General features: G+C 56.0%; 204 protein-coding genes, 2 tRNA genes, 1 rRNA gene, 1 pseudogene and 1 riboswitch (1 of these 209 cut by a window edge). Of the genes and pseudogenes, 107 read left to right on the forward strand and 101 right to left on the reverse strand.

Annotated features, from left to right (window positions below):
* Together IB226_RS19695 and IB226_RS19700 are read right to left on the reverse strand one after the other, a co-directional pair.
* Nucleotides 1-108, reverse strand: a 16S ribosomal RNA gene (locus IB226_RS19695); the annotation flags it as partial.
* Between the two features lie 403 nt (nucleotides 109-511).
* The gene (locus IB226_RS19700; protein WP_167391204.1) at nucleotides 512-724 is read right to left on the reverse strand and encodes a hypothetical protein; all 213 of its coding nucleotides are present in this window, start codon (nucleotides 722-724) and stop codon (nucleotides 512-514) included.
* On the opposite strand from IB226_RS19700, the gene mdtD reads away from it, so the two are divergent.
* On the forward strand, nucleotides 663-2,066 hold the full coding sequence (mdtD, locus tag IB226_RS19705) for a multidrug transporter subunit MdtD (RefSeq protein WP_192236786.1): 1,404 nt from the start codon (nucleotides 663-665) through the stop codon (nucleotides 2,064-2,066). The genes IB226_RS19700 and mdtD overlap by 62 nt on opposite strands.
* Here the strand turns inward: mdtD and rbsR are convergent.
* From rbsR to IB226_RS19740, 7 genes are all read right to left on the reverse strand, one after another.
* Complete coding sequence (gene rbsR, locus IB226_RS19710) at nucleotides 2,063-3,055, reverse strand: ribose operon transcriptional repressor RbsR (protein WP_192236787.1); 993 nt, start codon at nucleotides 3,053-3,055, stop codon at nucleotides 2,063-2,065. The two genes, mdtD and rbsR, sit on opposite strands and share 4 nt — an antisense overlap.
* 4 nt (nucleotides 3,056-3,059) lie before the next feature.
* Entirely contained in the window at nucleotides 3,060-3,989 is a 930-nt protein-coding gene (gene rbsK, locus IB226_RS19715; protein WP_192236788.1) for a ribokinase, read from the reverse strand.
* 64 nt (nucleotides 3,990-4,053) lie between these two features.
* Complete coding sequence (gene rbsB / locus IB226_RS19720) at nucleotides 4,054-4,929, reverse strand: ribose ABC transporter substrate-binding protein RbsB (RefSeq protein ID WP_101763924.1); 876 nt, start codon at nucleotides 4,927-4,929, stop codon at nucleotides 4,054-4,056.
* A 26-nt stretch (nucleotides 4,930-4,955) separates the two neighbouring features.
* Nucleotides 4,956-5,927 carry a ribose ABC transporter permease gene (gene rbsC / locus IB226_RS19725; RefSeq protein WP_008106756.1) on the reverse strand — a complete coding sequence of 324 codons (972 nt, stop codon included), beginning with the start codon at nucleotides 5,925-5,927 and terminating at the stop codon, nucleotides 4,956-4,958.
* Entirely contained in the window at nucleotides 5,924-7,432 is a 1,509-nt protein-coding gene (rbsA, locus tag IB226_RS19730) for a ribose ABC transporter ATP-binding protein RbsA (protein WP_192236789.1), read from the reverse strand. Before rbsA ends, rbsC begins: the two co-directional genes overlap by 4 nt.
* Before the next feature lie 7 nt (nucleotides 7,433-7,439).
* Nucleotides 7,440-7,859, reverse strand: a complete 420-nt coding sequence (gene rbsD, locus IB226_RS19735) for a D-ribose pyranase (RefSeq protein WP_137386811.1) — start codon at nucleotides 7,857-7,859, stop codon at nucleotides 7,440-7,442.
* A gap of 172 nt (nucleotides 7,860-8,031) precedes the next feature.
* A complete protein-coding gene (locus IB226_RS19740) occupies nucleotides 8,032-8,427 on the reverse strand; it encodes a YgiW/YdeI family stress tolerance OB fold protein (protein WP_176973313.1) in 396 nt (131 codons plus the stop codon).
* Nucleotides 8,428-8,607: 180 nt separating this feature from the next.
* Between IB226_RS19740 and qseB the strand changes: the two genes are divergently transcribed.
* Both qseB and qseC read left to right on the forward strand, forming a co-directional pair.
* Complete coding sequence (gene qseB, locus IB226_RS19745; RefSeq protein WP_192236790.1) at nucleotides 8,608-9,270, forward strand: quorum sensing response regulator transcription factor QseB; 663 nt, start codon at nucleotides 8,608-8,610, stop codon at nucleotides 9,268-9,270.
* Nucleotides 9,267-10,598, forward strand: coding sequence for a quorum sensing histidine kinase QseC (qseC, locus tag IB226_RS19750; RefSeq protein ID WP_192236791.1), 1,332 nt, complete (start codon nucleotides 9,267-9,269; stop codon nucleotides 10,596-10,598). Before qseB ends, qseC begins: the two co-directional genes overlap by 4 nt.
* Before the next feature lie 11 nt (nucleotides 10,599-10,609).
* On the opposite strand, the gene kup is transcribed toward qseC, so the two are convergent.
* Nucleotides 10,610-12,478 (reverse strand): low affinity potassium transporter Kup, encoded by a 1,869-nt coding sequence (gene kup / locus IB226_RS19755; protein ID WP_101763918.1) that lies wholly within the window; start codon nucleotides 12,476-12,478, stop codon nucleotides 10,610-10,612.
* Nucleotides 12,479-12,775: 297 nt separating this feature from the next.
* Between kup and ravA the strand changes: the two genes are divergently transcribed.
* From ravA to IB226_RS19875, 24 genes are all read left to right on the forward strand, one after another.
* Nucleotides 12,776-14,272, forward strand: coding sequence for an ATPase RavA (ravA, locus tag IB226_RS19760; protein ID WP_137386815.1), 1,497 nt, complete (start codon nucleotides 12,776-12,778; stop codon nucleotides 14,270-14,272).
* A complete protein-coding gene (gene viaA / locus IB226_RS19765) occupies nucleotides 14,269-15,729 on the forward strand; it encodes an ATPase RavA stimulator ViaA (RefSeq protein WP_192236792.1) in 1,461 nt (486 codons plus the stop codon). Before ravA ends, viaA begins: the two co-directional genes overlap by 4 nt.
* A 67-nt stretch (nucleotides 15,730-15,796) precedes the next feature.
* Complete coding sequence (gene ovoA / locus IB226_RS19770; RefSeq protein WP_192236793.1) at nucleotides 15,797-17,923, forward strand: 5-histidylcysteine sulfoxide synthase; 2,127 nt, start codon at nucleotides 15,797-15,799, stop codon at nucleotides 17,921-17,923.
* Nucleotides 17,924-18,029: 106 nt separating this feature from the next.
* Nucleotides 18,030-18,491 (forward strand): transcriptional regulator AsnC, encoded by a 462-nt coding sequence (gene asnC / locus IB226_RS19775; RefSeq protein ID WP_008106733.1) that lies wholly within the window; start codon nucleotides 18,030-18,032, stop codon nucleotides 18,489-18,491.
* 154 nt (nucleotides 18,492-18,645) lie between these two features.
* Nucleotides 18,646-19,086, forward strand: coding sequence for an FMN-binding protein MioC (gene mioC, locus IB226_RS19780; protein WP_064738315.1), 441 nt, complete (start codon nucleotides 18,646-18,648; stop codon nucleotides 19,084-19,086).
* Between the two features lie 442 nt (nucleotides 19,087-19,528).
* A complete protein-coding gene (gene mnmG / locus IB226_RS19785; RefSeq protein WP_192236794.1) occupies nucleotides 19,529-21,418 on the forward strand; it encodes a tRNA uridine-5-carboxymethylaminomethyl(34) synthesis enzyme MnmG in 1,890 nt (629 codons plus the stop codon).
* Nucleotides 21,419-21,465: 47 nt separating this feature from the next.
* Complete coding sequence (gene rsmG, locus IB226_RS19790) at nucleotides 21,466-22,083, forward strand: 16S rRNA (guanine(527)-N(7))-methyltransferase RsmG (protein ID WP_192236795.1); 618 nt, start codon at nucleotides 21,466-21,468, stop codon at nucleotides 22,081-22,083.
* A 713-nt stretch (nucleotides 22,084-22,796) separates the two neighbouring features.
* Nucleotides 22,797-23,177 (forward strand): F0F1 ATP synthase subunit I, encoded by a 381-nt coding sequence (gene atpI, locus IB226_RS19795; protein ID WP_064738312.1) that lies wholly within the window; start codon nucleotides 22,797-22,799, stop codon nucleotides 23,175-23,177.
* Nucleotides 23,178-23,185: 8 nt separating this feature from the next.
* On the forward strand, nucleotides 23,186-24,004 hold the full coding sequence (gene atpB, locus IB226_RS19800; RefSeq protein ID WP_007893608.1) for a F0F1 ATP synthase subunit A: 819 nt from the start codon (nucleotides 23,186-23,188) through the stop codon (nucleotides 24,002-24,004).
* A 49-nt stretch (nucleotides 24,005-24,053) separates the two neighbouring features.
* Nucleotides 24,054-24,293, forward strand: coding sequence for a F0F1 ATP synthase subunit C (gene atpE, locus IB226_RS19805; protein WP_003849523.1), 240 nt, complete (start codon nucleotides 24,054-24,056; stop codon nucleotides 24,291-24,293).
* A gap of 107 nt (nucleotides 24,294-24,400) precedes the next feature.
* Nucleotides 24,401-24,871, forward strand: coding sequence for a F0F1 ATP synthase subunit B (atpF, locus tag IB226_RS19810; RefSeq protein ID WP_007893603.1), 471 nt, complete (start codon nucleotides 24,401-24,403; stop codon nucleotides 24,869-24,871).
* A 14-nt stretch (nucleotides 24,872-24,885) separates the two neighbouring features.
* Nucleotides 24,886-25,419 (forward strand): F0F1 ATP synthase subunit delta, encoded by a 534-nt coding sequence (gene atpH / locus IB226_RS19815; RefSeq protein WP_008106723.1) that lies wholly within the window; start codon nucleotides 24,886-24,888, stop codon nucleotides 25,417-25,419.
* 14 nt (nucleotides 25,420-25,433) lie between these two features.
* Entirely contained in the window at nucleotides 25,434-26,975 is a 1,542-nt protein-coding gene (gene atpA, locus IB226_RS19820) for a F0F1 ATP synthase subunit alpha (protein WP_008106721.1), read from the forward strand.
* A gap of 52 nt (nucleotides 26,976-27,027) precedes the next feature.
* Complete coding sequence (gene atpG / locus IB226_RS19825) at nucleotides 27,028-27,894, forward strand: F0F1 ATP synthase subunit gamma (RefSeq protein WP_101763910.1); 867 nt, start codon at nucleotides 27,028-27,030, stop codon at nucleotides 27,892-27,894.
* Nucleotides 27,895-27,957: 63 nt separating this feature from the next.
* Nucleotides 27,958-29,355 (forward strand): F0F1 ATP synthase subunit beta, encoded by a 1,398-nt coding sequence (gene atpD, locus IB226_RS19830; RefSeq protein WP_008106718.1) that lies wholly within the window; start codon nucleotides 27,958-27,960, stop codon nucleotides 29,353-29,355.
* Between the two features lie 24 nt (nucleotides 29,356-29,379).
* Nucleotides 29,380-29,799 carry a F0F1 ATP synthase subunit epsilon gene (locus tag IB226_RS19835; protein ID WP_008106717.1) on the forward strand — a complete coding sequence of 140 codons (420 nt, stop codon included), beginning with the start codon at nucleotides 29,380-29,382 and terminating at the stop codon, nucleotides 29,797-29,799.
* A gap of 163 nt (nucleotides 29,800-29,962) precedes the next feature.
* Complete coding sequence (gene glmU, locus IB226_RS19840) at nucleotides 29,963-31,330, forward strand: bifunctional UDP-N-acetylglucosamine diphosphorylase/glucosamine-1-phosphate N-acetyltransferase GlmU (protein WP_192236796.1); 1,368 nt, start codon at nucleotides 29,963-29,965, stop codon at nucleotides 31,328-31,330.
* 133 nt (nucleotides 31,331-31,463) lie between these two features.
* On the forward strand, nucleotides 31,464-33,293 hold the full coding sequence (glmS, locus tag IB226_RS19845) for a glutamine--fructose-6-phosphate transaminase (isomerizing) (protein WP_192236797.1): 1,830 nt from the start codon (nucleotides 31,464-31,466) through the stop codon (nucleotides 33,291-33,293).
* Between the two features lie 176 nt (nucleotides 33,294-33,469).
* Nucleotides 33,470-34,513 (forward strand): phosphate ABC transporter substrate-binding protein PstS, encoded by a 1,044-nt coding sequence (pstS, locus tag IB226_RS19850; protein WP_049852409.1) that lies wholly within the window; start codon nucleotides 33,470-33,472, stop codon nucleotides 34,511-34,513.
* Nucleotides 34,514-34,602: 89 nt separating this feature from the next.
* Nucleotides 34,603-35,565, forward strand: a complete 963-nt coding sequence (pstC, locus tag IB226_RS19855; RefSeq protein WP_101763907.1) for a phosphate ABC transporter permease PstC — start codon at nucleotides 34,603-34,605, stop codon at nucleotides 35,563-35,565.
* The gene (gene pstA, locus IB226_RS19860; protein ID WP_101763906.1) at nucleotides 35,562-36,449 is read left to right on the forward strand and encodes a phosphate ABC transporter permease PstA; all 888 of its coding nucleotides are present in this window, start codon (nucleotides 35,562-35,564) and stop codon (nucleotides 36,447-36,449) included. Before pstC ends, pstA begins: the two co-directional genes overlap by 4 nt.
* 43 nt (nucleotides 36,450-36,492) lie before the next feature.
* Nucleotides 36,493-37,266: a phosphate ABC transporter ATP-binding protein PstB gene (gene pstB, locus IB226_RS19865; protein ID WP_101763905.1), complete on the forward strand. Its 774-nt coding sequence runs from the start codon at nucleotides 36,493-36,495 to the stop codon at nucleotides 37,264-37,266.
* 14 nt (nucleotides 37,267-37,280) lie between these two features.
* On the forward strand, nucleotides 37,281-38,015 hold the full coding sequence (gene phoU / locus IB226_RS19870; RefSeq protein WP_007893583.1) for a phosphate signaling complex protein PhoU: 735 nt from the start codon (nucleotides 37,281-37,283) through the stop codon (nucleotides 38,013-38,015).
* 119 nt (nucleotides 38,016-38,134) lie between these two features.
* On the forward strand, nucleotides 38,135-39,373 hold the full coding sequence (locus IB226_RS19875; protein WP_101763904.1) for an MFS transporter: 1,239 nt from the start codon (nucleotides 38,135-38,137) through the stop codon (nucleotides 39,371-39,373).
* 173 nt (nucleotides 39,374-39,546) lie between these two features.
* Here the strand turns inward: IB226_RS19875 and yieH are convergent, their stop codons facing one another.
* Nucleotides 39,547-40,209, reverse strand: coding sequence for a 6-phosphogluconate phosphatase (gene yieH / locus IB226_RS19880; RefSeq protein WP_192236798.1), 663 nt, complete (start codon nucleotides 40,207-40,209; stop codon nucleotides 39,547-39,549).
* A 151-nt stretch (nucleotides 40,210-40,360) separates the two neighbouring features.
* Between yieH and IB226_RS19885 the strand changes: the two genes are divergently transcribed.
* Complete coding sequence (locus IB226_RS19885) at nucleotides 40,361-41,674, forward strand: NCS2 family permease (RefSeq protein WP_101763902.1); 1,314 nt, start codon at nucleotides 40,361-40,363, stop codon at nucleotides 41,672-41,674.
* Between the two features lie 28 nt (nucleotides 41,675-41,702).
* Here IB226_RS19885 and IB226_RS19890 read toward each other — a convergent pair whose 3' ends face one another.
* Nucleotides 41,703-42,449 (reverse strand): 4'-phosphopantetheinyl transferase superfamily protein, encoded by a 747-nt coding sequence (locus IB226_RS19890; RefSeq protein WP_110868240.1) that lies wholly within the window; start codon nucleotides 42,447-42,449, stop codon nucleotides 41,703-41,705.
* A gap of 294 nt (nucleotides 42,450-42,743) precedes the next feature.
* On the opposite strand from IB226_RS19890, the gene IB226_RS19895 reads away from it, so the two are divergent.
* Nucleotides 42,744-43,253: a flavin reductase family protein gene (locus IB226_RS19895; protein WP_101763900.1), complete on the forward strand. Its 510-nt coding sequence runs from the start codon at nucleotides 42,744-42,746 to the stop codon at nucleotides 43,251-43,253.
* 46 nt (nucleotides 43,254-43,299) lie between these two features.
* Here IB226_RS19895 and IB226_RS19900 read toward each other — a convergent pair whose 3' ends face one another.
* The 6 genes from IB226_RS19900 to rpmH all read right to left on the reverse strand — a co-directional run bounded on the left by IB226_RS19900 (nucleotide 43,300) and on the right by rpmH (nucleotide 47,928).
* Nucleotides 43,300-43,890 (reverse strand): malonic semialdehyde reductase, encoded by a 591-nt coding sequence (locus IB226_RS19900; RefSeq protein WP_137386827.1) that lies wholly within the window; start codon nucleotides 43,888-43,890, stop codon nucleotides 43,300-43,302.
* A 192-nt stretch (nucleotides 43,891-44,082) separates the two neighbouring features.
* The gene (gene mnmE / locus IB226_RS19905) at nucleotides 44,083-45,447 is read right to left on the reverse strand and encodes a tRNA uridine-5-carboxymethylaminomethyl(34) synthesis GTPase MnmE (RefSeq protein WP_192236799.1); all 1,365 of its coding nucleotides are present in this window, start codon (nucleotides 45,445-45,447) and stop codon (nucleotides 44,083-44,085) included.
* A 96-nt stretch (nucleotides 45,448-45,543) separates the two neighbouring features.
* Nucleotides 45,544-47,190 (reverse strand): membrane protein insertase YidC, encoded by a 1,647-nt coding sequence (gene yidC, locus IB226_RS19910; protein ID WP_192236800.1) that lies wholly within the window; start codon nucleotides 47,188-47,190, stop codon nucleotides 45,544-45,546.
* Nucleotides 47,191-47,192: 2 nt separating this feature from the next.
* Nucleotides 47,193-47,450, reverse strand: a complete 258-nt coding sequence (yidD, locus tag IB226_RS19915) for a membrane protein insertion efficiency factor YidD (protein ID WP_007893564.1) — start codon at nucleotides 47,448-47,450, stop codon at nucleotides 47,193-47,195.
* Nucleotides 47,414-47,773 carry a ribonuclease P protein component gene (gene rnpA / locus IB226_RS19920; RefSeq protein WP_036648555.1) on the reverse strand — a complete coding sequence of 120 codons (360 nt, stop codon included), beginning with the start codon at nucleotides 47,771-47,773 and terminating at the stop codon, nucleotides 47,414-47,416. Before rnpA ends, yidD begins: the two co-directional genes overlap by 37 nt.
* A gap of 14 nt (nucleotides 47,774-47,787) precedes the next feature.
* Nucleotides 47,788-47,928, reverse strand: a complete 141-nt coding sequence (gene rpmH / locus IB226_RS19925) for a 50S ribosomal protein L34 (protein ID WP_003849659.1) — start codon at nucleotides 47,926-47,928, stop codon at nucleotides 47,788-47,790.
* A 602-nt stretch (nucleotides 47,929-48,530) separates the two neighbouring features.
* Between rpmH and dnaA the strand changes: the two genes are divergently transcribed.
* The 11 genes from dnaA to IB226_RS19980 all read left to right on the forward strand — a co-directional run bounded on the left by dnaA (nucleotide 48,531) and on the right by IB226_RS19980 (nucleotide 62,283).
* The gene (dnaA, locus tag IB226_RS19930) at nucleotides 48,531-49,931 is read left to right on the forward strand and encodes a chromosomal replication initiator protein DnaA (protein WP_101763897.1); all 1,401 of its coding nucleotides are present in this window, start codon (nucleotides 48,531-48,533) and stop codon (nucleotides 49,929-49,931) included.
* Between the two features lie 5 nt (nucleotides 49,932-49,936).
* Nucleotides 49,937-51,037 carry a DNA polymerase III subunit beta gene (dnaN, locus tag IB226_RS19935; RefSeq protein WP_008105300.1) on the forward strand — a complete coding sequence of 367 codons (1,101 nt, stop codon included), beginning with the start codon at nucleotides 49,937-49,939 and terminating at the stop codon, nucleotides 51,035-51,037.
* Nucleotides 51,038-51,204: 167 nt separating this feature from the next.
* Nucleotides 51,205-52,290, forward strand: a complete 1,086-nt coding sequence (recF, locus tag IB226_RS19940) for a DNA replication/repair protein RecF (protein ID WP_192236801.1) — start codon at nucleotides 51,205-51,207, stop codon at nucleotides 52,288-52,290.
* Nucleotides 52,291-52,307: 17 nt separating this feature from the next.
* Nucleotides 52,308-54,713, forward strand: coding sequence for a DNA topoisomerase (ATP-hydrolyzing) subunit B (gene gyrB, locus IB226_RS19945; RefSeq protein WP_101763895.1), 2,406 nt, complete (start codon nucleotides 52,308-52,310; stop codon nucleotides 54,711-54,713).
* Between the two features lie 170 nt (nucleotides 54,714-54,883).
* Nucleotides 54,884-55,693: a sugar-phosphatase gene (gene yidA, locus IB226_RS19950; RefSeq protein WP_101763894.1), complete on the forward strand. Its 810-nt coding sequence runs from the start codon at nucleotides 54,884-54,886 to the stop codon at nucleotides 55,691-55,693.
* A gap of 260 nt (nucleotides 55,694-55,953) precedes the next feature.
* Nucleotides 55,954-56,652 (forward strand): FadR/GntR family transcriptional regulator, encoded by a 699-nt coding sequence (locus tag IB226_RS19955; protein WP_101763893.1) that lies wholly within the window; start codon nucleotides 55,954-55,956, stop codon nucleotides 56,650-56,652.
* The gene (locus IB226_RS19960; RefSeq protein ID WP_192236802.1) at nucleotides 56,649-57,527 is read left to right on the forward strand and encodes a 2-dehydro-3-deoxygalactonokinase; all 879 of its coding nucleotides are present in this window, start codon (nucleotides 56,649-56,651) and stop codon (nucleotides 57,525-57,527) included. Before IB226_RS19955 ends, IB226_RS19960 begins: the two co-directional genes overlap by 4 nt.
* Entirely contained in the window at nucleotides 57,511-58,128 is a 618-nt protein-coding gene (locus IB226_RS19965) for a 2-dehydro-3-deoxy-6-phosphogalactonate aldolase (RefSeq protein ID WP_061719996.1), read from the forward strand. Before IB226_RS19960 ends, IB226_RS19965 begins: the two co-directional genes overlap by 17 nt.
* Entirely contained in the window at nucleotides 58,125-59,273 is a 1,149-nt protein-coding gene (gene dgoD / locus IB226_RS19970) for a galactonate dehydratase (protein WP_007893527.1), read from the forward strand. The genes IB226_RS19965 and dgoD overlap by 4 nt, the downstream gene beginning before the upstream one ends.
* A gap of 306 nt (nucleotides 59,274-59,579) precedes the next feature.
* Nucleotides 59,580-60,875: an MFS transporter gene (locus IB226_RS19975; RefSeq protein ID WP_101763891.1), complete on the forward strand. Its 1,296-nt coding sequence runs from the start codon at nucleotides 59,580-59,582 to the stop codon at nucleotides 60,873-60,875.
* A 145-nt stretch (nucleotides 60,876-61,020) separates the two neighbouring features.
* Nucleotides 61,021-62,283 carry a DUF3748 domain-containing protein gene (locus IB226_RS19980; RefSeq protein WP_192236803.1) on the forward strand — a complete coding sequence of 421 codons (1,263 nt, stop codon included), beginning with the start codon at nucleotides 61,021-61,023 and terminating at the stop codon, nucleotides 62,281-62,283.
* Here the strand turns inward: IB226_RS19980 and IB226_RS19985 are convergent.
* On the reverse strand, nucleotides 62,261-62,620 hold the full coding sequence (locus IB226_RS19985) for a YceK/YidQ family lipoprotein (protein WP_304622225.1): 360 nt from the start codon (nucleotides 62,618-62,620) through the stop codon (nucleotides 62,261-62,263). The genes IB226_RS19980 and IB226_RS19985 overlap by 23 nt on opposite strands.
* Nucleotides 62,621-62,906: 286 nt before the next feature.
* On the opposite strand from IB226_RS19985, the gene ibpA reads away from it, so the two are divergent.
* A complete protein-coding gene (gene ibpA, locus IB226_RS19990; protein WP_192236804.1) occupies nucleotides 62,907-63,320 on the forward strand; it encodes a small heat shock chaperone IbpA in 414 nt (137 codons plus the stop codon).
* Nucleotides 63,321-63,367: 47 nt separating this feature from the next.
* Here ibpA and IB226_RS19995 read toward each other — a convergent pair whose 3' ends face one another.
* Genes IB226_RS19995 through IB226_RS20020 form a run of 6 tightly spaced genes read right to left on the reverse strand, consistent with a single transcriptional unit; the run spans nucleotide 63,368 to nucleotide 69,085 of the window.
* Nucleotides 63,368-64,273 (reverse strand): EamA family transporter, encoded by a 906-nt coding sequence (locus tag IB226_RS19995; RefSeq protein WP_192236805.1) that lies wholly within the window; start codon nucleotides 64,271-64,273, stop codon nucleotides 63,368-63,370.
* Nucleotides 64,274-64,294: 21 nt separating this feature from the next.
* Complete coding sequence (locus IB226_RS20000; RefSeq protein ID WP_192236806.1) at nucleotides 64,295-64,795, reverse strand: YbaK/EbsC family protein; 501 nt, start codon at nucleotides 64,793-64,795, stop codon at nucleotides 64,295-64,297.
* 27 nt (nucleotides 64,796-64,822) lie between these two features.
* Nucleotides 64,823-65,623 (reverse strand): hypothetical protein, encoded by an 801-nt coding sequence (locus IB226_RS20005; RefSeq protein ID WP_192236807.1) that lies wholly within the window; start codon nucleotides 65,621-65,623, stop codon nucleotides 64,823-64,825.
* Nucleotides 65,624-65,628: 5 nt separating this feature from the next.
* A complete protein-coding gene (locus IB226_RS20010) occupies nucleotides 65,629-66,336 on the reverse strand; it encodes a class II glutamine amidotransferase (protein ID WP_110868247.1) in 708 nt (235 codons plus the stop codon).
* The gene (locus tag IB226_RS20015) at nucleotides 66,324-67,601 is read right to left on the reverse strand and encodes an acetyl-CoA carboxylase biotin carboxylase subunit family protein (protein ID WP_192236808.1); all 1,278 of its coding nucleotides are present in this window, start codon (nucleotides 67,599-67,601) and stop codon (nucleotides 66,324-66,326) included. The genes IB226_RS20010 and IB226_RS20015 overlap by 13 nt, the downstream gene beginning before the upstream one ends.
* A gap of 17 nt (nucleotides 67,602-67,618) precedes the next feature.
* Nucleotides 67,619-69,085 (reverse strand): hypothetical protein, encoded by a 1,467-nt coding sequence (locus IB226_RS20020; protein WP_192236809.1) that lies wholly within the window; start codon nucleotides 69,083-69,085, stop codon nucleotides 67,619-67,621.
* A gap of 196 nt (nucleotides 69,086-69,281) precedes the next feature.
* Between IB226_RS20020 and IB226_RS20025 the strand changes: the two genes are divergently transcribed.
* Nucleotides 69,282-70,715, forward strand: a complete 1,434-nt coding sequence (locus IB226_RS20025) for a PLP-dependent aminotransferase family protein (RefSeq protein WP_101763882.1) — start codon at nucleotides 69,282-69,284, stop codon at nucleotides 70,713-70,715.
* A 72-nt stretch (nucleotides 70,716-70,787) separates the two neighbouring features.
* On the opposite strand, the gene IB226_RS20030 is transcribed toward IB226_RS20025, so the two are convergent.
* From IB226_RS20030 to IB226_RS20070, 9 genes are all read right to left on the reverse strand, one after another.
* Nucleotides 70,788-72,035 (reverse strand): valine--pyruvate transaminase, encoded by a 1,248-nt coding sequence (locus tag IB226_RS20030; RefSeq protein WP_192236810.1) that lies wholly within the window; start codon nucleotides 72,033-72,035, stop codon nucleotides 70,788-70,790.
* An 81-nt stretch (nucleotides 72,036-72,116) separates the two neighbouring features.
* The gene (ghrB, locus tag IB226_RS20035; RefSeq protein WP_192236811.1) at nucleotides 72,117-73,091 is read right to left on the reverse strand and encodes a glyoxylate/hydroxypyruvate reductase GhrB; all 975 of its coding nucleotides are present in this window, start codon (nucleotides 73,089-73,091) and stop codon (nucleotides 72,117-72,119) included.
* A gap of 50 nt (nucleotides 73,092-73,141) precedes the next feature.
* Entirely contained in the window at nucleotides 73,142-74,425 is a 1,284-nt protein-coding gene (locus IB226_RS20040; RefSeq protein WP_101763879.1) for an MFS transporter, read from the reverse strand.
* Between the two features lie 179 nt (nucleotides 74,426-74,604).
* Nucleotides 74,605-75,549 (reverse strand): sugar kinase, encoded by a 945-nt coding sequence (locus tag IB226_RS20045; protein WP_008105274.1) that lies wholly within the window; start codon nucleotides 75,547-75,549, stop codon nucleotides 74,605-74,607.
* A gap of 10 nt (nucleotides 75,550-75,559) precedes the next feature.
* The gene (locus IB226_RS20050; RefSeq protein ID WP_192236812.1) at nucleotides 75,560-76,306 is read right to left on the reverse strand and encodes a sugar phosphate isomerase/epimerase; all 747 of its coding nucleotides are present in this window, start codon (nucleotides 76,304-76,306) and stop codon (nucleotides 75,560-75,562) included.
* A gap of 125 nt (nucleotides 76,307-76,431) precedes the next feature.
* Complete coding sequence (locus IB226_RS20055; protein ID WP_192236813.1) at nucleotides 76,432-77,457, reverse strand: LacI family DNA-binding transcriptional regulator; 1,026 nt, start codon at nucleotides 77,455-77,457, stop codon at nucleotides 76,432-76,434.
* 58 nt (nucleotides 77,458-77,515) lie between these two features.
* On the reverse strand, nucleotides 77,516-78,520 hold the full coding sequence (locus IB226_RS20060; protein WP_137384838.1) for a LacI family DNA-binding transcriptional regulator: 1,005 nt from the start codon (nucleotides 78,518-78,520) through the stop codon (nucleotides 77,516-77,518).
* Between the two features lie 159 nt (nucleotides 78,521-78,679).
* A complete protein-coding gene (locus tag IB226_RS20065; protein ID WP_101763875.1) occupies nucleotides 78,680-79,342 on the reverse strand; it encodes an OmpA family lipoprotein in 663 nt (220 codons plus the stop codon).
* 109 nt (nucleotides 79,343-79,451) lie between these two features.
* Nucleotides 79,452-80,012: a DNA-3-methyladenine glycosylase I gene (locus IB226_RS20070; protein WP_192236814.1), complete on the reverse strand. Its 561-nt coding sequence runs from the start codon at nucleotides 80,010-80,012 to the stop codon at nucleotides 79,452-79,454.
* A 140-nt stretch (nucleotides 80,013-80,152) separates the two neighbouring features.
* Between IB226_RS20070 and IB226_RS20075 the strand changes: the two genes are divergently transcribed.
* The 5 genes from IB226_RS20075 (at nucleotide 80,153) to IB226_RS20095 (ending at nucleotide 84,126) form a co-directional block, all read left to right on the forward strand.
* Nucleotides 80,153-80,848: an autotransporter gene (locus tag IB226_RS20075; protein ID WP_137384840.1), complete on the forward strand. Its 696-nt coding sequence runs from the start codon at nucleotides 80,153-80,155 to the stop codon at nucleotides 80,846-80,848.
* 73 nt (nucleotides 80,849-80,921) lie between these two features.
* Nucleotides 80,922-81,599, forward strand: a complete 678-nt coding sequence (locus IB226_RS20080; RefSeq protein WP_192236815.1) for a hypothetical protein — start codon at nucleotides 80,922-80,924, stop codon at nucleotides 81,597-81,599.
* Between the two features lie 111 nt (nucleotides 81,600-81,710).
* Entirely contained in the window at nucleotides 81,711-82,247 is a 537-nt protein-coding gene (dnaT, locus tag IB226_RS20085) for a primosomal protein DnaT (RefSeq protein ID WP_101763871.1), read from the forward strand.
* Nucleotides 82,247-82,987 (forward strand): DNA replication protein DnaC, encoded by a 741-nt coding sequence (gene dnaC / locus IB226_RS20090; protein WP_110868257.1) that lies wholly within the window; start codon nucleotides 82,247-82,249, stop codon nucleotides 82,985-82,987. The genes dnaT and dnaC overlap by 1 nt, the downstream gene beginning before the upstream one ends.
* An 8-nt stretch (nucleotides 82,988-82,995) precedes the next feature.
* Complete coding sequence (locus tag IB226_RS20095) at nucleotides 82,996-84,126, forward strand: ROK family protein (RefSeq protein WP_101763869.1); 1,131 nt, start codon at nucleotides 82,996-82,998, stop codon at nucleotides 84,124-84,126.
* A 45-nt stretch (nucleotides 84,127-84,171) separates the two neighbouring features.
* Here IB226_RS20095 and IB226_RS20100 read toward each other — a convergent pair whose 3' ends face one another.
* The gene (locus IB226_RS20100; RefSeq protein WP_101763868.1) at nucleotides 84,172-85,635 is read right to left on the reverse strand and encodes a sugar porter family MFS transporter; all 1,464 of its coding nucleotides are present in this window, start codon (nucleotides 85,633-85,635) and stop codon (nucleotides 84,172-84,174) included.
* A 401-nt stretch (nucleotides 85,636-86,036) separates the two neighbouring features.
* Here IB226_RS20100 and IB226_RS20105 point away from each other — a divergent pair, with 401 nt between their 5' ends.
* A complete protein-coding gene (locus tag IB226_RS20105; RefSeq protein WP_110868259.1) occupies nucleotides 86,037-87,029 on the forward strand; it encodes a LacI family DNA-binding transcriptional regulator in 993 nt (330 codons plus the stop codon).
* Nucleotide 87,030: 1 nt separating this feature from the next.
* Here IB226_RS20105 and IB226_RS20110 read toward each other — a convergent pair whose 3' ends face one another.
* Nucleotides 87,031-87,471 (reverse strand): acetyltransferase, encoded by a 441-nt coding sequence (locus IB226_RS20110; protein WP_192236816.1) that lies wholly within the window; start codon nucleotides 87,469-87,471, stop codon nucleotides 87,031-87,033.
* Between the two features lie 132 nt (nucleotides 87,472-87,603).
* On the opposite strand from IB226_RS20110, the gene IB226_RS20115 reads away from it, so the two are divergent.
* Entirely contained in the window at nucleotides 87,604-88,068 is a 465-nt protein-coding gene (locus IB226_RS20115; RefSeq protein ID WP_110868261.1) for an Rrf2 family transcriptional regulator, read from the forward strand.
* Between the two features lie 30 nt (nucleotides 88,069-88,098).
* Here the strand turns inward: IB226_RS20115 and IB226_RS20120 are convergent, their stop codons facing one another.
* Nucleotides 88,099-88,476, reverse strand: a complete 378-nt coding sequence (locus IB226_RS20120) for a DUF1360 domain-containing protein (RefSeq protein WP_192236817.1) — start codon at nucleotides 88,474-88,476, stop codon at nucleotides 88,099-88,101.
* 314 nt (nucleotides 88,477-88,790) lie between these two features.
* Here IB226_RS20120 and IB226_RS20125 point away from each other — a divergent pair, with 314 nt between their 5' ends.
* Nucleotides 88,791-89,189: a helix-turn-helix domain-containing protein gene (locus tag IB226_RS20125; RefSeq protein WP_101763864.1), complete on the forward strand. Its 399-nt coding sequence runs from the start codon at nucleotides 88,791-88,793 to the stop codon at nucleotides 89,187-89,189.
* Here IB226_RS20125 and IB226_RS20130 read toward each other — a convergent pair.
* On the reverse strand, nucleotides 89,146-89,994 hold the full coding sequence (locus tag IB226_RS20130; protein WP_101763863.1) for an AraC family transcriptional regulator: 849 nt from the start codon (nucleotides 89,992-89,994) through the stop codon (nucleotides 89,146-89,148). The genes IB226_RS20125 and IB226_RS20130 overlap by 44 nt on opposite strands.
* Nucleotides 89,995-90,105: 111 nt before the next feature.
* Nucleotides 90,106-91,140: a virulence RhuM family protein gene (locus tag IB226_RS20135; RefSeq protein WP_192236818.1), complete on the reverse strand. Its 1,035-nt coding sequence runs from the start codon at nucleotides 91,138-91,140 to the stop codon at nucleotides 90,106-90,108.
* Between the two features lie 195 nt (nucleotides 91,141-91,335).
* On the opposite strand from IB226_RS20135, the gene IB226_RS20140 reads away from it, so the two are divergent.
* On the forward strand, nucleotides 91,336-91,995 hold the full coding sequence (locus tag IB226_RS20140) for a DUF1345 domain-containing protein (RefSeq protein WP_101763861.1): 660 nt from the start codon (nucleotides 91,336-91,338) through the stop codon (nucleotides 91,993-91,995).
* Between the two features lie 524 nt (nucleotides 91,996-92,519).
* Here IB226_RS20140 and IB226_RS20145 read toward each other — a convergent pair.
* The 7 genes from IB226_RS20145 to IB226_RS20175 all read right to left on the reverse strand — a co-directional run bounded on the left by IB226_RS20145 (nucleotide 92,520) and on the right by IB226_RS20175 (nucleotide 97,539).
* Nucleotides 92,520-93,377: a hypothetical protein gene (locus tag IB226_RS20145; RefSeq protein ID WP_192236819.1), complete on the reverse strand. Its 858-nt coding sequence runs from the start codon at nucleotides 93,375-93,377 to the stop codon at nucleotides 92,520-92,522.
* Between the two features lie 253 nt (nucleotides 93,378-93,630).
* Entirely contained in the window at nucleotides 93,631-95,964 is a 2,334-nt protein-coding gene (locus tag IB226_RS20150) for a phage/plasmid primase, P4 family (protein ID WP_192236820.1), read from the reverse strand.
* Nucleotides 95,965-95,975: 11 nt separating this feature from the next.
* Entirely contained in the window at nucleotides 95,976-96,299 is a 324-nt protein-coding gene (locus IB226_RS20155; RefSeq protein WP_192236821.1) for a DUF5375 domain-containing protein, read from the reverse strand.
* Nucleotides 96,296-96,520: a hypothetical protein gene (locus IB226_RS20160; protein ID WP_192236822.1), complete on the reverse strand. Its 225-nt coding sequence runs from the start codon at nucleotides 96,518-96,520 to the stop codon at nucleotides 96,296-96,298. Before IB226_RS20160 ends, IB226_RS20155 begins: the two co-directional genes overlap by 4 nt.
* Nucleotides 96,517-97,056 (reverse strand): host cell division inhibitor Icd-like protein, encoded by a 540-nt coding sequence (locus IB226_RS20165; RefSeq protein WP_192236823.1) that lies wholly within the window; start codon nucleotides 97,054-97,056, stop codon nucleotides 96,517-96,519. The genes IB226_RS20160 and IB226_RS20165 overlap by 4 nt, the downstream gene beginning before the upstream one ends.
* Before the next feature lie 7 nt (nucleotides 97,057-97,063).
* On the reverse strand, nucleotides 97,064-97,276 hold the full coding sequence (locus tag IB226_RS20170; protein ID WP_192236824.1) for a hypothetical protein: 213 nt from the start codon (nucleotides 97,274-97,276) through the stop codon (nucleotides 97,064-97,066).
* Entirely contained in the window at nucleotides 97,273-97,539 is a 267-nt protein-coding gene (locus tag IB226_RS20175) for an AlpA family transcriptional regulator (protein ID WP_192236825.1), read from the reverse strand. Before IB226_RS20175 ends, IB226_RS20170 begins: the two co-directional genes overlap by 4 nt.
* Nucleotides 97,540-98,072: 533 nt before the next feature.
* On the opposite strand from IB226_RS20175, the gene IB226_RS20180 reads away from it, so the two are divergent.
* Genes IB226_RS20180 through IB226_RS20195 form a run of 4 tightly spaced genes read left to right on the forward strand, consistent with a single transcriptional unit; the run spans nucleotide 98,073 to nucleotide 100,440 of the window.
* Nucleotides 98,073-98,795, forward strand: a complete 723-nt coding sequence (locus IB226_RS20180) for a septation initiation protein (RefSeq protein ID WP_192236826.1) — start codon at nucleotides 98,073-98,075, stop codon at nucleotides 98,793-98,795.
* Complete coding sequence (locus IB226_RS20185) at nucleotides 98,792-99,343, forward strand: phage polarity suppression protein (RefSeq protein ID WP_192236827.1); 552 nt, start codon at nucleotides 98,792-98,794, stop codon at nucleotides 99,341-99,343. Before IB226_RS20180 ends, IB226_RS20185 begins: the two co-directional genes overlap by 4 nt.
* Nucleotides 99,343-99,618 (forward strand): ogr/Delta-like zinc finger family protein, encoded by a 276-nt coding sequence (locus tag IB226_RS20190; RefSeq protein WP_192236904.1) that lies wholly within the window; start codon nucleotides 99,343-99,345, stop codon nucleotides 99,616-99,618. Before IB226_RS20185 ends, IB226_RS20190 begins: the two co-directional genes overlap by 1 nt.
* 12 nt (nucleotides 99,619-99,630) lie before the next feature.
* A complete protein-coding gene (locus tag IB226_RS20195; protein WP_192236828.1) occupies nucleotides 99,631-100,440 on the forward strand; it encodes a hypothetical protein in 810 nt (269 codons plus the stop codon).
* A 354-nt stretch (nucleotides 100,441-100,794) separates the two neighbouring features.
* On the opposite strand, the gene IB226_RS20200 is transcribed toward IB226_RS20195, so the two are convergent.
* From IB226_RS20200 to xylF, 8 genes are all read right to left on the reverse strand, one after another.
* A complete protein-coding gene (locus IB226_RS20200) occupies nucleotides 100,795-102,282 on the reverse strand; it encodes a reverse transcriptase domain-containing protein (protein WP_192236829.1) in 1,488 nt (495 codons plus the stop codon).
* Entirely contained in the window at nucleotides 102,283-103,107 is an 825-nt protein-coding gene (locus IB226_RS20205; RefSeq protein ID WP_192236830.1) for a hypothetical protein, read from the reverse strand.
* 16 nt (nucleotides 103,108-103,123) lie between these two features.
* Nucleotides 103,124-104,296 (reverse strand): integrase arm-type DNA-binding domain-containing protein, encoded by a 1,173-nt coding sequence (locus IB226_RS20210; protein ID WP_192236831.1) that lies wholly within the window; start codon nucleotides 104,294-104,296, stop codon nucleotides 103,124-103,126.
* A 162-nt stretch (nucleotides 104,297-104,458) separates the two neighbouring features.
* Nucleotides 104,459-104,553 (reverse strand) — tRNA-Sec (locus IB226_RS20215).
* Nucleotides 104,554-104,614: 61 nt separating this feature from the next.
* Nucleotides 104,615-105,793, reverse strand: coding sequence for a D-xylose utilization transcriptional activator XylR (gene xylR, locus IB226_RS20220; protein ID WP_061719296.1), 1,179 nt, complete (start codon nucleotides 105,791-105,793; stop codon nucleotides 104,615-104,617).
* A gap of 93 nt (nucleotides 105,794-105,886) precedes the next feature.
* Nucleotides 105,887-107,068 carry a xylose ABC transporter permease XylH gene (xylH, locus tag IB226_RS20225; protein ID WP_192236832.1) on the reverse strand — a complete coding sequence of 394 codons (1,182 nt, stop codon included), beginning with the start codon at nucleotides 107,066-107,068 and terminating at the stop codon, nucleotides 105,887-105,889.
* Nucleotides 107,061-108,581 carry a xylose ABC transporter ATP-binding protein gene (locus IB226_RS20230; protein WP_192236833.1) on the reverse strand — a complete coding sequence of 507 codons (1,521 nt, stop codon included), beginning with the start codon at nucleotides 108,579-108,581 and terminating at the stop codon, nucleotides 107,061-107,063. The genes xylH and IB226_RS20230 overlap by 8 nt, the downstream gene beginning before the upstream one ends.
* Before the next feature lie 28 nt (nucleotides 108,582-108,609).
* Nucleotides 108,610-109,602, reverse strand: a complete 993-nt coding sequence (xylF, locus tag IB226_RS20235) for a D-xylose ABC transporter substrate-binding protein (protein ID WP_101763858.1) — start codon at nucleotides 109,600-109,602, stop codon at nucleotides 108,610-108,612.
* Between the two features lie 345 nt (nucleotides 109,603-109,947).
* Here xylF and xylA point away from each other — a divergent pair, with 345 nt between their 5' ends.
* The 3 genes from xylA to IB226_RS20250 all read left to right on the forward strand — a co-directional run bounded on the left by xylA (nucleotide 109,948) and on the right by IB226_RS20250 (nucleotide 113,879).
* Nucleotides 109,948-111,270, forward strand: coding sequence for a xylose isomerase (xylA, locus tag IB226_RS20240; RefSeq protein WP_192236834.1), 1,323 nt, complete (start codon nucleotides 109,948-109,950; stop codon nucleotides 111,268-111,270).
* A gap of 17 nt (nucleotides 111,271-111,287) precedes the next feature.
* Entirely contained in the window at nucleotides 111,288-112,730 is a 1,443-nt protein-coding gene (gene xylB, locus IB226_RS20245) for a xylulokinase (RefSeq protein WP_192236835.1), read from the forward strand.
* A gap of 216 nt (nucleotides 112,731-112,946) precedes the next feature.
* Nucleotides 112,947-113,879 carry a GlxA family transcriptional regulator gene (locus IB226_RS20250; RefSeq protein ID WP_192236836.1) on the forward strand — a complete coding sequence of 311 codons (933 nt, stop codon included), beginning with the start codon at nucleotides 112,947-112,949 and terminating at the stop codon, nucleotides 113,877-113,879.
* On the opposite strand, the gene IB226_RS20255 is transcribed toward IB226_RS20250, so the two are convergent.
* From IB226_RS20255 to IB226_RS20300, 10 genes are all read right to left on the reverse strand, one after another.
* Complete coding sequence (locus IB226_RS20255; RefSeq protein ID WP_192236837.1) at nucleotides 113,864-114,859, reverse strand: acyltransferase; 996 nt, start codon at nucleotides 114,857-114,859, stop codon at nucleotides 113,864-113,866. The two genes, IB226_RS20250 and IB226_RS20255, sit on opposite strands and share 16 nt — an antisense overlap.
* A gap of 199 nt (nucleotides 114,860-115,058) precedes the next feature.
* Nucleotides 115,059-116,174, reverse strand: coding sequence for a mandelate racemase/muconate lactonizing enzyme family protein (locus IB226_RS20260; RefSeq protein ID WP_101763852.1), 1,116 nt, complete (start codon nucleotides 116,172-116,174; stop codon nucleotides 115,059-115,061).
* A 32-nt stretch (nucleotides 116,175-116,206) separates the two neighbouring features.
* Nucleotides 116,207-116,968, reverse strand: a complete 762-nt coding sequence (locus IB226_RS20265; protein ID WP_101763851.1) for a GntR family transcriptional regulator — start codon at nucleotides 116,966-116,968, stop codon at nucleotides 116,207-116,209.
* Nucleotides 116,969-116,982: 14 nt separating this feature from the next.
* Nucleotides 116,983-118,359, reverse strand: coding sequence for a dihydroorotase family protein (locus IB226_RS20270; protein WP_192236905.1), 1,377 nt, complete (start codon nucleotides 118,357-118,359; stop codon nucleotides 116,983-116,985).
* Nucleotides 118,359-119,282, reverse strand: coding sequence for an ABC transporter substrate-binding protein (locus IB226_RS20275; RefSeq protein ID WP_192236838.1), 924 nt, complete (start codon nucleotides 119,280-119,282; stop codon nucleotides 118,359-118,361). Before IB226_RS20275 ends, IB226_RS20270 begins: the two co-directional genes overlap by 1 nt.
* Nucleotides 119,282-120,325 carry an alpha-hydroxy acid oxidase gene (locus tag IB226_RS20280; RefSeq protein WP_192236839.1) on the reverse strand — a complete coding sequence of 348 codons (1,044 nt, stop codon included), beginning with the start codon at nucleotides 120,323-120,325 and terminating at the stop codon, nucleotides 119,282-119,284. The genes IB226_RS20275 and IB226_RS20280 overlap by 1 nt, the downstream gene beginning before the upstream one ends.
* Nucleotides 120,309-121,838, reverse strand: a complete 1,530-nt coding sequence (locus tag IB226_RS20285) for an amino acid ABC transporter permease/ATP-binding protein (protein ID WP_192236840.1) — start codon at nucleotides 121,836-121,838, stop codon at nucleotides 120,309-120,311. The genes IB226_RS20280 and IB226_RS20285 overlap by 17 nt, the downstream gene beginning before the upstream one ends.
* A 55-nt stretch (nucleotides 121,839-121,893) precedes the next feature.
* Nucleotides 121,894-122,790 carry a transporter substrate-binding domain-containing protein gene (locus IB226_RS20290; protein ID WP_101763846.1) on the reverse strand — a complete coding sequence of 299 codons (897 nt, stop codon included), beginning with the start codon at nucleotides 122,788-122,790 and terminating at the stop codon, nucleotides 121,894-121,896.
* 116 nt (nucleotides 122,791-122,906) lie between these two features.
* Complete coding sequence (locus tag IB226_RS20295; protein ID WP_192236841.1) at nucleotides 122,907-123,878, reverse strand: D-2-hydroxyacid dehydrogenase; 972 nt, start codon at nucleotides 123,876-123,878, stop codon at nucleotides 122,907-122,909.
* Nucleotides 123,878-124,270: a RidA family protein gene (locus IB226_RS20300; protein WP_192236842.1), complete on the reverse strand. Its 393-nt coding sequence runs from the start codon at nucleotides 124,268-124,270 to the stop codon at nucleotides 123,878-123,880. The genes IB226_RS20295 and IB226_RS20300 overlap by 1 nt, the downstream gene beginning before the upstream one ends.
* 347 nt (nucleotides 124,271-124,617) lie before the next feature.
* Here IB226_RS20300 and glyQ point away from each other — a divergent pair, with 347 nt between their 5' ends.
* A complete protein-coding gene (gene glyQ / locus IB226_RS20305) occupies nucleotides 124,618-125,529 on the forward strand; it encodes a glycine--tRNA ligase subunit alpha (protein WP_008105242.1) in 912 nt (303 codons plus the stop codon).
* A 9-nt stretch (nucleotides 125,530-125,538) separates the two neighbouring features.
* Nucleotides 125,539-127,608, forward strand: coding sequence for a glycine--tRNA ligase subunit beta (gene glyS, locus IB226_RS20310; RefSeq protein ID WP_110867868.1), 2,070 nt, complete (start codon nucleotides 125,539-125,541; stop codon nucleotides 127,606-127,608).
* Nucleotides 127,609-127,672: 64 nt separating this feature from the next.
* On the opposite strand, the gene IB226_RS20315 is transcribed toward glyS, so the two are convergent.
* The 9 genes from IB226_RS20315 to fdnG form a co-directional block, all read right to left on the reverse strand.
* On the reverse strand, nucleotides 127,673-127,960 hold the full coding sequence (locus IB226_RS20315) for a type II toxin-antitoxin system RelE/ParE family toxin (RefSeq protein ID WP_246862543.1): 288 nt from the start codon (nucleotides 127,958-127,960) through the stop codon (nucleotides 127,673-127,675).
* Complete coding sequence (locus IB226_RS20320) at nucleotides 127,944-128,231, reverse strand: type II toxin-antitoxin system ParD family antitoxin (protein ID WP_137386832.1); 288 nt, start codon at nucleotides 128,229-128,231, stop codon at nucleotides 127,944-127,946. Before IB226_RS20320 ends, IB226_RS20315 begins: the two co-directional genes overlap by 17 nt.
* Nucleotides 128,232-128,342: 111 nt before the next feature.
* Entirely contained in the window at nucleotides 128,343-130,196 is a 1,854-nt protein-coding gene (gene selB / locus IB226_RS20325; RefSeq protein ID WP_192236843.1) for a selenocysteine-specific translation elongation factor, read from the reverse strand.
* Nucleotides 130,193-131,572: an L-seryl-tRNA(Sec) selenium transferase gene (selA, locus tag IB226_RS20330; protein ID WP_192236844.1), complete on the reverse strand. Its 1,380-nt coding sequence runs from the start codon at nucleotides 131,570-131,572 to the stop codon at nucleotides 130,193-130,195. The genes selB and selA overlap by 4 nt, the downstream gene beginning before the upstream one ends.
* Nucleotides 131,573-131,580: 8 nt before the next feature.
* Nucleotides 131,581-132,192: a glutathione S-transferase gene (locus IB226_RS20335; protein ID WP_192236845.1), complete on the reverse strand. Its 612-nt coding sequence runs from the start codon at nucleotides 132,190-132,192 to the stop codon at nucleotides 131,581-131,583.
* Between the two features lie 117 nt (nucleotides 132,193-132,309).
* Nucleotides 132,310-133,236, reverse strand: coding sequence for a formate dehydrogenase accessory protein FdhE (fdhE, locus tag IB226_RS20340; RefSeq protein ID WP_192236846.1), 927 nt, complete (start codon nucleotides 133,234-133,236; stop codon nucleotides 132,310-132,312).
* Nucleotides 133,236-133,883, reverse strand: a complete 648-nt coding sequence (gene fdoI, locus IB226_RS20345; RefSeq protein ID WP_192236847.1) for a formate dehydrogenase cytochrome b556 subunit — start codon at nucleotides 133,881-133,883, stop codon at nucleotides 133,236-133,238. Before fdoI ends, fdhE begins: the two co-directional genes overlap by 1 nt.
* Nucleotides 133,883-134,782: a formate dehydrogenase subunit beta gene (gene fdxH / locus IB226_RS20350; RefSeq protein WP_101763836.1), complete on the reverse strand. Its 900-nt coding sequence runs from the start codon at nucleotides 134,780-134,782 to the stop codon at nucleotides 133,883-133,885. Before fdxH ends, fdoI begins: the two co-directional genes overlap by 1 nt.
* Before the next feature lie 11 nt (nucleotides 134,783-134,793).
* On the reverse strand, nucleotides 134,794-137,841 hold the full coding sequence (gene fdnG, locus IB226_RS20355; RefSeq protein ID WP_146001307.1) for a formate dehydrogenase-N subunit alpha: 3,048 nt from the start codon (nucleotides 137,839-137,841) through the stop codon (nucleotides 134,794-134,796).
* Between the two features lie 171 nt (nucleotides 137,842-138,012).
* On the opposite strand from fdnG, the gene fdhD reads away from it, so the two are divergent.
* Nucleotides 138,013-138,804 (forward strand): formate dehydrogenase accessory sulfurtransferase FdhD, encoded by a 792-nt coding sequence (fdhD, locus tag IB226_RS20360; RefSeq protein ID WP_233501805.1) that lies wholly within the window; start codon nucleotides 138,013-138,015, stop codon nucleotides 138,802-138,804.
* On the opposite strand, the gene IB226_RS20365 is transcribed toward fdhD, so the two are convergent.
* Nucleotides 138,801-139,577: a DeoR/GlpR family DNA-binding transcription regulator gene (locus tag IB226_RS20365; RefSeq protein ID WP_101763832.1), complete on the reverse strand. Its 777-nt coding sequence runs from the start codon at nucleotides 139,575-139,577 to the stop codon at nucleotides 138,801-138,803. The two genes, fdhD and IB226_RS20365, sit on opposite strands and share 4 nt — an antisense overlap.
* A 174-nt stretch (nucleotides 139,578-139,751) precedes the next feature.
* Here IB226_RS20365 and IB226_RS20370 point away from each other — a divergent pair, with 174 nt between their 5' ends.
* Nucleotides 139,752-141,092 carry an aspartate aminotransferase family protein gene (locus IB226_RS20370; protein WP_192236848.1) on the forward strand — a complete coding sequence of 447 codons (1,341 nt, stop codon included), beginning with the start codon at nucleotides 139,752-139,754 and terminating at the stop codon, nucleotides 141,090-141,092.
* A gap of 77 nt (nucleotides 141,093-141,169) precedes the next feature.
* On the opposite strand, the gene alsE is transcribed toward IB226_RS20370, so the two are convergent.
* The 4 genes from alsE to IB226_RS20390 are packed head-to-tail and all read right to left on the reverse strand — an operon-like array spanning nucleotide 141,170 to nucleotide 143,929.
* Nucleotides 141,170-141,850: a D-allulose 6-phosphate 3-epimerase gene (gene alsE, locus IB226_RS20375; protein WP_192236849.1), complete on the reverse strand. Its 681-nt coding sequence runs from the start codon at nucleotides 141,848-141,850 to the stop codon at nucleotides 141,170-141,172.
* Between the two features lie 50 nt (nucleotides 141,851-141,900).
* Nucleotides 141,901-143,160, reverse strand: coding sequence for a PTS ascorbate transporter subunit IIC (locus IB226_RS20380; RefSeq protein WP_192236850.1), 1,260 nt, complete (start codon nucleotides 143,158-143,160; stop codon nucleotides 141,901-141,903).
* Between the two features lie 43 nt (nucleotides 143,161-143,203).
* Nucleotides 143,204-143,470 (reverse strand): PTS sugar transporter subunit IIB, encoded by a 267-nt coding sequence (locus IB226_RS20385; protein WP_101763934.1) that lies wholly within the window; start codon nucleotides 143,468-143,470, stop codon nucleotides 143,204-143,206.
* A 15-nt stretch (nucleotides 143,471-143,485) separates the two neighbouring features.
* Nucleotides 143,486-143,929, reverse strand: a complete 444-nt coding sequence (locus IB226_RS20390; protein WP_101763828.1) for a PTS sugar transporter subunit IIA — start codon at nucleotides 143,927-143,929, stop codon at nucleotides 143,486-143,488.
* A gap of 295 nt (nucleotides 143,930-144,224) precedes the next feature.
* On the opposite strand from IB226_RS20390, the gene IB226_RS20395 reads away from it, so the two are divergent.
* From IB226_RS20395 to IB226_RS20405, 3 genes are all read left to right on the forward strand, one after another.
* Nucleotides 144,225-145,250 carry a LacI family DNA-binding transcriptional regulator gene (locus IB226_RS20395; RefSeq protein WP_192236851.1) on the forward strand — a complete coding sequence of 342 codons (1,026 nt, stop codon included), beginning with the start codon at nucleotides 144,225-144,227 and terminating at the stop codon, nucleotides 145,248-145,250.
* A gap of 160 nt (nucleotides 145,251-145,410) precedes the next feature.
* Nucleotides 145,411-146,028 (forward strand): superoxide dismutase [Mn], encoded by a 618-nt coding sequence (sodA, locus tag IB226_RS20400; protein WP_101763826.1) that lies wholly within the window; start codon nucleotides 145,411-145,413, stop codon nucleotides 146,026-146,028.
* A gap of 188 nt (nucleotides 146,029-146,216) precedes the next feature.
* A complete protein-coding gene (locus IB226_RS20405; RefSeq protein WP_101763825.1) occupies nucleotides 146,217-147,179 on the forward strand; it encodes a VirK/YbjX family protein in 963 nt (320 codons plus the stop codon).
* 7 nt (nucleotides 147,180-147,186) lie between these two features.
* Here IB226_RS20405 and IB226_RS20410 read toward each other — a convergent pair whose 3' ends face one another.
* The 12 genes from IB226_RS20410 to IB226_RS20465 all read right to left on the reverse strand — a co-directional run bounded on the left by IB226_RS20410 (nucleotide 147,187) and on the right by IB226_RS20465 (nucleotide 160,761).
* Complete coding sequence (locus tag IB226_RS20410) at nucleotides 147,187-147,549, reverse strand: YibL family ribosome-associated protein (protein WP_007893377.1); 363 nt, start codon at nucleotides 147,547-147,549, stop codon at nucleotides 147,187-147,189.
* A 176-nt stretch (nucleotides 147,550-147,725) separates the two neighbouring features.
* Nucleotides 147,726-148,271 carry a mannitol operon repressor MtlR gene (mtlR, locus tag IB226_RS20415; RefSeq protein ID WP_192236852.1) on the reverse strand — a complete coding sequence of 182 codons (546 nt, stop codon included), beginning with the start codon at nucleotides 148,269-148,271 and terminating at the stop codon, nucleotides 147,726-147,728.
* 60 nt (nucleotides 148,272-148,331) lie between these two features.
* The gene (gene mtlD, locus IB226_RS20420) at nucleotides 148,332-149,480 is read right to left on the reverse strand and encodes a mannitol-1-phosphate 5-dehydrogenase (protein ID WP_101763824.1); all 1,149 of its coding nucleotides are present in this window, start codon (nucleotides 149,478-149,480) and stop codon (nucleotides 148,332-148,334) included.
* A gap of 94 nt (nucleotides 149,481-149,574) precedes the next feature.
* The gene (locus IB226_RS20425; RefSeq protein WP_101763823.1) at nucleotides 149,575-151,509 is read right to left on the reverse strand and encodes a PTS mannitol transporter subunit IICBA; all 1,935 of its coding nucleotides are present in this window, start codon (nucleotides 151,507-151,509) and stop codon (nucleotides 149,575-149,577) included.
* A 457-nt stretch (nucleotides 151,510-151,966) separates the two neighbouring features.
* Complete coding sequence (locus IB226_RS20430) at nucleotides 151,967-152,680, reverse strand: DUF3053 domain-containing protein (protein ID WP_110867877.1); 714 nt, start codon at nucleotides 152,678-152,680, stop codon at nucleotides 151,967-151,969.
* 323 nt (nucleotides 152,681-153,003) lie between these two features.
* Complete coding sequence (locus IB226_RS20435; RefSeq protein WP_192236853.1) at nucleotides 153,004-154,602, reverse strand: gamma-glutamyltransferase family protein; 1,599 nt, start codon at nucleotides 154,600-154,602, stop codon at nucleotides 153,004-153,006.
* Nucleotides 154,603-154,611: 9 nt separating this feature from the next.
* Nucleotides 154,612-155,493: an ABC transporter permease gene (locus IB226_RS20440; RefSeq protein WP_101763820.1), complete on the reverse strand. Its 882-nt coding sequence runs from the start codon at nucleotides 155,491-155,493 to the stop codon at nucleotides 154,612-154,614.
* A 2-nt stretch (nucleotides 155,494-155,495) separates the two neighbouring features.
* Entirely contained in the window at nucleotides 155,496-156,437 is a 942-nt protein-coding gene (locus IB226_RS20445) for an ABC transporter permease (RefSeq protein WP_137384873.1), read from the reverse strand.
* Nucleotides 156,438-156,454: 17 nt separating this feature from the next.
* The gene (locus IB226_RS20450) at nucleotides 156,455-157,972 is read right to left on the reverse strand and encodes an ABC transporter substrate-binding protein (protein ID WP_192236854.1); all 1,518 of its coding nucleotides are present in this window, start codon (nucleotides 157,970-157,972) and stop codon (nucleotides 156,455-156,457) included.
* A gap of 16 nt (nucleotides 157,973-157,988) precedes the next feature.
* Nucleotides 157,989-159,050 carry an ABC transporter ATP-binding protein gene (locus IB226_RS20455; protein ID WP_192236855.1) on the reverse strand — a complete coding sequence of 354 codons (1,062 nt, stop codon included), beginning with the start codon at nucleotides 159,048-159,050 and terminating at the stop codon, nucleotides 157,989-157,991.
* On the reverse strand, nucleotides 159,047-160,042 hold the full coding sequence (locus IB226_RS20460) for an ABC transporter ATP-binding protein (RefSeq protein WP_192236856.1): 996 nt from the start codon (nucleotides 160,040-160,042) through the stop codon (nucleotides 159,047-159,049). The genes IB226_RS20455 and IB226_RS20460 overlap by 4 nt, the downstream gene beginning before the upstream one ends.
* The gene (locus tag IB226_RS20465) at nucleotides 160,039-160,761 is read right to left on the reverse strand and encodes a FadR/GntR family transcriptional regulator (protein WP_192236857.1); all 723 of its coding nucleotides are present in this window, start codon (nucleotides 160,759-160,761) and stop codon (nucleotides 160,039-160,041) included. Before IB226_RS20465 ends, IB226_RS20460 begins: the two co-directional genes overlap by 4 nt.
* A 407-nt stretch (nucleotides 160,762-161,168) precedes the next feature.
* A riboswitch (guanidine-I (ykkC/yxkD leader) is annotated at nucleotides 161,169-161,263 on the forward strand.
* A gap of 63 nt (nucleotides 161,264-161,326) precedes the next feature.
* Here IB226_RS20465 and IB226_RS20470 point away from each other — a divergent pair.
* The 7 genes from IB226_RS20470 to IB226_RS20500 all read left to right on the forward strand — a co-directional run bounded on the left by IB226_RS20470 (nucleotide 161,327) and on the right by IB226_RS20500 (nucleotide 169,546).
* Complete coding sequence (locus IB226_RS20470) at nucleotides 161,327-162,385, forward strand: putative urea ABC transporter substrate-binding protein (RefSeq protein ID WP_192236858.1); 1,059 nt, start codon at nucleotides 161,327-161,329, stop codon at nucleotides 162,383-162,385.
* A gap of 14 nt (nucleotides 162,386-162,399) precedes the next feature.
* Complete coding sequence (locus IB226_RS20475) at nucleotides 162,400-163,212, forward strand: ABC transporter permease (protein ID WP_192236859.1); 813 nt, start codon at nucleotides 162,400-162,402, stop codon at nucleotides 163,210-163,212.
* A gap of 10 nt (nucleotides 163,213-163,222) precedes the next feature.
* On the forward strand, nucleotides 163,223-163,969 hold the full coding sequence (locus IB226_RS20480; protein WP_192236860.1) for an ABC transporter ATP-binding protein: 747 nt from the start codon (nucleotides 163,223-163,225) through the stop codon (nucleotides 163,967-163,969).
* An 11-nt stretch (nucleotides 163,970-163,980) separates the two neighbouring features.
* Complete coding sequence (locus IB226_RS20485) at nucleotides 163,981-164,688, forward strand: urea amidolyase associated protein UAAP1 (protein WP_192236861.1); 708 nt, start codon at nucleotides 163,981-163,983, stop codon at nucleotides 164,686-164,688.
* A complete protein-coding gene (locus IB226_RS20490; RefSeq protein WP_192236862.1) occupies nucleotides 164,688-165,323 on the forward strand; it encodes an urea amidolyase associated protein UAAP2 in 636 nt (211 codons plus the stop codon). Before IB226_RS20485 ends, IB226_RS20490 begins: the two co-directional genes overlap by 1 nt.
* Nucleotides 165,324-165,402: 79 nt before the next feature.
* Nucleotides 165,403-169,002, forward strand: coding sequence for an urea carboxylase (gene uca, locus IB226_RS20495; protein WP_192236863.1), 3,600 nt, complete (start codon nucleotides 165,403-165,405; stop codon nucleotides 169,000-169,002).
* A 247-nt stretch (nucleotides 169,003-169,249) separates the two neighbouring features.
* Entirely contained in the window at nucleotides 169,250-169,546 is a 297-nt protein-coding gene (locus IB226_RS20500; protein WP_008104629.1) for an HTH-type transcriptional regulator, read from the forward strand.
* Between the two features lie 43 nt (nucleotides 169,547-169,589).
* Here the strand turns inward: IB226_RS20500 and IB226_RS20505 are convergent, their stop codons facing one another.
* Nucleotides 169,590-170,183, reverse strand: coding sequence for an HD domain-containing protein (locus IB226_RS20505; protein ID WP_110867889.1), 594 nt, complete (start codon nucleotides 170,181-170,183; stop codon nucleotides 169,590-169,592).
* 62 nt (nucleotides 170,184-170,245) lie between these two features.
* On the opposite strand from IB226_RS20505, the gene IB226_RS20510 reads away from it, so the two are divergent.
* The 18 genes from IB226_RS20510 to IB226_RS20595 all read left to right on the forward strand — a co-directional run bounded on the left by IB226_RS20510 (nucleotide 170,246) and on the right by IB226_RS20595 (nucleotide 192,723).
* The gene (locus tag IB226_RS20510; protein ID WP_101763807.1) at nucleotides 170,246-170,710 is read left to right on the forward strand and encodes a MarR family winged helix-turn-helix transcriptional regulator; all 465 of its coding nucleotides are present in this window, start codon (nucleotides 170,246-170,248) and stop codon (nucleotides 170,708-170,710) included.
* A 99-nt stretch (nucleotides 170,711-170,809) separates the two neighbouring features.
* Nucleotides 170,810-171,238 (forward strand): organic hydroperoxide resistance protein, encoded by a 429-nt coding sequence (locus tag IB226_RS20515; protein ID WP_176972526.1) that lies wholly within the window; start codon nucleotides 170,810-170,812, stop codon nucleotides 171,236-171,238.
* Between the two features lie 269 nt (nucleotides 171,239-171,507).
* On the forward strand, nucleotides 171,508-173,199 hold the full coding sequence (eptB, locus tag IB226_RS20520) for a kdo(2)-lipid A phosphoethanolamine 7''-transferase (protein WP_192236864.1): 1,692 nt from the start codon (nucleotides 171,508-171,510) through the stop codon (nucleotides 173,197-173,199).
* A gap of 104 nt (nucleotides 173,200-173,303) precedes the next feature.
* Nucleotides 173,304-173,380 (forward strand) — tRNA-Pro (locus IB226_RS20525).
* Nucleotides 173,381-174,337: 957 nt separating this feature from the next.
* Nucleotides 174,338-175,948 (forward strand): dipeptide ABC transporter periplasmic-binding protein DppA, encoded by a 1,611-nt coding sequence (gene dppA / locus IB226_RS20530; protein WP_101763804.1) that lies wholly within the window; start codon nucleotides 174,338-174,340, stop codon nucleotides 175,946-175,948.
* A gap of 198 nt (nucleotides 175,949-176,146) precedes the next feature.
* Complete coding sequence (gene dppB / locus IB226_RS20535) at nucleotides 176,147-177,166, forward strand: dipeptide ABC transporter permease DppB (protein ID WP_192236865.1); 1,020 nt, start codon at nucleotides 176,147-176,149, stop codon at nucleotides 177,164-177,166.
* Between the two features lie 9 nt (nucleotides 177,167-177,175).
* Nucleotides 177,176-178,078: a dipeptide ABC transporter permease DppC gene (gene dppC / locus IB226_RS20540; RefSeq protein WP_101763802.1), complete on the forward strand. Its 903-nt coding sequence runs from the start codon at nucleotides 177,176-177,178 to the stop codon at nucleotides 178,076-178,078.
* Between the two features lie 12 nt (nucleotides 178,079-178,090).
* Entirely contained in the window at nucleotides 178,091-179,077 is a 987-nt protein-coding gene (dppD, locus tag IB226_RS20545) for a dipeptide ABC transporter ATP-binding protein (RefSeq protein WP_008104610.1), read from the forward strand.
* A complete protein-coding gene (dppF, locus tag IB226_RS20550) occupies nucleotides 179,067-180,077 on the forward strand; it encodes a dipeptide ABC transporter ATP-binding subunit DppF (RefSeq protein WP_137384884.1) in 1,011 nt (336 codons plus the stop codon). Before dppD ends, dppF begins: the two co-directional genes overlap by 11 nt.
* A 473-nt stretch (nucleotides 180,078-180,550) precedes the next feature.
* Nucleotides 180,551-181,210 (forward strand): cellulose biosynthesis protein BcsO, encoded by a 660-nt coding sequence (gene bcsO, locus IB226_RS20555; protein WP_101763800.1) that lies wholly within the window; start codon nucleotides 180,551-180,553, stop codon nucleotides 181,208-181,210.
* Nucleotides 181,201-182,001: a cellulose biosynthesis protein BcsQ gene (gene bcsQ / locus IB226_RS20560; protein WP_101763799.1), complete on the forward strand. Its 801-nt coding sequence runs from the start codon at nucleotides 181,201-181,203 to the stop codon at nucleotides 181,999-182,001. The genes bcsO and bcsQ (IB226_RS20560) overlap by 10 nt, the downstream gene beginning before the upstream one ends.
* Nucleotides 182,002-182,055: 54 nt before the next feature.
* Nucleotides 182,056-184,161, forward strand: a complete 2,106-nt coding sequence (gene bcsA, locus IB226_RS20565) for a UDP-forming cellulose synthase catalytic subunit (RefSeq protein ID WP_101763798.1) — start codon at nucleotides 182,056-182,058, stop codon at nucleotides 184,159-184,161.
* Complete coding sequence (gene bcsB, locus IB226_RS20570; protein ID WP_192236866.1) at nucleotides 184,158-186,689, forward strand: cellulose biosynthesis cyclic di-GMP-binding regulatory protein BcsB; 2,532 nt, start codon at nucleotides 184,158-184,160, stop codon at nucleotides 186,687-186,689. Before bcsA (IB226_RS20565) ends, bcsB (IB226_RS20570) begins: the two co-directional genes overlap by 4 nt.
* Nucleotides 186,690-186,700: 11 nt before the next feature.
* Nucleotides 186,701-190,504, forward strand: coding sequence for a cellulose biosynthesis protein BcsC (locus IB226_RS20575; RefSeq protein ID WP_192236867.1), 3,804 nt, complete (start codon nucleotides 186,701-186,703; stop codon nucleotides 190,502-190,504).
* Nucleotides 190,504-190,950: a cellulose biosynthesis protein BcsD gene (gene bcsD / locus IB226_RS20580; RefSeq protein WP_192236868.1), complete on the forward strand. Its 447-nt coding sequence runs from the start codon at nucleotides 190,504-190,506 to the stop codon at nucleotides 190,948-190,950. The genes IB226_RS20575 and bcsD overlap by 1 nt, the downstream gene beginning before the upstream one ends.
* Before the next feature lie 9 nt (nucleotides 190,951-190,959).
* Nucleotides 190,960-191,964 (forward strand): glycosyl hydrolase family 8, encoded by a 1,005-nt coding sequence (locus IB226_RS20585; protein ID WP_101763795.1) that lies wholly within the window; start codon nucleotides 190,960-190,962, stop codon nucleotides 191,962-191,964.
* 176 nt (nucleotides 191,965-192,140) lie between these two features.
* Nucleotides 192,141-192,434, forward strand: a complete 294-nt coding sequence (locus IB226_RS20590) for a BrnT family toxin (RefSeq protein WP_110867898.1) — start codon at nucleotides 192,141-192,143, stop codon at nucleotides 192,432-192,434.
* Nucleotides 192,421-192,723 carry a BrnA antitoxin family protein gene (locus IB226_RS20595; protein WP_192236869.1) on the forward strand — a complete coding sequence of 101 codons (303 nt, stop codon included), beginning with the start codon at nucleotides 192,421-192,423 and terminating at the stop codon, nucleotides 192,721-192,723. Before IB226_RS20590 ends, IB226_RS20595 begins: the two co-directional genes overlap by 14 nt.
* 26 nt (nucleotides 192,724-192,749) lie before the next feature.
* On the opposite strand, the gene bcsC is transcribed toward IB226_RS20595, so the two are convergent.
* The 5 genes and pseudogenes from bcsC to bcsR form a co-directional block, all read right to left on the reverse strand.
* Complete coding sequence (bcsC, locus tag IB226_RS20600) at nucleotides 192,750-196,139, reverse strand: cellulose synthase complex outer membrane protein BcsC (protein ID WP_192236870.1); 3,390 nt, start codon at nucleotides 196,137-196,139, stop codon at nucleotides 192,750-192,752.
* Nucleotides 196,132-198,417: a cellulose biosynthesis cyclic di-GMP-binding regulatory protein BcsB gene (gene bcsB, locus IB226_RS20605; RefSeq protein WP_255526518.1), complete on the reverse strand. Its 2,286-nt coding sequence runs from the start codon at nucleotides 198,415-198,417 to the stop codon at nucleotides 196,132-196,134. The genes bcsC and bcsB (IB226_RS20605) overlap by 8 nt, the downstream gene beginning before the upstream one ends.
* 15 nt (nucleotides 198,418-198,432) lie before the next feature.
* Nucleotides 198,433-201,012 (reverse strand): annotated as a pseudogene (gene bcsA, locus IB226_RS20610) (UDP-forming cellulose synthase catalytic subunit).
* A gap of 20 nt (nucleotides 201,013-201,032) precedes the next feature.
* The gene (gene bcsQ, locus IB226_RS20615) at nucleotides 201,033-201,764 is read right to left on the reverse strand and encodes a cellulose biosynthesis protein BcsQ (protein WP_110867903.1); all 732 of its coding nucleotides are present in this window, start codon (nucleotides 201,762-201,764) and stop codon (nucleotides 201,033-201,035) included.
* Nucleotides 201,764-201,958 (reverse strand): cellulose biosynthesis protein BcsR, encoded by a 195-nt coding sequence (gene bcsR, locus IB226_RS20620; RefSeq protein WP_101763788.1) that lies wholly within the window; start codon nucleotides 201,956-201,958, stop codon nucleotides 201,764-201,766. Before bcsR ends, bcsQ (IB226_RS20615) begins: the two co-directional genes overlap by 1 nt.
* Before the next feature lie 194 nt (nucleotides 201,959-202,152).
* On the opposite strand from bcsR, the gene bcsE reads away from it, so the two are divergent.
* The 6 genes from bcsE to IB226_RS20650 all read left to right on the forward strand — a co-directional run bounded on the left by bcsE (nucleotide 202,153) and on the right by IB226_RS20650 (nucleotide 211,328).
* On the forward strand, nucleotides 202,153-203,703 hold the full coding sequence (bcsE, locus tag IB226_RS20625) for a cellulose biosynthesis protein BcsE (RefSeq protein WP_192236872.1): 1,551 nt from the start codon (nucleotides 202,153-202,155) through the stop codon (nucleotides 203,701-203,703).
* On the forward strand, nucleotides 203,700-203,888 hold the full coding sequence (locus IB226_RS20630; protein WP_101763786.1) for a cellulose biosynthesis protein BcsF: 189 nt from the start codon (nucleotides 203,700-203,702) through the stop codon (nucleotides 203,886-203,888). Before bcsE ends, IB226_RS20630 begins: the two co-directional genes overlap by 4 nt.
* Nucleotides 203,881-205,512 carry a cellulose biosynthesis protein BcsG gene (gene bcsG, locus IB226_RS20635; protein ID WP_192236873.1) on the forward strand — a complete coding sequence of 544 codons (1,632 nt, stop codon included), beginning with the start codon at nucleotides 203,881-203,883 and terminating at the stop codon, nucleotides 205,510-205,512. The genes IB226_RS20630 and bcsG overlap by 8 nt, the downstream gene beginning before the upstream one ends.
* A gap of 540 nt (nucleotides 205,513-206,052) precedes the next feature.
* Nucleotides 206,053-208,065, forward strand: coding sequence for a biofilm formation regulator HmsP (gene hmsP / locus IB226_RS20640; RefSeq protein WP_206098225.1), 2,013 nt, complete (start codon nucleotides 206,053-206,055; stop codon nucleotides 208,063-208,065).
* A 228-nt stretch (nucleotides 208,066-208,293) separates the two neighbouring features.
* Nucleotides 208,294-209,574, forward strand: coding sequence for a dicarboxylate/amino acid:cation symporter (locus tag IB226_RS20645; RefSeq protein WP_101763784.1), 1,281 nt, complete (start codon nucleotides 208,294-208,296; stop codon nucleotides 209,572-209,574).
* A gap of 245 nt (nucleotides 209,575-209,819) precedes the next feature.
* Entirely contained in the window at nucleotides 209,820-211,328 is a 1,509-nt protein-coding gene (locus IB226_RS20650; protein ID WP_192236874.1) for a pitrilysin family protein, read from the forward strand.
* 3 nt (nucleotides 211,329-211,331) lie between these two features.
* Here the strand turns inward: IB226_RS20650 and IB226_RS20655 are convergent, their stop codons facing one another.
* On the reverse strand, nucleotides 211,332-212,204 hold the full coding sequence (locus IB226_RS20655; RefSeq protein WP_137384896.1) for an alpha/beta hydrolase: 873 nt from the start codon (nucleotides 212,202-212,204) through the stop codon (nucleotides 211,332-211,334).
* Between the two features lie 398 nt (nucleotides 212,205-212,602).
* Entirely contained in the window at nucleotides 212,603-213,532 is a 930-nt protein-coding gene (locus tag IB226_RS20660; protein ID WP_192236875.1) for a sugar kinase, read from the reverse strand.
* A 282-nt stretch (nucleotides 213,533-213,814) separates the two neighbouring features.
* Between IB226_RS20660 and pdeH the strand changes: the two genes are divergently transcribed.
* Together pdeH and IB226_RS20670 are read left to right on the forward strand one after the other, a co-directional pair.
* Nucleotides 213,815-214,588: a cyclic-guanylate-specific phosphodiesterase gene (gene pdeH, locus IB226_RS20665; protein WP_192236876.1), complete on the forward strand. Its 774-nt coding sequence runs from the start codon at nucleotides 213,815-213,817 to the stop codon at nucleotides 214,586-214,588.
* A 61-nt stretch (nucleotides 214,589-214,649) separates the two neighbouring features.
* Nucleotides 214,650-216,710, forward strand: coding sequence for an AsmA family protein (locus tag IB226_RS20670; RefSeq protein WP_192236877.1), 2,061 nt, complete (start codon nucleotides 214,650-214,652; stop codon nucleotides 216,708-216,710).
* On the opposite strand, the gene ppiC is transcribed toward IB226_RS20670, so the two are convergent.
* The gene (gene ppiC / locus IB226_RS20675; RefSeq protein ID WP_008105734.1) at nucleotides 216,711-216,992 is read right to left on the reverse strand and encodes a peptidylprolyl isomerase PpiC; all 282 of its coding nucleotides are present in this window, start codon (nucleotides 216,990-216,992) and stop codon (nucleotides 216,711-216,713) included.
* 72 nt (nucleotides 216,993-217,064) lie between these two features.
* On the opposite strand from ppiC, the gene rep reads away from it, so the two are divergent.
* Nucleotides 217,065-219,086 carry a DNA helicase Rep gene (gene rep / locus IB226_RS20680; protein ID WP_137384900.1) on the forward strand — a complete coding sequence of 674 codons (2,022 nt, stop codon included), beginning with the start codon at nucleotides 217,065-217,067 and terminating at the stop codon, nucleotides 219,084-219,086.
* A gap of 157 nt (nucleotides 219,087-219,243) precedes the next feature.
* Here rep and gppA read toward each other — a convergent pair whose 3' ends face one another.
* Nucleotides 219,244-220,728 (reverse strand): guanosine-5'-triphosphate,3'-diphosphate diphosphatase, encoded by a 1,485-nt coding sequence (gene gppA / locus IB226_RS20685; protein ID WP_192236878.1) that lies wholly within the window; start codon nucleotides 220,726-220,728, stop codon nucleotides 219,244-219,246.
* A gap of 7 nt (nucleotides 220,729-220,735) precedes the next feature.
* A complete protein-coding gene (rhlB, locus tag IB226_RS20690; protein ID WP_110867909.1) occupies nucleotides 220,736-222,031 on the reverse strand; it encodes an ATP-dependent RNA helicase RhlB in 1,296 nt (431 codons plus the stop codon).
* Nucleotides 222,032-222,148: 117 nt separating this feature from the next.
* On the opposite strand from rhlB, the gene trxA reads away from it, so the two are divergent.
* From trxA to rfbA, 8 genes are all read left to right on the forward strand, one after another.
* Nucleotides 222,149-222,481, forward strand: a complete 333-nt coding sequence (gene trxA / locus IB226_RS20695; protein ID WP_008105741.1) for a thioredoxin TrxA — start codon at nucleotides 222,149-222,151, stop codon at nucleotides 222,479-222,481.
* A gap of 345 nt (nucleotides 222,482-222,826) precedes the next feature.
* Nucleotides 222,827-224,086: a transcription termination factor Rho gene (rho, locus tag IB226_RS20700; protein ID WP_008105744.1), complete on the forward strand. Its 1,260-nt coding sequence runs from the start codon at nucleotides 222,827-222,829 to the stop codon at nucleotides 224,084-224,086.
* 278 nt (nucleotides 224,087-224,364) lie between these two features.
* Nucleotides 224,365-225,438: a UDP-N-acetylglucosamine--undecaprenyl-phosphate N-acetylglucosaminephosphotransferase gene (gene wecA, locus IB226_RS20705; protein ID WP_110867910.1), complete on the forward strand. Its 1,074-nt coding sequence runs from the start codon at nucleotides 224,365-224,367 to the stop codon at nucleotides 225,436-225,438.
* 34 nt (nucleotides 225,439-225,472) lie between these two features.
* Nucleotides 225,473-226,522, forward strand: coding sequence for an ECA polysaccharide chain length modulation protein (gene wzzE / locus IB226_RS20710; RefSeq protein ID WP_101763774.1), 1,050 nt, complete (start codon nucleotides 225,473-225,475; stop codon nucleotides 226,520-226,522).
* A 10-nt stretch (nucleotides 226,523-226,532) separates the two neighbouring features.
* On the forward strand, nucleotides 226,533-227,657 hold the full coding sequence (wecB, locus tag IB226_RS20715; protein WP_101763773.1) for a non-hydrolyzing UDP-N-acetylglucosamine 2-epimerase: 1,125 nt from the start codon (nucleotides 226,533-226,535) through the stop codon (nucleotides 227,655-227,657).
* 2 nt (nucleotides 227,658-227,659) lie between these two features.
* Nucleotides 227,660-228,919: a UDP-N-acetyl-D-mannosamine dehydrogenase gene (gene wecC / locus IB226_RS20720; RefSeq protein ID WP_192236879.1), complete on the forward strand. Its 1,260-nt coding sequence runs from the start codon at nucleotides 227,660-227,662 to the stop codon at nucleotides 228,917-228,919.
* Entirely contained in the window at nucleotides 228,916-229,992 is a 1,077-nt protein-coding gene (rfbB, locus tag IB226_RS20725) for a dTDP-glucose 4,6-dehydratase (protein WP_192236880.1), read from the forward strand. The genes wecC and rfbB overlap by 4 nt, the downstream gene beginning before the upstream one ends.
* Nucleotides 229,993-230,014: 22 nt before the next feature.
* Nucleotides 230,015-230,686 carry the 5' portion of a glucose-1-phosphate thymidylyltransferase RfbA gene (gene rfbA / locus IB226_RS20730; protein ID WP_101763770.1) on the forward strand. It continues 210 nt past the right edge of the window, so 672 of the gene's 882 nt are visible here — the first part of the coding sequence; it begins with the start codon at nucleotides 230,015-230,017; its stop codon lies off the right edge, out of view.

Below are 230,686 nucleotides of genomic sequence, written 5' to 3' on the forward strand. Positions count from 1 at the left end.
GTCCGCCACTCGTCACCCGAGAGCAAGCTCTCTGTGCTACCGTTCGACTTGCATGTGTTAGGCCTGCCGCCAGCGTTCAATCTGAGCCATGATCAAACTCTTCAATTTAAGTTTGATTTGCTGAAACCAGTTCAGCGGTGCTCATCTGTAAAACGTCATAATGAATTTCATTATGTGTTCACTCGTGAGGCTTTGATATTTTTTTGCGTCCGGAGACGCGGATATCAATCCTGCGAGTGCCCACACAGATTGTCTGATAAATTGTTAAAGAGCGTTGCGAACAGCGACTGAACCGCCTGTCGCGAGGTGGCGTATACTACGCTACTCTCCTTCGGAGTCAAACACTTTTTTCAGCGTCTTCATCCGGCGGGATGAATTTCTTCACTCCCTGCTGAGCCGTCTGCGTTGCCGCTTTGCCGTCTCAGTGGTGGCGCATTATAGGGAGTTATTCGGAGCTGACAAGGGTTAATTGCAAAAAAATGACTGAGCGCCTCTTTTTTAAACGAACGCGTTAAAAACGGACATTTCCCGGCGAAGAATCAGTCAAAATCGCCGCTTCATCGGCATAAATCAGCGCCATCACCTTAAACACCAATGCTATTCTCTTTAACCAAACGTAATTTCTTTGTCGCAGGCTGACAATTATTCGAGAAGGACTTTCAATGATTCGCTCCGCGCGCAGCATGGCCGGCTTGCCCTGGATCGCCGCCATGGCGTTTTTCATGCAAGCACTTGATGCCACCATCCTGAATACTGCGCTCCCTGCTATCGCCACCAGCCTTGAACGTTCCCCTCTTGCCATGCAATCCGCCATCATCAGTTACACGCTAACGGTAGCGATGCTGATTCCGGTGAGTGGCTGGTTAGCCGATCGCTACGGCACACGCAAAATCTTCATTCTTGCGGTATCGCTATTTACGCTGGGTTCGCTGGCCTGCGCCTTATCCGGCTCGCTGAGCATGTTGGTGGTCTCGCGCGTGGTGCAGGGGATTGGCGGGGCGATGATGATGCCCGTCGCGCGCCTGGCGCTGTTACGCGCTTATCCACGCAGTGAACTGCTGCCCGTGCTGAACTTCGTTACCATGCCGGGTTTAGTGGGTCCGATTCTGGGCCCAATGCTGGGCGGATTGTTAGTGACCTACGCCAGCTGGCACTGGATATTCCTCCTCAACATTCCCATCGGTATCGCCGGCATCTTCTACGCACGCAAATATATGCCGGACTTCACTACCCCAAAACGCCGCTTCGACTTTTCAGGCTTCCTGCTGTTTGGTTTGGGTCTGGTGCTGATCTCGGTTGGTATCGAGTTGTTTGGTGAGCGCGTGGTATTGCCGTGGCAAGCGTTGTTGGTGCTGTTTAGCGGCATTGCGTTACTTCTTCTCTATATAGTGCACGCGCGTCGCCATCCGGCACCGCTGATTAATCTGCCAATGTTTAAAACCCGCACCTTCTCGGTCGGCATCATTGGCAACATAGCTTCGCGCCTGGGTACCGGCTGCATTCCGTTCCTGATGCCGCTGATGTTGCAGGTGGGCTTTGGTTATCCCGCACTGATTGCCGGTTGCATGATGGGTCCAACGGCGATTGGCGCGCTGCTGGCGAAATCCACGGTGACGCAAGTGCTACGCCGCTTTGGTTATCGCCATACGCTGGTAGGTATCACCATTATTATTGGCATATTGATCGCCACCTTCTCACTGCAATCGCCGGGTGGCAGCGTGGTGGTGTTGCTGGCGGCACTGTTGATTCTGGGGATGGCGATGTCAACGCAGTTCACCGCGATGAACACCATCACGCTGGCAGATTTAAATGATGAGAACGCCAGCGGCGGGAACAGTGTGCTAGCGGTAACGCAGCAGCTGTCGATCAGCTTTGGCGTGGCGGTGAGTGCCGCAGTGCTGCGTTTCTATCAGGATGTCGAGGCCACAACCGTCGCGCAATTCCACGCCACCTTCCTGACGATGGGCGTCGTCACGGTGTTGTCTGCCTTTACCTTTATGATGTTACGTCCGAGCGATGGGCGTAATCTGATCGCCAACCGCGAGAAAAAGAAGAAAGCGACTTAGACCGAACCGCGCTCCACCAGCTCCGGCGTCAGCACCAGCGTTTGCTGACTGGCGTCGGGATCGCCCATACGATGAATCAAGGTATCAATCGCCAGTTCACCTAACTCATCTTTCGGCTGATGAATGGTACTAAGCGGCGGAGTCAGGTAACGCGCCAGCTCAATGTTGTCATAGCCCATCACCGCAATATCCTGCGGCACGCGCAATCCGGCCTGGAACAAGGCGTGATAGACGCCAACCGCCATCGCATCGTTGCTGGTAAATATCGCTTCTGGCAGCGTATTCAGCGTCAGCAGTTGATTCATGGCGTTGAAGCCGCCCTGAAACTCGAAATCACCATCAACCACAAAACCCGGCAGAACCGATAATCCGCTGTTGGCCATCGCTTTATGGAAACCTTCAAGACGCAAACGCGCGGGGGTTTTATCCTGCGGACCGGCAATACAGGCAATGCGCGTGTAGCCACGATCAATCAGATGCTGGGTTGCCAGTTCGCCGCCGAGCAGCGCGTTGTCCTGAATAATGTCGCCGCGCCCTTCAAATGGCGCCCAGTCCATCATCACCATCGGTACCGAGGGATAACGATTGAGGATCTCCGCCGACGGCAGATGGGTTTCGGTGCACATCATCAGTAAACCATCGACGCGCTTTTGCATCAGCGTTTCGAGGCTGCGATTCATACGCTCTTCATCGCCTTCGGTATTACACAGAATCAGGCTGTAGCCGCGTTCGTAGCAGCTGTTTTCTACGCCGCGCACCACTTCGGAATAGAACGGGTTACTGCTGGCGGTCAGCAGCATACCGATGGTGCGGGTTTGTTTGATCTTCAGGCTGCGTGCCAGCGCGGACGGCGCATAGTTCAGCTCACGAATTGCCTGTTCCACCTTTTCACGCACCTGCTCGCTGACAAAGCGATTGTTATTGATGACGTGTGAAACGGTGGAGGTAGAGACGCCCGCCAGGCGGGCGACATCTTTCATGGTAGCCAAGCGCTTAGCCCTGTTGTTGCAGGAAGGCGTCAATCTCAGTGCGCCACGGCACTGAGGGCTGCGCGCCCGGACGCGTCACTGCAATCGCAGCGGCGGCATGGGCGAAACGTACAGCATCATGCATCGCCACACCTTCCAGACGTGCGGTAATAAATGCCCCGTTGAAGGTATCGCCCGCTGCGATAGTATCGATGGCCTGCACGCTGAAGCCCGGAATGCGCACGCCGTTGCCTTGCTCACTCAGCCACACACCGCGACGGCCTAGCGTGATCAACACGGTAGCAATACCTTTCGCATGCAATGCCGCAGCAGCACGCGCGGCATCTTCATCGCTCTTTACCGCAATGCCGGTGAGAATTTCAGCTTCGGTTTCATTTGGCGTGATGATGTCGATAAGCGCGAGCAGCTCATCAGAGAGCGCCGTGGCCGGTGCGGGATTCAGGATCACTTGCGTCTGCTGCGCGCGAGCAATCTTCGCGGCGGCCAGAACGCTTTCCAGCGGAGATTCCAGCTGCATCAGCAACGCATCAGCATCGGCAATCACCTGCTGATGCTGCGCAACGCGAGCCGGCGTCAGCGCGGCATTGGCACCGGAATAGATGCCGATATTATTTTCGCCTTCGCCATTCACGAAGATCATCGCTACACCGGTCGATTCATCTGCGACAGTTTCAACCGGCGCGGTATCAATGCGGTCTTGCTGCAACTGCTGACGAATACGCTCGCCAATATCATCAGCGCCTACACAGGCAATAAAAGCAATGTCTGCACCGGCACGGCCCGCAGCCACTGCCTGATTGGCCCCTTTGCCGCCAAAAGCAATTTGATACTGTTTCCCGATCACCGTTTCGCCCGGACGTGGAAAATGGGCGAGGTTAAGGATGTGATCGGCATTGATGCTGCCGAGAACGGCCAGTTTTGCGCTTGTGGTCATTGGGATTCATCCAGAAAGATGCGCCACCAGGACGGTGGCGCGTTGCCCTGCTTTTCTTTACTTATTATTTGGTCACCAGCTTCAGGTCAACCGGATTAACCGCCTGCACCTTCTCGCCTTTCAATACTTTATCGGCAGTCTGCACGCCAATCACACCAATCTTGTCTGGCATCTGCGCCACAGTCGCGGTCAGTTTACCCGATTCTACGGCTTTCACACCGTCAGCGGTGCCGTCAAAACCCACCACCAGCACGTCGGTTTTACCCGCGGTTTGCAGCGCACGCAGCGCGCCCAGCGCCATTTCATCGTTCTGAGCGAAGACGGCCTGCACATCCGGATGTCCCTGCAGCAGGTTCTGCATCACGTTCAGACCTTTAGTACGGTCGAAGTCAGCAGGCTGGCTCGCCAGGATGTTGAATTTGTGAGCATCGGCTGCCTGTTTGAAGCCTTCGCCACGCTCGCGCGCCGCAGACGTACCGGCAATGCCTTGCAGCTCAATAATTTTCGCGCCATCGCCCAGTTTTTTGGCGATGAAGTCACCGGCCATTTTGCCGCCGAAGCGGTTGTCAGAAGCCACGTGGCTCACCACGTTGCCTTGTGCTGCTACGCGGTCCAGCGTGATCACCGGAATATTTGCCTGGTTCGCCATCTTCACGGCGTTACCCACCGCATCAGAATCAGTTGGGTTGATCAGCAGCAGCTTGGTGCCGCGCACCGTCAGATCCTGCACGTTCGCCAGCTCTTTCGCCGGGTTGTTCTGCGAATCCAGCACCACGAGGTTATAACCCAGTTGGTCAGCTTCTTTCTGTGCGCCATCTTTCAGTGACACAAAGAACGGATTATTCAGCGTAGATACCACCAGAGCAATGGTGTCCTTAGCCATCGCGCCAGCACTGAGGGTGGCGCCAAGAATGACGGCCAATGCAGTTAACTTTTTCATTTTTAAATCCTGTGTGAAGGTCAGAGTTATTTACTGCTTTTGTTATCCACCAGCACCGCTAGCAGAATGACGACGGCTTTAACAATCATTTGGTAGTAAGACGATACGCCCATCAGATTCAGGCCGTTATTCAGGAAACCGAGGATCAACGCACCAATCAGCGTGCCCATGATGCGACCTTTACCGCCCGCCAGGCTGGTACCGCCCAGCACCACCGCAGCAATCGCATCCAGTTCATAACCGGTGCCCGCTGTAGGTTGTGCGGAAGAGAGACGCGCCACTTCGATGGTGCCCGCCAATGCCGCCAGCAGGCCGCACAGCGAATAGACGATGATTTTGACGCGATTAACGTTGATGCCCGACAAACGCGTAGCCGCTTCGTTGCCACCCAGCGCATAAATGTAACGACCAAGGCGCGTGTGATGCAGCATGTACCACGCCAGCCCGAACACCGCGACCATCAGCCACACCGGCGTTGGAATGCCCAACGGGCGACCGATGCCGAACCAGCCGAACAGATCGGCGTTATCGTTAAAACCGGTATTGATCGGGCTGCCGTTGGTGTAAACCATGGTGACGCCGCGCAGCAGCAACATCATCACCAGCGTGGCGATGAAAGCCTGCACCTTGCCGCGCGCTACAATCACGCCGGTAATACCGCCAATCGCCGCCCCCAGCGCCAGCGAAGCCGCAACGGCCACCAGCGCATTCACCTCTAATCCGACAATCGATGCCGCCACCGCGCCGGTCAGCGCCAGCAGCGATCCCACCGACAGATCAATGCCCGAGGTCAGAATCACCAGCGTCATGCCGACCGCCATGATGGCGTTGACCGACGTCTGCTGCAGAATGTTGAACATGTTGGCCAGCGTGAAGAAGTTCGGGCTCTGGCTGGCAACCACGGCGATCAGCACGATCAATGCAATCAGTGATTTCTGCTCCAGCAGCCAGGCTTTGCTAAACCAACGACGGCTGGCGGGTAAGGTTTGGGTGCTCATACAACTAACTCCTCGCTGTGTTGCTTACCGACTGCCGCCGCCATCAGGGATTCCTGGGTAGCTTGCTCACGGGAAAATTCGCCACTCAGATGGCCTTCATGCATCACCACGATGCGATCGCTCATGCCCAGCACTTCCGGCATTTCCGACGACACCAAAATGATGCTCAGCCCTTCGGCTTTAAACTGGTTAATTAACTGATAAATTTCTTTTTTTGCCCCGACATCGACGCCGCGTGTCGGCTCATCAAGAATCAGCACATCGGGGCGCGTCATCAGGCCACGCGCAATCGCCACTTTTTGCTGATTACCGCCAGACAGCAGACCAATCGGCTGCTCCATTGACGGGGTTTTAACGTTGAACAGGCGGATAAAATCGCCCACCGCCAGCTGCTCGTCGCTGTGGCGCAGGTTGCCCGCGCCAGTGCTGAAATAGCGCAGCGCGGTCAACGACATGTTCTCTTTCACCGACATGCCGAGCACCAGACCATCGCGCTTGCGATCTTCCGAGATATACACAATGCCGCTGGCGAGGCCATCCTGCGGAGAGCGGGTCACGATCTCGCGGCCGTTCAGCGTCACTTTGCCTTTGCTGCGCGGCAGCGCGCCGTACAGCACTTTCATCAGTTCGGTACGTCCTGCGCCCATCAGACCCGACACGCCAAGGATTTCCCCTTTGCGCAGCGTAAAGCTGACGTTATCAACGCCCGGACCGCTGAGGTTTTCGACTTTTAAGCGGATCTCGCCCGGCTGTTGATCGATACGCGGATATTGATCTTCCAGCTTGCGGCCGACCATCATCTCGATCAGGCTCTCTTCGCTGAGATCGCACACCGCGCGTTCGGCAATAAACTGCCCATCGCGGAACACCGTGACGTCATCGCAAATCTCGAAGATCTCTTTCATGCGGTGCGAGATATAGACGATGCCGCAGCCTTGCGCTTTCAGTTCATTGATGACGCGGAACAGCGACAGCGTTTCGGTATCAGTCAGCGCATCGGTCGGTTCATCCATAATGATGACTTTCGACTCGAAGCTGAGCACCTTGGCGATCTCGACCATCTGCTGATCGCCAATCGACAAATCGCCCACCAGCTTGTGGCTGTCGAAACGCAGATTGAGGCGCTTTAATAGCGCATCCGCTTCGGCATACATCTTTTTCCATTCGATGCGGCCAAAGCGGTTAACACATTCGCGGCCAAGGAAGATATTCTCGGCAACAGTCAGCTGCGGAATCAGGTTCAGTTCCTGATGGATAATGCCAATGCCGGCTTCCTGCGACGCCTTTGGACCGGAGAACGCCACATCCTTACCCAGCCACTGCAGGGAACCGGCATCCATGCTGTAAATGCCGGTCAGCACTTTCATCATGGTGGATTTGCCCGCGCCGTTTTCACCCACCAGCGCCATCACGCGTCCCGAATAAACGGCCAGCGATGCGCCATTCAACGCCTTCACGCCAGGAAACGACTTTTCAATTCCTTTGAGTTGCAATAACGGTTGCATAGCGGCCTCAGAAGGTCACGCCGGCGCTCAGGATGACATTCGCATACGGAGAACACTCTCCGCTGCGAATGACCGCCTGACTACGCTGCGTATGTTGTTTGAATTGTTCATGGCTGGTGTAACGGATGGTGATGACATTCCCCTGGTGCTGTTGCAAGGCTTCGAGCACGGCGAGCAGTGCGCTGTGGAGCTGCGGATTGTGCTGCTTAATCTCCTCCGCTATCAGGGCGCTTTCGACCTGCATCTCCTGCGTGACAACGTCAACTACCTGTAGAAATTCGGGCGTACCCGGCGTTAACGCCAGATCGATGCGCTGTGGACCGGCCGGAATCGGCAAGCCTGCATCTGCAATCGTCAGCGTATCGGTGTGCCCCAGGCGAGCAATCACATGTGAGACTTCAGCGTTTAACAAGCGACCTTTTTTCATTTATTCCACTCCACAGCGAAACGTTTCGCTGATCGGGAGTGTATAAAATGCGCACGGCAACTCAATGGCGGCATCACGGAAATGTGATCGCCATCGAAACGTTTCGCTTGTGCCAGAGAGAATTTGAGTTTGGTGGGGTTTTGGAGCCGCTGCTGCGGCCCCGGAGATGGGATTACGGCAGTTTACGTACCTGTTTCACGTCCAGTTCGATGGAGTTGAAATCTTTATCCAGTTCGCCGGTCAGTTCTACCTGATCCTTCGGCGTGATGGTCAAACCGTTCCAGCGTTTATGATCGATTTCAACTTTCATGGTGCCGGTGGCATCACGGAACTGATAATCCTCATCACCGATTTGCTTCTCAAGCGTACCGCGCACGGTAATCCAGCTATCGTCTTTCATCTCTTCGGCCTGTTTCACCGTGACAACGCTGGTGTTATCGGCTTTGAACCCGCCGGACTTCACCTGCGCGGATGGCGCATTGGGATCAACAAAGCCACCTTGCTGAGCGGCAAGAACCGGCGTGGCGGCCAGGGCGACAATCGCTAACAGAGCTGCGGACTTTTTCATAATTCACCTCTTTTCCATGAATGTGTCGGTTTACGGGAGCTATTTCACCATAAGGTTCTTAACAGGATCTTAAGAGAATCCGTCTGGCTAACATTCATGAAAAATAGTCTATTTGCCGGGATTTTCGCTGTACAAGAGCAATTGTGCTTCGTATAACTCCGCTTAACAGAAGGAGAGTTAATGCGCATTTTACTGGTTGAAGATGACACGCTGATTGGCGACGGTTTGAAAGTCGGGTTGACCAAACTCGGTTTCAGCGTGGATTGGTTTGTCTCCGGCGAAGCCGGATTTCAGGCGTTGACCGCCGCGCCCTGGGACGCAGTGGTGCTGGATCTGTCGCTGCCCGAACGCGATGGTCTGGATATCCTGCGTCAGTGGCGCCAGCAAGAACACGATGTGCCGGTGCTGATCCTCACCGCGCGCGATGCGCTCGATCAGCGCGTCCAGGGATTGCAACTCGGCGCCGACGATTACCTGTGTAAGCCGTTTGCGTTAACAGAAGTGGCGGCACGCTTGCAGGCGTTGATCCGTCGCCGTCATGGGCAACTGCAGCCGGAACTGAAACACGGCAACGTGGTAATGGCGCCCGGCAGCCACAGCGTGCTGTGCGATGGCGAAGCCGTCAGCCTGAAGAGCCGCGAACTGGCGCTGCTGGAACTGTTTCTGCGTAATCCTGGCCGCGTGCTGACGCGCAGTCAGCTGGAGGAGAAGCTCTACAGCTGGGATGAAGATGTCTCCAGCAATGCGGTGGAAGTGCACATTCATCATCTGCGCAAGAAACTCGGCAGCCAGTTTATTCGTACCGTACACGGCGTCGGTTATACGCTGGGAGCGGCGGAATGAGTCTGTTTCTGCGCCTCGCCATCGGCTTTGTGCTGCTGATTATAGTGTGCGGCGGCCTGGCCGGCCTCAGCGCCTGGCATCAAACCCGCGATACGGTAAACGAGCTGTTTGATACTCAGCAGATGCTGTTCGCCAAACGGCTGATAGCGCTTGATCCCACCTCGCTGCAGGACGTGACGTTGCCGAAAACCAAAGCGATCCTGCGCCATCATCGCGGCGATCAGGATGATGATGCGCTGGCATTTGCCATTTTCAGCGCGGCAGGCCAGCCACTGTTGAACGACGGCGAAAACGGTCGCGACCTGCAATTCGATCATCAGCGCGATGGCTTTGTTGATGGACGACTGCGCGGCGATAAAGATAGCTGGCGCCTGGTGTGGCTCACCTCTGAGGATAAGCGCTATCGCGTGGTGGTCGGGCAAGAATGGGAATACCGCGAAGATATGACGCGCGATCTGGCGCTCAGCAGCCTGCTGCCGTGGCTGATTGCCATGCCCTTTATGTTGCTGCTGCTGCTGGCGCTGGTGTGGTTCGAGCTGCGCCCGTTGAAACGCCTCACGCTTTCCCTGCATCAGCGTGCGCCGGATGATGCCACGCCATTGCCGGACACGCGCTTGCCTAAAGAGGTGAAGCCGCTGGTGGTGGCGCTCAACGGTTTGTTCAGTCGTATGGCGCATCTGGTGCAGCGCGAACGTCGCTTTACCTCCGATGCCGCCCATGAACTGCGCAGCCCGCTGGCGGCACTGCGCGTGCAGAGTGAAGTGATTCAGCTGGCAGATGATGATGAGGCGATGCGCAAACGGGCGATTCAACAACTGGATAGCGGCATCGTGCGTGCCACGCGTCTGGTGGATCAGCTCTTAACGCTGTCACGCGTGGAAGCCGACGATCTGCGCAGCGAGTTTCAACCGGTGGCGCTGGCGCCGCTGCTGCAAAACCTGCTGGCGGAGCACTTCCCGCAGGCAGAACAACAAAACACCGCTTTGCAATTCACCAGCCATGCCGAACCGGTGATGAACGGTCATCCGCTGTTGCTGGGGTTGATGGTGCGTAATCTGCTGGATAACGCGCTGCGCTATTCGCCGTCGGGCAGCACTGTTGATGTGCAGCTCAATGCCCGCGCCATTACCGTTGATGATAACGGGCCAGGCGTCAGCGATGAGCAGTTGATAAGGTTGGGTGAACGCTTCTGGCGACCGCCGGGACAGGCGCAAACCGGCAGCGGATTAGGGCTTTCCATCGTGAAAAATATTGCCCAGCTGCACGACGTTCGCTTGCAGTTCAGCCAGCGCGCCAGCGGAGGATTGCGCGTCACCTTAAGTTGGTGACGCGCACAGCGTTAAATCTCGACCTGAGTTCCCAGCTCGATCACGCGGTTCGGTGGGATTTCAAACTGATCGGGCGCGCGCAGCGCATTGCGTTGCAGCGCGAGGAACAGCTTGCCGCGCAGGCGCAGATACCACGGACGATCGCCGATAATCAGCGATTCATGCGACATAAAGAAGGAGGTTTCCATCATGCGGCAGTTCAGGCCTTCAAGACCGCAGCGGTGGAAAATCTCTTCGACGTTTGGCGTTTCGCGCCAGCCGTAACTCGCCACCACGCGCCAGAAAGTCGGCGACAACTGTTCGATGGTCACACGACGGACGTTGTGCACGTAAGGCGCATCTTCCGTACGCAGCGTCAGCAGCACTACGCGCTCGTGCAACACTTTGTTGTGCTTGAGGTTATGCAGCATGGCAAACGGAATCACATTCAGCGCACGCGACATATACACCGCGGTGCCCGGCACGCGTACCGGCGGCGATTTCTCCAGCGACGCAATCATCGCTTCCAGTGAATTGCCGTGCTCATGCATACGACGCAGCAGACGGAAACGCTCGCTTTTCCAGGTAGTCATGATGATGAACATCATCAGCGCCAGCGTCAGCGGCAGCCAACCGCCGGAGAACACCTTGATCAGGTTGGCGGAGAACAGCGACACGTCGATGATCAGCATGGCAATCAGAATCAGCACCACCAGATAGCGGTTCCAGTGCCAGTTTTGAATCGCCACGGTAGAACAGAGAATGGCGGTCAGCACCATGGTGCCGGTGACCGCGATGCCATAAGCCGCCGCCAGATTGCTGGAGTGCTCGAAGCCGACAATCACAATCACCACCGAGAAGTAGAGCAGCCAGTTAATCACCGGAATATAGATCTGCCCGGACTCCTCTTCTGAGGTGTGCACAATGCGCATCGGCGGCAAATAGCCGAGACGCACTGCCTGACGCGTTAATGAGAACACGCCGGAAATCACCGCTTGCGAGGCGATCACTGTGGCTAAGGTGGCGAGAATCAACATCGGGATCAGCATCCAATCCGGCGCAAGCAGGAAGAACGGGTTTTTGATCGCTTCAGGATGTTTGAGCAGCAGCGCGCCCTGACCAAAGTAGTTGAGCACCAGTGAAGGCAGCACCACGATAAACCAGGCGAGACGAATCGGGAATTTACCGAAGTGGCCCATATCGGCATACAGCGCTTCCACGCCGGTAATCGCCAGCACCACCGCGCCCAGCGCGAAGAAAGAGACACTTTTGTATTGAATAAAGAAGTGCAGCGCCCAGTAAGGATTCATGGCGTGCAGCACGTCAGGATTATTAATGATGCTACGCGCACCCAATACGGCGAGGATGATAAACCACAGCAGCATTACCGGTGCGAACAGCTTACCGACAATGCCGGTGCCGTGCTTCTGGATGACAAACAGCAAGGTCAGCACCGCAATCGCCAACGGCACGATGTAGGTATCGAGGCTCGGCGCGGCAATTTCAAGACCTTCTATCGCCGATAGCACCGACACCGCCGGCGTGATCACAACTTCCCCGTAGAAGAAGCTGCCGCCGATCAGGCCCATGATCACCAGTATCGCGGTGGCTCTGGCGCCGGTATTTCGTCCGGCCAGCGACATCAGCGTTAAAATCCCGCCTTCACCGGCGTTATCTGCACGCATCACGTAGCTGATGTACTTCAGCGACACCACCAGAATCAGCAGCCAGAAAATCAGCGACAGGAAGCCAAAAACCGCTTCGCGCTCCACGCCAAATCCAAACTGACCAGAGAGGCATTCACGCAATGTATAGAGTGGGCTGGTACCGATATCGCCATACACCACGCCAATTGCCGCCAGCGTGACTGCCCCAAGGGACTGTTTCTTATCCGAGCTCATAAGTTGTCTTTTGTTGGAGCCGGAGGCGCTTGCCTTCCGCTCAAGCCATCAAAAAGCGCACAGTATGCACATATTCCCAAAAAAACCTACTCTTACAAAGTGTCACCATCGCGTCGGTGACGCGGTTTTTCGCCGAAAATAGCGCCAAAAAACCGTTGGAAGCGGCGAGTTTTCTCGCATCAACCTTCTGAAACAAAAAAGCTGACGGCTATCAACGCAATCGCGCATGATAATCAGTAGAGTATTGCGCTCGCCAGACTATGACGGCACCAGTATCAAAAGGATAATGATGTGATTATGGCTCAACCCCATCTTTTGGCAGAAAGAATTTCTCGCCTGAGCAACGCTCTGGAAAAAGGGCTGTATGAACGCCATCATGCGATCCGCCTCTGTTTGCTGGCTGCCTTAAGTGGCGAAAGCGTGTTTCTGCTCGGGCCGCCGGGCATCGCCAAAAGTCTGATTGCCCGCCGATTGAAATATGCCTTCCAGCACGCCCGCGCATTTGAATACCTGATGACCCGTTTTTCCACCCCCGAAGAGGTGTTTGGCCCGCTGTCGATTCAGGCATTGAAAGATGAAGGGCGTTATCAGCGTCTGACCAAAGGTTATCTGCCGGATGCCGAAATTGTCTTCCTCGACGAAATCTGGAAAGCCGGCCCGGCGATTCTTAATACCTTGCTGACCGCCATCAACGAACGCCGCTTCCGCAATGGCGACAGCGAAGAAAAAATCCCAATGCGCCTGCTGGTTACCGCTTCCAACGAATTGCCGGAAGCCGATAGTGGCCTCGAAGCGCTGTATGACCGCATGTTGATTCGCCTGTGGCTGGATAACGTGCATGAGAAGCAGAACTTCCGCAGCATGCTCACCCACCAGCAGGATGAAAACGACAATCCAGTGGCGGAATCGTTGCGCATCAGCGACGAAGAGTATGAGCAGTGGCAGAAAGGCATCAGCCAGGTCAGTTTGCCGGATCATGTGTTTGAACTGATTTATCAGCTTCGTCAGCAGTTAGAAACGCTGCCGGACGCGCCGTACATTTCCGATCGTCGCTGGAAGAAAGCCATTCACCTGTTGCAGGCTAGCGCCTTTTACAGCGGCCGCGTGGCCATCGCGCCCATCGACTTAGTGCTGCTGAAAGATTGCCTGTGGCATGACGTGGCGTCGATGAAAATGCTGGATCGCGAAATCGATACGCTAATGTCGCAACATGCGTGGCAGCAACAGGCGCTGCTACATAAGCTGCAGCAGATCAAAGGCCGCCGGCTGGCGCTGCAACAGCAGCAAAGCGTGGCGCAAGCGCTAACGCTGGAGAAACACAGCGGCATGTTCAGCCGCAAACCGCACTACGAATTACCCGCCGCCATCACCGATGATCAACTGACGCTAATGCTGCAACAACCGTTGATGCTGCACGACATGCAGGTGACGCACATTCTGATTGGCCGCGAAGCGCTGGATCAGTGGCTGCTGAAGGGCGGTGAAATCCGTGGCAAGCTGAACGGCATCGGCTTTGGTCAGACGCTGGATATGCTGGTGGATACCCATCACTGTTTGACGCTGCGCGATGTCAGCCTGCAATCCACGCGTCTGACGCTGCCGGGCGCCAGCAGCAGCAGCGAGATGCCGCAGGAGATCGCTGATGAATATGACGCGCTGGAAACCCAGCTGCGCGCGCAGCGCACGCTGTTCAGCCAGCATCAGCGCTGTCTGTTCATTAGCGATGACTGGCTGGCTCGCATCGAAACCAGCCTGCAGGATGTCGCGGAACAGCTGAAACAGGCGAGAAAATGATCTCACTGGAGACGCTGAGTGCGCTGTTGTCGATTGGCGAAACCGAGTTAATCGAAGAGCTGATTATCGCGCTGCTCGCCTCGCCGCAACTGGCGCTGTTCTTTGAGAAATTTCCCCGCCTGAAACAAGCCATGATGCGCGATCTGCCGCGCTGGCGATCGGAGATCGCCGAGCAGATCAAAGTCACGCCGGTGCCAGAAGCGCTGGCGCAGGAATTTCAGCTGTTTCAACAGATGCAGCTACTCAGCACGCAACATTTCACCCAGCAGTTACCCAACATTATGACGCAGCTGAAAAGCCTGCCGTCGCCGTTCATCGAAGAAGCCAGCAAACTGCTGCTGAATGCTGAAAGCGACCAGCTCAGCAACGCGCAACACACCTTGTTCCTGCAACGCTGGCGCCTCAGCCTGACGCTGCAAACGCTGACGCTGAATGAAACCCTTCTGGAAGAGCAGCGCGAACGCTTGATGGCCGAGCTGCAGCAGCGCATGGCGATCAGCGGTCAGCTGGCGCCGATCCTGACCGATGACGATGAAGCCGCCGCCGGACGCCTGTGGGATTTAAGCAAAGCGCCGCTGCAGCACGGCGATTATGAACTGATCGTGCAGTACGGCGATTTCCTCGCCCAGCAGCCGGAATTGATGAAGCTGGCGCAGCAGCTGGGTCGCAGCCGCGAGGCCAAATCGGTGCCGTCGCAGGATGCGCCGCTGGAAGCGTTTCACCAGCTGGTGCGCGAACCGGATAACGTACCGGAAGAAGTCAGCGGCATTCATCAAAGCGATGATGTGCTGCGTCTGTTGCCACCTGAGCTAGCGGCATTGAGCATTAGCGAATTAGAGCTGGAGTTTTATCGGCGTTTAGTCGAGAAACGCTTGCTGACTTATCGTCTACAGGGCGATGCGTGGCACGAAAAAATCACCATGAGTCCGGTCAGCCACCAGCAGCATGAAGAGCAACCGCGCGGCCCGTTTATCGTCTGCGTTGATACGTCCGGATCGATGGGCGGTTTCAATGAGCGCTGCGCCAAAGCCTTTTGCCTGGCGCTGCTGAAAGTGGCGCTGGCGGATAAGCGCCGCTGCTACATCATGCTGTTTGCTCATGAAGTGATCGGTTATGAACTCACCGCTGATAACGGCATTGAGCAGGCGATCCGTTTCCTCAGCCAGCGTTTTCGCGGCGGTACCGATCTCGCTGCCTGCCTTGCGGCGGTGGTGAAACGCATGGAAGGCAGCGCGTGGCAGGAAGCGGATGCGGTGATCGTTTCGGATTTTATTGCCCAGCGTTTGCCGGACGACATCGTCAGCACCATTAAGCAGCGTCAGCGCCAACATCAACAGCGCTTCCACGCGGTAGCAATGTCGCTGCATGGCAAACCCGGCATTCTGCGCATCTTCGATCACATCTGGCGCTTCGATACCGGTCTGAAAAGCCGTCTGCTGCGCCGCTGGCAGCGCTAATTCATCTGGCGGAAATGCTAATTTGCTATATTGATAAGTTCGAGCATTTAGCAAACTGGAGCACCTTGTGACGACCGCCCAACTTCCCGCACCGACCCGCACGCTGAAACTTTCCGGCCAACACTCCGAACAAAAACGAGCCGAGCTGCTGGCGTACTTCACCCAAACCTGGGAACTGTATGAAAGCCTGTTTGATTGCCTGGCGGACGAGCGCGCCTGGTTTAACAAAGCCATTTCGCTGCGCCATCCGCTGATCTTCTATTTTGGTCACACCGCAACCTTCTACATTAATAAGCTGATGGCGGGCCGCTACCTCGATCAACGCGTTGACGATCGTATTGAGGCGATGATGGCGATCGGCGTGGATGAGATGAGTTGGGACGATCTCAACGACAGCCATTACGACTGGCCGACCATCGCAGAAGTGCGCGACTATCGTGGCAAAGTGAAAAGCCTGGTGAGTGAGTTTATTCGCACCATGCCGCTGGAACTGCCGATCGACTGGAACAGCCCGGCGTGGGTGATTTTGATGGGCATAGAACACGAACGTATTCATCTGGAAACCTCCAGCGTGCTGATGCGCCAGTTGCCGATTGAATGGGTTAAGCCGCAGCCGCACTGGCCAGTTTGCCCGCAGGCGCGTCACGATCGTCAATCGGTACCGGAAAATTCTCTGATCGCGATGCCCGGCGGCCGTGTGCAGCAGGGCAAAACCGACGACACTTATGGCTGGGATAACGAATACGGTAGCCAGCAAACCGAACTGAAGCCGTTTAAGGCCAGTAAAATGCTGGTCAGCAATGCCGAGTTTTATCGTTTTATTGCGGCGGACGGTTATAACGATCGCCGCTGGTGGGATGACGAAGGTTGGGGCTGGCGTGAATTTTCCGGTGCGCAGATGCCGACATTCTGGGTCGGTGACGAAAAGCTGCCCGATCAGCTAAAACTGCGCGTGCTGGCCGAAGAAGTGGCGATGCCGTGGGATTGGCCGGCGGAAGTGAATCAACTGGAAGCCGCCGCGTTCTGTCGCTGGCTGGCGGAAGAGACCGGTAAATCTGTTCAGCTTCCCTGCGAAGCCGAATGGGCGCAGCTGCGTGAGCAAGTTGGCGGCGATCAGCCGGACTGGACTGAAGCGCCGGGCAACATCAATCTGGCATACTGGGCTTCCTCCAGCCCGGTCGATCGCTTCGCACAAGGTGAGTTTTACGACATCGTCGGCAACGTCTGGCAGTGGACCACGACGCCAACCAACGGTTTCGAAGGCTTTAAGGTGCATCCGCTCTACGACGATTTCTCCACACCCACCTTTGATGGCAAACATGCGCTGATCAAAGGTGGCAGCTGGATTTCCACCGGCAACGAAGCGCTGAAATCTGCGCGCTACGCTTTCCGTCGTCACTTTTTCCAGCACGCCGGTTTCCGCTATGTCGTTTCTTCCCATGAAGAGAGCATGACGCTCAATCCTTATGAAACCGACAGCATGGTGTCGCAGTATCTCGATTTCCAGTACGGGCCGAGCTACTACAACGTACCCAACTACGCAGCTGCGCTGGTGGAAAAGCTGCTGCCGCACTGTACTGCGCTTGGTCAGGCGCTGGATATCGGCTGTGCCACCGGGCGGGCCAGCTTTGAATTGGCGCGACACTTCGAGGCAGTAACGGGCATGGATTACTCGGCGCGCTTTATTGATGTTGCGCTGCAGCTGACCTCCGGTGAGGATTTCCGCTATGTGGTGCCCGAAGAGGGCGATCTGGTGGAGTATCGTCAGGTGCGGCTGAAAGAGTTTGGTCTGGAAGCTGAGCAAGCGCAGCGTATTCAGTTTGTGCAGGGCGATGCCTGTAACCTGAAGCCGCAGCCGGACCGTTACGATCTGGTGCTGGCCTCTAACCTGATCGATCGTCTGCGTCAGCCAAAACGTTTCCTGCAGGATGTCACGCCGATGATCCGCGCCGGTGGTTTGCTGGTGCTGTCATCGCCGTATACCTGGCTGGAAGATTTCACGCCGAAAGAGAACTGGCTGGGCGGTGTTCGCGAAAATGGTGAAGCGCTGACAACCTATCAGGCGCTGCAGCGTCTGTTACGTGATGCCTTTGACGAAGTGGCACCGCCGCAGGATGTACCCTTTGTGATCCGCGAAACGGCGCGCAAATTCCAGCACACGCAGGCGCAAGTGACCTTCTGGCGTAAGCGCTAAAAAGCAGGCAGACAACGGCATGGCTTTTGTCTGCACCTTGCCTGCACCGCTAATTTGCTGCACATTCTCCTCTATTCATAGAAGAAGAACTCAACGAGGATGGACAATGGCGGAACACCTTCAGCTGGATAACCTGGATCGCGGCATTCTGAATGCGCTGCTACAGAATGCGCGTACCGCCTATGCCGAGCTCGCCAAGCAGTTCAACGTCAGCCCCGGCACCATTCATGTGCGGGTGGAGAAGATGCGTCAGGCGGGTATTATTTTGGGCACGCGCGTGGAGATCGATCCGCGTCAGCTCGGCTTCGATGTGTGCTGCTTTATCGGCATTATCCTTAAAAGCGCGCGCGATTATCCGGCGGCTCTGAGCAAACTCGACGCGCTGGATGAAGTGGTGGAAGCCTGGTATACCACCGGCCACTACAGCATCTTTATCAAAGTGATGTGCCGATCAATCGATGCCTTGCAACAGGTGTTGATCAACAAGATCCAGACCATCGACGAAATTCAGTCCACCGAAACCCTGATCTCCCTGCAAAACCCGATCATGCGCACCATTAAGCCGTAACCCCTCTCTAATCTGTGCACAAACTTATCCCCGGCAGATCGCGCGTATGGCGCGACTTGCCGCCTGATGCTTTCTACTATTAACCCTGTTTTCCACAGGTGGATCACGGCTTGATCACAGCGTACAATGCTCGCCTTTAGTGCGGGAGAGCATCATGGCCGATATTACGTTAATCAGTGGAAGTACCCTTGGCAGCGCCGAATATGTTGCTGAACATCTGGAAGAAAAACTGCAGGAAGCGGGCTTCTCAACCGAGGTGCTGCATGGCCCAGAGCTGGATGAGCTGCAACCGGAAGGGATTTGGCTGATCGTTACCTCCACGCACGGTGCCGGTGAACTGCCTGATAATTTGCTTCCTTTATATGAAGCACTGCAGGAAACAAAACCGGACCTCTCTGGCTTACGTTATGGCGCAGTCGGCATTGGTAATCATGAATACGATCTTTTCTGCGGCGCGATCAAACTGCTGGAAGAGCAATTGAACCAGTTGGGCGCCAAACGCATTGGCGATCGACTGGAGATCGACGTGCTGGAGCATGAGATCCCGGAAGACGCGGCCGAAGTGTGGGTCGCCACATGGAAAACGCAGATTTAAAACGATCTTTAGTGGCTGGGGATCGGGAAAATAGAATGATCCCCAGTTGATTGCGCTGTTTTTTTACCTTAAACCCGCGATCAACTGTGGATAACATGGCCTGTTTCATGCGTATAACCAGTAGTTATCCAAAGAACAACGCCTGTTTCTTTTTTAGGCTGTGCATAAGTAGCCATTTTGATCCCAGCTTATACGGATCAGGATCACCGATCATTCACAGCTAATGATCCTCGCTAATTTGCTGTTTGGCATGAACTTTTTGGGGTTATCAACAGCCGGATGCGATCCTAATAGTAGATCTAACAGAAAGATCATATAAAAGACTTAAGATCCTTTCTTTTAAACCTCGGGATCCCGCGACTTTCGCCGCCGACATTATTTCAGTAGAATCCACCGCCCAGGGCAACGATCCCTGTCCGAAACACTAACGAGGACCCACTTCATGTTTTATCCAGATCCTTTTGACGTCATCGTAATCGGTGGTGGTCATGCGGGCACAGAGGCCGCGATGGCCGCAGCCCGAATGGGTCAGCAAACCCTGTTACTCACCCATAACATTGATACGCTTGGACAAATGTCCTGTAACCCGGCGATCGGTGGCATCGGGAAAGGACATCTGGTGAAGGAAGTGGATGCCTTAGGCGGTTTGATGGCCACGGCAATTGACCAGGCAGGTATCCAGTTTAGGATACTAAACGCGAGTAAAGGCCCCGCCGTTCGCGCCACTCGTGCTCAGGCTGACCGTGTACTGTATCGCCAGGCGGTACGCACCGCATTAGAGAACCAGCCAAACCTGATGATCTTCCAGCAGGCGGTTGACGATCTGATTGTGGAAAACGATCGTGTCGTCGGTGCTGTGACGCAAATGGGCCTGAAGTTCCGCGCCAAAACCGTGGTGCTGACCGTCGGGACCTTCCTCGATGGCAAAATCCACATCGGGCTGGATAACTACAGCGGTGGCCGTGCAGGCGATCCGCCATCAATCCCATTGGCAAAACGCCTGCGTGCACTGCCGCTGCGCGTAAACCGTCTGAAAACCGGTACGCCGCCACGTATCGACGCACGCTCGATTGATTTTTCGGTGCTGACACCGCAGCACGGTGATAATCCGATGCCGGTGTTCTCGTTCATGGGCAAGGTTTCACAGCATCCACAACAAGTACCATGCTGGATCACCTACACCAACGAACAGACACATGACGTGATCCGCAATAACCTCGATCGCAGCCCGATGTATGCCGGGATCATCGAAGGTATTGGTCCACGTTATTGCCCATCGATCGAAGACAAAGTGATGCGCTTTGCCGATCGTAATGCGCACCAGATCTTCCTGGAGCCGGAAGGCCTGACCAGCAACGAGATCTACCCGAATGGTATCTCCACCAGCCTGCCGTTTGACGTACAGATGCAGATTGTACGTTCGATGAAAGGACTGGAAAACGCGAAGATCATCCGTCCGGGTTACGCCATCGAGTATGATTTCTTCGATCCACGCGATCTCAAACCGACGCTGGAAAGCAAATTTATCCACGGTCTGTTCTTTGCCGGCCAGATCAACGGCACCACTGGCTACGAAGAAGCGGCAGCGCAAGGTTTGCTGGCCGGCCTCAACGCAGCACGCGCTTCCGCCGACAAAGAGGGCTGGGCGCCACGTCGCGATCAGGCTTACCTTGGTGTGCTGGTTGATGATTTGTGCACGTTGGGCACGAAAGAGCCGTACCGCATGTTTACATCACGCGCGGAATACCGCCTGATGCTGCGCGAAGACAACGCCGATCTACGTTTGACCGAAGCCGGTCGCGAGCTCGGTCTGGTTGATGATGCCCGCTGGGCGCGCTACAACCAGAAACTGGAGGCGATTGAGCAGGAGCGTCAACGCCTGCGCGATCTGTGGGTGCATCCAAAATCGGATAACGTGGCGGAAGTGAACGCGGTGATCAGTGCGCCTCTCACCAAAGAAGCCAGCGGTGAAGATCTGCTGCGTCGTCCAGAGATGACCTATCCGCTGCTGACGTCACTCGCCAGCTACGGTCCGGCACTGTCAGATGAGCAAGCTGCTGAGCAGGTGGAGATTCAGGTGAAATATGAAGGGTACATTGCGCGTCAGCAGGAAGAGATCGATCGCCAGCTGCGCAATGAAAACACCTTGTTGCCTGTCGAGCTCGACTATCGTCAGGTAAATGGCTTGTCGAATGAAGTGATCGCCAAACTCAACGATCACAAACCGACTTCCATCGGCCAGGCTTCTCGTATTTCAGGCATCACGCCTGCGGCCATCTCAATTCTGCTGATTTACCTGAAAAAACAGGGCCTGCTGCGTAAAAGCGCCTGATCGACTTTGGGGCGAGGCAACTCGCCCCCGTTAATGGAATTCTCGTTGTGATCAACAAACTCTCCTCGCTGCTAAAAGCGGCAAACATTTCCCTTACCGATCAACAAAAACAGCAGTTGGTTGGCTATGTTGAGTTGTTACATAAGTGGAATAAGGCCTATAACCTGACATCAGTGCGCGACCCGCAGCAGATGCTGGTACGCCATATTCTCGACAGCGTGGTGGTTGAGCCACATTTGCAGGGCGAACGCTTTATTGATGTCGGCACCGGTCCGGGCTTACCAGGCATTCCGCTGGCCATTGTGCGCCCGCAATCGCATTTCACCTTGCTGGATAGCCTCGGCAAACGCGTGCGATTCCTGCGTCAGGTACAACATGAGTTAGGACTTACTAACGTCACGCCGGTGCAGAGCCGCGTTGAAGAGTACCCGTCTGAGCCGCCATTCGACGGTGTTATCAGTCGTGCATTTGCTTCACTCGAGGATATGCTGACCTGGTGTCATCATCTGCCGGGTCCTGAAGGTCGCTTTTATGCCCTGAAAGGTGTGCGTCCGGATGATGAGATTGCTGCATTACCCGCTGGCTTTAAGGTGGAAAAAATTCAACCTCTGCAGGTACCCGAGCTGGATGGTGAACGTCATCTGGTGGTGATTACCCGCCAATAGCCTTTTAAACGGTATGGATTTAAGCTGCTTCATGCCGTTTGTCTTAGTTATTGCCCTGAACGAAAAAGCAGCGATTGAACACTTTTAGGTAAAAGCTTTTATTTCGCAGGGCAGGGCGCGCGAGTTAACATCCCCGGCGGAAATTATCCGAAAATCTCTGTTACATTTAACGAATAATTCACATTTCATTATCACGGAGATCACTTTTTTGGGTGTATTTACCCAACCAAATAATCACTGGTGAAAATATAACTTTGCAATAAATTGGCGTACGTAATATCAGTTTTGCGTTTTTATTGCAGCGCATGATGTCAATAGAGTGTTTTTCTCGAAAATCGAAGCGCAACAGTTAAATAATAAAATTAAGACTCTGATTTATAAGTGCTTAATACAATTTAGAAATCGTATAAATCTTGTCTGAAACAAATTCAGTCAGGCATTCCTTGTTTATTATGTGATCTAAAGCACGCTTTAAAAGCAAGTCGGTCGGGCATTTTCAGACTTAAAGTCAGACATTGCCTGAAGACGATGTTTTGAAAAATAGCCCTTCAGAAAGAAATTTAAATAATTGTTCACCTTTTCGCTACTTACCGATTGAAATCGCAGGTGGCGCCCGTATAATTTGCACGGCTTTTGCTGCTTGACTCAAATGAGTAAAGGCAGTCTTATACGACACGCGACATACCCCGTTCGGGGCAGGAGAGTTCAGCGTCATGTCAGTGTCTCTTTACAGTGTGAAATTAGCCCGGGCCGTGCTGATCATTCAGCTGGTGACCTTTGTCATCATCGGTGCGCTCTTTACCCTGAAAGAGGTTACCTGGGGCGCCTCCGCCATCGCGGGTGGCGTGGCAGCCTGGCTGCCGAACGTGTTGTTTATGTTTTTGGCCTGGCGCCTGCAGGATCAAACGCCTGCGAAAGGACGTGTTGCCTGGAGCTTTGCCCTCGGTGAAGTGTTGAAGGTGTTCACAACCGTCATTTTCCTCGCGGTGGCGTTGGGTGTGTTTGGAGCGGTCTTCTGGCCACTCGCAATCACGTGGTTATCGGTGCTGGTGGTGCAGATCGTCGCTCCGGCTGTAATTAACAACAAAGGGTAAGAGGCATCATGGCTGCTGGAGAAATCTCTACTCCGCAAGAATACATAGGTCACCACCTGAATAACCTTCAGTTGGACCTGCGTACTTTCGAGTTGGTGAATCCGCACGACGCTCCCGCGACGTTCTGGGTATTAAATATCGATTCCATGTTTTTCTCTGTGGTGCTGGGACTGATTTTCCTGGTGTTGTTCCGCAAAGTGGCGAAAAGCGCTACCAGCGGTGTTCCAGGGAAATTACAAGCGGCTATCGAACTGGTTGTCGGCTTCGTTGATAACAACGTGCGCGACATGTACCACGGTAAAAGCAAACTTATCGCCCCGCTGGCTCTGACGATCTTCGTCTGGGTCTTCCTGATGAACTTCATGGATCTGCTGCCTATCGATTTGCTGCCGTTTATCGGCGAGCACTATTTAGGCCTGCCGGCGCTGCGCGTCGTGCCGTCTGCAGACGTGAACATCACGCTGTCTATGGCGCTGGGCGTATTTATTTTGATTCTGTTCTACAGCATCAAAATGAAAGGCATTGGCGGCTTCACCAAAGAGTTGACGCTGCAGCCTTTTAATCACCCGATCTTCATCCCCATTAACCTGATTCTTGAAGGTGTTAGCCTGCTGTCCAAGCCTGTTTCACTGGGTCTGCGACTGTTCGGCAACATGTATGCGGGTGAGTTGATCTTTATCCTGATTGCCGGCTTGCTGCCGTGGTGGTCGCAGTGGTTGTTGAATGTGCCTTGGGCCATTTTCCACATCCTGATCATTTCGCTGCAGGCTTTCATTTTCATGGTCCTCACGATCGTCTATCTGTCGATGGCATCTGAAGAACATTGATTTTTATCTCAACACTTAAGCTTTTAACTGAAACAAACTGGAGACTGTCATGGAAAACCTGAATATGGATCTGCTGTACATGGCTGCCGCTGTGATGATGGGCCTGGCGGCAATCGGTGCTGCGATCGGTATCGGCATCCTCGGAGGTAAATTCCTGGAAGGCGCCGCGCGTCAACCGGATCTGATCCCTCTGCTGCGTACGCAGTTCTTTGTTGTAATGGGTCTGGTGGATGCAATCCCGATGATCGCTGTAGGTCTGGGTCTCTACGTGATGTTTGCTGTCGCTTAAACCTGGTAGCCTTGTTCACTCATGGCACTTGGTGTGATGAGGGACGGATTCTGCCGTTTATCTCTGATAGCGGCAGAGCAAGTTAACTTAATAAGAGGCATTGTGCTGTGAACATTAATGCAACAATCCTCGGCCAGGCCATCGCGTTCATTCTGTTTGTCGCGTTCTGCATGAAGTACGTATGGCCGCCGATTATGGCTGCCATCGAAAAGCGCCAGAAAGAAATTGCTGAAGGCCTTGCTTCTGCTGAGCGCGCGAAGAAAGATTTAGATCTCGCGCAGGCCAATGCGACCGACCAGCTGAAAAAAGCGAAAGAAGACGCTCAGGTCATTATCGAGCAGGCGAACAAACGCCGTGCCCAGATTCTGGACGAAGCGAAAACCGAAGCTGAGACTGAACGTAACCGCATCGTGGCGCAGGCGCAGGCAGAAATTGATGCCGAGCGTTCGCGTGCCCGTGAAGAGCTGCGTAAGCAAGTCGCGTTGCTGGCATTAGCTGGCGCCGAGAAAATCATCGAACGTTCCGTGGATGAAGCTGCTAACAGCGACATCGTTGATAAACTGGTCGCTGAACTGTAAGGAGGGAGGGGCTGATGTCTGATCTGATTACTGTAGCTCGCCCCTACGCCAAAGCAGCTTTTGACTTTGCTGTTGAGCATCAAAGCATCGATCGCTGGCAATCCATGCTGGCGTTTGCCGCAGAAGTGGCTCGCAACGAACAGATCGCAGATCTTCTTTCCGGTGCGCTCGCACCGGAAGCTTTGTCTGCTTCTTTCATTGCAGTTTGTGGCGATCAACTTGATGAAAACGCCCAGAACCTGATTAAGGTAATGGCCGAAAACGGACGTTTGACAGCGCTTCCAGCCGTACTGGCTCAGTACATTCAACTGCGTGACGCTTATGAAGCGACAGCCGAAGTTGATGTGATTTCTGCCAGCACGCTGAGTGACAGTCAGCTGACTAAAATCAGCGCCGCGATGGAAAAACGTCTGTCACGTAAAGTTAAGCTGAATTGCAAAATTGATAAGTCTGTAATGGCAGGTGTGGTTATCCGTGCGGGTGACCTGGTCATTGATGGCAGCGTACGCGGCCGTCTTGATCGTCTGGCAGACGTCTTGCAGTCTTAAGGGGACTGGAGCATATGCAACTGAATTCCACCGAAATCAGCGAACTGATCAAGCAGCGCATTGCTCAGTTCAATGTCGTGAGTGAAGCTCACAACGAAGGTACTATTGTTTCTGTAAGTGACGGTATCATCCGCGTACACGGCCTGGCCGATGTCATGCAGGGTGAGATGATTGCCCTGCCGGGCAACCGTTACGCTATCGCACTGAACCTCGAGCGTGACTCGGTTGGTGCAGTAGTGATGGGCCCGTATGCTGACCTCGCGGAAGGCATGAAAGTAAAATGTACGGGTCGTATTTTAGAAGTTCCAGTTGGCCGTGGCCTGCTGGGCCGTGTGGTGAACACCCTGGGTGCACCGATCGACGGTAAAGGCGCAATCGAAAACGACGGCTTCTCGCCTGTTGAAGTGATTGCACCGGGCGTTATCGACCGTCAGTCAGTAGACCAGCCTGTTCAGACCGGTTACAAATCTGTCGATGCGATGATTCCAATCGGCCGTGGCCAGCGTGAGCTGATCATCGGTGACCGTCAGACCGGTAAAACTGCAATGGCAATCGACGCCATCATTAACCAGCGCGATTCAGGCATCAAGTGTGTCTACGTTGCGATTGGTCAGAAAGCGTCAACCATTTCTAACGTAGTACGCAAACTGGAAGAGCACGGCGCGCTGGCTAACACCATCGTGGTTGTCGCTTCTGCTTCTGAATCTGCAGCACTGCAGTACCTGTCACCGTACGCCGGTTGTGCGATGGGTGAGTACTTCCGTGACCGCGGTGAAGATGCACTGATCGTGTACGATGACCTGTCTAAGCAGGCTGTTGCTTACCGTCAGATTTCTCTGCTGCTGCGCCGTCCACCAGGTCGTGAAGCATTCCCTGGTGACGTGTTCTATCTCCACTCTCGTCTGCTGGAGCGTGCATCACGCGTTAGCGCTGACTACGTTGAGCGCTTCACCAACGGTGAAGTGAAAGGCCAGACCGGTTCTCTGACCGCACTGCCAATCATCGAAACTCAGGCGGGTGACGTTTCTGCGTTCGTTCCGACCAACGTAATCTCGATTACTGATGGTCAGATCTTCCTGGAATCTAACCTGTTCAACTCCGGTATTCGTCCAGCCGTTAACCCGGGTATTTCGGTATCCCGTGTTGGTGGTGCTGCACAGACCAAGATCATCAAGAAACTGTCCGGTGGTATTCGTACCGCGCTGGCACAGTATCGTGAACTGGCTGCGTTCTCTCAGTTCGCTTCCGATCTGGACGATGCAACGCGCAAACAGCTGAGCCACGGTCAGAAAGTGACCGAGCTGCTGAAACAGAAACAGTATGCGCCGATGTCAGTCGCGCAACAGGGTCTGGTGCTGTTTGCTGCTGAGCGCGGCTATCTGAACGATGTTGAACTGGCGAAAGTCGGCAGCTTCGAAGCCGCTCTGCTGGCGTTCGCGGATCGCGATCACGCTGAGCTGATGGCTGAAATCAACCAAGCGGGTAACTTCAATAACGAAATCGAAGAGAAGCTGAAAGGCCTCCTCGAAACGTTTAAAGCAACCCAGTCCTGGTAATGTCTGGCGGCTTGTCTGAAAAGGCAGGCCGCAAGGCTTTGAGGAGAAGCTAATGGCCGGCGCAAAAGAAATACGTAGTAAGATCGGAAGCGTAAAAAATACGCAGAAGATCACCAAAGCGATGGAAATGGTCGCCGCCTCCAAAATGCGTAAAACGCAGGAACGCATGGCGGCCAGCCGTCCGTATGCAGATACCATGCGCAAAGTGATTGGTCACCTTGCCTTGGGTAATCTGGAATACAAGCACCCTTACCTGGATGAGCGTGACGTTAAGCGCGTCGGCTACCTGGTCGTTTCGACTGACCGCGGGCTTTGTGGTGGTTTGAACATTAACCTGTTCAAAAAATTGCTGGCAGATATGAAAAGCTGGGCGGATAAAGGCGTACAGAGCGATCTGGCTGTTATCGGTTCGAAAGGCAATTCATTCTTCGGCTCTGTAGGTGGCAACATCGTGGCACAAGTCACCGGTATGGGCGATAAGCCTGCACTGTCTGATTTGATCGGCCCGGTAAAAGTGATGTTGCAGGCCTACGATGAAGGTCGCATCGACAAGCTGTATATCGTTGCCAACAAGTTTAACAACACCATGTCTCAGACTCCGACCATTACCCAACTGCTGCCGTTACCGCCAGCGGAAGGTGAAGAAGAGATGAAGGCGAAGACCTGGGATTACCTGTACGAACCCGATCCGAAAGCGCTGCTGGATACCCTGCTGCGTCGTTACGTCGAATCGCAGGTTTATCAGGGTGTGGTGGAAAACCTGGCCAGTGAGCAGGCCGCACGTATGGTTGCAATGAAAGCTGCAACCGACAACGGCGGAAACCTGATCAAAGAGCTGCAGTTGGTTTACAACAAAGCTCGTCAGGCCAGCATCACCCAGGAACTTACCGAGATCGTCTCGGGAGCCTCCGCGGTTTAACCAGGCATATATCCTGTCGCGCGAGCGCGGCTGGGTATTTTCGTATTAGGTAGAGGATTCAAGATGGCAGCTGGAAAGATTGTCCAGATTATCGGCGCCGTAGTTGACGTCGAATTCCCTCAGGACGCGGTACCGCAGGTATACAGCGCTCTCGAGGTGAAAAATGGTGATGCTCGTCTGGTGCTGGAAGTTCAGCAGCAGCTGGGTGGTGGCGTGGTTCGTACCATCGCCATGGGTACTTCTGACGGCCTGAAGCGCGGTCTGGAAGTTACCGACCTGAAAAAACCTATCCAGGTTCCGGTTGGTAAAGCAACCCTCGGCCGTATCATGAACGTATTGGGTGAGCCAATCGACATGAAAGGCGACCTGCAGAATGACGACGGCACTGTAGTAGAGGTTTCCTCTATTCACCGTGCAGCACCTTCGTATGAAGATCAGTCTAACTCGCAGGAACTGCTGGAAACCGGCATCAAGGTTATCGACCTGATGTGTCCGTTCGCTAAGGGCGGTAAAGTCGGTCTGTTCGGTGGTGCGGGTGTAGGTAAAACCGTAAACATGATGGAGCTGATCCGTAACATCGCGGCTGAGCACTCAGGTTATTCGGTATTTGCTGGTGTGGGTGAGCGTACTCGTGAGGGTAACGACTTCTACCACGAAATGACTGACTCCAACGTTATCGATAAAGTAGCGCTGGTGTATGGCCAGATGAACGAGCCGCCGGGTAACCGTCTGCGCGTAGCACTGACCGGTTTGACCATGGCGGAAAAATTCCGTGATGAAGGCCGTGACGTTCTGCTGTTCATCGACAACATCTATCGTTACACCCTGGCCGGTACTGAAGTATCAGCACTGCTGGGTCGTATGCCATCTGCGGTAGGCTATCAGCCAACGCTGGCAGAAGAGATGGGTGTGTTGCAGGAGCGTATTACCTCCACGAAGACCGGTTCAATCACCTCTGTACAGGCCGTTTACGTTCCTGCGGATGACTTGACTGACCCGTCACCAGCAACCACCTTTGCTCACTTAGACTCAACCGTTACGCTGAGCCGTCAGATCGCCTCTCTGGGTATCTACCCAGCCGTTGACCCGCTGGATTCTACCAGCCGTCAGCTGGATCCACTGATCGTGGGTCAGGAGCACTATGACGTTGCGCGTGGCGTGCAGTCTCTGCTGCAGCGTTACCAGGAACTGAAAGACATCATCGCTATCCTGGGTATGGACGAGCTGTCTGAAGAAGACAAGCTGCTGGTGGCACGTGCGCGTAAGATTCAGCGCTTCCTGTCTCAGCCGTTCTTCGTTGCTGAAGTCTTCACCGGTTCTCCAGGTAAGTACGTCACCCTGAAAGACACCATCCGTGGCTTCAAAGGCATCATGGAAGGCGAATTCGACCACCTGCCAGAGCAGGCGTTCTACATGGTCGGCGCTATCGAAGAAGCCGTAGAAAAAGCGAAGAAACTGTAATTTAGGTTTCCCAGGAGGAATGGTATGGCTATGACTTATCATCTGGACGTGGTCAGCGCGGAGCAACAAATGTTCTCCGGTCTGGTCGAGCGTATCCAGGTGTCAGGTAGCGAAGGTGAGCTGGGGATTCGTCCTGGCCACGCCCCGCTGCTGACAGCCATCAAGCCTGGTATGATTCACATCGTGAAACAGCACGGCGAAGAGGAGTTTATTTACCTCTCTGGCGGCGTGCTGGAAGTTCAGCCTGGCAGCACCACCGTTCTGGCCGACACCGCGATTCGCGGTGAAGACCTCGACGAAGCGCGCGCGCTGGAAGCGAAACGTAAAGCGGAAGAGCACATGAACAGCAGCCACGGCGACGTGGACTATGCTCAGGCTTCTGCGGAACTGGCGAAAGCCATCGCGAAACTGCGTGTCATCGAGCTGACCAAAAAAGCGATGTAATCAGGCTTTATGCGTCACGAAATGCCAGCCCTTTGGGTTGGCATTTTTTTTGCCCCGAATTTGCCGCCTGGCGCTGAGCCCGGCTAATTTCGACCCGAGAAAAATGTAGTAATCTCGGGGTTAAACCTTACACTTTCGAAAGTTGAAGAGAATCAGGATAGTTATGTCTACGAACGCGATGAGTGTGGTGATCTTAGCCGCTGGCAAAGGCACCCGAATGTATTCCGACCTGCCCAAAGTTCTGCATACTCTTGCAGGTAAACCAATGGTTCAGCACGTTATTGATGCCGCAACCGGTTTGGGCGCCCAGCAGATCCATCTGGTTTACGGCCACGGCGGAGATTTACTGCAGTCAACGTTAGCGCATAACGCACTCAACTGGGTGCTGCAGGCTGAGCAACTGGGTACTGGTCATGCGATGCAGCAGGCCGCGCCCTTCTTTGCCGATGACGAAGATATTCTGATGCTGTACGGCGACGTGCCGCTGATCTCGCAGGCCAGCTTGCAACGTCTGCGCGACGCGAAACCCGCGGGTGGCATTGGCTTACTCACCGTAGTTCTGGATAACCCAACCGGCTACGGTCGTATCGTGCGTGAAAACGGCACGGTGATCGGCATCATTGAGCAGAAAGATGCCTCGCCAGAACAGCTAAAAATTCAGGAAATTAACACCGGCATCCTGATTGCCAACGGTGGCGACCTCAAGCGCTGGCTGGCACAACTTAACAACAATAATGCGCAGGGCGAATTCTATATCACCGACATCATCGCCATGGCGCACCACGAAGGCCGCGTGATCAATGCGGTGCATCCGGCGCGCATCAGCGAAACCGATGGCGTCAATAATCGCCTGCAGCTGGCAACGCTTGAGCGTGTCTACCAAAGCGAGCAGGCAGAAAAGCTGCTGCTGGCAGGTGTGATGCTGCGCGATCCGGCGCGTTTCGATCTGCGCGGTGCGTTGCAACACGGCCGCGATGTGGAGATCGACACCAACGTGATCATCGAAGGCAAGGTCACGCTCGGCAACCGCGTAAAAATCGGTGCCGGCTGCATCATCAAAAACAGCGTGATTGCTGACGACTGTGAAATCAGCCCTTATTCGGTGATCGAAGATGCCACGTTAGCCGCTGCTTGTACGGTTGGGCCTTTTGCGCGTCTGCGTCCGGGCAGCGAGTTGGCGGAAGCGGCGCATGTGGGCAACTTTGTAGAGATGAAGAAAGCCACGCTCGGCAAAGGCTCCAAAGCCGGTCATCTCTCTTATCTCGGCGATGCGGAAATTGGCGCGGGCGTGAATATCGGTGCGGGTACCATTACCTGTAACTATGATGGCGCCAACAAATCCAAAACCATCATTGGCGACAACGTGTTTATCGGTTCGGATACCCAGCTGGTGGCGCCAGTCAGCGTGGCGAGCGGTGCGACCATCGCCGCGGGCACCACGATAATGAAAGATGTGTTAGCTGCGGATCTGGTCTACAACCGTAAAGAACAGAATCAAAAATCGGGCTGGCAGCGTCCTGTTAAGAAATAATAAATTTTAAAGGCCGACAACGATCGGCCTGATAGCAGTGCCATAAAAAAATATCCCCACTCTCTACAAGGCTCGGGGAAATCAGGTCGTATGACAACGCAATGGCCGAAAGCCATGAAGTCAGGAAATTACTATGTGTGGAATTGTTGGTGCAGTAGCGCAGCGTGACATCGCAGAAATTCTGCTGGAAGGTTTGCGTCGTCTTGAGTATCGCGGTTATGACTCCGCGGGATTAGCCGTCGTCGATCGTCAGGGCCACATGACGCGCCTGCGTCGTCTGGGTAAAGTGCAGAACCTGGCGGAAGCCGCAGAGCAGCAGCCGCTGATTGGCGGCACCGGTATCGCACACACGCGCTGGGCGACACACGGTGAACCGTCGGAGGCCAATGCGCATCCGCACGTTTCCGAGCACATCATCATCGTGCACAACGGCATCATTGAAAACCATGAGCCGCTGCGCGCGCAGTTGCTTGAGCGCGGCTATCACTTTGCCTCAGAAACCGACACCGAAGTGGTGGCGCATCTGGTGCATTGGGAGCAGAAGCAAGGCGGCACACTGCGTGAAGTGGTGCTGCGCGTCATTCCGCAGCTGCGCGGTGCGTATGGCATGGTGATCATGGACAGCCGCGATCCTTCGCTGCTGTTGGCGGCGCGTTCCGGTAGCCCGCTGGTGATTGGCCGTGGCGTGGGCGAAAACTTTATCGCTTCCGATCAGCTGGCGCTGCTGCCGGTGACGCGTCGCTTCATCTATCTGGAAGAGGGCGATATTGCCGAGATCACCCGCCGCGAAGTCACCATTATCGATCGTGACGGTAAAACCACTAAGCGCGCTGAAATCGAATCGACCGCGCAATACGATGCCGGCGACAAAGGCATCTATCGTCACTACATGCAGAAAGAGATTTACGAGCAGCCGAACGCGATCAAAAACACCATCACCGGTCGTTTTAATCACGGCGAAGTCGATCTCAGCGAGCTGGGCCCGGATGCTGAGAAGCTGTTGAGCCAGGTCGAACATATTCAGATCATTGCCTGCGGTACGTCATACAACTCCGGCATGGTTTCGCGTTACTGGTTTGAGTCGCTGGCTAACCTGCCTTGTGATGTGGAAATTGCTTCAGAATTCCGTTATCGCAAATCTGCAGTGCGTAAAAATAGCCTGCTGATCACGCTGTCACAATCGGGTGAAACCGCCGATACGCTGGCGGCGCTGCGCCTGTCGAAAGAGCTGGGTTATCTCGGTTCGCTGGCGATCTGTAATGTGGCCGGTTCATCGCTGGTGCGTGAATCCGATTTAGCGCTGATGACCAAAGCCGGCACTGAAATTGGCGTGGCATCCACCAAAGCCTTCACCACGCAGCTGGCAGTATTGCTGATGCTGGTGGCGAAACTCGGTCGTCTGCACGGCATGAAAGCCGAAACCGAGCACGAGATTGTGCACGCGCTGCAGGCCTTGCCGAGCCGCATCGAACAGATGCTGGCGCAGGACAAAGTGATCGAAAACCTGGCGGAAGGTTTCTCTGATAAGCATCACGCGCTGTTCCTTGGCCGTGGCGATCAGTATCCGATCGCGATGGAAGGCGCGCTGAAGCTGAAAGAGATCTCCTATATCCACGCCGAAGCCTATGCGGCGGGCGAGCTGAAGCACGGCCCGCTGGCGCTGATTGATGCGGATATGCCAGTGATCGTGGTCGCGCCCAACAACGAACTGCTGGAGAAGCTGAAATCCAATATTGAAGAGGTACGCGCGCGCGGCGGTTTGCTGTATGTGTTTGCCGATCAGGATGCCGGTTTCAGCGACAGCGATGGCATGAAAATCATCTCCCTGCCGCACGTAGAAGAGGTGATTGCACCGATCTTCTACACCGTGCCGTTACAGCTGCTCTCGTACCATGTGGCGCTGATTAAAGGTACCGATGTTGACCAACCGCGTAACCTGGCGAAATCGGTTACCGTTGAATAATCAGTAACAAGAGTGGGCCCGCAACGGGCCCGCTTCATTTCTGCACGCTGTCATATAACTGTCACATTTCGTACATTTCACTGTCATCAAACTGTCCTATTTTCCCTCCAGCAGCAATCACTGACTCCTACTAAAAAGGCATTGAGCCTGATTTTTTTGAATCCCCTGGAGGGAACATGACACTGATGCGTAGCACCGTAGCCCGAATCCTCGCCGCCACCTTCGCAGTAAGCGCGGTTTCTGCTTTTGCAGCCACCGATCTGACGGGCGCAGGCGGGACATTCCCGGCGCCGGTTTATGCCAAGTGGGCAGCCGAGTACCAGCAAGCCACCGGTAGCAAAATCAACTATCAGGGTATTGGTTCTTCCGGCGGCGTGAAGCAAATCATCGCGAAAACCGTCGATTTCGGTGCGTCTGATGCGCCAATGAAAGAAGAAGATCTGCAGAAAAACGGCCTGTTCCAGTTCCCTACCGTCATTGGTGGTGTGGTGCTGGCGGTTAACATCCCAGGTGTGAAATCTGGCGAACTGACTCTTGACGGTAAAACCGTGGGCGACATCTACCTCGGCACCATCAAAAAGTGGAACGACCCGGCGATCACTAAACTGAACCCAGGCGTGAAACTGCCAGATTCCAACATCAACGTGGTTCGCCGCGCTGACGGTTCCGGTACTTCTTTCGTCTTCACCAGCTACCTGGCAAAAGTGAACGAAGAGTGGAACAGCAAAATTGGTAAAGGTAACACCGTTAACTGGCCAACCGGACTGGGCGGTAAAGGTAACGACGGCGTGGCCGCGTTTGTACAGCGTCTGCCGGGTTCAATTGGCTATGTGGAATACGCTTACGCCAAGCAGAACAACCTGACCTACACCAAACTGGTTGATGCCGACGGTAAAGCGGTCGCACCAAGTGAAGAGAGCTTTGCTAACGCCGCGAAAGGCGCAGACTGGAGCAAAACCTTTGCTCAGGATCTGACCTTCCAGAAAGGCAACGATGCATGGCCGATCACCTCAACCACCTTCATCCTGATTTACAAAGATCAGGCGAATGCGGAGAAAGGTAGCGAAGTGCTGAAGTTCTTCGACTGGGCATACAAAGGTGGCAGCAAAACCGCAACCGACCTGGATTACGCCGCGCTGCCAGAAAGCGTAGCTAACCAGATTCGTGCAGCGTGGAAAGCGAACATCAAAGATAGCTCCGGTAAAGCGCTGTACCAGTAACAGATTGACCCGGCCAGCCGAGACGGTTGGCCAACCCCAATGGGCGGCCTGCGTGCCGCCCTGACATCCCCCTGAGAACAGAGAATTCTATGGCTGCCACTAAGCCGACGTTCAAAGCCCCCGGTAAACAAGGCGACATGATTTTCGGCGCGCTGGTGAAGCTATCCGCGCTTATCGTGTTGCTGTTGATGGGCGGCATTATCGTCTCCCTGATTTTCTCCTCCTGGCCAAGCATCCAAAAATTTGGTTTCTCTTTCCTGTGGAACAAAACCTGGGATGCGCCAAACGAACAATTTGGTGCGCTGGTACCGATTTACGGCACCCTCGTCACCTCGATTATTGCCTTGATCATTGCCGTGCCGGTGAGCTTCGGCATCGCGCTGTTCCTGACCGAACTGGCGCCAGGCTGGCTGCGTCGCCCGCTGGGCACCGCCATTGAGCTGCTGGCGGCCATCCCCAGCATCGTGTACGGCATGTGGGGCCTGTTTGTTTTCGCGCCGCTGTTCGCCGAATATTTCCAGACGCCGGTTGGCAACGTGATGGCGAATATCCCGATTGTCGGCACGCTATTCTCTGGCCCGGCATTTGGTATCGGCATTCTGGCGGCGGGTGTGATTCTCGCCATCATGATCATCCCGTACATCGCCTCGGTGATGCGCGACGTATTTGAACAAACGCCGGTGATGATGAAAGAGTCGGCTTACGGTATCGGCTGCACCACGTGGGAAGTGATCTGGCGCATCGTGCTGCCGTTCACCAAAAATGGCGTGATCGGCGGCGTGATGCTTGGCCTGGGCCGCGCGTTGGGTGAAACCATGGCGGTGACCTTTATCATCGGTAACACCTACCAGCTCGACAGCGCCTCGCTGTTTATGCCGGGCAACAGCATCACCTCCGCGTTGGCCAACGAATTCGCCGAAGCGGAATCCGGTGTCCATGTTGCGGCTCTGATGGAGCTGGGTCTGATTCTGTTCGTGATTACCTTTATCGTGCTGGCGATCTCCAAACTGATGATCCTGCGTCTGGCGAAGAGTGAAGGAGCCCGTTCATGACCGCTATTGAAGTTCAGGCTCGCGCTGAGCTGGAAGCCTCGCGCCGCAAAATGCAGGCATGGCGCAGTACCAAAAACAAAATTGCCCTGACGCTGTCGCTGATGACCATGGCATTCGGTCTGTTCTGGCTGGTGTGGATTCTGTTCACCACTGTTACGCGCGGCGTTGATGGGTTGAGCTGGGAGCTGTTTACCGAATCGACACCGCCGCCCAACACCGCAGGCGGTGGTTTAGCCAATGCCTTACTCGGCAGCGGTTTACTGATTTTCTGGTCAACGATCATCGGAACGCCGCTCGGCATCATGGCTGGGATTTATCTGGCGGAATATGGCCGTAAACACTGGCTGGCGGAAGTGATTCGCTTCATCAACGACATTCTGCTGTCAGCACCGTCGATTGTGGTGGGCCTGTTCGTTTACACCATTGTGGTATCGCAGATGCAGCACTTCTCCGGTTGGGCGGGCGTAGTAGCGCTGGCGCTGCTGCAAATCCCGATTGTGATTCGTACCTCCGAAAATATGCTGCGTCTGGTACCCGACAGCATGCGTGAAGCGGCTTATGCGCTGGGTACGCCGAAGTGGAAAATGATTTCGGCGATTACGCTGAAAGCCTCGGTTTCCGGCATCATCACCGGTGTGCTGTTGGCCGTGGCGCGTATTGCCGGTGAAACCGCACCGCTGCTGTTTACTGCGCTGTCGAACCAGTTCTGGAGCACTGACATGATGCAGCCGATCGCTAACCTGCCGGTCACCATCTTTAAATTCGCCATGAGCCCGTTTGCCGAGTGGCAAAGCCTGGCGTGGGCGGGTGTGCTGATTATTACCGTGTGCGTGCTGCTGCTGAACATTGTGGCGCGTGTGGTTTTCGCCAAGGGCAAACACTAATTTCCCGGCGCGGCTTCGGCGGCGCTGCTTATGAGAGACGAGAATGAGTAACGTGACTTCATCAGCCGGTAAAATTCAGGTCCGTAATCTGAACTTCTATTACGGTAAGTTTCACGCGCTGAAAAACATCAATCTGGATATCACCAAAAACCAGGTGACCGCGTTTATCGGCCCATCAGGCTGCGGTAAATCCACTTTGCTGCGCACCTTCAACAAAATGTACTCGCTCTATCCGGAGCAGCGTGCTGAAGGTGACATCCTGCTGGATGGCGATAACATTCTGGCTTCCAATCAGGATATCGCCCTGCTGCGCGCACGCGTCGGTATGGTGTTCCAGAAGCCTACGCCATTCCCGATGTCGATTTATGACAACATCGCCTTCGGCGTGCGGCTGTTTGAGAAGCTGTCGCGTGCCGATATGGATGAGCGCGTGCAGTGGGCGCTGACCAAAGCCGCGCTGTGGAATGAAACCAAAGACAAGCTGCATCAGAGCGGTTACAGTCTTTCCGGCGGTCAGCAGCAGCGTTTGTGCATCGCCCGCGGCATCGCGATTCGCCCGGAAGTGCTGTTGCTGGATGAGCCTTGCTCCGCGCTGGATCCGATCTCAACCGGTCGTATTGAAGAGCTGATCACCGAACTGAAGCAGGATTACACTGTGGTGATCGTGACTCACAACATGCAGCAGGCTGCGCGTTGTTCTGACCACACCGCTTTTATGTATCTGGGCGAGCTGATTGAGTTCAGCGATACCGATACCTTGTTCACTAAGCCCGCAAAGAAGCAGACCGAAGATTACATCACCGGTCGTTACGGCTGATTCAGGAGACGCACATGGATAATTTAAATCTGAACAAACACATCTCCGGTCAGTTCAACGCGGAGCTGGAGCACATTCGCACGCAAGTGATGATCATGGGCGGCATGGTTGAGAAGCAGCTGATGGACGCCATCACCGCGATGCACAACCAGGATGGCGAGCTGGCGCGTCACGTCATCGACGGCGACCAGAAGGTCAACATGATGGAAGTGGAGATTGATGAAGCCTGCGTGCGCATCATCGCCAAACGCCAACCGACCGCCAGCGATTTGCGCCTGGTAATGGCGATCATCAAGACCATTTCTGAGCTGGAACGCATTGGCGACGTGGCAGAAAAAATCAGCCGCACTGCGCTGGAGAAGTTCAGCCAGCAGCATCTGCCGCTACTGGTGAGCCTTGAAGCGCTTGGTCATCACACTGTGCAGATGCTGCACGACGTGCTGGATGCGTTCGCGCGCATGGATCTCAACGAAGCCATCAAAATTTACCGCGAAGATAAGAAGGTGGATAAAGAGTACGAAGGCATCGTGCGTCAGCTGATGACCTACATGATGGAAGATCCGCGCACTATCCCAAGCGTGCTGACCGCGCTGTTCTGCGCCCGCGCCATCGAGCGTATCGGCGATCGCTGCCAGAACATTTGCGAAATTATCTTCTATTTCGTCAAAGGTCAGGATTTCCGTCATGTGGGCGGCGACAAGCTGGATGAACTGCTGTCGGGCGATGACGGCAGCAATAAACCCTCTTGATTGATGCGTCGGCGGCCCGTTGCCACTGTGGCTAACGGGCTGCCTGCTTAAATTCTGTCTGTTCTCATCGATTCCCTCTCTTTATACTTGGCGCACTTTTTTCTGCCAGGTGCTGTTACATGTCTTCCCCAACTCCTAAAAAACAAGCCATTACACCGGCGAAAGCCATGGTGGCGGCTATCAGCGGCTACGCGATGGACGGATTTGATCTGCTGATTCTTGGCTTTATGCTGCCGGCGATCAGCGTCTCGCTGGCGCTCGATCCGTCTCAGGCCGGTTCGCTGGTTACCTGGACGCTGATCGGCGCGGTGATCGGCGGCATCGTGTTTGGCCATCTCAGCGATCGTTATGGCCGCATCCGTATCCTTACCGTTACTATTCTGGTGTTCTCGGTATTCACTGGCCTGTGCGCCGTGGCGCAGGGTTATTGGGATCTGCTGGTGTACCGCACGCTGGCGGGCGTGGGATTGGGCGGCGAGTTCGGCATCGGCATGGCGCTGATTGCCGAAGCCTGGCCGAAAGAGAAGCGCAACCGCGCCTCGGCGTGGGTGGGCATTGGCTGGCAGCTCGGTGTGCTGCTGGCGGCCTTTATCACGCCGCCGCTGCTGAGCGTGATTGGCTGGCGCGGCATGTTCCTCGTCGGTTTGCTGCCGGCGCTGGTCTCGTTTGTGATTCGCCGCAGCATGGGCGAGCCGGAGAGCTTTACCCGCCACGTGGAGAAAACGCCGCAGCTCTCCTTTGGCGCACGTCTTAAATTGCTGTTTGCCGATCGCGCCACCAGTAAAGCCAGCCTGGGGATTTTCATTCTCTGCTCGGTGCAGAACTTTGGTTACTACGGATTGATGATCTGGATGCCGAGCTATCTGTCGTCCAGCTTCGGTTTCAGCCTGACCAAATCTGGCCTGTGGACGGCAGTGACGGTAGTGGGCATGACGTTCGGCATCTGGCTGTTTGGCGTGCTGGCCGATCGTTTCGCGCGCTGGAAAATCTTCCTGCTGTATCAGTTTGGCGCGGTGGTGATGGTGGTGGTGTATGCGCAGCTGCGCGATCCTACGGTGATGCTGTTTACCGGCGCGCTGATGGGGATGTTTGTGAACGGCATGATCGGCGGCTACGGCGCGCTGATTTCCGATACTTTCCCACCGCAGGCGCGCGCAACAGCGCAGAACGTGTTGTTTAATTTGGGGCGTGGCGTAGGCGGGTTTGGTCCATTGGTGATTGGCCTGCTGGCGACCAATATCTCTTTCACCGCGGCGATCACGCTGCTGGCGCTGATTTATCTGCTGGATATCGCCGCCACGCTGTTCCTGCTGCCGAAGAAGCAGAGCAACGAGGATTCGTTAGGGGCGATTGGCTGATTTGGATTGTGCTGGCTGTCCCCCCATCCCGGCCTTCCCCCATGAATGGGGGGAAGGAGATGCTGACACATGCAATTCCCAACTCACATATTGCAGCATCTTCCTCCCCCATTCATGGGGGAGGACCGAGGAGGGGGACAGCCAGCACAAACCGAGGAGGGGGAAAACGAGCTCTACCCCACCAAATCCCAGCCATGCGCGCGCCACAAATCCGGCAACTGCGCCATATCATCAAAGCGCGTCACCAGCGGATGATCGAGTTCGGGATTGTGCGCATCGGCGCAGTAGTAAAACACCGGAATCCCGGCCGCGATCCCGGCACGCGCGCCCGCTTCGGAATCATCCACCAGAATGCACTTCTCAATCGGCACCTGCATCTGCTCGGCGGCGTGATACATCAATTCCGGATCCGGCTTCCAGTGGTTAATGTCATACCCGCTGTATAGCTTGCCATCGAGATACGGCAGCATGCCGGTCAATCCCAGCGAATGCTGCATCTTCTTCACCGTGCCGTTTGAAACCACACACATCGGCACGTTGACACTTTCCACCAGCGCTTTGGCACCGGTAATTGGCTTCAAATCGAGATCAAACAATCTAGCCACTTCGGCGCGATAGGCGGTTTCCACTTCTTCGAGCGGCAGTTCAACCTGATGTTCGGCCGCCACATCGCGGATGATGTCGTAGAGCTTTACCCCTTTATACTGCTCAAACATCTGTTGCAGAGAGCGTTCAATACCGTAGCGGGCAAAGGTGTTGACGTAAGCTTGCGTACAGATCACTTCGCTGTCGACCAGCGTGCCGTCGCAATCAAAAAAAATACATTCCACCGACATCGCACATCATCCTTTTGTTAAACAATAAGCTGACACTCTAGCGCACTGAGCGCAGAAAGCGACCCTGAGCAACCGGTTGCGAATAATCAGTGTTTTGCCGCGCTAAACTCTATAGGATACGCGGCGATAAATTTTTTAGCGGAACAGTGGAATGACTAATCAGGGCCTTTTGCAGCGCATCTTCAAACTGCAGGAACACGGAACCACCGTGCGTACCGAAGTGATTGCCGGTTGCACGACTTTCCTGACGATGGTGTACATCGTTTTCGTTAACCCGCAAATTCTCGGTGTAGCGGGCATGGATACGCAGGCAGTATTTGTTACTACCTGCTTGATTGCCGCGTTCGGCAGTATTCTGATGGGGCTGGTGGCGAATCTGCCGGTAGCTCTGGCACCGGCGATGGGCCTGAACGCCTTCTTCGCCTTTGTGGTGGTCGGGGCCATGGGATACTCGTGGCAGATTGGTATGGGCGCGATTTTCTGGGGCGCGCTGGGTCTGCTGATCCTCACGCTGCTGCGCGTGCGTTACTGGATGATTGCCAACATTCCGCTCAGCCTGCGTGTTGGCATCACTGCCGGTATTGGTCTGTTTATCGCCATGATGGGGCTGAAAAACGCCGGAATTATCGTGCCAAACGCCGATACCATTGTAGCTGTGGGTAATCTGACCTCACACAGCGTGCTGCTTGGGGCGCTGGGTTTCTTCATCATCGCAATTCTGGCTTCCCGCAATATCCATGCGGCGGTGCTGGTGTCGATTGTGGTGACGACCGCGCTGGGCTTGATCATTGGCGATGTGAAATTCAGCGGCGTGTTCGCCGCTCCGCCAGCGATCACTTCTGTTGTGGGCCAGGTTGATATCAAAGGCGCGTTCAACATCGGCATGGCCGGGGTGATCTTCTCCTTTATGCTGGTGAATCTGTTCGACTCCTCCGGCACGCTGATTGGCGTGACCGATAAAGCCGGGCTGACTGACGAGAAAGGCACTTTCCCGCGCATGAAGCAGGCGCTGTACGTCGATAGCATCAGTTCGGTGACCGGTTCGCTGATTGGTACCTCATCGGTAACCGCCTACATTGAAAGTTCGTCCGGTGTGGCGATCGGCGGTCGTACCGGCTTGATGGCGGTGATCACCGGGATTCTGTTCCTGCTGGTGATGTTCCTGTCACCGCTGGCGGCGATGGTGCCCTCTTATGCGGCGGCGGGTGCGCTGATTTACGTTGGCGTATTGATGACGGCGTCGCTGTCACGCGTGCAGTGGGACGATCTCACCGAAGCGGTGCCAGCGTTTGTTACTGCGGCGATGATGCCGTTCAGCTTCTCGATCACGGAAGGTATCGCGCTGGGCTTTATCTCTTACTGCGTGATGAAGTTGGGAACCGGCCGCTGGCGTGAAATCAGCCCGTGCGTGGTGGTGGTCGCGCTACTGTTCGTGCTGAAAATCGTCTTTATCGATGCCCACTAAACAGTAAAGGCCGCTGATGCGGCCTTTTTTACGGATGTCCCATCTCATGCGGCGTGACCAAACTGGTCAGGCGCAGCGTATGCGGCCCGATATTGGGTTTACTCATCTCGACATCGCGCAGCGCTTGCCACTGCTGCGCGCCATCAATCTCCCACAGATGTAAGCGTTCGGTGCCGGGCGACAGCGCGCATGACCACACCAGCGTGGGCTCAGCATCACACACCGCCTGAATATCGGGGAACACGGTGGAACGCAGCCGACCGGCCGCAGGATGCAAACGCAGTGAATCAATACCGCTATCGGTTTCGCCGGTGAGCTTGAGAATGCTTTGGCGCAGCGTCCAGATTTGCGTCAGCGCTTCCATGAAATCCTGCTGCGCGTTAATCCATGCTTTTTCGCCGGAGGAGAGATCCTGTGTCAGCATATCCTGTGTTTGGCGACTGTGTGCGCGCACAATTTCCATATCCAGTCCGGCGCGGCCGCCTTCTTCGGCCAGCAGCACACCGATAGTGTTTCCGGCGTAGGAGATGCTGAAATCGGGCAGGTTGGCATCGGCAAAACAGGGACGTCCGCTGCTGCTGGTCGTTAGCGCGGGGAGTTCGCGGATACCGTAGACGCGTAACATCAGCTGAGCCAGCAGTTCGCGTGCGGCGAGAAAGCGTCCGCGACGCTTGTCAGCGAAGCGCTGAGCGCTGTTGATTACTTCTTGTGGCACCCGCATGTTCTCAGAAGAAAAGGGCGGATTACCTATCCAACGTACAAAATGACTAGCCATCTGTCGCTCCATGAAAATGGTCGAATAATCATCAGTGCTATTGTAAGAATTTTCTCATGGGTTTGCATCCGGCTTAAGATGGAATAGGCGATATTTCAGATAAGGACGAAGCCATGCGGCAATCCCATTTGGCAACTTTGCATAGAACGCTTTTGCAGAAACCTGCCGGATTGAGTGCCTAACTGTGTGATGTGGTGTAGGATTTGGGCAGTAAAACAGCACATCAAAGTGCGCTAACTCTTCATTCATCTGCCCATTGTGCGCATGGTTAAAACAGGCACGTCGGAGTTTTTTATGTCAGATACCGCTATTTCTCGCCAGGAATCGATCTCGCTTGATGAGTTTCGTCACGGCATGCGTCGCTTAACCGCGGGTGTTTCTCTGGTTACCACCGAATTTCAGGGCGAAAAGCTTGGGCTGATTGCCACGTCGGTCAGTTCGCTTGCGGCTGAGCCACCCAGCCTGCTGGTGTGCGTGAATCGTAGCGCGTCCAGTCATGATGCTTTTATCGCAGCCGGCCATTTTGCCGTGAACGTGCTGCGTGAGCAGCATGACGACTTATGTGCCCAGTTCAGCCAATCCTCACGCCGCGCCGAGCGTTTTCAAAACGGTACGTGGCAGACGCTGAATACCGGCGCGCCGATTCTGGCTGATGCGCTGGTGAGTTTTGATTGCCAGCTGGAGAAGGTAGTGGAGTGGAACACGCACAGCGTGCTGCTGGCGCGTATCGTGGGCATTGCTCTGCCAGGTGAAGCGGCAGAGCCGATGATCTACTTCAACAGCGGCTTCCATTCACTGGGATAACCGCTTGAAACGGGCGTCGTGGGCTAAGCCCGACGCCTTTTCTCAATCAGGCAAAGGTGCTGGCTTCATCAAAGCCGAGACGCGGCAGACGCGCGTGCAGTTTGCTGGCTTCGCCATAGCCGAGATTGATCAGTAAGTTCACCTGCCATTTGCTCTCGCTAAAGAAGGCGTCGTTCACTTTTGACGGATCGAAACCGGACATCGGGCCGGCATCCAGGCCCAGCGAACGCGCGGCCAGAATCAAATAACCTGCCTGCAAGCTGCTGTTACGGAACGCGGTCTCTTTCGCCAGATCCGGGCTGCTGGTAAACCAGCTGCGCGCATCACCATGCGGGAACAGCTTCGGCAGCGCTTCGTAGAACTCAGGATCCCACGCCACGATCACCGTTACCGGAGCGGACATGGTTTTGTCGACGTTGCCGGAGGAGAGCGCGGGTTTCAGCTTCTCTTTACCTTCCTGCGATGTCACAAACACAAAACGGCCCGGCGAGCAGTTAGCCGAGGTTGGGCCCAGCGCGGTCAGGTGATAGAGCTGCTCCAGTACCTCACGTGAAACCGGTTTGTCCTGCCAATAGCTGTGGGTGCGGGCTTCAATGAACAGCGTGTTCAGCGCCACGCTGTCGAGCGTTGTACTCATGTTTCTCTCCTGTTCAGGCAGCAACTTGCGCCCAATATTTAGCATGAATAATGAATGTACCCAGCAGGACCTGTTCGCCGGGCAATGATCGTTATACTGCAAAGGCGTGGGAGAGCCAAATAACAAAGACGCATGTCTACCGGGCGCCAGATGCGCATGAATGCGCACCCGACATGAGAACGCCGCAGGCCATTACTTACCAATACAGAAACTGGAGAAGATTCTGCCCAGCAAATCGTCTGAGGTGAATTCACCGGTGATTTCGCTCAGCGCCTGCTGCGCTAAACGTAACTCTTCTGCCAGTAATTCGCCGGCCCACGCGCCTAACAGCTGATGCTTGCCCTGCTGCAAGTGCGTTGCGGCTAACTCCAGTGCTTGCAGATGGCGGCGGCGTGCGAGAAATCCGCCTTCCATATTGCCGGCAAATCCCATGCTCTGTTTCAGGTGATCGCGCAGCGCTTCCACACCTTCCCCGGTGCGCGCCGAGAGACGAATCAGTGAGTGACCGTTCACTTCAGTGAGGCCCAGCTCTTCGCCGGTCATATCCGCTTTGTTACGCACCACGGTAATTGGCAGCGCTTCCGGCAAACGGGCAACAAAATCTGGCCAGATGGCGGCGGCTTCAGTCGCGTCTGTGGTGGTGCCATCGACCATAAACAGCACGCGGTCGGCCTGCTCGATCTCCTGCCACGCGCGTTCAATACCAATGCGCTCGACCTCGTCGCTGGCTTCACGTAAACCGGCAGTATCGATGATGTGCAGCGGCATGCCGTCAATATGGATGTGCTCGCGCAGGACGTCGCGCGTGGTGCCAGCGATATCAGTCACAATCGCCGCTTCGCGTCCGGCTAAGGCATTCAGCAGGCTCGATTTTCCGGCATTGGGACGACCGGCAATCACCACTTTCATCCCTTCACGTAGCAGGCTGCCCTGACGCGCTTCGGCACGCACGCCGTTGAGGTCGCCGATCACCACATTGAGCTGCGCTTCAATTTTGCCGTCGGAAAGGAAGTCGATCTCCTCATCCGGGAAGTCGATGGCCGCTTCCACATAGATGCGTAGGTGAGTAAGTGCTTCCACAAGTGCGTTGATGCGCAGGGAAAACGCGCCCTGCAGCGAGTTTACCGCCGAGCGGGCGGCTTGCTCTGAGCTGGCATCGATCAGATCGGCAATCGCTTCGGCTTGCGCCAAATCGAGCTTGTCGTTAAGGAAGGCGCGTTCGGAGAATTCACCCGGTTGTGCAATGCGTAAGCCGGGCAGCGCCACGATGCGCTTGAGCAGCAGGTCGAGAATCACCGGGCCGCCGTGGCCTTGCAGTTCCAGCACATCTTCACCGGTGAAGGAGTTCGGGCCAGGAAACCACAGCGCAATGCCCTGATCCAGCACGCTGCCATCGGCGTCGGTAAAGGGCAGATAGTCGGCATAGCGCGGCTTTGGCAGCTTGCCAAGCACGGCTTGCGCTACCTCAGCGGCTTTGGCGCCGGAGATACGCAGAATGCCAACGCCGCCACGGCCGGGAGGCGTCGCCTGGGCAACGATAGTGTCGCTGTGGCTCATGATTCCACCTTAAACTTTTAGGGTATTAATAAATAAAAATAGGGCGACATAAATGTCGCCCTTTGATTATACGCTGCTGCTGGTCGCAGTCAGGCGTTACGCTTTCTTCTTGTCGCGGCTATGCAGACCACGTTTTTCCAGGCCGCGATAAATCATCTGCTGCTGGAGAATGGTCACCAGGTTGCTGACGATGTAGTACAGCACCAGACCTGATGGGAACCACAGGAAGAACACGGTAAAGATCACCGGCATGTAGGTCATGATCTTCTGCTGCATCGGATCGGTCACGGTGGTCGGTGACATCTTCTGAATGAAGAACATGGTGATACCCATGATGATCGGCAGAATGTAGTACGGATCCTGCGCTGACAGGTCATGAATCCACAGAATAAACGGCGCATGACGCAGTTCAACCGAGCCTGACAGCATGTAGTACAAGGCCAGGAAGATTGGCATCTGGATAACCAGTGGCAGACAGCCGCCCAGCGGGTTCACTTTCTCCGCTTTATACAGCGCCATCATTTCCTGGCTCTGTTTCTGCTTATCATCGCCCAGACGTTCACGCATCGCCTGAATCTTTGGCTGCAGCATACGCATCTTCGCCATCGAGGTGTACTGCGCTTTGGTCAGCGGGTACATGATGCCACGCACGATGAAGGTGATAACGATAATGGAGAAGCCCCAGTTACCGATAAAGCTGTGGATGAACTTCAGCAGCTTAAACAGCGGCTGCGAGATGAACCACAACCAGCCGTAATCCACGGTCAGATCCAGGTGAGGCGCGATGGCTGCCATCTGGTCCTGAATTTCCGGGCCTACCCACAGCGTTGCGCCGAGATCTTGCTGTGCGCCTGCGCCAACGGTCACAGGAGCAGATTTGTAGCCAATTGCTGCGACGCCATTGCCGAGGTTAGTGGTGTACAGCGTGTTATTACCCTGCGTGCGCGGCACCCAGGCGGTAGCAAAGTACTGCTGCAGCATCGCCACCCAACCATTGCTGGTGGTGGTGTTCAGGTTCTCGTTATCCGCGATGGTGTCGAATTTATATTTTTCGTATTTCGCATCGCTGGTTGAGTACGCTGCGCCACGGAAGGTGTGCAGAGCAAAGTTGTTGCTGCCGGTATCGCGGTGCTTAGGCACGTCGATGGTCTGCTTCAACTGACCAAACATCGACACTTCCAGCGGCTGCTGAGTGGTGTTGTTGATGTTGTAGTCAACGTTTACCGCATACTCACCGCGCTTGAAGACGAAAGTCTTGGTGTAAACCACGCCGTTTTCACCGGTCCAGGTCAACGGTACGCGCAGTTCGCTCTGGCCATCTGCCATCACGAAGCTATCTTGCGAAGTGGTATACAGCGGACGTGCGCCATTGTTCGGGTTATCCGGGCCGTTGCGGCCAGTTAAGCCACTCTGCGCCTGATAAACGAAGGCCGGTGTAGTTTCAAGCAGCTGGAACGGTGCATCTGAACCCAGTTTGTCCGGGTAAGTCAGCAGCTGAGCCTGCTCAATATCGCCACCACGCGTATTGATGTTGAGTGACAGGACATCTGTCTTAACGGTGATCGTTTTGCCCTGTCCGCTAGCCGGCACGCCGGAAGTGGCGGCATCACCCGCTGCGCTGTTTGTGTTTTGCGTGGTCTGGGTTTGCTGTGGCTGCGGAGCGTGGTCCGTCTGCCAGGCTTGCCAGATCATAAAAGACACGAACAGAAAAGCGATGAGAAAGAGATTGCGTTGCGAATCCATCGTTAATGTTCTCTGGTATCAAAGGTTTTTGGCGGCACAGGATCGTCACCACCCGGGTTCAAAGGGTGGCATTTTAATACGCGTTTTATCGTCAACCAACTGCCTTTTACAACGCCAAAGCGGCGCAAGGCCTCAATCCCATACTGCGAACAGGTGGGATGGAACCGGCAATGAGGTCCCAGCAGTGGGCTGATGGCGCGTTGATAAACGCGTATCAGGGCAATCAGGAGCCGCGAGCCAGGCGACAGTGACGACGCCATAGTTTCTCCAACGCTTCCGTCAGCGCACGGTTATCCAGGTCAGCAATCCCTTTTTTAGCCACGATCACAAAATCCATTGCAGGGAGCTCATGTTGACGCAGACGAAAGCTTTCGCGGGTCAATCGCTTGATCCGGTTGCGTTCATGGGCGCGTTTTACATGTTTTTTTGCGACGGTGAGACCGATGCGGGGATGCCCCAGCGCGTTAAGTCGGCCGAGTATGGTGATTTGCGGCGTACCGGCTCGTTGTGGCTGCTGGAAGACGAAAGTGAAATGAGTGGGAGTTAACAAACGTAACTCCCTGGGAAATGCGAGCTTAACCACGAGGGTTAGCTTTATTACTTAGAAACGGTCAGACGAGAACGGCCTTTAGCACGACGACGTGCCAGAACCTGACGACCATTTTTTGTTGCCATACGAGCACGGAAACCGTGTGAACGGTTGCGCTTCAGTACGGACGGTTGAAAAGTGCGTTTCATGGCGATTTCTACCTAAACTTGAAAATTTTCACTGGGTGACGCGTTTTCGGGCCAGTAAATCGACCAACGCCTCAATGTGTCTTTAATAAAGAGGCGGGATTGTAATAATTGTACAGTCCAGAGTCAATTCACTTCGCTGGTCGCGGCACCTGGAAACCCAGATACAGCCCGCTGATTCCGGGCATCAAGGCTTCACGCAATAATGCCGGGTGGGGAATTATACGGGCTGTGGGTTAAAGCGCAAGGATCGCGCAGGATCTTCTTGCGATCAGTTTGCAGATTTGCTGCACGGAAACGAGAGCTTGCCAGAAAAATTAACGCTTTCAGCCACATTAACGCTGGCTTTTTCCGCAGAAAGCGTAAACTCATTATCACTTCAGTAGCCTGTGGATAAATTGGATCAAAACTGTGTAGAAAGGGAAGATCTCTGTGCAGCTTTACGTTATGATCCGCCCTTCCGCTGACGATCCTCGCTGCGATCGCCGGGGAAGACTACCGCGAATAGCGGTCGCAGGCGCTTTCCAACCGTCTGTGTCTAAAAATTACGTTTCTATTTATTAGCGCCTAAAATTCTTATCGATTTTGTACGAGTGGAGTCCGCCGTGTCACTTACGCTTTGGCAACAGTGTCTTGCCCGTTTGCAGGATGAGCTTCCTGCCACCGAATTCAGCATGTGGATTCGTCCGCTGCAAGCTGAATTAAACGACAATACGCTGACCTTGTATGCACCAAATCGGTTTGTACTCGACTGGGTTAGAGATAAATATCTCAATAGTATCAATGGGCTGCTGAATGAATTCTGCGGTGCAAATGTGCCTTTACTGCGTTTCGAAGTCGGTACGCGCCCTGCAGCACAGGTCACCACTAACCAACCGGCGATGGCCAGTTACAATGCGCCCGCGCCGATCGAAAATCGTCCGGCACCCGCGCAAATTTTGCGTCCAAGTTGGGATTCCGTTCCCGCACCGGCCGATGTGACTTACCGCTCCAATGTGAATAACCGTCATAACTTCGACAACTTCGTTGAAGGTAAATCGAACCAGCTGGCGCGCGCGGCGGCACGTCAGGTGGCGGATAATCCTGGCGGCGCTTATAACCCACTGTTCCTTTATGGCGGCACCGGCCTGGGTAAAACTCACCTGTTGCACGCGGTGGGTAACGGCATTATTGCGCGCAAGCCTAATGCCAAAGTGGTGTACATGCACTCTGAGCGTTTTGTGCAGGACATGGTTAAAGCCTTGCAGAACAACGCCATTGAAGAGTTTAAGCGTTACTACCGCTCGGTTGATGCGCTGCTGATCGATGACATTCAATTCTTTGCCAATAAAGAGCGCTCGCAGGAAGAGTTCTTCCATACCTTCAACGCGCTGCTGGAAGGCAATCAACAGATCATCCTGACCTCGGATCGCTATCCAAAAGAGATCAACGGCGTAGAAGATCGCCTGAAATCACGTTTTGGTTGGGGATTAACGGTGGCGATCGAGCCGCCTGAACTGGAAACGCGTGTCGCGATCCTGATGAAGAAAGCCGATGAAAACGATATTCGCCTGCCGGGTGAAGTCGCCTTCTTTATTGCTAAGCGTTTGCGTTCTAATGTCCGCGAGCTGGAAGGCGCGCTGAACCGCGTGATTGCCAACGCGAACTTTACCGGTCGCGCGATTACCATCGATTTCGTGCGCGAAGCGCTGCGCGATCTGCTGGCGCTGCAGGAAAAGCTGGTCACCATCGATAATATTCAGAAAACGGTGGCCGAGTATTACAAAATTAAAGTGGCGGATTTGCTGTCGAAACGCCGTTCGCGTTCGGTAGCGCGTCCGCGCCAGATGGCGATGGCGATGGCGAAAGAGCTCACCAATCACAGCTTGCCGGAAATTGGCGATGCGTTTGGTGGTCGCGACCATACCACCGTGCTTCACGCTTGCCGTAAAATCGAGCAGCTGCGTGAAGAAAGCCACGACATTAAAGAAGATTTCTCTAACCTCATTCGAACACTATCTTCCTGACGCATATGAAATTTATTGTAGAACGTGAGCAGTTACTGAAGCCACTGCAACAGGTTAGCGGTCCACTTGGCGGACGCCCGACGCTGCCAATCCTCGGAAATTTACTGCTGCAAGTAAGCGAAGGCTCGCTGCGCTTGACCGGTACCGATCTGGAAATGGAAATGGTAGCCCGTGTTGCGCTGACGCAGCCACACGAGCCGGGCGCCACCACTGTTCCTGCGCGTAAATTCCTCGATATTTGCCGCGGTTTGCCGGAAGGCGCTGAAATCAGCCTGACGCTGGAAGGCGACAGAATGCTGGTGCGTTCTGGCCGCAGCCGTTTCTCGCTGTCAACGCTGCCCGCCAGCGACTTCCCGAATCTGGATGACTGGCAGAGCGAGGTGGAATTCACCTTGCCGCAGGCGACGCTAAAACGCCTGATTGAAGCCACGCAGTTCTCAATGGCGCATCAGGATGTGCGTTATTACCTCAACGGTATGCTGTTCGAAACCGAAGGCGAAGAGTTGCGTACCGTCGCCACCGATGGTCACCGCCTTGCCGTATGCTCCATGCCGATTGGTCAGGCGCTGCCAAACCATTCGGTGATCGTGCCGCGTAAAGGGGTGATTGAGTTGATGCGTTTGCTCGACGGTGGCGAAACGCCGCTGCAGGTGCAAATCGGCAGCAGCAACATCCGCGCACACGTTGGCGACTTTATCTTTACGTCGAAGCTGGTTGATGGCCGTTTCCCGGATTATCGCCGCGTATTGCCGAAGAATCCCGACAAAGCGCTGGAAGCCGGCTGTGATATTTTAAAACAGGCGTTTGCGCGTGCGGCGATTCTCTCGAATGAGAAATTCCGCGGTGTTCGCATCTACATCACCGAAAATCAGCTCAAGATCACGGCGAATAACCCAGAGCAGGAAGAAGCGGAAGAGATGCTGGATGTCTCTTACAACGGCACCGATCTGGAGATTGGCTTCAACGTCAGCTACGTGCTGGATGTGTTGAATGCGCTCAAGTGCGAGAACGTGCGTTTGCTGCTGACCGATGGCGTATCGAGCGTGCAGATTGAGGATGTGGCCAGTCCGGCTGCAGCCTACGTCGTCATGCCAATGCGTTTATAAATATCGGCCTGGCTTACTTGCCATTCTGGTCCCGGGCAGTGCTCGCCCTTGGTCACATACTTCAGTATGCTCCCAAGTTCTGCGCGCTGGCCGTAACCAGACTGGCTGCGCCGCCGACGGCCTGGATCTCAAATGTTAGGTAAAATCCCCTTCTCGCTGGATTCGTTATGGCTTTAACCCGCCTCCTGATTAAAGATTTTCGCAACATCGAGCAGGCCGATATGGCTTTGGCGCCGGGGTTTAATTTCCTTGTCGGTGCCAATGGCAGCGGTAAAACCAGCGTGCTGGAGGCGATTTACACGCTGGGGCACGGTCGCGCATTTCGCAGTTTGCAAGCGGGCCGCGTGATTCGTCACGATCAGGACGCCTTTGTGCTGCACGGCCGCATTGAAGGCAGCGAACGTGAAATGTCGGTCGGTCTGACCAAGAATCGCGCTGGCGACAGCAAAGTGCGTATTGATGGCAGCGATGGTCACAAAGTCGCCGAGTTGGCGCAGCTGCTGCCGATGCAACTGATTACGCCGGAAGGTTTTACCCTGCTCAATGGCGGTCCAAAATATCGTCGTGCCTACATCGATTGGGGCTGCTTTCACGCCTCGCCTGGTTTTTTCCATGCCTGGAGCAATTTGCGTCGCCTGCTGAAACAGCGCAATGCGGCGCTGCGTCAGGTTTCGCGCTACAGCCAGATTCGTCCCTGGGATCAGGAACTGGTGCCGCTGGCCGAACAGATCAGCGCCTGGCGCGCCGAATACAGCGCGGCGATTTCCCGCGAGATCATCGCCACCTGCGGTCAGTTTTTACCGGAGTTTGCGTTGACGTTCTCTTTCCAGCGCGGCTGGGATAAAGAGAGCGACTACGCCGAACTGCTGGAACGCAATTTCGAGCGCGACCGCGCGCTCACGTATACCGCCAGCGGCCCGCATAAAGCCGATTTTCGCATTCGTGCTGAGGGCACGCCGGTGGAAGATTTACTCTCACGCGGCCAGTTAAAACTGCTGATGTGCGCGCTGCGCTTAGCGCAGGGTGAATACCTGACGCGCAGCAGCGGACAACGCTGTTTGTATTTGATTGATGACTTTGCCTCAGAGCTGGATGACACCCGTCGTCGGCTGTTAGCTGAACGCCTAAAAGCCACGCAGGCTCAAGTATTTGTCAGCGCCATTGGTGTCGAGCATGTAATCGACATGAGTGATGAAAAGGGCAAGATGTTCCGCGTGGAACAGGGTAAAATAGTGGTTCAACCTGAAGATTAAATGAGCGAGAAACGTTGATGTCGAATTCTTATGACTCCTCAAGTATCAAAGTCCTGAAAGGGCTTGATGCGGTACGCAAACGCCCGGGTATGTACATCGGCGATACGGATGACGGCACCGGTCTGCATCACATGGTATTCGAAGTCGTGGATAACGCAATCGACGAAGCGCTCGCCGGTCACTGTAGTGATATTACCGTTACTATTCATGCAGATAACTCTGTCTCGGTGCAAGATGATGGCCGTGGTATTCCTACCGGCATTCACCCGGAAGAGGGAGTCTCTGCTGCTGAAGTGATCATGACCGTCCTGCACGCAGGCGGTAAATTTGATGATAACTCATATAAAGTTTCCGGTGGTCTACATGGCGTTGGCGTTTCAGTCGTAAACGCCCTGTCACAGAAGCTGGAGCTGACCATTCGCCGTGAAGGCAAAGTGCATCAGCAGGTTTATCAGCACGGCGTGCCGCAGGCACCGCTGGCGGTGTCCGGTGATACCGATGCAACCGGTACTCGCGTGCGTTTCTGGCCGAGCTACGAAACCTTCACCAATGTGATTGAGTTTGAGTACGAAATCCTGGCGAAACGCCTGCGTGAACTGTCGTTCCTGAACTCTGGCGTTTCGATTCGTCTGGAAGACAAACGCGACGGCAAGAACGATCACTTCCACTACGAAGGCGGCATCAAGGCGTTCGTTGAGTATCTCAACAAGAACAAAACCCCGATTCACCCAACGGTGTTCTACTTCTCGACGGAGAAAGATGGCATTGGCGTGGAAGTGGCGCTGCAGTGGAACGATGGTTTCCAGGAAAACATCTACTGCTTCACCAACAACATTCCACAGCGCGACGGCGGTACGCACCTGGCGGGCTTCCGTGCGGCAATGACGCGTACGCTGAATGCCTACATGGATAAAGAAGGCTACAGCAAAAAAGCCAAAGTCAGTGCGACCGGTGACGATGCGCGTGAAGGCCTGATTGCAGTGGTTTCCGTGAAAGTGCCGGATCCGAAATTCTCTTCTCAGACCAAAGATAAGCTGGTCTCTTCTGAAGTGAAATCGGCGGTTGAGCAGCAGATGAACGAACTGCTGGCGGAATACCTGCTGGAAAACCCGTCTGACGCGAAAATCGTGGTTGGCAAAATCATCGATGCAGCGCGTGCGCGTGAAGCTGCCCGCCGTGCTCGTGAGATGACGCGCCGCAAAGGCGCGCTGGATTTGGCCGGTCTGCCGGGCAAACTGGCCGACTGTCAGGAGCGCGATCCGGCGCTGTCTGAAATCTACCTGGTGGAGGGTGACTCTGCAGGCGGATCAGCCAAACAGGGTCGTAACCGTAAGAATCAGGCGATTCTGCCGCTGAAGGGTAAAATCCTGAACGTGGAGAAAGCGCGTTTCGACAAGATGCTCGCTTCGCAGGAAGTAGCCACGCTGATCACCGCGCTGGGCTGTGGTATCGGTCGTGACGAATACAATCCGGACAAACTGCGTTATCACAGCATCATCATCATGACCGATGCGGACGTCGACGGCTCGCACATTCGTACGCTGCTGTTGACCTTCTTCTACCGTCAGATGCCAGAAATCGTCGAACGTGGTCACGTCTATATTGCGCAGCCGCCACTGTACAAAGTGAAGAAAGGCAAGCAAGAACAGTATATTAAAGACGACGAAGCGATGGATCAGTATCAGATTTCCATCGCCCTCGACGGCGCAACGCTGCACACCAACGCCAGCGCACCGGCGTTAGGCGGCCAGCCGCTGGAAACGCTGGTGGCGGATTTCAACGGCACGCAGCGCATGATCAAACGTATGGAGCGCCGTTTCCCTACGGCTCTGCTGCGCGGCCTGATCTACCATCCAACCTTGAGCGACCTCAGCGATGAAGCCGCTGTGAAAGGCTGGATCGACGGTTTAGTGGCGTATCTGACCGAACGTGAAGCACACGGAAGCAGCTATCTGGCCCATGTCCGCGCCAACCATGAGCAGAAGTTTGAACCGGTGCTGCGTGTGCGCACGCACGGCGTTGATACCGATTATCCGCTGGATAGCGAATTCATCGATGGACCGGAATACCGCAAAATCTGTGCGCTGGGCGAGCAGCTGCGCGGCCTGATCGAAGAAGATGCCTATATCGAACGTGGCGAACGTCGTCAGCCGGTCACCAGCTTCGAGCAGGCGATTGAGTGGCTGGTGAAAGAGTCGCGTCGCGGTCTGTCAGTCCAGCGTTATAAAGGTTTGGGTGAGATGAACCCAGAGCAGCTGTGGGAAACCACCATGGATCCCGATAGCCGCCGCATGTTGCGCGTGACCATCAAGGATGCGATTGCTGCCGATCAGCTGTTCACCACCTTGATGGGCGATGCGGTAGAACCGCGCCGCGCCTTCATCGAAGAGAATGCGCTGAAAGCCGCCAACATCGATATCTAATCGACACGGCAACACGTAAAAACCCTTCCCTGGTGGAAGGGTTTTTTGTTTTCCGCCCGGCAAAACGCGCAAAGCCCGCTGCGGTAAAAAATCTGAATGGGGCGCGAAACTGGTCAATGTGAGCTGAATCGCGCTAGCATTGATCAAAACCCTGACTCAATGAGGACGTTATGGCTATAAAACTGGTTGCAATCGATATGGACGGCACGCTGCTCAATCCGCAGCACGAGATCACGCCTGCCGTTAAATCGGCCATTGAACGCGCACATAAAAAAGGTGTGATGGTGGTGCTCACCACCGGCCGTCCGTTTGTCGGTATTCAGCGCTATCTGATGGAGCTGAATCTGGTTGATGAAGGCCAATATTGCATCAGTTATAACGGTGCGCTGGTGCATCGCGCTAATGATGGCGAGTGCGTCGCGGAAATCACCTTGGGTTTCGACGACTATCTGTATATCGAACAGCTGGCGCGCGATCTTGGCGTCCACTTCCAGGCCTTCGATAAATCTTTCCTCTATACGCCGAACAAAGACATCAGTGAGTTCACCATCCACGAAGCGAGCCTGACCGGCATTCCGGTGCGCTATCGTTCTGTGGAAGAGATGGATCGCGCCACGCGTTTCCCTAAGCTGATGATGATCGATAAGCCCGATCTGCTGGATTCTGCCATACAGCGCTTGCCGCAGCGGGCACGCGACAACTACACCATTCTCAAAAGCGCACCTTATTATCTCGAAATCCTCGATGCCCGCGTGAATAAAGGGCAAGGAGTGAAAATGCTGGCTGAGAAGCTCGGCCTGGCGCGTGAAGAGGTGATGGCGATTGGCGATCAGGAAAACGATCTGGCGATGATTGAGTATGCAGGAACCGGCGTAGCAATGGGCAATGCGATTGATTCCGTGAAGAAAATCGCGCAGTTCATTACCAAAACCAACATGGAACACGGCGTAGCGCACGCCATTGAAGAGCTGGTGCTGTAAACCCTCGTTATTCCTCGTCACGCTGTTTTTAGGTCGCCATACATGGCGACACTTCAAATCTCACCAAGCCTTCATAAGGTCGCCATTTATGGCGACCTTATCGCGTTATGACACATGACTTGTCTATTTTGTGATCCGCATTGTAGTACAACTTGTATTAATGGTACTACAATCTACAACGCAGGTCAGGGCGGCCGTTAGGCTTCGCCACGCGAAAGCAGTAATCTGATGCGTACCTGCCTTTCCCTGAATGGAACATCATGACGCAAGAACAACTAAGCAAAACAGAGCGCATCATCCTGACGCTGGGTGAAGAGATTGTGGCCGGCAAGTTTGTGCCGGGCGCGGCGTTACCCGCGGAAGCTGAGCTGTGTGAACGCTTCGGCACCTCGCGCAATATCATCCGCGAAGTGTTTCGCTCGCTGATGGCGAAACGCTTGATGGAGATGAAACGCTATCGCGGCGCGTTCGTCACGCCGCGCAATCACTGGAACTATCTGGATAGCGACGTATTGCAGTGGGCGCTGGCGCACGATCAGGACCCGCGTCTGATTGCCGCCATGAACGAAGTGCGTGTGCTGGTCGAGCCGCAGATTGCACGCTGGTCTGCCGAGCGCGCCACCTCAAGCGATCTGGCTGCGATTGAACTGGCGTACAACGACATGGTGGCCAACCATCTCAATCGTGATGCCTTTAATGAAGCGGATATCCGCTATCACGAAGCGGTGCTGAATTCGGTACACAATCCGGTGCTGCAGCAGCTCAACGTGGCGATCAGCCAGCTGCAAAAAGCGGTGTTCGCGCAAACCTACATGGCGGACGAAGGCAACATGCCGCGTACGCTCGCCGAACATAAAGCGCTGTTTGATGCCATTCGTCATCAGGATGGCGATGCTGCCGAGCAGGCGGCGAAAGCAATGATTGCCAGCTCAACGGCGCGACTCAAGGAGATTATGTGACCAGCTATATCGCGATTGATTGGGGCTCAACTAACCTGCGCGCCTGGCATTATCAAGCCGGCGTTTGCATCGATGAGCGTCGTTCGGAAGCCGGCGTCACGCGCCTGGGCGATCGCACACCAGCCGAGGTGTTTGCCAGCGTCACCGCAGGTTGGCCAGTCAATGACGTGGCGGTGGTGATGGCGGGCATGGTAGGCAGCAATGCCGGCTGGCTGTCGGTGCCCTATCTCTCCTGTCCGGTGGCGCTGGGCGACATCGCTAGCCGCCTGACGCGCGTCGAGGATAAAGCGTGGATCGTGCCGGGATTGAGCGTCGAACGTGCCGACAATTACAACGTGATGCGCGGTGAAGAGACGCAGCTGCTTGGCGCGGTGGAACTGCAACCTGCGCCGCTCTATGTGATGCCAGGCACGCACGCCAAATGGGTGCAGATGGAAGAGGATCGCGTGCTGGATTTCCGCACCGTGATGACCGGCGAACTGCATCATCTGCTGCTCAAACAGTCGCTGGTTGGCGCAGGTTTACCCGAACAGCAAGAGAACGCGGCGGCTTTCCGCGCAGGTGTGCAAGTCGGTAGCAACGATGCCTCGATTCTGTCGCGCCTGTTTGAAGTGCGTGCTTCACACGTACTCGGCGCGCGCGATCGCCGCCATATCAGCGACTTTCTTTCAGGCTTGCTGATTGGTCACGAAGTGGCGCTGATGACGCAACAGGCCGACGCCGCAAGCCAACCGATCACCATTATTGCCGGTAGTGCGCTGGCGCAACGTTATCAGCAGGCGCTGCAGTTTATCGGCATGGATTCAGTCACGCTGGAAGGCGATCGTGCTTTCCAGCACGGAATAAGGAGTATTGCGAATGTCCTGGCAAACTAAAGTCCCGCTGATCGCCATTCTGCGCGGCATCACGCCGGATGAAGCCGAAGCGCACGTTGGCGCGCTGATTGAAGCGGGTTTCGATGCGATTGAAATCCCGCTCAACTCACCGGAGTGGGCGAAAAGCATCGGCGCGATGGTGAAAACCTTCGGCGATAAAGCGCTGATTGGCGCCGGTACGGTGCTGAATCCGGCGCAGGTCGATGAGTTGGCGACGCTGAACAGCAAATTGGTTGTCACACCGAACACCGATGCTGCGGTGATCCGCCAGGCGGTCGCCAAAGGGATGATCGTTGCCGCCGGTTGCGCTACCGCGACAGAAGCGTTCACCGCCTTACAGGCCGGTGCGCAGGCGCTGAAAATTTTCCCATCGTCAGCCTTTGGTCCGGGCTACATCAAAGCGCTGAAAGCGGTGCTGCCGCCAGAGGTGCCGGTGTTTGCCGTGGGCGGTGTGACGCCGGAAAACCTGCATGAATTTATGGCCGCAGGCTGCATTGGCGCGGGCTTAGGCAGCGATCTCTATCGCGCCGGTCAACCGCTGTCACGCACTGTGGAACAAGCTCGCGCATTTATTGCTGCATATAAGGACGCTGTACGATGAAAATTACCAAACTGACCACTTATCGCCTGCCGCCGCGCTGGATGTTCCTGAAAATCGAAACTGACGAAGGCATCGTTGGCTGGGGCGAACCGGTGATTGAAGGCCGCGCGCGCAGCGTGGAAGCGGCGGTGCATGAGCTGTCGGAATACCTGATTGGTCAGGATCCAGCACGCATCAACGACTTATGGCAGGTGATGTATCGCGGCGGCTTCTATCGCGGCGGCCCGATCCTGATGAGCGCCATCGCCGGTATCGATCAGGCGTTGTGGGATATCAAAGGCAAAGCGCTCGGCGTGCCGGTTTATCAACTGCTTGGCGGATTAGTGCGTGACAGCATTAAAGCTTACAGCTGGGTGGGCGGCGATCGTCCGGCCGACGTGATTGACGGCATTAAGAAACTGCGCACCATCGGTTTTGATACCTTCAAACTCAACGGCTGCGAAGAGATGGGCATTATTGATAACGCGCGCAAAGTCGATGACGCGGTGAATACCGTAGCGCAAATTCGTGAAGCCTTCGGTAAAGAGATTGAATTTGGCCTCGATTTCCACGGCCGCGTCAGCGCGCCAATGGCAAAAGTGCTGATCAAAGAGCTGGAGCCGTATCGCCCGCTGTTTATCGAAGAGCCGGTGCTGGCGGAGCAGGCGGAATATTATCCGCGTCTGGCGGCGCAGACTCATATTCCGATCGCCGCTGGCGAACGCATGTTCTCGCGCTTCGAGTTCAAACGCGTGCTGGAAGCGGGTGGACTGGCGATTCTGCAACCGGATCTGTCACACGCGGGCGGTATCACCGAGTGCTACAAAATTGCCGCGATGGCCGAATCTTACGATGTGGCGCTGGCGCCTCACTGTCCGCTCGGCCCAATTGCGCTGGCTGCGTGCCTGCACGTTGACTTCGTGTCACGCAATGCGGTGTTCCAGGAGCAAAGCATGGGGATTCACTATAATCAGGGCGCCGAACTGCTCGATTACGTGATCAATAAAGACGATTTCAAAATGGATGACGGTCATTTCTATCCGTTAAATAAACCGGGCCTCGGCGTGGAAATTAACGAAGAGCTGGTGATCGAGCGCAGTAAAAATGCCCCCGACTGGCGTAATCCACTATGGCGATTCCCGGACGGTTCAGTCGCTGAATGGTAAATACCCGTCATAATTCAAGCTGCAGATGCGTTGGCTGCGCTCATTCTTCCAGTCACTTACTAGTGTAAGCTCCGGGGGATTCATTCGCTTGCCGCCTTTCTGCAACTCGAATTCTTTAGGGTATTAAATTTTATTAAATCTCGATAATTATATGCCGGTGAAATAAGGCATAGGGCTGCGCTCAGCCTGTTTCCCGGCACAGCTTATTTACCGCTGAAGCGGTTTTACCTTTGATATCGCTACCCTATATTTGCCGGGGCGTGCTCTGTCGTGCCCAAACGGCAAAACCGATTACGGAGAAACACCATGGATCTCTCTGCTGTTCACGCCAAACCGACGCGCCGTCGTTATATCACGCTGCTGATGATATTTATTACGGTGGTCATTTGTTATGTCGATCGCGCTAATTTAGCCGTCGCTTCCGCGCATATTCAGGAAGAGTTCGGTATTACTAAAGCGCAAATGGGTTATGTATTTTCGGCCTTTGCCTGGTTATATACGTTATGCCAGATTCCCGGCGGCTGGTTTCTCGATCGCGTGGGTTCACGCTTAACCTATTTTATTGCCATCTTTGGCTGGTCGGTTGCGACGTTATTGCAGGGTTTTGCCACCGGCTTATTATCATTAATTGGTCTGCGTGCGATTACCGGCATATTTGAAGCGCCGGCTTTCCCGACCAATAACCGGCTGGTGACCAGCTGGTTCCCGGAGCAAGAGCGCGCTTCCGCCGTCGGCTTCTACACGTCCGGTCAGTTTGTTGGTCTGGCGTTCCTCACGCCCTTGCTGATCTGGATTCAGGAACTGCTGAGCTGGCATTGGGTCTTCATTATTACCGGCGGCATCGGCATCATCTGGTCGTTCATCTGGATTAAGTTCTATCAGGCACCCAGCCAAAGCAAAGGCATCAATAAAGCCGAGCTGGATTACATCCGTGAAGGTGGCGCGATGGTGGATGGCGATGCGCCGAGCGAAAAGAAAGCCCGCACCAAACTTACCGCCGCCGACTGGAAACTGGTGTTCCACCGCAAGTTGTGCGGCGTCTATCTTGGCCAGTTCGCCGTCACATCCACGCTGTGGTTCTTCCTGACCTGGTTCCCGAACTATCTGACGCAGGAAAAACATATCGCGGCGCTCACCGCGGGCTTCATGACCACCGTACCCTTCCTCGCGGCATTCGTTGGCGTGATTCTCTCGGGTATCGTCGCCGATCGTCTGGTGCGCAGTGGTCGTTCGCTCGGCTTTGCGCGCAAAACGCCGATCATCTGCGGTCTGCTGATCTCCACCTGCATCATGGGCGCGAACTACACCAACGATCCGATATGGATTATGACGCTGATGGCGATCGCCTTCTTCGGCAACGGTTTCGCCTCAATTACCTGGTCGCTGGTCTCCTCGCTGGCACCGGTGCGCCTGATTGGTTTGACCGGCGGCATGTTCAACTTTGTTGGCGGCCTGGGTGGCATCACCGTGCCGCTGGTGGTGGGTTATCTGGCGCAGGATTACGGCTTTGCACCGGCGCTGGTGTATATCTCGGCGGTGGCGCTGATTGGCGCGCTGTCCTACATCCTGCTGGTCGGTGATGTTAAGCGCGTGGGTGAATAAATTCGCGCGATGAATCGCGCCGCTACAAATACGGGCACAATCCGTAGCGGCGCCGTTCATTGCGCAATCAACCGCGGCGAAATTGCTGCTTCTCACTGCAGAATCACGTAATTTATCCGGCAACTGTTAGATGGAAGGTTGCCTCATGTCAGAAAAACAAATCACCTTTGCCGCGCGTCATCATCAACTTACCAACATCAACGTCTGGACCGGCGACAGCCAGTGGCTGGCATTTGATGTGCGACCTTCCGGCGCCTCTTTTACCAGCCTGACTATCGAGCGCGTCAACGTGGCGAGCGGTGCCGTTGAAGTGTTGTATCAGGCTCGCGATGGTGCGCACGTTGGCGTGGTCACCGTCAGTCCGGATCTGCCGCCGCGTTACGTTTGCATTCATGGTCCGGAACATCCGGATGCGCACTGGCGCTACGATTTTCATCATCGACGCGGCGTGATCGTGCAGCATGGCATCGCTGAGAACCTCGATGCCTGCGATATCACCGCGCCTTACACGCCCGGCGCGCTGCGCGGTGGCTCGCATGTCCACGTCTTCAGCCCGGATGGTTCGCGCCTGAGCTTTACCTACAACGATCATGTGATGCATGAAAAGGATGCCGGCGAAGACCTGCGTAACGTCGGCATAGCCGTGCCGCTGCATCCGGTGTGTCCGCCTAAACAGCATCCGCGTGAATATGAGGGCAGCCATTATTGCGTGCTGGTCAGCCAGACGCAGCGCGATCCTCAGCCGGGCAGCGACCAGATTGACCGCGCCTATGAAGAGTGCTGGATCGGGAATCAAGGCTATCAGAAAGCGGATGGCAGCTGGCAGCGCTGGGCTATCGCCTTTATCGGCGATACGCGCGCCGCCAACGGCGACAAAGTGCCGGAAGTGTTTGTGGTGGATTTGCCCGCGGCGTTAGCCGATTACGCCAAAGCGGGCGCTTCGCCCTTACAGGGCACGGCGGATAAATTGCCTGCGCCGCCAGCTGGCGTGCAGCAGCGACGCATCACGCACACCCATGGCCTGGCGCTGCAACCGCGCCACTGGCTGCGCGCCTCCGCGGATGGCAGCGCCATCGCCTTTTTGCTGGCGGACGAACAGGGCGTGATTCAGCTGTGGACGGTTTCACCGAATGGCGGCCAGCCACGCCAGGTGACGCAGCTGGCGAGTAGCATTCAGTCGACCTTTAGCTGGCATCCACAAGGCGGCGCGATATGCTTTATCTGTGATAACAGTGTGATGCGCTGTGAAATGGCGACGGGAGCCTGTACGCGCTTAACGCCACGCAGCGATCATGCGCCATCCGGTGATGCAGTGGTCTGGTCGCCGGATGGCGAAAAGATCGCTTATATGCGGGAAGTGGACGGCTGGCGGCAGCTGTTTTGCGTCAGTGCGGCTGCGCGGGCATAGACGCGGCGGTCGCCAGGCTGGCTTGCGTGCCGGCCATTTTTTCGCTCTGCATCACGCGCTCGTGAATCGAATCCTTACTTTTATCGTCGTCAGAACGGAAGTAATCCCACGGCAGCAGCACGGTGTCCATCACCGCTGAGAACGGGAGATCGATCAGCGCCAGCGGCTTGATCGCCCAGCTGGTGTTATCGTCAGTGATCATCTCTGCGCTGGCGCGCGTGCCGGGATAGTAGCCCTGACTGGCGCCAGTGTGAGACATAACGCTGGAGCAACCTGAAGTAACAAAGGTACTGCAAACCAGCACAGCTGTGAGTGGAAAGCGTTTCATCATATTCATCATCATCATCCCTTCAGTCATGGCATGGCCCTGGCTGGAGTGTGTCACCTGACGTTAAGCAAAGCTCTGTGGCTGCGTCTTGGATCTCAGGCGATTGGTCCCCTGAGTGTATGTCATATCGTCAGATTTGCTGTAAAAAAATACGCATCAGCCCTTGAAAGCGACCAGGCTGCACCCACTTTTAAGGAACGGTCTTGTTGCTGTTGCCGGAAGGGACAGCAACGGATTGCACAACCTGTCCATGGTGGAAGGTTGCCTAAACTTGCTGAATATCAGGAGTCTTATTATGCGTAACTTTGATCTCACCCCACTTTATCGCTCTGCCATTGGTTTCGATCGCCTGTTTAACCTGCTTGAGTCCAACCAAAACCAGGCCAATGGTGGCTACCCTCCGTATAACGTTGAGCTGGTGGATGAGAATTTCTACCGTATAACCATTGCCGTGGCGGGCTTTGCCCAGAGCGAGTTAGATATCACCTCGCATGACAACGTGCTGGTGGTGCGCGGCGCACATCCTGAAGAGCAGCCGGAGCGTAAATACCTGTATCAGGGTATCGCCGAGCGCAACTTCGAGCGCAAATTCCAGCTGGCCGATCACATCATGGTGCGCGATGCGCGTCTGGAAAATGGTCTGCTGAGCATCGATCTGATTCGCATTGTCCCGGAAGAGGCGAAACCGCGTCGTATCGAAATTCTGTAATCAGGATGTGAGTTAAAAAAAACGCCGCTGAAAAGCGGCGTTTTTGTTTAGGTGCGTACCAATAATCGCTGACTGACCATGCCGCCAAACACATTCACCAGCAGGCCGAGGATGATCACTGAAACGCCGATCATCTGCTGAATCGACAAGGTTTCACCGAGAATCAGCGCCGCACTGAGAATCCCCACCACCGGCACCAGCAGCGACAGCGGTGCCACGCGCCAGGTTTCATAGCGGCTCAGCAAATTACCCCATATCGCGTAGCCGACAATGGTGGCGATAAAGGCGAGATAGATCAGCGCCAACACCGTTTGCAGTGAAATGTGCAGCAGGCTGGTGACAATCGCCGCTTCGCCATCGAACAGCCATGAGCAGGCAAAGAACGGCACGATCGGTACCAGCGCACTCCACACCACCAGCGACATCACCGGCACTTTGCGGTTACGCAAAATGATTTTGTTGGTGATATTGCCGAGGCCCCACGACAGCGCCGCAGCCAGCGTCAGCATCATGGTAGTGAGCGTAATGCCCGCTGTGGTTTGGCCTGCCATGCCTGCGGTTGCCAGCATAAACATGCCGAGTGTCGCCACCAAAATACCGACGATATGATTCCAGCGTAACTTCTCCGCCAGGAACAGCGCCCCCAACAGTAGCGTGAAGAAGGCCTGCGCCTGTAACACCAGCGACGCCAATCCTGCCGGCATGCCCAGCTTGATCGCGAGGAACAGAAAGGCGAACTGGCCGAAGCTGATGGTCATGCCGTAGACGATCAGCCAGCGCAGCGGAATCGCCGGACGCTTCACAAACAAGATTGCCGGAAACGCCACCAGGCTAAACCGCAATCCCGCCAGTAAAAAAGGCGGCATATCCTGCAGGCCCAGCTTAATCACCACAAAATTCACGCCCCACGCCACCACAACCAGCAGGGCTAACAACATATCTTTCACTGACATACACAGTCCTTACTGCCGCGATCAGGCGGTTGCCGTCACCGGTGTTGCGATCTCGGCACAACATTCATTACCGACAACCTTAAAGAAGTCATCCACCTGTAAAGCCACGGAGCGATCCAGTGCCCCGGCGTTAAACCACAGCGTGCCAACGTCGCGCAGGCGCACATCGACGCGCAGCGCTAGCCGGTCATCAAAACTAAACGGCGGCACCGCGCCCATTACGCACTGGGTTAACTCCTGCGCTTTCTCTGGCGCCGCAAAGCTCGACTTCTTGCCGCCAATGGCGCGTGCGGCGCTTTTGAAGTTGATCTTGCAGTCGCCCGGCACAATCGCCAGCAGATAGCGCGCATCCGCGCCATCCGGCATCGTCACTTCCAGCACCATCGCTTTGGCCGCCTGATTGAGATCGTTACCGCGAATCTCGCTAATCAGGTCGGTCTGGCCGATGGCTTCATGCTCCACCACACGATAACGCGCCTGATGGTGATCCAGCAGGGCCGCTACTTTTTCATAGGTATTCATGTTCGTCTCCTCGTCGAAAACCTGGCGTTAACTCCAGGCGATGGCGTGTTTCATTTTTTTGTCGGTCAGGCCAAAGAAGAAGCCCATGGTGATGCGCGTGTCGCCTTCCACGCGATCAATTTCGTGATAAAACGCCGGGTTAAACAGATAGATATCGCCACTGCGCGGTGAGAACTCGCACACCTCGCTGTGTTCGATGACGCCGGTTTGATAACCCAATTCGCCCGGCGTTTTGTACCATTCATCCACCGGCTGCCACTTCTTGTTGAAGATGCGCAGCGCGCCGCCGGCGTTGCACTCCTGCAAACAAACCACGCAACTCAGCTGGTGCAAGATGCGGGTCACCGCCAATCCGCTGCCGGCGGCATCGCGCACGATGTTGTCGTTATGCAGGGGATTGGCGACGCCGTCAGCGTGGAAGCGCACAATCGAACCGGCGTAATCGCCAAGTTCGGGCTCATTAGCGGTTTGCAGGCTTTCCAGGCGCAGCGCGTGCTGCACCCAGTTATAGATCTGATCGCGCAGGCAGTGCAGCGACGACGGCAGCGCGTGCTGAATATCGCGCAGCTCGGTGAAGTAGTTTTCCGGCGCAGCGGTGTGCTTCGCCAGATAAGGGCCGAGCGTGGTCAGCGCGCCGTTTGGATAGTGCGATACCCGCACCTGTTCGCGGCACTGCTGCAAATCCTCCACCACCGCTGCGCGCACGTCCGGCTTGAGGAAGTTACGTAACACCAGCAGCGGCACGCGCGCCGTCACGATGTCATCCAGCCAGGTGCTCTCCACAAACATGTTTGGATGAATAACGCGGATCTGATTGAAAATCGCCATGTTGATCACTCCCCAATTGGAAATTCATGAAGTTCATGGTTGTTCATACGACGCCATTCAGACGCCGTGCCCAGTGCTGAAATAGGTTCAGAAGAGATGAAAGTGGTGTCGTTTTTCTGTAAGCGGTGCAGCGTGAAATAGTTGGGATAGGGCGTGTCGTCGGGATGCCATTGCCACGCCCAGGCTTTATCGCGGGTGACAAAAATGGCGTTGGCCGAACTGCCGCCCGGCGCGACCTGCGCCATCTTGTCGCGCAGATAATCGCGGGTGAAATCGGCGGGCGTGGCGCGATCCACCATATATTCGAGATACTCCGCGGAATCGAAACGCGACTCCGCCATGCCCAATTGCTGATAAACGGTGGGCAAAAAACCGTTATGCATCATGTACCACTGCGTGTCGCCGCTGGTGCGCCACAGCGGATGGGAAAATTCGATACCGTGATTTTTGCTCAGCGTGGCGTGGCGCACATGTACCGCCAGAAAGCGGCCGCGCAGGCGATCAACATCAATGGTCGGCAGCGCATCGGCGAACGTGCCGGTGCCGTGCAGCGTGCGAATGTGCCCTTGCTCCAGCCATAAACAGCCCCAACCGTTGGGATGCTGTTTAATCGGACCTTCGTGCGTGGCGGTTTCGCCGCAGCTCATGGCACGCGCGGCGTCCAGCACTGCGGCGGCATCAAATTGGCCGTGCGCCACAATCATTCTGCACATAGTAAATCTCTCCGAATGGTGAGCGATGAGGCCTCAAGGATCTGATGGAACACCGCCAGAATGTCGTCGCGGCTGGTCGCTGCGAGGCGCAAGGTGGCGAGAATGCCGGCGTGGCGGGTTAAATCGGCATACAGCGAAGAGCGTGGCGAAACTGCCAGCGCGGGCAGATTGAGCGGCGGCAACAGCTGACCGCGCTGATGCTGTGCGATCCAGCGCTCAGCCGCGTCATACTGCAGGCGCTGACGTAAACGCACGCGGCCCACCGCCTGCGGCTGCGCCGGAAAATGCAGCGGCGGCATGCCGTGACCGGCTTCGATGTGGAACGCCACTTCCGCCCAGTTGATGCCGGTGACTTCCTGCACCAGATTCACCACGCCCATGCCGGAAAGGCGGAAGCCCATTTCAAGGAAATGCGGTTCGCCGTTGACCAAAATGAAGTCGATGTGAAATGCGCCCTGACGATAGCCGAAGGTTTCGCAGCAGAAGCTCATCAGGCTGCTAAAGCTGGCGGGCAGCTGCTGCGCTGCGACTGCAACATGGCCGGATTCGTAAAAACTGACGCAGCCGTCGGCATCGCTATGGTGTTCGATCACCTTTTGGCAGCAGGTCAGCGCCACCGCATGGCCGTTCGCCACCACGCCTTGCAGCGAATACTCATCGCCCGCCAGCCAGCTCTCCACGATAAAACCGCTGAAGCCGCGCCCGCCGTAATTCATGGTGTCGACCAGCTTGCCGATCACCGCATCAAGCTGGCTGGCCTGTTTCACCAGCCAGACGCCAAGACCGCCGCCGCCGTCAACCGGCTTGATCACGCAGGGATAGAGCAACGCGTCTCGCGCATCCCGAATGCTGAGCGGCGAGGCAAAAAAGCGAAACTCCGGCTGCGGAAAGCGCTGCCAGGCTTTGCGCAACGCCATACGCTGCGCGTACTTATCCGGCGGAATAAAGCTGGCACCGGCGTCGGGCCCCGCCAGCAGTTCGCGTACGCGACCGGCGCTGGAGTTGTAAGCTTCAAAGCCCGCCAGCACCACGTGAGGATGCTCCATCAACCCGGCATGCAAACAGGCTTGCAGTACATCCCACGGATTTTCCGGGCGATCGAGCCGCACAATCAGATCGAACGGCAACGGGATGCTCAGCGATTGGTAATCGACGAAATCGCCCATCTCCGCCAGCACGGTAAAGTAGCCGTCGCGTTTGGCCACCGCGCAGTAAGGATTTTGTCCGTCGCGGGTGGCACCAATCTGCAGGAAAATCTTTCTCATCGCGTTGCCTTACCGGGTTAACGCCCGGAGATCACTTCAGTGACGACGTCGTGCATGACCCCGTTATTCACCTGAATCACTGCTTTGTGCGGGTCAAAACGCAGCACGCGCGAAAGCGCATCGCCGCGCTGTTCGTCCAGCAGTGAACTCACCTGCTTGCTACGCCAACAGTGACGCATCTGCGCCACGGTCAAACCAGAGCGTTGCTCCAGCTGCTGCGCCAGCCCCAGGTCATCGCTTTCGCCGCGCAGCAAGGCGCGCACTGCCGCTTCGTCCGGCGCATCGACCAACTGCTGCAACCAGCTTTTCAGCTGATTGCCTTCGGCGATAAACGGCGAATAGATCATGCAAACCAGTTGGGTTTCATTGAGGCCAAATGCCTGTTCGGCGAACTGCGCGGCACGCTGGCGGGCGCGCTTAATCGCCTCATCGTCCTGATAACGTGCCGCCATCTCATCAATCAGCTGCGGCGGGAAATCTTTTTTCACCATCAGCCCGAGCGCAAAGCGCACATATTCGCGAATGCCTTCGGCGTAGCTGCGCTGCAACAGCGTCTCCGCACGCAGACCGCGAATATGTGCCATTAACGTCGGGTTCCCGCAGTCCGATTCGGAGAAGCTGAACATCAGTTCATCAAAGCGGAAATGCATAAATTCAGTCAGCAGCGCCCAGTGCGCGCCCGCTTCATAGGCGGTGTCCTGATAGATATTGAAGAACAGCGGATCGCGTTCCAGCTGCCAGGTAATGCGGTGCGCGGGCGTCACCTGATCGGCACCGTAGATATCGGCGAAATAGCGCTCGGCCACGCCATCCAGCGTCTGCAGGAAGCCGCTAAAGCCGCGCGATTTATCCGCCACCGGAGCCGCAAACAGCCGTGAAAGGTGGCGCGCCCACGCCAGATAAGCGGTTTGTTCCTGCGGCGAATCGCCGGTGATGATCACATCAACGCCGCCGTCGTAATGCGCCGCCAGGCCAAACGAGTTCACCATGCTGAGATTACAGGCGTTACAAAACGTGGAGCGCGCATCGGCGCGGAAGCGATGGCCATTCATCAGCACATCGTTGCGATTCTGCTGGCGCACGCTGTCTGGCATCGGTAAATGGCGATCGAAGTGGCGGATTTGCAAGCCGTCAGTCACCAGACATTCGGTAAAGTCATCATCGTGGATGTGCAACGCGCGATACACGCGATCGATATTCTCCATTACGCTGTCGTTCATTGCTGCATGGCGATTGGTGCTGATGCGCAGCTGAAAGGTGCTGCCATGTTGCAGCCAGATCAGCCCCTGAATGTAGCGCACGTACGCCACCATATAGCTGCTGTCTTTGCCGCCGCCGTAGGCCAGCAGCACGCGGTTATTCTCCGGGTGAGTGGCATCCGGGAGCGCGGCAAGTAAACGGCGTGAACAGTGTTGCGCGGAATCGATAATCGTGGGGGTGAGATATCCACTAATCTCTCGCATCAGGGTGGACAGATTATTCATTTTTCACTTCATCCTTTGGCTAAAAAGTCGCTGCTGCCGTGCTGGCGGCATCAGACGGGAAATGGGCCACGAAGGTGCTACGGAATGAATGCCTTAAAGACGATTGCGCGGGTTATCAATTAACTAATGCAGCCTAAAGTACTTTGAATGTAATCTGGTGAAAACGCACAGATCCGGACGAAATAGGGTGGAACAGATGGCGGGTGAAACGGAACAGGGCAGTCGTTACCGTCAAATCGCAGAGCAGATAAAACAAGCCATTCACAGCGGCTCGCTGCCGCCCGACAGCCGTTTACCGTCGGTGCGCACGCTGGCGACGCAATACAGCGTCAGCATGACCACCGCGCTGAAAACATTACGCACGCTTGAGGATGAGCACTACGCGGTGGCGCGTCCCAAGTCCGGTTTTTTTGTCGCCCCGCGGCCTGTTAATAAAACCTTTCCCACGCTCATCAACGAGCAAGCGCGCGAAGTGGCGCCGCTCGATGAGCAGACCGAGCTGCATCTGGCGATGCTCGGTTCAGACTGCCGCGTGCGGCTGGATCTGGCCAACGGCGACCTTTCACTCTATCCGGTGAAGAAGATTGGTTTGCTGATGCGCCAGATGGGTTACAGCAAACCGGCGCTGCTGGGGAATACCGTAAAAGGCACCGGCTACGCGCCGCTGAAAAATGAAATTGCACGCCGCGCGGTGGATTATGGCTGCAATATCAATGCGGATGACATCCTGATCACCAACGGCTGCATCGAAGCGATTTCGCTGGCGCTACGCGCCACCACGCGGCCAGGCGATATCGTCGCGGTGGAATCGCCGTGCTATTTCGTGTTGCTGCAGATGCTGCATAACCTCAATCTGCGGGTGATTGAGGTGGAAGCCGGGCCGGAAGGTTATGTCAATGTGGAAAAACTCACTTCACTGTTCCAGCGCAAAGCGGTGCAGGCGTATCTCACCATCAACAACATCAATAATCCGCTCGGCAAAAGCATTCCCAACGAGCAGAAAGCCTATATCGCGCGTCAGGCCGACGAGAACGATGTGGTGATCATTGAGGATGATATCTTCGGTGATACCGCGTTTGGCGAGCGCCGTCCGTTCCCGATGCGTGCCTTCAGCCCGAACGCTATTTTGTGCAGCGGCTTCTCGAAAACGGTTGCGCCGGGCATTCGCATTGGCTGGGTGCACAGCAGCAACTACATGCGCAAAATCGCCTCGCTGAAATACACCACCAGCATGGGCACGTCGGTGTTGTCTCAAGCAGCGATTGCCGAACTGCTGCGCAGCGGCGGCTATGATGCGCATCTGCGTAAGCTACGGCGCGAGTTGAAGAATCAAATCCAGCATATGCGTCAGGCGGTGCTGCGCTACTTCCCGCCGGGCACGCGGGTGTCTGATCCTGAAGGCGGCTATGTGTTATGGGTGGAAATGCCGATCGGTGCGCTGAATGTGCGCGCGCTGTTTCTCAAGGCGCGCAACGCGGGTATCGGTATCGCGCCGGGCCACATTTTCGCTACCGATCACCGCTACGATCACTGTTTTCGACTCAATGCCGGTTTTGGCTGGAATGCCGAAGTGGAGCAGGCGATTCAACAGCTGGCGCAGTGGTGCCAGCTATCTATAACGCAGGGATAGCGCAATAGATTGCGCCGCTACGGAATGTGCACACAATCGTAGCGGCGCGATTCATCGCGCGATTTTGAAGCTTTAATTCTTAAACGCGGCTTCCAGCTCTTCCGCCAATATCTGCACCGCGCGCTCAATCTTCTCTGCATCCGGCACATAGTTCATGCGCATGCATTGATGGGTGTGTGGCCATTCATGTTCCAGCCCGGGGAAGAAGAAGTGGCCGGGCACCATCAGCACGCCGCGCGCTTTCAGGCGCTGATACAGCGTTTCGGTGCTGATCGGCAGATCGCGGAACCACAGCCAGAGGAAAATCGCGCCTTCGGGTTTATGAATCAGGCAGCGATCTTCCGGCAAATAGCGGCGCAGAATCGCAATCGTCTCGCTGACTTTGGCCTGATAGAACGGCTTAATCACCTCTTGCGACAGCCGCAGCAAATCGCCGCGTACGATCATCTCATTAGCAATCGCTGGGCCGATGCTGCCCGGCGCCAAACTAATAATGCCGTTCATGTTGCCAATGGCGGTGATAGTGCTCTCATCGGCGACGATAATGCCGCAACGTGCGCCTGGCAGGCCAAGTTTCGACAGGCTCATGCACAGAATGGTATTGGGATTCCACAGCGGGCGCGCTTCGCTAAAGATGATGCCGGGGAACGGCACGCCGTACGCGTTATCAATCAGCAGCGGTACGCCGTGCTGCTGCGCCAGCGCATCCAGCTGCAGCAGTTCATCATCGGTGATCACGTTGCCGGTTGGGTTGGTCGGGCGCGAAACGCAGATCAGGCCGACATCGTCATTCAGCGGCAAATGGTCGAAATCAACGTGATATTTGAACTGGCCTTCCGGCAGCAGCTCAATGTTTGGCTTGGCGGAGACAAACAGATCCTCTTCCAGACCGGCATCGGCGTAGCCGAGATATTCCGGTGCCAGCGGGAACAGCACGCGCTTTTTGCTGCCGTCGGCGCGACGTCCGGCGAACAAGTTGAAGAGATAGAAAAACGCGCTCTGGCTGCCGTTGGTCAGCGCGATGTTTTGCGCGGTTAATGGCCAGCCAAGTTCCTCACGCAGCATCTTCGCCAGCGCATCCAGCAGCAGCGCTTTGCCGCGCGGACCATCGTAGTTGCACAGCGCTTCGCTCAGCTGGCCGTCCTGATGCATCTGCATCAGCAACTGGTTGAAATAGTCATTCATCGCTGGGATCTGCGCCGGATTACCGCCGCCAAGCATGATGGTGCCGGGCGTGCGCAGGCCTTCACCCATGTCTTCCATCAGACGTGAGATGCCGGAGTGTTGAGTAAATTTGTCGCCGAACTGAGAAAAGGACATAGGAAGTTAAAACGTTGTGAAATCGAATGGGGAACCACCATAGCGCCCGCCGCTGGCAGGCGCAATGGGTAAAAGGCAAGCTTAGCCTTGGATCTGCGGGTTAACGCAGTTTTTCTCGACTTTGCCGCTCAGGGCGGCGATCAGGTTATCTACCGCGTCGCGCGCCATGCCGTAACGGGTTTCATGGGTGGCGGAACCGATGTGCGGCAGCGCGACCACGTTCGGTAGCGTCAAAATTTCGGCATCGGCGGGCACCGGCTCAACTTCGAACACATCCAGACCGGCGGCGTGGATAGTGCCGTCTTTCAGCGCCGCCGTCAGTGCTTGCTCATCCACCACCGGACCGCGACCGGCGTTGATCAGAATTGCGCTTGGCTTCATCAACTTGAGCTGCGCCGCGCCAATCATATGGTGCGTCTGTTCGGTCAGCGGCAGGCTGATGCAGACAAAATCACTCTCTTTCAGCAAGGTTTCCAGATCGCAGGCACGCGCACCAAAGCGGGTTTCCGCCTCTTCATGCTGACGACGCGCGTTATAGAGAATGTTCATGCCGAAGCCAAAGTGCGCACGCTGCGCCAGCGCGAGGCCGATGCGGCCCATGCCGAGAATGCCGAGGGTTTTGTGGTGCACATCAATGCCGAAATGATCCGGTCCGATGCTCTTTTTCCACTCGCCGTTTTTGACCCACTTATCCAGCTCGGTCACGCGACGCGCGGTGCTCAGAACCAGCGCCATCATGGTATCGGCGACGGTTTCGGTCAGCACGGTTGGTGTGTGCATCAGCAGCACTTTGCGTTGATTCAGCGCATCAACGTTGAAGTTATCGTAACCCACCGACACAGTGGAGCAGGCGCGCAGCGCGGGCATTTTTGCCAGCAGCTCGCCATCCACTTTGCCGCCAGAGCCGAGCAAACCTTGCGCCTGTTCGAACTGTGCCGCGTGTTTTTCGATAGTTTCCGGGGAAATGTCGTGCACTTCAGTGACGGTGAAATGGGCATCCAGTTTGGTGCGCAGGTCATCTGGCAGGCTCTTATAAAGAATCACAGCAGGTTTCATCTTTTGCTCCCTTTAAAATGTAGGGGAGGCTTTAAGGCCTCCCGAATCGATTACGCGTGCTTCGCCCCGTGAACGGGCGGCGGCGTTTTGTTCTGGGCTGGTTTGACGATCAACGTCAGCCAAACCGAAGCCAGCAGCGCAGCACCCATGAAAATGTAGGAGGCGGCAGGCGAACCGGTCGCGCCATTAAGATAGCCTACAATCCACGATCCGACGAAGGAACCCAGTGCGCCCATGCTGTTGATTAATGCCATCGCACCACCGGCAACGTTGCGCGGCAACATCTCCGGAATGATGGCGAAGAACGGACCATAAGGCGCATACATCGCCCCACCGGCAATCACCAGCAGCGTATACGACAGCCAGAAGTTGCTGGAACCCACCAGATACGAACCGAGGAACGCCAGCGCGCCAATCAGCAGCAGCGGCCAGACAAACAGTTTACGGTTCTGGGTTTTATCTGACGCCCACGACACCACGATCATCGCAATGGTCGCCACCAGATACGGCACCGCAGACAGCCAACCGGCTTCCACCATGCCCATCTGCGAACCGTTACGCAGAATGGACGGCAGCCACAGCACGAAACCGTACACGCCGATGCTCCAGGCAAAATATTGCAGGCACAGTAGGATCACGTTGCGATTACGGAACGCTTCACCGTAGTTACGTACCGCTTTAATCCCTTCCTGCTCTTTTTGCAGCTGCGCCTGCAGCGCGGCTTTCTCGCTTTCGCTCATCCATTTGGCCTGGGCAGGTTTGTCCTGCACCAGGAACCACCAGGCCACCGCCCAGATCACTGCCGGGATGCCTTCAATGATAAACATCTCGCGCCAGCCAAAGGACTCAATCAGATAGCCGGAAACCACCGACATCCACAGCACCGTCACCGGATTACCGAGGATCAGGAAGGTATTGGCGCGCGAACGTTCGGATTTGGTAAACCAGTTGCTGATATAGATCAGCATCGCCGGCATTACCGCCGCTTCCACCACGCCGAGCACAAAGCGGATCGCCGCCAGCATCGGAATGTTGCTGACCACACCGGTCAGCGAGGCGCAGCCGCCCCATAAAATCAGGCACCAGAAAATCAGCTTCTTCACGCTGCGACGTTCGGCGTACAGCGCGCCGGGGATCTGGAAGAAGAAGTAGCCGAGGAAGAACAGGGCGCCCAGCAGCGATGACATGCCTTTGGTGATGCCGAGATCGTCATTTATCCCTGCGGCAGAGGCGAAGCTGAAGTTCGCCCGGTCCAGATACGCCAGACTGTAGGTGATAAACACGATGGGCATGATAAACCACCAGCGTTTTGGCGCGATTGTCTGCGATTTCATGGGTGACTCCTCTGGTTGAGGTGGACGCATTCAGTGGATGCGCCTCGCGATATTGTTGTAGTGGGTACAGCTATTTGGTTTCGTACGGACCCGTAGCGGCGCAATTTATTGCGCTTCTGGCAGCGAAGCCGCTGCGAAAAGCGCGCGATGCATCGCGCCGCTACGGGATTGTGCTGTTATCAGTAATCGCCCAATGCCGCGCGCGTCGGCAGGCCTTCGCTGTCGCCAGCGACCTGAATCGCCAGCGAACCGATCTTATTACCGCGCAGAATCGCCTGCGGCAGGGATTTTCCTTCCAGCAAAGCGCTGATCAGCCCAACCGCAAAGCCGTCGCCGGCACCCACGGTATCGACCACATTCTCGACGCGAATCGGTGCGACCTGGCCTTGCTGGCCGTCGGCGGTTTTGTACCAGGCGCCGTCGCCACCGGTTTTGATCACCACCGCTTTCACCCCTTTATCGAGGTAGAAATCGGCGATGGCTTCCGGCTGGCGGTAGCCGGTGAGAATCAAACCCTCTTTCTCGCCCGGCAGCACCCAATCGGCGTATTCCGCCAGATGATTGAGTTGCTTGCGCATCTCCTCTTCGCTGCGCCATAACACCGGACGCAGATTAGGATCGAAGGAGATGGTTTTGCCTCGCGCGCGCATCTCTTTTGCCGCGTGTTGCGCCAGGGCAAGCGAGCTGTCAGAGATTGCCGCCGCCACGCCGCTTAAATGCAGATGGCGCGCGCTGCCAAAGTAGTCGTCGTTGAAATCGTCGGGCGACAGATGGCTGGCGGCGGAGCCTTTGCGGAAATATTCGACTTCCGGATCGGAGCCGTCATCGACGCGGGATTTGAGCTGGAAGCCGGTGCGATAGCGCGCGTCCGTGGTGACGCAGCGGTGATCGACGCCCTCTTTTTCCAGCTGTTGCAGTGTGAAGCGACCAAAACTGTCGTCGCCGACGCGGCTCACCCAACCGACCTGCAAACCGAGGCGCGCCAGGCCAATCGCCACGTTGAGTTCGGCCCCAGCAATGCGTTTGACGAAGCCTTCTGCTGCGGCGAGATCGCCGGTTTGCTGGGCGATAAACATCGCCATCGCTTCACCAATCGTCACCACATCCAGCGTTTTTTGCGTCATCATCGGCTCCTTACGCTGCACGCAGCAGGTCAACGTAATGGCGAGTGACCGCCAGCAAATCCGCGCCTTCCAGCGGGAATTCGATGCCGCGCGGTGCGTCGGTTGGCAGCGCGTTCAGCAGCGTGCGCCAGCTATCGTCGGCCTGATCCAGCGCGATCGCGCGGAAAGTAGCGCCGTGTGGCACCGCCGCTTTAACGTGGATGTAGCTAACGTAGCGACTGAGTTGCGCGGCGGCCTGCAAACCGTCTTCGCCGGTCCACTGCCAGTTGCCCATATCGAAGGTCATATCCAGCGGCAATGCGGCATCGCAAGCCTGATGGAAGAAGCGCAGCATCGGTGCCAGTTTGCTGTCTGGCGTTTGATCGTTCTCAACCACCAGCGTCACCGTTGATGCTTTAAGTACATCGAGCAGCGCGCGCGCATCAAGTTCAACGAAATGGCCAAGAGCCACTTTCAGGCGCTGAGCGCCGATTTGTTCGGCTTCCTGCAGGAACTGCGCCAGACGGGGATTCAGCGCACCATCATCCAGCCACAACGCTTCCGGCACGGAATAACTGGCGCTCAACTGATGCTGGGAAATCGCATTGCCCAACGCATGCAGCAGGCAGAGTTCATTTTCGTTGAACAGCTCGCGACGAATTTCGACGCCATCTGCGCCGGCCTGTTTGATCAGCGGCAACAGCGCGGCCTGGCCACCCAATTCCGCTACTTTCTGCGCGCCGTATGCGGCAGTTACAACAATAATTTCTGGTTTCATCACGTTTCTCCGGGCATGACCACATCCCATTCGTTATAAAAAACCTAAATGGAACCGGTTCCAAAGGAAAGGCGCAGACCGTGAAATTATGATCATGCTCACGAAGTGAGCCATAAAAGGCCGGCTTAGCGCAGCGGCTGGCTGGAGCCGCGTACGATCAGTTCGCCGGAGAAGAGCTGTTCGCTGACCGGTTGCTCGCTGCCCTCAATGCGCGCGATAACCTGCTCCAGCGCGGCGTAACCAATCTGCCAGGTGGGTTGCTTTAAGGTGGTGATGCCGACGCCTGCCAGCGCCGCCCATTCCAGTTCGTCAAAGCCCAGCAGGCCAATCGCTTCGCCCCAGCGCAGCGCAAGGCGCTGCAGCGCGCGCGCCACTTGCAAGGTCAGCGCGCCGTTGGCGGCGATCACCGCACAGCGTTTGTCGGGATGGCGCTGGTGGAATTCCCGCAGCTGTTTTTCCAGCGCGTCGGGCTGATGCAGCGCTACCTCGGCATTCTCTGCCGCAATCTGTGGCGCGTTTTTTACCGTGTCGTAGAAGGCGCGCAGGCGCTCGCGGCGGGTGTTGACGCTGCCGAGCGGCTCGCTAAGGAAGAGCAGGGCTTGATAGCCGTTATCCAGCAAATGTTGGGTCGCAACCGTGGAGGCTTCAACGTTGTTGAGCCCCACCATATCGCAGGCGAAATCGGGGATTTTCCGGTCAATCAATACCATCGGCAGCATCGACTGTTGCAGGCGATTGAGCACTTCTTCATGCATGCCCACGGCATTAACCACAATGCCTTCCACCTGATAGCTGCTGAGCAGTTGCAGGTAATGTTGTTCGAGATCGACTTCGTTGTTGGTGTTACACATCAGCAGGGTAAAGCCCTGCGCACGACACGCCGCTTCGATGCCGCTCAGCACGTCAACCGAGTAAGGATTGGTGATGTCGGCAATGATCAGGCCAATCAAACGCGTGCGGCCGCGTTTCAGTCCGCGCGCCATCTGGCTGGGACGATAGTTGAGTTCGGCGATGGCCTGTTCGATACGGGCTTTGAGATCGGGCGAGAGCAGATTCACTTCGCCATTCAGATAGCGGGAAACGCTGGTTTTACCGGTTTTTGCCGTACGGGCAACGTCACTGATTGTGGCTCGTGGCGGCCTGGTTTTCATTGCTTACACCTGCTGAAAAGAAACAGGCGAAGACTAACACAGCTCGCGCCAGGCGCAATCATTGCGCGTCAGAAGTGAGTCGCAGCACCGGCTGCCAGAGCGTTTGCAGATCGCCTGGCGGCACATCATCGAGCAGTTGCAGCACCATTTCGGCGATGCGCTCGCCAATGTGCTGCTGCGATGATTGCAGAATGGTGTTCACCGGCTGATCGACAATCGAATCGGGCGGCAATCCATCATACACATACAGCGGAATCGCCTGCGCGCCCTTGAGGCGGGCCGCTTGCTGCAGCGCAATCGCGGCACCTTCACCCAGCGTGCTGCAATCGGTGATGATCGCCTGCGGCGCGTCGCCTTGCGCCAGCCAGGCATTGGTTTGTTGATAGCCGGAGCGGCGTGTGGCGGGTAGCGCGGCCATCAGGGATTGATCGACCGGCGCCTGATGCTGAATCAGCGCATCAATGAAACCCTGGCGGCGATCGAGGATGTAAGTCGCCGTTTCGTTACTGCCGAGATAGGCCAGACGCGGCCATCCTTGTTGCAGGCAGTGTTCTGCCGCCAGGAAGGTACCGGCGTGATTATCGTAATCGATCCACGCGTACGGCAGCGGCAGCTCGCTGCGGCCGAGCGTCAGGAAGCGGAAACCCTTCTGCTGCAAGCGTTGCAGTCGCGCATCCTGCGGCAGGGTGTGGGTTAAAATCAGCGCATCGATGGCGCCGCTGCGCAGCATGCGGATCAGCTTACGCTGTTGCCCTTGCGGTTTGTCAGGCAGCAACAGCAAATCAATATCGTGCTGGGCGAGGCGTTGATCCAGCATCAGCAGCATTTGGCTGTAATAGCTGTCATTGAGCGAGGCGTGGCTGATGGGAAAGAGCAGACCGACCGCATTGGCGCGCCCGGTTTTCAGGCGGCGGGCAGCGTCGTTGGGGCGATAGCCGCGCGCATTCGCTTCATCTTCAATGCGTTTACGCGTGACGGCCGCTACATCGTCATAGCCATTTAGCGCCCGGCTCACGGTAGTAACAGAGAGGCCAAGGGTAGCGGCGATGGCTTTGAGTGACATGATAGCGTCCCACTGATCAATTTTTGATCACGCTAGCATAAAGGAAAAGGCGGCTCTATCGGTTACGAATTTTTTAGCTTTTTCTAACAAAGATGGCGTCAAAAGAGGCGGAAAAATGTGACAAAAGCCGATCTGTTCGTGCAGATCGGCTCTTTACTTTTAGCCCAGTGGGCTGAGGGTGATCTCAACGCGACGGTTCTGTGCTTTACCGTCTTCGGTGCTGTTGCTGGCAACCGGATTATCCGGGCCTAAACCCTGGGTGCGCAGACGGTTTTGCGCCACGCCTTGCAGAATCAGACCGCTGGCCACGCTGTCGGCGCGCTGCTGTGACAGGCGCATATTCAGCGCGCGCGTGCCGGTACTGTCGGTGTAGCCCACCACATTCACGGCGGTTTTTGGATACTCTTTCAGCACCATCGCCACGCCGGTCAGGGTGTTGGCGCCCGCCGGTTTCAGGTTGCTGCTGTTGGAATCAAAGGTGACGTTATTCGGCATGTTGAGCACGATGTTGTCGCCCTGACGCGTCACGCTGACGCCGGTGCCGCGCATTTTGTCGCGCAGTTTCGCTTCCTGCACATCCATATAATAGCCCGCGCCGCCGCCCAGTGCGGCACCGGACGCCGCGCCAATCAACGCACCTTTACCGCGATCTTTCTTCGACGACGACAGCACGCCCACGCCCGCACCCAGCACCGCGCCCAAACCAGCACCGATACCCGATTTGCCCGCCTGCGATTCGCCGGTATAGGGATTGGTGGTACAACCCGACAGCGCGAGGCTGCCGCTCAGTAACAAGGTCAGCGCCAAAATACGCTTATTCATGAAAAATCCCTCACAGATATAAACGGGGAAAAGCCCCAAAACGGCACTATTATGCCGTTCAATTATGGGGAAATGCGTGAGGGTCAGTCTTAATTTGTAAACTTTTGCTTTAAAGATTATCAGGATGGCAAAAACAGCTGGTTTGATGATCGTTAATTAAGCCGCAGGCCTGTAGAAATGAGTGGCAGGTTGTGGGGCCGACGAATTTAAAACCACGCTTCTTAAGTGCTTTCGACAGCGCAATCGCGGGCTCGGAGGTCGTTGGCGCGTCTTTGTAATTCGCGTAACGGTGCAAAATCGGCGTATGGTCGACAAAAGACCAGATAAAGCGTGAAAACTCCTGTCCGGTGGCTTCCAGCGCCAGCAAGGCACGCGCATTGTTGATGATCGCTTCCAGCTTGCCGCGATGGCGAATCAGTCCCGCATTTTGCATCAACCGTGCCATGTCGCTTTCATCCATCAACGCCACGGCTGCGGGATCAAATTCATGGAACGCGCGGCGGTAGTTTTCGCGTTTTTTCAGTACCGTAATCCATGAAAGTCCTGCCTGTTGGCCTTCAAGACAGACCATTTCAAATAAGACTCGCTTATCGGTTTGCGGCACGCCCCACTCTTTATCGTGGTACGCCAGATACAGTGGATCCTCAGTTACCCAGCCACAACGTTGCATTGCATCACTCCCTTAGCCTATGAAATAGCGGTAGTTCCCTTGACGAATGGCAAAAGCGATTAATAGTTATACAAGGGGCGCCGATATAGATCTTATAAAACCTAAACGCCCATCTCTTCCCGGCTCGTCAGGAGTCCTTCATGTTGCAGAAAAGTCAGCGGACAGGCCAGCATATAATCGCGCTGGCTTTTGGCAGTGTATGGCTATTTTTTCTGGCCGGGAATACCTATGCCTTTGATCAATCGAGCCAGAATAGCGCACCCGATTACAACGCCATACTTGCTGAAAAAATTTCCAGTAATCACCTGATGTTGACAGAAAACCCCGATGCCAACCTGTTTGACGCCGCGCTTAACTCGCCGAATGACTACGCGCTGGTGATGCACAGTGAAACCGCCAGCGTCGGCGCTACGCCTTTTGTTAATCGCTACTCTGCCGGCTGGTCGATGCCGATGAGTAAAGCGGTGAGCACCGGGCCGGTGGCGCAGTTTGCGGTAGATGATTCGACTTTGAGCTGTCCGAAGTGCGCAGGAGTGGATAGCAACAACGCCGAGCACATTGCCTCCGTTGGCTGGCGCGTGGATTCTAGCTTTAGTGGGATATCGCCGTGGGCGCAGGTAAGTTACAGCCATCTGGTAAATGAAGAGTTGCCATCGCCCACCCGCGAACGAGCCGAGGATATCAACGGACGGGAAAATAATTGGGTGGATGTCAGCGTCGGCGCAAATATGCCGCTGGGGCAAAATATGGCGGCCTTTGCTTCTTTTGCGCAAACCGGCGCAGTGACCAGCGGTGAGCAGTTTATTTATAGCCTGGGCGTCAGCGCCAGCTTCTAATCGGCATAAAAAGAGAAGTGACAAAACCTGAGGTCCATATACTAAGCGCGCTAATCATTACTTTGGTCACAATATGCGCAACAATATTATTCTTATTAGCCGTGAAGTTACGGCCTTTCTCATCAGTGGATTGGTGCTCGTTTTCTGTATGGCGATGGTCTACATCGACGTCAACTGGATGAACGATGCCCTGCACGAAACCTCCTTCACCGAAATCACCCAGGAGCTGATGCTCTTGCTCATCGCCACCTTCTATTTCCTCTCGGCCTGGCAGCGGCCATCACAACGCAGCGTGCTGATCCTGGTCGGCGGTTTTTACAGCTGCATGCTGATTCGTGAGATGGACTTCCTGTTCGATTTCATCAGGCACGGCGCATGGCTGTGGTTTGCGCTGGCGACGACGGCGGCCTGTCTGGCGATGGCCTTCCGCCAGCCGCGCCAGATCCTGCCCGGCCTGGCGTCGCTGGTTCAGCATCGCAGCTGGCAGATGATGGCCGCAGGTTTACTGGCTATTTTGGTGTTTTCGCGCCTGTTTGGCATGCATCAGCTGTGGGAACATCTGATGCTCGATGGCTATAACCGCGTGGTAAAAAACATGGCGGAAGAGGGCAGCGAGATGTTTGGCTACAGCCTGTGCCTGATCGCATCGGCTCGCTATCTTTGGCAAACCCGGCCGCAGCCTGTCGCGGTTCGAGTGCCGCACGCGTCACGCCATGTGGATCGCGCTGAACCGCTGACGATGCCACGCTAATCGCTGCGACCTTTTTGACGATCACTTGTCCTAAAACAGGTACACTTACCGCATAACGCCGGGCTGAATTTGCCGCCCGGCGCACCATGCTGGTTAACGTCAGGTTTCTTCATGTCAGTCAAAATCTTATCTTCAACGTTGGTGGGGCTGGATGGCTTCTGCCATGACCCGCTCGCCGTGCTGCAGCAGGCCGATAACGGCACGCTGGCGGTGCTGCATAACAATACGCCGGCGTTTTATGCGCTCACGCCGCAGCGTCTGGCGCAGCTGCTGGCGCTGGAAGCCGCCGCGCAGCAGCCCAATGATGTCACGCTGGATGAGAGTCTGTTTCAGACCGAAAGCGCGCCCATCGCCACGCCGGTGGGCAAGTTCGCGATGTATGAAGGCTGGCAGCCCGATAGCGATTTTCAGCGTCAGGCCGCGATCTGGGGCGTGGCGTTGAGTGAACCGGTTACCGCCGCCGAGCTGGCCACGTTTGTGGCGTACTGGCAGGCGGAAGGCCGTTTGTTCCATCATGTGCAGTGGCAGCAGAAGCTAGCGCGCAGCGTGCAGATGAATCGCGCCGCCAATGGCGGACAGCCAAAGCGCGATCTCACGCAAATCAGCAATACTGATTACGATATTCCCGATGGATTCCGAGGTGAGTAATGAAAACGCCGAACGATCTTTTTAGTCGCCTGAAAAAGATGATGCCGTCCGAAGTGCAGCCGAAATTCAAAAGCGGCGCGGAGCTGCTGGCCTGGAACCAGGAACAGGGCCGCTTGCGCTCGGAAGCGATTGTGCGAGAAAACCGCGCGATGAAAATGCAGCGCATCATGGGGCGCTCGGGCATCCGCGAGCTGCACATGAACTGCTCGTTCGACAACTATCGCGTGGAAAATGATGGGCAGCGCAAAGCGCTGGCCATGGCGCGCGAATACGCCGCCGGATTTGAAAACAGCATCTCCAGTTTTGTTTTTTCCGGTCGTCCCGGCACCGGTAAAAACCACCTTGCCGCGGCGATTGGTAACGATCTGATTATTCGCGGTAAAAGCGTGCTGATTGTGACCGTGGCCGACTTGATGTCGAGCATGAAAGGCACTTTCAGCGGCGGCAGCGATTTAACTGAAGAGCGCCTGCTGCACGATCTCAGCCATGTGGATCTGCTGGTGATCGATGAGATCGGGATGCAGAGTGAATCGCGCTATGAAAAAGTGATCATCAATCAGATTGTTGATCGCCGCTCATCGTCGAAACGCCCAACGGGCATGTTATCGAACCTCGATCCCGCCGGCATGAATTCGCTGCTGGGTGAACGCGTGATGGACCGTATGCGCCTCGGCAACAGCTTGTGGGTGCGCTTTGACTGGGAAAGTTATCGCAGCCGTGTGCGCGGTGATGAGTATTGAGGAGTGCTATGAAAGCAGCCGGTAAAGGTCCAGCACTACTTCGCCTGAACAACCTGAAGCGGGTGATGATGCAACTGCGCACCACCCGCATCACCTCCCGCCAGGATCTGGCATTAGCGCTCGAGCTGAGCAAAAACACCGTTTCACTGATTGTCGATGATTTGCTGGAAGCCGGGCTGATCAATGAGCTCGGCCCGGTTAGCGTGGCGTCAGCGGGACGACCGAAAATCGAAATCTCGCTGCGCGCCGAAAAGCTGAAAAGCGCGGGCATCATGGTGGAGCGCCAGGCGATTCACTGGCGCGTGTGCGACTATTTCTCGCAGGTGATTGCCGAGCAAACCTGGCGCACCGAAACCAGCGATCCCGAGCAGTTGCTGCATGAGCTGGTGGAAGTGTGCCAGACCTTGCACGCGGCGCATCCCGAGCTGCTCGGCGTGGCGATTGGTTTCCCTGGCATCATCGATCCGCATCGCGGCTGGGTGCATTTTTCCGCGCATTTGGGCTGGCAGGATGTGGATGTGATGACCATCCTCAGCCACGAGATGCCGCTGCCGCTGCGCATCATGAATAACGTCAAAGCTGCGGCGCTGCTTTCGGTGCAGCAACTCGAACTGAATAAGTCGCAAAGCCATTTCTATCTGCGAATTTCTGAAGGATTAGGTGGCGCGCTGGTGGAACACGGCGAAGTGTTTACCGGCAGCAGCTGGACGGCGGGCGAGATCGGCCATCTTATCGTGCAACCCAACGGCGAACGCTGTAGCTGCGGCCGCTTAGGTTGTCTGGAAACGCTGGTGAGCAAACCGGCCATTCAGCAGCAGCTGGCAAAACGCAAACCGGGCCTGCGCTGGCAGAATGGCGAGAGCGAACCGGAAATCCTGAAAGAGGTGATGACGCAGGCGGGCACCCACTTGGGCAACGCGTTGAGTCAGGTGATGCAGCTGGTGAATCCGGCCAGCATCATTATTGATGGGCCGTGGAATGCGCAGCCAGCGTTTGTGCAGGCGGTGCAGCAGGCGGCGCAGGCCGGTGCGCTGGCCTTTACCTTCGCCCATACCGCGCTGCATTTCCTGCCGCTGCGTATCGATCCCGCCAACGGCTTAGCGCTGGCGGTGATTGAGCAGTACGAACGCCTGAGTTAACAAGGGCGCCATAAAGGGCGCCCTGCAGATTCGTATCCTTACCGCTTAATGCCGTGGAATATCAAATGATTCGCTCGCCTTCACGGTGGACGTCGTCTCCGGCAACTCTGCTTCGACGTTAAATTTACGCAGCACCAGCGCATGAATCTTCTCAAGCGACACGCCGGCCGTCTCTGGCAGGTAGCGGAAGGTGAAGAAGTACATACCCAGCGAGAAGATTGCGAACAGCAACAGCGGGAAGCCACCGTGGAACATATCCAGCAGCATCGGGCTGCTGTTCATGATCGGGAAGGTGCTGCTGATAACAAAGTTGGCCATCGACATCGCGCAGATGGAAATCCCCACGCAAATCGAACGAATCTCGGTTGGGAACACTTCGCCCAGCACCGTCCAGACGATCTGCCCCCACGTCATACCAAAGAAAATCATGTAAGCGAACAGGCCAATAACCGCCAGCATACCCGGCAAGTGGTAATAGAAGGCGATGAAGGAGTAGGTCAGGCACACGCAAGAGGTGATTGCGCCCAGCAGCAGCAGCTTACGACGACCGACTTTATCGATCAGCATCATCCCCGCCAGCACGCCAATAAACTGACAAATCGACAGCCAGAAGGTTTGCAGCAGCGCTGAGTCAGTGCTGCCCGCGACGTTTTTCAGCAAGGTTGGCCCAAAGTACTGAATGACGTTGATACCGCTGATCTGGTTACCCACCGCCAAACCGATGCCGACAATCAGCAATGGAATGGTGGTTTTATCCAGACGCAGACGCGATTTGTGCTGCTGCGCGGTTTTATCAGAAAACGAATGTTTGATTTCGTTGAACACGCTCTCGGCATGTTCGCGGTTAGAGATTTTGGTCAGCGTATCCAACGCTTCATCGTACTTGCCTTTCAGCACGTTCCAGCGCGGTGATTCCGGGATAAAGGCGATGAACAAAATAAACAGCGCGCACGGCACCAGCGCGGTGGCGAGGATGTAGCGCCAGCCCATGTTGATCATCACATCCGGCAAGGTGGATTTGGTGATGAAGTAGTTGGTCAGCAACACTACCGATTGTCCGCCGACGCAGCACACCGCATAGAGCGCGGTGGTACGGCCACGAAACTTCGAAGGCGACAGCTCGGCCAGATAGATAGGCGAAATCACCGAGGCCAGGCCAATCGCTAATCCGCCAATCATGCGGAAGATGACGAACACGGTGAAGTTATGCGCCAGCGCCGTGCCGATCACCGAAACGGTAAACAGCAGGGCGGTGATGGCGAGGGATTTTTTACGTCCCAGCTTGTCACTGAGGCGCGGTGCCATAAAGCAGCCGATCAAACTGCCGAGCAGGATATTGGAAACGGCCCAGCCGGTTTCAGCGGGCGTTAACTGGAAATATTCACTTAAGGGTTCGATTGCACCGGAGATAATGGAAGAGTCATATCCCATCAGCAGACCGCCGAATGCCGCGACAGTACAGCAGAGAATGACATACTTCATGTTGTAGCGTTTTTGCCTGGTATCCATTGTTATAGCCCCTTGTCTCTACGGCCTGAACGTTACTTGTCCAGAAAGAGGGTGGTGTAGGTTTCGATGTTCAACTTTTATTCACGCGAGGTCTTCGTGTTGGAATATATGTTCTAAATGATGGTATTTGGATCATTTTTTCCGAAAAGTGTGAAGGGGGTGGCGAAAATTGCCGAATAAGTCGTCAGGAGTATGCTTATAGCCCAATGAAATGATAGGTTTTTCATCAACTCACTCAGTAAGGGCATTGCACAATTTGCTTTTTATTGGAATTTTCATTCTGTTGAATATGTGGGTTTGCCGGGTTTATTTCACCCGACGGAGCGCACGGGTGCGTTTCATTTTTTAACAGGCAACGGGCATAATACGTTGATTATCAGCCCCTCTTTGCGGACGTCGTAATGAAAACGCAGCGCATCACTCTGGACGATATTGCTACCCTGGCGGGCGTCACCAAAATGACGGTAAGTCGCTATCTGCGCACGCCGGAAAAAGTCAAAACGGAAACGGCGGAGAAAATCGCCAGCGTGATTGCCGAAATTGGCTACGTCGCGGATAGCGAAAATGTCTCGGCGACCAAACAGAACCCACCGCGCATCGGCGTTTTAATTCCTTCTTTTAATAATCAAATCTTTGCCGACTTGCTGGCGGGCATTGAATCGGTGACCAGCGCGCACGGTTATCAAACGCTGGTGGTCAATTACGACTACAACGCCCAGCGTGAAGAGGAGCAGATCGCCACGGTGCTGGCCTTTAACATCAAAGGGCTGATCCTGACCGAATCTGTGCACACCGTGCGCGCAGAAAAATACCTAAACGCCGCCAATATTCCGGTGGCGGAAGTGATGGGGCTGACCGAGGCGCGTGGACGCATCAATGTTGGCTTCGACAACTATCGCGCCGGCTACGACATGACGGCGATGCTGCTGGCCAGCGGCAAACAGCGCGTTATCTATTTTGGTTCGATGTCCGATCGTCGTGATGAGCAACGTTACGCCGGTTATCGCGATGCGGTTGAAGCGGCCGGGTTGCCTGCGGGCCGGATTGTGCCGAACAAGGTCTCTTCGGTATCGATTGGTACCGGCATGATGACGCTGGCGCGCCAGCTCTATCCGGAGATGGATGCGATTCTCTGCACCAATGATGATCTGGCGGTTGGCGTACTGCAGGAGTGTCAGGCGGCGCGCATTGCCGTGCCACAAGCGATGGCGATTGCCGGTTTTCACGGGCTGGAAATTGGTCAGGCAACCACGCCACGCTTAGCTAGCGTGATTACGCCGCGCTTTGAGATGGGAAAAGTGGCGACGGAGATCATCCTGAAAAAGATCAACCAGCAGCCCACCATCGAGCAGGTCGACCTGCATTATCGCCTTTCAATGGGCGCGACCATTTAAATCACGGCGCATAGCGCAGATGAAGCAGCGGAAAAGGATTTCCCTGACCATCCAGCGGCGAGCGGCCGGTGATAACAAATCCCTGATGCTGATAGAAACCTAGCGCCTGCGGATTCTGCTCGTTCACATCCAGTTCGGTGACATTCATTTGTTCGATGGCGAAGCGCATTAGCTGTTTGCCTATGCCGAGACCAAACACTTGCGGCGCGACAAACAGCATCTCCAGCCGATTATCCGCCACGCCGAGAAAACCGACGATGTTCTGTTGTTCATCGCGATAAACACGCAGCTCAACCATCGGCAAATATTGCTCGCGCACCAACGGGCGCAGAGCGCGGATATCCGCATCTTGCAGGAAATGATGCGTCGCCCGCACCGAGGCTTCCCATACCGTGGTTATCGCCTCGAAATCGCTCCTCTGCGCGGGGTAAATTCCTTTCATGGTGTTCTCCTTGATATTTTCGTGTCATATCCGTAAACGCTGATGATTAAGCTTTTGACTCGATGATAGCGCGATAAATTGTTGCCACTTCACTCCTTTGTTAGAGTGTGGTGAATTTTAGAGGAATGATTTATGCCGCGCGATAATCGCTTGTCCCGCTCGTTGCACGCACTGATACATCTGGATCGGCACGTTAAACGCGCCACTTCAGAAACGATGGCTAAAATGTTGGGCACTAATGCGGTGGTGGTGCGCAGGATGATGTCCGGCCTGCGTGATAAAGGGTATGTGGTGTCAGAAAAAGGGCACGGTGGTGGATGGGAGCTGCGTGTGGCGTTAACGGAAATATCCCTGCTGGATGTTTATCAGGCAATCGGCGCACCAGCGCTGTTTAGCATTGGTCCGGCTGCGGAGCCCTCGCCTTGTCTGGTTGAGCATGCCGTTGATGCGCAACTCGATCAAACCCTTAGCGAAGCGGAAGCGCTGTTGTTGAAGCGCTTTAGCCAAATTACTGTTGCCGATATTAGTGACGATTATCTGAGTAAAATGGCTAAACTTGGCCTCCCGTCCGATACCTTCCCTAAATGCAGTGAATAACCGATTTTTCCCGGCTATTCATCACATCGGTTAATCCTGTTTTTGTAAGGTGATTTGTGCTTCATGCTTCATGACGTGCGTAGTAATGGCCGCCTGGAAAACCTTAAACATCAAACCATTAATAAAGGTTGTTAGCGTGAGGGTGATAAATGCTGTCATCAGCCAGTCAGCAATTGCCATTCTGCTATGTAATAAATCAGGGTGATAAACCACCATGCCGAAAAATACCACCCAGTGGCTCATGCAATAGAAGCAATGAAACAAATGACCCAATAATGCGTTCTTTTTAGCGGTCCATGCGCGTAATCCCGCGAATAGCTCAGTTTGGGTAATTGTCATGGAAATACTGGCCGATGCCAGTGCGATCGCCAGGCATATTGACAGGTTCGATATTATTAAGCTGCTCATACATTCTCCTTTTCATCTCAAAGTATCATTTCATGTAACTAACAATATTACATGATGCATTTGGCTACAAGATGCCGAAGAGTCCTAGCTGTAGGAACAGCCATAAATTGGCGAGTTATCGTTATTTATTGGCTTTTGACCATCACATAGCCAGCTAACGTCTTCTTATAATGCTTATCAGTTAATCGCTGACACCGAAATTTCAGAGCGCACTGATCGTAGCGGCGCAATTTATTGCGCGATAAATCGCGCCGCTACGGGATGTGCGACGATTTATCGGTATCACGGTATTCATTTCGACATCAGGAGGAAAGATGGATATGCACGCCGCCTTTATGCAGCAACTGATGCTCTGGATTGAGGACAACATTGAACAGAAACTCATTCTGGAAACCGTGGCGCGCCGCGCCGGCTATTCGCAGTGGCATCTGCAGCGACTGTTTCGCAGTTACACCGGCGTCGCGCTGGGTACCTATATTCGCGAGCGCAAGTTAACGGCTTCGGTGATTGCGCTGTTGAACAGCAATATGCCGCTGATGGATATCGCCATCAAATATGGCTTCGACTCGCAGCAAACTTACTGCCGCACCTTCCGCCGCATGTTCGACCTGCCGCCAGGCGCGTTCCGTCGCAAATATCAGCACAGTTTGCCGGACATTGATGGGCCTGCTAGTTTGCTGTTTTTGCATCCGCAGAGTCGGCTGGCGGCGTAAAGTATTTGCCGGGCGTTGAGCCAAACGCGCTGCGAAAAGCGCTGATGTAGCTGCTAACGCTGTCGAATCCGACCTGCCACGCCACTTGCTGCACACTTTTGCCCGCGGCCAATCCTTCCAGTGATTTGAGTAAACGTGAAACCTGGCGATAGCGCGTCAAACTCATGCCGACCGCGCTGGCCCAATGACGGCTGAGGCTGCGCGGGCTGAGTCCTGCCCAGCGCGCCAGTTCGGGCCCGGTACGCGTATCGGCGGGGTCGTCCATTAACAGGCGCGCAATCTGCAGCAAGCGCGGTTCTGCTGGCAGCGGTAACGTCAGCGGATGTTCGGTCGATTCATATAACTCATCCAGGAACACCTCGCACAGGCGATGGTAGCGCGCGCTGCCCCAGTGATCGGGCGACAAGGTTGCCAGTCTTTCCGCCAGCGGCTCCAGCACCGACGGGCAGGAAAGCAGGACGGGATGATCCGGCAAGGGTGCGGCCAGCGCGTCGTCCACCAATACTGTCCAGCCAAGCACCGGGCCCGGCCCGATGATCGCATGTTCAAAGTAGGGCGGAATCCAGCCCACCAGTCGCGGCGGATTGGCGAAAATACCCGACGGCGTTTTCACCGTCATCAATCCCTGCTTCAAACAGAAGAGCTGCCCGGCAGCGTGGCGATGGGTGAAGGTTTCACGGTCCAGCTGCTTCGCTAACGCAGCGGCAATCACTTTCGGCGCATCCGGCTGCAGCAGGCGCTGACGCAGCTCAGCCTGACGTGGATTGCCGGAAAAAGTCAGAGTATCGGTTGGATGGATTAGCATGCCTGGCTCCACAATGCGATGAAGGAGCAAAGTGGCGGAGATAGGTGGGGAAGTAAAGCGTGGGTGTGTATAAGTTGAGGAGTGAAAGGGCGGGATGCGGCCCAGCGGCGATCATTTCGATTTCTTAGGGATTGTCTGCCACTGCAGCAGACCGGCAATGTTGTTTTCACCTTCTGCCTCTTTTAAACGACGCTGTTGCTCGGCGAATTGACCGTATTCAGCCTGCGCTTTTTCATCGGCCATTTTCTTACTGATTGAACCTGCACCTTGCAGCACATCGCGATCGTTAAACTGCAAAAATTGATCGAGTTTGCTCTGCCAATCGCGAAGAAAAATCTGCTGGCGGCGGCGCGCTTGATCTTCTGCGAAATCCAGCCACATCGTGACCACGCGATTAAGCTCGCTCACTTCGTCCTGAACCAGATAATTTTTAGCCACGGTGACATCGCTTCTGCGCACCTCTTCACCTTTGAAACTGGTCAAACCCATATGAGATTGGCTGGCGTTGGCGCGCAAATGAATCAGCTCGGCAGCGGTATAACCGGTACAGGCAAAGTGCAATTTGTTCTGAATGGTTTGAAAAAACTGCGTGGTCTCTTTGAGGGAAGGTTGATAGTCAGCCGCTAAGGCAAAAATCTCGCGAACGCGTAAATACATCCGACGCTCACTGGCGCGAATGTCGCGAATACGCTCCAGCATCTCATCGAAATAGTCAGGTACTGCGGATGAACCAACCGGCGGATTTCTCAGCCGCTCGTCGTCCATCACGAAGCCCTTGACCAAATATTCTTGCAGGGTTTGCGTTGCCCATTGGCGGAACTGAGTACCGCGTGCAGAGCGGACGCGATAACCTATGGCGAGAATCATTGGCAGGCTAAAGTATTGAACCTGATAATTTTTTCCATCGCTGGCAGTTGTTCGGTAAAACCGAACAACTGAATTTTCCAGCAATTCACCCTCTTCGAAGATGTTTTTGATATGCCCACTGATGGTCGCTTTCGCTTTATCAAACAGCTCACATATCATGGCCTGAGAAAGCCACAGAGTTTCGTTTTCAAAGCGACATTCAACCCGCACTTTCCCATCGCCGCTCGCAAACATGACAAATTCGCCTGCTGGTGATGGTGTGGATTGCTCCTCTGACATGTCGCCTCCGCTCTTTTAGGATCTGGTGCACAGTATGCCAGAGAGACGCAATGAAGCTCATTAGTCGATTGGCGATTATTTTATCAACTGCAGCGCAGCAGATTTGGTAAACGGTTGGGGTGCTCCGCAATTACAACCTCTTTATCAGCGTCTACAGTTAACCTATCCACCTTCCTTCACTAAGCCTCTGACACCATGAGCCTTTCTCTGATGCATTATCTTCGTGCGCGCCTGCGTTTGTTGATTTCGATTGTCGCTGGCGTGGCCTGTTATTTCTTCCTGCCTGCGCATCTGGGCATGTTGCAGCGTCTGCTGATTGGCTGGAACGTGCTGGCATGGCTCTATCTCGCATTTCTGTGGCTGCGCATGTTAGGCACCGAGGCCAAAGACATTCCGCATATTGCGAAAATCGAGGATGAAAGCGCGACGCTGGTGTTGAGTATGGTGACGCTCACCTGCCTGGTCAGCATTCTGGCGATTCTGATGGAACTCACCACGCTGAAGAGCCTAACGGGAACGCCACGCGTGCTGCATCTGCTGCTGACCGCGGCAACCTTGGTGGTTTCCTGGGCGCTGCTTCCGACGTCATTCGCCATGCATTACGCGCATCATCACTATCTGCGGCGCAGCAAGGATGTCACGCCGATGATCTTTCCTGAAAAGCCCGAGCAGCCGGGATACTGGGATTTCCTCTACTTCTCTTTCACCATCGCGGTAGCTTCGCAAACCGCCGATGTGGCAACGGGCACCACGGATATGCGGCAAATCGCTCTATTACAGTCGGTGATTTCGTTTGTATTCAATCTGGCGATTTTGGGATTGTCGGTGAATGTGGGGGCGGGGTTGTTGAGTTAGCTGAATGAAACAAAAAAGTGGCGGAAGATCACAGGAGTCGATATCATTGCGCAATGATATGTTTTTATTATGTTTTTATCCACTAACCCCCCTTTACTATACATATTTATATACATGTTTAGCCTGCTTCAATTTTTTTCTTGATTTAAGAAAGTCTTTTCACTGTCAATCCATCTACAAAGAAGCGATAAGAAGCATAAATAAAAAGAATTATTTGAAAAATACCTAATGTTAGCGTGGGTGTTTTGATCATAAATATATATATTATAAGGCTTGGGGCTATTCCAGTAATAAATATCTTTGCTGTATGTAATTCCCAACCCTCTCTTTTTTTATTACTTGAACTCGAAATTAATGCTGACGATAAAGACATTAATGATTGGCCGAAAATTATGAAGCTGACAATTGACCAATCACTTGCCAACAGGACATCTAACCACTTTCCATCAATAACTTTTACGATTATTAGTGTAGTAAATGGCATTAAAATGAATAGATACGAAGCCATTAATGACTTAATGTGGCTAGAGTAAGGCATCTTGATCCTCAGTACTAGGTACCACTTTCAATACTTCAATAATTAATGCATTTTTAACTGGAGATTTTTTATTTTTTTGATCTACTTCGTAGTAAATTTTAGCAATCATGCAGTATCTTGCTGTAATTAAAGGGATTTCACCATTTTGGTATGCTCGTAACCACTCTTTATGCATTATTGAAGCCATAAATGTTCTATTGGTAGTTCTGCTTCTAACTTGCCACTGTGAGTCTCCAAAATTAACTGGTTTTATAATGTCTAAGCAATCTCTTCCGTGATAAAACATTGGGTTTTTTATATTGAACATTGTATCTGGATCGCCCAAGAATCTCATTCTTGTATTAATATGTACAATGTTGTTATCATTAGGGTTAATGCTTTCAATTTCCGCTTTTTCATCCTTGTAGAGTAGCTCGTTAGCAGCAGATAGGTTTTTTAGAACCTTAGCAAATTCAACCCTGTTTATATAAAAAGAAATATTTCCAGTATTTTCCTCCATTCTCCTCTCTTGCTTCTTTGCCAAATCATCGACTTGTTCTGGGAGGATTATTTCCTCAATTTCAACTATGTCATTCATAAGGTCAGAAGACATTTTAGTTATAAAAGAGCCAAATCCATTTCCAATAGATCCAAGCAATACTTTTATAGAACCTCTCTCAATATCTTGTAAGCGTAATTCATATTCAATATTATCATTCGAAGCTTGGGCTATAAGTTGGCCATATTGTTTATATGCGGAAATATATAAAGCCATAGCAGAAAAAACCTGCTCTGGATTATCCCTGTTTTTCAAATAATCAATTTTTATACCGACAGCGTTTTCCATTTTATCACCATCTACCATGAGGATAATCCATGTTAAAATTAGGCTCTAAGAAAAATATTATTACTATTAGTCAATGATAGAGATACTAAATACGGCTGGTTTAGACAAGAAAAAATGATTTTATAGTAAATCCTTCACATTGTTCACCATCAAAATTTAATTTTAAATTTCAATGGGTTGAGTGGTGACTGATGAGTGTTGCATGCGGTAAATTCTTCATCTTTGATGATGAATAGCTGTAAAAAAACCGGCTTTCGCCGGTTCTGGTTAGTCACATCGCGGTGGGATCATCACACTTTGGCAGCCAGTCGCTGCTGCTTTCTTCCGTGAGATCGAGGTTCGTTTGAATCCCTGACTTTGTGCGCCGCTTCAGATATTGATGCCCGTACTCCCTCATGATGCTCTCAAGCGACAGGCCAAACATCTTCATGCTGAGCGGGTTCTTGTAGCCGTTGGCCTCCATGTAGGCCAGATAGGCGTGATAAAGGTAGCGCTTAGGCTGGAGCGGCCTGATGCTGGCATTTCCCATATAGAGTGCATTCGGCTCTGGCGTAGTGAACAGGTAGCCGCAGAAATCCACCATTGGATCGGCGTCGCGTTTGATGCGCATGGCTTCATCTGAGTTCTGCTGTGACTGAAGAAGCGCTCTGGCGTCCTGCGGCTTGCTGAACTGCTGCATCAGCTGGCGTACGATAACGGCCAGCTCGCTGCTAATTTTTTCCTTCAGTTGCGGATCACGCTCGTTCGGCGGGATGATTTCAGGAAAGTGCAGGATTACCCGGCGGCGTGATACGCCGCCGCTGCGGTCAGTGAAGCGCATCGGGTTATTATTTACCGCCAGTATTACCGCCGGGATATGCGTTGAGTAGGCGTCCCGATATTTCGGATCGACGGACACAGCATCACCGCCGGTAATGGCCTTGAGGCCAGCGCCGTCGCCGCTCCACTTCTCCTGGTCGGGCAGCCTTATCAGCGAGTAGCCAATCACCGCAGCGCGCTCACGGGATGATTCCAGCGTTTCGATGGAGGCTGACACTGCGTTATCCGCACCGGCCAGCATGGTGGCGATTTCTGCCATTATGCTTTTGCCGCTGCCGCCGGGGCCGGTGACCTCCAGAAACAGCTGCCAGTCGTATCGGTTCGCCAGCACCATAAACAGCGCGGCGAGAATGATGTTGCGCTTCTCCGCGCAGCGCCCGGCGGCACGGTCCAGCCACTGCCAGAAGCTCGGAGCGTGGCTTTGCAGCGTTTCTCCTTCAACGGGGCTTGTGTAGTCCACGTCGCTGACGGTGCGCAGCCAGTTTTCACGCCGGTGCGGGCTGAATAAGCCGCTTTTTGTATCGAGCACGCCGTTGCGAAAGCCAATCAGGCGGCGCGCCGGGTCGGCCTGCTGTGGCAGCATCAGCTTCAGGGTTTCCACCACGCCGGAAATCTTGCCCGCCGAGAACGGAGCTCGCAGGCGCTGGAACAGCTTTGCCACGTCGCGCTCAAACTGCTTACCGGAAATAACCTTCCACGCGCCCGCTTTATAGCTCGACAGGATTTCCCCGCTGGCATCCACGGCCAGCGCACGGTGATAATGTTCCGCCACGCGCTCGGCTTTTTCGCTGGCGCTCATGGCGGAAAATTCCGCCTCGCTCATCACGTCAAAGGGGCTGACAGCGGGCGGCGCGGCGGCCTCTGACAGCGCCTGCCGGGTCGCGGCCTCGCCGTGCTGCGTATACGCGTCGTTCCAGTCGCCGAACACCGGCGGCAGGGCCACGGCTCCGTTACAGGCTGCGGCGGCCTGTGCTGCCTTGCGCTGGCCGTCGCCATTCAGGTCGCGGTCGGCGGCAATCACCAGCTGCAGCGAGGGGTGTTTTTCACGGGCGAGGCCAGCCAGAGAAAGAAGGTTCACGGACGACAGCGCAATCCATACCGCGTCTCCTGTCAGGTTGTGCACCGTCAGGCCGGTTGCGTAGCCCTCCGCGAGCCAGATGCGCCTGGCTGGCTTATCGCTGCTGAGAACGTGGCAGGCACTTTTTACCTGACCGCCCTTCAGCGTGCGCTTGATGCCCTCCGCGCTAATCAGCTGCACGTTAACGAGCGCGCCGGTCATGTCGCGCAGGGGCACGACAATATCGCCGGGACTGTAGGTCGTCAGGGCGACTTTGTGCGGCTTCGCAAGCGTCAGGCAGGGATGCTCCGGCCAGCCCTTGCGGGACAGGTAGGCGTTACCGCTGGTTTCATGCGCGGAGCTGAACAGCTGCTGTGCGAGCGTGGCAGCGGCAGCGCGGGCGGCCCCGCTGTCTTCCGCTTCAGCGTGGATGATAGCGGCCTCGTTCACCGGGGGCAGGTTGCCGGTCAGGGCATTAACGCGCTCGGCGGCCTCGGTCACGTTTATGCTGAGCGCCTTTTTCACCAGGTCCATGCCGTCACCGGCCCCGCACTGGTTGCAGAGCCACGTACCGCGCCCCTCCTTATCGTCAAAGCGGAAACGGTCGGTCCCGCCGCACACCGGGCAGGGCATGTGGCGGTTCTTCACCACCTTTACGCCCAGCGCGGGCAGGATGCGGGGCCACTGCCCCTGCGCGGCCTTCGCCGCGTCTGATACTGTCATTTTCATCTTGTTGTCCCTCAGTGCAGCAGCGGCGCGTCGTGAATGCGCCCGCTCAGCTCGTCCATCACCACCTGACCTAAGAAGCTCAGCCCCGGCGCGCTCTTGAGGGGGCCGGCGGCCAGCAGGTCGTCCAGCAGGGCGCAGGCAATTTCCTGACCGCGCAGGCGCCCATGCTGGCGCAGGTAGAATCCTTCCAGCTCGGTTTCAATGGCGCGCTCAAGTCGCGCCAGCGTCAGGGCGGGGTAGCGCTGCTGCTCATCACACAGGGTGAGCCAGGCGCAGGCCACCGCGCGACGGGCCAGCGCGGCGTGCAGCTCGGGGGAAAGGGTGCGGATTTTCATGGCGTCACCTCGTCATTCATCCAGCTGTCGTGGCAGCGGCTCAGCACGCCGTCGAGCTGCTCGGTGATAATAAACACCAGCGAGGCTAGCTGCGCGCGCTGCGCAGGCTGCGGCAGCTCATGGCATTCCTGGAAAGCGGTCATTTCGCTGACAAAGCGCCCGGCGTTGCGCAGGTGCTCAAGGCGCGTCAGGTCATCCGGGGAAATCGTAATCTGGCTCATGCGCGCACCTCTACAACCGGCAGGCGGCAGGCAAAGGACAGCACGTAGTCGCGGGCAAGCATCTGGCGTGCGGCGCGCTCGTTGGTAGCGGTTGCGCGCAGCATCTGAATACGGGAATTGCGCTGACAGCGGCGCACGGCAGCAAAAACAAAGACGAACTGAGGGTATGGGGAAATAAGGACCGTAGCCATAGGGGCAAACTCCTTTGTTAGCTTGTTACAGCTACCACCAGAGTTCCTACGCTCAAGGGTGGTAACCCGGACGGGGGTAGGAATACCGGCAACAAAGGAAACCGGCCAGCCCGAAGGCTGCCCCGCCCGGGCCACCATTACGCAGAAGGCGCAGCGGAAACAGAACCGCTGCCCGAAAAATGGGTGCATCAGGGCACAGACACAAAAAAAGACGCATGGCGCGTCTGGTGTCGCCTTTGTTTCGCACGGGTTCCTACGCCCGGCTGCCGATTTTGCGACAGCGAAAATACTGTACCAGGGAAAGCCCCCGGCGCGCAAGCCGGGAGTGAAAGAAGAAAGTGGCATAAATACCTCAGCAGTCGGTGAGGGTGATGCCGTCGCGGGAAAATGCCTGCGGGTCTGAGTGGGCCGATTCGCTTCGCGAAATGCGGAAGCTGGTGCCCGTGCCGCGAAAGCGCTGCGGCTGACCGGGCATGTCCACCTCAGCGGCAATGGCCAGCGCCAGCTGCTTCGCGTCTTCCACGGACAGGTGATGAGTTGTGCCCTCAATGTTCAGCCTGATCATGCTGCACGCTCCTGACCGCGCGCGGCGATACGTTCGTTCATCCAGGCGCTGACCTCGCTTGCCAGCCAGGCCACGTTTTTACCTCCCAGCGATACCTGTGCCGGGAAGGCGCTGCGGCTGATGAGGTCGTAGATGGTTGAACGGGACAGGCCGCTCACGTGGATAACTTCCGGCAGGCGCATAAAGCGTTCCTGAACGGGTGAATATACCGGCATAACCGGGACCGCCGGGGCGGAAGATGGTGCGGATAAAACGGTGTGCATAGCTACCTCTCAGTGTGTCCTTTAAGCACCAGACAGATACGTCCGGCACCGGGTAGCTATTTATTCTGCGAATATTTCCGCCGGTGACAACAGGATAAATTTGTCTGGCTGACGCCACAAAAACCACATAAACGACAGGTGTACATGAATAGTCTTAATGAGTACCAAAGAGTGCTGAGGCGGTTTTCTCCAGTAACTTATAGTTATAAATAAAATAATTTTAATTCTTATTTATTCCATAAAGGGTTTCGTCAAAAAAATTCCTGAGGTGAAGAGTGGTGAACAGAGGGTGAAGGATTGTTTTTCAACTGTTCACCATTTAATTAACTGTATTTATTATCTTTTTTTTAAGGTGAAGAATAGTGAAGGATTTATATAAAACTGAAAGCTGTTAACAGGCTTTCGTGAGGCCTTTTCCTGGCTCGCCAGAAAAAAAGCTTTTGTCTGGTCCGTCATACAACGCCGCCCGGTGGCAGCGCCTGTGCCAGCCCCGGCACAATTGACTTATCCCAACCGACCCGACAGGAGCATACATGACCCGCACAACCGACTTACCCGCCAGCACCCAGACCGCGCTGGATAAAGTCACCGCCACCAAAGCCGCATGGCTGGACGCACGTACTAAGCAGGAGGCCGCCGCCTCTCAGGGAGACATCATCCGCCAGCGCCGCCGTGATACCGAGGCGAATGCGACCGCTCAGAATGACGAATGGCGCAGGCTGTTCCGTGAGAACGGCGGCGTGATGACGCCGGAGATGAAGAAGCTGCGCGCGGAGGTTGCGCTCGACCGCGAGTCGCTTGAAGAGTTTGACGCCCTGCTGACCCTGCACGCGCAGGAGAGTGAGTCCCTGCCGTGGGAAACCGGCGACCTTGCACTCGCTTATATCACTGCGCACAGCGACCTGGTGAATCTTCGTGCCAGGCAGCTCTGGCAGATGTTTATAGACGCGCACGGCCAGCAGCTTATTCAGACGCTGAGCCTGCTGAAAATCACGCTGGGGCGTCAGGCCAGCGCCGGGATTGGTGAGGTTGACAGCGTGAACGACCCGGAGACGGTGCTGAAGAATTTTATCGCCCGGAACATCACTGACCCGGCATTGGTGCGAGACGCCCTGCCGGAAGACGACGTGTTTAAGCTCGCGGGAACTTTCCCTGCGCGCGGCGCACATGATGACTACAGAAACAGCCCCTCTCTCGCAGCGCGCCACAAAATTCTGGCCCGACGCAAAATGGCGCAGAAGGAGCAGGCACAATGACCGTCGCAACCACCCCCGCGCAGGCGCTTGACCAGTTGCGCGCCGCCCGCAGCCAGTGGCAGGCTCACGTCAGTGAGCGTCAGGAGGCTGAAACGGCACTTAATACACTGCTCACGGCTGGCGAAAAAACGGCTGATTACAGTGAGCGTGCACCTCTGCTGCGCGAGCGCATCGCGGTGCTGGACTGGCAGATTAACTGCGCCGCCCGTGAGGGCGTGTACGCACAGCGGATTGTGCTGGAAGCCTGCACGGAGGACGCACTCAGCGACTTTATGGGTGAACACGGCCCGGCGCTCACCTCCGCGCTGGCCCCGTTCCTGAACGGCCCCGGCGGGCTGGAGGTGGCCGCCAGGCTGCTGCGCAGTGCCGTGGCCCGTGAGGTGCAGCGTACGCGCCCGGCGGTGGCAGCAGCATACAAGGACGTGCTCGCGGAAGCGGGCCTTGCCCCGGAAGCCGGTATGCTTCGCGACTGTGAGGGGAGCTACACCCCCGCACAGCACCTGCGCTTTGCGCAGCGCCAGAACCGGCTTCCGCAGGAGGGAGCGTGATGGCCCTCAAATGCCCGGAGTGCGGAACTACCGCACATACCCGCACCAGCGCCTACGAGTCAGCGACCGTCAAGCGCACCTGGTATCAGTGCACCAACCTTGACTGCTCATGCACGTTCACCGCGCTGGAGAGCGTCGAGAAAATCATCATGAAGCCGCAGAAGCCTGCGGAGTCAGAACCCGCAGCGGCAACGCTGAGCGCGGCGCGACAGCCGCAGACGCTGGGCCGCTACGGCGACGCCTGCATCCGCCGCGACCGGCACGCACAGCCCTGAACAGGAGAGAATATGAGTACGTCAATGACAGACACCGCAGTTAACGCGACCGGCGCGCGCATTGCCGCCGCCATGCACACCGGAAACCAGACGCTGCGCGAGGCGGGCTGGCTCACGAAACTGCCCGCAGCGGAGGCGGAAAAGACCACCGCAGAGCTCGTCACACGCCTTTCCCCTGGCTGGCGTCTGCGTGTCGCCGACCTGATGAGCAGGCTCAATGGCTGGATGGAGGCCCGCGACAGCGAAACCGCCGCAGCCGGTACCGTGAGCACCCTGCGTGAGCGCCGCAGCGAGGCCGAACGGGAGGCTGAGGCGGGACGGGCACGCTTTCGAGAACTGCTGGATCAGAACAGCGGCACCGTTACGGCGGAAATGAAAAAGCTGCGCGCCGCCTACCTTGAACAGGAGGAAACCGCGCGCGAGCTTGAGAGCCTGACCGGCGAAAAGGAAAAGCAGCTGCCGCAGCTGGCTCATGTCACCGGGAGCAAGGCAAAAGCCTATGTGCTCAGTCATGAGAGCATTACCGACGAGCGCGTGGACGAGCTGCTGGGCGATTTTCTGGGGTTGCACGGCGCGGAGCTGTTCAGCCTGCTGAACATGAAATACCGCCAGTTCAGGCGCACCGGCAGTGAATACATGCCGGGCGTGATGGAGGGAGTCAATGACGCCGATACGCTCTTTGACGGCTTTGTAATGCAGCGTTTTGCCGAAACCGGAAGAAAATACGGCGGGCTGATGTTCCGCGACGACGTGCTGAGCCTGACCGGGATCACGCCGGTGGGCAGCGCGAAAGCAGATTGCAAAAAGAAGAAACTTATCTGACCCGAAACAGAGTAAAACCCATGAGATGACCGGTCCCGCGCCGGGCTTTTTTGTGCCCGGCACTCAACAGTTTGCGCGTGCATGTCTATGCCGCATGAAAACGCATGAGTCTCAGGCACCTAATAACGGCATATCAACCCGGCAGCGGCGCGGCATCAGCCCGGTCATGCAGGTGCATGAAAACCACTTCATAAAGCGGGCAGGCGTGGCGGGGGTACGAGAGCGCGCAGCGGGTTTTAGTCATGGCTCTGATTGATTTTTTGTTTGAAGTGTTAAGTAAAATTAAAACTTTAGCGGAGACTTACAGGATGAAATATTGATAAAATGCCGCAAAATAGCGGCAATTTTTTTCATTTATTTTTTTTGAAGGTAATTAATTATAGAAAGATATTTTTCTTCTTCAAATTTAAAACCGTACTCTTTGAATGTGGATAAATAGTTGAAGTGGCCTTTCAGAGTATTTATTGTCAAAAGGCTGGTGTCATTGGTTTTAAGTGCTTTATCAAAAATCGCTCTAACTTTTCTACGATATTTTCTTGGAGGGCGTAGTGCGCCATTGATTAATACCCCTGTTACCAGTTGCCTATTGTTATAGGATAACAATCTGAATTTGTGATCATTGAGGTTAAATCCCAGCGAGGATATTTTTAGCCTAGCAAGATTAATTAATTCCTTAACAGCGCTTTTGGAATCTCCACTAATAGTTATATCATCAGAATAACGTGTATATACACATTTTCTTACCATAGCCTGATTGGCCATAGTTTGGTCGAATTCATATAATATTGCATTTGAAATATTAGGGCTTGTTGGAGCCCCTTGCGGTAACGTACCGTAAAGAGTAGTTAGTCCAGCAATAGTGTTAACTAAATGCTCTGAGAAATTATTACGAAGAAGGCACGATTTAATCATCGTCTTATTAATCGATCCGAAATAATTTTCAATATCTATGTTAGCTACGAATTTTTTATCGACATGCTGAAGAGCATTGTCATGTATACTCACTCCTTTTCTATATGAAAAACATGCTGAATGAACTTTTAGCCTATTAAGCAAATAGTCATTTAACCAATATTGAGTCACTTTCATAAACTTACGTGGAGCTGAGATTTTTCTAATCCCACCGCTTTTTTTTGATAAATCAAACTCACGATAATATTTTTCTTGATTTTTAATCATCGAGCTTATTAATCGTGGTGTAAGCCCAAGGCATGATGCGATAGTGAGAACACCATTTTCTTCGAATAATGGGTTATTTAGTGATTTATAAGAATAGAAGGTTGGTGCAGGTGTAAACGAAAAAGAAGAAGGTGGATTTTGTGAATCATCTTTAAGATTGCTAGCCTGACTACTGGACATTGAACCAATTTGTAATTGCTCAAAGATCCGCACCCAGGCCTGTCTTGGGCGGCTGGGCAAGGTCCCGGACGCCCAAGACAGGCCTGGGTGCGGAACCTCTTTTAAATCATGCCTTAACTGTAAAGACGGCGAATCGCCGCCCATATTCTTTGTATCAGTAGAGGCTAGCAACATTAATTTAGAATATTTGTAACATTTGTCAAGCATAAAAATGCGTAGTTTATCTCTAAGCTGTCTCAAATTGGCTGTAAGTTTTTCATCACCGATAGGAGTTATCGAATAAAGCTCTCCTTTAACAGATGTTAATTCTAAATAACCAATCTCCCTGAGTTCTTTTAAATATTTTTTTATTGAAGCCTCATCAGGAAGCGCATCATCGTCTTTTAAAACCAACTTTAAATAGCTCAATATTTCATTGGCATTTGCAGGTTGTATAATTGATGTTGCCCATAACAAAAGGCGAAAGTTTATTGAAATAGTCATTTACCCTCCTAACAATCCCCTATCTTTAGAAATTAATTTTTTGTTCTTAATTCTTCGTAATAGAATTTCAATTTTTTGTTCTTGCAACTCATTCATGTTGAATATTTTAATATTGTTGTCATCGCAATATTGAAATACACCCAAAGAGAAAAATCTATCGAGTTGTTGAATTTCATCATTGTAGATAACTATGAGGTCAGGGAATTTGACTTCTTTTGTTATTTTATAGTAACTTATTAGCGTTATTTGAGACAATGTTAGCTCATCCAGTGCAAAAATTACTATCGTATCGCAATTTCTTTTTATAAAATCCAATTCTGCTATGTGCGTGTATACACTTTCTGTATCTGGTAAGTTCTGCTTCCCTCCGCCTTCAAAAATTACAGCATTAATGTTTTCCAGTTCACTTTTTAAATGCTGAATGCATAGTGTGCTATCCTGGTCTTTATCTTTGTTTGGGTAACATAAAAAAACTCTAAGTTCTGATTTGATGAACTCCTCTTCTAATACCCCTCTTATCTCTCTTTTAAGGTCATCAGTTATCGATGACGGGTTACTTGAGAAAATTGAGATGTTAAATTGATTAACAGTGGTTTCATTGTCTTTCCCTACAACAGTAATTTTTGATGTTTGAGAATTACTACTGGTCATTTTTTTGATTTGTTTTGGATTTATTGTTTCCACCAATAGTAAATGTGGTCGATTTTTGTTTGTTCTTTTTGACGCCGCTGCCTTTAGATGGGAAGAGAAATCTAGCAAGGAGTAATAAAATCGTGACTCCAATCCCGGAAAAGATCCATTCTTTGTTATTAAATATGTAGTCAATAAATTCGCGCATGCTTTAAAAACCTCCTAATATAAAATCCGCATACCATTGCAACATATCTCTTCTATTTACCTCATATGTAGCATGATTGTAAATAGAGCGAATAGTATTTTTATCAACGTGAGCTAATTGCATTTCAATCCAGGCACTGTCAAAGCCTTGCTCATGCAAAATTGTCGACATAGTATGTCGAAAGCCGTGACCAGTAGCTCGGCCTTTGTAACCGAGTAGCTCGATAACTTGGGAAACGCTCTCCTTTGAGATTGGTTTACTACGATTATTTCTACCAATAAAAATATAAGGATAATGACCAGTAATAGGTCTGAGCTGTTTAAAAAGATCAATTACATGCGTTGATAGCGGAATCATATGAGGCCTACGCATTTTCATCCGTTCTGCTGGAATTTCCCATATCCCTTTTTCTAGATCTACCTCTTCCCAAGTTGCAAAGCGCATCTCCTGAGTCCTTACGCCCGTCAACATGACAATCTTTGTCGCATTCTTAGTAATGATACTGCCGGTATACGCTTCAAGATCGCGGACAAAATGGTGCAACTCTTCCGCTGATAAATATGGATGGTTCTTTTGTTTAGGAACGGACAGCGCAACAGCCAAATCAGGCGCTGGATTGTACTCAGCTCTACCGGTAATGATGGCATAACGAAACACCTCACCACAGCGCTGCCGCACCTTACGCGTTTTCTCTAATGCCCCGCGTTTTTCAATACGGCGAAGCACCTCAAGCAATTCCAGCGGCTTAATTTCCGAAATAGGGCGATTACCGATGAAGGGGAATACATCTTGCTCGAAAGTTTTGATGATCTCCTCGCGATAAGCCACCGTCCAACGATCAGCCTTATTCGTGTGCCATTCACGGCTTATGGCTTCGAAAGAATTCTCAGTGGAGATTTTAAGCGCCAGCTTTTGAGCTTTACGCTCCTTTACTGGATCAATGCCATTAGCTACCTGCTTGCGCGCTACATCACGCTTCTCTCTCGCCTCAGCAAGCGACACGAGGCTATATGAGCCAAACGACATCAGCTTTGCTTTGTCGTTGAAGCGATAGCGAAAGCGCCAGCCTTTGCTGCCATCCGGGTTAATGAGTAAAGCCAACCCGAGGCCGTCGCTAAGGGTGTAAGGCTTTTCTTGAGGTTTTGCGCGTCGAATTTGTATGTCTGTGAGGGCCATGTGTATAAGTCTAAAGTGTGTATAAAAATTATATACGCATAACTATACACATTTGTCGTGGATTCTGGCAGATGCGGTAGGACTTATGCGGACGAAGATTTTAGTAACTATATTGTTTTTAAAGGTAATTAAAAATAATCTCGGAAGGGTGCGGAAGTGTAGTGGCGGAAGATCACAGGAGTCGAACCTGCCCAGGACCGCTGGCGGCCCCAACCGGATTTGAAATCCGGCCGCCTCACCGGAGACGACGATCTTCCTTTGAAGATGCCGCAGGAGTATAGCGACAATCGCGGCGGAATTCTTGATCTCAGCCGTGCGTCACAGCACGTTTTCACCGTGAAGCTGCCGATACTCCTTCGGCGTATTGGCGTAACTCTTTTTAAACACCGAATAGAAATATTGCAGCGACGGGTAACCACACATTTGTGAGATCTCATTGATGCTCAGCGAAGAACACGCCAGCAGCTCGCGCGCTTTCTCCAGTTTTTCGCGGTGAATCATGGCGTGAATGGTGTCGCCGGTTTCATCGCGGAAGCGTTTTTCCAGATTCGATCGCGAGATGCCGATGGCATCCAGCACCTGTTCAACCTTAATACCTTTGCAGGCGTTAAAGCGGATGTAATGCATCGCCTGAATCACTGCGGGATCGTGCAAGGAGCGGAAATCGGTGGAGCGGCGCGCAATAACTTTCACCGGTGGAACCAGAATTCGTTGCAGTTGCAGAGGCTGATTATCCAGCAGGCGATGCAGCAGTTTTGCCGCCTGATAACCCATCTGGCGTGAACCCTGCGCCACGGACGAGAGCGCCACGCGCGACAGATAACGCGTCAGTTCCTCGTTATCAATCCCGATCACCGTGAGCTTCTCCGGCACCGGAATTTTGAGGTATTCACAGGCCTGCAGCAGATGGCGCGCACGGGCATCGGTGACGGCGATGATGCCGGTTTGCTGCGGCAGGGTTTGCAGCCAGTCAGCCAGACGGTTTTGAGCGTGCTGCCAGTTTTCCGGCGCGGTTTCCATGCCCTGATAGACCACGCCTTGATAACGCTCGCGCGCCACCAGCTGGCGAAACGCATGTTCACGCTCTTGCGCCCAGCGTTTGCCGCTGGCTGCGGGCAAGCCATAGAATGCAAAGCGGTTCACGCCTTTCTCTTTCAAATGCAAAAAGGCGCTCTCGACCAGCGCGGCGTTGTCGGTGGCGATGTAATGCACCGGCGGATAGTCCTGCGGCTGATGGTACGATCCGCCAACGCCAACTATCGGCACCGACACGTTCGCCAGCAGTTTTTCAATCGAGGGATCGTCGTAATCCGCGATAACCCCGTCGCCCAGCCATTCACGGATATTGTCGATGCGGCAACGAAAATCCTCTTCAATGAAAATGTCCCAATCCGTTTGTGATGCCTGTAAATACTCACCGACGCCCTCAACCACCTGGCGGTCATAGACCTTATTGGCGTTGAACAGCAACGTAATGCGAAAGCGTTTCTCATGCATCGTGGCGCACTCTCCTAAATCGACAGCACCTTGCATAGCATGGCACGACGGACAGCAGAAAGAATTTGCGCCACATTGTGATCCCCCACGCGATTACACCCGGCGGCGCGTCGCGGTATCCATCCACACTGCCAGCAGCAGGATGGCGCCCTTGACGATGTACTGCCAAAAGGTCGGGACATCCATCATGCTCATGCCGTTATCCAGCGACGCCATGATAAATGCGCCGATGACCGCGCCCGCCACCGAACCAACACCGCCCGCCAGGCTGGTGCCGCCAATCACACAGGCGGCGATGGCATCCAGCTCGGCAATGTTGCCTGCCGAAGGCGAACCCGCGCCAAGGCGTGAGCTCAGGATCAGGCCAGCAATCGCCACCATCACGCCATTGATGGCGAAAACCGCCAGCTTGGTGCGGGCCACATTAATGCCGGAAAGGCGCGCGGCATCCAGGTTGCCACCGATGGCATAAATCCGGCGACCAAAGGCCGTGCGCGTCGCCATAAACATGCCGCCGAGCAGCAGCAGCGCCAGCAGCAAGACCGGCGTTGGCACGCCGCGATAATCGTTGAGCAGCCAGATCGCGCCCAGTACCAGAATGGCGGTGACGACCTGTCGCACCAGCGCACCGCTGACGGAAGTTTGCGCCAGACCAAGCTGTTGGCGACGCAGACGCAAGCGCCATTGCCAGAGGATAAACAGCGCCAGGCCAGCAAAGCCGAAGCCAAATCCGATCCCGCCAGGCAGATAGCTTTGGCCAATCTGCGACATCGCCGGGCTGGTAGGCGCTACCGTGGTGCCATCGGTGATGCCGACCAGAATGCCGCGAAACGCCAGCATCCCCGCCAGCGTGACAATAAACGACGGAACTTTGCGATAAGCCACCCACCAGCCGTTCCAGGTGCCGAGCAGCAAACCCATCACCAAAGTCACGACGATGGTGAGCGGTAACGGCCAACCGAGCCAGACGTCAAAGATAGCTGCAGCACCGCCGAGCAACCCCATCATCGAACCCACCGAGAGATCGATCTCCGCAGAGATAATGACGAACACCATGCCGACCGCAAGAATGCCGGTGATGGCGGTCTGGCGCAGCAGGTTGGAAACATTACGTGCGCTGAGCCAGGCACCGTCGGTGGTCCAGGTGAAGAACAGGGCGATTAGCACAATCGCACCCAGCATCACCAGCACCTGCAGATTTGGCAGCGAGAATTTACCTGGCGCACCTTTACCCGGCGTAGTGAGGCCGCGTTGCGTACTTTCGGTCTTAAACATAGTGTTCACTCCGCAGGGCGGCTTCCATCACCTGCTCCTGAGTCAGGTTATCGTTAATCAGATCGGCTTTGATTTTGCCTTCATGCATCACCAAAACCCGATCGCTCAGGCCCAGCACTTCGGGCAGCTCAGACGAAATGACAATCACGGCAATCCCTTGCTGCACTAGCGAATTGATCAGCAGATAGATTTCCTGGCGCGCGCCCACATCAATGCCGCGTGTAGGCTCATCAAGAATTAAGATTTTTGGATTGAGCAGCAGGCATTTAGCGAGGATCGCTTTCTGTTGATTGCCGCCGCTCAGGCGACCAATCGGCAGTTCCGCCGACGAGGTTTTCACCCGCAATCGCGTAATGGCCTGATTAATTGCCTGTTGTTCCTGCGCGTCATCCAGCAGCGAAAGCCGGGGGCTAAATTGGTCCAGCGCGGCCAGCGTAATGTTTTTGCCCACGCCCATTAGCGGCACGATGCCATCCTTTTTGCGATCTTCCGGCACCATCGCGATGCCGTGCGCGATGGCGGCGCGGCAGTCCTTGATACGGACTTTCTTGCCGTTGATATGAATATCGCCCTGCCAGCGTCCCGGCCAAACGCCAAACAGACACTGCACGGTTTCGGTTCGCCCGGCACCAACCAGCCCGGCAATGCCAAGAATTTCGCCGCGCTTCAGGCTAAAAGAGACGTTATCCACCCGGCGGATATGGCGGTTGATGGGATGCCACGCCGTGAGGTTCTCTACCTGCAACAGGGTTTCGCCAATCTCGTGTGGGCTATGCGGATAGAGCGCCGTCAGCTCGCGCCCGACCATCATGGTGATGATGTCATCCTCACTCAGCCCGGCGGCCGCGCGGGTCGCGATATGCTGACCGTCGCGGATCACGCAGACGGTGTCCGAAATCGCTTTTACCTCGTTGAGTTTGTGCGAAATGTAGATGCAGGCGATGCCATGTTCGCGCAGGTTTTTGATGATGCTAAGCAGCACCTCCGTTTCCTGTTCGGTGAGCGAAGAGGTCGGTTCGTCGAGGATCAGCAGGCGCACCTGTTTATTCAAGGCGCGTGCAATCTCCACCAGCTGTTGCTGGCCTAATCCCAGTTCGCCGACGCGCGTATCCGGCGATACCTGCAGCTTGACCCGCTCCAGCAGCTGCTGGCAACGCAACGTCATGGTTTCGTCATCCACCATGCCGAAACGTCCCAGCTCTGCGCCGAGGAAAATGTTCTCCATCACCGTCAGCTGCCGCACCAGCGCCAGCTCTTGATGGATGATCACGATCCCTTTGCGTTCGGTATCACGAATGGTCTGCGCCTGAATCTCGTCGCCCGCAAAATGGATACTGCCTTCAAAGTCACCGTGCGGATACAGCCCGCACAGGATCTTCATCAGGGTCGATTTCCCCGAGCCGTTTTCGCCGCACAGCGACATCACTTCACCGGCTTCCAGCTGCAGGCTCACGTCATCCAGGGCTTTCACCGCGCCGAAACGCTTGGTGATATGGTTCATTTCCAGCAACATCGGCCTCTCTCCTTTACGGGCTCGCGCCTCAGAGTTCGCTCTGCTTGTGGAAGCCGTCTTTGACTACCGTGCTTTCAATGTTGTCTTTGTTCACCGGAATAGGATTCAGCAGGCGCGATGGCACATCTTTCAGGCCATTATTCAGCTTGCTGTTGCTGGCGGGTTGTTTGTCGTCACCGAGTTCCACCGCGATTTTGGCTGCTTCAGTCGCCAGTTCGGTGATGGGTTTGTAAACCGTCATGGTTTGCGTGCCGTTCATAATGCGTTTGATGGCGGCGAGATCGGCATCCTGGCCGGAGATCGCGACTTTGCCGGAAAGTCCCTGCGCGCTTAATGCCTGAATCGCACCGCCTGCGGTGGCATCATTCGACGCCACAACGGCATCAATGTGGTTGCTGTTTGCGGTTAAGGCGTTCTCCATTATTTTCAGCGCATTTTCCGGCAGCCACGCATCAACCCACTGATCGCCGACCACTTTAATGCTGCCATTATCAATATAAGGTTTTAACACTTTCATCTGACCGGCACGGAACAGGCGCGCGTTATTATCCACCGGCGAGCCACCCATCAGGAAGTAATTACCTTTTGGTACTTGCTTCACAATACTTTCGGCCTGTAATTCGCCCACTTTCTCATTATCGAATGAGATATAAAAATCAATATCGGCGTTATTTATCATGCGGTCATACGCCAACACTTTAATGCCTTCACGTTTCGCTTCCGCCACCACGTTACTTAAAACCTGGCCGTTATAAGGAATGATGACCAATACATCGACGCCGCGATTAATCATATTTTCAATTTGCGACATCTGCGTTTCTTCGTTGCCGTTGGCCGATTGCACAAACACTTTGGCGCCCAGTGATTCGGCTTGTTTAACAAAGATATCGCGATCTTTTTGCCAGCGTTCCAGACGTAAATCATCAATAGCCATACCGATTTTGACTTCTTTAGCGCTACCCGCGTGACTAAACAGGGCCAGAGCCGCGCAGGCGGCCAACAGTGATTTTTTCATGTTCATAGTATTAATCCTGTAGGTTGAGGCTTTTGTCGTTGTAAGGCTGATAACCAGGCCGATGAATTGTTGCCCTGAGTTTCAGATGACATCAATTACTGATTTTTATCCGGCTATTACGTTTTTTGGTTTATTTGCGATTTTATGAGCGCGATCGATATTTCAACGCTTTCAGAAAAAATGACGTGAGAGAGGCTGAATGAAAATAACGACATTATTTTGCGAGCTGGCGCACAAATAATAATTATCTTACGTTGAGTGTTAAATATCGTAATTGAGCAGCAGTAAATTACATCATCACAATAACCGCTCAAAGCTGACCATTCGGGTCCTCATGCTAAGGAGCTAACTATGCACGCCTATTTCGACCAGCTTGATCGCGTTCGTTATGAAGGGAGTAATACCCGCAATCCTCTGGCGTTTCGTCATTACAACCCGGACGAGGTGATTCTCGGTAAAACCATGGCGGAGCATCTGCGCTTTGCAGCCTGTTACTGGCATACCTTCTGCTGGAACGGCGCGGATATGTTTGGCGTTGGCGCGTTTGATCGTCCGTGGCAGAAGCCGGGTGATGCGCTTGAGCTGGCGAAGCAAAAGGCCGATGTCGCCTTTGAGTTCTTCCATAAACTGAATGTGCCTTATTACTGCTTCCACGATGTGGATGTCTCACCGGAAGGCGATTCGCTGAAAAGCTATCGTGAAAACTTCTCGGTGATGACCGATAAATTACTGGAAAAACAGCAGGAAACCGGCGTGAAACTGCTGTGGGGGACTGCCAATTGCTTTACCCATCCGCGTTACGGTGCGGGTGCGGCGACCAATCCGGATCCGGAAATTTTTGCCTGGGCCGCCAGCCAGGTGTGCAGCGCCATGCAGGCCACGCAAACCCTGGGCGGCGAGAACTATGTGCTGTGGGGCGGGCGTGAAGGGTATGAAACCCTGCTGAATACCGACCTGCGTCAGGAGCGCGAGCAGATTGGCCGGTTTATGCAGATGGTGGTGGAGCACAAACATAAGATCGGTTTCCACGGCATGTTGCTGATTGAACCCAAGCCACAGGAGCCGACGAAACATCAGTATGACTATGATGTCGCGACAGTTTATGGCTTCCTGAAGCAGTTCGGGCTGGAGAAAGAGATCAAAGTGAATGTGGAAGCCAACCATGCGACGCTGGCGGGTCACTCTTTCCATCATGAGATCGCAACGGCCATCGCGCTGGGCATTTTCGGCTCGGTGGATGCTAACCGTGGCGATATGCAGTGTGGCTGGGATACCGACCAGTTCCCGGTCAGCGTCGAAGAGAATGCGCTGGTGCTGTACGAAATTATCAAAGCGGGCGGATTTACCACCGGCGGCTTAAACTTTGATGCCAAAGTCCGCCGCCAGAGCACCGATAAATATGACCTGTTCTACGGCCATATCGGCGCGATGGATACCATGGCGCTGGCGTTGAAAGTCGCGGCACGCATGGTGGCGGATGGCGAGCTGGATAAGCGTGTGGCGCAGCGCTATAGCGGCTGGAACGGCGAGTTCGGGCAGCAGATCCTGAAGGGAGAATTTTCCCTTGCCGCGCTGGCGGAACAGGCGCAGCAACAGCAATTTAATCCACAGCATCGTAGTGGACGCCAGGAACAGCTGGAGAATCTGGTGAATCACTACTTGTTTGATTTTTAACTTTTCAGGAGCGCAGCATGGTTATCGGCATCGATTTAGGCACCTCCGGCGTGAAAGTGGCATTGCTGGATGCGCACGGCAAAGTGATTGCAGTGGAAAGTGCGCCGCTGGAGGTGTCGCGGCCGCAGCCGTTATGGAGCGAGCAAGATGCCGAAAGCTGGTGGCGGGCGACCGATCGTGCCATGCAGGCGCTGGCCCAGCAGCACGATCTCAGCGGCGTGAAGGCGGTTGGCCTGAGCGGGCAGATGCACGGTGCCACCTTGCTGGATAGCGAGAGTCAGGTGCTGCGTCCGGCGATTTTATGGAATGACGGGCGTAGCGGCGAGCAGTGTCAGGAACTGGAGAAGCGCGTGCCGGATTCGCGTCGCATCACCGGCAACCTGATGATGCCTGGCTTTACCGCGCCTAAGCTGCTGTGGGTAAAACAGCATGAGCCGCAGGTTTTTGCTCAGGTAGCTAAAGTGCTGCTGCCAAAGGATTATCTGCGCTTGCGCATGAGCGGTGAGTTCGCCAGCGACATGTCGGACGCGGCGGGAACGATGTGGCTGGATGTGGCGCAGCGCGACTGGAGCGATGAGATGCTCAACGCCTGCGATTTGCAACGCAGCCAGATGCCGCAACTGTTTGAAGGCAATCAGATCACCGGCACCTTGTTGCCAGATGTCGCCGCGCGCTGGGGCATGCCAAGCGTGCCGCTGGTGGCGGGCGGTGGCGATAACGCGGCGGGCGCGGCGGGCGTCGGCATGGTTGAGCCGGGACAAGGCATGCTGTCGCTCGGCACGTCGGGCGTCTATTTCCTGGTGAGCGACGGCTATCTCAGCAATCCACAGCGTGCGGTGCACAGCTTTTGCCACGCGCTGCCGCAGCGCTGGCATCTGATGTCAGTGATTCTGAGCGCGGCTTCCTGCCTCGATTGGGCGGCGGCGCTGACCGGCTGCGCCGATGTGCCGCAACTGCTGAGTGAGGCGGAAAAAGCGCGCAGCGATGTGCCGCCAGTGTGGTTCCTGCCCTATCTTTCTGGCGAGCGCACGCCGCATAACAATCCGCAGGCGCAGGGCGCGTTCTTTGGTTTAACGCATCAGCATGGCCGACCAGAACTGGCGCGCGCGGTGCTGGAAGGCGTGGGCTTCGCGCTGGCCGAAGGCATGGATGCGGTGCATGAGTGCGGTGTGCAGCCGAAAAACGTGATGCTGATTGGCGGCGGCGCACGAAGTGCGTACTGGCGTCAGATGCTGGCGGATATCAGCGGGCAAACGCTGGATTATTGTCATGGCGGCGAAGTCGGTCCGGCGCTGGGTGCGGCGCGGCTGGCGCAGCTGGCGGTTGATCCGGCGAGCGAATGGCCGTCGCTGGAACTGGCGCAGCGGCATCAACCGGATGCGGCGCGGCATCAGGCGTATCGGCCACAGCGCGAGGTGTTTGCGCACTTGTATCAGCAGTTGCAGCCGTTGATGTCTTGATGTGGGAGAGTGATGGCTGGATTTGGCAGGGTGTTGGAGTTTTTATCGGGTATGATTGGGGTTTTGTGTTAAATGTAGTGGCCTGATTTGCCCTCACCCCAACCCTCTCCCGTAAACGGGAGAGGGAGTTATTAGCTCGATCGGTTCCCTCTCCCGCTTGCGGGAGAGGGCTAGGGTGAGGGGGGAAAAACACACCAAACCCAACCGGAGCTCACCATGCCGCAGTCCGTCTTCTTTCTCGTGCTTCCCGGCGTGATGGCGCTGGATCTCACTGGCCCCGCTGAAACCCTGCAGCTGGCCGACGGCCACTTCGCGCTGTACTACATCGGTCCGCAGCCAAGCGTGCTGTGCTCCACCGGCATGACCCTCGCCGACATCGCGCCCTTGCCCGCACAACTGCCGGATAACAGCCTGCTGGTGGTGCCTGGCGTACACGATTCGCGCGTCTGTTTCGACACCGAACCGGCCGCGAAAGCGCGTGACTGGCTGCGCCAGCAGCAGACAGCGATTACCGATCAGCGCATCACGCTGGTGTGCATCTGTTCCGGCGCACTGCTCTCAGCGCAGGCGGGATTGCTGGATGGCATCCAATGCACCACGCATCATGATGTGTTACCGCGTCTGAAAGCGACAGCGCCAGCGGCGTTGGTAAAAGATAACCGGGTTTTCGTCGAAGATGGCGGCATCTGGACCAGCGCGGGCATTACTGCGGGTATCGATCTGGCGCTGCATCTCATCAATCGGCTGTGCGGCGCGCCGCAGGCATTGAAAGTGGCGCGCGAAATGGTGGTGTGGTTCCGCCGTTCCGGCGACGATCCGCAACTGTCGCCGTGGCTGCGCTATCGCAATCACATGCATCCGGCGATTCATCGCGCGCAGGATGTGATGATTGCCCATCCCGAACATGATTGGTCGCTTACCGCGCTGGCCGAACGGGCGCACGTCAGCGAGCGTCATCTGACGCGCCTGTTCCGCCAGCATCTGGGCATCAGCGTGCGCGAATACCACGAACAGCTGCGCTTAGTGATTGCGCGGCAACGCCAGCAGCAGGGCGAAGCGGCGGAGAAAGCGGCGCTGGCCGCCGGATTCTCCTCGGCACGCCAGCTGCGCCGCGCGCACCAGCGCTGGGACGATCAGCTCACCAGATGACGCTTATCCACGCGTTGTAATCCCATCGCCAGCAGCAGGCTACCGATCAGCGTCGTGCCCATCACCCACGGCAAATCGAGCCACGGGCGCGACATGTCGTCGTAGTGATGAGTACGCAGAAAGTGGATAAACAGCGCGTGAAAACCATAGATCGGCAGGGAATAGCGCGAGAGGGTGGCGAGCCCCGGCAGCGCGCGCTGATTCAGGGTGTTTTTGAACAGAATCAACAGGCTGATGGCGGCAATAAACACCAGCGGCCCGCAGTAGAGATACCAGGTATCGTTGAACGCGCCGTTGATTTTCAGCATCTGTTTGGTGCCGAGCGCAATGCCAATCACGCAGGCCACAAAGCCCAATCCCGCCAGCCAGCTGACGCTGTGCTTGTCGGTCTCCATACAGCCAATCGCGCGCCCGAGTAGCGCATACAGCAGGTAGTAAATGCTGTCGCCGCTGACATACAGATTCACCGGCAGCCAGTGGAACGGTCCCAGCGATTGGCTCACGGTATTCGGATTCGCCAGCACCGCCAGCACGATCACCAGTATCGCGACATAGCGCGGTGCCACGCTTTTCACCTGAATCAGCGGGGATAACAGATAGATGCCGATAATGGCGAAGAAGAACCACAGGTGATAGAACACCGGTCTTTGCAGCAGTTTGAGCAGCGATCGACCTTCGCTGATCGGCGTCAGCCAGGTGATATAGGCCAGCGCCACCGCGCTGTAGAACAGCAGGCACAGCACGATGCGCAGCAGATGCCGCCCTTGTGCACTGCGTTCGCCGAAAAACAGATAGCCTGAAATCATAAAGAACAGCGGCACACAGACGCGTGACGCTGAGTTAAGCAGGTTCGCCACATCCCAGCTCAGGCCTGTCACCGCCATCGGTCCGGTGATGTACCAGGTTGTGGTGTGAATGACGATCACCATCAGGCAGGCAACCGCACGTAAGTTGTCGATCCAGTAAATTTTTTGCTGCATGGCACCCTCTTGCATTGGCTGCGAAGAAGGGTAGCCAGTGAGCAGCGCGCCAACAACCTTTAGCGTTGTAATTCAGATCACTCTGTTATTCGACACTCGACACCAGAATCAATTCGCGCGCACTGCGTAGCGGCGCGATTTATCGCGCAATAAATTGCGCCGCTACAATGTGTGCTTCGTTGTTAGGCGGTGACAGCCATTAATCACGCACCAAAAACGTCTCGATCACCGCTTCGTCGGGTTCAACGCCGAGGCCTGGCTCGCTCGGCAGCCACGCGTAACCGTCGGCGATGCGCACCGGATTCTTCGCCAGCGAGCGGCTGATTTCGCCCGGCTCGACGCAATACTCCATCACCAGCGCATTCTCAATCGCGCACAGGAAATGCAGTGAGGCAGCGGTATTAATGTCGGTGGTGAAATTGTGGTTGCACACTTTGCGTCCACGGCTGTGCGCGTAGCTGGCGATCTCCATTGCCTGCGTAAAGCCGGTGCGCGTCAGGTCGATCTGCACGATATCGATGCCGCCTTCATCTATCAGGCGCTGGAAACCCGTTACCGAACACTCTTGCTCACCGGCGGCGATATGCTGCTGGCAGGCGGCGGAGACCTGGCCGTAACCGGCGTAGTTATCGGGATGCAGCGGCTCTTCAATCCAGAACAGATTGAGGTGTTCATAGCGCTGGCTGCGGCGAATGGTGGTTTTGGCATCCCACACGTGGCCGACATCCAGCATCAGATCCACATCGTCGCCCATCGCTTTACGCAGGGCGTCGAGATAGCGCAGATCCAGCGCTTCGTCAGTGCCAAACGGCTCCCAGCCAAACTTCACGCCGCTATGGCCGGTATCCATCGCATGCTGCGCGCGCGCGACCGTCTCTTCCACGCTGAACTGGAACATGTTGGAGGAGTAAACGCGCATTTTGTCGCGCATGGCGCCGCCCAGCAGTTCAACAATCGGCTTGCCGAGTGCTTTACCTTTGATGTCCCACAAGGCGATGTCGATGCCGGCCATCGCCTGCAGTACCGCGCCGCTGCGGCCGTAATAGAGGGTGGCTTTGTGCATCTTCTTCCATAAACGGCCGGTTTCCAGCGGGTTTTCGCCGATTAACAGCGACTTCAGGCCGGTGACCATGGTGTGCGAATAGGGCGCTTCAATGATGGCTTTGGTGACATACGGGCTGCCATCGACTTCGCCCCAGCCGGTGATGCCGGCATCGGTGGTGATTTTGATCAGCAGCGCATCCTGAGAGCTGTCGGTGCGCTGCTCAATCACTGGCAGGCGCAGGTAAAACGCCTCAACGTTAATGATTTTCATGGTGTTTTCCCTGGTGTAAAGGCAAGGCGAAATTAGCCGAGAGCGGAACGGTGCTGTCGGCGCTGTGTTATCAGGGTTTCGTAATCCACGTCCAGCGCCTGAATGCGGATGTGGTTCTCAACCTCGTCGGTCATTTTGGCGATGTCGCCATCGGCAAAGACATTAATCAGCCGCTGATGCTCCTCAATGATGTCGCTCATCGATTTGCCCATGGTGGAGAGACCGAAAATCACCGTCAGCTGACGGGCAATCGACTCCCACAAATTGCTCAGCACCGGGTTGTGCGCGAAGCTGCACAGCGTGCGGTGGAAATCGGTATCGGCGGAGGCAAAACCGTAAACGTTATCGCTTTGCATCATCGCCTGCATCTGCGCCACGCCCTGATAGAGCTGATTAAGCTGCTCAGCGCTGTTGCGTCCGGCCTCAATCGCCCGACGACAGGCCAGCGTCTCCAGCGGGATGCGCACATCGATAATCTGCTCCAGCCGCTGATGCGAAATCTCCATCAGGCGGATACCTTTATACGGCTCGCTGGTGACAATGCCCTGGCTCTCCAGAATGCGCAGCGCTTCGCGGATCGGCACGCGGCTCATACCGAGTTTCGCCACCAGCTCGGGTTCTGCGATGCGGTCGCCGGGCAGGATCAGGCCGCGCGAGGCGGCGCTGAGAATGGCATCCACGGCGTGATCGACCAGCGTGCGCGGACGCGCGCTATTCCAGCTGTTATCGGTGGCCGCGTCCTGCGCCAGCGGGGCGCTGTTTTTACGACGAGCGGTAGAGGGTTTTCCTGCCATGTTGTTTATCCTGTTTAAACCTGTCGGGTCACGAATTGACCGAAGCCGGGTTCAACCTGCATCTGGTCATCCTGGAATACCGTGACGCCACGAATCAATGTGCGCACCACTCTACCCTGACAGCGCATCCCTTCAAATGCGCTCCACTTGCCGAGTCCCTGAAAATTGGCGCCGCGCACCGTCCAGCTTTGGCTGGCGTCGTAGAACACCAAATCGGCGTCGAAGCCGGGCGCAATCGCCCCTTTTTTGCCCCACAGCTGGAAGGCTTTGGCCGGGCCGCTGGCGGTCATGCGCGCAAACTCGCTGAGCGCCACGCCACGTTCAATATGGGCCGCGCTGAAGAACATCGGGCTGAGGGTTTCCACGCCGGTCAGGCCCATGCCCGCCTCCCAGATGCTGGCTTCACCCGCCTGTTTTTGTGCGGGCGTGTACGGACAATGGTCAGAGGCGATCATGTCGATATCGCCGCGCAGCAGCACCTGCCACAGCGCATCCACCACCGGACGCGGGCGGATCGGTGGGCCGCAGCGCGCGTTGGGGCCGATGCGCACCAGATCGTCTTCGTCGAGCAGTAAATAGTGCGGACAGGTTTCGAAGCTGGCGCGTACGCGGGTTTTGGCAGCGACAATGGTTTCCGCCGCGCGCGCCGAGCTGACGTGCACGATATGGCAGCGCGCGCCGGTATCTTCGGCAATCGCTAACACGCGTCCCACCGCTTCGATCTCGGCAATTTCCGGCCCCGCCAGCGCATGAGCGCGCGCATCTTTGCGTCCGGCGCGGCGCTGTTCGCTGCCGGCACCGATCAAAATCTCGTGATTCTCAGCGTGCACGCCAATCAGCCCGTCGAACGTGGCCAACTCGCGCATGGCGCGCAGCAGGCCGTCATCGTCGAGACGCGGCAAACCTTTCTCGTCGGTGGCGTCGCCGTTGGGTGCGCCGCTGCACAGGAAGGCTTTGAAGGCCAGCGCACCGGCCTGATTCAGCGCCACCAGTTCATGCACGTTATTTCCATCTAACCCAGCCCACAGGGCGTAATCCACCGAGCAGTTGTCTGCCAGCCAGCTTTTTTTGGCGCTGAAGTTAGCCAGCGACGTGGCCGGTGGCAGAGAATGCGGCATCTCGACGATGGTGGTGACGCCGTGCGCCGCCGCACCGCGCGTGCCTTCACGCAGCTCCTGTTCAGGGAAATCGTGCGAGCCGGTGAAATGGGTATGCACGTCAATCGCGCCGGGCACGATGATCAAGCCACGTGCATCGATCACCTCGTCAACGCCGTGCGTGATGGCGCCAGGCGATAACACGCCACTGATCTTGCCGTTTTCGATCAGCAGATCGGCCAGTTCAGCGCGGGTTTCTGTCACCACCAAACCATTAATAATCAGCTGTTTCATCATTCTGCTCCTGCCTGCGTCACCAGCGCCGCATACGGCACCGGCTGTGAAGAGTCGAGCCAGCCGATAGCAGTTAACAGCTGGCTGAAATGCGCAAACTCAGCGCGCGGAATCACGCAATCTGGCGCAAACACGCCAGCCTGTTGATAGGCCGCGAGGCCGCGCACCAGCGCCTCGCGCGGATAATCGGGGTAAAACGCCTGCACCTGTTGCGCCAGCGCAGTGGCGTCATGGTTGGCGATCCACGTCAGCGCCTGGGCAATGGCGCGGGAGAAGGCGGCGAAAGCGGTGGCTTTCTCCTGCAATACATCGGTGCGGGCGATGTAGGCGCTCCAGGGTACGTGGCCGCACACGCTGGCGAGGCTGCTGATGCTGTGGAGTTGTCCGGCGGCGATGGCGGGCGCCAGCATATGCATGGCGTGCAGCGCATAATCAGCTGCCCCTTGGGCCACGGCGGTGAAATCCCGCGCCTGATCGCCGCTGCCGGCGATCAACTCAACGTCATCCTGCAAACCGTGACGCGCCAGCAGCCAGCGGAACGTCAGCGTGGCGGTGCCGACATTGCCGACATCCAGCACACGTTTGCCGCGCAGATCGCTGAGCTGAAAATCGGGCTGCGCCTGCGCCGCCGCAAGAAACCACGGATTGGCCGCCACCGAGGCGCAGAAACACTGCAACTCTGCGCCGTGCTGCTGAAAATGCTTCATCACCACCATCGGGCCGCCCAGCGTGAGATCGGCGTCGCGATTCAGCACTGCGGGAACCTGGCCGCCTTGTACCGTATGCCCGCCTGATTCACTGGTGGTGAAGATTACCTGCAGCTGCTGTGCGGCGAACAGGCCGAGGCTGTGCGCCAGATAGTGCGCGCAGTAATAGATGCGGGATTCGCTGGCATCGCCTTGGTTGAAAATCAGTGTCTGCATCAGTAGCGCTCCTCGGTGATAAAGCTACCGTTCAGCGCCGCCATATCGCTGACGCCGCACCAATGACTAATGGCCGTAACTTCATTGATCCAGCCGGAAAGCAGATCGAACACCGCGCTCTCGCCACCGGCGACTAAAGCACTGATGATCGGGCGCACGCTGAGCGACAGCGACGCGCCAAGACAGCGCGCCACCACCGCATCGCTGCCGCAGCGTACGCCGCCATCCAGCAGCAGCGGCAATCGCGTCACCGCCTGCAAATCGGGCAGCTGATCGACCGGCGTAGCCCAGCGCGCGCTCTGGCGCAGGCCGATGTTTGAGGCAATCACTCCGCTGACGCCGTGCTGCGCGGCCTGCGCCGCATCGTCATGATGCAGAACGCCTTTCAGCCACAGTGGAAGCTGGCGATCGGCGCAGTGTGCTGCCACCTCATCAATCTCCTGCCAGCGCCACACCGGGAAAGCGGGCAGCGGCGCAACACCCGGCTGCGTGCCGCCGATGGTGTGCCAGCCGCGCTGTTTCAGGGCGTCGCCGATAGAGAAGCCGCCGGGCTGTAACCCGGCCACCGGATGCACCGGCGCCAGCACCGTGAGCACGATATTTTTAAATCCGGCCTGCGCGGCCTGATCGATTAAGGCTTTGATGCGGCCGACATCGCCCGCCGCACGCAGTTGCAGCCAGCAGCGATCGTACTCGGCGCCAATCTGCTCCAGCGTTGTGACGCTCTCTTCGGAGATCACCAGCGGCAGTTGCAGACGTTTGCAGGCGCGCGCAATCGGCAGCACCCCTTCGTCGTGAAAAATTCGGTCACCGGCAAACGCGCCGACGCCAATCGGCGCGGACCAGTTTTGCTGGTGCAGGGAAATCTGCGTGTCGATGCTTTCATTGCCCTGCAGCACGCGCGGTAACAGACGAAAGCGGCGTAGCGCCTGCTGATTGGCATCGGGTTCATTACCCAGCGCATCGGCCGGTTGGCCCTGCATATAGCGGAACAGCGCATCGCCGAGGCGCTCGCGTGCCGTGAGTTCAAAGCGCGTTGGCATGTGGCGCCTCCGCAGCATTTTCATGTTCAAGGAAGGTGGCAAACGCTGGCGTTTGCGGATTTTGCAGAATCGTCGGCGGGCCTTCTTCAATCAGCGCGCCATCCTGCAGGAACATCACCCGATCGGCAACGCCCGCCGCAAACGCGATGTCGTGGGTGCTGATGATCATGGTGATGCCGGTCTGTGCCAGGCTGCGCATGGTTTGGTTCACTTCGCGCACCAGTTCGGGATCGAGCGCGGAAGTCGGTTCATCAAACAGCAGGATTTGCGGTTCTGCCGCCAGCGCGCGCGCAATGCCGACGCGCTGTTTCTGTCCGCCAGAGAGTTCGTGCGGCAGCGAGGCGGCGAAATCACCGAGTCCTACCATTTTCAACGCGCGCATCGCTTTGCCGCGCGCGATTTCCGGCTGTGCGCCCTGCACGCGCAGCAGAATGCTCATCACGTTTTCCAGCGCGGTAAGGTGATCAAACAACGCGAAGTGCTGGAACACGATGCCAATGCCCGACTTGGCGCGGTTGACCGGCAGATGTCGCGGCGCCAGTGCGCGACCGTTTTCGTCGCTGCCCATGAAGTGGCCTTCAGTCTGAATGGTGCCGCTGCTGCGTGGCGTCAGCGCCAGAATCGATTTCAGCAGCGTACTTTTGCCCGAACCGGAGCGACCAAGCAGCACCACCACTTCGCCGCGACGGACGGTTAACGACAGCGATTTCAGTACCGCTTTACCGGCGTAGTCGACGCACAGCTGATTCACTTCCAGCACCGGCGCGGCGGTTTGCGTATCCCAGCGCCGTTTTGGTAACTGCATCGGCATTACGTCTGCTTCCGGCGGCAGTTTCGCCAGGCGCGCGCGCGCCCGTCGCGCACGTTCATCAAGGTTGTAGAACTTCTCCAGCCACCACTGACCGCCCGCCAGCAGCGTGGAAAGAATCAGGTAGATGCCGCCCGACGCGACCAGCACCGGAATAAACAGGAAGTTTTGCGACACAATCGCCTGGCCGCGCATCGTCAGCTCATTGACGCCCACCACCGAAGCCAGCGAGGTGGATTTCAGCAGGCCGACGGTTTCATTGCCCATGGTGGGCAGAATGGCGCGCAGCGCCTGCGGGATCACCACGTGAATCATCTCTTTGCTGCGCGAATAACCGAACGCCTGCGCCGCCATGCTTTGATCGCGATCGGTCGCCATAATGCCGCCGCGAATGATTTCGGCGCAGAAGGCGGTTTCGTTGATCATCAGGGCGATAAGCGCGCTGGTGAACGGGCTCAAACGCAGACCAAATTCCGGCAGCACGTTGTACAGCAAAATCAGCTGCAGCAGCACCGGCGTGCCGCGCAGCGTATAGATGTAAATCTTCACCGGCACGCGAATAAACCCGTGCTTTGAGCTGCTGGCTAACGCCAGGAAAAAACCAATCACAATGCCGCCCGCCAGCGCGCCAATCAGCAGCTGCACGGCGATAACAGCGCCTTCCCACAAGTAGGGGAAAGTCAGGTACTTAAGAAAATCATCCAAGGCGTTATCCTCCTCAGCGCCTCGGTTTCGTCCCCGAGGCGGCTGAGTTTATGCATTAACCACGCGCAACCACTGGACGCTCGGCAGCGCTGCCCTGGCCCCAGTAATCGAGCAGTTTTTTCTGTGCGCCGCTCGCCTGAATCACCTTCATCGCGTCCAGCACCGCCGCGCGCAGCGTGGCGTTGTCTTTGGCGATCGGGAAGCCCACCATGATCGGCAGATCCACGGTGAAGCCGCTTTGCAGCGATTTGTCCGCTTTGGCGATGGCAACAGCGGAACCGGCTTCGGTCAGATAGACGTCCGCGCGACCGCTTTTCACCGCCTGAATGCTGTTGTCGGTGTTTTGCACCATCAACATGCTGACTTCGGGCTTACCGGCGGCGCTGCATTTGGCGCTTTGTTCCGGCACCAGTTTGTTGGCTTCGTACGAACCCGCAGCGGCGGCGACGGTTTTGCCGCACAGATCATCGACGCTGTTGATTTTCTTCGGATTGCCCTGTGCCAGCACCGAACCATCCTGCACCTGCATTGAGGCGACGAAGGCGATCTGCTTCATGCGTTCTTCGGTGACGTACAGCATCGGACCGATATCCGCGCGTCCGCTGGCGATCGAGGTGAGCAGCACGTTGAACGAGCCACTTTGGTAACTGTGTTTCGCGCCGAGGCAGCTGCTGATGCGCTCGAACAGGGAAGGATCGAGACCTTCAATGATGCTGGGATCTTTTTCCGATGGCGCTTCAAAGCCTTTGGTGTAGCCGCCGAGGCCGACGACCAGATCTTTGCCTTTCAGCGAGGGATATTTGGTTTGCAGTGCTTTGCACTGCGCCATCGCCGCGAAGTCGCTGGCGGCAGGCGTGATGGGATCGGTGCTGGCTGCGTGGGCGCTGGAGATGCCCGCCAGTAAGCTGCCGCTGAGACCAGAGATTAACAAAGCAGTGCGTGCAAATTTCATAATAAGGTTCCCCTGATGCTGGTGAATGAGAAAGCGATGACCTTGTGATTTATGAACGTCTTTGGTGCTTTTTTAGGTGGTCGCCATGAATGGCGACCCTACGGAAATATCGGGGGTTAATAACCTCGTGCCGGATCAACCTGATTACGCAGCGGTTGTCCGTGGCGGAAGCGCGCCAGGTTATCGATAAACACGTCAAGGCAACCGGCGAGGTAGGCGCTGTGATCGTCAAGGCTGCAGTGCGGTGTCATCACCACGCCGGGCGTGTGCCACAGCGGGTCGTCGGCCGGTAGCGGCTCTTGCGGATAGACATCCAGCACCGCGCCGGCCAGTTCGCCTACGTTGAGTTTTTCGCGCATCGCGCTGTAATCAAATACATCAGCGCGGCCAACAATCACGATGCCAGCGCGTGCGGGCAGCAGATTGAGACGGCGGCGATCGAACAGATTGCGGGTTTGTGGCGTCAGCGGCAGCGTCGATACCACCACATCCACCTGCGGCAACACCTCGTCTAGCGCATCAATGCGGATGCAGCGAGCCACCTTGGCATCGCACTGGCCGCTGCGCGTCACGCCAATCACGCGATAGCCTTGTGCCGTCAGCAGACTTGCCGCCGCGGCGCCAATGCCGCCCACGCCCAGCAGCAGCACGGTTTTGCCGCGTGCGCAGCCGCCAAAGGTCGGACGCCACACACGCTGCGCCTGATCCTGCAGAAAACCGGGAATGCCGAAGTTGAACATCAGCGCCGCCATCAAAATGAACTCGGCACCTTTATCGCCGTGTACGCCAGAAGCATTGGTGAGCGTCACGCCTTGCGGCCAGTGCGCCAGCCACTGCTCAACGCCAGCGGACATCACCTGCACCCAACCCAGACGCGGCGTGCTGAACTGATCGAGCGCCAGCTTACGGCCGCTCCACAGAATGTCGCAGCGGGCGAGGAAGTCGGCGGTCTGCGCCGGATCGCGGTTTTCGCTCAGCGTAAAGTGGCTGCGCAACGGCGGATGCGCGTCGAGCTGCAGTTGCAGCTGCTCGACAGAGAGATGGAGTGCGCGCGGTGCGCTGGCGTCGTTCTCGATATGAATATGCATCAGCGCATCGCCGTCACTTCCATCTCGACCAGCAGGTCAGGATGGTTGAGTTGAATGCCCACGGTGGCGCGCGCCGGGAAGGGGAACCGGAAGAATTCACTGTAAGCGGCATTCATCGCGCTGAACGTGCTGAGATCGGTCAGGTAAACAGTGACGCGGACCACGTTGTCGAAGGCCATGTTCGCTTCGCTCAGCAGATCGCCGACGTTTTTCAACACCTGACGCGTCTGGCTGGCGATGTCGTTGCCCATAATCTCGCCGCTGTAGGGATCAATCGCCACCTGGCCGGAAATGAACAACATTGGTTCATGCAGCACGGCGGCGGAGAGCGGCGCAGGCCCCATTGGGCGTTCGCTGGCGTTCATGCCGGGATAACTCAACGCAATCTTCATGGTGAAATCTCAAGCAAACCTGTTTCACCGCAATTTCGTATACGATTATACGAGTGTCAACGCGCAATTTTTAACCATTAGGTCAAAAAGGTGATATTCATCACGTAATAGGATTCGCTGATATATCGATCAAGACTATGATATGTAAGATTTTAATGAAAATTTTATGACGAGTGCTCGCGATGAGTGTGAATCGTATACGATTTTCTTATTGTTCTGTTTTTGCCCGTTAAACCTTGCCGTAATCGCCTGCGCACTGGCCTGGATTTCCGGCTGCACAATCCGCGGTCAAAGGGTATACTGGCGCACTCTTTTTTTAACCGATCCGTATCGCGTGCGAATTCAACATGCAAAAGTTTGATACCAAGACCTTTCAGGGCCTGATCCTGACCTTGCAGGATTACTGGGCGCGTCAAGGCTGCACCATTGTCCAACCTTTGGATATGGAAGTGGGCGCCGGCACCTCACACCCGATGACCTGTCTGCGTGCCTTAGGCCCAGAGCCGATGGCGACCGCTTACGTGCAGCCATCTCGTCGTCCGACCGACGGACGTTACGGTGAAAACCCGAACCGTTTACAGCACTATTACCAGTTCCAGGTGGTGATTAAGCCCAACCCGGACAACCTTCAGGAGCTGTACCTTGGGTCGCTGAAAGAGCTGGGTATGGATCCCACCATCCACGACATTCGCTTTGTCGAAGACAACTGGGAAAACCCAACGCTGGGCGCGTGGGGACTCGGTTGGGAAGTGTGGCTGAACGGCATGGAAGTGACGCAGTTCACTTACTTCCAGCAGGTTGGCGGCCTCGAGTGTAAGCCAGTAACCGGCGAGATCACGTACGGCTTGGAGCGTCTGGCGATGTACATTCAGGGCGTAGACAGCGTTTACGATCTGGTGTGGAGCGACGGTCCGTTCGGTAAAACCACCTACGGCGAAGTGTTCCATCAGAACGAAGTGGAGCAGTCGACCTATAACTTCGAATACGCTGACGTTGACTTCCTTTTCACCTGCTTCGAGCAGTATGAGAAAGAAGCGCAGCAGCTGCTGGCGCTGGAAAAACCGCTGCCGCTGCCGGCTTACGAGCGCATTCTGAAAGCGGCGCACAGCTTTAACCTGCTGGATGCCCGCAAAGCGATTTCGGTTACCGAACGCCAGCGTTATATCCTGCGTATCCGCACCCTGACGAAAGCCGTGGCGGAAGCCTATTATGCGTCCCGTGAGGCGCTTGGCTTCCCGATGTGCAATAAAAACAAGTAAGAGGCAGCCATGACCGATAAAACTTTCCTGGTGGAAATTGGCACCGAAGAGTTGCCTCCGAAAGCGCTGCGCAGTCTGGCGGAAGCCTTTGCTGCGCATTTCACTGCTGAACTTGATAGCGCCGGTCTGGCGCACGGCGAAGTGAGCTGGTTTGCTGCTCCGCGCCGTCTGGCGCTGAAAGTGGCCCAGCTGGCTGCCGCGCAGCCGGATCGCGAAGTTGAAAAACGTGGCCCGGCAATCGCCGCCGCGTTTGATGCCGATGGCAACGCCACCAAAGCGGCCGAAGGTTGGGCGCGTGGTAACGGCATCACTGTGGCGCAGGCCGAACGTCTGAGCACGGATAAAGGTGAATGGCTGGTGCATCGCGCTGCCATCACCGGCGAAAGCGCGCAGGCGCTGCTGCCCGCTATGGTGGCTACCGCGCTGAGCAAGCTGCCAATTCCTAAGCTGATGCGCTGGGGCGCGAGCGACGTGCAGTTTGTGCGTCCGGTGCACACCGTCACGCTGCTGCTCGGCGATGAGCTGATTCCCGCGAAGATTCTCGGTATTGAGTCCGATCGCGTGATTCGCGGTCATCGCTTTATGGGCGAGCCAGAATTCACCATCGACAACGCCGATCAATATCCGCAGCTGCTGCTGGAGCGCGGTAAAGTGGTGGCGGATTACGCGGCGCGTAAAGCCAAAATCAAAGCGGATGCGGAAGCGGCAGCGCAGAAAATTGGCGGCATCGCCGATCTGAGCGAAAGCCTGCTGGAAGAAGTGACCTCGCTGGTGGAGTGGCCGGTGGTGCTGACGGCGAAATTCGAAGAGAAGTTCCTCGCGGTGCCAGCTGAAGCGCTGGTTTACACCATGAAAGGTGACCAGAAGTACTTCCCGGTGTACGACGCGGCGGGCAAGCTGCTGCCGAATTTCATCTTCGTCACCAACATCGAATCCAAAGATCCACAGCAGATTATCGCCGGTAACGAGAAGGTGGTGCGCCCGCGTCTGGCGGATGCCGAGTTCTTCTTCAACACCGACCGCAAAAAGCGTCTGGAAGATAATCTGCCGCGTCTGGAAACCGTACTGTTCCAGAAAGAGCTGGGTACGCTGCGTGATAAAACCGATCGCATTCAGGCGCTGGCTGGCTGGATTGCCGCGCAGATTGGCGCTGATGTGAACCACGCTACCCGCGCGGGCTTGCTGTCGAAATGTGACCTGATGACCAACATGGTCTTCGAGTTCACCGACACCCAGGGCGTGATGGGCATGCACTACGCGCGCCACGATGGCGAAGCGGAAGATGTGGCTGTGGCGCTGAATGAGCAGTATCAGCCGCGCTTTGCCGGTGACGATCTGCCGTCAAATCCTGTGGCCTGCGCCGTGGCGATTGCCGACAAAATGGACACCCTCGCGGGTATCTTCGGTATCGGTCAGCATCCGAAAGGCGACAAAGATCCGTTCGCACTGCGCCGTGCTGCGCTGGGCGTGCTGCGTATCATCGTGGAGAAAAATCTGCCGCTCGATCTGCAAACGCTGACCGAAGAAGCGGTGCGTTTGTACGGCAGCAAGCTGAGCAACGCCAAAGTGGTCGATGAGGTGATCGACTTTATGCTGGGCCGTTTCCGTACCTGGTATCAGGAAGAGGGCCACAGCGTTGACACCATTCAGGCGGTGCTGGCGCGTCGTCCAACGCGTCCGGCTGATTTCGATGCGCGCATGAAGGCGGTTTCGCACTTCCGTACGCTGGAAGCGGCCGCCACGCTGGCTGCTGCCAACAAACGTGTGTCGAACATCCTGGCGAAATCGACCGAAACCCTGAACGACAGCGTGCAGGCTTCCCTGCTGAAAGAGAACGAAGAGATCCAGCTGGCGACCTTCGTGACCGCGCTGGGCGACAAGCTGCAGCCGTACTTTGCAGAAGGTCGCTATCAGGATGCGCTGGTTGAACTGGCGCAGCTGCGTGAAGCGGTAGATAACTTCTTCGATAAAGTGATGGTGAACGCTGACGATCAGGCGGTGCGAATTAACCGTCTGACGCTGCTGGCACAGCTGCGCCAGCTGTTCCTGCAGGTGGCGGATATTTCGCTGCTGCAGTAATTGGCGTGGTCGCCATGAATGGCGATGCTACAAAATAAAGGGGACGAGAGATCGTCCCTTTTTTTTAAAGCCAGTGAAGCTGAGTAAAATGAACTAAGACGTCTTGCGAATGATGTAGCACACGCACAATAAATACCTTTTCAACTTCCGAGCGGTAATAAATGACATGTTCCCGGTGCGGTAGTGCAAATACATTTTTGCCCAACTCTGCGCGCTTACGGCCTAACTCATTTGTGGCCAGCTGACTAAAACGTTGATGCAGCATGAGCACATATTGCTTCGCTTTTTTGCTGCCGAAGTTCCAATAGCCGTAAAACCAGATCGACTCTAAATCTTCATCGGCTTCCTTCATTATCTTGATCATCCTTTTCATCAATGCCTACCCTGGCTCTCATTCTGTTAAGAAAAACGTCTATGTCCCAGTCTTCAGCTACGCCACTATCCAGCCCTTGTTGAATCAGTTTTTTTAAATTCTCCAGCTTTGATTCAGCCTGCTTCTCACGCAGCAAGCGCAGCGAGTCGCGCACCACTTCGCTTTGCGTACGGTAGTCGCCGGATTCAACCAGAGATTCAACAAATTCGCGCAGTTCATCGCCTAAATCGATCGTCATGGTACGTGCCATCATCGTCATCCCGTGTAAGAGTATTTCTTACATTCTGGCACTTTTTTGCGCAACAGGGAATGCGCGTTGCAGCGCAGTTACAGGCTGAACTGCGAGGCAACGCGAGAGATTTTAGGCAGATGATACGGGAAACAGGCGGTCGTCGCGCAACAGATGATCGTTACCACGGCGGCGGGTGAAGCCGCTGCGGTCGAAGAATTCCAGAATCTGTATCGCCACTTTGCGCCCGGTGCCAAGCTGGTTGCGGAAGTCGGCGGCGCTGGTGCTGCCCTCTTGCGCGGCACGGCTCCGAATCAGATCGGCGAAGATCTGGATCTGGTCGCTGCGATAGTAGCGATCGCGAACGATCGCGGTGATATGTCCGAGCCGCGCAGCAGTGAGCAGCAGCGAGCGAATCGCCTGTTCATCCTGCTGCAGCGCCAGCGCGATATCGCGCACCCACAGCGGCTGATCGCCAAACAGCGGGCCGACCTGCTGCCAAAGAGCTTCTTCCTGCGGATTAAAGCGCGGTTCGAAGTCGGGCAGATGCAGCCAGCCTTGTCGCTGTTGTAGCTGACCTTGCGCCAGCAGTTGATCAATCAGCGCTAACACCCATTCCGCAGGCTGATGCGGCATTGCCACACGACGCAAACGATCGTGGCCGATGCCCGGCACCTCGGGATGCTGCTGATGAAAATGCGCCAGTGATTCCAGCAGCTTTTGCCGCCATTGTGCTGCCTGCGCGGCACTCATCAGCGCGTTATCAAGCTGCACCGGTGCTGCATGCTTGATCAGTGCATCCAGCGCGGGCTCGGTAAGCTGGCGCGCCCATGCCAGGTCACGCCGTTCTGTCGGTTGATAGGCCAGATGCGCCTGCAGGCTGGCGTCATCATCTTGTGCGGCGGCCAGCTGCTGCAGCCAGGCAAGATACTCCGTCTGACGTTTGCCGCGCTTTTTACTGTTGAGCAGCAGCACGCGCGCGCCGCCCAGCGTGTGCTGTGCGTTGCTGTCGCGGATAATCAGCCGATCGTTCTCGGCCAGCCACAGCGGTTGGTTCAGCACCAGTTCCGCGACATCATCCGCCAGCAGCGTGATGCGTCCAGTGACGTGGCTGGCGGCGTGGTGGAGATGAATCGGCTGCGACGCGCTCTTCAGCGGCTGCAGCAAGCGCAGCGCCACGGTTAAGCGCGTGGTGCCTTCCGCTCTGGCCTGTGACAGCAGCCAGTCGCCGCGCGCGATCTGCGCTTTTTCCACATCGCCGACGATATTCAATGCGATACGTTCACCGGCCTGCGCGCGCGTCACCGATTGGTTCTGCGCATGCAGCGCGCGCACGCGCAGCGGCAGATTCAGGCTGCTAAGCCAAAGAGTATCGCCGACGTTCACTTCGCCCGACAGCGCGGTGCCGGTGACCACCAATCCGCTGCCTTTCAGCGTGAAGGCGCGATCAATAGCGAGACGGAAACGGTAACGAGAGTCGAAGGCCGGTTCCGCCAGCGTGCTGAGATGCTGGCGCAGCGCGCCGATGCCTTGCTGGGTGTGGCTGCTGGTGACAAATTGCGGCACCGCCGGCCAGCCGAGTTGCTGCGTGAGCTGCGCCACCTGCCGCTGGACTTCCGCGATGCGCGCTTCGTCCACGCGATCGGCTTTGGTCAGCGCCACGCTGAGCGGCGGCTGTCCGGCCAGGCTCAGCAATTGCAAATGTTCGCGGGTTTGCGGCATCACGCCATCGTCGCAGGCCACCACCAGCAGCGCATGATGAATGCCGCCAATGCCCGCCAGCATATTGGCGAGAAATTTCTCGTGGCCTGGCACATCAATAAAGCCGAGCACGCGACCATCCGGCTGCGGCCAGTACGCGTAGCCGAGATCGATGGTCATGCCGCGCCGTTTCTCTTCCGGCAGGCGATCGGCATCCACGCCGGTTAATGCCTGTAGCAGCGCGGTTTTGCCGTGATCGACGTGTCCAGCGGTGGCAATAATCATGACGCTAAGGCCTGAATCAGCGCGCTTTCATCATCAAGGCAGCGCAGATCCAGCCACAGTTTGCCTTCCTGAACGCGGCCAATCACCGGGCGCGCTAAGCTGCGCCAGCGCTGTGACAAATTGACGAGCTGGCTACCGCGCCCATCGCGTGGCGTGAAGGTGAGGGCGAAACTGGGAAGGCGTTCAACCGGTAGCGATCCGCTGCCGATTTGGGATGAACAGGGCGCAATCGCCAGCGAAAAGTCATCTCGATAAATCTGTTGTAACGCGGGCAGCAATCGTTCAGCTTGTTGCTGAATATCCTGCACTGGACGGGTGAGCAGCCGCAGCGTCGGCAGGGCTTCACGCAGCGTTTCCGGCTGACGATAGAGCTGTAGCGTGGCTTCCAGTGCCGCGAGCGTCATTTTGTCGACGCGCAGCGCGCGTTTCAGCGGATGCGACTGGAGCTGATCAATCAGCGTCTGCTTGCCGACGATAATCCCCGCCTGCGGACCGCCGAGCAGTTTGTCGCCGGAGAAACTTACCAGACTGACGCCTGCGGCGATCAGCTGCTGCGGCATCGGTTCAGCCGGCAGACCAAATTCGGTCATATCGATCAGCGATCCGCTGCCAAGGTCGGTGATCACCGGCAATTGATAAGCGTCACCCAGCTCAACCAGCTCTGCTTCCGTTACCGCATGGGTAAAGCCCTGAATCTGATAATTGCTGGTGTGCACCTTCATCAGCAGGCCGCTGTTTTCCGCGATGGCGGCGCGATAATCTTTCAGGTGCGTGCGGTTGGTGGTGCCCACTTCCACCAGTTTGCAGCCCGCCTGGCGCATCACGTCAGGAATGCGGAAGGCGCCGCCAATTTCTACCAGCTCGCCGCGCGAGACAATCACTTCGCGCCCCGGCGCTAACGCGGCCAACATCAATAACACGGCGGCGGCATTGTTGTTAACGATACAGGCCGCTTCCGCGCCGGTTAACTCGCACAGCAGCGCGCTGACCGCACGATCGCGGTGGCCACGCGCCGCTTCATCCAGCGCGTATTCCAGCGTGACCGGCTGACGCAGGCAATTCACCACCGCGTCGATAGCGCGATCGCTCAGCTGTGCGCGGCCAAGATTGGTGTGCAGCACGGTGCCGGTGAGATTGAACACCGGACGCAGCGCACTTTGCTGCTGTTGCTGGCTGCGGCGCAGCGCTTCATCCGGCCAGTTCAGGTGCCACTCTGGCAAGGTTTGGTGCTGCTGAATGTGGTCGCGCGCTTCCTGCTGCATGCTGCGCAGCTGGCGCGTGGCGAAGGCGGTTCCGTGATGCGCCAGCAGCGGCTGCAGCGCGGGATCGCGCAGCAGGCTGTCGATAGCAGGTAATTGACTGTACAGGGTTTTCATCGGGTGACTTACAGAGAGGGCGGAACGGTGCGGGCAAAGCTTTCGCGCGCAAACAGGTTTTCGGCCAGCTTCACCAGCGCCGGGCGATTTACGCACCAGTTTGGCAGCACGCGGCGGAAGTTGAGGTAACCAATCATGCAGCCGGTGGCGATATCGGCCAGATTGAGCGTGTCGCTATTGAGCCATTCGCCTTGGGCGGCGGCGGTTTCTAGCGCATCGAGGCCGCGTTGGATTTTGTCACGGTTGCGCAGCAGCACCTCTTCAGATTGCTGATCGCCGGGACGCATCTGCTCGCGCACGATCATCACCGCCGCATCGTTAATGCCGTCGGCCAGTTTTTCCAGCTGACGGATGTGCAACGCGTGCAGCGCATCATCGGGCAGCAGCGCAGGCGCATCGCCGCGCAGTTCAATGACTTGCGCGATGATCGAAGAGTCGAACCAGGTGAGCTGGTTGTCGTCAATCAGCGCCGGTACTTTGCCCAGCGGATTGTACTGCGGTACATCGCTGTCATCGATCCACGGAGAGTGATTAACGAATTCGAAAACCAGGCCTTTTTCCAGCAATATCACTGATATTTTGCGGACAAAAGGGCTGGTGTAGCTGCCAATCAGTTTCATCGTGCGCCTCCGTGTTGAATGAAAATACGCGATAACAAACCGCACATATCCCTGGCGGCGCGCTGGCACAATGCGCGATAAATCGCGCCGCTACGGACCGCAGAAACATGGGAAAAGCTAATCGCCGGGGAACATAAACGGATTCAGACTGCTGCGGGCGAATCCTTCCTGCTCCATGCGGGCATCCAGCACCAGCGAGGCCAAATCATCGGCCACCGGCTCCACGGCGGGATCCTTCTCCTGATACAACATCTTCAGATAGGTGCCGCAATCGCCGCAGCTCTCTGCTTTCACCGCCGCTTTTTCGCTGTCCAGCGACCAGTAATGCAGATCGCCGGTTTGTTCACAGTTGGAGCACTTGCTGCGCACCACATACCATTCGCTTTCACACAGATTGCAGTGCAGATAGCGCAGACCTTGCTGGCCTACGCTCATGTGCACCACGCTGGTGACCGGCACGCTGGCGCATACCGGGCAGAACTGGCGATGCTCACCGTATTCGGCGCGCGCTTTGCCGGGAATTAATGCCGCCATCTGCGCCCAGTAAATCGACAACGCCGCCCAGATGAACGGCGATTTGTCGCTGCTCACCTGCGCGAAATCGCCTTCCAGCAGCGCATGCGCCAGATTTTCCAGTTCGCTAGTGGAGGATTTTTCCAGATTCTCCAGCACCGCCAGCGCCTGGCCGCTCATCTCTGGCTTCAGCTCGGCGATCAGCGAATGCAGCAAACGCTGCCAGTGCGCATCGCGCGGATAGGTGTGGATATCGAGCGGCGGTTTGCCCTGCTCGGCGCTCTGCGTCAGCCGCTGCTGCAGATCGAGCTGCAGCGGATGGTCATACAGCACGATCTCCTGCGCCTCGGCGATCACCGCGGCAAAGCGCAGGTAATCACCCAGCGGATTCTTCGCGGCCAGGTCGCGCAAACGTGCCGCACGGCGGCTATACAGATTTTTCAGCCGGGGGAAAAGTAACGGCGGAACGTGCTCCGCCGTGTGCTTTTCGCTTTTCTCCAGCTGGTCCTGCGGGATGATGCGAATACTCATCAGGGACGTTTTTCCTGTTGTGTTTGGCGTTGGCGTTGGCGCTGCTCGCGATACCAGCGTGGGTGATGTTTCTTCGCCCACGCGGCCGGAACCCAGCCCTCAACCATGGCGGTAATGGTGCCTTTTACCCACAAGGCGGCGTAAATGTGCACCATAATCACCACGATCAGCGCCACAGCTGAGACCGAATGCACCACTAGCGCGATGCGAATCAGCGGAATAGTAAAGGCACCGGCAAAGTACGGGCGCCAGATAACAATTCCGCTCACCAGCAGCAAGACTAAGCTGATGATAGCAGCCCAGAACACACACTTCTGCCCGAAGTTGTATTTGCCGGTATCGCCGACCTCTTCGTTTTGCACGATTTTGTGGATGTTTTTCGCCCAAACCAGGTCTTCGCGATTGATCAGATTATGTTTCCAATAGCGTAAGAACATGATGATAAAGGCGGCAAACATCACCGTGCCAACAAACGGATGCAGGATACGCGCCAACTGCGGCGTGCCGAGCACGTGCATCAGCCAGTTAAATGACGGGAAAAAGAAACCCAGTCCGCTCAGCGCGGCGAGCACAAAACAGAACGCCACAATCCAGTGATTGATGCGTTCCGGTGCGCTGTAGCGCACCAGACGATCGCGTTTTTTCATTATTCGCGCTCCTCTTTTTCGTGCAGATTCTCGTCCTCATCCTCTTCCACGCGGTTTGGCCCTACGCCAACGTAGTGGAACACGGATGCAGCAAAGGTAGCGGCAAAACCGATCGCCGCCAGCGGTTTCCAGATCCCTTTCCAGAACGTTACCGCCGGGCTGATGCTCGGATTATCCGGCAAACCGTGATAGAGCTGCGGTTTGTTGGCGTGATGCAGCACGTACATCACGTGTGTGCCGCCGACGCCTTCCGGATCGTACAAGCCAGCGTTGGCATAGCCGCGCGTGTTGAGCTCGGCCACGCGTTCACCGGCCAGCGCCTGCATATCGCTTTTGCTGCCGAAGTGAATCGCGCCGGTCGGGCAGGTTTTCACGCACGCCGGTTCCTGACCGACATTGACACGATCGACGCACAGCGTGCATTTATACACGCGGTTGTCCTCTTTATTCAGACGCGGCACATCGAACGGACAGCCCGCAATGCAGTAGCCGCAGCCAATGCACTGTTCTGACTGAAAATCGACGATGCCGTTGGCGTACTGAATAATCGCGCCTTCAGACGGACAGGCCTTCAGGCAGCCGGGATCGGCGCAGTGCATGCAGCCATCCTTGCGAATCAGCCACTCTAACTTGCCGTTCTCCTCCACTTCTGAGAAGCGCATCACCGTCCACGATTTGGCGGTCAAATCGGCGGGATTGTCGTACACCCCAACGTTATGTCCCACTTCATCGCGGATATCGTTCCACTCCGAACACGCCACCTGACACGCTTTGCAGCCGATGCAGGTGGTCACGTCGATCAGTTTCGCCACTTCCTGCTGATGGTTACGTGCCTGCGGGGCAGGCGTGAGTCCATTGGTGGCGGAGCGGCGGATAATGTCTTGAGATTGATAAGCCATATTCGTTCTCCTTACACCTTCTCGACGTTGACCAGGAACGCCTTAAATTCTGGCGTCTGCGTGTTGGCATCACCGACAAACGGCGTCAGGGTATTAGCGATAAAGCCTTTTTTCGCCACGCCCTGATAACCCCAGTGAATCGGAATGCCGATGGTATCGACGATTTTGCCGTCGACGTTGAGTGGACGGATGCGCTTAGTGACCACCGCTTTGGCTTTGATGTAGCCGCGATTGGAGCTCACTTTCACCGTGTCGCCCTGCGCGATGCCGAGCTTGTTGGCCAGCTTCTCGCCGATTTCAATAAACTGTTCCGGCTGCGCGATGGCATTGAGCCGCGCGTGTTTGGTCCAGTAATGGAAATGCTCGGTGAGACGATAAGTGGTGCCGACATACGGGAACTGCTCCGCCTGGCCCATCGATGCCAAATCGTCCTTGAACACGCGCGCCGCCGGGTTGGATACCACGTTCGGATGCAGCGGGTTGGTGCCGATTGGCGTTTCAAACGGCTCGTAGTGTTCCGGGAACGGACCTTCGGCCATTTTATCGAGCGCAAACAGGCGTCCCATGCCTTCCGGCTGCATGATGAACGGCCCGACATCGCTGCCTGGCGCGGCGGCGCTGTAGTCCGGCACATCCATGCCGCCCCATTTGCTGCCATCCCACTTCAGGATCTGACGTTTCGGATCCCACGGATTGCCTTGCGGATCAGCCGAGGCGCGGTTGTAGAGAATGCGGCGGTTGAGCGGCCACGCCCAGCTCCAGTTCAGCGTGTTGCCCAAACCGGTAGGATCGGTGTTGTCGCGGCGCGCCATCTGGTTGCCGTCCGGCGTCCAGCTGCCGGCGAAAATCCAGCAACCGCTGCTGGTGCTGCCGTCATCTTTCAGATGGGCAAAGGTGCTGAGCTGTTGGCCTTTTTTCACCAGCAGCGTGCCTTTGTCATCGTATACATCCGCCAGCGCTTTGCCGTTGTTCTCCATCGCCACTTCTTCCGGCGCCGGATTTTCTGGCGTCAGGTAGTTCCAGCTCATGTTCAGCACTTGCTCAGGCAATGCACCGCCTTCACTGGCGTACATTTTGCGCAGGCGTGAATAGATGCCGGAAAGAATCTCGCCGTCATTGAGCGCTTCGCCCGGTGCATCCTGACCTTTCCAGTGCCACTGCAGCCAGCGGCCGGAGTTAACGATCGAACCGTTCTCTTCGGCGAAGCAGGTGGAAGGCAAACGGAACACTTCGGTCTGAATTTTTGACGGATCAACATCGTTAAACTCGTCGTGATTCTCCCAGAAGGTGGCAGTTTCGGTGTTGAGCGGGTCGATGGTGACGAGGAACTTCAGCTTCGACAGTGAATCAATCACTTTGCGCTTGTTCGGGAACGACGCCACCGGGTTGAAGCCCTGGCACAGATAGCCATTGACCTTGCCTTGCGACATCATCTCGAAGTACTGCAGCACGTCGTAGCCTTTATCCCACTTCGGCAACCAGTCGAAGCCCCAGCTGTTTTCCGCCTGGGCTTTGTCACCGAAGAAGGCTTTCATCTGGCTGACAAAGAATTTCGGGTAGTTGCTCCAGTAGTTTACCTGGCCCGGCAGCAGCGCTTTCGGCGTGTTGGCAGCAAGATAACTCTGCAGATCGGTGTGTTTTTCCGACGGCAAAGTCATGTAACCCGGCAAACTTTGCGACAGCAAACCGAGATCGGTCAGACCCTGAATATTCGAGTGGCCGCGCAGCGCATTGATGCCGCCGCCAATCATGCCCATGTTGCCGAGCAGCAGCTGAATCATCGCCATGGTGCGGATGTTCTGCGCACCGACCGAGTGCTGCGTCCAGCCGAGCGCATACAGGAACGAGGTGGTGCGATCGCGCGCGCTGGTTTCGCCAATCAGTTCACACACGTGCAGGAAGTCCGCTTTTGGCGTGCCGCAGATGCGTTCAACAATTTCTGGCGTGTAACGGCTAACGTGCTGCTTCAGCAGGTTCCATACGCAGCGCGGATGCGTGAGCGTGGTGTCGCGTTTGGCGAAGCCGTCGGCGTCCAGCTCGTAGTTCCAGCTGGTTTTGTCGTATTTGCGATTCTCTTCGTCGTAGCCGCTGAACAGGCCATCTTCAAAATGATAATCCTCGCGCACGATCAGGCTGGCATTGGTGTACGCCTGCACATATTCATGCTGGATTTTGTCGTTTTGTATCAGCCACAGCAGTACGCCCGACAGGAAAGTGATGTCGGTGCCCGAACGAATCGGCGTATAGAAATCGGCTACCGATGCCGTACGCGTGAAGCGCGGATCGATAACAATCAGTTTGGCTTTGTTGTGAATCTTGGCTTCCATCGCCCAGCGGAATCCCACAGGATGCGCTTCAGCGGCGTTCCCGCCCATCACAACGATCAGATTGGCATTACGGATGTCGACCCAGTGATTGGTCATCGCACCGCGACCAAATGTTGGAGCAAGACTTGCTACCGTTGGTCCGTGTCAAACGCGTGCCTGGTTGTCGACCGCTAACATGCCGAGCGATCGGGTAAATTTCTGGGTTAAGTAGCCGGTTTCGTTGCTGGATGCGGAAGCACACAGCATGCCGGTGGAGAGCCAACGGTTTACCGTCACGCCCGCAGCGTTTTGCGCCACGAAGTTAGCGTCGCGGTCCGCTTTCATCAGCCTGGCGATGCGATCAAAGGCATCGTCCCAGCTAATGCGCTGCCATTTATCGGAGCCTGGCGCGCGGTATTCCGGGTATTGCAGGCGACTTTCACTGTGGATGAAGTCGAGCAGGCCTGCGCCTTTCGGGCACAATGCGCCGCGGCTCACCGGATGATCCGGATCCCCTTCAATGTGGAAAATGGTCTCTTTGGCGTTTTTCGCGCCGTCACCGAGGCTGTACATTAACAAGCCACAGCCAACTGAGCAGTAAGTGCAGGTGTTACGGGTTTCGCGTGCGCGCAGCAGTTTATACTGTCGCGTTTCCGCCAGCGCTACCTCTGGCGCAAAGCCAAGCAGCGCTGCCGTTGTTCCTGCCATACCGCCAGCACAGACCTTGAAGAATTTTCTTCGGCTGACGTTCATGGATTATCCTTTCAACATGAATGATTTTTACTTTTGCAGAGCAGTGAATCGGGCGTCACAATAACCCGACGAATATTGCGGCAATAGCGACCTAATATTACCACTACTTTAGTAAGGTTGTTATGTGAGGCGAAAAAAGTGACAGAGAATGAGCAGGAAAGTCACATTAATGTGAATAAGATCTCAGGAGCGGTGCAGGCGCAGGTGCATCAGCGGCGTGATATCAGCCTTGCGGAAACAGACTGGCTGGCGCAGGAAGTACCGGTGGCGCTGGTCTATAACGGCATTTCGCACGTTGTGATGATGGCGACACCCAATGATTTGGAAGCTTTTGCGATAGGTTTCTCGCTCTCGGAAGGCATTATTGCGCGCCCGGATGAAATCTACGGTATCGATGTGGTTCCGGGCTGTAATGGCATTGAAGTACAGATTGAACTCTCCAGCCGCCGCTTTATGGCGCTGAAAGAGCAGCGCCGCGCCATGGCTGGCCGTACCGGCTGCGGCGTGTGTGGCGTGGAGCAACTCGATCAAATCGGTAAGCCACTACAGCCGCTGCCGTTCAGCCAAACCTTTGATTTAGCCAATCTGGATAAAGGCCTGGCGCAGCTGCGCGATTACCAGCCGATCGGCAATCTCACCGGCTGCACGCACGCGGCGGCGTGGATGTCACCGCAAGGCGAATTGCAGGGCGGGTATGAAGATGTCGGTCGCCATGTGGCGCTGGATAAACTGCTGGGGAATCGCAGCCAGCAGCCGTGGCAGCAGGGCGCGGTGCTGGTTTCCAGCCGCGCCAGCTATGAGATGGTGCAGAAATCCGCCATGTGCGGCGTGGAGATTCTGTTCGCGGTATCGGCTGCGACACAGCTCGCCGTTGAGGTGGCCGAACGCTGCAATCTCACGCTAGTCGGCTTTAGTAAACCGGGCCGCGCCACGGTTTACAGCCATCCGCAGCGGCTGCGTTAAACCACCTGCACCTGCGGCAGCGCTTGTTGCAGTGCCGTCAGCGCGCCGGGTTTTACCGCGCCGCTGTCGCAGATCAGCAGATCGATTTCCGCAATCGCTGCATAAACGGTGCGGCTCATCACGCCGAGTTTGCTGTGATCCGCCAGTAAAATGGTGCGGTTTGCCTGCTGTACCATGGCGCGGGCAATCGCCGCTTCGTGGGGATGAAAACTGCTGGCACCGTTTTTCGCATCGATGCCGACCGGCGAAAGCAACGCGACATCGGCGCGATAACGATAAATTTCCCCAATCGTCATCTCCCCGCGCGTTTGCTGCGCGCCTGCCATCATCATGCCGCCAATTAAAATCACCTGATTATTCAGCGTCTCATGCTCTTCCGCTGCGCTCAGCGCCAGCGCGGCCTGCAGGCTGTTAGTGATGATGGTTAAACCCGACATGGTGCGCAGTTGTTCGGCCAGCATGGTGGTGGTGGTGCCGGCATCAAGGAACAGCGTTTGGCCGGGCTGGAGATGTTGCGCGGCAGCAACCGCAATTGCGCGTTTCTCTTTCGCCTGCGCGTTACGGCGCACCTGCAGCGGCGGCTCTGGCTGGCTATCGACGGCGACCAAACCGCCATGCACCCGCCGCGCCAATCCCTGCGCTTCCAGCTCAATAATGTCGCGCCGCGCGGTTTCGCGCGAGATGCCAAGCTCATTGATGATGCGTTCGGTGCTGAGCTGATGTTGCGTGGTCAGCAGCGCGCGAATGCGGTGTAAGCGGGTTTCCTGCAGCATGACTTTTCCCTGTGGCGTGTTCAACCTGGGCCTAAGCTTACCTGAGTGTCATTGCGCCGTCATGTGTATTTGGTTGTATTTGTGTATTTGGTTGCATTTGTCGCCAAAGCAGGCATGATATTGGCAAACGGCGATTTCGCATGCACCCCTTTCACCTTCGCAACGGGAGTTACCATGGCTACACGTTCTACCATCATGGATACCAACAGTTTTCGTGCTGAGCACGCCGACGGACTGGATGCGGCAACCCGCAAGCTAACCGACAAGCGCAGCAAAGTGTTGGGCGAGTCGTATCGCCTGTTTTACCGCAAGCCAGTGCATTTAGTGCGCGGCGAAGGGCAGTATGTGTGGGATGCCGCCGGTGATAAATATCTTGATGTGTACAACAACGTGGCGAGCATTGGTCACTGCCATCCGGCGGTGATTGAGGCGGTGAATCAGCAGATGAAGATGCTGAACACCCACACGCGCTATCTGCACGAACGCATTCTCGATTACACCGAAGAGTTGCTGGCGACCACGCCAGATGCCATCGATCGCGCCATGTACATGTGTACCGGTTCGGAAGCCAACGATTTGGCGATCCGCGTGGCGCGGGCTTTCAGCGGCGGCACCGGCATTATCGTGTCGCAGGAGGCGTATCACGGCACCAGCGATCTCACGTCAGGTGTGTCGCCCGCGCTCGGCAGCGGACAGCCGCTGGCGGCGACCACGCGCCTGGTTTCCCCGCCGGATGCCTATCGCGTGAATGCGCCCGATCTCGGCGAGTGGTTTGCCAATGAAATCCAGCAGCAGATTGACGATATGAAAGCGCACGGCATTAAGTTTGCCGGCTTCCTCGCTGACTCGATCTTCTCATCCGATGGCGTATTGCCGAACCCGCGCGGTTTCCTGCAAAAAGCGGTCGATGTGGTGCATGCCAACGGCGGGATTTTCATTGCCGATGAAGTGCAGCCGGGCTTTGGTCGTACCGGCGATGCGTTCTGGGGCTTTGCGCGTCACGGCGTGGTGCCCGATGTGATCACCACCGGCAAGCCAATGGGCAACGGCATTCCGGTTTCAGGTTTGCTGGCGAAAAGCGATGTGCTAGCGGCATTTAGTGACGAGATTCCTTACTTCAACACCTTTGGCGGTAATCCGGTGGCGATGGCCGCCGCGCAAGCGGTGCTGACGGTAATTAAAGAAGAGGGCTTGCAGGAGCACAGCCGCGTGGTGGGCGCCAAACTGTTGAGTGAACTGCAGAAACTGATGGATCGTCACGAGTCGATCGGCGACGTGCGCGGTGCGGGCTTGTTTATTGGTTTCGAACTGGTGCAGGATCGCGCCAGTAAAACGCCGGATAAAGCGCTGGCGCTGGATTTGATCGAGAAACTGCGCGAACACCGCGTGTTGACGTCAGTGGCGGGACCTTACGGCAACGTGCTGAAGTTGCGTCCGCCGTTGGCGTTCCAGGAAGCGGATATCGATTGGCTGGTGGGCGCGCTGGATAAATCGCTGAGTGAGCTGGGGCGTTAACAGATCATTGATTGTGCACATTTTGTCGCGGCGCGATTTATCGCGCAATAAATTGCGCCGCTACGATATGTGCAGGTTTACGCAGCTGCGGTTTCCTCGGCGAAAATGCTCTCCATCTTCTGCCACGCCTGCGCGACATCGTCATCCAGATTAAACAAACCTGACGTGCCCACAATAAACACATCCACGCCGGAAGCGGCGATTTGTTTAAAAGTGCGCGCATTGCATGAACCATCAATTTCGGTCAGATAGTGATAACCGTGCTCTTCGCGCATGGCGATTAACTGGCGAATCTTATTCAGCGTTTGCGGGATAAATGTCTGCCCGGCGAAACCCGGATCCACTGACATCACCGTGACTTTATCCAGCAGGTGCGCATATTCACGAATAGTTTCTGCCGGTGTGGCCGGATTTAACACCACGCCGCAGCGACGGCCTGCGTCTTTAATTTGCGTCAGCAGGCGGAAAATTTTGTTATTAGCGGTTTCCGGGTGGAAGCTAATAATATCTGCGCCGGCCTCAATGCACATTGGGATAATATCTTCCGGATGATTTACCATTAAATGCACATCAATTGGTACATCAGTAATTTTACGCAGGTTCTCAATAAAGAACGGCGACAGCGTAATATTCTTCACATAGCTGCCATCCATAATATCGACATGATAAAAGGCAGCGGTGCTATTCATCGCTTCAACCTGCTCGCGAAAACGCGTGAGATCCATGCACATTAAGGAGGGGGAGAATTTGGCTTGCATAACTTATTTCCTCATTACAACAACAGCGCCCGCAGGCGCTGTTGATGACATCAATGGAAGAACGAAATAATGTGGCCGAGCACGATACCAACAATGCCGAAGTCGGCATCACCGAAGGTGGTGGAAGCGAAGCCGAGGTCGCCCATCAGCGGCAGCAGAATCGCTGGCAGGAAGGAGATCAGTAAGCCTTGCACAAAGGCACCGATCACAGCGCCGCGACGTCCGCCGGTGATATTGCCGTAGACGCCAGCGGTCGCACCGCAGAAGAAATGCGGTACCAGACCCGGAACGATAACGCTCAGACTAAACAGCGGACACAGGAACATGCTGATCAAGCCGGCGGAGAAGCTCGACAGGAAGCCGATGATCACCGCGTTCGGCGCGAACGGGAACACGGTTGGGCAATCCAGCGCCGGTTTGGCGTTGGGTACCAGCTTATCGGCGATACCTTTAAAGGCCGGCACGATCTCGGCAATCACCATGCGCACACCGGCAAGGATGATGTAGACGCCCGCAGCAAAGGTGATCGACTGAATGATGGCGAACACAATGTAGTTTTGGCCGCCACTGATGCTTTCAGTGAATTCTTTACCGGCAACCAGAACCAGCGCGATAAAAAGAATCATCATGGTCAGCGAAATCGCTACCGATGAGTCGCGCAGGAAGTTGAGGGTTTTCGGCACCTTAAGCTCTTCAATCGACGGGCTGCCTTTACCGACCATTTTGCCCACTAACGCGGAGAGCAGATAGCCGGTTGAGCCAAAGTGGCCGAGCGCCAGATCGTCCGAGTTGGTGATTTTGCGGGTGAATGGCTGCAGAATCGCCGGGCAAACCACCATCATGGTGCCGAGAATCAGCGAACCAATCAGCACCAGCCAGAAGCCGTGAATGCCGCCTACCGACAGAATTACCGCCAGCATCGCCGACATATACAGCGTGTGGTGACCGGTCAGGAAGATGTATTTCAACGGGGTAATGCGCGCCAGCAAGATGTTCACCAGCATACCAAACACCATAATCATGGCGGTTTCGGTGCCGTAACTTTTCTGCGCCAGCGCGGCCATTGCATCCGTATTTGGCACTACGCCCTGAATATTAAAAGAGTGCTCAAACAGCTGACTGAAGATGGTCAGCGTGGCCGCAATTAAATTGGCCCCGGCGATGAGAATAACAAAACCCATGATGGTTTTAAGCGTACCGGAAATAACATCAGAAACCGGTTTCTTTTGCAGTAATAAACCAAACAGGGAAAAAAGGCCGACAAGTATAGCGGGTGTTCCAAGAACATCCTTAATTATAAACTGCAGCATAACTTACTCCATAGTGAGTAAAGTTTTTCGGGATAAACTGTTGTTAGATATTTTCAGCCAAAATTTCTTTAATCTTTGCATTATCCAGCAGGTTTGTCAGACCAACGACTTTCGCGCTGTGCCCGGCTAATTGGTCGGCAATATCTTTTGCGGCAATGATTAAATCAGCCTGTTCAGATTTCGCAGAGGTTAAATCGGTGTGGCCCACTTCCGCCTCTTTGCCTAATTCCGCCACAATCTTCTTCACGTTCATTTCAACAATAAAGCTGCTACCTAAACCATTTCCACACACAATCAGGACTTTTTTCATCATAGGGTTCTCTGGTTATTTATTTTCAATGACAGCTTTAATCGCTGACAGGGTAGAAGCCGACAGCAATTGCTGCAGGCGGGATTCGTCGCTGAACACGTCCGCTAAGGCGGTGATCATCTGAATGTGATCGTCACCAGATACCGCGCACAGCATGATGACCACATAAACCGGATCGTTTTCATCGGCCTGAAAATTCACGCCATTTTTCACATGCAGCAACGACAGGCCGTTTTTGCGCGCGCCTTGTTCCGGGCGGGCATGCGGCATCGCCAGGCCCGGCGCCAGCACGTAGTAAGGGCCGAGTTCGGCATGCGAAGTGAAGATAGCATCGAGATAAGCCGGGCTGATCGCCCCAGCGGCCAGCAGCGGTTCGGCAGATAATCGCACTGCTTCCTGCCAGTCGCTAACCTGCTCTACTACCCGAATATGTTGCGGCGTTAGCCATTGAGTGAGCATCAGTCATTCCTGTTTATTCGTCGATGGAGTGCAATGTAGGTTATTTTCTCAGCGGTTTTCTGTGATGATTGTCGCAAAAGTTAGCGCTAACACCGTTATTGTTAAAAAACGTGTTATCGCTAACATTTCCTTGCTGTGCGTTTGTCTTGGTTGCAAGCACCTGACATGCTCAATCATTCTGAAAAGATCGCGGGGTGAGGCATGCCCGAAACTGTGGTTTTTCACATGGCGCGTTAACAGATTTGGTTTTAAGCTGCGTCCTGGCAAAAAAGTAGCGAGTAATGCAGGAGATCGCATGACAGAAAAAAAACGGCGCGGTACCGGTAAAAGCACTTTAGCCGATGTTGCCCGTTTGGTGGGCGTAAGCACCATGACAGCGTCGCGCGCGCTACGCATGCCGGAGAAAGTGTCGCCTGAAATTCGCGCCAAAATCGATGCGGCGGTGATTGAGCTCTCCTATGTGCCGAATGTGCAGGCGAGCAATCTGGCATCGGCCACATCACGCCTGATCACCATGGTGGTGCCATCGTTTGCCACGCCGGGCAGTGCAATTGTGTCCGAAGCGCTACAGGAAGTGCTGCGGCCGCAGGGCTATAACATGATGCTGGCTGAAGCCAACCATTCGGCGGCAGAAGAGAGCGAGCTGATCGAAATGTTGCTCTCCTATAATCCGGCGGCGATGGTGCATTTCAATTTCGATAACGCCGCCGAAGCGCATCGTCTGCTGAGCAATTCCGGGCTGCCGGTCATGGATATTGGCGGCGTGCATCAGGATTCGGCGGGGATCAGCATTGGTGTCGATTACGCCAAAGCGATTCGCCAGTTGGTGCAAAGTCTGGTCGAGCACGGCTATCGCAATCTCGGTTTGCTGTGCACGCAGAGTAATAACACCATCTTCCGCCAGCTGCTGAATGGCTGGCACAGCGGCATGCTGGCGATGAATCAGGCGCCGCATCGCGTGGTGACCTCGCCGAAAATGCCGACCTTTGCCGCCGGGCACAGTTTGCTGGCGGAAATTCGCCTGACCTGGCCGGAGCTGGATGTGCTGATTTGCACCAGCGACGAAGTGGCCTGCGGCGCTATCATGGCGTGCCATGCGGCGGGGATTGCGATTCCCAGCCAGTTGGCGATTGCCAGCATCGGCGGCGGTCCGCTGGCGGCCGTATGTTCGCCGCCGCTCACCAGCATTGTGCTGCCGTATGAAGAGATGGGGCGCATGGCGGGTAAACGTCTGCTGGCGGCGCTCAAAGGTGATGAGCCGCCAGCCATCAATGAACTGCCGGTGCAGCTTAAACTGCGCGCCAGCAGCCACAAGGTGTAGCCGTGCGTGCGCACCTTTTCCCAGATTCATCAAATCCTTATCAATTCTAAGGCATTGATAACCCTTTTACGGATCATGTTTTTAACTATAATGATCCGACTGCTTACGCGGCACACCCAGTGAGGTGGTGCTGCAAAACACTAAAATGGAGAGGAAGAACATGAGTTATTCACTGCCATCCCTGCCGTATGCGTACGACGCACTGGAACCGCACTTCGACAAGCAGACGATGGAAATCCATCACACTAAACACCACCAGACCTACGTTAACAACGCTAACGCTGCGCTGGAAGGTACCGAATTCGCTGACCTGCCGGTAGAAGAGCTGATCACCAAACTGGATCAGCTGCCAGCAGACAAAAAAGGTCCACTGCGTAACAACGCAGGCGGCCACGCTAACCACAGCTTCTTCTGGAAAGGTCTGAAGCTGGGCACCTCGCTGCAGGGCGACCTGAAAGCCGCCATCGAAAAAGATTTCGGTAGCGTTGAAGCTTTCCAGGCTGAGTTTGAGAAAGCCGCGACTACTCGCTTCGGTTCAGGCTGGGCGTGGCTGGTGAAAAAAGGCGACAAACTGGCTGTGGTTTCAACCGCAAACCAGGATAGCCCGCTGATGGGTGAAGCCGTTGCTGGCGTTTCAGGCACGCCGATCATCGGTCTGGACGTGTGGGAACACGCTTACTACCTGAAGTATCAGAACAAACGTCCTGATTACATCAAAGCATTCTGGAACGTAGTGAACTGGGACGAAGCTGCAGCGCGTTTCGCTGCTGCGAAGTAAGTTCAGGCGATAGCCGCAACGCACTAAACCGGTGATCTCTTCACCGGTTTTTTTTCGCCTTTATAAACCCTTGCTAAACGACCTGAATATTCCCGCACACGACTATTCCGCTGCGAAAGCTATTAACCTGCCGTTGATAATTTGGGGCATATAGTGGCGATAATTTGTCTCGCCAAGCCTAAATAATCATGTCTACTATCACAACTTCTGTGACGAATAATGATTCGTCAGCACCGCTTTTTTTGCCGTTAATAAGCGGAAAGTTCAGGCCAAATAAATTATGGAATAGCGGAAGATTTCGCGCGAAATTTGCCTTAAGATCGCTGGTGTTTCCTGTAACTACCTTTAATTACCTGCACCAGTTGGCGCAATTATCTGCGTTACCACAGCTGTTGACCATGCAGGGTTTGCTGCCGGCGAAGCCACATCGTCCTTATCTGCGTGCGGGATTCAGCGTGGCGCAGCGCGCACAGGCGATCATCGATCACTATACGTTGATGGATCAGTTAGATAATGCGGCGCTGCGTCAGCTGTTGCAGAGTCCGGGTGATAATTTACTGGCCAGCCTGAGCGGCAAAAATGATGAGACGTATGTGATTCACTGCTGTCCGGGCCGCTTTGACCGTGAAGGTGAAATTACTTTGGAATTGCGCTATGAAACGCAGTTAATTGCGTCGCTCTCTTTCTCAATTATTCGCGAACAGCAGAAGCGCACGTTATTAATTGGTGGATTGCAGGGGCCGCGTAAGCATATTTCTAACGATGTGATTCGCGATGCCACCAAAGCGGCGCACGGCGTATTCCCAAAACGCCTGCTGATGGAAGTAGTATTTAATCTGGCGGAACAGTGTGGCGTTGAGGCGATCACCGCCGTTGGCGATACCACGCACGTGTTTCGCAGCCTGCGCTACCGTCACAGTAAAGGTGATAAGTTCTTTGCCAGCTACAGCGAGTTTTGGTTGTCGTTGGGTGGCGTGGCGCGTGGCGATGAGCTATTTACGTTGCCGTTACGCGCGGAGCGTAAAGATTTGGAAGAGATTGCCAGCAAGAAGCGCGCCGAGTATCGCCGTCGTTATGCCTTGCTGGACAGTCTGAATGAACAAGTTCATCAGGCGGCGGGCATCCTACGCGACGTTTCACACGCCGCGTAAGTCAAGATTAGAACGGCTGCTTCGCGTAGCCGGTCATCACTTTCAGTCCCATCTCACGTCCGAGCGCGGTCATTGGGTGTACCACCACCAGGCCGCGCACGCTTTTCTTGAATGCGCCCATGTTGGCTTGTTCTTTTTTGGTGATTTCGCGGCTAAAGCCCAGCTTCTGCAGCTGTTGCGCTTCTTTGCTCAGCTTCTCGGTGCGCACACCGCGCAGGCGCTCAATTTCCAGCTCCAGCTTCTCTTTTTCACGCAGCAGTTCACCGAGCTTTTCGGCATCGCCAGAGGCTAACAGCGGGGCTTCTTTGCGGTTGAGCGCATCGAGCTGATCGCTCAGAAGTTTGATCTCGGCTTTTTCTTGTTCTTTCATTGGGGGAAAACTCGTTAAGGAAAACAGGCAAAGGATACATCAAATTCAGGCAACTTTGCAGCGCATGACTTCGCGCGATAAATCGCGCCGCGACAATGCGTGCTGATTTAAGACGTAGATGCCTCACGCGCACTTATCCGCAGCGGCACGCTTCATCGTGCTTGTTCATACAAAAACTACAGCGCAGGCTTTTTAAACACCTGCTTATGCGAAATCCGTGAAATCAGCTCGGTGAGCGACAGCACCATGGTTGAACGCACCATCTGCAGATAGCGCTGTTGCTGCATGGAGCGCAGTTGGTCGTCATCGCGGTTGAAGTCAGGCTGTGGTGGCCAGGCGGCCACGCAGTGCAGTTCGCCAAACGGGCCGAGGATCTCATCGTCGGTAAAACGATAATCGCTGATGTCGTGATTCAGCTCCTCACGCAGCGCCAGCAGCAGTTCACAATCTTCGTACTCATGCCGGTTGATCACGCCCAGGCCGTAAATCAGCTTGAGGCGAACCGAGAGTTCGCCCAGCGGACCATCACCCAGCAGCAGCGGTTCTACCGCGTATTTAACCGCGTAATCGTCCTTGCGAAACACTTGCAGCACCAGCAGGTTAACCGCTTCGGTCAGCAGCTCAACGGCGGCGATCAGGAAGCTTCTCACCGAACGACCGGCGTTCAGGCGCTCAAGCACCCGGTTTTCAAAAGCCTGCTTCTCTTCCATCATTGCCTGCATCGTTCAGCTACCGCCAGCGGGCACGCAAGCGCGCCCGAGTTAACCACTAAAGGGCGCGCATTATGCCATAGCGTTGTAAGCGCTCACCACTGAGGTGACTACTTCGCTGTTGGCATCCAGGCCAGAAATTTCCGCCAGCGTGGCTTGCGGGCCTTTTTCTGCCAGCAGCGCGACCAGTTCCTGCGCCTGCGGATCGGCTTCGCTGCGATAGTGCATCGCGGCGGCAATGCCCTGAACCAGATTATCGTGCGGCAGCTGATACTCCAGCGTGCCCAGCGTTGGCTTGATCAGGCGATCGCCCGCGCTGAGTTTACGCAGTGGCTGACGACCGACGCGCTCAACGTCATCTTTCAGGTACGGGTTTTCGAAGCGGGTGAGGATTTTCTGGATATAGGCAGCATGTTTATCGGCTTCAAAACCATAACGCTTGATCAGCACGGCGCCGCTCTCCTGCATCGCGCCTTGCACTACCGCACGCACGTTCTCATCGAGAATCGCGTCACGAATGGTAGCGTGACCAGCCAGCTGGCCGAGATACGCGGTGATGGCGTGACCGGTGTTAAGGGTGAACAGCTTGCGCTCAACGAATGCCATCAGGTTGTCGGTCAATTCCATGCCAGGAATGTTCGGCAATTCCCCTTTGAACTGGGTTTTATCAACAATCCACTCGCTGAAGGTTTCCACGGTGACTTCCAGCGGATCGGTGGTGCCCGCTTCGGACGGCGGCACGATGCGGTCTACCGCGGAATCAACGAAGCCAACATGCGTTTCAACCCATGCGTGATACTGCTCTGGCAGCGCTTTTAGCACGTGCTGTTTCAGCTGGCTGGTACCGCGCACCATGTTTTCACAGGCGATGATGTTGAGTGGACGCACATTACCGCTGTCGCTGCGTTTGGCCAGACCTTTCGCGACGCCACCGGCGATGCGCTCCAGAATCTGCGGACCAACCGCCGTGGTCACGATATCAACCTCAGCAATCAGCGTAACGATGTCATCGCTGGTGCTGTTGACGGCGCTCACGCCTGTTACGATTTCGACTTTTGCCTGTTCGCCAACCACATGAACCGGATACTCATGACGGGCGTTAAGGGCATCAAGAACCACCTGATTGACGTCAGCAAACACCAGCTCGATGCCGGCATCTGCCAGTAACTTACCGATAAAACCGCGACCGATGTTACCTGCTCCAAAATGTAACGCTTTCATAAATTTGACCCATATCAAATGACGAAAGGGCGGGCAAGTCCGCCCCGGAAATGTGGGACGGGCTTACCCGCCCCAGGGAAGGTAAAACGGGGTATTACGCTTTGACGGTGCTGCCCGAGAGCAGATCCAACACATCCTGCACGCTGGTGGTATTGGCCAGCTTCTCAATCACGCTGTCATCATCCAGCGCGTTGGTCAGGCTGGTAATCACCTGAATGTGCTCGTTATTGCGAGCGGCGATACCAATCACCAAACGCGCCACGTCTTCTGGCTCATCACCAAACTGTACGCCCGCCGGATACTGACAGAACACCACGCCGGTTTTCAGCACGCGGTCTTTCGCTTCTACAGTACCGTGTGGCACAGCAATGGATTCACCGAGGTAAGTTGGCGTCAGCTTTTCGCGTTCCAGCATCGCATCAACATATTCCGGCTGCACGTAGCCGCCTTTCACCAGCTGCTCACCCGCAAAGCGAATCGCCTGCTCTTTATGGGTGGCACTCAAACCGAGGAACACGTTGTCTGCACCCAGTTTGAACAGGTGCGCGTTGCCTTCGTCGTAGCTGTCAGCCAGCGTGGTCTGCACGGTTTCACGACGCGCTTCGCTGCGGTTAGCGGCCACCAGACGTTCGGTCAGGTTGCTGTACAGCGCGCTATCAAGGAAGTTGTTGAGCGAAATGTGCTGCGCCTGCGGCGCCTGACGCATTGCACGTTCGGTCAGATCGCGGTGGGTAATCACCAGATCGACGTCGCCCGGCAGCGAGTTAATCGCCGTGTTGGTGACGGAGATATTGCTCAGACCTGCGTCCTGCACTTTCTTACGCAGCACGCCCGCACCCATCGCACTTGAACCCATACCGGCGTCACAGGCTACGATGATTTTACGCACGTGGTTCAGGTCAACGCTCATCGCATCGCCAGCAACTGGCGAACCGGCAACAGCCTGACCTTTTGACTGCGCTTTCATATCCTGCATGCGCTGTGTCGCCGCTTCGATATCGTCATCTTCTTTCACTTTGCTGGTTTTCAGCAGGATAGCTGAGACCACAAAAGAGACGGCAAACGCAGCGATAATGGCAGCGATATTCGCGAAGTAAGCGCCTTTTGGCGTCATCGCCAGCACCGCCAGGATAGAACCTGGAGAAGCCGGAGAGACCAGGCCGCCGTTCAGCAGTGTCAGGGTGAATACGCCAGTCATACCGCCGAGAATAACCGCCAGCAACAGACGCGGCGCCATCAGCACGTATGGGAAGTAAATTTCGTGGATACCACCAAGGAAGTGGATGATCGCTGCACCGCCTGCAGATTGTTTGGCGCTACCGCGGCCAAATACCATGTAGGCAACCAGCACGCCCATACCCGGACCAGGGTTGGCTTCAATCAGGAAGAAGATTGATTTGCCCGCCTCGCTCGCCTGCTGGATACCCAGCGGAGAGAAGATACCGTGGTTGATGGCGTTATTGAGGAACAGGATTTTCGCCGGTTCAACAAAGATTGAGGTCAGCGGCAGCAGGTTGTTCTGCACCATCAGATTCACGCCCGCGGCGAGAATGTGAGACAGGCCTTCAACCAGTGGACCGATAGCGACAAACGCCAGCAGCGCCAGCAGCATACCGATGATACCGGCCGAGAAGTTGTTAACCAGCATCTCGAAGCCGCTTTTGATCTTGCCATCAACAACGCGGTCAAAGGATTTGATCGCCCAGCCGCCCAGCGGACCGGCAATCATGGAGCCGAGGAACATCGGCATATCGGCACCGACGATCACGCCCATGGTGGTGATCGCACCGACCACGCCACCGCGATCGCCGCCAACCAGACGTCCACCGGTGAAACCAATCAGCAGTGGCAGCAGGTAGGTGATCATTGGGCCGACGAGTTTCGCCAGCGTTTCGTTTGGAATCCATCCGGTTGGGATGAACAGCGCAGTGATGATACCCCATGCGATAAACGCACCGATGTTAGGCATCACCATATTACTCAGAAAGCGACCAAAGCTCTGAACCTTGACCTTTACTGATGAGGACATAAACCCACCCCTTATTGAGACGCGCTGCAATAAGAGAGCGCGTTTGTTTTTGTTTGAACGTTACGGCGGGGGCCGTGGCATTACTGTATGCACGCGGACTCTAGCACTAGTTTATTACGCTGCGTAGAGCTGCGCCTAAGTGTGATGCAGATCACGCTAAGCTGGGGTGGTTGGGGGGCAATAAGGTGACATCGATCACAAAAAGGCGCTGTAAGAAAGCAACGGCGCCGAAAAATTAAGCAAAACAAGGCGATGAATGTGACTTATGTCACCTTTTAAAGTGGGCGCTTTGTTGTGTAAGTGTGATCAATGTCACAAACTATTTGTGGTCGAAAATGCGCCAGATCACAATCTGCTGCAGCAGATAAGTGGGCTGTAAGGAAGTGACGAAATTCTGAAAAGGGGCAACAGACTTTCAGGGTCGCCATTGATGGCGACCACTAAAATAGTTCGGCTGTTACAACCCGCCTTGCACCGCATTTTGCGCTTGCGTCAGCGCCTGCGCGTTGCTGGAGAGATTGCTCATCAGCGTGTTGTATTGCGTTGCCTGATCCTGGGTTGGGAACTGTACGCCGCCATCGTTGAAGGTTACGCGCGTGCCTTGCGATTGCAGATAGTCGCCGGTTTGCACGGCTGCCTGGCTCAGCGCCTGCAGCTGTGGCAGCAGCGGAATCAGCGTGCTCGCTGGCTGCGTCACGACTTTGACGTAGGCCGCGTCATACACTTTCTTCAGGTCATCCGGCTGCTTCAGGGTGGCTTTGCTGCTGTCCGCCTGCATTTTGGCGCTCTGAATCTGCTGGGTCAGCACGCTCAGATTGCCGCTGGCCTGGCGCAGGCTATCGCGACGCGTGAGGTAATCCTGCGGTACACGAATCGCTGCTAACTCATCAACCACCGGGCGCATACCTTGCTCAATCGCCTGATTGGTCTGCTGCGAGAAGCCATAAAGGATGGCGTAGTCGCTGGCGTAGTTGCCGAAGGTTTGCTTTTGGTTTTCACTCAGGCTTGGCAGATGTTCGCCGCTGCGCATCACCGTGTTCTGAAGGAAGTCACTGAACGCTTTACGCTGATCGCCCTCTTTGTCACCGCAGGCTGTGAGTTGCAGCACCACTAACGCGCTGACCATCAGCATGCCGGTACGCATCCAGATGCGAGAAATTCCTGACGCCATGATGAACTCCTGTTATGGCTAATTCGATTCGATGGGAATGGTCCTAAAGAATAGTGCAATGGCCTGACGGGTACAACGGGCGGCGTTTGCCTGGTGCGCATAAATGCGCACCCGATAAGGAAATGGCGGAATTCCAGGGTCACCCATTATGGTGTAATGCTCGTCAGTTAAGACATGAAAACCCATAATTACCGAGAGCACATATTGTAGCGGCGCAATTTATTGCGCGATAAATCTCGCCGCTACGGAATGTGCGGTGATTTAATAAGGTGCTTAGCTGATCGGCATTACACCCATTATGGTGACCGTTTTAACACGTTAAATCAAAACACCAGCGCCTGACCATCCTTACGGCTTTCAGTGGCGGCGATATAGAAGCCTTGCGGATCGCGCACAATCGCCTGCGCACCGCCGAAGTTATAGCCGAGCAAAGGATCTTCCAGCGTGATCTGGTGCCCCATCTCGCGCAGCTTCGCCAGCACGTTACGGTCGATGCCGGGTTCAACCACCACCGCACGTCCTTGCTCAACGCGCCAGCGCGGTGCATCAATCGCTGCCTGCGGGTTTTGCTTATGCTGCATGATGCGCAGCGCCATCTGCAAATGACCTTGCGCCTGCATCGGGCCGCCCATCACGCCAAACGACATCAGCGGCTGGCCGTCACCGTCGAGGGCAAACGCCGGAATGATGGTGTGGAACGGACGTTTGCCGCCGGCGACCACATTGGGATGCTGCGGATCGAGTGAGAAACCGCAGCCACGATTTTGCAGGCTAATGCCGGTGCCCGGCACCACTACGCCAGAACCGAAGCCCATGTAGTTTGACTGTATAAAGGAAACCATCATGCCGCTGGCATCAGCGGTAGAAAGATAAACCGTGCCGCTCTGCTGCGGGGAGCCAAAGGTAAAATCTCCGGCCCGATCGGGATTAATCAACTGCGCGCGCTGTTTTAAATACTCATCACTGAGAAGCAATTCTGCCGGGAACTCGAGGTGATCGTAATCGCTGACATAGCGATCCAGATCGGCCAGCGCCAGCTTCATCGCTTCAATCGACAGATGCAGCCACGGCACCGAATCCGGTTCATAGCGGCCGATATCCCACTGTTCGAGAATGCCCAGCGCAATCAGGGTGGCGATGCCCTGACCGTTCGGCGGCAGTTCCTGCACCGATCCGCCCGCAAACGGACGCGATAACAATTCTACCCAGTCGGCGCGATGATTTTTCAGATCATCAAGGCTCAGCGCCGCACCATGCTGCTCAGCAAACGCCACTATCTTTTCCGCCAGCTCGCCACGATAGAAGGTTTCACCGCGCGTTTCGGCGATTTTTTGCAGCGTTTCGGCTTGCGCCGGATTACGGAACAGCTCGCCGGCACGCGGCGGTCGTCCATCAGGCGCAAAGCACTCGACAAAACCAGGCTGATCTTTCAGCTTGTGGTAGGCGCGCTGCCATAGATGACCAATCAGCGGTGAAACCGGGAAACCATCGCGTGCGTATTCAATGGCCGGTTGCGCTAGCGTGGTGAGTGGTAGCGTGCCAAAGCGTTCGGCCAGCTCCACCCACGCCGAAACCGCGCCCGGCACGGTGACCGCTTCCCAGCCAATTTCCGGCATGGCATCGCGCCCGGCAAAGCGTTCCGGGTTCCATGCGGCGGGCGAGCGGCCCGAGGCATTCAAACCGTGCAGCTGTTTGCCATCCCAGATAATCGCAAAGGCGTCACTGCCGAGTCCGTTGCCGCTAGGCTCCAGCACGGTCAACGCCATTGCACTGGCAATCGCCGCATCTACCGCATTGCCGCCCTGTTGCAACATACGTATCCCGGCCTGCGCCGCCAGCGGCTGCGAAGTGGCAACCGCGTTGCGTCCCATCATCGGTACGCGGTGTGAGGCATAGCTAACGTTAAAATCCAGTTCACTCATGATCGTTCCTTAGTGTGAGTCATCACGTGGGTCGAGCGCGTCGCGCAAACCGTCGCCCAGCAGGTTGAAGCCCTGCACAGTGAGAAAAATAGCCAGGCCGGGGAAAATCGACATCCACGGCGCCTGTTCGAGAAAGCCTTTGGCGGTATTCAGCATCGCGCCCCATGAAGGCGAGGGCGGTTGCTGGCCGAGGCCAAGGAATGAGAGGCTGGCTTCGGTAATGATCGCCGAAGCAATCGCCAGCGTGGCCTGCACCAGAATTGGCGATAGCACATTGGGCAGCACGTAACGCAGGATGATCCAGCGATCGGGCAGGCCAATCGCTCGCGCGCCGTCAATGTACTCTTCGTGGCGAATGGCGATCACCTGGCCGCGCGTCAAGCGCGCGAAAATCGGCATCGCAGATAAACCGATGGCAATCATAGCGTTTGATAAGCTCGGGCCGAGAAACGCTCCCAGCGCGATTGCCAGAATCAGAAACGGGCATGCCAGCAGCGCTTCGATAAAGCGCGAAATAATGCCGTCGCACCAGCCTTGCCAGTAACCGGCAATCAACCCAAGCGGCACACCAATCAGAATGGCGATCAGCACCGAAATGCAGCCCGCCAGCAGCGAAGTACGGGCGCCCCACACCAGGCGAGACAAAATATCGCGCCCCAGCTCATCGGTGCCAAACCAGTGCAGCACCGTAGGTGCTTTACGCACCGCAAGGAAATTGGCTTTGATGGGATCAAACGGTGCCAGCCACGGTGCCAGCAGCGCCACGGCGACAAACAGCAGCACAATCACCGCACCAATCAGCGCACTTTTATTACGCAGGAACTTTTTCAGCACCCGACGATTCGGCTTTGCCACTGCAGGCAGTGCGCCAGCGGTTAATACCTCGCTCATGGTCAGCCTCGCATTTTCGGGTTAATGATCATATAGAGCACATCGGCCAGCAGATTGAGCAGCAAGAAGCCAATCGCCACCACCAGCACCACGCCTTGCACCACGGCGTAATCACGGTTGAATACCGCATCGACAATCATCTTGCCAAAGCCGGGCAGCGTGAAGACCTGCTCGGTCAGCACCGCGCCACCCAGCAACTCGCCAAACAGCAGCGTGGTGAGAGTAACAATCGGCATCAGCGCATTACGCAACGCATGCTTGAGCACCACTTTCTTTGCCAGCAGCCCTTTGGCGCGTGCGGTGCGAATGTAATCCGCTTTCAGCACGGCGATCATTGAAGCGCGAGTGTGGCGCATTAACGTGGCGGCCAGTCCGGTGCCGAGCACCAGCGCTGGCAGCAGCAGCGTTTTCAGGTTCTGCGCCACATCTTCGCTAACCGGCACAAAACCCGATGCCGGCAGCCATTGCAGGTGCACGGAAAACAGCAAAATCAGCAGAATACCGAGCCAGAAGTGAGGCACTGAAATCCCGGAAAGCGCGACAAAGTTGGTGGTGTGATCGACCCAACTGTCTTTGCGCACCGCGGCGATGATGCCCATGCTGATGCCAATCACCAGCGCGATAATCATCGCCAGCAATGACAATTCCAGCGTGACCGGCAATTTGCTGGCGATCAGCGCCGTCACCGGCTCTTTGGTGCGCAGCGACATGCCCAAATCGCCGGTTAGCGCATTACCCATCCAGGCGAAATATTGCGCGGGAATCGGATCGTCCAGATGATATTCCGCCCGCAGCTGGGCGATAACCGCTGGATCGCGCTCTTCGCCCGCCATCGCCAGCACCGGATCGCCCGGCAGCAGCTTTTGCAGTGCGAACACCATAATGCTCACCAGCAGCAGCGTCGGAATGGCCAGCAATAGCCGTTTTACAATCAGTTCCAGCATCCTCGCTCCTTAGCGGTTTACTGCGCCAGACTTACGCCAGCCAAACGTACCAATCCGTCCGGCCAGGCTTTGAAGCCCTGCAGTTTTTTCGACATGCCAAAAATGCGTGGCTCAAAGTAGAGGTAAGCAATCGGCATATCGCTTTGCAGTTGGTTCACCACCTGGGTGTAGAGCGCCTGACGCTGTGCCTGGTCATTGGTAAGACGCGCGGCATTCAGCCACTCATCGACCTGCGCATTGCTGTAGCGTCCGTCATTGAGCGTGCCTTTGCTGTTAATAAACGAATAGATGCTGCCGTCCGGATCCGGACGACCAGACCAACCCGACAAGCTAAGCTGATAATCCCCGCGCTGCTGGCGATCCAACAGGGTGGCGAACTCACTCATTTGCAGATTGAGGTTGAAACCGGCTTCACCGACCATCGCCTGAATCACCTGGCCCACCTGCTGCGCGGTCGGGTTATTGCTGACCAGCAGCGTCAGATTCAGCGGTGTGGTAACACCCGCAGCCTTCAGCAGTGCTTTGGCTTTCTCAACATCGCGCGGTGCGATCGGTGTTTTGACGTGATACGCGCTGACCGGTGAAAACGCCTGATTGGCTGGCGTATATAAGCCTTCAAACGCCACCTGGTTCAGCGCATCACGGTCAATCGCCAGTGAGAACGCTTCACGCACCCGCGCATCTTTCAGCGGACTATTAGCATCGACTTTGCCGTTGTTGATATTGAAAGTGATGCCCTGATAACCAAGACCTGTGACTTTTGCCAGCGCCAGTTTGCTATCGGCTTCAACGGTTTTCACATCGCTGGCGGCCACGCCTTCGGTGAGATCCAAATCGCCGGCACGCAGGTTTGCGAGGCGCACTGAAGCATCCGGGATCGGCAGGAAAATCACTTTATCGAAGTGATAGGCGCCTTTATTCCAGTAATTGTCATAGCGCTTCAGCACGATGCGATCCTGCTGAACACGGCTGTCGAACTGATACGGGCCAGAGCAGACCGGATGAGCGGCGAAATCGGGTTTTTTCGCCGCTTCCGGTGCCAGCATGGCTCCGGCGCGGTCGGTCAGCTGGCTCAGCAGCGCCGCATCCGGGTTTTTCAGGTGGAACTTCACCTGCATCGGGCCGCTCACTTCCACGCTTTCAATCGAGGAGATTTCACTTTTACGCAGCGAACCCGGCAGCGTTTGCGCACGTTCGATATTGAATTTCACCGCTTGCGCATCAAATTTTTCGCCATCGTGGAAGGTCACGCCACTGCGCAGATTCATGGTCAGCGTTTTGCCGTCCTCGCTCCACGCCCAATCGGTCGCGAGACCCGGTACCACTTTGAGGTTTTGGTCAACATCGACCAGACGATCGCACATGGCCGCAAACACAAAACGGCCGTAATAGGTGCGCGCCAGATGCGGATCGAGCATGTCGGGATCGGCGCCCAGGCCGATGCGAATCACGCTGTCAGCCTGGCTGTGGGCGCTAGCCCCGAGCAGTAACAGACCGCTGAGGGCGGTTAATAACGTATGACGAGCTTGCTTCACGGTGTATCTCCAGAGGTTAGGCTTGCTGATTCACCGCCTGCTCAAACAGGGCGCGGCGACGTAAAAAAGCGGCGGAAGGTGGCGCAAGGGTGATGACGCTGCGATCGCGATTAATCTCCTGCCAGCGGTGACAGGCAATTTGACGGCCGCCGCTCAGCACCTGATTAATCGGTTCAAACTGGCGACATTCCGCTGTGGCATAGGGACAACGGGTATGAAAACGGCAGCCGCTAGGTGGATCTGCTGGGTTGGGCAAATCACCCTGCAGCATTGGGATGGTGCGACTGACGCCCGGCTGCATTTGTGGCGCGGAGGCAATCAACGCTTGCGTATAAGGATGGAGCGGCGCATCAAAAATCTCATCGACGCTGGCCAGTTCGACAATCTGACCGAGATACATCACCGCCACGCGATCGCTCATATGGCGGATCACCGCCAAACCGTGCGCCACGATCACCATCGTCAGGCCAAACTGCTGTTTCAGGCTCTCAAGCAGATTCACCACCTGCGCCTGCACGGACACATCCAGCGCTGAAACCGGCTCATCGCCGAGCAGTAATTTCGGCTGTGAGGCCAGCGCGCGGGCAATACCAATGCGCTGGCGCTGACCGCCTGAAAACTCGTGCGGGTAACGTTCGACCCAGGCCGCAGGCAGGCCAACGGTGTGCAGCAGTTCGGCGACGCGCGCGTGGCGCTGATCGCGGCTCATCTTTTCATGCAGCCACAAAGGTTCGCCAACAATCTGCTGCACCGTCATGCGCGGATTGAGCGAGGCAAACGGATCCTGAAAGATAATCTGCAATTCGCGACGCAGCTGATTGAGTCGCGCGCCGCTGGCATCGGTGATGCTTTCGCCCTGATAGAACACGTCGCCGGCGCTGGCGGCTAATAAACGCAGCAGCAAACGTCCCAGCGTCGATTTACCGGAACCGGATTCGCCGACAATCGCCAGCGTTTCGCCCGGCATCACCTGTAGCGCAACGCGATCGACCGCCGTCACGCCGCGATTGCGTGAAAACAGCCGGTTGCCCGTGGAGAAGGTTTTGCTTAAATCGCGGCACTCTAAAATCGGCTTCATGCACTTTCTCCCAGCGTGACGTGTTGCTCTAACGGCGCGCGGAAACAGGCCACATGATGATCGTTCACCAGTGCGCGCAACGCCGGACGATGCTGGTGGCAGCGTATTTCGGCGAAGGGGCAACGCGTGGCAAAGCGGCAGCCAGCCGGCATGTTTTCCGGCAACGGCACCTGGCCGGGAATGGTAGCTAACGCCCCTTCACGCGCGCTCAGGCTGGGAATTGAGCCCATCAGGCCAATGGTGTACGGATGCTGCGGATCGTTGAAAATACGCTCCACGCTGCCGCTCTCCACCACCTGACCGGCATACATCACCGCCACGCGCTGCGCCACTTCCGCTACCACGCCGAGATCATGCGTGATCATCAATACTGCGGTGCCAGTTTCCTGTTTTAGGGTGTTCAACAGCGCCAGAATTTGCGCCTGAATGGTGACATCGAGCGCGGTAGTGGGTTCATCGGCAATCAACAGTTTTGGCTGGTTGATCAGCGCCATGGCAATCATCACACGCTGGCGCATGCCGCCGGAGAGCTGATGCGGATAGGCTTTCAGCCGCTGTTCCGCTGCTGGAATTTGCACTTTTTGCAGAATCGCCAGCGCCGCGTCCATTGCCTGGCGCTTACTCACTTTGCGATGGCGCATCACCGCTTCGCTCAGCTGATCGCCAAGCGTGAAGGCTGGATTAAGCGAGGTCATCGGTTCCTGAAAAATCATCGCCAATTGGTTGCCACGCAGGCTGGCGTATTCACTGCTGCTGAGTTGGCGCAGATCGCGGCCATCAAACAGCATGTCGCCCTGCAAGATTTGCGCACTGTCAGGCTGCAAACCCATTAACGTGAGTGAGGTGATGCTTTTGCCGCAGCCCGATTCACCGACCAGCGCCAGCGTTTCTCCCGCCTGTAGCTCCAGAGAAATATCATCCAGTACCGTGACCGGCGAACCACGAAACTGCACGCGCAGATTGCGTAGCGATAAAACGGGATGTGCGGTCATGGCGCTTCCTCCTGACGGGAATAGAGCGTTTCCATCAGCGCCTGTTGCAGCGCAAGCAGATGCTCACGCATCGCCGCTGCCGCTTCATGGGGCTGGCGCTGGGCGATGTGCATCACCAGCCGCTGATGATGGGTGTCATAGTTATCCAGGCGTGCCGGGGTACGCGCCTGCACCCGCAAATGCTGCCAGCCGGGATCGCGGCGCACCGCATCGACGGCATCAAACAGCCCGAGCATCAGGCGATTGCCCGCCGCTTCGGCGATGGCGCGATGGAAGGCGCTGTCCCACAGTTCATGCTGATCGCCATCTTCAGGCGGCGTGATGGCGTGCATGCGCTCCAGCAGGCGTTTCATTAAGGCGATTTGTTCTTTGGTGGCGCGCAGGGCGGCAAGACGTGCCAGCCCCGGCTCCAGCTGTAAACGCGCTTCCATCACTTCAAGCAGATTCGATTGCTGTGGCAGATCCTGTAGCACCAGCGGCTGCACTGGCGCGGAGGGCCCAACAAAGGTGCCTTTGCCCTGTTTACGCCAGATGCGGCCCTCTTCTTCCAGCACATCTAATGCCCGGCGAATTTCACGACGACCGATGCCAAACCGCTCGGCTAACTCACGTTCGGTGGGCAGCGCGCGATCGGGCGTGTGCTCCTGTTGCTGAATCAGCTGGCGCAGTTGCTCAAGTGCGGTGCTGGAGTTGCGGCTGGTTTCTGGCGTGTCATTCATGATTGGTTCGCCTGTTTATGCATCAGAAAAAGATCGGTAATCGCCGCGTATCCAGCACTTTTCCTGATGAAAGGTGAATTCGGCAGCTTTCTTAGCGTAGGCAAGAAGTGAACCAATATTTAATTGGTTCGGATTAGCGTGTCATCAATGTGTGATAACCACATGATCGCAAAGTAAAAGTTTTTTCAGTGCCGGTTGAGAATTGCGAGAAGCGTCAACGTTCTCACCGGCATGCTGCTTCACGGTGGTGCGCGCACGCTGCTTATCTGTGCAATGCCAGCAGTGCGGCGACGCACGGTGGGTGAATAACCGATGGTTTTCAGCGGGATATAACCTTGGCATCTATTTTGTATGTGTTAACGCAGATGCAGGAGCGATAGCGGGCAACCGAGGTCGCCAGGCAATTTGCAATGGGTCACTAGGGTTCCGGTCGAAAGATGCTGGTCCGAGAGTGACCGACCGTCCTCTGACGGTTACACGGCGGGAAAAAAGCCCGGGAGGAAAGCGAGAACGTTGCTCGCCGCCTCCTGCTTTTTTTTCGTCCGTTAACGCCAGAGGAACCATCATGATCAAAGCCTGCCTTCGCCTGCTGTTGCTTTGCACCATCACGCTGTTCAGCGTCAACACGCTGGCCGCCGACAAACCCTCCTTTAAGATTTGCTGGTCGATCTACGCGGGCTGGATGCCGTGGGATTACGCGCAGCAGAGCGGTATCGTCAAAAAATGGGCCGACAAATACGGCATCGATATCCAGTTTGTGCAGGTTAACGACTACATCGAGTCGGTGAATCAATACACCGCCGGGGGTTTTGCGGGTTGCACCATGACCAACATGGATGCGCTGACCATTCCGGCCACCGGCGGCGTGGATAGCACGGCGCTGATCGTTGGCGATTACTCCAACGGTAACGACGGCATTCTGCTGAAAGGCGCGGGCAACCTCTCAGCGCTGAAAGGCAAGCCGATAAATCTGGTCGAACTCTCGGTTTCGCATTACCTGCTGGCGCGGGCGCTGGAGAAATCCGGCATGAGCGAGAAAGACGTCAAAGTGGTGAACACCGCCGATGCCGATTTGGTGGCGGCGTTCGGCACCGCCGACGTCAACGCTATCGTTACCTGGAATCCGCTGCTCGCCGAAGCGGAGAAGCAGCCGAACAGCCATCTGATTTTCTCTTCCGCGCAAATTCCTGGCGAAATCCTCGATCTGCTGGTGGTCAACAGCGCCACGTTGCAGAAGTATCCGCAGCTCGGCAAAGCGCTGACCGGCGCATGGTATGAAACGTTGAAAACCATGTCCGGCCCAACCGACAGCGCTAAAGCGGCACGTACACAAATGGCGCAGGCTTCCGGCACCGATCTGGCGGGTTTTGACCAGCAGCTGGCCGCCACGCATCTGTTTAGCGATGCCAAAACCACCCTCGATTTCGTCCAAAGCCCACAGCTCAAAGCCACCATGCAGATGGTCGCCGAGTTCTCGTTCAAGCACGGTTTGCTGGGCGAGGGCGCGCCGAGCGCCGATGTGGTGGGCGTGGTAACGCCTGCGGGCAATTGGGGCGATGCGGGTAACCTCAAACTGCGCTTCACCGATGAGTACACCAAAATGGCCGCCGCCGGGCAGCTGTAAGCGAGGCGATGCCGATGCGTAAGTTGATCAACTACAAACCGCTGCCGCTGGGGCGCTTGCTGCTGGGCATTCTGCCGCTGCTGGCGCTGCTGCTGGTGTATCTGTTCGCGTCGGATGCGCGTCTCAGTCTGAATGCGGCAGACAAGCTGTTGCCGGGCTTTAACGCCATGGGCGACGCCTTCAGCCGCATGGCGTTTCAGCCCAGCCCGCGCACCGGCGAATATCTGTTGTGGAGCGATACCGCCGCCAGTTTGCTGCGTTTGCTGTGTGGTGTGGCGATCAGCGCGCTATTGGCGCTGGCGCTGGGTCTGTTCACCGGCGCGCTGCCGGTGGTGCGTGCGGTGCTGGCGCCGCTGGTGACGCTGTTTGCGTTGGTGCCGCCGCTGGCGATTCTGCCGATTCTGTTTATCTGTTTTGGTCTCGGCGAAGTATCGAAAGTGGTGCTGATTGTCATCGGCATTACGCCGCTGATTGCCCGCGATTTGCAGCTGCAGGTGCAGAAGATCCCGCGCGAGCAGCTGGTAAAAGCGCAGACGCTCGGCGCGCACAGCGCACAGATTTTATGGCGCGTGATCCTGCCGCAGCTGATGCCGCGCCTGTTGGATGCGGTACGGCTGTCGCTGGCGTCGGCGTGGCTATTTCTGATTGCCGCCGAAGCCATCGCCGCCACGGAAGGCCTGGGGTATCGCATCTTCCTGATGCGGCGTTATCTGGCAATGGATGTGATTCTACCCTACGTGGCGTGGATCGCGCTGCTGGCCTTCCTGCTCGACCTGTTGCTGCGGCTGATTAGCCGTCGCTGCTGGCCGTGGTATCACGCGAAATAAGGGGCGAGCGATGCCGTTACTGCAACTGAAAAACCTTGAGAAACATTACGGCCAGCAAGTGGTGCTGGAGCGCCTCAATATCGAGGTTGAAGAGGGCGAGTTTGTGGCGATTGTCGGTGCGTCCGGCTGCGGCAAAACCACCTTCCTGAATATGCTGCTCGGCACTGAAGCGCCCAGCAAAGGCCAGCTGTTACTGGATGGCGAACCTATCCCCGACGAACCGGATGCGCATCGCGGCGTGATGTTTCAGCGTTATTCGGTGTTTCCGCATCTGACGGTGCTGGGCAACGTGATGCTGGGCGACGAGTTCAGCAGTGCGCGTTGGCTGGGCCGCGTGTGGGGAAAGAAGCGTCAGACGATTCGCCAGCGCGCGCAGGCCATGCTGGCGCAGGTCGGGCTTGAACAGGCACAGAATAAATATCCGCATCAGCTGTCGGGCGGCATGCAGCAGCGTCTGGCGCTGGCGCAGGCGTTGATGAAGCAGCCGCGCATTTTGCTGCTCGATGAACCCTTCGGCGCACTCGATCCCGGCATCCGTAGCGAGATGCACCAGCTGATCACCCGTTTGTGGCAGCAGCATAACCTGACCATTTTCATGATCACCCACGATTTGAAAGAGGGATTTAGCCTTGCATCGCGTCTGCTGGTGTTCGACAAGCTGCGCCACGATCCGCACGCGCCTGAAGCCTGGGGCGCGACCATCACTTACGACCTGCCGCTGGATCGCGCACAGCCATCCGAACCGCAGGTCGCCTAAAGGAGAAAACCATGAAGCCTTATCAAACCTTGTTGCCGAGCGGCGCACACTGGTCGCTGGTGATGCGCAGCGGCAGCGCGCTGACCCTCACCGATGTCGAAGGTGGTGCCAACGTCGGCCTGCTGTTTTACAACCCGGAAAACCTGCTGGAGCGCTATAACGCGCCCGACACCCTGAAGTGCCAGCACACTTTCCGCCTCACCGCCGGTCATTGTCTCTATTCAGATATGGGACGTATTTTCTGCGGCATCGAACACGACAGCTTCGGCTGGCACGAAAGCGTGTGCGGCACGCTGAATGCCGCACAATCCGCCGCGCGTTTTGGTGCCAGCACCTATCAGCAGGCGCGCAATCTGCGCCATCAAAATGGCTACGACAGTTTTCTCGTCGAGCTGGCGAAATATGGGCTCGGCCGGCGCGATATGGCGTCCTGCCTCAATCTGTTTGCGCAGGTGCGCGCCGACGACAGTGGCACTTTGCAGCTGGAACGTCAGGGCGCGGCGGGTGCCAGCGTGCGTTTACGTTTCGCGATGGACACGCTGGTGCTGCTGCACACTTGCCCGCATCCGCTCAGCGCATCGCAGGATTATCCGCGCCACCCGGTGCAGATCGAACTGGATGCGCAACACGCGCCGCTGCCGGCGATGTGTCTCGAGCGCGACGAGAATCAGCGCGGTCTGCGCAATAACGCGCTGTATCAACTGCAAGGAGAAATGTGATGATCATTGAAAGTCAGCGCAATCCAGCCGAAGTGCGCTTCCAGCAGCAAATTGATGCCGGTGATTACTGGCTGCAGCGCATCGAGGCGGGCCAAACGCTACGCATCACCGATCTTGAAGGCAATCAAGCCGCCGATACGCTGTTTTTCAATGCTGATGACACCGCCGAACGCTACAGCATGAGCGACACGCTGCGCGGGCAGAACAATGTTTTTCTGACGGCCGGCAGCGTGCTGCGCTCGAACTTTGATCGCCCAATGCTGACCATCACTGCCGATACCTGCGGCCGTCACGACACGCTCGGCGGCGCTTGTTCGTGCGAGAGCAACACGGTGCGCTATGACCTGGAGAAGCGCCATATGCATTCGTGCCGCGATAGCTGGATGCTGGCGGTGGCGGAGCAGCCGGAGTTTGGCCTGACGCGCCGCGACATCACCCACAACATCAACTTTTTCATGAACGTGCCGGTGACGCAGGATGGCGGATTGACCTTTGCCGACGGCATTTCTGCGCCGGGCAAATATGTCGAGATGCTGGCACACATCAACGTGCTGGTGCTGATCTCCAACTGCCCGCAGCTCAACAATCCCTGCAACGGTTACAACCCAACGCCGATTTTAGTCAGCGTGTGGTGATTTTCTGACGCAACGGGACGACCCGTTTTCTGCCGTCAATGCTACGCAGGACGACCTGCCGCAACGAGAGTATTCAGTCATGATTGATCGCGTATTAATTGCCAACCGTGGCGCGATTGCCGTGCGCATTATTCGAACCCTGCAAGCCATGAATATCCGGGCGATTGCCGTATACGCCGAAGCCGACCGTCATGCGCGCCATGTGCGTCTGGCGGATGAAGCCTGGTCGCTCGGTGAAGGTCAGGTGCGAGACACTTATCTCAATCAGGATAAATTACTGGCGATAGCCGCGCAGAGTGGCGCGCAGGCGCTGCATCCCGGTTACGGTTTTCTCAGTGAAAATCCGGAGTTTGTCACGCGCTGCGAAGCGGCGGGCGTGCATTTTCTTGGGCCGAGCGCCGAGCAGATGGCGGCCTTTGGCCTGAAACACAGCGCGCGTGCGCTGGCTGAACAGAATAACGTGCCGCTGCTGCCGGGCAGCGGCTTACTGGCTTCGCTGGCCGAGGCGCAGCAGATGGCGGCGCAGATTGGCTATCCGGTCATGTTGAAAAGCACCGCGGGCGGCGGCGGCATTGGCATGCAGCGCTGCGACGATGCCGAACAGCTTGACGCGGCATTTACCCGCGTGAAGCGCCTCGCTGGCAACAACTTCGCCGACGATGGCGTGTTTTTAGAGAAGTTTATTGCGCGTGCGCGCCATATCGAAGTGCAGATTTTTGGCGACGGCGCAGGTGAAGTCATCGCGCTCGGCGAGCGTGATTGCTCGGCCCAGCGCCGCAATCAAAAGGTGCTGGAAGAGACGCCCGCACCGGGCTTGAGCGCTGCGGTGCGCGCGCAGTTGCAGGCCACCGCCGTAAGGCTGGCGCGGGCGGTGAACTATCGCAGCGCGGGCACGGTGGAATATGTTTATGACGATGCCAGCCAGCAGTTCTGGTTCCTCGAAGTGAACACGCGCTTGCAGGTGGAACATGGCGTCACCGAAATGGTGTATGGCGTTGATTTGGTGCGCTGGATGGTGGAACTGGCGCAGCAAAAATTGCCGCCGCTGGCCGATTTGCAGCCGGTCGCGCAAGGTCACGCCATTCAGGTACGGCTTTACGCCGAAGATCCGGCTAAGCAGTTCCAGCCCAGCGCGGGATTGCTCAGCCATGTGCAGTTCCCGACTACGATTGAGGGCGCTACGCTGCGCATCGACAGCAGCGTTGAGAGCGGCATGGAGGTTTCGCCATTTTACGATCCGATGCTGGCGAAACTTATCGTGCATGCCGCTGACCGTACCAGCGCGCTAGGCAGCATGGCGCAGGCGCTGTCCGCCACCGAACTGTACGGCATCGAAACCAATTTGCGATGGCTGCGCCAGCTGTGCACGCTGCCGGACGTGCAGCAGGGACGCATCATCACCGCCACGCTCGGCACCCTGCAGTGGCAGCCGCCAACGCTGGATATTCTCAGCGGCGGCACCTTAACCACAGTGCAAGATGCGCCGGGCCGCATCGGTTATTGGCATGTTGGCGTGCCGCCTTCCGGTCCGTTCGACAGCCGCGCGTTCCAGCTGGGTAATCGCCTGTTAGACAATGATGCGCAGGCCGCCGGGCTGGAGATCACCTTGCGTGGCCCGACGCTGCGCTTCAACCAGGCCTGCAGTTTTGTCCTGACCGGCGCGCCGATTGCCGCGCAGCTTGATCAACAAACGATACCGATGCATCAGCGGCTGACGGCGCAGGCCGGGCAAACGCTGACGCTCGGCGAAGTTCGAGACGGCAGCCGCAGCTATCTGCTGCTGGCCGGTGGCCTCGATACGCCGCGCTATCTGGGTAGCCGCAGCACTTTCACCCTCGGCAAATTTGGTGGTCATGCCGGACGCGCGCTGCGCGCCGGTGATGTGCTGCATCTCGCCGCGCCGCAGGTGCTGACAGCGGCCAGCTTGCCGGATAATTTGCTGCCGTCACTGAACGGCAGCTGGCAGCTGCGGGTGATTTACGGTCCGCATGGCGCGCCAACCTTCTTCACCGATGATGACATCGCGGAATTTTTTGCCGCTGAGTGGCAAGTGCACTACAACTCCAGCCGCACCGGCATTCGCCTGATTGGCCCCAAACCGACCTGGGCACGCAGCGATGGCGGCGAAGCGGGCATGCATCCCTCGAACATCCACGACAATGCGTACGCCTTCGGCACCGTGGATTTTACCGGCGATATGCCGGTGATCCTCGGCCCCGATGGCCCATCGCTGGGAGGTTTTGTTTGTCCGGCAACGGTGATCGAAGCCGATCTGTGGAAGCTGGGGCAGCTGAAAGCTGGCGATCGCGTCCAGTTACAACCGATCGAACTTGCCACCGCCGATCAACTGGCGCAGGCGCAGCGTGACGAGATCATCAAACTGCAATCTCAACCGATTACAGTGAACGCGGCGCTGCCCTTAATTGATCCGGTGCTGCACCATCATGCGGCAACGGAGCAACGTCCTTCGCTCAGTATTCGGGCGGCGGGCGACCGTTTTCTGCTGGTGGAATATGGCGATTTACAACTGGATATCGCGTTGCGTTTTCGCGTGCATGCGCTGATGCAATGGTTGGAAGCGCACCCGCTGCCGGGGCAACTGGAATTGACGCCTGGCATCCGCTCGCTACAAATTCATTATGACGCACAAATGTGTGCCAGAAGTGAGCGAGTGGCGCAAATATTGCACGCTGATTTAGCATTGGGTAGCCTGGCCGATGCGGCCGTGCCTGCGCGCACCGTCTGGCTGCCACTTAGCTGGGATGATGCGGCCTGTCGTGAAGCGATTGTGCGCTACGACCAATCCGTCAGACCGAATGCGCCGTGGTGCCCAAGCAATATTGAATTTATTCGCCGCATCAATGGGCTGGATAGCATTGAGTCGGTAAAAGAGATCGTATTTAGCGCCTCTTATTTGGTAATGGGATTGGGCGATGTCTATCTCGGTGCGCCGGTGGCTACGCCACTCGATCCGCGCCATCGCCTGGTGACCACCAAATACAATCCGGCGCGCACCTGGACGGCGGAAAATTCGGTCGGTATCGGCGGCGCTTATATGTGCGTGTATGGCATGGAAGGGCCGGGCGGCTATCAGTTTGTTGGACGCACTATGCAGATGTGGAACCGCGATCGCCCCACAGCTGCGTTTACCCAGCCGTGGTTACTGCGCTTCTTCGATCAAATTCGCTTTTATCCGGTAGATGCCGACGAGTTGCTGCAGATTCGTGAGCGTTTCCCGTGGGGCGATTATCCGCTACGCGTGGAACAGGGTGAATTCCGCCTCGCCGAGTATCAGGCGATGCTGACGCAGCACGCGCAGGAGATTGATGCCTTCCAGCAGCAGCGCCAGCAGGCGTTTGATGAGGAGTTGGCGCGCTGGCGAGCGGAAGGGCAGTTTACCTTCGACAGCCAGCTGCAAGCGCAGAGCAGCGAAGAGAGTGTGGTGCCAGCCGGTTGTCATCCCGTTGAGAGCCAGGTGGCGGGCAGCGTGTGGCAATGGCTGGTGGAGGAAGGCAGTGAAATCAGTGCGGGGGCCACGGTCGGCATTCTCGAATCAATGAAGATGGAAATCCCGATCATCGCGCCCGTCAGTGGAAAAATCCATAGTCTGACGCGGCAACCTGGGCAGCAAGTGCAGGCAGGTCAATTGCTTATGGTGATCGACCCAAAAGTGGCATAAGAAAGAATAAAAAATAATCAGGAATCTGGCAGCAAAGTTGGGGATATGTCCCATACTTAGAAACCCGAACTATTGTTGCATTGCCCTGACATCTTTTGCAGTGCTCAACAGGCTGTGTCCCGCATCGGTTTGATAATAACTATGCGAAACCGCTTCGGGATACAGCCTGATCGTCCGGTTTCAGCGCCTGGTGGCGCTTACCTCTCTACTTTCACGTGCTTCATAGTGAGTTTTTAAGGAGTTCTCTATGGAATTAAAAGATCCCATGGTCGAGTTGCTCAGCAGCCTTGAGCAGATTGTTTTGACACGTGACGCGAAGCCATCCGTATCAGAAATTTCAATCAATCAGACTACAGTTCCCGAGCCGCAGCGTTTGCGCGAGATGACCGGCATGCAGGTTGACGAATTTGCCCGTGTGATGGGTGTTAGCGTTTCGTCAGTGAAAAGCTGGGAGGCGCAACGTACACGTCCTTCCGCTACGGCGCGTAAATTGATGAAGTTGTTGCAGGCCAACCCTTATTTAGGGCGCCAGCTGCTGGAGTAATCCCTTTTTGGGGATGATCCAACCCGCCTTGATGGCGGGTTTTTTAATTTATGGCGCCATACTTTGCTGCCTGTTTAACGAACCAGCTCTCCGGCACGCTGTACGGCGGTTGCGCTAACTGCGCAAGCCCTTGTTTGATGGTCTGCTCTGCCTGCCGCCAAAGATGGCTATCGCCCTGGCGTAACAGCTGAATCTGAATCTGCTTTTCTACCAGATAGACGCGCGCAAAGTCGGCATCGTACTGCACGATGGCGCGGGTGTTGTCGATGATGTCGGCCAGCTTGATGGTTTGCGCTTGGGGCGAGGCATCGGCGGTATGACGAAAATGCGCCAGCTTACGTGCGGCGCGGTTTTTTGCCGCAGGCTGCGCGCTGTCGGTGAGTTGGTCCACCAGTTCCGCCACACGCGGGCCGAAATGGCGTTCGATATCGTCAATGGTGCTGGGCGTGTCTTCTACCGTGTCATGCAGCCAGGCGGCGGCAATCATCTGTTCATCATCGGTAACGCTACGCACTAATTCGGCGACGGCCGCCGGATGCACAATGTAAGGCTCGTCAGTGTATTTGCGACGTTGACCCGCAGCGGCATGCGCCTCAGTGGCATAACGGCGCGCTTGCTCTTCCAGTGAATCTCGCATATTTCACTCTCCCAGAGAAAAGTCGCTTGCAATTATCTAGCGCGCTATTTATATTGAAACCCATGAACAGTAATCAAGATGACAAAAAAGTGAAGCAGGCGCCACTTCAGTTAGATCAGCAGCTCTGCTTTGCACTGTATTCGGCGAATCTCGCGATGCACAAAGTCTATCGCCAGCTGCTATCAAAGCTGGAGATTACCTATCCGCAATATCTGGTGATGCTGGTGCTGTGGAGTCAGGACGATGTGACGGTCTCTGAGATTGGCGAGCAGCTGTTTCTTGATTCAGCCACGCTGACGCCGCTGTTAAAACGTCTGGAGAGCGCGGGTTTATTGCATCGCCAGCGTTCCCGTCAGGATGAGCGTCAGGTTGTGGTAACGCTGACCGATGAAGGTCGTGCGTTGCGTGACAAAGCAGAAAGTATTCCGGAAGCCATTCAGTGCGCAACAGCCTGCGATGACCAGGTGATGGCATCTCTGAAAGCTCAGTTAGACGAGTTGCGCGATAGCCTTTACCGCGCCAATTAATAAACAGGGGAAGTCGCTGTCCCGACAACCCAAAAGATGACGTTCAGGTTTGCGCATAATAAGTAGTGCGCGATTATATAGCGAATTAATGAGGTTATTATGTCTTTAGAAAAAGTTGTTTACACTGCAAAAGCTAAAGCTACCGGCGGTCGTGATGGTCGTGCTACTTCTTCCGACAACGTGCTGGATGTAAAACTGGGCGTGCCAAAAGAGATGGGCGGTGCAGGCGGCGAAGTGACTAACCCAGAGCAGCTGTTTGCTGCAGGTTATTCAGCGTGTTTCCTCGGTGCGATGAAGTTTGTGGCTGGCCGCGACAAGATTACGATGCCGAAAGATGCGTGGATTGAAGGCGAAGTTGGCATTGGCCCAATCCCGAACGGTTTCGGTATTGAAGCCAAACTGAATATTCATCTGCCAGAGATGGATGCAGCTGAAGCGCAGAAGCTGGTGGATGCGGCACACATCGTTTGCCCATACTCAAACGCAACGCGTGGCAATATCGACGTGACGCTGAACATCATCAACTAATTGATGTTATTCACGATAACAGGCTCCTGCGGGAGCCTTTTTCACATCTGAATAAAACGCTAACCGGTTAGATTAGAAAATTTATCTGGTCTTACCATTGGTTAAATGTTCTACTGCTCGGCTTCGCGCCATCGCCCTTTCGCCAGTCGGAATCGTCCCGATCCTGCATCTTGCGTCACGCTTTTACTGCGGTTTAGCGAACTCTGCTGTCTTTAAACAGTCACATAACGGTTGATACAACGACACCAGGTCGGGAATAGAAAATTTTCATGAATTATATTAAAAGTTTAACGCAGCAAAAGCTGTCTCTGCTGCTTGCGTTATATCTCGGTATCTTACTGAATTTACCGATATTTTATCGCCGCTTTGACGGCTTCTTAACGAAATCCAATATCTCTAACTGGCTCTCTGCAGCGGCGGAAGTGATGGCAGCGGTACTGCTGACTTTCTTCCTGATGCGCTTGCTGTCGCTGGGCGGCAAATGGGTTTACCGCATTCTCGCCACACTCACCGTGATCATCTCTGTTGCCGCCGCTTATTACATGGCGTTCTTCAACGTGGTGATTGGCTACGGCATTATCGCCTCGGTGATGACCACCGATATCGATCTCTCTAAAGAAGTGATTGGTCTGCATTTCGTGCTGTGGATGGTGCTGGTGAGTGCGTTGCCGCTGCTGCTTATCTGGCGCAATAAGCTTAGCCAGACACTGATTGAACAACTTAAAACGCCTGGCCAACGTCTTAAGCCGGTAGCCGTTATGCTGCTGAGCGTGGCGCTGGTCTGGCTGCCGATTCGCTATTTCGACAAGCTGCAGAAGGTGAATGAAGAGATCACCAACATCGATTTGCCGAGCTATGGCGGCGTGGTGGCGCACTCGTATCTGCCATCCAACTGGATTGCCGCGCTGGGCCTGTTCGCCTGGACCAAAGTTGATGAAGAGTGGGATGGCCAGAAGTTACTCGATCCGGCAAAAGAGTTTACTTACGTCGCGCCTGCGGGCATCGACGATACCTATATGGTGTTTGTGATTGGCGAAACCACGCGCTGGGATCACATGGGCATGCTCGGCTACGATCGTGATACCACGCCGAAGCTGTCGAAAGAGAAGAACCTGGTCGCGTTCCGTGGTGAATCTTGTGATACCGCCACCAAGCTGTCGCTGCGCTGCATGTTCGTGCGCGAAGGCGGCACCATGGATAATCCGGGCCGCACGTTGAAAGAACAAAATGTTTTCGCCGTGTTGAAAGAGCTGGGCTTCACGTCTGAGCTGTTCGCGATGCAGAGCGAAGTGTGGTTCTACGATAACGCTGACACCAATAACTTCTCGTTCCGCGAGCAGATTGGTTCAGAGAAGCGTAATCAGGGCAAAGCGGTCGATGACATGCTGTTAGTGCCGGAGTTGCAGGCATCGTTACAGCGCTTCCCGAAAGGCAAGCACGTGGTGATTCTGCACACCAAAGGCTCGCATTACCTTTATTCACAACGTTATCCGCGAGACTTCGCGCGCTATCAGCCGGAGTGCATGGGCGTTGATGAGAAGTGCAGTAAAGCGCAGTTGATTAACGCCTACGACAACTCGATTTTGTACGTGGATACCATGCTGGATAGCGTGCTCGATCAGTTGCGAGATAAGAAGGCGATTGTGTTCTACGCCTCCGATCACGGTGAATCAATCAGCGAGAATATGCACTTGCACGGTACGCCGCGCGAGATGGCGCCACCGGAGCAGTTCCGTGTACCGATGATGGTGTGGGCTTCTGATAAGTATCTTGAAGATCCAACCAACCGCAGCAACTTCGAACGTTTACAGGCGCAGCAGCGCGTGGGTAAAACCCATCGCCATGTTGAGCTGTTCGACACCATCATGGGTTGCCTCGGCTACACCTCGCCGGACGGCGGAATTAAAGACGCAAATAATTGGTGTTCAGCACCTGCGGCCGCGCCTGCTAAAGCGCTGTGATTTTTTTGGGGTTGTTGACCGCTGCTTGCTTTCCAGGCGATCAGTTGAGTTTTCAGTAAAAGGCATTGACGCTTTTTTAGCAGCGCAGTAATATGCGCCCCCATCGGCGAGTAGCGCAGCTTGGTAGCGCAACTGGTTTGGGACCAGTGGGTCGGAGGTTCGAATCCTCTCTCGCCGACCATCTTTGAAGAAACCTGCTTTTATAAGCAGGTTTTTTTTCGTCTGTAATTTGTTGGGTCTTGTGCCGATCAGGCTGAAATACAGGGCCGCTCCGTAAAGTCGCCGTGGACACATCCCTGTGGGCTCTGCCGGCGCATCCCTGCGCCGGAAGCTTTACTCCGCGGCCCTGTATTCCATCCTTCTTCAAACTCCTCTGCATTTTTTTAACAGCAAAACAGAAGCCAACCTGGCGATGGGAAGGCGGCTCGTTTAGCAAAGCGTCCGCCGCAGGGATGCGGCGGTCGAGGCTACAGGGACGTATTCACGCCGACTTTGCGTTCGAGCCGCCTTTCCTGAGCAACGCACCGAGCGAATAGCAAAACCCCTAAATATACCCATTCCATCCCCTAAACCAGCAATACTCACCATTATCTCCACTAACTCCCGCGTACCCCACGCCAAATCGAACCCGCGCGCTTAATTCGCGAAACATTCTTCTTATGACCGGTTTATGCATCATGCTGATTTCTTATGCCATTTCCCTAGCACATTCCGCTGCCTGAACGTCATAACGCACGCAGAATCGTTCAGATATTCAACATTTACCAATAAGTTTTGTGTGTTTTTTAGCGGTGATAATCACTGCTATTTGACTACATAGCCAGATAATCACGCGGCATTGAGCGCTTTATCACCTTTTTTAATTTTGGCTTAGGCTGTGAAGGGTGTTTTTTATCGTTGCTTGCACTTAGTCACACTCTATGTAAATAACCCCACACTGTATTGACGTTCATTGCAACTGTTGACAAATTGATGCGTCAATAAAATGTAGAGAAGGACGTGTCTGACAGATTCCACGGTGCCAGCACAAAAAAATAACCGCTCACATTTTGCTTACTCTTAATTGACCTGCCCGAACCGCATAAAAAAATCAGAGGTCGGGCGACGCACACAACATCACATCACAATGGAGCAAAACATGATCAACTCCCTGGCTAAATCCAGGATGCTGAAGGTCGGTCTCAGCCTGATTGCTATGACCGTTGCCGCTGGTGTCCAGGCGAAAACCCTCGTTTATTGTTCAGAAGGTTCGCCGGAAGGCTTCAACCCGCAGCTCTTCACATCGGGCACCACCTACGACGCAAGCTCGGTACCGATCTACAACCGACTGGTTGAGTTCAAAACCGGTACCACCGAGCTGCAGCCAGGTCTGGCAGAAAAATGGGATGTCAGCGCGGACGGTAAAACTTATACCTTCCACCTGCGTCAGGGCGTGAAGTGGCAAACCACCAAAGACTTCAAGCCAACCCGCACCTTCAATGCTGATGACGTCGTGTTCTCCTTCGAGCGTCAGCTCGACAAAAACAACAAATATCACGGTGTTTCTGGCGGCAGCTACGAATACTTCGAAGGCATGGACATGCCTAAGCTGATCGCCAAAATCGAAAAAGTTGACGATTACACCGTACGCTTCACGCTGACGCGTCCTGAAGCGCCGTTCATTGCTGACCTCGGCATGGACTTCGCCTCAATCATTTCTAAAGAATATGCCGACAACATGCTGAAAGCGGGCACGCCTGAGAAGCTGGACCTCAATCCAGTGGGCACCGGTCCGTTTGTACTGCAGCAGTATCAGAAAGACTCGCGCATTCTGTATAAAGCTAACCCAGACTTCTGGGGCACCAAGCCGAAGATTGATCGCTTAGTGTTCTCCATCACGCCAGACGCCTCTGTGCGTTATGCGAAACTGCAGAAAGGCGAGTGCCAGGTCATGCCGTACCCGAACCCGGCCGACATCGCCAGCATGAAGAAAGACGACAAAATTAATCTGATGGAGCAGCCTGGTTTGAACGTCGGTTACCTGTCGTTCAACACCGAGAAAAAGCCGCTGGATAACGTGAAGGTGCGTCAGGCACTGACCATGGCGGTGAACAAACAAGCCATCATTGATGCCGTTTATCAGGGCGCTGGCCAGGCCGCGAAAAACCTGATCCCACCAACCATGTGGGGCTACAACGACGACATCAAAGATTACGCTTACGATCCTGAGAAAGCCAAAGCGCTGCTGAAAGAAGCAGGTATGGCTGATGGTTTCTCCATCGACCTGTGGGCAATGCCGGTTCAGCGTCCATACAACCCGAACGCACGTCGCATGGCGGAAATGGTTCAGGCTGACTGGGCGAAAATTGGCGTGAAAGCCAAAATCGTCACCTTCGAATGGGGCGAGTACCTGAAGCGCGCGAAAGCCGGTGAACACCAGACCGTGATGATGGGCTGGACCGGTGATAATGGGGATCCGGATAACTTCTTCGCCACGCTGTTCAGTTGTGCAGCGGCGAAAGACGGTTCTAACTACTCACGTTGGTGCTACAAGCCGTTTGAAGATCTGATTCAGCCAGCCCGTGCTGAAGCCGATCACAACAAACGTATTGAACTGTACAAACAGGCTCAGGTAGTGATGCATGACCAGGCTCCAGCGCTGATCATCGCTCACTCAACCGTCTACGAGCCAGTGAGTAAGAAAGTCTCTGGTTATGTGGTTGATCCATTAGGTAAACATCACTTCGAAAACGTCGATATCCAGGAATAACCTTTCGGATTATCGCGGTCAGGGCCAGCATTGCTGGCCCTCGGGCGGCACCTTCGCCGCCCGTATTCCGCTCTTTTTTTCCGGCAAATTCTACTAATGAAGCGCTTCTTGCGTCGCGTCCGCCTTTGGCTGGCTGCGAGTGTTGAGCAATGTTGTCCCCGGCGGTAACGCTGTGGGAAATGTCAGAGAACCAGGCTTATGCTGCAATTCATACTCCGACGTTTGGGCCTTGTCATCCCAACGTTCATCGGTATCACGTTATTGACCTTCGCGTTTGTCCACTTGATCCCCGGCGATCCGGTACTGATCATGGCTGGCGAACGCGGTATCTCTCCTGAACGTCACGCACAATTGATGGCGCAGTTTGGCCTCGATCAGCCGATGTGGAAGCAATACATCACCTACATCAACGGCGTCTTACACGGTGACCTCGGCATCTCGCTGAAAAGCCGCATCCCGGTTTGGGACGAATTCGTACCACGCTTCAAAGCCACGCTGGAACTGGGCATCTGCGCCATGTTGTTCGCGGTAGCTGTCGGCATTCCGGTCGGCGTGCTGGCCGCGGTAAAACGCGGCTCGATCTTCGATCACACCGCCGTGGGCATTTCGCTCACCGGTTACTCGATGCCGATTTTCTGGTGGGGCATCATGCTGATCATGCTGGTCTCGGTGCAGTGGAACCTCACGCCGGTCTCCGGGCGCGTCAGCGACACCATCTTCCTCGACGACAGTCATCCGCTCACCGGCTTTATGCTGATTGATACGCTGCTGTGGGGCGAAGAGGGCGATTTTAAAGATGCGGTGATGCACATGATTCTGCCGGCCATCGTGCTCGGCACCATTCCGCTGGCGGTGATCGTGCGTATGACGCGCTCCTCGATGCTGGAAGTGCTGGGTGAAGATTACATCCGCACCGCGCGCGCCAAAGGGCTGACGCGTATGCGTGTGATTGTGGTGCATGCGCTGCGTAACGCCATGCTGCCAGTCGTCACCGTGATTGGTTTGCAGGTTGGTACGCTGCTGGCCGGTGCGATTCTGACCGAAACCATCTTCTCGTGGCCGGGACTCGGTCGCTGGCTGATCGAAGCGCTGCAACGCCGTGACTATCCGGTGGTGCAGGGTGGCGTGTTGCTGGTGGCGATTCTGATCATCGTGGTCAACCTGCTGGTTGATCTGTTGTACGGCGTGGTCAATCCACGTATCCGTCATAAGAAATAAGGGGGAATCATGTCTGCTGTTGATCCCGCAAGCGTAACTGCTGCACCCAAGCCGATGACCCCGTTGCAGGAATTCTGGCACTACTTCAGGCGTAACAAAGGCGCGGTTATCGGCCTGATTTACATCGTTCTGATGCTGTTAATCGCTATCTTTGCTGATGTGCTGGCACCGCACGCACCGGCTGAGCAATTCCGTGATGCCTTGCTGCATCCGCCGGTTTGGCAGGAAGGCGGCAGCTGGAGCTACATCCTCGGTACCGATGACGTGGGCCGCGATGTGCTGTCGCGCCTGATGTACGGCGCGCGCCTGTCGCTGCTGGTTGGCTGCATGGTCGTCGTGCTGTCGCTGATTCTCGGCGTGATATTTGGCCTGATGGCTGGCTACCTTGGCGGCGTGGTTGACGCCATCATTATGCGTGTGGTCGATATCATGCTGGCGCTGCCAAGCCTGCTGCTGGCATTGGTGCTGGTGGCAATCTTCGGTCCGTCGATCGTTAATGCCTCGCTGGCGATTACCTTCGTCGCCTTGCCGCACTATATCCGTCTGACGCGTGCTGCGGTGCTGGTTGAAGTTAACCGCGACTACGTTACCGCCTCAAGCGTGGCGGGTGCCGGTACGCTGCGCCAGATGTTCATCAATATTCTGCCTAACTGCCTGGCACCGCTGATCGTGCAGGCATCATTAGGTTTCTCCAACGCCATCCTCGATATGGCGGCGTTGGGCTTTCTCGGTATGGGGGCGCAGCCGCCAACGCCGGAGTGGGGCACCATGCTCTCCGACGTGTTGCAGTATGCGCAAAGTGCCTGGTGGGTGGTGACATTCCCTGGAGTGACCATTCTGCTAACGGTTCTGGCATTCAACCTCATGGGCGATGGTTTGCGTGATGCACTCGACCCGAAACTCAAGCAGTAAAGAGGCACCGAGATGGCATTATTAAATGTAGACAAATTATCGGTGCATTTCGGCGACGAAAAAACACCGTTCCGTGCGGTTGACCGCATCAGCTATCAGGTCGAGCAAGGCCAGGTAGTCGGCATCGTCGGGGAATCCGGTTCCGGTAAATCGGTCAGTTCGCTGGCGATTATGGGCCTGATCGATTATCCCGGCCGCGTGATGGCCGAGAAACTGGAATTCAATCAGCGCGACCTGCAGAAAATTTCCGAAAAAGAGCGTCGCCAGTTGGTGGGCGCCGAAGTAGCGATGATCTTCCAGGACCCGATGACCAGCCTCAACCCTTGCTACACCGTGGGTTTCCAGATCATGGAAGCGCTGAAGGTGCATCAGGGCGGCAGCAAACGTACCCGTCGTCAGCGTGCGATTGATCTGCTCGATCAGGTGGGCATTCCCGACCCGGCATCGCGTCTGGATGTCTATCCGCACCAGCTATCGGGCGGGATGAGCCAGCGCGTGATGATCGCGATGGCGATTGCCTGCAAACCGAAGCTGCTGATCGCCGATGAGCCGACCACCGCGCTCGACGTGACCATTCAGGCGCAAATCATCGAACTGCTGCTGGAGTTGCAGAAGCAGGAGAATATGGCGCTGATCCTGATTACCCACGATCTGGCGCTGGTGGCCGAAGCGGCTCAGCACATCATCGTGATGTATGCCGGACAAGTGGTGGAGAGCGGTAAAGCAGTGGATATCTTCAAAGCGCCGCGTCATCCCTACACGCAAGCCTTGCTGCGCGCGCTGCCGGAGTTTGCTGCCGATAAAGCGCGTCTGGCCTCGCTGCCTGGCGTAGTGCCGGGTAAATACGATCGCCCAACCGGCTGCCTGTTAAATCCGCGCTGCCCGTATGTGACCGATCGCTGCCGCCGCGAAGAGCCGGAGCTGCGCGACATTCCTGGCCGCCAGGCCAAATGTCACTTCCCACTGGATGATGCCGGGAGACCGACTTATGAGTCTTGATAACGATAAGCAGGATTACCTGCTGCAGGCGATTGACCTGAAAAAACACTACCCGGTGAAGAAAGGTCTGTTTGGCCAGGAACGTCTGGTCAAAGCGCTGGATGGCGTCTCGTTCAACCTCGAACGCGGCAAAACGCTGGCGGTGGTCGGCGAGTCTGGCTGTGGTAAATCCACGCTGGGCCGCTTGCTGACGATGATTGAAACGCCGACCGAAGGCCAGCTGTTCTGGCACGGTCAGGATCTGTTGAAACACGATCCGCAGGCGCAGAAACTGCGTCGCCAGAAAATTCAGATCGTGTTCCAGAACCCGTATGGCTCGCTCAATCCGCGTAAGAAAATCAGCCAAATTCTGGAAGAGCCGCTGGTGATCAACACCTCGCTGACCAAAGCGGAGCGCAAGGAAAAAACGCTGGAGATGATGGCGAAGGTTGGCCTGAAAACCGAGCATTACGATCGCTATCCGCACATGTTCTCGGGCGGCCAGCGTCAGCGTATCGCTATCGCGCGTGGTTTGATGCTCGATCCTGATGTGCTGATCGCCGATGAGCCGGTCTCGGCGCTCGACGTGTCGGTGCGAGCGCAGGTGTTGAATCTGATGATGGATTTGCAGCAGGATTTAGGTTTGTCCTACGTCTTCATCTCGCACGATCTCTCCGTGGTGGAACACATCGCCGATGAGGTGATGGTGATGTATCTCGGCCGCTGCGTTGAGAAGGGCAGCAAGGAGGCGATCTTCAGCAATCCGCGTCATCCTTACACGCAGGCACTGCTGTCGGCGACACCACGCCTCAACCCGGACGATCGCCGCGAGCGCATCAAACTGACGGGCGAGTTGCCAAGCCCGCTCAATCCGCCGCCGGGCTGTGCGTTTAACGCGCGCTGCCGTCGTCGTTTTGGCACCTGCGTTCAGCTGCAGCCAAAACTGAAGCAATATGGCGATCAGCAAATCGCCTGCTTCGCGGTTGATCAGGATGAAAATCAGCCGGTAGGCGTGTCATAAATTACTGCCATAAATGAATCAAGGCTCCTGCGGGAGCCTTTCTTTTTGCTGATTAATACATGAGATAAATTAACGACAAAAAGGGTTACTGCTAAAGCCCTGACAAAAGCATTACGCCACTGCATCTGTGAACAATTGGTCCTGATTAAGATATATAGCGTAAAGGCAAATTCCTATTTTCATCATCATTGTGTGAGCAATGTCACTGCAGAATAAAATCCATAACTTGCAGCGCAGTAGAGGTTTTTCAGTAGCTTAGGTTAAAATCCCCTGCGTGATTATTTCTGTTAATTGATACTAATTAATCTCCGTCCATAAATAACTGCATGCTTTTTGCATTCCCGCTTTTTCAATCTTAAAGATAGAATTATTTTATTGAATGCGCTGTTTTAGTAATCAGATTTGTCTCACCGTCTTTTAATGTGTGTGATATATTCGCGGAAAATTCCCTCCCGCTTTTACAGGCTCTGATCATGAAGAATTACGACGATCTGCAGCGTTTTAAAGAGAAAACGCAGACGCTTGACATCGCTTTTAAGGATATGTCCGGTCAATCGCAGGAAGCCGATCAAAGTCAGTGGGCGTTACTGCGTCAATTGACCACCGAACAAGAGCCTGAATTAGGCAGCGGTCAGCGCATTGATATGCCGCAACCACAGCCGATTCGCGGGGATGAATTCAGCGCACCGCCGGAACCGGCTCAGGCTGCACCAGCCAGCCCGACGCGCGCATCGATTCTCGATAGCCTGAACGCACCTGCCGCCGCGCAACCGGAGAGCGGCTCATCGCTGTTTCCGCCCGCGCCGTCGGTTAAGCCGCTCTCCTCTGCGACGCCATTAGCGCCGAAAGCCACGCTGGTCGAGCGCCAGGCGACAACCTCACTGTTTCCACCAGCAAAACCTGCCGCCGCGCCAGCCGCTCAGCCTGCTGCTGTTGCCGCACCGGCAGCTCCCGCGCCAATCGCGCCAGTGCCTGTGCCAACCCTGGCCGCTGCGGTTGAACCGGCACGTCCGGCTGCGCCGGCCCCGTCTCGCTTTGGTGCGCTGTTCCGCTCGCGTCCAGCCGAGCCGGCTAACCTGTCAAAAGAAACACCGTTAAAACCGCTACTGGAGAAGATTGCGCTATGCCGTTAGTTTGTGTGTGCTCGCCAAAAGGGGGAGTAGGGAAAACCACCATGGCGGCCAACCTTGCGTGGAGTCTGGCTCGCGCTGGCAGCAAGGTATTGGCAATCGATTTCGATGTTCAGAACGCCTTGCGCCTGCATTTCGGTGTACCGCTGAATGATGGTCGCGGCTTTGTGGCACGTTCTGAAGATCAGGCTGACTGGAGCCAATCGATTCTGACCACCGGCGGCAATATTTTCGTCATGCCGTATGGCGAGGTGAGCGAAGAGCAGCGTGAACGCTTTGAAGAGAACCTGGTAAAAGATCCGCATTTCCTGAAGCGCGGGCTGGATACGGTGCTGAATTATCCGGGACTGGTGATTATCGCCGATTTTCCCCCCGGTCCGGGTCCGGCGCTTAAAGCAATGCAGGCACTTGCCGATATGCATTTAGTGGTGATGTTAGCGGATACCGCATCGGTCTCGTTGCTGCCGCAAATAGAAAATGACCGCATGATCGGTCGGCCGCTGAATAATAAACGTGGTCACTATTTTGTCCTTAACCAGAGCGATAACCGCCGCAATATTAGCCGTGAAGTCACCGCTTTTATGCAGCAGCGGTTGGGTGAGAACTTATTAGGCGTGGTTCATCGTGATGAAAGCGTCGCGGAAGCCAATGCCTCGCAACAATCGGTTTATGATTTCAGCCCAGCGTCTGCAGCTGCGTTTGATATCGAATTAGTGGCAAAACGCGTAGCCAATATCCTGGATATCACCGTGGGTAACGGCGAAGTTCAGGCACCTTTTCGCAGCCACTATTAATAATGAGGCCGACTCCGGCCACATAATAACAACACAGCTTCTTCAGGGTGAATCATGAGTAAACTCGGGTTTTACCTGCTGCTGCTGGTGCTTGCACCGGTGGCGGCGGTAATTGTCATCACGCCTATGGACAGCCAGAAGCAATATATATTTGGCTTAATCAGCATCGGGATGATGTTTTTACTGGGCTTCAGCAAAAGCCGCAAAATAACCATCGTTATGGTTATCTTATCCGCGCTGATGTCGACCCGATATATCTGGTGGCGTACTACGGAGACGCTGCAATTTAATTCTGAGATTGAAGCCATTCTCGGTATCGGCTTATATCTGGCCGAACTCTATGTCTGGCTGATCTTAATTCTCGGCTTCCTGCAAACCACCTGGCCATTAAAACGCACCATCGAACCTTTGCCGGATGATACCAGCCTGTGGCCGACGGTGGATGTCTATGTTCCGACCTACAACGAAAGCCTCGATGTGGTGCGTGATACCGTGCTGGCGGCGCAGTGTATTGATTACCCGCGCGACAAGCTGAAGGTCTATTTGCTGGATGACGGTAAGCGCAGTGAGTTTGCGGTATTTGCCGCCGATGTAGGCGTGGGTTACATCACCCGTGACGACAATAATCATGCTAAAGCCGGTAACCTCAACCACGCGATGAAGATCACCAAAGGTGAGCTGATTTGCATCTTCGACTGCGATCACGTGGCCACGCGCACCTTCCTGCAGGCAACGGTCGGTCCGTTCCTGAAAGACCCAAAGCTGGCGCTGCTGCAAACCCCGCACTACTTCTATTCGCCGGATCCGTTCGAGCGTAACCTGCGCGCGGCGCGCAGCATCCCGAACGAAGGTTCACTGTTCTACGGCCCGGTGCAGCAGGGTAACGATAACTGGAACGCCACCTTCTTCTGCGGTTCTTGTGCGGTGATTCGCCGTAGCGCGCTGGAAGAGATCGGTGGTTTTGCGGTGGAAACCGTGACCGAAGATGCGCATACCGCGCTGAAAATGCAGCGTCGCGGTTGGGGATCGGCCTTCCTGGCAATTCCGCTGGCGGCCGGTCTGGCGACCGAGCGTCTTGGCCTGCACGTCGTGCAGCGTAACCGCTGGGCGCGCGGCATGACGCAGATCTTCCGCGTTGATAATCCGCTGTTTGGCCGTGGATTGAAGTGGCAGCAGCGTCTGTGCTACCTCAACGCCATGCTGCACTTCCAGTTTGGCTTGCCGCGCGTGGCGTTCCTGACGGCACCGCTGGCCTACCTGCTGTTTAACCTGAATATCATTCATTCGTCAGCCTCGCTGATTTTCGCCTACGTCCTGCCGCATCTGGTGATGTCGCTCTACGTCAACTCGCGAATGAACGGCAAGTTCCGTTACACCTTCTGGGGCGAAATCTACGAAACCGTGATGTGCTTCCACCTCGTCATCCCAACGCTGCTCACCATGCTGGCGCCGAAGCGCGGTAAGTTTAACGTAACGGATAAAGGCGGCCTGCTCGATCAGGGCTTCTTCGACTTCCACATCGTGCGTCCACATGTGATTGTCGCGGTGCTGCTGTCGATCGGCATCATCGCGGGCGTGGTGCGCGCCACCGCGCATGACTACTTTGGCGTTGATCCTTACGTTATTGCGCTCAACGTCGGCTGGGCGGTATTCAGCCTGGTTATCCTGATGGCGGCGATTGCCGTGGCGCGCGAAACCAAGCAGGTGCGTAAAACCATTCGTATTGAGGTGCAGATCCCGGCGGTGATTCACTACGCTAGCGGCATCTCGTCACGCACGAAAACCAGCGATCTGTCGATGGGCGGCGCGCAGCTGGATGCGCCGGACAATCGTCATGAGCACGATGAAATTGAAGAGATCGATCTGCTGCTGAAGTCGGGCACCATCACCATTCCGGTGAACAAAATCTCCGGCGATGAGGAGAGCATCCGTCTGCGCTTTGGCGATATGCCGCTGTCGCGCCGCCGTGAGCTGGTGCGCGTGGTACTGGCGCGTGCCGATGCGTGGATTCAGCCAGAGTATAAGCAAGACAATCCACTGGTTTCGCTTGGCACCATTATTCGTACCGTCTTTGAGCTGTTCTGGCTGACCTGGAAAGATCGCCGTGAGAAGCGTAAGCGTGACAACCAGCCCGCAGTAAAAGAGGACAGCGCTGCATGAAGAATTTGACGCAAAGGTTGCTGGCAAGCTCGCTGGCAACGGCGCTGCTGCTCGCGCCAGCGTGGGCCGAAACCCCGCCAGTCACTCAGGATAGCGCTGCACTTTCAGACGTGCCGCCGCCGCAAGGCATCGAAAGCGCTGCCGATCCGCAGCTGCAACAGGCAGCGGGCGCTGCACCTTATGCGCCAGCGGAAACCGCACCGCAAACCGCTCCCGAAACCGCACCGGAAGCCGCATCGACAACGGAAAACAACGCGCCTGCTGAACCTGCGCCCAGCGAACCTGCTGCCGCACCAGAAATGGTGCTGCCAACGGTAGCGCCAACCGCACCGGCGATGATGCCAGAAACGTCTTCCGTGACGCTTAACCAGCCAATCAGCAGCACCGTTTCGGTGGCGCAAATGGGCCAGCCGCGCGGCATTACGTTGACCGGCGGCCAGCTGCAATCCGGCATCATGTTCACGCTGCCCAGCGATGAAGTGATCACCAACGCGCGTCTTAATCTGTCGCTGCGCGTCTCGGCGGCGCTGGCCGCGCGTAACACCTCGCTGCAGCTGATGCTGAACGGTCAGCCGCTGGGTACCTTGCCTTTGGGCGCCAGCGACAGCGATGTCAGCGATTACCAGCTGGATATTCCGGCGGCGATGGTGGTCTCCAGCAATAACCTCAGCTTCAAGATTAACGATGCCGACAAGCTGCTGTGCGAGAAAGAGAGCGCGCAGCAGTATCAGGTGTCGATTTTGCCGAAAACCACGCTGAGCCTCGAAGGGCAGCAGCTGAACATCGGCACCAGCCTGCGTAACTTCCCGCGTCCGTTTATCGATGCGCAGCGCATGACGCCCGCCAGCGTCACCTTTGGCTTTGCCGCCAATGTCGCGCCGGACAGCATCAGCGCCGCTGCGCTGGTGGCATCGTGGATGGGCATTCAGTCGGATTATCGTGGCATCCGTTTCCCGGTGGTGCGCGGCGATCTGCCTGAACACAACGGCATTCTGGTCGGCCATCCGGGCGACAAAATTGGTACCGTAACCTTGCCAGCCACCAGTGGTCCGCTGCTGCAGGTGATCGATAATCCGAACAATCCGGTCTACAAACTGCTGCTGGTGGTGGGTGCGAATGACGATCAGCTACGTCAGGCCGCTAACCGTTTAACCACTCAGCCGCTGGCGACCGATGCCAGCAGCCTTAACGTGCAGCCGCAGCCGATAGGTGAACGTAAGCCGTACGATGCGCCGCGCTGGATCAACACCATGCGCCCGGTGCGTTTGAGCGAACTGCTGCGCAAAGATCAGAGCCTGACCACCACTGGCATCTGGCACGATGCGCTGAGCGTCAACTTCCGCGCGGCGCCAGACCTGTTCCTGTGGGATGGCGACACCATTCCGGTGGAGCTGCACTATCGCTTCCCATCCGAAAGCTGGATTGATGAGGACAACTCGTTCCTTAACGTAATGATTAACGGCACATTCCTGCGCAATCTTACGGTGAATAAAGTCGGCTTGCTGGAGAGCGCCTGGCATCGGCTGGGCGGCGACGCGCGTCAGGAGCATTACACCCTGAAGCTCGAACCGTACCTGATTTACGGTGACAATCAGCTGGCGCTCTACTTCAACATCAAGCCGAAAGCGGATGCGCCGTGCGGCGTGCTGCTGAACAACAACATTAAGAGCCGCATTGAAGAGGATTCGTGGATCGATCTGAGCCATACGCGCCACTTCACCATGCTGCCAAATCTCTCTTACTTTGTTGGCGCTTCGTTCCCGTTCTCGCGTCTGGCGGACTTCTCGCAGACCACGCTGCTGTTGCCGGAACAACCAAGTGATGCGGAGATCGCCACGCTGCTGGATATGGCCTCACGCGCCGGTAACGCTACCGGCGTGCCGCTGCTGCAAAATCAGGTGCTGTTTGGCCTGCCAAACGGCGGCACCAACATGACGCGCCTGCAGCAGAGCGATCTGCTGGCGGTCAGCACCACGCAGAACAACGAGTTCAACCAGGCAATGCTGGCCAACACGCCGTTCGATACCAGCGGCAACACGCTGGGCGTGAAAGAGCCCACCACCTGGGACAAACTGCGTGGCTGGCTGACCGGCGACTGGTATCGCCAGCCGCTGGATGCCGATCGTTACTTCTCCTCCAACGAAGCGTGGCGCGGCTTTGTCAGCTATCGCTCGCCGTGGAACCCGGATCGCTTAGTGGTGATGACGGTGGCGACCAGCGATCAGCAACTGCTGCGCCTGCATGAAGACCTGAATTCTGCACGCATCAACGCCGGGATTCGCGGCGATACCGCCATCATCACCGATGAGAACGGCATTCGCAGCTTCCGCGTCGGCCCGCAATTCCCGAGCGGCGAAATGCCGTGGTACATGATGGTGGTGTGGTATGCCAACCAGCACTCGGTGCTGATGGCGCTGGCGGCGCTGCTGCTTTCAGCGTTGGTCGGCGGCGGTGCATGGGTGATGCTGAAACGTCATGCGTGGCGTCGTCTCAACCCAAAAGTTGATAGCAAGTCCGGCAAGAAGTAAGGATAAAAACAATGAAAAAACATCTGTTAAGTGCCGGTATTCGCCATGCCCTGATTCTGGGTGGGGCGCTGACGCTCTCTCAGCCGCTGCTGGCGGCGGAGAGCAGTAATCCTGCGTTACAGGCGCTGTTCGATCAGGCGGCTTACTGGCACCAGAAAGCGCATGACGATTTGGCCAAAGCCTCGCTGCAGAAAGTGCTGATGGTTGAGCCCAACAACACGCAGGCGCTCTATCTGCTGGCGCTCTATTCACAGCAGAGCGGCGGCACGGCGGAGGCGGCGCAGTGGCGTGCGCGCCTGAGCGCGGCCTCGCCGAACGATCCGCATCTCACCGAGCTGGATAACGCCCGCCAGCTGCAAACCATTCCGCAGGCGCAGCTGCAGTTGGCGCGCCAGCAGGCACGCAGCGGCAACATCGCGGCGTCGCTGCAAACCTGGCGTAACACCTTCAGCGGCAACGAGCCGCCGCCGAGCGTGGCAGCCGAATATTATCTGACCATGGCGGGCGATCGTTCGCTGCTGCCGCAGGCGGTTGAAGCGCTGCGTCAGTTCTCCGCCGATCATCCGCAGGATACCGGTGCCAAACTGGCGCTGGGTAAAGCGCTGACCTATCAGGAAGCAACGCGTCGTCAGGGTATCGATGTGCTCGCCAGCCTGGCAGACGGCAACAAAGAAGCGGACCGTTCGCTGCGTCAGGCGCTGCTGTGGCTGGGTCCGCAGGCGTCCGATGCGTCGCTGTATCAAACCTGGCAGCAGCGCCATCCGCAAGACAACGCGGTGCTGGATTACTACCGTAAAAACGTTGGCGGTGCGGAGAAGGGCGCGGGCTTTACCGCGCTGAACAGCGGCGACGTCAGCAACGCGCAGAACAACTTTGAGAAAGTATTGCAAGCTAACCCGCAAGATGCGGATGCGCTGGCCGGTATGGGCTATGTGGCTCAGCGCGCCGGACGTTATGCCGAAGCGGCGGATTACCTGACGCGCGCGGCGCAGATGGGTGGCGATCAGAGCGATACGCGCCAGAAGCAGGCCGCCGATGCACGCTTCTACGCGCAGCTGGCCTCCGCGCAGCAGGCGCTGAAAAATGGCGACAGCGCGCAGGCGTTGGCGCTGAGCGAACCGCTGGCGCAGGCCGACGGCGAGAAAGGCGTCTCGGCCAAACTGTTCCGCGCCGATGTGCAGCGTCGCAGCAATCAGCTCGATCAGGCGGAGCAAACCTATCGCGCCATCCTGCAAAGCGATGCCAATAACCGCAACGCCAAAGAAGGCTTGTTCTACGTGCTGCGTCAGCAGAACCGGGGCGCAGAAGCCAATACGCTGCTGGCATCACTGCCCGACAGCGTGCGTCAAAGCGTGGCACCGCGCGGCAGCAGCACCGATCCGATTCGTGCCCAGGCCAAACGTGAAGTGGCGGCGGGCAATAACAGCGCCGCCATCGCCACCTTGACCTCGGGTATTCAGCGCTATCCCAACGATGGCTGGCTGCGTCTTGATCTGGCACGTCTCTACCGCGCGCAGGGCAATAACATGATGGCGGCCAATATCATGCAGCCCACCCTGCGCAGCGGCGCCAGCACCACCGAACTCTATGCGGGTGCGTTAAACGCCAGCGAAAGCAGCGCGTGGCAGCAGGCGAGCCAGTTGCTGTCTCGCATTCCCAACAGCAGCAAAAACAGCGATATGCGCGAGCTGGCGCAGCGCGTCAACTTCAACCTGCAGATGGCTACCGCCGATCAGTATCTGGCGCAGGGCTCGAACGCGGCAGCGGCCAACACCCTGCGCGCGCTGGCCTCTACGCCGCCCGCCAATCCGGTGGATGCCGGTAACCTGGCGCAGAAGCTGGCGAAAGCCGGCGATCTTACCAGCGCGGTGTCCGTGGTGCGTAGCAACATGCAGCGCGGCATTCAGGGCAACGCCGGTGATTACGCCGCGCAGGTGGCGGTGCTGAATCAGGCGGGGCTGAATACCGAAGCGCAGAGCTTCCTCAGCAGCCCGGAACTACAGGCACGCAGCACGCCAACCCAGTTGGCGGGCATCCGCAACGGCTACGTGATCAACGAAGTGGATCGCCTGCGCGAGCAGAAACAGTACGCCGCCGCTTACGACAAGCTGGTGGGCGCGCTGCAGCACGATACGCAGAACCGCGATCTGATGTTCGCCATGGCGCGACTCTACCAGTCCGGCAAGATGAATAAAGAAGCGGGCGTGGTATACGACTACCTGATGACGCAGGATACCCCGACGCAAGACGCGCGCACCGGCGCCATCAACGTGGCGCTGGCGCAGAATGACGTCAACAAAGCCAATACCTTAACGCGCGGCCTGCGCAACGAGCAGTCGCCGGATCGCTTGCTGCTGTTAGCCCGCGTGGCCGAAGCCAACGGCGAACACAGCCAGGCGATGAGCTACCTGCGCACCGCGCGCGGTCAGCTGATTGGTCTGCAGGGCGCAGAAACCGGCAGCGTGCCAAGCGTAGGTGGTCTGGCGCTGGCCGACAATCCGTTTATCAATCGCGGCACCTCGCCGGTGGGGCGTACGCCTTCCAGCTATGGCGCGGTGATGCCGTGGCAGTCGGCACCGGCGGCCACCAGCAGCGCCGAAGGCGTGACGCTGGCGAGCAACACACCGGCGGTTAAGCAGAGCCAGACGCTGCGCCAAATCGACAACATGATGGATGACCTGCAAGAGAAAACCGGCACCTGGGTGCAGGGTGAAATGCAGGTACGCGGTCGTGATGGCGAATCAGGCTTGAGCAAACTCACCGAAGCCAAAGCGCCGCTCACCTTCTCCACCGTGCCGTTTGGCGAGTCGCGCTTCGACTTCACCATGACGCCGGTTTCCCTCACCGCCGGCAGCGCCGGTGGCGACGCATGGCGTCGATTCGGCACCAACGCGCTGGTGCAGGGCAACGTGGTTGCCTCCGGTGCGGCGAAAATTGATGATACGCCCAACTCCACCACCGATTCGCAATCCGCGACCGGCGTGGAGCTGAACATGGCGCTGAAGGGCGACAGCTACAAGATTGACCTCGGCAGCACGCCGCTGGGTCAGGACTTGAGTACGCTGGTGGGCGGCGTGCAGTGGTCGCCGAAGCTGACCGACTTCCTGACGCTGATCCTTACCGGTGAACGCCGCGCGATGACCGACAGCTTGCTGTCGTATGTCGGCGTCGAAGACAAAACCAGCGGTAAACGCTGGGGCCGCGTGACTAAAAACGGCGGTAACGCCTTGCTGAGTTACGACAACGGCGATGCCGGTTTTTATGTCGGCGGCGGCGCGTACAGCTACATCGGCGAAAACGTGGCGACCAATAACAGCGTGCAGGCGACCGCAGGCGCGTATGTGCGTCCGTATCACCTCGACGATCGCGAGCTGAAAGTCGGCATGAGCTTGTCGTGGATGGATTACTCGAAAAACCTCAGCTACTTCAGCTACGGTCAGGGCGGTTACTTCAGCCCACAGAACTATGCGTCGGTGTCGTTCCCTATCGAATTCAGCCGCAAGTTTGACGATCTGAAAGTGAACGTCGGCGGTTCGGTGGGTTATCAATCCTACAGTCAGGATAAGAGCGCCTACTTCCCGAATAATCCGTCGTTGCAGGCGCAGCTGCAAAGTCTGGCCGATCAAGGCTACGTGAAGGATGCGTTCTACAGCGGCGACAGCAAAAACGGCATTGGCTACAACCTGCATGCCGGTGCGGATTATAAGATCAACAAAGATGTCACCGTGGGCGGTCAGCTCGGCTACGACACCTTTGGCGATTACAACGAGAGCACCGCCAATCTGTACTTCCGTTACATGTTCGGAGATTACTAATGAGTGAGCAAGTAACCGCACGCGTCAGCCATCCGCATCAGCCGGGCTGGTTTGATTTGGTGAGCGCGATGATTGAGAGCATGCTGGACAACGTGGGCGAGGAAGCGGAAGGCTTTCTCAACGGCGTCGGCGTATCGCTGGCAACACGCTATCCTTTACCCGACGCGCGCACCGTGCAGGATCTGGAGCGTGAAATGAATTTGCAGCTGGCGCGATTTAACTGGGGCTTTGTGCAGTTACAGCCGCAGGAGAATGCCATTCTGATTCAGCACCACGCGCTGCCGCAGGGCGACAGCAACGTCGGTGTTGAACGTTGGCAGCTGGCGTTGAGCGCGGTGCTGGCGGGCGTGTATGCACAATGGCTGCAGGCACAAGGCGGCAGCGCGGCGGTGCCGGTGACGCTGGAGAACAACGACGGCGGCACGCTGCACTATCGATATCAATAGGATGCTGTAATGAGAGTGATGCGGTTCTGGCGTCAATGGATGCTGTGTTTCATGGTGATGTTTTTTAGCGCTCAGGCGGCCGCAGATGGCTGGAGTACCTATAAAAGCCGTTTTATGGGCAGCGATGGCCGAATCAGCGATACGGCCAACAACAACGTTAGCCATACCGAAGGGCAAGGCTACGGCATGTTGCTGGCGGTGGCGCATGACGATCGCGCCACTTTCGATCTGCTGTGGCAGTGGACGCGCAGCCATCTGCGTAATCCGCAAAACGATCTGTTCTACTGGCGCTACACGCCAGGCGCCGCCGATCCGATTGCCGACAAAAATAACGCTTCCGATGGTGATGTCCTGATTGCCTGGGCGCTGCAACGTGCGGCACAGAAGTGGGGCGGCGATTATCAGCAGGCCTCCGACCGCATTCAGCGTGCGATCGTCAAGCTGAATGTGATCAGCTACGGCGGACATAAAGTGATGCTGCCGGGCGCGCAGGGCTTCAACAAAACCAGCTACGTGGTGCTTAATCCCTCCTATTTCCTGTTTGAGGCCTGGCGCGAGTTTGCGGAACACAGCCATCTGCGTATCTGGAATGAGCTGATTGATGACGGCATGGATTTGCTGGGTGAGATGCACTTCGGCAAAACCGGCCTGCCGCTCGATTGGGTGGCGCTGAATGCTGATGGTTCTGTGGCACCGGCGGTCGGCTATTCCAATCGCTTCAGCTATGACGCGATCCGTATTCCGCTAAATATCTGGTGGTACGACCCGCAAAGCCTGCGTCTGGTGCCGTTCCAGCGTGTCTGGCAAGGTTCGGCGCGCATGACCACGCCCGCCTGGTATGATGTGTTGGGCAACACGCCAGCGCCGTACAACATGGAGGGGGGATTGATTGCGGTGCGCGATTTAACCCTGGGCCAAACCCAGTATCTCAATGACACGCTGGCAGCGGATCAAAACTACTTTTCCGCCAGCCTGCAGCTGCTGACCTGGCTGGCATATCAGGAAAAGCGCTAAATCTCATTTTTGGCCTGGTCGCTATAAATGGCGGCCAGGCCATATTTTCCAGCCTTGTCTGAATCTCATTTCATTGTGCTGCTTATCTTTGATTTCTTGAACGCGATCAAAATGGCAGCACTGACACACATGCAAATTTGTCATGCTAAAATGTATAGACAAAAGTGTATGGTAAAATGCAAACGGAACTGGAATTTGAGTGGGACCTTAGCAAAGCAGAGTCTAATCACCGCAAGCATGGCATCCGCTTCGAAATTGCCGTGCGCGTGTTTGATGATCCTTTTCATCTGTCTAGCCAGGATCGTTGTGAGAATGGCGAATATCGCTGGCAATCAATAGGTAATGTTATGGGCCATATTATTATTTTGGTGGCCCACACGGTACGTTTCGAGCAGGGCACTGAGATTATTCGCATCATTAGTGCACGTCCTGCCACGCGCAATGAGAGGAGACGCTATGAGCAAGGTTAGGTTTAAACGCAGCGAATTACCGCCGCTTTCGGATAGCCTGCAATCTGAACTGGACGCGCTGAGTCAAAAGCCGGATAGCGAGATTGATTGCGGTGAAATCGCCCCGTTAAATGAACGTTTCTGGAACAGTGCTTCCAGCGGGCGATTTTATCGTCCGATTAAAACACAGGCTTCAGTCAGAATTGACGCGGATGTGCTTGAGTGGTTGAAAGCGCCGGGTAAAGGGTACCAGACGCGTTTGAACGCCATTTTGCGCGCGGCGATGCTGCGCGAATTAGAAAGCAAATAGTGCCCAAGCGGCTTAACAAGCCGCCGCTATTTAAAATCCGCATACGGCGTCAGCGGTTGTGGCGGCATATCCATATCGCCATTCCAGCCGGACATTGAGTAGCGCATGAAAATCAAACCGTGGCTTGGGGTGTAATCTTTCGCTTGCTGTATATCCATCGCCAGGCCCACCGACCAATGCGGCGTAATGCGTCGCTCCACCAGCGCCTGCAGCGTGTAGCCAAAACCTCTACCCGAACTGCTGTCTGAGGTGGGATTCGACGCCAGCGTGAAGCCTGGATTGACCGGATAGCGCTGCTGCCCGTCGGTATGCGATTGCGACCAGGAAATCGAGCCGCCGAGATCAAACGACCAGTTCTCTGTGCGCTGGCGATAGGTCACCGGCAGCGACAGCGAGAAATATTGCTGCGGGCTGTAATAGCCGCCCTGACCGAAGGTGTAGTCGCTGAGATCCTTCTGGTAATGCCACAGCATGCTGTTCAGGCCCACGGTGGCGCGGCGATTATCTTCATTAATCAGCTTGTAGTAATAGCCCGCCATCAGGCGTTCACGGCTGTTATCCGCCACGTTATCACCGCTAAGTTGATGCGCACTGATATCGCCCCACACGCCATGCGCGCCGCCCTGATCGTAACTGAGTCCGAGCGAGCCGCCGGTTGCCACCACGCCGCCCCAGGTTTTGCCGCCGTTTGCCGCGGGATCGCGCGCGCCTGCGTACGCCAGCAGCGAGCTGGAGATCGGTCGGCGTGATGCGGTGAACGTCAGGCCAATGTCTTTGACGTCGGTTCTCCAGCTGACGCCGCCGACCCAGTTGCGGGTCTCGAAGCCGAGCGGCGTGGTGCCGAAATCAGCCGACCATATATCGTTATGCCAGCCCACGCCCAGCGCGGTGCCTTCATCGTGCTGAGTAAAGTCGCGGCTGCATCCGCCGGAATTGTCATCGTTACAGCTGCCGAACTGCTCGCTGTGGCTGCCGTTGCTGGTGGAGAAAGTGCCGGCTGAAACCCGCACATGATCGACACGCACAAAGCTGTGGCCATCGGCCAGCGGTGTTTCCGCCTGCATCATGGTGGTATGGGCGGTGAAATCGGAAGTGCCGCCGTTGCCTTTGTTGCGCGAGTAATCCTGCTCCAGCGTGAACGTGGTGTCCTGCTGACGATAAAGATCGGCGGCGTCGCTGCGGATGCTACGTTTCAGCCAGTCATCCTGCGCCTGATTGCGGGTTAATTGCGTATAACGATCGTTATCCTGTGGCACATCCGGGCTGATGCCGCTCGCGGCCATCGCCCGTTGATAATCCTGCTGCGCTTGTGCGGGTTGTTGCAGCTGCGTTTCCAGCCGCGCCGCATCGCGAAACACCAACGCTTTTTCCTGTGACGCGGCCTGTTGCGCCGCGCGGGTTTTCAGCTCAGCAAAAATCTGTTGAGCACGAACCGCATCGCCACTGTTCTGCCAGGCGAGCGCCACGCGCCGACCGCTGTTCACACTTTGCTGCGCCACGCCTGGCGGCAAGTCTTGTAACGCGCGTTGCGCTTCTGCAGGGCGTTTTAAGGCGATCAAGGATTCGATACGACCCAGCGCCGCATCGCCGTTTTTACTGTCTTGCTGCAGCACCTGTTGATAGTTTGCCAGCGCGCGGCGGGCGTCGCCGCGCTCCAGCGCCCAATCGGCCAGCGTGATATCGCGGCGGATAGAAGCGGGTTGCTGTTGTAGTAATGCAATCGCCGCCGTTTCATCGCCGCGCGTGCGTAAATCACTGGCGCGGGTAAACACTTTGTCCTGCTCGAGACGATCGGCCAGCTCATGCATGTTGCTGTCCCAGCGCGCAGCGGGCAGGCGATGCAAGGTGGCCAGCGCCGCGTCATCGCGGTCGCCGGAAGCCAGCCACAGCGCCGATGCATACAGCGCTGTGGGTTCCTGTGGATGCTGGCGCACCATCGCGTCCATCACCTGCGCGCCCTGAGTTTCTTCGCCGCCGTTGCGCAGCGCGCCAGCCAGTCGATAAACCAGCCAGATATCATCAGGATTCGCCTGCGCTACCTGGCGATACTTCTCCGCCGCCTGATGCCATTGGCCTTGCTGCGCCAACGCATCGGCTTCGGCCATCAGCGCATCGGTGCGCAGCTGTAGCAGACGACGTTTCGCCGTGCTATTGCTGCGATCTAAGCGCAGCGCCTGCTGCCAATAACGCTCTGCCTGCGCAGAATTTTTACGCGTCAGCGCGGCATCACCCAAGCCAATCAGCGCCCAGCTATCGCGATTATCCAACCCTTGCGCGCTGCGGTAATAGCCTTCCGCCGCGGCGATATCGCCTTTTTTCAGCGCCGCATCGCCGTTGTTAATCGCCAGCCAGTAACGGTTGGTTTGCAGCAGCGACTGCCATTTGCCGATCTGCGTGCTGGCCTGACCGGCCTGTATCGCTTTCTCCAGCCAGCGAATGGCGGCGGCGCGATTGTTGGCTCGCGCCTGCGCCTGGCCCATCGCGCCCATCAATTCAGCATCGTTGGGATTGGCGGTTAGCGCGGCATTGAGCGCGGCAATCGCATTGGCGCCGCCTCCGGAATCCACCAGCGCTAAGCCACGCATGCGCTGGCGATACGCCGGATCGGCGAGCAGTTTTTGCTGACGCGCCAGCTCTTGCTGACCGCGCTGCTGGGCATCGCCTTCGGTAAAGGTTTGCAGATATTGCTGCAGGCTGGCGACGCTGCTTTCGCTCACCGGCTGATTCTGGATCTGCTGCAGCCACAGCTCGGAAGCGGCATCGCGTCCGCCGTTGCGGTTGGCGAGACGACGCAGCTGGGTAAAGGCTTCGCCCGGCTGATTGTTATCAAACGCCATGCGCGCCAGCTGCAGTTCTACGCCGATGTTGCCGGGATAGCGCTGCTCCAGTGCCTGCAACTGTTGATACGCTTGTGGCTGCTGGCCGGGTAAACGCGCCACCAGCCGCCAATACTCCAGCTCGGTATTCACATCAGGGAACACGCCGTGGAACAGCGCGTCCCACGCGGCTTTGGCTTCGACAACATGCCCGGCAGTGGCCAGCAGTCGCGCCTGCTGCAGCTGCTGACGCCCTTCCGCAGTCACCAGACGCAAGCCGGCTGCTGATTCACGCGTGGCGGCGGCATTCGGTGCCACGCGCTTCAGTTCATCCAGCAGTTTTTGCGCTTTGGCCTGGTCGCCCTGGCGCAGTGCCATGCGGATTTGCGCCGCCAGCACCTGCGGATTATCAGGATCGATTTTTTCCAGCCGATAGAGCGATTGCTGTACCAGATCGATTTTGTTGGTCGATTCGCCGGTACGAATCTGCATCAGCAGCCACTCAACCGGCGAAACCTGGGGACCGATCGGGGCGGCAGTCGCGCCTGCCAACACCCCGAGCGTGCTACTGATCAGCAATCCCAGCTGCAGCTTATTCATCGTCATCCAGCTCGGCCAGACGGCGACGGCTGACCATGCGCATTAAACGCCACGCCATCAGCGCAAACAGAACCACGACCACCACCGCGCAAATCGCCAGCCACACCGGATGGGTGGCCAGCAGATTCCACAGGCGTTCCCACCACGGCAGGTGACCGACGTAATAGGTATCGCCGACGCGGATGCTGTTAACCCCCGATTCACGGATCACCGTGGCGGTACCGAACACTGCCGCGCGTTTGCCGCTGTCGAGCAGCGCGTTATTCAGCAATTCCCAGCCGCGTGGGCTGTCGGCCAGCAATGCCACGACGCTGCGTTGATCGTTAAACGGTGACTGGAACCCGACAATTGCGCCCATCGGCCCGCGTGAGCTAATGGTAGTTTGGCTTTCCACCGCGCGTTCACTGTCAGAAATCGGTACGTTGGCTGCTGCGTTGCTGCGTGCAGGCATGCTGATCCAGCTGCGGGCGGCATCGGCCAGCAGCGGGATCTTCGTGTCGTCCTGCAGATCCTGTGGAATGCCGCCGATCATCAACATATCCGCATCCGCCGATTTCGCTTTGCTCCAGTCATCGCTCATCTGCACGCGCAGCGCCGGATAACCGGTTTGTGCGCCGATGCTGCCGAGCGTATTCAGCAGCGTGCTGACTTCGTCATTGCTCGGCCTTGATGGCACCAGCACCAGCGTTTGCGCCAGATCGGCGTAGCGGCTGTACGGGAAACCGGCGTTGGCGAAGGCGCCCAGCGACGGCATTTCGATGTAGTGACGATAGCCGGAGAAATCGATGCTCGAGGTATCGTCAATCACCACGTGATGTCCGACGGCGGTGACGGTTTCGCAGCGGCCATCGGCGGTACCGCCAATAAAGGTGTTGGCGTAATCAAAGTTAAAACGCAGCTGATTCACCACGCCGAGGCGCAGCGCCGGAATGGTCAACTGGCGATTGCTGTCCTGCAAACCCTGCATCAGCGGGATGCGCATCAGCTGCTGACCGGCGGTATCTTTCTGCGTCAGCGGATAATCCTGCATGAACTGATTGTTGAGATGCACCGCGAGACGCGAGCCATCCTGCTGAATCGGCGAGGTGTAGCGGTAGCGCAGATCCATATCGATGCCGCGTGCGCGCACCAGGAACAGATCCGGTGGCAGATTCAGCGTCAGGCTGATCGGATTCGGCTGCAAACCGTTGCCCTGTAGCTGGTTTTGATACTGCGTCAGCTCGGCAAAGGTGGTGCGGCGATCGGTGCGCACCCAGTTCGGCGCATCGTACGCCTGACGCGGCGCCAGCCGTTTTACGTTGTCGATGGTTGAGCTGTCGCCGCGCAGCAGCAGCTCGCCTTGCGCAATGCCTTCGACGGCGGTCAGCAGGTCATTATCGTCACGGCCGAGGATCAGCAGCATCTTCTCGTACGGATTGTCCGGCTGATTCACCATCTCCACCGTCGGTTTCTCCACTGGCGGCAGATCTTTCAGGAAGTCTGGACGATGATCGTTGGTGGCAAACACCACCGCATGCTGCTCTTTGGGCAGCTGGTTATACAGCACCGGGAAAGATTGTCCGCGCCACTGCGCTTTGCTGCCAAACCAGGAAGCCAGAATCCCGGCCGCACGCTGTTGCAGCAGATTCGGCTGGGCGTTGAAGACCATCGGCAGCTGCAACGGACGGCTGTCGCGCGTATCTAAGAACGGCTCCGGGAAATGCGACAGATCGTTCTTCAGCGGCAGCTTCTGCAGCGTCAAATCGAGTTTGCTGGCTTTGCCGATATCCAGCCAGATGGTGCTGTTGGCCGGGTTTTCACATACGTTGGCATAGTGACCTACCAGCTCAAGCCGCACGCGGTTGAAGTCGCTGATAAAGCGCGGATCGATAGGGATTTGCGTTTGGTTCTCTTTGCCGAGCTGCTCGGCGGTGACCGTCACCAATCCCACCAGTTCATCGTTGAGATAGACTTTGAGCTGCGACAGCGTCGGAATCAGCGCCGGTGAGGGACGATAGCTCAGATTCAGCAGCGCGCGCGTCACCACTTCATCGCTGCGCACGCCGAACTCAATCTGGCTGCTTGGTTCGGTACCGCGCAGCGTCATGCTACCGGGCGGCGGAGCGACCTGATTAAACACCAGCTGGCTGTCACGCAGCGGCGCGTTGGCGTCGACCCGCGCGTTCACCTCCGGTAACGGCTGCGGCGCAGTCATGGCGCCAGAAGTCAGCGGCGCGGCCTGCACCACAGAGACGCAGCCCAGCAGCAGGGCGGTGAACCAACTCAGTTTTTTCGTCATGGTCATATCATCAACTTAAGTAAAATCGGCTTTGATCGTCGCAGGCTGGCGGTCAATACGCTGCGGTAGCAGTGTCGCCAGCCAACTCACCAACGCGTTGAGGCCACGGAATAAGCGGCGCAGCGGCGCAGGTCCATACTCGGCCAGACGCAGATAGCCTTTAAAACCCAGCACCATAATGTCGGCCAGACTTTGCACCGGTTTATCTTCCGGGAATCCGTCCTGCCACAGCGCCCAGGTATCGGCGCGAGCGAAGGTGCACTGAATAAATTCAATGTGTTGGCGCGTCGTGAGTTGATGCAGGCGAATCCCGGCGCGACGGCCAAACACGCGCTGCACCTGACACGGGAAGCTGAACTCTTGCTGACCACGGCGCAGCAGCAGCGACACGGTTTCGTCCTCTTTCAGCGCATCGGCTTCGCGCAGCTCAACGCCCACGCCGCCGTCGGAATAGTCACGCAGCGTGCACGGCACCATGTGTCCATCTTCACGCGCGATGGCGGCAGGCATGGCGATTTCCACACGATGCGCTTCGCGGATCTGGCGCGCTTCAACCGATACCGCCACCGCGCCGCCGAGGATAATCATGTTGTAAATCACCCACACCAAACTGACCCAAATGGTGAGCATTTCGTTGGCCGGACCGTACGCCATGCGCCAGAAGGCCATGCCGATACCGGCTATATTCAGCAGCACCAGCATCATGTACGGCTTGGTAATCACCCAATCGAGATGACGTTCGGCGACCAAACCACCTTTGGCGGTAACGTTGAATTTGCCTTTGTGCGGATTAAACAGCGCCACCGTGGTTGGCCGCGCGATGTACCACGCCAGCACAGTTTCATACACTTCGCTCCAGAACGAATGTCGCCAGCGGCCCTGAATGCGCGAGTTGGTCAAACTGGTGTGCAGCATGTGCGGCAACACGTAGATGGCGATCGCCAGCGCGGGCGCGTAGATGATGTAGGCGTGGAACAGCAGAAACGCCAGCGGTGCCAGCAGGAAGATCAAACGCGGAATCCCGGCGAGAAAGTGCAGCATGGCGTTGGCGTAACACAGGCGCTGCACCAGCTTTAATCCTTTACCGAACAGCGGGTTATCGAGGCGGAAAATCTGCACCATACCGCGCGCCCAGCGGATACGCTGACCGATATGCGCGGACAAACTCTCGGTGGCCAGACCCGCAGCCTGCGGAATACGAATATATGCCGAGGTGTAACCCTGGCGATGCAGACGCAGCGAGGTGTGCGCATCTTCGGTGACGGTTTCTACCGCAATGCCGCCGATCTGATCCAGCGCAGTTCGGCGCAATATGGCGCAAGAGCCGCAGAAGAACGCCGCATCCCAGGTATCGTTGCCATCCTGCACCAAACCGTAAAATAGCGAGCCTTCGTTAGGCGTCTGGCGGAAGCGACCGAGGTTACGTTCAAACGGATCGGGTGAGAAGAAGTGGTGCGGCGTTTGCAGCATCGCCAGCCGATGATCTTTCAGGAACCAGCCCATCGTCAGCTGCAGGAACGAGCGCGTCGGCACATGGTCGCAGTCAAAAATGGCAACATATTCGCTGCGGCACACGGCTTTCAAAGCATGGTTGATGTTGCCCGCTTTGGCGTGTTCGTGGGTGGGACGCACCACGTAATTGACGCCGATGCTGGCGGCAAACTCGCGGAACTCTTCGCGCGTGCCGTCGTCCAGCAGGTATATATTGAGCTTGTCCTGCGGCCAGTCGATGCCCATCGCCGCGTAGAGGGTCGGTTTCACGACGCTCAGCGGTTCATTGTAGGTCGGTACCAGAATATCGACGCTCGGCCACGAGGTTATTTCCGGCGGCATCGAGACCGGCTGACGATTGAGTGGCCACAGCGTCTGGAAATAACCCAGCACTAATACCGCCCACGCATAGGTTTCCGCACCTATCAGCAGCAGACCAAACGTCAGGCTGATCGGGTCATCCCAGTTGAGAGTTTCGGTGTAGCGCCACCACAGATAACGGCAGGAAATCGTCAGCGATAACACGATCAGCATGATGGTGGACAAGCGGCCCGGCACGCGACGCACCAGCATCGCCAATCCCCATAACAGCAGCACGAAGACAAACTGCGTAGTGATGCCGAAGGGCTGCGAGATGCACAGCAGCGCCAGCAGGCTGGCGACAATCGCTGCCACGATAAACAGCAGCTGCCGCAACCACGCGGGCAGCGCCTGAATACGTTGTTCGCTGCGCTGGGCGAACCGGTTTCGTTCCAGCCGTGCCGGCAGCGCACCGAGCCACTAATAGAGCGGCTCGCGCCAGCGGAACAGCGGTTTGACGCTGAAACTTTTACGCGTGCGTTTATCCAGCGGCAATACCAGCATCAGCCACAGGCTTTGCAGTGCATAGCGCAGCGGGTCAAGCGGACGTGGGCGCAGCGGCGAAATTTGCGGGTAGTAACGTTGACGATGTTGCAGGATGCGCTGCCATCCCGGTGTTTCCAGCCGCAACAGCGACCACGCGAGTACGCACCACATTAAATGCAGCGCGAGGGTGAAACGGCCCGCGCCATGCTGATGCGCCAGCTGAGCGCGGCGTTGCAGCGCCTGCCACGCTTGCGGCATCAGCAGCCAGCGTAATGGATTCACGCCGCGCCTCCCGGCACATGCAGCAGCAGCCAGTTAGCCAGGGTGTTGATCTCTTCGCTGGCCAGCGCATGCGGCCGATATTCGCCCACCGGCTGTTTCATCATCAGCGCTTCCGCCAGCGCTTCATCGCGGTGAATCACTTGGGGAATCAGGTTTTTCAGTGAGTTGATCCACAGCTGATGCAGATCCTGCTGTAGCTGGCTGTTGGCGTTGAACTGGTTGATCAGAAACAGCGTGTGCGCAGGAAAACGCGCGTGATGCAGACGCAACTGACAGTTGGCATCCAGCGTTAGCACCTGCAGCAGACGATCGGCCGCGGTAACCAGGGATCGCTGCCACGGCAACAGATCCGCTGGCATGTCGAAAATAATCCAGTTGTAGTGCGATTTCAGGGCCGGTAGCGCGTGTAGCAGCGGTGCGGCAAATTCTGCGTTGATAGCGCTGATGCTGGCGTACTGTTGCGACGTGAGTGCGCCAAACGGCAGAAAATCCAGCCCTGCTTGATAGCGCTGAGCGCACTGCTGCCACGCTTGCTGTTCGAGCAGCGCGGGCGCCCAGCCCTGAGCGCGGTCGAGCGGCATATTAAAGTGGACAGCTAGCTGATTTACCGGGGAAAAATCGATAACCAGCACCGATTGCTGCAGCGCGTTAAACGCCCAGCCGAGTGCGGCGCTCAGCGAGGTAGCGCCACAACCGCCACGCAATCCTTGTAATGCAATAACAGGCATTAACGTTCTGACTCCTGTGCGGCGCTTATTTCACGCAGCAATGGCCAGCGCGTCATAATGGTATTCAGTCGCGCTTCGCGGGCAATATCAATGTAGCGAAATGCCTTAAGGGAAAAGGCATCACTTAAGGCTGTAATGTCATCGTGCTCTTCGCTGCTAGTCGCATTCAGCGAAAATGCATTCTCTGTTTTCATTATTTTTTTGCCACCAAAAAATCGACAACGGATGAATTGTGGTTTTATTTTTTGTAAAGTTTAAACCTGAAGTAAAGACAAATGCTATCCACAGATCAATATGATTTGCGCTAATACGCTATTTTTATTTCACCCGTTCCAATTGCGGCTGTCTCGATTAAACTAGCCTGGATTGTATCGATCGCGAATCAAATATGAAAAAACATTATGCGCTTGGCCTGCAGCAGATTCAGCAGGAATTAAATACTCTGCAGAATCCGGGGTTTTACTGGATTACCAGCCAGCGTCAGGATGATGCGCGAACGCTGCTGCGTCAGGTAGTTAGCCAACAAAAGGCGGCTACGCTCATCAGTGCGGATGAGAAACCGCAGGCGCTTTTGACGCCCGATCCCATCGGCGGTCCAGCGCGTATGCCGTTATTTTCACTGCCGGCTAATAAACGCAGCCTAAAGCAGCTTGAAAGTGATTTTTCCCGTGTGCTTAATAGTCGCAGTGGCCTGGTGATTTTTTATAGTAATGCCGCGCTGTGGGGAAAATTATCGCCCGATGAGTTAAGCTTCTGGCTTAAGCGCATGCGCCGTTTGTTATGTAAAAAACAAATTACGTTGTTAATGATCACCTCCGGTACGTCAATAATTCACCTGCGTAATCATCTGCAAGGTTATTTTCGCCAGCTTGATGGTCTCGCACATTTGGAGTTTCAGCAGGACAGTTGGCATTATCGAATTAACTGGTGGTATGCGGCAGATAAATTACTGGCCGACCGCGCTATCCGTTTGAGTTATGTCGATAATCAATTTATTGCCGTTAATCAAGCGGAACAAAATATTCCCTTAAGCCGCAATGATGAAAACCAATTCCTTGCTCAGGAAGGTGTGCTGGAAGGCGCGCCGCCGCTTTCGGCGCAATGGCAATTGTTTAGCGATAATGAAAGCGTGTTCTCGCGTGCGCAGCAGGCGAATGCCGCCACGGTCATCTTTACTCTGGTTCATAATCAAGACATTAATTCTTTAGCAACGATGGTCCATAGTTTGCGGCGCTCACGCGGTAGCGCGCTTAAGATTGTGGTGCGCGAAATCAGTACCACGCTGCGCTACAGTGATGAGCGTTTGCTGCTGGCCTGCGGCCTGAATGCCATTGTGCCGACCGCGGCCAGCCTGTCGCGCTTTCTTACCACGCTGGAAGGGGTTCAGGGGCAGCAGTTCTCGCGCCATGTGCCTGCCAATCTCAATGCCCTGATGCAGGCGCTGCAGCCGCTACAGCAGAAAGGCTATTTACCGCTGGATGCCTTTTGCGCGGCGGTGCAGCAGTTGATGAGCAATACGCTGCTGCCGGAAAATGACAAAGGCTTGATGGTGGCGCTGCGCGCGGTGCCGCAGCTGAAACCTGAACAGATTCTGACGCTGTGTAAACCGCGCCGCTTCGGCGATTTGGTGACGCTGGTGAACGACCGCATCTATCTGTTCCTCTCTTCATGCCGATTCAATGATTTGGATATCGCGCTGAAGTCGATCTTCTCGCTGCCGCACGACGAGCTGTTTAGCAATCGTATCGTCTGGTTTGAAGACAATCAGATCGTGTCGGAGGCGGACAAAATTCGTCAGCTGACGCCGGTGGCACAGCGCGACCGGCAGGCCACGCCGCTGGCCGCTGCGCCAGTCAGCACGCAAACCGCCGCGCCTGAGCGCGGGGCACAAACGCCGCAGCCGATTACCCTCAACCTCGACGGAGTAAGCCACCAATGACGCTGATGGATTGGGTGCAGGTGGCGATCCTGCTGTTACTGATTTTGCTGTTCCTGACATCACTGTTTGGGCGCGGACGAGCGCGTAGCGGCTCTAATCCGCTGCTGCGTTTGCTGCCGACGCGCGCATTGAGATCAGAAGGACAGTGGCAACGCAAAACCCATAAAACGGATAAACATGAATAACAGATTCACGATGCACGGTTCGTGGTGGCGCGGCCTCGGCGGCTGGAACTTTTACTTCCTGATCAAATTTGCGCTGCTGTGGTACGGCTACCTTAATTTTCACGCGCTAAGTAACCTGGTGTTTCTGGCGTGGCTGCTGTTCCCGCTGCCGGGCGTGCGGCTGCATCGCTTGCGTCAGTGGATTTCGCTGCCGATTGGCGTGGCGCTGTTCTGGCACGATACCTGGCTGCCGGGACTCCATTCGATTATGAGCCAGGGCAGCCAGCTGGCAGGCTTCTCGCCCAGCTATCTGCTCGATCTTGCCAATCGCTTTATCAACTGGGAGATGATTGGCGCGGGCTTTGTACTGCTGGTGCTGTATCTGTTTATCGCGCAGTGGATTCGCGTCACCGTGCTGGTGTCGCTGATGCTGATCTGGCTCAACGTGCTGACGATCGCCGGACCGGCAATGAATTTACTGCCGAACAGCGCCGCCACGCCGACGGAGAAGCTCAACGATACGCCAGCGGCGAAAGCGCCAGATGGCCTCGATCAATCCGCGCCGCCAACCAGCGCCAACCTCACCGCGTGGCTCAACCGTTTTTACGACGCCGAGCGCCAGCGTGCAACCCATTTCCCGGACGCCTTGCCAGCTGATTCGCAGCCGTTCGATATTCTGGTGATCAACATCTGTTCGCTGTCGTGGTCGGATTTGAACGTCGCGCAGCTGCGTAATCATCCGCTGTGGCAGCACTTCGATATTCTGCTTAACAACTACAACTCTGCCACCGGTTACAGCGGCCCGGCGGGGATTCGTCTGCTGCGCGCCAGCTGCGGCCAGAGCTCGCACAGCGATCTGTACAAAGCCACCGATCAGCGTTGCTATCTGTTTGATAATCTGGCGAAGCTGGGCTTTAAACAGCAGTTGATGATGGATCACACCGGCGTGTTTGGTAACTATCTCAAAGAGCTACGCGAAGAGGGCAATCTGCAGGCGCCGCTGATGTCGCAGGCGGGCATCTCGCCGGAGGTGACGTCATTTGATGGCTCGCCGGTATTTAATGATGCGCAGCTGATGCAGCGCTGGCTCGACGATCGCACCAAGAGCAGCGATGCGCGCTCCGCGACCTTCTATAACCTGATTCCGCTGCATGACGGTACGCGCGAGTTGGGCAGTACGCGCAGCGCAGACTGGCAGCCGCGCGCCAAAGTGCTGTTTGATCAGCTCGATGCCTTCCTGACCAATCTGGAGAAGTCGGGCCGTCGCGTGATGGTGCTGGTGGTGCCGGAACACGGCGCGGCGCTGCAGGGCGACAAGATGCAGATGTCAGGATTGCGTGATATCCCCAGTCCGGATATCACCCATGTGCCGGTCGGCATTAAGTTTGTTGGCATGAAAGCACCGTATCAGGGCCAGCCGCTTAGCGTGGAGACGCCAACCAGCCTGATGGCGATCTCGGAAATCGTGTCGCGCGTGGTGGATGGCCAGGTATTTAACGCGCCGAACGTTAATATGTCGGTGCTGACCGATAATTTGCCGCAGACGCCGGTGGTGTCTGAGAACGATAACGCGGTGGTGATGATGTATCAGGGTAAACCGTGGATCCGCCTGAACGGCGGCGATTGGGTGCCGTATCCGCAGTAGGGCGCCATTAATGGTGTGATGCCGCTCAGTTAAGCGCGGAGCGACTTTCGTTCGCCATGTGCTGAGGCAGTTGCAGCACCTACGTGCGGCGACCGAGCAGAGGACGCCTGGCCGCGCCCTCTGCACTCCCGGGCCTTGCGCCAGCCCAACCCGCCGCTTCGCGGTGCCTTCACTCATTCACGATTCCTGACGGACCGGTGGCGATTCGCTCCTGCTCAGCGCCACCTCTCGCCGCATCCATGCGGCTCGCCCTGGAATCCCTCATTCGCTCAGCGGCTCGGGATGTCGCCTCAACACCCGCGCTGCAGCATTAACGCGTATTTTTCACTCGCAATCGCTACAAATCTCATGGGGTTGTCATCCATGACGGCCAGGCGCGCTTGAATGCGCGTCAAAACCTGCATAATTCCGAATCACTTCATAAATAACCAAACTTGCTTATTTTTCGCCTTTATCCCGGCGAAAAAAACGCGTGACCTGGGATATACTCGCTGCGAATTTCATCTCATTACACGCCTTTGGTGGCCTGGAGAAGTTTTGTTGCGCGTCAGTCGTTCTCTAACGATAAAGCAGATGGCGACGGTTTCCGCCGTGGCGATGGTGACCATCTGCATCTTTATTGTCATCCAGCTCTTTCACTTTGTGCAGCAGCGCAGGATTGACTACGCCCAGCAAATGGAAAATGTGGCGCACACCGTGCGTCAGCCACTCTCCGAAGCGGTACTCAAAGCCGATATTCCGCAAGCCGAACGCATCCTTAATACCCTGAAACCGGCCGGTATTTTATCGCGCGCCGATGTGGTGTTGCCAAATGCCTTCCAGGCGCTGCACGCCGATTTTGCGCCGGAAAAACCGGTGCCGCGCTGGGTCGCACGCCTGTTTGAGCTGCCGGTACAAATCACGCTGCCGCTCTATTCCGTGGAGCGTTCCGGTTTGCCGAAGCCGATTGCCTATCTGGTGCTACAGGCTGATTCCTCCCGCGTCTATCAGTTCCTGCTCAGCACGTTATCCACCATGATCACCACCTACCTGCTGCTGGCGCTGATTCTCTCGATCGCCATTAGCTGGTGTATCAACCGCTTGATTGTGCATCCGCTGCGCGATCTTTCGCGTGATTTACAGGAGCTGCCGCCGCAGGCGATTCTGACCCACAAAATGAAGCTGCCGAATAATCATCGCGATGATGAAATCGGCATGCTGATCCGCAGCTACAACCGCAACCAGCAGGTGCTGGAGTCGATTCACGACGAAATGAGCCGCATGACCACGCATTTTGCCGTTACGGATCTGCCCAATCGCGCGCTGTTCCTTGCGCTGCTCGAACAGCACATCAGTCATCGCCACAATCGTCAGGCGTGGGGCTTGATGGTGATTCGCATTGAAACGCTGCAGGAAGCCAACGGCGTGCTGAGCGATGAGCAGCGCGATACGCTGATGCTGACGCTGGTGGAGAAGATTCGCAGCACCGTTGACGATCACTCACTGCTGGCGCAAACCGGGCCCAGCGACTTCGCCTTGCTGATGAAGCGCGCGCACAATCCGTTCCGCGCCATGCGTCTGGCGCGCAACCTGATGATTCGCATTAATCAGCCGGTGAACCTGCAACAGCTGCAGCTGCGTCCGAACGCCAGCATTGGCCTGGCGCTGCACGAAGAGAGCAGCATCTCGGCCAGCGAACAGCTCGATCGCGCCACCTCGGCGATGATGTCGGCGCGGCATCAGGGCAAAAACCAGATTCTGTTCTTCGATCCGGCGCTCACCGAGCGGGCGCAAAAGCGTTTAACGCAGGAACACGACATCTTGCAAGGTCTGCAGGACGAGCAGTTTGCCCTCTATCTCCAGCCACAAATCAATATGGAAACCGGCGAGCTGGCCGGTGCCGAAGCGCTGCTGCGCATGCGCATGCCGGATGGCAGCTACGGATTATCGGAAGAGTTTATTGCCAGCGCCGAAGAGATTGGCGTGATCTCGGCCATTGGCCGCTGGGTGTTTGAAGAAGCCTGCCGCATTCTGGCCGGCTGGCAGAAGCAGGGCATTAACATCCCGCTCAGCGTCAATATCTCGGCGGTGCAGCTGCGTGATGCCAGCATGGTCAGCCATTTGCAGGGCTTGCTGGAGCGCCATCGCATCGCGCCGGGCAACTTCGTATTGGAAATCACCGAAACCGCGCAGATTGGCGATGCCGAACAGGCGATTGCGCTACTGCGCTTGCTGCAGCAAACCGGCGTGGCGGTAGCGCTCGATGATTTCGGAATGGGCTACTCCAACCTCAACTATCTGCATCAGTTCAAAGCGCTGCCGGTAAATAAGCTGAAAATGGATCGCAGCTTCGTCGCCGCGCTGCCGGATGACGACACCATGGTGCGCATCGTGGCGGCGATTGCCGACATCATTCACCTCGACGTCATCGCCGAAGGTGTGGAAACCGCCGAGCAGCGCGACTGGCTGCTGGCGCGCGGAATTACTATAGGGCAAGGCTACTTATACGCTGAAGCGCTGCCGCTCCACGTCTTTAATCAACGCTGGCTCAATAGCTCGCAACTCCCTGAATAATCACCTTGGTTATTGATTTTCCTTACAAAATTGTAGCGAAGCGCTGTGCTGAAGCGTTTCAGTTCATAGTTAGAGTTTTGTAACTTTTGTAAGGAATAGTAGGGGATATTAATCTTGTTAACAGGGTGTTATTTTCCTCGCCATCGGTAAGGTTTTACGCTTCTGGCGGCTTGCCGCATGCGTTCTCCACAACAATGACGGTGCGAACCGTCTTACTGGACACCTGTTATGAAAATCTTAAAAAGCCTCTATTTTCAGGTACTGGTTGCCATCGGCATCGGCGTCCTGTTGGGCCACTTCTATCCTGAGTTAGGCGCGCAAATGAAGCCGCTTGGCGATGGTTTCGTTAAGTTGATCAAGATGATCATCGCCCCCGTGATTTTCTGTACGGTGGTGACCGGTATTGCCGGCATGGAGAGCATGAAAGCCGTTGGACGTACGGGCGCAGTGGCGCTGCTGTACTTTGAAGTGGTCAGCACCATCGCGCTGATCATCGGTTTGGTGGTGGTTAACGTGGTGCAGCCTGGCGTGGGCATGAACGTTGATCCAGCCACGCTGGATGCTAAAGCAGTCGCGGTATACGCGCAGCAGGCGGAGCAGCAAGGTGTGGTCGCCTTCCTGCTGGATGTGATCCCGAATAGCGTCATTGGTGCCTTTGCCAGCGGCAACATTCTGCAAGTGCTGCTGTTCGCTATCCTGTTCGGCTTCGCCCTGCATCGCCTGGGCAGCGCCGGCACCGTGATGTTCAACGTCATTGAGAGCTTCTCGAAAGTGATCTTCGGCGTGATCAACATGATTATGCGTCTCGCGCCAATCGGTGCCTTCGGGGCGATGGCCTTCACCATCGGTAAATATGGCGTCGGCTCGCTGGTGCAGTTGGGGCAGCTGATCATCTGCTTCTATATCACCTGCGTGCTGTTCGTGGTGGTGGTGTTGGGGCTGATTGCACGCTTCGCTGGCTTCAACATCTTTAAATTTGTCGCCTACATCAAAGAAGAGCTGCTGATTGTGCTGGGCACGTCATCTTCCGAGTCTGCGCTGCCGCGCATGCTGGATAAGATGGAGAAGCTGGGCTGTAAGAAATCGGTGGTGGGGCTGGTGATTCCAACCGGCTACTCCTTCAACCTGGATGGCACCTCGATTTACCTCACCATGGCGGCGGTGTTTATCGCTCAGGCGACCAACGCTCATATGGATGTGTTCCACCAAATCACGCTGTTAGTGGTGCTGCTGCTCTCCTCAAAAGGCGCAGCGGGTGTAACCGGCAGTGGCTTTATCGTGCTGGCGGCGACCTTGTCAGCGGTGGGACATTTACCGGTTGCGGGCCTGGCGCTGATTCTCGGTATCGACCGCTTTATGTCCGAAGCGCGTGCGCTGACCAATCTGGTGGGCAACGGCGTGGCGACCATCGTGGTGGCGAAGTGGGTCGGCCAGCTGGATGAGAAACAACTGAATGCGACGCTTTCTGCCGGGAAAAAGGTGAATAACGCACCAGAAACCGCCGCATAACCTGCTATTTGCGTTAATTTGCCGAGAAATGCCCGCTGTGGCTTGCCCTGACAGCGGGCATTTGCATAATAAACCCCATTGATTTTTTTCCCGATTTTTTGCCTCGTTGCGCGACATCCTGACCTTCTCGTGGTCAAAGAGTCTGTTATTAAATAAACGTGGCGGCACAATGCCGCGCCGGTCACCCCAGATGTGACCGAACATGCCGCGCTAACGAGCGTTGATCTGTTTGAGTAGGGGTTCACATGCAGGGCACCAGAATTCGGCTTTTGGTTGGCGGATTGCTACTGGCAGCGTCCGGTTTTGGCGTGCACGCCGAGACGCTCCAACCCGATCCCGCCTGGCAGGAAGGCAAACTGGACAATGGTTTTAGCTGGCAGCTGCTAACCACACCACAACGTCCAAGCGATCGTATTGAGCTGCGCCTGATTGTTAACACCGGTTCGCTGGTGGAGAGTGCGCAACAAACCGGCTATAGCCATCTTTTACCGCGTTTAGCGATGGTGCACAACGCCACGCTGGACACCAATCAGCAACGTGCGCTGTGGCAGCAAGCCATGGATCCGCAACGTCCGCTGCCACCCGCTATTTCGTCGTACGATTACACCCAATACAACCTGAGCTTGCCGAACAACCGCCCTGATCTGCTGAAAGAAGCGCTCAGCTGGCTGGCGGCGACCGCCGGGAAAATGACGATTAATGAGCAGGTGGTTTCTACCGCATTAATGGCGACCGATCCGATTGCCACCTGGCCTGCCAATACGCAGGATGTGTGGTGGCGCTATCGCCTGAAAGGCTCGGCGATGCTGGCGCACGATCCCGGCGAGCAACCGCGCGCGCCGGTGGATATCGCACAGCTCAACAGCTTCTATCAGCAGTGGTACACGCCCGACGGCATGACGCTGTACGTAGTAGGTAACGTCGATAGCCGCAGCATGGCGGAGCAGATCAACAAAGCTTTTGCGCCGCTGAAAGGTAAGCGTGTTGCACCTGCCGCGCTACCGACGCTGTCACCGCTGCCGCATCAGCCGGTGAATCTGGTGAATGGCGGCATGAATCAGGATCGCCTGTCGCTGGTGTGGGACACCGCATGGCAGCCGATTCGTGATTCGCAGAACTTGCAGCGCTACTGGCAGAGCGATTTAGCGCGTGAATCGCTGTTCTGGCATGTGCAGCGCGCGCTGGCTGACAGCAAAGCGCAAAGCGTGCAGGTTGGCTTCGATTGCCGCGTGCTCTATCAACGTGCGCAGTGCTCGATCAACATGGACAGCCCGAATGCCTCTTTGCCGCAGAATATGAATCAGGTGGCGAAAGAGCTGGCGGCGGTGCGCGACAAAGGGTTACCGCAGGAAGAGTTTGATGCGCTGATGGCGCAGAAGCTGCTGGAGCTCAACAAGCTGTTTGCCACATACGCCCGCACCGACACCGATATTCTGATGGGCCAGCGTCTGCGCTCGCAGCAAAACGCGGTGGTGGACATTGCGCCTGAGCAGTATCAGAAGCTGCGTCAAACCTTCCTCAGCGAAATGACGCGCGACCAGCTAAATCAGGAACTGCGCCAGCAACTGTCGCAGGAGCTGACCATGGTGCTGATTCAGCCGCAGGGTGAAGCTGAGACCAACGTGAAGATGCTGCAGGAAAGCTGGGATAAAGTGATGAAGCTACCCGAACCGCCAGCGGTACCCGCGAGTCCGGAAGAAGTGAAACCGGATAACAGCGCAGGCGCGGCGGATCAGACCGCGCCATCATCCTAAACATTAGGTCTTAGCACGTAGCCACTCGGTTACCAGCATCGGCCAACTGGCGAGCGGTAAATCTGCCACGCCACGGATACCAAATCCGTGGCCGCCTTTCTGGTAGAAGTGAATCTCCACCGGCACTTTGTGCTCACGCAGCGCGCTGAAGAACACCATGCTGTTGTTCACCGAAACCGATTCATCATCGGAAGCGTGAATCAGCAGCGTCGGTGGCGTTTGTGCGTGCACGCGCGTCTCTAGCGAATAAGCATCAACCATCTTCTGATCCGGCCATGCGCCGAGCAAGCGGGTGCGTGCACCTTCATGCGCCAGACCTTCACGCATGCTGATCACCGGATAGAGCAGTACCATCGCATCCGGGCGCGGTGTGAAGCTGTCGGCTTGGTCCTGCACCGGATAGAGTTTCTCGCCAAAGCGGGTGCCGAGGCTGGCGGCAACGTGTCCGCCCGCCGAGAAGCCCATCATCACGATATATTTGCCGTTCAGCCCGCGCTGCGCACGTTCACGCAGCACGCGCACCGCACGCTGCGCATCGGCCAGCGGCGCGTCTGGACCTTCATGGTGACCGTCATACGGCAGGCGATACGTCATCACCGCCAGCGTGTAGCCCATTGACGTGAAGAAGGTGGCGAGCGCGCTGCCTTCGCGGTCAATCAACACCCGCTGATAACCGCCGCCCGGCGCGACCAGCAGCGTGATGCCGTTCGAGGTTTCCGGATGCCAGATGGCAATTTCCGGGCAGCGCACGCCGGTGGCGGCGCGGTCATAAGGTTCATACTCTTTGGCGAGATCGACGATCTGCGGCTGAGCGCGCGAATCGCTCGCGCCTGGCGCATCACCGTGTGGCCAGATATTGATGATTTCTGTGTGCATAAGTCAGTCCTGAGCGAGTCATGTTGTCGTTATTTTTTTCGCGGCCGGAGTAACAGCGTCCTGCTGTTGTTGATTAAAACATGGTCTTTTTTGCTGCTGGCGTCCAGCCGAAAACCGCCGATTTCGCCAGTTTCGGACTATGCCTGGCGGCCAGATTTCCTGCCATAACGCATTGAATTTAAATCGATCTGATTAGCGTGAGTGAAGAAGTAATACCGCTTTTGTTACAGAAGTGGATGAGTCAGGTCGTTAGCGGAAATTGGCAGGGAAAAATGCTGCGTTAAGGCAAACTGCGCGGGCGGGTTGGTTAGCACAGGTAATGAATAGCGAGGAGATTTGTAGCGGCGCGATTCATCGCGCAATCAATTGCGCCGCTACGGTTGGTGCAGGTGGTTAGGTTATTTCGGCATCGCGCTGAGCGGGATAATCGCCCCGCGATACTGGATCACCGTGCTGGCGGTGAGATGACCGCGAGCGGCGGCATCTTCGGCGCTTCCTCCGGCTAAACGCACCGCCAGATAACCAGCGCTGAAGGAGTCGCCAGCCGCGGTGGTATCGATCACTTTCTCTTTCGCCAGCTTGATGGCGGCGACCTCGCGCAGCGGCTCATCGCCAACCGCCACCAGACAGGAGTCCGCACCGCGTTTAATGACAATTTCCTGCACGCCCGCAGCGCGTGTGCGGGCAATCACCGCATCCAGCGGCTGCTCGCCCCACAGCAAATCTTCGTCGTCGAGCGTCAGAAATGCCATGTCGGTATGACGCAGCATCTCGGCATACGCCTGCTGAGCGCTGGTTTTATCGGCCCACAGACGCGGCCGATAGTTGTTATCGAAAATCACCTTGCCGCCGTTCTGGCGACAGGCGCTGAGCAGCGACATCAGTTTTTCGCGACTGGCCGCAGGCAGAATCGCCAGGCTGATGCCGCTCAAATAGAGAAAATCATAGTGCGCCAGCTGCTGGCAAATCGCGTCCGCTTGCGCGCTGTCCAGCCAGAAACGGGCGGCGGCGTCGTTGCGCCAGTACCAGAAGGTCCGCTCGCCGTGGTCGTCGGTTTCGATGAAGTACAAACCCGGCATTTTATTGTCGAGGCGCTGAACCAGCGCGGTTTCGACATTTTCCTGTTGCCAGGCGGCGATCATCTGGTCACTGAAACTGTCGGTGCCGAGTGCGGTGACATAATCGACACGCAGCTGTTTATCTGACTGACGCGCCAGATACACCGCCGTGTTCAGCGTATCGCCGCCAAAACCGCGTTTGATGTTCTCACCTTTCTCGGACAGCTCAATCATGCATTCGCCAATAATAGCGATTTTCTTCTGCGTCATGGTCTTCAGCCTGTAGTGAATTCTGCCTTAGTCTCGCGTCTGGTATGGCAGTCGTCAATGGTTTTTAAAACGATGTTTTGATTTAACTTAAGGTAGCAAACCGCCTGCGCCACGGTGATTTAGCGGCCAAAGCGCGTTTTGTTTTGCCGATTAAGTGCGAAGCACGCTGTTACACTCAACTCTTCATGGGACTAACGAGATTGATAAAGTTATCCCGGCGATCGCCGATACTTGCCGCTGAGATGCTATTTGCAGGCACTCAACACCAACCAGGAAAAAACCATGGTGATGAAGAATTTGAGTCATCGGCTGCCTGTTTCAAATGAATTGGAGCAACAACAGGAAACGCGTCTCTTCTGGCAGCAGTGCCAACGATTCTATACTTTCCAGCCGATTTACCAGGTCTCAGGCCGCATGCTGGCTATTGAATTACTGACGGCGGTTACCCATCCCTCCGTGCCAGAAAAAAAGCTGTCGCCCGAAGACTATTTTGAAGCACTGACTATCGCGCAGCGGCTTGGTGTCGTCCAGGAACAACTCGAGCTGCTGATAACATGGTCAGCGTTTTTCAATCAGCGTCAGCTAGTGGCGTCAGTGAATATCGACGGTCCAACGCTGATGGAGATTGAGAAGCATGAGTCGATTCGCACGCTGATCGCGCAACTGCCGTGGGTGCGCTTCGAGCTAACGGAGCATCATGCGCTGCCGCAGGAAGAGATGGTGGCGAAGATGCCGGAACTTGGGCCGCTGTGGCTGGATGATTTTGGCTCTGGCATGGCGAACTTCTCCGCGCTGACCGAACTGCGTTACGACTACATCAAACTCTCGCGCGAGCTGTTTATGCTGCTGCGCGCCAGCGATGAAGGCCGCTCGATGTTCTCAATGCTGCTGGCGTTGATTAACCGTTACTGCAACGGCGTCATCGTTGAAGGCGTGGAAACCGAAGAGGAGTGGCAACAGGTGCGTAGCTCGCCAGCGATGGCGGCGCAGGGCTACTTCTTCTCGCGCCCGGTGCCGTTTAGCGAGCTGGAACGTATGGCTCTTGAGCTTCCCTGATCCCGTTCCGCGGCGTCTCGACTATCCTTAGTCAGACGTGGAAGGGCAAGGAGGAAGCAATATGTCACGTACTCGAAAGATCCTGAGCTGGGTGTTCGGGATTTTTTTGTTATTGGTTGTAGTGATTGTGGTGCTCATCGCCACCTTTGACTGGAACCGCTTGAAACCAACGATTAATCAAAAAGTTTCAGCCGAACTGAACCGACCTTTCGCGATTCGCGGCGATCTCGGCGTGGCCTGGATTCGCAACCGTGAAGAACCTGGCTGGCGCAGCTGGGTGCCGTGGCCGCAGGTGCATGCCGATGATGTGATGCTCGGCAATCCGCCCTCTATTCCTGATGTCACCATGGTGCATCTGCAGCGGGTTGAAGCCACCATTGCACCGCTGGCGCTGCTGCATCAGCAGATCTACCTGCCGTGGATCAAGATGCAAAAGCCGGATGCGCGGCTGGTGCAAACCGCAGATAAGAAGAATAACTGGACCTTTGATCTCGCCAGCAGCCAGAACAGCGATGCTAACGCCGCGCCTTCTACCTGGTCCTTCCGCCTCGACAACATCCTGTTCGATCAGGGACAAGTGCGCTATCGCGACGCCGTCAATAAAGCCGATGTCACAGTGACCATCAATCCGCTGGGCAAACCGGTGCCCTACGCCCAAGTGGCGGGCGGTGACGATCAGCAGAAAGGCGCGGGTGATTTTGTCTTTGGCTGGCAGGCGAACGGCACTTACAACAATCAGAAGCTGGATGGCGACGGTAAAATTGGCGGCATGTTATCGCTGCGCAGTAAAACCACGCCGTTCCCGCTGCAGGTGGATGTGCGTAATGGCACCACGCGCGTACGTATTGACGGTACCTTGCAGGATCCGCTCAATCTTGGCGGACTTGATGTGCGTCTGCGCTTTGCGGGCGATACGCTGGCCAATCTGTATGGCCTGACCGGCGTGCTGCTGCCCGATACGCCGCCCTATGAAACCGACGGCCATTTGATTGCGCGTTTCAATGAGGCGAAAGGGCCGCTATTCCGCTACGAGAAGTTTAACGGCCACATCGGCGACAGCGATATTCACGGCTCGCTCTCCTATCGTCAGGGCAAACCGCGTCCAACGCTGACCGGTGAATTGACCTCGAACCAGCTGCGGATGGAAGATTTGGGGCCGCTGATTGGCGTCAACTCCGGCAAAGGCAGCGAGAAAACGCAGCAGGCCAAAGCGCAGCGCGGCGAAGCCTCATCGCAGCCCGCCGATCGCGTGTTGCCACACGACAAGTTTGATACCAAGAGCTGGGACGTGATGGACGCGGATGTGAAGTTCAGCGGCAAACGCATTGAACACAGCAGCAAGCTGCCGCTCAGCGATCTCTATACGCATCTGCAGCTGAAAAACGGCGACCTGTTGCTCGATCCGCTGCGCTTCGGTATGGCCGGCGGCAGCATCAACTCCACCATTCATCTGGAGGGCGACCGCAGCCCGATGCGCGGACGTGCCGATTTGCACGTGCGTAAGCTGCGGCTGCGTCAGCTGTTCCCGGATGTTACGGCGATGCAGAACAGTTTGGGCCAGCTCAACGGCGATGCCTCGCTGAGCGGCACCGGCAATTCGGTGGCGGATCTGCTCGGCACCAGCAATGGCGAACTGAAGCTATTGATGAATGATGGCCTGATCAGTCGCAGCCTGATGGAGATTGCCGGACTGAACGTCGGTAACTATGTAGTGGGTAAGCTGTTCGGCGATGATGAAGTGAAGATCAACTGCGCGGCGACCGATATGAATATTCGTCAGGGCTTAGCGACGCCGAAACTGTTCCTGCTGGATACCGAGAACGCGGTGATCAACGTGACCGGCAACGTTAATTTCGCGAATGAACGCATGGACCTGTCAATCAATCCGGAGAGTAAAGGGATTCGCATCATCACGCTGCGTTCGCCGCTGTATGTGCGCGGCACCTTCAAAAATCCGGATGCCGGGGTGAAAGCCGGACCGCTGATTGCACGCGGTGCCGCAGCGGTGGCGCTCGGGGCGGTGGTTGCTCCCGCCGCTGCGTTGATCGCACTGATTTCGCCTAGCGATACTGACGACAATCAGTGCAGTAATGTGCTGCAGCAGATGAAGAATCAGAAGTGATCAGTTACGCCACAGCACTTTGATGATGTGGTAACCAAAGGCGGTTTTCACCGGTCCGTAAGGCTGTAGCAGCGGACAGGAGAAGACCGCCTTATCAAATGCCGGTACCATTTGTCCTTTACGGAACTCACCCAAATCACCGCCGTTGCGTCCGGATGGGCAGGTAGAGTGTTTCTTTGCCAGCTGCTGGAAGTTCGCCCCTTTCTCAAGTTGCGCCAGCAGGGATTTGGCCTGCGCTTCCTCTTTCACGAGGATATGTAAAGCCGCCGCGGTTTTCGCCATGATGAAGTCCTAATGTGTATAATCCGGCCATTATAACCTCCTTTCTTTTGATTCAACTGAGCGAATTCCGTTATGCGTTTAAACCCCGGCCAACAACGAGCTGTCGAATTTGTCACCGGTCCTTGTCTGGTGCTGGCCGGTGCTGGCTCGGGTAAAACCCGCGTGATCACCAACAAAATCGCCCACCTGATCCGCGAATGTGGCTATCAGGCGCGCCATATCGCCGCCGTAACCTTTACCAATAAAGCCTCGCGCGAGATGAAAGAGCGCGTGGCGCAGACGTTGGGGCGTAAAGAGGCACGCGGCCTGATGATTTCCACCTTTCATACGCTGGGACTGGAGATCATTAAACGCGAATACAAGGCGCTGGGAATGAAAGCCAGCTTCTCGCTGTTCGACGATCAGGATCAGCTGGCCTTGCTTAAAGACCTGACCAAACAGTGGCTGGAAGAGGACAAGACGCTGTTACAGCAGCTGATTTCCACCATCTCCAACTGGAAGAACGATCTGGTCGATCCGCAGGGCGCAGCGGGTTTGGCGCAATCGCAGCGTGACCAGATTTTTGCTCACTGTTATCAGCTGTATGACCAACACCTGAAATCCTGCAACGTGCTGGATTTCGACGACTTAATCGCGCTGCCCACGCTGCTGCTGCAGCGCAATCAGGAAGTGCGCGAACGCTGGCAGCAGCGCATCCGCTATCTGCTGGTGGATGAGTATCAGGACACCAACACCAGCCAATATGAGCTGGTGAAGCTGCTGGTGGGTGCGCGCGCGCGCTTTACCGTAGTGGGCGATGACGATCAGTCGATTTACTCATGGCGTGGCGCGCGTCCGCAAAACCTGGTGCTGCTGCAGCAAGATTTCCCGGCGCTGGAAGTGGTGAAGCTGGAGCAAAATTATCGCTCGACGCAGCGCATCCTGAAATCGGCCAACATCCTTATCGCCAACAATCCGCACGTATTTGAGAAGCGCCTGTTCTCAGAGTTGGGGCAGGGCAGCGAGCTGAAGGTGCTGAGCGCGAATAACGAAGACCACGAAGCGGAACGCGTGGCGGGCGAATTGATCGCGCATCACTTCATCAACAAAACCGCCTATAAAGATTACGCCATTCTTTATCGCGGCAATCATCAGTCACGCGTGTTCGAGAAGCAGCTGATGCAGAACCGTATTCCGTATCGTATCTCGGGCGGCACGTCGTTCTTTTCTCGTCCGGAAATCAAAGATTTGCTGGCTTATCTGCGCGTGCTGACCAATCAGGAAGATGACAGCGCGTTTCTGCGTATCGTGAATACGCCGCGCCGTGAGATTGGTCCGGCAACGCTGCAGAAGCTGGGCGAATGGGCCAACCTGCGCAATAAAAGCCTGTATAACGCCAGCTTCGATATGGGGCTGGAGCAAACGCTGAGCGGGCGCGGACTGGAGCATCTGCAGCGCTTTACGCACTGGCTGAGTGAAATCGTCCAGCTGACCGAACGCGAGCCGGTGAATGCGGTGCGTGATCTGATTCGCGGCATCGACTACGAAAGCTGGCTGTTTGAAACCTCGCCCAGCCCGAAAGCCGCTGAGATGCGCATGAAGAACGTTAACCTGCTGTTCCAGTGGATGACCGAGATGCTGGAAGGCGATGAGCTGAACGAGCCGATGACGCTGGCGCAGGTGGTGACGCGCTTTACGCTGCGCGACATGATGGAGCGCGGTGAAAGCGACGAGGAGCTCGATCAGGTGCAGCTGATGACGTTGCACGCCTCAAAAGGGCTGGAGTTCCCGTATGTCTATCTGGTTGGCATGGAAGAGGGGTTATTGCCGCACCAGAGCAGCATCGATGAGAACAACATCGAGGAAGAGCGGCGTCTGGCTTACGTGGGGATTACGCGAGCGCAGAAAGAGCTGACCTTTACGCTGTGCCGGGAACGCCGCCAGTATGGCGAGCTGATGCGCCCGGAACCGAGTCGCTTCCTGCTGGAGTTGCCGCAGGACGATGTGGTGTGGGAACGCGAGAAAAAAGTGGTGAGCGCCGAAGAGCGCGTGAAGACCGGGCAGACGCGCGTCGCGGGGTTGAGAGCGATGCTGGAGAATGCGAAGAAGGGTTGAGTTCCCGGTCCGTGCTCGCAGTCCCCCTCCTCGGTCCTCCCCCATGAATGGGGGAGGAAGATGCTGCTATATGTGAGTCGGAAATTGCATGTGGCAGCATCTCCTTCCCCCGCGGGCGGGGGAAGGTCGGGATGGAGGACAGCCAGCGCAATCCCAATCAGGAAATCGTCAGTAACCAGTGCACGTAGGACTGATAATGACTCTCCTGCTCTAACAGCTCAGAACGCAGCGGATGCGCTTCGCGCCAACCGGTCGGCAACGTCAAATGCAGTGCATCATCATCCGCCTGTAAACGCACGGCAGGCAAAGTGTCATCGCGACGACGACTTGAGAAGATAATCGCTAAGCGTAGCAAACGACTTAAACGCTCCGCCATGCGCGGCGGTACGGCGTTTTGCTGGGTCAGCAAGGCTAAATCGATGCTGCCGCTTTGGTTCTGCAGCAGGCAAGCCAGCATTTTTTTCTGCGCGGGAGTGAAGCCAGGAAGATCGAGATGACGAATCAGGTAAGCGGCGTGTTGCGGTGCCTGGCGGAAATCGACGCTCAGGCCAATTTCGTGGATAGAACAGGCGCTAAGGAGTAGATCGCGACATCGGTTATCCAGCTTCCAACTGCTGCTCACCTGACGGAAGAAACTTTCCGCCAACTGACGTACGCGACCGGCCTGGTCAATATCAATGGCAAAACGACGCTGCACGTTCTGCAATGTGCGGCTGCGGATATCACGATCCACCGGCAGATGCAGCATGCCATACACTAAACCTTCGCGCAGTGCGCCGCCGGCTAGCGTCATGCCTTCAATGCTGAGTTCCTGGAAGATAGCGATGAGAATCGATAAACCGCTCGGGAACACTAAGGCGCGCTCCAGCGTCAATCCTTCAATTTCCAGCTCTTCCAACTTGCCGCACTGAATCGCGCGCTGTTTCAGCTGTTGCAGTTTGCTTAGGGTGATGCGCTCATCCATGCCCTGCGCCATCATAATTTCCTGCAACGCTTGTACGGTGCCCGACGCTCCGACGCAGATTTGCCAGCCTTTTTCGCGCAGCGCAGCGGCCACCGGACGGATCATCTCGCGCGCGGCCAGTTCGGCCTGCTCGAAATTCTCTTTGGCCAGATGACGGTCGCTGAAGTAGCGTTCAAGCCAGGTTACGCAACCCATCGACAAGCTGAACAGCGTGGTGGCATGTGAACCTTCGCCAGTCACCAGTTCGGTGCTGCCACCGCCGATATCGACCACTAAACGCTGATCGGAACCGCCGGTGGTATGCGCTACGCCCTGATAAATCAGGCGTGCTTCCTCTTCGCCGCTGATGACATTCACCGCGCAGCCAAGAATGTGTTCAGCCGTTGTGAGGAAATCCTGCGCATTTTCGGCAAGGCGCAGCGTGGCGGTTGCCACCACGCGGATTTGTTCCGGAGGAATATCCTGCAGCTGTTCGGAGAACAACCTCAGGCACTGCCAGCCGCGTTGCATCGCCTCAGCGGAGAGGTGATTCGCTTTGTCGAGGCCAGCCGCCAGACGCACTTTGCGCTTTATCCGCGCGACGGTCTGAATGCTGCCAGACACCTCGCGCACCACCAACATATGAAAGCTGTTAGAACCTAAATCAATCGCTGCATAAAGTGACGATGCGCTTAGCATGGTGTGCTTAACCCGAACGTTTACGGTTGCTATTGCGCGGCGCGCCGCTCCGACGGTTACTGTTGTTCCCGCCACGGCGTGGGCCGTTACCCGAGCGGCTGCGTTGCAGACGTTTCGGCGGTGGCAGTTCGCTCATCAGCGCATCGCTGTTGTACTTGCTGACCGGAATACCGTGACCAATATACTCTTCGATTGCCGGCAGGTTCAGCGCGTACTCTTCGCACGCCAGGCTGATGGAGTGACCGCTGGCACCCGCGCGGCCAGTACGACCAATACGGTGAACGTAGTCTTCACGATCGTCAGGCAGATCGTAGTTGAACACATGCGTGACGGCAGGAATGTGTAAACCCCGTGCCGCGACGTCGGTGGCAACCAGGATATCCACATCGCCTTTGGTGAAGTCATCGAGGATACGCAGACGTTTTTTCTGCGCTACATCACCCGTCAGCAGACCCACGCGATGACCATCGGCAGCCAGATGGCCCCAAATGTCTTCACAGCGGTGCTTGGTGTTCGCAAAGATAATGGCGCGATCTGGCCACTCTTCTTCTACCAGCGTCTGCAGCAAGCGCATTTTCTCTTCGTTTGAAGGGTAGAAAAGCTCTTCTTTAATGCGGTGGCCGGTTTTCTGCTCGGGTTCCACTTCCACGTATTCGGCGTTGTTCATGTGCTCAAACGCCAGTTCACGCACGCGGTAAGACAAGGTTGCAGAGAACAGCATACTCAGGCGTTGGGTGGCCGGCGGCATGCGGCGGAACAGCCAACGAATGTCTTTAATAAAGCCGAGATCAAACATGCGATCGGCTTCATCCAGCACAACAACCTGAATCGCGCCCAGGTTGACATGGTTCTGCTTGGCGTAGTCAATCAGACGTCCGGTGGTGCCCACCAGAATATCGACACCATCAGCCAGCACTTTCAGCTGTTTATCGTAGCCGTCGCCACCATAAGCCAGGCCCAGCTTTAAGCCAGTGACCTTGGCTAACGGTTCTGCATCGGCATGAATTTGTACGGCGAGCTCACGCGTCGGGGCCATGATCAGCGCACGTGGCTGATTGATCTGGCGACCTTCTGCGGCAGGATGAGAAAGAAGATAATGAAACGTTGACGTCAGGAACGCCATCGTTTTGCCGGTACCGGTTTGCGCCTGACCCGCAACATCACGCCCTGAAAGCGTAAAAGGCAATGCGAGCGCCTGGATAGGCGTGCAGTTAGAAAAGCCTTTGGTATCAAGGGCTTCTACCACCTGAGGGTGCAGGGCGAAGTCGGAAAACTTCTGTTCAGTTAAGTGTGTTTTGCTCATAGTGTGGTAGAATATCAGCTTACTAGCGCTTTACGAAAGCGTATCCGATGAAATAAAGTCAACCTACGTTGGTATCATTTCCGCCAATTCGCCAGGCGCAATCTTTTGGAGTTAAACATGAGCAGCGATAAGATCGTTCACTTGACCGATGACAGTTTCGACACAGACGTACTGAAAGCAGACGGTGTCACTCTGGTAGATTTCTGGGCTGAATGGTGTGGTCCTTGCAAAATGATCGCCCCAATTCTCGACGAAGTCGCAGAAGAGTACGAAGGTAAACTTACCATCGCTAAGTTGAACATTGATGACAACCCGGGTACAGCGCCAAAATATGGCATCCGCGGTATCCCAACTCTGCTGCTGTTCAAGAACGGTGAAGTGGCGGCAACCAAGGTTGGCGCACTGTCTAAAGGACAGTTGAAAGAGTTCCTGAACGCCAACCTGGCCTAAGCCCGGCGCGGTGTTTGTTCGGCAGTGGTGAATTTTTTCGCCACTGCTGGACGTCTCACTTTAAGCGTGTTAAGTTAATTTCACTGCATTACGCTCTTACCTTGTAGTTTGCATCTAAGTTTTCCCTTGTCAGACCCTACTCGCAATGAACGTTATCGTGGTTTGGCAATCTGATGACTAGCACATTCGGCATCATCTTTCGACTGTCTCCTCGTTTCCTATCGCCACATCTGACGATAATCGTCGAGCTGAGTTGAAAAAGAGCCATTAACAGGCATGGAATTTTTGCCATACCACTCACGACAATCATTTCGAGAATTACCCCGAGTTTAAGAACCCATCACTATGAATCTTACCGAATTAAAGAATACGCCGGTTTCTGAGCTGATTACCCTCGGCGAAAATATGGGGCTGGAAAACCAGGCGCGTATGCGCAAGCAGGATATTATTTTCTCTATCCTGAAACAGCACGCAAAAAGCGGCGAAGACATCTTTGGTGATGGTGTGCTGGAGATATTGCAGGACGGATTTGGTTTCCTCCGTTCTGGAGATAGCTCCTACCTCGCCGGTCCCGATGATATCTACGTCTCTCCTAGCCAAATCCGCCGCTTCAACCTCCGCACTGGTGACACCATTTCTGGCAAGATTCGCCCGCCAAAAGAGGGTGAACGCTACTTTGCGCTGTTGAAAGTTAATGAAGTTAACTATGACAAGCCGGAAAACGCGCGTAACAAGATTCTGTTCGAAAACCTTACGCCGCTGCACGCCAGCAAGCGTATGCGTATGGAACGCGGTAATGGCTCGACTGAAGATCTGACCGCACGCGTACTGGATCTGGCTTCTCCGATTGGTCGTGGTCAACGTGGTCTGATTGTGGCGCCGCCGAAAGCGGGTAAAACCATGCTGCTGCAGAACATCGCGCAGAGCATCGCCTACAACTATCCAGATTGCCTGCTGATGGTGCTGCTGATTGACGAACGTCCGGAAGAAGTGACCGAGATGCAGCGTCTGGTTAAAGGTGAAGTGATCGCTTCGACCTTTGATGAGCCAGCGTCACGTCACGTGCAGGTTGCTGAGATGGTGATCGAGAAGGCCAAGCGCCTGGTTGAGCACAAGAAAGATGTGATCATCCTGCTTGACTCCATCACGCGTCTGGCGCGTGCCTACAACACCGTGGTTCCAGCATCAGGTAAAGTGCTGACCGGTGGTGTGGATGCTAACGCCCTGCATCGTCCGAAGCGTTTCTTCGGTGCGGCACGTAACGTGGAAGAGGGCGGCAGCCTGACCATCATCGCGACCGCGCTGGTTGATACCGGTTCGAAGATGGACGAAGTGATTTACGAAGAGTTTAAAGGTACAGGTAACATGGAATTGCACCTCTCGCGCAAAATCGCCGAGAAGCGTGTATTCCCAGCGATTGACTACAATCGTTCCGGTACCCGTAAAGAAGAGCTGCTCACTACGCAGGAAGAGCTGCAGAAGATGTGGATTCTGCGCAAAATCATCCATCCAATGGGTGAAATCGACGCGATGGAGTTCCTCATCAACAAACTGGCCATGACGAAAACCAACGACGAATTCTTCGATATGATGAAGCGTTCCTAAGTTGCGATCGGCGAGTCGCTAAGCCAAGCGGTGATTCGCACAATATGCCAGGAAATATTGCTAACGCCACGTCTTAACGTGGCGTTTTTTATTTATGGGCATTAGGATTAGCGCAGTCAGGAAGCTTTTATATTGACTGTGACAGAGATTCGTTTGTTTTTTCAGCAATCAGACTTTTCTGTAGCAGAATTCGGAATAGGGATATACGGCAATGGCGGGTGTTTTGCATATTGTTGTCCACGATTTTAGCTGAGAGCATTAACGTGAATTTACTCACTATGAGTACTGAGCTTGGTTTAGTTTTTCTTTTTACTTTAGTGTTCCTGTTTTTTGCTCGCAAAGCAGCTAAAAAAATTGGGCTTGTGGACACACCAAACTCCAGAAAAAGGCACCATGGCGCCATTCCGTTAGTTGGCGGCATTTCCGTGTACGCGGGAATCTGCTTCGCTTTTGCCATTTCAAATTATTATCTGCCGCACGCGATGCTGTATCTGAGTTGCGCGGGCGTATTGGTGCTGGTTGGCGCACTGGACGATCGCTTCGATATCAGCGTAAAAATTCGCGCGCTGGTGCAGGCGGCGGTTGCCATCGTGATGATGGTCGGCGCCAAACTCTATTTGCTCAGTCTGGGCTTCATTATCGGGCCGGTTGAGTTAATTGTCGGTCCCTTTGGCTACGTATTGACGCTATTCGCCGTATGGGCCGCCATCAACGCGTTCAATATGGTGGATGGGATTGATGGCCTGCTTGGCGGCCTCTCCAGCGTCACTTTCGCCGCCATGGGCATCATTCTCTATTTCGACGGCCAGACCAGCCTCGCCATGTGGTGCTTCGCGATGATCGCCGCCACCATTCCTTATATCCTGCTTAATCTCGGCTTGATTGGCCGTCGCTACAAAGTGTTTATGGGCGATGCCGGCAGCACCATGATCGGTTTCACCATCATCTGGATTCTGCTGGAAACCACCCAAGGCCTCAGCCATCCGATCACGCCCGTCACCGCGCTGTGGCTGATCGCGATTCCGCTGATGGATATGGTGGCGATTATGTATCGCCGTTTGCGCAAAGGCATGAGCCCGTTTTCCGCTGACCGCCAGCACATCCACCATTTAATTATGCGCGCCGGATTCACGTCACGTCAGGCGTTCCTGCTGATTACCGTCGCCGCCGCGCTTCTGGCGGGTATTGGTGTGCTCGGCGAGTATCTGGCTTTCATCCCGGAATGGGTGATGCTGGTGCTGTTCATGATGGCATTCCTCCTTTATGGCTATTGCCTGAAACACGCATGGCGCGTGGCGCGCAAAATCCGTCGCATTAAACGTCGCTGGCAAAGCAGCGAAGATAAAAAATAAATTACCCAGAAAGTACCCTGATAAGGATTTTGTTATGACCTCTGTCGTTGTGGAGAACGAACTGGATATACGTGGCCTTGGCTGCACACTCTGGCGTGGTAAACGCTGGATTATCGGTCTGGCGCTGCTGTTTGCGCTAGTTGCCTGGTTAGCATCGATGTTAATGAAGCAGGCGTGGAGCACCACGGCGGTGACCGATCGTCCAACGGTCAATATGCTGGGTGATTTCTTCGTACAGCAGCAATTCCTCAATAATCTGGATGTGCGCACCAATACGCTCAATCTCAGTTCGCCAGCGCCGACCGTGATGGATGAGGTTTATCAGGAGTTCACCATGCAGCTGGCATCATGGGATACGCGCCGTGATTTCTGGCAGCAGACCGAATACTTCAAAAGCCGCAAAAGCGGTAACGCGCACAACGATGCGGCGCTGCTCGACGACCTGATCACCAACATTCAGTTCACCGCTGCCGACCCGGCGCGCAATATCTTAGATAACATTAAGCTGGTGGCCGAAACCGCCAGCGATGCTAACAATCTGCTGCGTCAATATATTGCCTACGCCAGCGAGCGTGCGGCGCGTCATCTTAATGCGGAGCTGAAAGGCGCCTGGCAGGCGCGCAGCGTGCAGTTGGCGTCGCAGGTTAACCGCCAGCAGGAAGTGGCGCAGGCGGTATTTGAACGTCAACGTCAGCGCATCGAGCAGGCGCTGAAAGTGGCGAGCGAGCAGGGGATTAAAGAGAACCGCGCGCCGGCAACCGGCGAAGCGCTGCCAGACAGCGATCGTTTCCTGCTGGGTCAGCAAATGCTGCAGGCGCAACTCGACACCTTGCAAGCCAGCGGGCCTGCTTACGATTTAAGCTATGATCAAAATAAAGCGATGCTGAGTACGCTGCAGGCCGGTCCGCGTCTGGATAAACAATTCCAGACTTACCGCTATTTGCGCACCCCGGAAGAGCCGGTGTCGCGCGATAGTCCGCGCCGCCTGTTTATGATGATTATGTGGGGCGTAATTGGCGCGCTGGTCGGTGCGGGAGTGGCGCTGGTGCGTCGTCCGCGTTCAATGTTAGCAACGAGCCATTAAGAGAAGCCACGTGAAAGTTCTGACGGTATTTGGCACGCGTCCTGAAGCGATCAAAATGGCTCCGCTGGTGCAGGCGCTGGCGCAGGATGCTGCGTTCGAGTCACGCCTATGCGTCACCGCACAACATCGTGAAATGCTCGACCAGGTGCTGCGTTTGTTCCAGCTGCAGCCTGATTATGATCTGAATATCATGCGCCCGGAACAAGGACTGACGGAGATCACCAGCCGCATTCTGCAGGGCATGAAAACCGTACTCGCTGATTTCCAGCCGGATGTGGTGTTAGTGCACGGCGATACCACCACCACGTTTGCGGCCAGCCTGGCGGCGTTTTATCACCAGATTCCGGTGGGTCACGTAGAAGCGGGATTGCGTACCGGCAACCTGATGTCGCCGTGGCCGGAAGAGGCCAATCGCACGCTCACCGGCCATCTCGCCAGTTATCACTTCACGCCCACGCAAAATTCGCGACAAAATTTGCTGCGCGAGAATCTGCCGGATGCGCGCATTTTCGTGACGGGCAACACGGTGATTGATGCGCTGTTGTGGGTGCGTGATCGCGTGCTGGACGATGCCGATCTCAATGCCCGCCTCGCCGCGCGCTATCCGTTCCTCGACGCTGACAAAAAACTCATTCTGGTTACGGGTCATCGCCGCGAAAGTTTTGGCGACGGCTTTGAACGCATTTGCAGTGCGCTGGCGCAAATCGCGCGCCAGCATCCGCAGGTGCAAATTGTCTATCCCGTGCACCTCAATCCCAACGTCAGCGAGCCGGTTAACCGCATTCTCAGTGGCATCGAGAATATCATCCTGATTGAGCCGCAAGAGTATCTGCCGTTTGTCTGGCTGATGAATCGCTCATGGCTGATTCTCACCGACTCCGGTGGCATTCAGGAAGAAGCGCCGTCATTAGGCAAACCGGTGCTGGTGATGCGCGATACCACCGAGCGTCCGGAAGCGGTGGAGGCAGGCACGGTGAAACTGGTCGGCACCGATATCAGTAAAATTGTCGCTGAAGTCAGCCTGCTGTTGCAGGACGATGAAGCCTGGCAGGCAATGAGTCGCGCGCACAATCCGTATGGCGATGGCCATGCCTGCGCGCGCATCTTGCAGGCCCTAAAACAACACAGAGTGTAACCATGCGTTTTGAAACCATTTCCGTTATCGGACTGGGCTACATTGGGCTGCCAACGGCAGCCGTTTTTGCCTCAAAGGGAAAGAAAGTCGTTGGGGTGGATATTAATGTCCGCGCCGTTGAAACCATCAATCGTGGCGATATCCATATCGTGGAACCCGAGTTGGGTGATGTGGTGCGCGAAGCCGTGCGTGCCGGTCATCTACGTGCGACTACACAGGCCGAAGCCGCCGATGCATTCCTGATCGCCGTGCCCACGCCGTTTGTCGGCGACCATCAGCCGGATCTCAGCTATGTGCAGGCCGCGGCGCTGTCGATTGCACCCGTGTTAAAAGCGGGCGATCTGGTGATCCTCGAATCGACGTCGCCGGTGGGCGCCACCGAGCAAATGGCGGAATGGCTGGCGGCGGCGCGTCCCGATTTGCGTTTCCCGCAGCACGGTGATGCGTGCGATGTGTTTATCGCTTACTGCCCGGAGCGCGTTTTGCCCGGCAAAGTGATGGTTGAACTGCTGGAAAACGATCGCGTCATTGGTGGCATGACGCCAGCCTGTTCCGCACGCGCCAGCGAGCTGTACCGCATTTTCCTGCGCGGCGCGTGTGTGGAAACCAATGCGCGTACCGCCGAGATGTGCAAATTGACAGAAAACAGCTTCCGCGATGTGAATATCGCCTTTGCCAATGAGCTGTCGCTGATTTGCGCCGAGCAGGGCATCAACGTGTGGGAGCTGATAGCGCTGGCGAATCGCCATCCGCGCGTCAACATCCTGCAACCCGGACCGGGCGTCGGCGGGCACTGTATCGCCGTCGATCCGTGGTTTATCGTGGCGCAGAATCCAGAACAGGCGCGACTGATTCGCACCGCACGTGAAGTGAATGATGCCAAACCGGGCTGGGTGCTGGATCAGGTAAAGCAGGCGTTAGCAGAGTGCCTCACCGCCAGCGGAAAACGCGCCAGCGATGTCACCATTGCCTGCTTTGGTCTGACCTTCAAACCGAATATTGACGATCTGCGCGAAAGTCCGGCGATGAGCGTCGCCCATCGGATTGCCGAGTGGCACAGCGGCGCAACCTGGGTGGTTGAACCGCATGTGGAAGACATTCCGCAACGTCTGGCGCACGAAGCCACGCTGGTTGCCACGGACGTAGCGCTGCAGCAGGCGGATATTCTGGTGATGTTGGTTGATCACGCACAGTTCCGCGCGATTGATGCGGCCCAGATTGCCCAGCCGTGGATTGTTGATACCAAAGGCGTTTGGCGATGAAACAGTTTCTGGTGACCGGCGGGGCAGGATTTATCGGTTCTGCGCTGGTACGTTTTCTGCTTGAAAACACCGAACACCGCGTGGTGGTGGTCGATAAGCTAAGCTATGCCGGCAATCTGGCGTCGCTGGCGCCGGTGCAACAGAATGCACGTTTCGCCTTCGAACAGGTGGATATTTGCCATCGCGCTGAGCTGGATCGCGTCATGGCACACTATCAACCGGATTGCATTATGCATCTGGCGGCAGAAAGTCATGTTGACCGCTCGATCGATGGACCTATCGCCTTCATCGAAACCAATATTGTCGGCACCTATCAGCTGCTGGAATCGGCGCGTCATTACTGGAATGGCATGGCAGATGAACGCAAAAAAGGCTTCATTCTGCACCATATCTCCACTGATGAAGTGTTTGGTGACCTGCACGGTAGCGACGATTTCTTTACCGAAACCACGCCGTATGCGCCGAGCAGCCCCTATTCGGCGACCAAAGCCAGCAGCGATCATCTGGTGCGCGCCTGGCTGCGCACCTACGGTTTGCCGGTCATCATCACTAACTGCTCCAACAATTACGGACCGTATCATTTCCCGGAGAAGCTGATCCCACTCACCATCATTAATGCGCTGGCGGGCAAACCGCTGCCAGTGTATGGCAACGGCAGCCAGATACGCGACTGGCTATATGTAGAGGATCACGCGCGGGCGCTGTATAGCGTGGTGAGCAGCGGCAAAGTAGGGGAAACCTACAATATTGGTGGTCATAACGAGCGACGTAATCTTGAAGTGGTGGAAACGCTGTGCGATCTGCTGGATGAGTTGGCGCCGCAGCAGCGTGCACCGCACCTGAGCCGCTACCGTGACCTGATTACCTTTGTTAGCGATCGTCCCGGCCACGACCAGCGCTACGCCATCGACGCCAGTAAAATTGAGCGTGAGCTGGGTTGGACGCCGCAGGAAACCTTTGAGAGCGGCATTCGTAAAACCGTGCACTGGTATCTGGCAAACCCGCAATGGTGGCAGGCAATTCTTAACGGCAGCTATCGCGGTGAGCGTCTGGGATTAGCCACGCCGCGTTAAACGCACTTCAGAAGGAGCAGCGATGAAAGGCATTATTTTAGCCGGAGGTTCGGGCACGCGTTTGCATCCGATTACCCGCGCCATCTCGAAACAGCTGTTGCCGGTATATGACAAACCCATGATTTACTATCCGCTGTCGGTACTGATGCTGGCAGGGATTCGCGAAATTTTGATCATCACCACGCCAGAAGATCGCGCCCATTTTGAACGCTTACTGGGCGACGGCAGTGAATTTGGGATTCAGCTAACCTATGCCGAACAACCCCGCCCTGATGGGCTGGCGCAGGCATTTATCATTGGCGAAAGTTTTATTGGTGACGATCACTGTTGTCTGGTGCTGGGCGACAATCTCTATTTCGGCCAGGGTTTCAGCCCCAAGCTGAAGAAAGTGGCCGCGCGCAGCAGCGGCGCGACCGTCTTTGCTTATCAGGTGATGGATCCGGAGCGTTTTGGCGTGGTGGAGTTTGATGACGACTTTAACGCGCTCTCCATTGAGGAAAAACCGCAGCAGCCGAAATCGCGCTGGGCGGTCACCGGACTCTATTTTTACGACAACCGCGTGGTGGAGTTCGCCAAACAGGTGAAACCTTCCGAGCGCGGTGAGCTGGAAATCACCGCCATCAACCAAATGTATCTCGATCAGGGCGAGCTGGCGGTGGAGTTGCTGGGGCGCGGATTTGCCTGGCTGGATACC

This window comes from Pantoea sp. PNT03 (assembly GCF_014852515.1).
GTDB lineage: Bacteria > Pseudomonadota > Gammaproteobacteria > Enterobacterales > Enterobacteriaceae > Pantoea > Pantoea leporis.

Bases quoted from the DNA above. Each gene is read 5' to 3' on its own strand.
- viaA (WP_192236792.1), top strand. From the start codon at position 14,269: ATGATCTCACTGGAGACGCTGAGTGCGCTGTTGTCGATTGGCGAAACC.
- IB226_RS19875 (WP_101763904.1), top strand. From the start codon at position 38,135: ATGTCTTCCCCAACTCCTAAAAAACAAGCCATTACACCGGCGAAAGCC.
- bcsC (WP_192236870.1), bottom strand. From the start codon at position 196,139: ATGAATAAGCTGCAGCTGGGATTGCTGATCAGTAGCACGCTCGGGGTG.
- bcsD (WP_192236868.1), top strand. From the start codon at position 190,504: ATGAGTGAGCAAGTAACCGCACGCGTCAGCCATCCGCATCAGCCGGGC.
- IB226_RS20430 (WP_110867877.1), bottom strand. From the start codon at position 152,680: ATGGCGTCAGGAATTTCTCGCATCTGGATGCGTACCGGCATGCTGATG.
- bcsE (WP_192236872.1), top strand. From the start codon at position 202,153: ATGAAAAAACATTATGCGCTTGGCCTGCAGCAGATTCAGCAGGAATTA.
- rbsD (WP_137386811.1), bottom strand. From the start codon at position 7,859: ATGAAAAAAGGTCGCTTGTTAAACGCTGAAGTCTCACATGTGATTGCT.
- bcsB (WP_255526518.1), bottom strand. From the start codon at position 198,417: ATGACGAAAAAACTGAGTTGGTTCACCGCCCTGCTGCTGGGCTGCGTC.
- IB226_RS20585 (WP_101763795.1), top strand. From the start codon at position 190,960: ATGAGAGTGATGCGGTTCTGGCGTCAATGGATGCTGTGTTTCATGGTG.
- IB226_RS20295 (WP_192236841.1), bottom strand. From the start codon at position 123,878: ATGCATATTCATATCGAGAACGACGCCAGCGCACCGCGCGCACTCCAT.
- IB226_RS20480 (WP_192236860.1), top strand. From the start codon at position 163,223: ATGCCGTTACTGCAACTGAAAAACCTTGAGAAACATTACGGCCAGCAA.
- IB226_RS20160 (WP_192236822.1), bottom strand. From the start codon at position 96,520: ATGAGCCAGATTACGATTTCCCCGGATGACCTGACGCGCCTTGAGCAC.
- IB226_RS20425 (WP_101763823.1), bottom strand. From the start codon at position 151,509: ATGTCCTCATCAGTAAAGGTCAAGGTTCAGAGCTTTGGTCGCTTTCTG.
- IB226_RS20440 (WP_101763820.1), bottom strand. From the start codon at position 155,493: ATGAGCGAGGTATTAACCGCTGGCGCACTGCCTGCAGTGGCAAAGCCG.
- IB226_RS20645 (WP_101763784.1), top strand. From the start codon at position 208,294: ATGAAAATCTTAAAAAGCCTCTATTTTCAGGTACTGGTTGCCATCGGC.
- IB226_RS20370 (WP_192236848.1), top strand. From the start codon at position 139,752: ATGGCTACACGTTCTACCATCATGGATACCAACAGTTTTCGTGCTGAG.
- IB226_RS20050 (WP_192236812.1), bottom strand. From the start codon at position 76,306: ATGAAACCAGAAATTATTGTTGTAACTGCCGCATACGGCGCGCAGAAA.
- IB226_RS20655 (WP_137384896.1), bottom strand. From the start codon at position 212,204: ATGCACACAGAAATCATCAATATCTGGCCACACGGTGATGCGCCAGGC.
- IB226_RS20380 (WP_192236850.1), bottom strand. From the start codon at position 143,160: ATGCTGCAGTTTATAATTAAGGATGTTCTTGGAACACCCGCTATACTT.
- IB226_RS20025 (WP_101763882.1), top strand. From the start codon at position 69,282: ATGGCGGGTGAAACGGAACAGGGCAGTCGTTACCGTCAAATCGCAGAG.
- IB226_RS19890 (WP_110868240.1), bottom strand. From the start codon at position 42,449: ATGGCTAGTCATTTTGTACGTTGGATAGGTAATCCGCCCTTTTCTTCT.
- bcsQ (WP_101763799.1), top strand. From the start codon at position 181,201: ATGCCGTTAGTTTGTGTGTGCTCGCCAAAAGGGGGAGTAGGGAAAACC.
- IB226_RS20390 (WP_101763828.1), bottom strand. From the start codon at position 143,929: ATGCTCACTCAATGGCTAACGCCGCAACATATTCGGGTAGTAGAGCAG.
- IB226_RS20275 (WP_192236838.1), bottom strand. From the start codon at position 119,282: ATGCAGACACTGATTTTCAACCAAGGCGATGCCAGCGAATCCCGCATC.
- asnC (WP_008106733.1), top strand. From the start codon at position 18,030: ATGGCGGAACACCTTCAGCTGGATAACCTGGATCGCGGCATTCTGAAT.
- IB226_RS20405 (WP_101763825.1), top strand. From the start codon at position 146,217: ATGTCTACTATCACAACTTCTGTGACGAATAATGATTCGTCAGCACCG.
- IB226_RS20460 (WP_192236856.1), bottom strand. From the start codon at position 160,042: ATGACCGCACATCCCGTTTTATCGCTACGCAATCTGCGCGTGCAGTTT.
- IB226_RS19955 (WP_101763893.1), top strand. From the start codon at position 55,954: ATGACGCAAGAACAACTAAGCAAAACAGAGCGCATCATCCTGACGCTG.
- IB226_RS20195 (WP_192236828.1), top strand. From the start codon at position 99,631: ATGAGTACGTCAATGACAGACACCGCAGTTAACGCGACCGGCGCGCGC.
- rep (WP_137384900.1), top strand. From the start codon at position 217,065: ATGCGTTTAAACCCCGGCCAACAACGAGCTGTCGAATTTGTCACCGGT.
- IB226_RS20030 (WP_192236810.1), bottom strand. From the start codon at position 72,035: ATGTCCTTTTCTCAGTTCGGCGACAAATTTACTCAACACTCCGGCATC.
- IB226_RS20170 (WP_192236824.1), bottom strand. From the start codon at position 97,276: ATGATCAGGCTGAACATTGAGGGCACAACTCATCACCTGTCCGTGGAA.
- atpB (WP_007893608.1), top strand. From the start codon at position 23,186: ATGGCTGCTGGAGAAATCTCTACTCCGCAAGAATACATAGGTCACCAC.
- IB226_RS20190 (WP_192236904.1), top strand. From the start codon at position 99,343: ATGGCCCTCAAATGCCCGGAGTGCGGAACTACCGCACATACCCGCACC.
- recF (WP_192236801.1), top strand. From the start codon at position 51,205: ATGGCTTTAACCCGCCTCCTGATTAAAGATTTTCGCAACATCGAGCAG.
- IB226_RS19975 (WP_101763891.1), top strand. From the start codon at position 59,580: ATGGATCTCTCTGCTGTTCACGCCAAACCGACGCGCCGTCGTTATATC.
- IB226_RS20055 (WP_192236813.1), bottom strand. From the start codon at position 77,457: ATGAAAACCAGGCCGCCACGAGCCACAATCAGTGACGTTGCCCGTACG.
- IB226_RS20395 (WP_192236851.1), top strand. From the start codon at position 144,225: ATGACAGAAAAAAAACGGCGCGGTACCGGTAAAAGCACTTTAGCCGAT.
- dnaC (WP_110868257.1), top strand. From the start codon at position 82,247: ATGAAAACGCCGAACGATCTTTTTAGTCGCCTGAAAAAGATGATGCCG.
- pstA (WP_101763906.1), top strand. From the start codon at position 35,562: ATGACCGCTATTGAAGTTCAGGCTCGCGCTGAGCTGGAAGCCTCGCGC.
- dppB (WP_192236865.1), top strand. From the start codon at position 176,147: ATGCTGCAATTCATACTCCGACGTTTGGGCCTTGTCATCCCAACGTTC.
- pdeH (WP_192236876.1), top strand. From the start codon at position 213,815: ATGGTGATGAAGAATTTGAGTCATCGGCTGCCTGTTTCAAATGAATTG.
- IB226_RS20250 (WP_192236836.1), top strand. From the start codon at position 112,947: ATGCCGCAGTCCGTCTTCTTTCTCGTGCTTCCCGGCGTGATGGCGCTG.
- eptB (WP_192236864.1), top strand. From the start codon at position 171,508: ATGAATTATATTAAAAGTTTAACGCAGCAAAAGCTGTCTCTGCTGCTT.
- IB226_RS20165 (WP_192236823.1), bottom strand. From the start codon at position 97,056: ATGCCACTTTCTTCTTTCACTCCCGGCTTGCGCGCCGGGGGCTTTCCC.
- IB226_RS20335 (WP_192236845.1), bottom strand. From the start codon at position 132,192: ATGAAACTGATTGGCAGCTACACCAGCCCTTTTGTCCGCAAAATATCA.
- qseC (WP_192236791.1), top strand. From the start codon at position 9,267: ATGAGTCTGTTTCTGCGCCTCGCCATCGGCTTTGTGCTGCTGATTATA.
- IB226_RS20105 (WP_110868259.1), top strand. From the start codon at position 86,037: ATGAAAACGCAGCGCATCACTCTGGACGATATTGCTACCCTGGCGGGC.
- dppA (WP_101763804.1), top strand. From the start codon at position 174,338: ATGATCAACTCCCTGGCTAAATCCAGGATGCTGAAGGTCGGTCTCAGC.
- gyrB (WP_101763895.1), top strand. From the start codon at position 52,308: ATGTCGAATTCTTATGACTCCTCAAGTATCAAAGTCCTGAAAGGGCTT.
- bcsB (WP_192236866.1), top strand. From the start codon at position 184,158: ATGAAGAATTTGACGCAAAGGTTGCTGGCAAGCTCGCTGGCAACGGCG.
- IB226_RS20260 (WP_101763852.1), bottom strand. From the start codon at position 116,174: ATGAAAATCATTAACGTTGAGGCGTTTTACCTGCGCCTGCCAGTGATT.
- ppiC (WP_008105734.1), bottom strand. From the start codon at position 216,992: ATGGCGAAAACCGCGGCGGCTTTACATATCCTCGTGAAAGAGGAAGCG.
- IB226_RS20255 (WP_192236837.1), bottom strand. From the start codon at position 114,859: ATGCAGCAAAAAATTTACTGGATCGACAACTTACGTGCGGTTGCCTGC.
- dnaN (WP_008105300.1), top strand. From the start codon at position 49,937: ATGAAATTTATTGTAGAACGTGAGCAGTTACTGAAGCCACTGCAACAG.
- IB226_RS20020 (WP_192236809.1), bottom strand. From the start codon at position 69,085: ATGAATAATCTGTCCACCCTGATGCGAGAGATTAGTGGATATCTCACC.
- IB226_RS20130 (WP_101763863.1), bottom strand. From the start codon at position 89,994: ATGCTAATCCATCCAACCGATACTCTGACTTTTTCCGGCAATCCACGT.
- IB226_RS20120 (WP_192236817.1), bottom strand. From the start codon at position 88,476: ATGAGCAGCTTAATAATATCGAACCTGTCAATATGCCTGGCGATCGCA.
- IB226_RS20045 (WP_008105274.1), bottom strand. From the start codon at position 75,549: ATGACGCAAAAAACGCTGGATGTGGTGACGATTGGTGAAGCGATGGCG.
- IB226_RS20185 (WP_192236827.1), top strand. From the start codon at position 98,792: ATGACCGTCGCAACCACCCCCGCGCAGGCGCTTGACCAGTTGCGCGCC.
- IB226_RS20320 (WP_137386832.1), bottom strand. From the start codon at position 128,231: ATGGCACGTACCATGACGATCGATTTAGGCGATGAACTGCGCGAATTT.
- atpA (WP_008106721.1), top strand. From the start codon at position 25,434: ATGCAACTGAATTCCACCGAAATCAGCGAACTGATCAAGCAGCGCATT.
- phoU (WP_007893583.1), top strand. From the start codon at position 37,281: ATGGATAATTTAAATCTGAACAAACACATCTCCGGTCAGTTCAACGCG.
- IB226_RS20670 (WP_192236877.1), top strand. From the start codon at position 214,650: ATGTCACGTACTCGAAAGATCCTGAGCTGGGTGTTCGGGATTTTTTTG.
- rbsB (WP_101763924.1), bottom strand. From the start codon at position 4,929: ATGAAAAAGTTAACTGCATTGGCCGTCATTCTTGGCGCCACCCTCAGT.
- IB226_RS20485 (WP_192236861.1), top strand. From the start codon at position 163,981: ATGAAGCCTTATCAAACCTTGTTGCCGAGCGGCGCACACTGGTCGCTG.
- IB226_RS20265 (WP_101763851.1), bottom strand. From the start codon at position 116,968: ATGGCAGGAAAACCCTCTACCGCTCGTCGTAAAAACAGCGCCCCGCTG.
- rbsA (WP_192236789.1), bottom strand. From the start codon at position 7,432: ATGCAACCGTTATTGCAACTCAAAGGAATTGAAAAGTCGTTTCCTGGC.
- xylH (WP_192236832.1), bottom strand. From the start codon at position 107,068: ATGTTTAAGACCGAAAGTACGCAACGCGGCCTCACTACGCCGGGTAAA.
- rfbB (WP_192236880.1), top strand. From the start codon at position 228,916: ATGAAACAGTTTCTGGTGACCGGCGGGGCAGGATTTATCGGTTCTGCG.
- IB226_RS20230 (WP_192236833.1), bottom strand. From the start codon at position 108,581: ATGTTGCTGGAAATGAACCATATCACCAAGCGTTTCGGCGCGGTGAAA.
- glmU (WP_192236796.1), top strand. From the start codon at position 29,963: ATGTCTACGAACGCGATGAGTGTGGTGATCTTAGCCGCTGGCAAAGGC.
- mtlD (WP_101763824.1), bottom strand. From the start codon at position 149,480: ATGAAAGCGTTACATTTTGGAGCAGGTAACATCGGTCGCGGTTTTATC.
- IB226_RS20125 (WP_101763864.1), top strand. From the start codon at position 88,791: ATGGATATGCACGCCGCCTTTATGCAGCAACTGATGCTCTGGATTGAG.
- atpD (WP_008106718.1), top strand. From the start codon at position 27,958: ATGGCAGCTGGAAAGATTGTCCAGATTATCGGCGCCGTAGTTGACGTC.
- IB226_RS20155 (WP_192236821.1), bottom strand. From the start codon at position 96,299: ATGAAAATCCGCACCCTTTCCCCCGAGCTGCACGCCGCGCTGGCCCGT.
- IB226_RS20300 (WP_192236842.1), bottom strand. From the start codon at position 124,270: ATGAAGATTGCGTTGAGTTATCCCGGCATGAACGCCAGCGAACGCCCA.
- pstB (WP_101763905.1), top strand. From the start codon at position 36,493: ATGAGTAACGTGACTTCATCAGCCGGTAAAATTCAGGTCCGTAATCTG.
- rhlB (WP_110867909.1), bottom strand. From the start codon at position 222,031: ATGAGCAAAACACACTTAACTGAACAGAAGTTTTCCGACTTCGCCCTG.
- IB226_RS20290 (WP_101763846.1), bottom strand. From the start codon at position 122,790: ATGAAATTTGCACGCACTGCTTTGTTAATCTCTGGTCTCAGCGGCAGC.
- IB226_RS20005 (WP_192236807.1), bottom strand. From the start codon at position 65,623: ATGGCGATTTTCAATCAGATCCGCGTTATTCATCCAAACATGTTTGTG.
- pstS (WP_049852409.1), top strand. From the start codon at position 33,470: ATGACACTGATGCGTAGCACCGTAGCCCGAATCCTCGCCGCCACCTTC.
- IB226_RS19900 (WP_137386827.1), bottom strand. From the start codon at position 43,890: ATGAGTACAACGCTCGACAGCGTGGCGCTGAACACGCTGTTCATTGAA.
- IB226_RS20595 (WP_192236869.1), top strand. From the start codon at position 192,421: ATGAGCAAGGTTAGGTTTAAACGCAGCGAATTACCGCCGCTTTCGGAT.
- IB226_RS19740 (WP_176973313.1), bottom strand. From the start codon at position 8,427: ATGAAAAAGTCCGCAGCTCTGTTAGCGATTGTCGCCCTGGCCGCCACG.
- yieH (WP_192236798.1), bottom strand. From the start codon at position 40,209: ATGTCGGTGGAATGTATTTTTTTTGATTGCGACGGCACGCTGGTCGAC.
- IB226_RS20140 (WP_101763861.1), top strand. From the start codon at position 91,336: ATGAGCCTTTCTCTGATGCATTATCTTCGTGCGCGCCTGCGTTTGTTG.
- gppA (WP_192236878.1), bottom strand. From the start codon at position 220,728: ATGCTAAGCGCATCGTCACTTTATGCAGCGATTGATTTAGGTTCTAAC.
- IB226_RS19895 (WP_101763900.1), top strand. From the start codon at position 42,744: ATGTCAGATACCGCTATTTCTCGCCAGGAATCGATCTCGCTTGATGAG.
- glmS (WP_192236797.1), top strand. From the start codon at position 31,464: ATGTGTGGAATTGTTGGTGCAGTAGCGCAGCGTGACATCGCAGAAATT.
- IB226_RS20075 (WP_137384840.1), top strand. From the start codon at position 80,153: ATGTTGCAGAAAAGTCAGCGGACAGGCCAGCATATAATCGCGCTGGCT.
- dppC (WP_101763802.1), top strand. From the start codon at position 177,176: ATGTCTGCTGTTGATCCCGCAAGCGTAACTGCTGCACCCAAGCCGATG.
- bcsG (WP_192236873.1), top strand. From the start codon at position 203,881: ATGAATAACAGATTCACGATGCACGGTTCGTGGTGGCGCGGCCTCGGC.
- mnmE (WP_192236799.1), bottom strand. From the start codon at position 45,447: ATGAGCCACAGCGACACTATCGTTGCCCAGGCGACGCCTCCCGGCCGT.
- fdhE (WP_192236846.1), bottom strand. From the start codon at position 133,236: ATGAGTATTCGCATCATCCCGCAGGACCAGCTGGAGAAAAGCGAAAAG.
- IB226_RS20630 (WP_101763786.1), top strand. From the start codon at position 203,700: ATGACGCTGATGGATTGGGTGCAGGTGGCGATCCTGCTGTTACTGATT.
- IB226_RS20410 (WP_007893377.1), bottom strand. From the start codon at position 147,549: ATGAAAGAACAAGAAAAAGCCGAGATCAAACTTCTGAGCGATCAGCTC.
- sodA (WP_101763826.1), top strand. From the start codon at position 145,411: ATGAGTTATTCACTGCCATCCCTGCCGTATGCGTACGACGCACTGGAA.
- IB226_RS20015 (WP_192236808.1), bottom strand. From the start codon at position 67,601: ATGAGAAAGATTTTCCTGCAGATTGGTGCCACCCGCGACGGACAAAAT.
- mdtD (WP_192236786.1), top strand. From the start codon at position 663: ATGATTCGCTCCGCGCGCAGCATGGCCGGCTTGCCCTGGATCGCCGCC.
- IB226_RS19700 (WP_167391204.1), bottom strand. From the start codon at position 724: ATGAAAAACGCCATGGCGGCGATCCAGGGCAAGCCGGCCATGCTGCGC.
- IB226_RS20315 (WP_246862543.1), bottom strand. From the start codon at position 127,960: ATGAAGGAAGCCGATGAAGATTTAGAGTCGATCTGGTTTTACGGCTAT.
- xylF (WP_101763858.1), bottom strand. From the start codon at position 109,602: ATGAACATGAAAAAATCACTGTTGGCCGCCTGCGCGGCTCTGGCCCTG.
- bcsO (WP_101763800.1), top strand. From the start codon at position 180,551: ATGAAGAATTACGACGATCTGCAGCGTTTTAAAGAGAAAACGCAGACG.
- IB226_RS20210 (WP_192236831.1), bottom strand. From the start codon at position 104,296: ATGGCCCTCACAGACATACAAATTCGACGCGCAAAACCTCAAGAAAAG.
- IB226_RS20490 (WP_192236862.1), top strand. From the start codon at position 164,688: ATGATCATTGAAAGTCAGCGCAATCCAGCCGAAGTGCGCTTCCAGCAG.
- IB226_RS20475 (WP_192236859.1), top strand. From the start codon at position 162,400: ATGCGTAAGTTGATCAACTACAAACCGCTGCCGCTGGGGCGCTTGCTG.
- IB226_RS20435 (WP_192236853.1), bottom strand. From the start codon at position 154,602: ATGAGTGAACTGGATTTTAACGTTAGCTATGCCTCACACCGCGTACCG.
- yidC (WP_192236800.1), bottom strand. From the start codon at position 47,190: ATGGATTCGCAACGCAATCTCTTTCTCATCGCTTTTCTGTTCGTGTCT.
- atpH (WP_008106723.1), top strand. From the start codon at position 24,886: ATGTCTGATCTGATTACTGTAGCTCGCCCCTACGCCAAAGCAGCTTTT.
- atpI (WP_064738312.1), top strand. From the start codon at position 22,797: ATGTCAGTGTCTCTTTACAGTGTGAAATTAGCCCGGGCCGTGCTGATC.
- xylA (WP_192236834.1), top strand. From the start codon at position 109,948: ATGCACGCCTATTTCGACCAGCTTGATCGCGTTCGTTATGAAGGGAGT.
- alsE (WP_192236849.1), bottom strand. From the start codon at position 141,850: ATGCAAGCCAAATTCTCCCCCTCCTTAATGTGCATGGATCTCACGCGT.
- IB226_RS20000 (WP_192236806.1), bottom strand. From the start codon at position 64,795: ATGAATACCTATGAAAAAGTAGCGGCCCTGCTGGATCACCATCAGGCG.
- glyQ (WP_008105242.1), top strand. From the start codon at position 124,618: ATGCAAAAGTTTGATACCAAGACCTTTCAGGGCCTGATCCTGACCTTG.
- selB (WP_192236843.1), bottom strand. From the start codon at position 130,196: ATGATTATTGCCACCGCTGGACACGTCGATCACGGCAAAACCGCGCTG.
- xylB (WP_192236835.1), top strand. From the start codon at position 111,288: ATGGTTATCGGCATCGATTTAGGCACCTCCGGCGTGAAAGTGGCATTG.
- dnaT (WP_101763871.1), top strand. From the start codon at position 81,711: ATGTCAGTCAAAATCTTATCTTCAACGTTGGTGGGGCTGGATGGCTTC.
- ravA (WP_137386815.1), top strand. From the start codon at position 12,776: ATGGCTCAACCCCATCTTTTGGCAGAAAGAATTTCTCGCCTGAGCAAC.
- mtlR (WP_192236852.1), bottom strand. From the start codon at position 148,271: ATGCAGGCAATGATGGAAGAGAAGCAGGCTTTTGAAAACCGGGTGCTT.
- IB226_RS20280 (WP_192236839.1), bottom strand. From the start codon at position 120,325: ATGCCAACGCGCTTTGAACTCACGGCACGCGAGCGCCTCGGCGATGCG.
- bcsA (WP_101763798.1), top strand. From the start codon at position 182,056: ATGAGTAAACTCGGGTTTTACCTGCTGCTGCTGGTGCTTGCACCGGTG.
- wecA (WP_110867910.1), top strand. From the start codon at position 224,365: ATGAGTACTGAGCTTGGTTTAGTTTTTCTTTTTACTTTAGTGTTCCTG.
- IB226_RS20575 (WP_192236867.1), top strand. From the start codon at position 186,701: ATGAAAAAACATCTGTTAAGTGCCGGTATTCGCCATGCCCTGATTCTG.
- atpE (WP_003849523.1), top strand. From the start codon at position 24,054: ATGGAAAACCTGAATATGGATCTGCTGTACATGGCTGCCGCTGTGATG.
- IB226_RS20515 (WP_176972526.1), top strand. From the start codon at position 170,810: ATGTCTTTAGAAAAAGTTGTTTACACTGCAAAAGCTAAAGCTACCGGC.
- IB226_RS20445 (WP_137384873.1), bottom strand. From the start codon at position 156,437: ATGCTGGAACTGATTGTAAAACGGCTATTGCTGGCCATTCCGACGCTG.
- IB226_RS20095 (WP_101763869.1), top strand. From the start codon at position 82,996: ATGAAAGCAGCCGGTAAAGGTCCAGCACTACTTCGCCTGAACAACCTG.
- atpG (WP_101763910.1), top strand. From the start codon at position 27,028: ATGGCCGGCGCAAAAGAAATACGTAGTAAGATCGGAAGCGTAAAAAAT.
- IB226_RS20470 (WP_192236858.1), top strand. From the start codon at position 161,327: ATGATCAAAGCCTGCCTTCGCCTGCTGTTGCTTTGCACCATCACGCTG.
- mioC (WP_064738315.1), top strand. From the start codon at position 18,646: ATGGCCGATATTACGTTAATCAGTGGAAGTACCCTTGGCAGCGCCGAA.
- pstC (WP_101763907.1), top strand. From the start codon at position 34,603: ATGGCTGCCACTAAGCCGACGTTCAAAGCCCCCGGTAAACAAGGCGAC.
- rbsC (WP_008106756.1), bottom strand. From the start codon at position 5,927: ATGAGCACCCAAACCTTACCCGCCAGCCGTCGTTGGTTTAGCAAAGCC.
- IB226_RS20080 (WP_192236815.1), top strand. From the start codon at position 80,922: ATGCGCAACAATATTATTCTTATTAGCCGTGAAGTTACGGCCTTTCTC.
- IB226_RS20200 (WP_192236829.1), bottom strand. From the start codon at position 102,282: ATGACTATTTCAATAAACTTTCGCCTTTTGTTATGGGCAACATCAATT.
- dppF (WP_137384884.1), top strand. From the start codon at position 179,067: ATGAGTCTTGATAACGATAAGCAGGATTACCTGCTGCAGGCGATTGAC.
- wecC (WP_192236879.1), top strand. From the start codon at position 227,660: ATGCGTTTTGAAACCATTTCCGTTATCGGACTGGGCTACATTGGGCTG.
- IB226_RS20500 (WP_008104629.1), top strand. From the start codon at position 169,250: ATGGAATTAAAAGATCCCATGGTCGAGTTGCTCAGCAGCCTTGAGCAG.
- rpmH (WP_003849659.1), bottom strand. From the start codon at position 47,928: ATGAAACGCACTTTTCAACCGTCCGTACTGAAGCGCAACCGTTCACAC.
- mnmG (WP_192236794.1), top strand. From the start codon at position 19,529: ATGTTTTATCCAGATCCTTTTGACGTCATCGTAATCGGTGGTGGTCAT.
- yidA (WP_101763894.1), top strand. From the start codon at position 54,884: ATGGCTATAAAACTGGTTGCAATCGATATGGACGGCACGCTGCTCAAT.
- IB226_RS20465 (WP_192236857.1), bottom strand. From the start codon at position 160,761: ATGAATGACACGCCAGAAACCAGCCGCAACTCCAGCACCGCACTTGAG.
- xylR (WP_061719296.1), bottom strand. From the start codon at position 105,793: ATGCATGAGAAACGCTTTCGCATTACGTTGCTGTTCAACGCCAATAAG.
- qseB (WP_192236790.1), top strand. From the start codon at position 8,608: ATGCGCATTTTACTGGTTGAAGATGACACGCTGATTGGCGACGGTTTG.
- dppD (WP_008104610.1), top strand. From the start codon at position 178,091: ATGGCATTATTAAATGTAGACAAATTATCGGTGCATTTCGGCGACGAA.
- IB226_RS20070 (WP_192236814.1), bottom strand. From the start codon at position 80,012: ATGCAACGTTGTGGCTGGGTAACTGAGGATCCACTGTATCTGGCGTAC.
- IB226_RS20010 (WP_110868247.1), bottom strand. From the start codon at position 66,336: ATGTGCAGAATGATTGTGGCGCACGGCCAATTTGATGCCGCCGCAGTG.
- IB226_RS20590 (WP_110867898.1), top strand. From the start codon at position 192,141: ATGCAAACGGAACTGGAATTTGAGTGGGACCTTAGCAAAGCAGAGTCT.
- IB226_RS19885 (WP_101763902.1), top strand. From the start codon at position 40,361: ATGACTAATCAGGGCCTTTTGCAGCGCATCTTCAAACTGCAGGAACAC.
- IB226_RS20115 (WP_110868261.1), top strand. From the start codon at position 87,604: ATGCCGCGCGATAATCGCTTGTCCCGCTCGTTGCACGCACTGATACAT.
- IB226_RS20455 (WP_192236855.1), bottom strand. From the start codon at position 159,050: ATGAAGCCGATTTTAGAGTGCCGCGATTTAAGCAAAACCTTCTCCACG.
- fdoI (WP_192236847.1), bottom strand. From the start codon at position 133,883: ATGAAAAAACGCGATCGTCTGGTGCGCTACAGCGCACCGGAACGCATC.
- IB226_RS20145 (WP_192236819.1), bottom strand. From the start codon at position 93,377: ATGGTAGATGGTGATAAAATGGAAAACGCTGTCGGTATAAAAATTGAT.
- IB226_RS20660 (WP_192236875.1), bottom strand. From the start codon at position 213,532: ATGACGCAGAAGAAAATCGCTATTATTGGCGAATGCATGATTGAGCTG.
- IB226_RS20100 (WP_101763868.1), bottom strand. From the start codon at position 85,635: ATGGATACCAGGCAAAAACGCTACAACATGAAGTATGTCATTCTCTGC.
- kup (WP_101763918.1), bottom strand. From the start codon at position 12,478: ATGAGCTCGGATAAGAAACAGTCCCTTGGGGCAGTCACGCTGGCGGCA.
- IB226_RS20110 (WP_192236816.1), bottom strand. From the start codon at position 87,471: ATGAAAGGAATTTACCCCGCGCAGAGGAGCGATTTCGAGGCGATAACC.
- bcsR (WP_101763788.1), bottom strand. From the start codon at position 201,958: ATGAAAACAGAGAATGCATTTTCGCTGAATGCGACTAGCAGCGAAGAG.
- IB226_RS20385 (WP_101763934.1), bottom strand. From the start codon at position 143,470: ATGAAAAAAGTCCTGATTGTGTGTGGAAATGGTTTAGGTAGCAGCTTT.
- trxA (WP_008105741.1), top strand. From the start codon at position 222,149: ATGAGCAGCGATAAGATCGTTCACTTGACCGATGACAGTTTCGACACA.
- uca (WP_192236863.1), top strand. From the start codon at position 165,403: ATGATTGATCGCGTATTAATTGCCAACCGTGGCGCGATTGCCGTGCGC.
- IB226_RS20135 (WP_192236818.1), bottom strand. From the start codon at position 91,140: ATGTCAGAGGAGCAATCCACACCATCACCAGCAGGCGAATTTGTCATG.
- rbsK (WP_192236788.1), bottom strand. From the start codon at position 3,989: ATGACCACAAGCGCAAAACTGGCCGTTCTCGGCAGCATCAATGCCGAT.
- selA (WP_192236844.1), bottom strand. From the start codon at position 131,572: ATGAAAACCCTGTACAGTCAATTACCTGCTATCGACAGCCTGCTGCGC.
- glyS (WP_110867868.1), top strand. From the start codon at position 125,539: ATGACCGATAAAACTTTCCTGGTGGAAATTGGCACCGAAGAGTTGCCT.
- IB226_RS19980 (WP_192236803.1), top strand. From the start codon at position 61,021: ATGTCAGAAAAACAAATCACCTTTGCCGCGCGTCATCATCAACTTACC.
- yidD (WP_007893564.1), bottom strand. From the start codon at position 47,450: ATGGCGTCGTCACTGTCGCCTGGCTCGCGGCTCCTGATTGCCCTGATA.
- bcsQ (WP_110867903.1), bottom strand. From the start codon at position 201,764: ATGCCTGTTATTGCATTACAAGGATTGCGTGGCGGTTGTGGCGCTACC.
- fdxH (WP_101763836.1), bottom strand. From the start codon at position 134,782: ATGGCTTATCAATCTCAAGACATTATCCGCCGCTCCGCCACCAATGGA.
- IB226_RS19995 (WP_192236805.1), bottom strand. From the start codon at position 64,273: ATGTCAGTGAAAGATATGTTGTTAGCCCTGCTGGTTGTGGTGGCGTGG.
- ibpA (WP_192236804.1), top strand. From the start codon at position 62,907: ATGCGTAACTTTGATCTCACCCCACTTTATCGCTCTGCCATTGGTTTC.
- dgoD (WP_007893527.1), top strand. From the start codon at position 58,125: ATGAAAATTACCAAACTGACCACTTATCGCCTGCCGCCGCGCTGGATG.
- IB226_RS20150 (WP_192236820.1), bottom strand. From the start codon at position 95,964: ATGAAAATGACAGTATCAGACGCGGCGAAGGCCGCGCAGGGGCAGTGG.
- wzzE (WP_101763774.1), top strand. From the start codon at position 225,473: ATGACCTCTGTCGTTGTGGAGAACGAACTGGATATACGTGGCCTTGGC.
- IB226_RS20510 (WP_101763807.1), top strand. From the start codon at position 170,246: ATGAACAGTAATCAAGATGACAAAAAAGTGAAGCAGGCGCCACTTCAG.
- IB226_RS20060 (WP_137384838.1), bottom strand. From the start codon at position 78,520: ATGTCACTCAAAGCCATCGCCGCTACCCTTGGCCTCTCTGTTACTACC.
- IB226_RS20365 (WP_101763832.1), bottom strand. From the start codon at position 139,577: ATGCTGCAGGAAACCCGCTTACACCGCATTCGCGCGCTGCTGACCACG.
- IB226_RS20505 (WP_110867889.1), bottom strand. From the start codon at position 170,183: ATGCGAGATTCACTGGAAGAGCAAGCGCGCCGTTATGCCACTGAGGCG.
- IB226_RS20040 (WP_101763879.1), bottom strand. From the start codon at position 74,425: ATGAAATCGCAGACAATCGCGCCAAAACGCTGGTGGTTTATCATGCCC.
- rho (WP_008105744.1), top strand. From the start codon at position 222,827: ATGAATCTTACCGAATTAAAGAATACGCCGGTTTCTGAGCTGATTACC.
- IB226_RS20180 (WP_192236826.1), top strand. From the start codon at position 98,073: ATGACCCGCACAACCGACTTACCCGCCAGCACCCAGACCGCGCTGGAT.
- IB226_RS19835 (WP_008106717.1), top strand. From the start codon at position 29,380: ATGGCTATGACTTATCATCTGGACGTGGTCAGCGCGGAGCAACAAATG.
- IB226_RS20175 (WP_192236825.1), bottom strand. From the start codon at position 97,539: ATGCACACCGTTTTATCCGCACCATCTTCCGCCCCGGCGGTCCCGGTT.
- IB226_RS20650 (WP_192236874.1), top strand. From the start codon at position 209,820: ATGCAGGGCACCAGAATTCGGCTTTTGGTTGGCGGATTGCTACTGGCA.
- IB226_RS19985 (WP_304622225.1), bottom strand. From the start codon at position 62,620: ATGAATATGATGAAACGCTTTCCACTCACAGCTGTGCTGGTTTGCAGT.
- ghrB (WP_192236811.1), bottom strand. From the start codon at position 73,091: ATGAAACCTGCTGTGATTCTTTATAAGAGCCTGCCAGATGACCTGCGC.
- IB226_RS20065 (WP_101763875.1), bottom strand. From the start codon at position 79,342: ATGAATAAGCGTATTTTGGCGCTGACCTTGTTACTGAGCGGCAGCCTC.
- IB226_RS20270 (WP_192236905.1), bottom strand. From the start codon at position 118,359: ATGAAACAGCTGATTATTAATGGTTTGGTGGTGACAGAAACCCGCGCT.
- IB226_RS19965 (WP_061719996.1), top strand. From the start codon at position 57,511: ATGTCCTGGCAAACTAAAGTCCCGCTGATCGCCATTCTGCGCGGCATC.